This is a genomic window from Pseudomonas sp. KCJK9016 (genome assembly GCF_046231795.1).
Taxonomy (GTDB): domain Bacteria; phylum Pseudomonadota; class Gammaproteobacteria; order Pseudomonadales; family Pseudomonadaceae; genus Aquipseudomonas; species Aquipseudomonas bananamidigenes.
In genome coordinates this window covers 1-174,787 of record NZ_JBJJMM010000012.1, presented here as the reverse complement: position 1 = coordinate 174,787, position 174,787 = coordinate 1, and the positions used below count along the sequence as shown (strand labels likewise).

Below are 174,787 nucleotides of genomic sequence, written 5' to 3'. Positions count from 1 at the left end.
ACGGGCGCGGTCGATGAAGCGGCCGGGGTAGTCGTAGTCTTCCAGATCCGGCTCGGTGCTCTCGCCATCCGGTTTGTAGGCCGCTTCCATTTGCAGGCGCGGCTTTTCAAAGTCGTAGTCGCGGCGGGTGGTGCGGCTGGTGCGGGTTTCCAGACGCAGCTTGAAGCCTTTGATCACCGGCTCTTCGGCGACCATGCCGCTGCCCTGCACATACGCGGTCGGCTGGCCGAGATTCGGGAACACGGTCTGGTCGTCGCCGAACACCAGCAGATGGCCTTTCTTGCTGTGCTGGAAGTGGTAGTGAATGCCTTCTTCTTCGCACAGGCGCTGGACGAAGTGCAGGTCGGTTTCGTCGTACTGCACGCAGTAGTCGCGATCCGGGCACGGCTGGCTGAGCTGGAAGCTGTAGGCGTTGCCCTTGATGCCGTGCTCGTCGAGGATCAGCGCAATGATTTTCGGCGCCGACATCTGCTGGTAGATGCGCTGGTTGGTGCGGTGATGCAGGTATTGCAATTGCGGCACCAGCGAAACCTTGTAACGGGTCAGGCGCTTGCCGGCATCGCCCTGGGCGACACGGTAGATCTGGCCGTGGATGCCCGAGCCTTGCGGATCGAGGGCGAGGAACGCCTGTTTGTGCAGGAGCTTTTCCAGGTCCAGATCCGGGTTTTCGCTGACCAGTTCCAGGTCGAAACGGAACGGCTGGCTGATGCCTTCGGTGCCGGTGAACGACAGGACTTGCAGGTCGCCCACCTGCCCGCCTTGAGAGCCGTCGACCGTCAGGCTGAAGTGCGTTTCGTTGGCCGGATTGAACATTTGGCGCTCCTTGAAATGAAACCGAATCTCCTGAAAGTTCTACCGTCGGCGAAGACCTGATTCAGAACCGAGTCGGATCATAAAGGCTAAAAGTTGCGCAAAAAGTTGCGCACATGCCACGAAAGCACCGGTTTAGAAGGTTTTCTTGAAGTTGATACGAAATATTTCTTGGCAAAGTGATATCGCTTTTGCTGATGCTTTCTCGTGGTTGTCGGTCCCGTCAGGCAGTAGAGTGGAGCGCTGACAGGAACGTGAGCGCAGGAAAGACAGATGGCGAAGTTCTACGATGCACGGGGCAATATCTATGGCGTGGTTTCACCCCGACAGGTGCGTGAGGCAGGCATCAACCTGCCGGCCAGCGCTGAAGATGCCGCTTTATTCAGAACCGCATGGAGCGAGCAGGTCATTGAGGCATTCTGCCAATGGCCTGACGCGATTCGTCCTGCCGGTGCCAAACACCATCGCAGCGATGGCTTGTTGATCGGCCCGTTCCAGTCCTCGCCACCCTTTGATCTGCTGATCGTCAACACCGACGGCACGCTGGCCGAACGCAGTGGCAATGGTTTGACGATTTTCTCTCAGGCGCTGCTCGAAAAGGGGCTGATGCCGGAAGTGGGCGCGACGTTGCGGGTGCATCACGACAAGCAGGATGCGTCATCGCCAGTGCCCGTTTCCGTCAGGCCGGCAGAAGTGGACGGCGTGCAAGGCTTCTGGCTGGATCTCGGGAAACCGGGATTTGGCCCGCAGGCCGTCGGTGCCGTCGGCGTTGAACCCGTGCAGTTCAACAACGTGGAAGTCAGCCGCGTGAGGCCATTGGCGCAATTCGATCCTGCCTGGGTGCACAGCCAGTTCGTGCGCATCGGCAATCCTCATTGCGTGACACTCGTGGAGGGTAAAGCGGCACTGCCGAGCAACGCGCAGATGCTTGAATCGCCGCTGGCAGACAGTTTGACCGCCATCGCCTTCGCCATGCCCGTCGGCGCCGGCCAGCCGTGCCCGGCCGGGGTCAATCTGCAGTGGGCGATGCACGCAGGCGATCAACGCATCGCGGCGCGAGTATTCGAACGAGGCGAAGGCCCGACGGCTTCCTCTGGCACCAGCGCCAGTGCCGTGGCGTGTGCGGCGTGGCGGGTGGGCTGGGTGTCGGCGGGAGAAGTGCAGGTGGTCATGCCGGGTGGAACGGCACCGGTATTAATGGAAGAGAGTGATGGTGAACTGATCCGGGTGCGCCTGTTCGGCACGGCAATACGCACAGGGAAAATATAGAAATGCTGGATCAGAACCGTCCGACAGCGTCGTTCACTGCCCCGCTGATGAATGAGTTGTTCGCCCCCGTCTGCCAATACACCGCTCCCGGAACCTGCCCCCGCACGATGCACTTCCACTCGATGTGCTGCTGAGCTGGCAGGTTGACCGTAGCGTTCCAGCGGCCATTGGCAAGCGTCAGTGCCAAAGCATGTTGGGGATCCCATGCCCCGAACTCCAGAGATGAGCCTGCTGCCAGGACCCGTTCGCCGGGTTGCGGATTGGCGTTGTCGCAATGCACGTTGACTGCAACGGTCGCCAGTTCGACAGGGTTGCTCCAGATACGGATATCGCCGTTATCCCAGCTCAAGGCTGGCGTGCCAAGGCCTTGCGGCAACTGTTGCAGATCGGATTTCAGCGCTATTACCAAAGTCCCGCGCGCCCCCGATGTGGTGGCGACCAGGCCTGAATAAGCGGTGTTGAAGCGAATCGGCGAATCAGCGCGGATACCGGCACTCTTGCGCAATCTGATCAATTGCCGGATCAATCGATCCCTCTGCCAATCGTACATATGCGGCCAGTACACCGTGGGTGTGCCGGGACTGCTGAGGATGTAGGCGTACGCCATATTGATCAGTGGATCGGGCAGGGCCCAATGATGTTGGCCACCGTAAGCACCTGGCGAATAACCGGTATCGTGATTGTCGACGAAGGTCACCGAGATTGCGCGCCAGGCCGGGTCCGGATTGCCATTCAAACCGTGGCGCCACTCGGCCAGCGAGCCGTTTTGCATTCGCTCCTTGAGGGCGAAATCGAACACTGTGCAGTGCGAGCGATCCGACCAGTCCTTGAGCACATCTTGCCAGCTTGCATTGTGTCGCCAGTCATCCTGCGGGTATTCGTTGGGGGCTTTCCAGTTTTCACCGACGCAGAATTGCTGGTTGCTGAAGGCGTTCATCCAGCGGTCCACCGTTTCCGGTGCATAACCACGGACGAAGTCAAAGCGCAGCCCCTGGGCGCCGTAGTTTTCACGCAGATTGATGAATTCGTTTTTGAACGCTTCGAAAACCGCAGGATTGGCCGTGTTCAGATCCGCGGCGCCATCCATGAACGCGTCACCCTCATCGCATTGCATGCAGTCTTGCCGCCATTCGTTGGTCCCTCTCGGAAACATTGAATAGACCGCTTTGTCGCTCATGTGATTGGGTACCACGTCGAAGACGACTTTCACGCCAGCGTTATTGAGCGCCAGCACTGTTTGTTTGAGTTGTTGATCACTGCCGTAACGGCTGTTCTTGTCGAAGCTGTTCCAGAAATAGCCCTCACCGCCGCCGGCTGCCGTGGGGGTGTTCCACTGTGAGGAATCGGTCCATGGAGGCGGCATCCAGATCAACGTAAAGCCGTCGTTGCCGATGGTTGCCGCTTGCTGTGCAAGCACCGAGTACCAGGGCACAGGATTGCGGCTGGAGTTCCAGTGGAAGCCTTGCAGCAGGATTTCTTCACCGTTGCCGTTTCGTACGCCGGCCCATGCGGAGGTCGTGGCGATTGCAAGGCAGATAGCAAAAAAAAGTCGGAAAAGTGAAGTCCCTTTCATGATCGTCCCCCCGGGAACGATGGATCCCTTGGGGTTTACTGTGAGCCGGTTGACGGTCGTTGTCGCCTGTCAGATCTGACAGGGCGACGCTACCGTTTTGCGATAACGCCGCCCTGAACCATAACCATGAGAATTCTCGGCTCAATGAGCCTTGAACAGTGTCACGGCGACCACGGCCTCGGTGTCCACTGTCAGATGCAGCAGTGCCTGCGGAGTGATCTGCGCATCCTTGAAACATTCGACGATCACTGCTTGTGCCGTGCAGGCCTGTATCGCCAGCCGGTCGGCATCGCGCAGTAGCCTTTTCACCGCCGCACTGACCGGGATCGGTGGGTGGCCCTCGCGAACCGCTGTGCAGAACTTCAGAGAGATTTCTCTTGGCGTGGGCGGTGGGGGTGAGGCCAGGCCTGCTTCTGCAAATAAATGATTGAGCTGCTCCGCTGCACTCACGGCTCGCGGAAAACCGGCAAAGGCCGAGGCCTGCAGCAGCACCTCGGTCATTTCGCCGGACGCCAGGCCTGACGCGAGTCCGGTCTTGAGGTGCACGCTGAGCGGTGGTCCGACCATGCCCGACGCGACAACGGCGGCAAATGACACCGCCTCGCGCATGCGTGGGTCGAGACCTGGGCGCGCGTGCAAGTGTCCATACACCACGCCAACGGCCAGTTCGCCCAACGCAGGAACGGTGTGAAACAAGGCATCGAGTCGAGCGCCGCCATCGGGCACCAGATCGACAAACGTATGGCGGCCTTCGCGGTACAGCGTGGCCATGGGATCAGAAGCGGTTTTTGGGTGCATGTCGCGTCCTCGTGCATCAATGAGGATGGCAGCGGAGCAACTACGCGCGAACTACGGCATGACAGAGCGTCCATCGGGATAGGTCGGCGCCGTTGCGACGCCGACCCCTACACCTTAGACGAACTCCACCACCGGCATCTGTCGCTTCATCAACACCTTGCCGCCGCGGATCGAATACAGCGCCAGGCCCTGGCTGCGGATCACTTCGTAATCGCTGTCTGCCGACAGGATCAGCAGGTTGGCCGGGCGGCCCGGTTCAAGACCGTATCGTTCGCCCAGGTGCATGGCCCTGGCGCTGTTGTCGGTCACCAGATCCAGGGCGTTCTGCAGGTTGCGGTAACCGAGCATGTGGCAGATGTGCAGCCCGGCTTCGAGCACCCGCAGGATGTTGCCGTTGCCCAGCGGATACCACGGGTCGACGATCGAGTCCTGGCCGAAACAGACGTTCATGCCGGCGTCGAGCAATTCGTTCACGCGGGTCACGCCCCGGCGTTTCGGAAAGGTGTCGAAGCGGCCCTGCAGGTGAATGCTTTCGGTCGGGCAGGAGACAAAACTGATCCCTGAATGGCCGAGCAGGCGGAACAGTTTGGCGCAGTAGGCGTTGTCGTAGGAGCCCATCGCAGTGGTGTGGCTGGCGGTTACGCGTGCGCCCATGTCGCGGCTGCGAGCCTCTTCGGCCAGCACCTCGAGGAAGCGCGAATGCGGGTCGTCGGTTTCGTCGCAGTGCACGTCAACCAGACAACCGGTGCGTTCGGCCAGGTCCATCAGGAACTTCACCGAGCTGACACCCTGATCGCGGGTGTACTCGAAATGCGGAATCCCGCCGACCACGTCCGCGCCCATGCGGATCGCTTCTTCCATCAGTTCGCGACCATTGCTGAACGACTCGATGCCTTCCTGTGGGAACGCGACGATTTGCAGGTCGATCAGATGACGGCTTTCCTCGCGCACTTCGAGCATCGCCTTGAGCGCGGTGAGTTGCGGGTCGGTGACGTCGACGTGGGTGCGCACGTGCTGGATGCCGTGGGCGGCCAACGTCTGAATGGTTTTCCTGGCCCGGATTTTGGTGTCTTCCTGGGTGATGGTGACCTTGCGTTCGCCCCAGCATTCGATGCCTTCGAACAGCGTGCCGCTCATGTTCCAGCGCGGCTCGCCGGCGGTCAGGGTGGCATCGAGGTGGATGTGCGGCTCGACGAAGGGCGGCACCACTAGATTGCCGCCCGCGTCGAGGTCGTCCGGACCCAGTGTCGGCGCTTCGGTCTGGCGTGCGATGCTGCGGATCAGGCCGTCTTCCAGGTGCAGTTCGTGCAGACCTTCCTGGTTGCGCAGTCGGGCGTTGATGATGTGCATCGGGCGAATCCTTTTATAGATCTTGTAGGGGGGCGGCCGCGTTACGGGCGCCGAGCAGGCCGGTCACTGCGATATACGTTAACGCGGCAACGGCGATCCCGACCAGCGGCGCGACCCACGGCGAGCCGAACGCCGCGACGGTTCCGGCCGCGTAAGCCGCGAGCCCCGGCCAGTTGAACGCTGGTAACCGTGCGTCGGCCAGACGCGGATAACGCCCGCGCCAGCGGAAGAAAAAGTCCGCCATGATCACACCGCCAATCGGCGGGATCACCGTGCCGAGCAGGATCAGATAAGGCACCAGCATGTCATACATGCCCAACAGCGCGAGAAGCGTGCCGATCACCGCACCGGCCAGGGTCACGGTCTTGCGGCGTCCGGTGCGCAACAGGTTGCAGCCGGCGACGGCGAAGTTGTAGATGGTGTTGTCCTGGGTGCTCCAGATATTCAGTAGCAGCATGGCCATTGCGGCCATGGCGAAACCTTGCAGCAGCAATACTTCGACCACGTCTGGCTGTTGGTAGACGATGGCGCCATATGCGCCGATCAGCACCATCAGACCGTTGCCGATGAAAAAGCCGATCAGGCTGGCCAGCACCGCGACCCGCGCCGAGCGCGAGAAACGCGTCCAGTTGGTGGCCTGGGTCGCGCCGCTGACGAAGGTGCCGAATACCAGGGTGATGGCGGTGGACCAGTCCAGCGAACCGGTCGGTACTACGGCCAGCAAACCATCAAGGCCGCCGACCTTCACTGTGGCCACCCACATCGACAGCATCAGCAGCAACATCATGGCCGGCACCGCGATGTACGAAAGAATCTCCAGTCCGCGATACCCGACATACGCCGTGGCACAGAACACCAGGCCGAACAGCACCATCAGCCCGAGCACCGTGCCGTCGTCCAGGGCGAAATATTTGCCGAGCACCACCGCTGCCGTCGCCGTACCCCAGGCGTACCAGCCGATCTGGGTGAAGCCCAAAATCAGGTCGCTGAGCTTGCTGCCCACTTCGCCGAAACAGAAGCGCCCCATCAGCACCGAGTTCAGCCCGCTCTTGAAGGCGATGTAACCCAATGCGGCGGCGTACAGGCCCAACAACAGATTGCCGATGATGATCACCGCCATCATCTCGCCAAAGTCGAACACCACGCCAAGCTTGCCGCCGGCAAACATGGTCGCGGTGAAGAAGGTGAAGCCCAGCAGCACCATGGCCGTCGAGGCCAGGCCTTTACGCGCGTGCATGGGGACTTCGCTGAGGGGATAATCGTTGCCGGGATCGTTCTGCGTCATGGGGGGCGTTCCTTGCTGGAAAAGGGAGGACGCGAGGAGGTTGCAGCGGTCGTGCCAGTCTCGGATTGACGGGTTTATGTATAGACGAGGTGGCTGATTTGGCGCGAAAGCGGTGCGCCGGCCTCCGCTGAAGCACAATGCGGGAGCCATCAGGCTGGTTCCCACAGGTGATTTTCGGGTCAGAGAAAACGCAGCAGGGCGGCAACAATGGCTTCAGGCGCATCTTCCTGCACCAGATGCCCGGCATTCGGGATCGGGTGAAACTGTGATCCCGGGATCATGTTGTGCAACTCGCGTCCGCGCTCAACGGGAATCCACTGATCCGCTTCGCCCCAGAGAATCTGCACCGGGCAGCGAATCGTCGGGTACAACGACTGCGCTTCCAGCGTGTAACGCTGGTCCATCTGCGCGATCTGTCGGTAGAACGCCGCTTGCCCCGGATCACCCAGCCACGGCTGCACGTAAGGCGCCAGTTCATCATCGGGAATGTCCCGGTGAATGGCCCCGCGAATGTAGGCCGGCACGATGGCGCGCTGGATGTAGTCGGGCAGACCGCTGAACGCTGCTTCATGTTGGCGCACGTGCTGCACGAACGGCGAGCCCCAGGGCGTCAGTGCGACCGGGTCGATCAGGGTCAGGCTGCGGTAATCCTTGCCATTGAGCAGATGCGCGCGCAGGGCGGTGGCTCCGCCGAAGTCGTGGGCGACCACATCCGGGCGCTGCAGGCCCCAGTGATCCAGCAGTTGCGCGAGCAATACGTTCTGCACACCGAGGGAGACGTCGGCGTCCGGTTGCTCGGACCGCCCGTAGCCCAGCAAGTCGAAGTAATGCACCCGATGGCTGGAAAAAAAATGCGGTGCGATGCGGTGCCACACGTAAGAAGAGAAGGGTGTGCCGTGCACGAACACCAGCGGCGGGCCGTCGCCGCGCACCCCATGGCGTATCTGTCGCCCGTTGAATTCAAAGACCTGATCCAGCAGCCAGTCCGTCATGGGGCCGTCCTCTTGGCGGGTTCGAGCCAAAAAGCATAGGCGTAAAAAAACCACCGGTCTCGGTGGTTTTTTGTGTCACGGGATTCACTCGCCGCGATAGATGCAACCGCTGGTGCAGGTCTCATGGATGCGGATGGCGCTGAGTTCCGGCAGCAGGGGCTTCAATTCATTCCAGATGAATTTGGCCAGCACTTCGCTGGTCGGGTTCTCGAGGCCCGGAATGTCGTTCAGGTAGTTGTGGTCCAGACGCTCGTACAACGGCTTGAAAATCGCCTTGATCTCGGAGAAGTCGCGGATCCAGCCGGTGTGCGGGTCGAGGTCGCCGCTCAGGTGAATCGCCACTTTGAACGAGTGACCGTGCAGGCGTCCGCACTTGTGGCCGTCCGGGACGTGGGGCAGGCGGTGGGCGGATTCGAAGGTGAACTCTTTGAAAATTTCCACAGTGATTTCAGCTCTGTTCAGGTGACGGTCGCCGCAGCGATTCGGGCAGGCGGCGAGTCTACCAGAGCTGCGGGCAAAACACTGACTAAAGGGTCAGCAAGCGCTCGGCGAGGCGACCATTGGCAGTCAGTTCGAGGAACTCGTCGCCCAGCCGGCGGCTCTCGTCCATCGCCGTGCGCCAGTACTTCTGCCGGCTCGGTGCATCGCCCATGAAACGCTTGAAATCGTTACGGTCGGGGAGTTTGCCGTAGGGCAGGCGCGCCAGGTATTCCTTCGACGGCGCCAGCAACAGCACGTCCTGCAAGCGCTCGGTCGAGGCTTTGCGCCAAGGCAGGGTCTTGTCGAACCAGCCCGGAATCACTCGGTCGGTGAAGTGCGGGTAGAGCACGATGCCGTCGCCGCTGTAGGGCAGGTCGAGGTGATAGTCCAGCAGGCCGCCGTCGCGGAATGTGCCGGCACCGGCACCCGGCAGGTCGCGCACGCCTTCCATGACCATCGGGATCGAGCCCGAAGCCAGCAATGCCTGGCGCAGGTTACCGGCGTTGAGGGTGACGAAACGCGACGGGAAATCGTTCAGCGCATGCACCGGCGGCGCCAGGCGCGGGTCGTGGATGATCAGCCGTTCGAAGTGCCGCGACAGCCGTGCGCGGCCCCGCAAGTTGTCGGCGATCACCGAACCCAGCGCCAGCCCGAGCCGGCCACGATGGTCGTCAGCCAACCCGCCGTGGCTTTTGACCACCATGATGTTCAAGCGGTAATGGGCATTGTCGAGCAGTACCGCGTCGCGGCCGTCCAGCAGGTCGTCGAGCATGCGCTGCGAACTGCGGCTGACTTCGCCGATGGTCACGCCTTTGTTGAAGTTCTGCTCGGTGTACAGATGGCCGAGGCGGCGAATGCCTTCAGCGGCATCCGGCAGACAGGCGCTGGCGAAGCGCCAGGAACCCACCGACGCGCCGATCAGCGAACGCTCACGCGGCGCCGCCGGCAGCCACTCGCCGAACAGCGCCAGATCCAGTCCCTGAATCCCCAGCGCTTTCGGCCCGCCGGCTGCACCGGGCAGGGTACCGACGTCGGCGGCATTCAGGCCCTGGTGACGGATGCGTGCCATGGCACGAGGGCCGGCCTTGAGGGTGAGGGCAGGGAACTTGATGTGGATGGCGGTCATACCGGTCTCGATCGTTAGCAAGCGAAAGATTATAAGCACATGTTGCCGGCCTTGCTGAAGCTGGCCCGATGATGGCCATTCAGTTTCAGTTAAGTTCGCACCGTTAGGGTGCTGTCCATAGCGGCACTGAAAACACGGAGATTCCATGAAAACCCTGACTGCCCTGAGCCTTGCCTCGCTCATCGGATTGAGCGCCAGCCTGGTCCAGGCCCGGGATCTTGGCCCGGACGAAGCCCAACGTTTGCTCGACGCTGGTACTATCGTGCCCTTCGAGCAACTCAATGCCACGGCGCTGGCCAGGCATCCGGGCGCCACCATTACCGACGCCGAGCTGAAAGAGAAGTACGGCAAGTACCTCTATCGGATCGATCTGCGCGATTCGCAGGGGCTGGAATGGGATGTGGAACTGGACGCGGTCAGCGGGCAACTGCTCAAGGATCATCAGGATACGTAATGAAGCTCAGTGCTCGTGCCGGCGGTCGAACCGCGTTGGCGCTTTTGATTGTCTGTTCAGTGGCCGGGGCTCGCGATCTCGATCAGGACGAAGCCCTGCGCTTGCGCCAGCAGGGGGTGATCCTGCCGCTGGAGCAGGTGCTGCACAACGCAATGGATCGCTATCCCGGCGCCAGACTGCTGGAGGTCGAGCTGGAAGAAAAGCACGACGTCTACATTTACGAAGTCGAGTTGCTGACCGTCGACGGCATGACCCGTGAACTTCATCTCGAAGCCGCCACCGGCCGTTTACTCAAAGACAAGGAAGATTGAACGATGCGTTTGCTTCTGGTGGAAGACCACGTCCCTCTGGCCGATGAGCTGATCGCCGGCCTGCAGCGCCAGGGTTATGCCGTGGACTGGCTGGCGGACGGGCGTGACGCGGTTTATCAGGGCTGTAGCGAACCCTATGACCTGATCGTTCTCGATCTGGGCCTGCCGGGTGTGCCGGGCCTTGAGGTGCTGGCGCAATGGCGCGCGGGCGGGCTGGCGACGCCGGTACTGATCCTCACGGCCAGGGACTCCTGGGCCGAGCGCATCGAAGGCCTGAAGGCCGGCGCCGACGATTACCTGACCAAACCTTTCCACCCGGAAGAACTGTACTTGCGCATTCAGTCGCTGCTGCGCCGCTCCAAGGGACAGGCCAACCAGCCGACGCTCAAGGCCGCGGGGCTGCACCTGGACGAAGGTCGTCAGTGCGTGGTGCGTGACGGCGCCGATATTCAACTGACCGCCGCCGAATTCCGTCTACTGCGCTATTTCATGCTGCACCCGGAACAGATTCTTTCCAAAAGTCACCTCGCCGAGCACCTCTATGACGGTGAGACCGAGCGCGATTCCAACGTGCTGGAAGTCCACGTCAATCACCTGCGGCGCAAGCTGGGCAAAAGCGTGATCGAAACCCGTCGCGGCCAGGGTTATCTGTTCGGCGGACAGGCTTCGTGAGGTCGATCCAGCGCCGCTTGAGCCTGGGGCTGATCAGCGTGATGGTGGTGGTCGGCGTGGTGCTGGCGCAAGTCAGCCTGTGGCTGTTCGAGGTCGGGTTGCAGCGTTATCTCGAAGCCGGCCTGCGCAACGACAGCGAAAGCCTGCTGGTGGCGCTGGTGCGTGGTCCGCAAGGCTTGCAACTGGATGAGCGACACCTGTCGCCGGCCTATCAGCGGCCGTTTTCCGGCCATTATTTCCGCATCGACTTTGCCGACAGTCACTGGCGTTCGCGTTCGCTGTGGGATCAGGACCTGCCGCTGTTGCCGCAACCGGGTCTGCACAGCAACCTGCAACTGGGGCCGGATGGACAGCAACTGTTGGTACTGCGCTCGGACTATCGACGGCTTGGCCAGTCGATCTCCATCAGTGTTGCCCAGGATTACACCCCGGTGCGCGAGAGCTTCCAGCGCATGCGCCAGATCGGTCTGGGTCTGGGGCTGGCCGGATTGCTGCTGATCCTGATTCTGCAGCGTCTGACCGTGCATCGGGCCTTGCGTCCGCTGGAAAAGGCCCGCGAACAGATTGCCCAGTTGCAGCAGGGCCAGCGTTCGCAGCTCGATGAACAAGTGCCGGCGGAGCTGGAACCGCTGGTGGCGCAGATCAACCATTTGCTGGCCCACACCGAAGACAGCCTCAAGCGTTCGCGTAATGCTCTGGGCAATCTCGGGCACGCGCTGAAAACCCCGCTGGCGGTGTTGCTGAGCCTGGCCTCGAACGAACAGCTTGATGCCCATCCCGAGTTGCGCAGGATCCTCAAGGAACAGCTCGAACAGGTGCAGCAACGGCTGAACCGCGAGCTCAACCGTGCGCGGCTTTCCGGCGATGCGTTGCCGGGCGCGCTGTTCGATTGCGATGCGGAACTGCCTGGGTTGCTGGCGACGTTGAGCATGATCCATGGCGAACACCTTTCGTTGCGCTACGTCGCGCCGACCGGGCTGCAATTGCCGTGGGACCGTGAGGACCTGCTGGAACTGCTCGGCAATCTGCTGGACAACGCCTGCAAATGGGCGGATGCCGAGGTGCGGTTGAGCGTGGTCGAGACGGCTGAAGGGTTTGTGCTGAGCGTGGAAGACGATGGGCCGGGGATTCCCGAGGCGCAGCGCGATCAGGTGTTCAGCCGGGGCACGCGGCTGGATGAACAGACCCATGGGCATGGATTGGGGCTGGGGATTGTGCGGGATATCGTCGAGACGTGGGGCGGGGTTCTGGTGCTGGGGGAGAGTGAGTGGGGTGGGTTGAAGGTGGAGATTCAACTACCTCGGCGGTGAACCCGCCCCCCACAGGAATCTGTGGTGAGCGGGCTCGAGCGTCAAACGCGGAACTGATCCATCAAACTCTGCTGCTGATTCGCCAGGCTATTGAGCGATTGACTCACCCGCGCCGACTCATTCGCCTGCCCCGACAGCGACTCCGTCACATCACGGATCGTCGCCACGTTGTTGTTGATCTCTTCGGCCACCGCGCTCTGCTCTTCAGCGGCGCTGGCGATCTGCAGGTTCATGTCGCTGATCACAGTCACCGCATCGCCGATCTGGCGCAGTGCGGTCACGGCCTGGCCGACCTGTTCGACGCTGCCTTGAGCTTGACGATGGCTGTTGCCCATCGAACCCACCACGTCCTGGGTGCCGCTTTGCAGTTGCTCGATCACCTGGCGGGTTTCTTCCACCGATTCCTGGGTGCGGCGGGCGAGGTTGCGCACTTCGTCGGCCACCACCGCAAAGCCACGTCCGGCTTCACCGGCGCGGGCCGCTTCGATGGCGGCGTTGAGCGCCAGCAGGTTTGTCTGCTCGGCAATGGCGCGGATGGTTTCCAGCACAGTGCCGATTTTTTCGCTGTTGGCGGCCAGGCCTTCGACCTGCACCATGGCGGCGCTCATGTCGGCGGCAAGATTGTCGATGCTGGCGGTGGTGCGGTCGATCACGGTCAGGCCCTGGCGGGTGGCGCGGTCGGCATCCTTGGCCGCTTCGGCCGCTTGCGCGGCGCTGCGGGCTACGTCCTGGGCGGTGGCGCTCATTTCGTGGGACGCGGTGGCGACCTGATCGACCTGACGGTATTGCTGCTCCATGCCGGCGCTGGTCTGGGTCGCGATGGCCGAAGACTGGTCGGCCGTGTTGCGTGCGTCCTGCACCGAGCGTTTTACCTCGGCGATGATCGGTTGCAGCTTGTCGAGGAAGCGGTTGAACCAGCCGGCCAGCTGACCGAGTTCGTCTTTCTTGTCGTAGGCCAGACGGCGGGTCAGGTCGCCTTCGCCGCTGGCGATGTCTTCGAGCATGTCCGCCACGCCGAGGATCGGTCGGGTCACGCTGCGTGCCGTCAGCCAGACCAGCAGCAGGCCGAGCAGGGCGGCGAGTACGCCGAGGCTCAGCTCGATCAGCGTGCCCGAGGTGTTGCTGGCATCCAGTTGCTGCTTGAGTGCTTCGGCGCGACTGACCAGGACTTTTTCCGGCACATCCAGCAGCACGCCCCAGGACGGGCCGCCAGGAATCGGCTGGAACGGCGACAGCACTTTCAGCTGTGCGTTGCTGTGCAGGCTGCTGACGGTTTTGCTCGACGTCAGCAGGCGCAGCAGTTCGGCGCCGCTGATGGTGTCCACGGCATCGAGGCGCTGGCTGAGCTTGCCGGCGTCCGGGCTGTAACCGGCGAGCAGGCCCACCGGGCTGATGATGCTCACGGCAGTCTGGCCGTCATAGAGCTTTTTGCTTGCGCCCTGGCTGATGGCCTGCAGGCTGTTGAGGTTGATGTCCACCGACAGCGAGGCGATGACTTTGCCGTTGACCATCAGCGGGAACACGATGCTGGTCATCAGCACCTTTTGCCCGTCGATCACATAAAAGTAGGGTTCGATCACGCACGGTTTGAGCGTGGTGCGCGGGCAGGTGAACCAGGCGTTGGCGGCCTGGCCGCTGGGGCCGGTGCTGGTGTCGGCCATGTCGCTTTCCGGCAGCGCCATCGAGGTCAGTTTGCCCGGGGTCGGCTGCGACCAGTACAGGGCGAAGCGGCCCTTGTCGTTGCTGCCTAATTCACTTTGTCCGGCGAATAGCTCGTCCTTGCCGTCCAGCGCGTTGGCTTCGAACACCAGCGACAGGCCGAGCAATTCCGGGTTGGCCTGCAAGGCGGACTTCACCTGACGGGTCATGTCCTCGCGCAGGTCGAAGGCATCGAGGAAGCGCTTCTCGGCCTGTTCGCGCAGGAACAGCACCTGACGTGAGAAGCCGTGGCCATATTGATAGGCGTCCATGAACTGCTGGCGAATGCCCGCGGCCTGAACCTCGCCCTGGGATTCGATGCGAGCCTGGGCCGACTCGGTGAGCATCTCCATGCTGGAGGCTTTGACCAGTTCAGAACTGTGCTCCATGCGATACAGCGAAAGACCCACCAACAGGGTCACGATACCGGCCAGGCACAAGCCGGCGAGCAGGGTGATTTTCCATTGGATGGAAAGTTGTCTGAGCGACATGGAAACGTCCTTATTCGATAAATATCTGAGACTTTGCACTGTAACGGCCGCGTTTCGACTTTCTTTATGGCGCAAAGGCAATATGGCGAATTGACGCACTTTGTGGCGGATATGCCGTTGTCGCCGGTTTGATCATGGAAAGTTACACAGTGACGCGACCGGTCGCTTTGACACTGCGCCCGCTCTGCGGCACAGTGCGCGCCCTTCTAATAAGACCCTCCATGCCAATCCGCTGGCGCCCTTCGTGGCTTGCCGGGCGGACTCATCCTGTCTGGCGGTGAATGGCTTTACCGTCGTGTTTTTGAGGTAGTGAAATGAATGCAGTGATTGCTGCGGTCGGCGTCATGCTGATCCTCAGCCTGTCCCGTGTGCATGTGGTGATCGCGTTGATCGTCGGTGCGCTGGTCGGTGGCCTGACCGGCGGCCTGGGCATCGACGCCACGCTCAAGGCGTTCAACAGTGGCCTGGGCGGCGGGGCGACGGTGGCGTTGTCCTATGCCTTGCTGGGTGCTTTCGCCGTGGCGATCGCCAAGTCCGGTCTGGCCCACGCGCTGGCCGACAAGGCCCTGGCCATGGTCGACCGCCAGCACGCATCCGGCGGCGGCAGCGTCAAATGGCTGCTGATCGGCCTGCTGTGGGTGGTGGCGATCGCTTCGCAGAACATCCTGCCGATCCACATTGCGTTCATTCCATTGCTGGTGCCACCGCTTTTATATGTGCTGACCAAGCTGCAACTGGATCGTCGGTTGATCGCCTGCGTCATGACCTTTGGTCTGATCACGCCGTACATGTTTCTGCCGGTGGGCTTCGGCAACATTTTCCTCAACGAAATCCTGCTGGCCAACGTCGCCCGCAGCGGCGTGGATGTCAGCGGCATCAACGTCACTCATGCGATGGGGATTCCGGCGCTGGGCATGCTGGCCGGCCTGGGCATGGCTTTCATCAGTTATCGCAAGAAGCGCGTTTACGATCTGGGAAAAATCGAACAGGTCGAGCAAGTGGCGGTGCGATACAACCCGCGCAGCCTGATGATCGCCGGTGTTGCCATTGCAGCCGCTTTCATCATTCAGTTGCTGCTGGACTCGATGATTATCGGTGCCTTGTCCGGCTTCCTGATCTTTTCGGCATCAGGCATCGTCAAATGGCGCGAGACGGATGACCTGTTCACCGAAGGCATGAAGATGATGGCGATGATCGGCTTCATCATGATCGCTGCCTCCGGTTTCGCCGAAGTAATGAAAGCCACTGGCGAGGTGCAGACGCTGGTCGAGTCTTCAGCGTCGTGGATCAACCACAGCAAAGGCATCGGTGCCTTGTTGATGCTGCTGGTCGGATTGCTGGTGACCATGGGCATCGGCTCTTCGTTCTCCACTGTGCCGATCCTGGCGGCGATTTTCGTACCACTGTGCGTGCAACTGGGTTTCAGCCCGATTGCCATCGTCTGCATCGTCGGTACGGCCGGGGCGCTGGGCGATGCTGGTTCGCCGGCCTCGGACTCGACCCTCGGCCCGACCTCAGGCCTGAACATCGACGGCCAGCATCACCACATCTGGGACACCGTGGTGCCGACCTTCCTGCACTACAACCTGCCGTTGCTGGCGTTCGGCTGGGTGGCCGCGATGGTCCTGTAGATCTGCCACCTGCCCTGGGCTCACTCAACTTTTGATCCGGCATGCCGTTAAAGCCTTTAACCACGCCAATAAAACCAAAAGAGTGAGCCCCCCATGCGCCTGAGCCTCAAGGCTAAAGTCCTGTCCCTTGCCGTCCTTCCGGTCTTGCTCTTTGCGCTGGTGATCAGCCTGACCACGCTGTTCATTCTCCAGGAACAGGCGCACAAGGAAGTCGAACAGACCCGCGAACGCCTGCTCGGCGACGCAAAGGCCACCCTGGCCAGCTATGTCGCGGTGGCCATGACCACCATCAAGCCGTTGTACGACGCGGCCGCCCCCGGTGATACAGAGGCGCGGGCGCAGGTGATCAAGTTGCTGTCGGGCATCAAATACGGCAAGGACGGCTATTTCTTCGGTTACGACTCCGAGACCGTGCGCCTGTTCAAGGCCAACGATCCCGAAGGCGTGGGCAAAAGCTTCAAGGACAACCGCGACCCGAACGGCGTCTACGTCAACCGCGACCTGGTGAAAGTGGCGAAGGACGGTACTCACTACCTGCAATACAGCTCGCCGCTGCCGGGCAATGCACAGGTGCTGGTGCCGAAGCTCGGCTACACCGAATACCTGGCGAAGTGGGACATGGCGGTCGGGACGTCGGTCAACCTCGACGGCATCGAGGCGCAAGTGGCGCTGGTGCAGGCTCAGGTTCAGGAGCGCATGGAAGGCGTGGTGCTGAGCATCGTCGGCGTGGCGGTGATTGTGTTGCTGCTGATCGCGGTGGCGGGACTGGTGCTGGCCAATACCATTCTGCGGCCGCTGAACCTGATGAAAGCCAACCTCGATGACATCGCAGCAGGCGAGGGCGACCTGACCCGGCGCCTGACCCTCACCAGTCAGGACGAGCTCGGCGAACTGGCCGGCTCGTTCAACCGTTTCGTCGACAAGATCCACGGTCTGGTGCGGCAGATCACCGAGATGACCACGCAACTGACCGGACTGGTCAACCAGGTGTCGGATCAGGCCCAGCGTTCCGATCAGGCCATGGAACGTCAACGCCACGAGACCGATCAGGTGGCCACGGCGATCAATGAAATGTCCGCTGCTGCTCAGGAAGTCGCCAAGAGTGCGCAGAATGCTGCGGTCGCTGCACAGCAGACTGACGAAGAAGGCCAGACTGCCAAGCGCGTGGTGGCCGGCAGCATCAAGCAGATTCATGCGCTGGTGGACGACATCCGCAGCAGCGGTGTGTCCCTCGACAGCTTGCAGCAGGACGTGGCGTCGATCGTTGGCGTGCTCGGGGTGATTCGTTCGATTGCCGAACAGACCAACCTGCTGGCCCTCAACGCCGCGATTGAAGCCGCAAGGGCTGGCGAGGCCGGGCGCGGGTTTGCGGTGGTGGCGGACGAGGTGCGGGCGCTGGCTTCACGCACGCAGATCAGCACTCAGGAAATCCAGGGCATGATCGACCGCTTGCAGGCCGGTACACAGTCGGCGGTCGAAGCGATGCGCCGCTCCAGCGAGGCCGGTGACGGTACGTCGGCGCAGGCGAATCAGGCGGGGGCATCGCTGGATGCCATGGCGGATTTGATTGCGACCATCAACTCGATGAACGCGCAGATCGCCAGCGCCGCCGAAGAGCAGACGGCGGTGGCGGAAGAGATCAACCGCAGCGTGCATCAGATTGCGGTGGCGGTGGATAACGTGGCGGACGAGACCCAGTTGGGGGCGCAGACTTCGCGCAGTCTGGCGGAGTTGGGGCAGCGGTTGGGCAAGTTGGTGGGCCAGTTCCGGATCTGACGGCGTTGCCGGGGCAGACCGTCAGGGTCTGTCCCAATACGGCACCTCCCCAAAACACTCAACAAAGAAATCAATCACCGTCCGCACCTTCACCGACAACCGCCGGCTCCCCGGCCACAGCACGGCAATCTGCTGCGGCTCCACGCTGTTCGACACCTGATACTCCCCCAGCACCGGCACCAGCGTGCCCTCGCGCACCGCCTCGCCGATCAGCCATGACGGAAACATCACCAGCCCCAACCCTTGTACTGCGGCCTGGGTCAGGGTGTCGGCGTGGTTGCCGGTGATCGGACCCTTGACCGAATATGGCGTCCACTCGCCCTGATCCCGCCGGAAGAACCAGCGCTGCTGACCGGTCGCGCCCTTATAGGCCAGGCACTGGTGGCGGGCGAGGTCTTCGGGATGCAGCGGCGTGCCGAAGCGCTTGAGATACGCCGGACTGGCCGCGACCTGAAAGCGGTGCGGGGCGAGTATCCGCGCTTGCATGCTCGAGTCGTGCAACGGGCCGATGCGAAACAGCAGATCGGCGCCTTCCTGCAACGGGTCGATGTAGTGATCGGTCTGCTGGATGTCCAGTTGCAACTTCGGAAAGCGTTCGCACAAACGGCCCAGCCAGGGCGTCAGATGACGCTGGCCGAACACCACCGGGGCGTTGATCCGCACCAGTCCGGTGGGTTCGCTTTGCTGTTCCTGCAACGCCTGTTCGGCTTCCTCCAGTTGCACCAGCACCAGGCGAGCGTGGTGGCCGAGCATGCGTCCGGCTTCGGTCGGCGTGACCGCGCGGGTATGGCGGTAGAGCAGTTGCTGGTTCAGCGCCTGTTCCATCAACTGGATCTGCCGGGAAATCGATGAGGGCGCCACGCCTTCGCGCCGGGCGACCTCGGAAAAACTGCCGTGATCGAGCACCGCCACAAACAGCCTTAGCGCCTTGAATCCCAGTTCGTTGAGCCCGTGCATTGCGTGTCCTGCTGTGCGAATTGCGCAAAAGTGTTGTCAGGATGCTCCCATTTATCGCACAGCTGCGCCAGCCGATAATCCGCGCCATCGTTTCCTTCAGAGGTTTTATAGATGCAGTCGTTTGATGAAGTGGTTGCTGCGCCGGCACCTGTCGCCCGGCCCGGATTGCGCTGGTTGCTGCTGCCGCTGGTGATCCTGGCCGGCATGGGCCTGTCGGTGGAGGCCGGGTTGCTCGGGCCGCTGGGTGAACAGGTCGGGCATTTGTGGGCGACCTTGAGCATTTTCGGTGTCGGCTCGGCGATTCTGTTTTTGCTGCTGCTGTTTGCGGGGCCGCAAACAGGCCCGGCGTTGACCGACCTGCCGCGCTGGCAGTTGATCGGCGGGTTTCTGGGGCCGATGTATGTAGTGGTGCTGACCCTGGCCACGCCGTATATCGGCATCGCCATGACCATGATCGCGATTCTGTCCGGGCAGGTGGGCAAGAGTGTGCTGATCGATCATTTCGGCTGGTTTGGCGCCACGCGCAAGAAGGTCAACGGCGAGCGCTGGCTGGCGCTGGGGTTGATTGTGGCGGCACTGATTTTGATTGCGCGGGGTTGATGAGATGAGTCTGGCGATTTTGTTGGCAGTGGTGGTGCTGGCCGGCGCGGTGTTGAGTGTGCAGGCGGCGATCAATGGGCGACTGGGGGAGACCGTCGGGGTTTTGCGCAGTAGCCTGCTGACGTTCGTGGTCGGCGCTGTCAGTACGGGGCTGCTGATCCTGTTTTTCGAGCCTGCCCATGCGGTCAGCCTGTTGGACGTGCCGAAGTGGCAGCTCACCGGGGCGCTGTTCGGCGTGGTTTACATGATGGTCATGGTCGGTGCGGTGCCGCGCGTCGGTACGGCCGTGGCGACGGTGGCGGTCATTGTCGGGCAACTGGGCATGGGGATGTTGATCGACAATTTCGGTTGGCTGGGCAACCCCGCCATTGAGTTGTCGGGTTCGCGGATTCTGGCGATGGCCTGTCTGGGGCTGGCACTGGTGTTCATGTATCGCAGCAGTGTGCGGCAGGCGGACTGACAGCTTCTACACTGGTGGTACGGCCTGCTCTTGAGGCCTCAGACAACCACCACCGAAGGAGTCTGTACCATGCCAGATAGAAAATGCGATTGCCCGGGCTGTAATTGCAAGATCAAGGAAGGCGACCATTCTTATGTGGCGCACGGCAAGCACTATTGCTGCGAAGCCTGTGCACATCACCATAAGGGCGGTGAAGAATGTTCCGGCAAGGGATGTCACTGCGCGCATCCGAAATAACGGAAGGCATGAAAACGTGGAGCCTAGTCAGGCTCCACTTCCAGTTTCAGGCTGTCATCGTCCAGCCGTTCGATATGGCGGACGGTACCTTGCAGCCGACGGCCTTCAACGTTGACGACGACGGTTTTGGCTTTTTCGAGATCTTCCGGCAAGGGCGCCGGGACCCGCAGGGCGAAGCGGAAGGGATCGTGTTCGACGGGCTCCAGGCCCACCGGACAGTCGACGCTGCGGGTCATACGGCCAAAGAGTGTGTCCAGACCATAGTCCAGATGCGCCGGGCTGCTGATGGTCGTCATGTGTATTCCCCCCGAATAGTCCCCGCCTTCGCCACAGCTTAGCTTGCCGGGCGCCACGTCACGTTTTCCACGCCGAATTTTTCTGCCATCGGCTTGCTGGTCTTTTGCACTTTCTCCCGGCCGAAACGCGGGATGCGACCCACCCCGGCGTCGCAACTCGCCCAGTGCCACGCCTCGGTGTTGTCCATTCTGTCCGAGCGGATAATGAACGACTTGGGCGCGCCGTGAAGGGTGTATTCGATGACAAACAGTTTTGCGTTGTTCATAAAGCCGGTCTTCCTCCCTGTGGTAATAGAGGGATCGCTGCGCATCGGGAAAATTCACTCGGATTGTCCGACGGTATCTATCAATGGCGAGTGACCGGGCTGACTGGTTACCATGACGCCTTCGCCAATCCCGATGAATGTTGCGCATGGCCCTCGCCGCACCTCCTGACCTCACTGACACCGACGTGCCCGTACAACCGCTGGCGCGCACCTATCCGCGCGGGTTGTTCATCGAACCGCATGAGCATGTCTGGGGCCAGTTGCTGTATGCGATGAGCGGAGTGATGTGGGTCGAAACCCCGCACGAGGCGCTGGTGGTACCGCCGCAGCGCGCGGTGTGGTTGCCGCCTGGCGTGCCCCACGGGATCCGGGTGGTGTCGGATTTGCAGATGCGCAATATCTATCTGCGTCCGGCGCTGGCGGCGACGTTGGATGAAACCGTGCAGGTGATCGAGGTCGGCGGTCTGTTGCGCGAGCTGATCGTCGGGCTGGTGGAGCAGGGTGACCACGGCGATGCCGAATATTACGAAGCGCTGGTCGGGCTGGCGCTGCTGGAACTCAAACGCGCCAGGCGCTCACAGTTGAAGATCACGCTGCCGGACGATGCCGACCGGCGACTGATGAGTTTGTGTCAGGCGGTGATGGCTGCGCCGTCGCTGGACATTCCCTTCGAGCAACACGCCGAAAACGCCGGGGCCAGCGTGCGAACGTTGGCGCGGCTGTTCAAGGAAGGACTGGGCATGGGCTTCGCCGAATGGCGGCGTCAGGTGCAACTGGCGACGGCGGTGGCCGAGTTGATTCAGGGCGTACCGGTCAGCGCGATTGCCCGGGAGCTGGGGTATTCACCCAGCAGTTTCAGCGACATGTTCCGCCGTGAACTGGGTGTCGCGCCTTCGCAATTCATTTTGCCCTTTCCCTGAAACCCATGTGGGAGCGAGCCTGCTCGCGAAGGCGTCATGTCAGGCGATACATTTGCAACTGATATACCGCTATCGCGAGCAGGCTCGCTCCCACCGATTTTTGTGTCAGTTCCAAATTCGGCGTCTGACGCCGAATCCGGTGATTTGGCCGAAATTCAGAAGTCCTTGGCCGGTGTCGGTCGCCTCCTTTACCTAGACTTTGCCCATTCCCTTTGTGTGGCGGAGTGATCCCATGAACTACCTGATTTCCCTGGGCATCGGTCTGGGCGTCGGCCTGTTGTATGGCGCCCTGGATTTCCGTTCCCCGGCGCCACCGGCCATCGCGCTGGTCGGGCTGCTGGGCATGCTGGCGGGCGAGCAGTTGTGGCCGCTGGGGCGGCAACTGGTCAATGGCTGGCTGTCCTGAATTTCCTTTTTTCATTCGGTGGATGAACTCATGAAAGCATTGCAATTCGATAAAACCGGCGACCTGTCCTCACTGCGCTTCGTCGAGGTACCGACGCCGGTGCCTGGGGCCGACGAGGTACTGGTGCAGATCAAGGCGGCGGGCTTGAACCCCAGCGACGTGAAGAACGTGCTCGGGCGTTTCCCCTACACCACGCTGCCGCGTATTCCCGGGCGTGACTTTGCCGGAGTGGTGGTCGAAGGTCCGCAGGCGCTGATCGGTCAGGAAGTCTGGGGCACCGGGCGTGAGCTGGGCTTTTTCGCCGATGGCTCCCATGCACAATTCGTCAAACTGCCGGCCAGTGGTGTGGCGCATAAACCGGCGCATTTGAGTTTCACCCAGGCCGCCAGCCTCGGTGTGCCTTACACCACGGCGTGGGATGCGCTGGAGCGCAGTCTGGTCAACGCTGAAACCCGATTGCTGGTGATCGGTGGCGGGGCAGTGGCGACAGCGGCGCTGGCGCTGGCCAAGGTGCGTGGTGCGCAGTTGCTGGCGGCGGCGCGGCGGCCGGAGCAGGTCAAGGATTTGCAGGCGCAGGGATATCAGACGATTCAACTGGATAAACCAGAAGAGCTTGGCGCGCAGGTCAACGCGGTGTACCGCGGCGGCGCCGACGTGATCTTCGACACCACCGGGTTCTGGCTGCCGGCTTCGGTTTCCGCATTGGCACCGTTCGGGCGCATCGCGATCATCGCCGCGCCGGTGGACGGGCATGTACAACTGCCGGCACTGGCCCTGTATCGCAAGGGCGGTTCCGTGGTCGGCATCAACTCCTTGCTGTACGGCGTCGAGGCCTGTGCGGCGATGCTGGAGCAGTTCGGCCGCTTCTTTGACGAAGACCGACTGCCACTGCCGCAAGGGCTTGTCGAAGCGCCGCTGGCCGATGGACTGGCGCGTTATGCCGATGTCAATCAGGGCAGCGGCGACAAGGTCATCCTGATGCCTTGATCCTCAGGCTTCAGGGACACCGTGCTCCCACGCCGACCAGTGCTTCAGGATGTCCTGCACCAGCGGATTGCCAGCGCGATAGAGGTTTTCCAGCGCCGGCACGAATCCGCCCTGATCGGCGTACTTGAGCAAGTTGTCCACTTCGCTGCCGCCCGGCGCCGGGCGGTCGAAGTCGGAGCCGGCGCGCACCACGGCCAGGCGCTGCACGTCCACCAGACCTTCGCGGCTGGCGCGCAGCAAGGCTTCATAGGTGGAGTTGTCTTCCTGTTGGGTGGTGCAGTATTCACCCTTGTTGTCGGTCAGCAGTTTGGTCCAGACCTCGGCGCGTTCGCTCAGGCGCGTGCCGGAGAACCAGGTGTTGCCCGCCAGCGTGTCGCAACGGGTGACCACCGGCGGCTGATTGGCCGGTGCTGCCGGGTATTTCAGGCGCCATGCCGCCGATTGCTTGCTCTCGCTCAGTTCGACCTTGTGGCTCAGGGCGAAAGCCTTGGCCTGCAGTTTCGGGTTGAGTTCGAAGACTTCGGTCTTGTAGTCCAGCGGTGGTTTTTCGTTGGGGCCCTTGGTGTTGATGCCGAGGTAACCGGTCGGCCAGCTCGATGGCGCATCCCGCGAATCCAGTTCCCACTGGGTGCCGAACTCCACCAAGTAGTGCGCCCAGGCAGCGGTGCCGATGGTCCCGTGTCTGGGGCTTATGCCGGCAATGCCGGCGATCAGGAAGTAGCTTTTGCGCAGGTCGAATTTCGGTGACAGCGCCAGTGCCAGGGTCGAAGCGGCGGCGTTGGTCTGGCCCATGCCGGTGGTCATCAGGCACACCTGCTGCGTGTTGCAACGAATGGTCGGGTACTCGGCCGACAGGCCCGGCACGCGGATTTCCTGCTTGAGTTCCAGGCGATCGATCCAGTGTTGCGCCTCCGGGGCGAACATGGTGATCAGCACCACTTTCGGTTGAATCGGTGCCTCGGTGGCCCATGCGGTAGAGCAGAGCAGGGCCGCAGCGGCCAGTGATACACGCGTCATTGCTTTCATGTTTGCTCCTGGGTTCAGAACTGATAACCGATGCCGGCGTAGTAACCCCAGCCGTTGGAACGTGCGCGGAAATTGCCGTCGCCGAAGTTCAGCTCGCTGCCGTCCTCCCAGTTGCCGCCGTTGTGGAAGTAACGGCCGACCAGAGTGAAGCGCAAGTGCGTGAACGAGTACAGCAGCACGTTGGTCGCCACCGTGGCATTGGCGGTGCGCGCCGGGTTGTCCTTGTGCAGGTCCGAGCCGAAATCGAAGTTGGTGAAGCCAATGTAGGTCAGTGATGCACCGTTGCTGAATTTGTCGATCGGCACGATGTACTTGAGCTGCGCGCGGTAGCCGTCCCATGAGTATTCGTTGCTGGCGCCATAGTTTTCCCACTGGTAGCGCCCGTACAGGTTGGCCGACAGATTGACTCGCGAGTGAGTGTCGATATCGGTGCCCAGACCGCTGTATAGCGTGTTGGCGCGGTTCTCTTTGCGGCTGCCGTGATCGTAGATCCAGTCGAACGCCACATACCATTCCTTGAACGGCCCGATGGCCAGGCTGCGGCCGGCAAGGTAGTCGATGGAGATGCGCGGTTCATGCTCCATGAACACCGGCGAGCCGTGGTCCCATACGCCTTTGTCGTGGCTGTTGCCGATATTGAAGATCTTCGGAATGTCGATGTAGCCGTACAGCTCGAACGGGCCCTTGCGCCCGAAATACTCGTATTCCAGGTAGATATCGTCGGCCGGTTGCGGGCCGAAGCTGATGTCCTTGCTGCCGATCAGCATCAGGTCCTGGTTGTACCAGTCCGACAGGTAAGCGCCTTTTTGCGGCGGGCTGGCCTCGGGGCTGAGGGCTTCGCCCTGGGCGGATTCTTCGGGCAAGGCAGGTTGTGAAAGCGCTGGATGGCTGAGAACTGCGGTAACGCCGGCCAGTAGCAGGGAAACAGCGAACGGGCGCGCAGCACGACGGCGGCGGCAGGAAGAAGCGTGCATTCAAAGTCCTTTTTGCGGATCAACGCCCGGATTTGCGGGGCTGTATGGTTTTGTAACGAAAATGAGGTCAACGGCGACTCGCAAACGTTTGCACAAGCCGTACCAATTCCTGCAATGCGCTGAATTCTCGATCAAATCATCGAATTATCTGGCGCCTCGGTCAGGTGCAGTCGCCATGGTGTCTGAAACACGTCAAACCCTTGCTCAGAACGGCTGGAAGTATCGCCGCAGAGCCTTATCGCCCAAAAGTATTAACACTATTTAATCAATGCCCCATCGCGGGGCATCTACTAGCGTGTGTCTGGAACAGACGGTTTATCTGATGACCGTCATACGCTTGATACGCGTGTTGGAGCTTGCCGCCGTTGCACGCCCTCAAGGAAGAAATCGGCCACGAAAGGAGTAACCCGTGGAAGCAAGGTCTGGTGTCGCCCTCGTTTCGCGTTTTTCCCCACTTTCCCTTGCTGTGCATCTGAGCGTTGCCGGATTTCTGTTCGGCGGCGTCAGTGCACCGGCGCTTGCAACCTGTTCCACTGCCGGATCCACGGTGACCTGCACCGGGGTGCCGAGCCTGCCGCTGTTTCTCAATGACTTCAGCAGTGCCAGCAACGGCCTGACGGTCAACGTCAACTCGGGCGCGCAGATGAACGCGACGCTCGGCGGCAAGGTGCTCAATCTGACGGGCGTCAACATCAGCCTGAACAACTCCGGCACCATCGACCCGGCATTGCTGGGCCTGGTGTCCGTGCTCAGCGGCGGCGCGTTCATCGGAACGGGCGCATCCAGTACGGTCAGCGTGCTCAACAACGCCAGCGGCATCATCCGCGGCACCGGCATGCTGCTCGGCCTCAACCTGACCAGCATCGATGGCCTGGGGATAGGGGTCAACAATGCGGCGGCCGGCACCACCAACATCACCAACAACGGGACGATCACCTCGACCGGTCTGTCGGTGGGCGGGATCACCCTGGCCGATACGCCGGTGGTCGGTGTGTATGGCGGTTCACAGGTCGTCATGACCAACAGCAGCACCGGCACGATCAACGGACGGGTGGCCTTCGAGACATCGGCGGCGGGCAATACCTTCACCAACGCCGGTAACATCACCGGCAGCGTGTCGATGGGGGCGGGCAGCACCAACACGTTCTACGCGATCACCGGTTCGAGCGTAAACGTCGGCGACGGCGTGCAGGTCACTGTCGGCCTCGGCGGCCTGGTCGGCATCAACCTGACTTTCGCCCCGACCGGCACGATCGATGGCGGTGCGGGTGGCACCAATACCCTGATTCTGCAAAACCCTATCGGTGTCGGCGGCGGCACCACCGGTTCAGGCACGGCGTCCAGCGCCACCTATGTCAACTTCAACAACCTGACCCTCAACAGCGGCACCTGGACCCTGCAGGGCCCCTTGGTCAGCGGGGCGACGACCCTCAATGGCGGTGTCGCGCTGTTCAATGACAATGGCGCGTTCGGCAGCGGTGTATTGACCTCCAATGGCGGGATCCTCCAGGCCAGCAATGCCGGACTGAACATCAGCAACCTGATCTCGCTCGGTGCCGGTGGCCTGACGGTGCAGGGGACCAACCCCACAACGCTCAGCGGCGTGCTGTCCGGCAGCGGCGGTCTGACCAAGATCGGCAGCGGCCAGCTCAACCTCAACGGGGTCAACACCTACACCGGCAGTACCGTGCTCAATGGCGGCGTGGTGCAGGTGGGTAACAACCAGGCCCTCAGTACCGGCGGCATTACCGTGGGCGGCGCTTCGAGCATTTCGGCCTCGGGCCCGATTTCGTTGAGCAACGCGATCACCCTCAACAGCACATTGACGGCGACCGGCACCGGGGCCCTGACCCTGGGCGGGCTGATCAGCGGCGCCAGCGGCCTGACCAAGACCGGCAGCGGCAGTCTGACGCTCAACGGCGCCAACACCGGTTACAGCGGCACCACAACCCTGAGTGCCGGCACTTTGCTCGTTGGCAACAACAACGCTCTGGGCACCGGGGTGCTCAACACCGCCGCCGGCACCAGCCTGGACAGTACCGCCAACGTGACGTTGGCCAACAACATCGGCATCACCGGCGCGTTGAACGTGCTCGGTGGCAACGCCCTGACCCTGTCCGGCATCCTCTCTGGCACCGGCGCGATTACCAAGAGTGGCACGGCCAGCCTGACCCTGACCGGCAACAACACCAACAGTGGCACCACCGCGCTCAACGGCGGCACCTTGCTGGTCGGCAGCAACACCGCCCTCGGCACCGGCGCGTTGAATGCGGCGGCGGGTACCACGCTGGATGCGACCACGGCGGTGACCCTGGCCAATGCGGTGGCGCTGGCGGCGGACCTGACCATCGGCGGAACACAGGCACTGGGCCTGAGCGGGGTCATCAGCGGTGCCGGCAACCTGATCAAGAACGGCACCGCGAACCTGACCCTCAGTGGCAACAACACCTTCTCCGGCGGTACGACGCTGAATGCCGGGACGCTGATCGTCGGTTCCAATACCGCGCTGGGCACCGGCGCACTGACCACGGTGGCGGGCACCACGCTTGACGCCAGCACCACCGTGGCGCTGGGCAACGCCGTCGCGCTCGGCGGCAATCTGAACATCGCCGGCAACGCCAACCTGACCCTGGGCGGCGTGGTCAGCGGCAACGGCGGACTGACCAAGAACGGCGCGGCCAACCTGATTCTCAGCGGCGCCAACACCTTCCTCGGCGGCACCACGTTGAATGCCGGCACCCTGACTGTCGGCAATGCCGGCGCACTGGGCAGCGGCAGCCTGACCGTCGCCGGCGCCGCGACCCTGGACAGCAGTACCGCCGTCAACCTGGGCAACGACGTTGCGCTCAACGGCAACCTGAGCATCGGCGGCAGCAATGGCCTGACCCTGGGCGGTGTCATCAGTGGCGCCAGTCAATTGATCAAGAACGGCACCGCCAACCTGACCCTCAACGGCGTCAACACCTTCACCGGCGGCACGGCGCTCAACGCCGGCAGCCTGACCGTCGGCAACGCGGCGGCGCTCGGCACTGGCACGCTGACCGTAGGCGGCTCGGGCGGTTCGCTCAACAGCAGCGCCAACGTCACGCTGAACAATGCGATTGCCCTCAACGCCAACCTCACCGCCGGGGGCGCCAACCCGCTGACCCTCGGCGGCGTCATCAGTGGCGGCAGCAACCTGATCAAGACCGGCGCCTCGACGCTGAGCCTGACCGGCAACAACACCTACACCGGCAATACGGCGTTGAATGCCGGGACCCTGAGCGTGGGCTCCAACACCGCGCTGGGCACCGGCGTACTCAATGCGGCAGCCGGTACCACGCTGGATGCCAGCACTGCGACAAGCCTGGCCAACAACGTCAACCTCGGTGGCAACGTGACCCTCGGCGGCAGCAATGCCCTGACGCTCAATGGTGTCGTCGCCGGTGTCGGTGGCCTGGTCAAAAACGGTTCGGCCGATCTGGTCCTCAACGGCGCCAACACCTACTTCGGTAATACCGCGTTGAACGTCGGTAAACTGATCGTCGGCAGCAACACCGCGCTGGGCAGTGGTGCGCTGAATGCGGCCGCCGGTACCACGCTGGATACCAACGCCGCGGTCAGCCTGGGCAACCAGGTCAACCTTGCCGGTGCGCTGAATGTCGGTGGCAGCGCCGACCTGACCCTCACCGGCACCGTCGCCGGGGCCGGCAGTCTGGTGAAAAACGGTGCGGCCAACCTGAATCTGAACGGCACCAATACCTACATTGGCGGCACCACCCTGAACGCCGGTAGCGTGACCGTCGGCAACAGCTCGGCGCTGGGCACGGGAGCCTTGACCGTCGGCGGTGCCGCAACGCTCGACAGCAGTTCTTCGCTGGCCAGCCTGGCCAACGCGGTTGTCCTTGACGCAGCGCTCAGTGTCGGCGGTACCCAGAACCTGACCCTTGGCGGTGTCGTCAGCGGTGCCGGCCAGTTGATCAAGAACGGCGCGGCCAACCTGACGCTCAATGGCAGCAACACCTTTGGCGGCGGCACCACACTCAATGCGGGCACGCTGACACTGGGCTCGGCCGGTGCCCTGGGCAGTGGCGGGCTGACCGTCGGTGGTGCAGCGACGCTGGATAACAGCAGTCCGCTCAGCGTCGGCAACAACATCACGCTCAATGCCGACCTGACCGTGGCCGGCAACAACGCTCTGAACCTCAGCGGGGTGATCGACGGTGCCGGCAACCTGATCAAAAGCGGTCTGGATGATCTGACGCTCAGCGGCACCAACACCTTCACCGGTGCGCTGAACATCCTTTCCGGCAGCGTCAGTACCCTGACCAGCGGCGCACTCGGCAATACCTCCGGCGCCAACATCAGTGCCGGCGCGAGTCTCAACCTCGGCAGCAATGCCAGCCTGAACGCATTGAGCGGCAGCGGCAGCGTGCAGATCGGTGGCGGCAATATTCTGACCGTGGGCGGTGTGAGCAGCACCAGTACCTTTGACGGTGATCTCGGTGGTGGCGGCGGCCTGACCAAAGTCGGCACCGGCACACTGAACCTCACCGGTACCAACGGCATCACCGGCAACACCAACGTCAATGGCGGTACGCTGAATCTCAGTGGTTCGCTGGCCAGTGCCCAGGTCAACGTCAACAATGGCGGCACCCTGACGGGCAGCGGCTCGGCCCTGGGCGCGATGACCATCAATAATGGCGGCCATCTGGCGTTGTCTTCGGGCAACACCTTGTCGGCGGCGTCGCTGGTACTCACCGCCAATAGCAATGTCGACGCGAGCCTTGCCACGCCATCGACCACCTCGCTGATGAACATCGGCGGCAACCTGACACTCGGTGGCAATCTCAACGTCACCGATGCCGGCGGGTTCGGTGTCGGTGTCTATCGCTTGTTCAACTACACGGGGGCACTGACCGACAACGGCCTGACCGTGGCCGGTGTACCTGTGGGTTTTGGCCTGGGCGATCTGGTGGTGCAGACTTCGGTCGGTAACCAGATCAACCTGTTGGTGTCTGCGCCGAACGCCAATATTCGCTTCTGGGACGGCAGCCAGACGATCCCGAACGGTACGGTCGATGGCGGCAGCGGAACATGGGATGCCGTCAACACCAACTGGACCAACGTCAACGGCACGCTCAACCAGACCTGGGCCGGCGACTTCGCGGTGTTCCAGGGTACGGCGGGCACGGTGTCGGTCAACGGCACGCAGCTGTTCACCGGCATGCAGTTCCTTACCGATGGTTACAACGTGGTGAATGGCTCTGCGGGTCTGCTGACTGCGGTCAACGGCAGCGGTGGCACCACCGCGATGCGGGTCGATCCGGGCGTGACCGCCACGGTCGGCGTGAACATTGACGGCAGCGGGATTCTCAACAAGCTCGACAGCGGTACCCTCGTACTCAATGGCGCCAACAGCTACACCGGCGGCACGCAACTCGATGGCGGCACCCTGGTGGTCGGCAGCAATACCGCGCTGGGCAGCGGTGCGCTGATCGCCAACGCCGGCACGCAACTGGACAGCAACACCGCCGTGACCCTGGCCAACGCCGCCACACTGAACGGCAATCTCACCGTGCTGGGCAGCAATGCCCTGACCCTCAACGGTGTCATTTCCGGCACTGGCGGTTTGATCAAGAACGGTGCGGCCAGCCTGACCCTCGGTGGCAACAACGCCTTCCTCGGCCCGGTGGCACTGAATGCGGGCGGTCTGATCCTGGCGTCGAACGCGGCGCTCGGCTCGGCCACCCTGAACGCGGCGAACGGCACCACCCTGGATGCCGGCGCGGCTGTCAGTGCGGGCAACGCGATCAACCTGGCAGGCAACCTCGGCGTGGTCGGCAGCAACGATCTGACCCTCAGCGGAGCGATCAACGGCGCCGGCAGCCTGACCAAGAACGGCGCGGCCAACCTGATCCTGAGCGGTGCCAACAACTTCCTCGGCGGCATCACCCTCAATGCCGGTACCCTGACCGCCGGCAGCAATGGGGCCCTCGGTCTGGGCAACCTGACCGTGGCCGGCGCGTCGTCGCTGAACAGCAACACCGCGGTGTCGCTGGGTAACAACGTGGTGCTCAACGCCAACCTCACCAACACCGGCAACAGCGACGTGACCCTGGGCGGCGTGGTCAGCGGCAGTGGGGCACTGATCAAGAATGGCGCCTCCAACCTGACCCTCAACGGCATCAACACCTACAGCGGTGGCACCACGCTGAACGCCGGCACCGTGACCCTCGGCACCTCGGCGGGCCTGGGCTCCGGTGCGGTGACCGTAGCGGGCGCGTCGACCCTCGACACCACGGCGCCGCTGGTGCTGGCCAACAACCTCAACGTCAATGCCAACCTCAGCGTTGCGGGCAACAACAACCTGACCCTGGGTGGCGTGGTCGCTGGTGCGGGCACCCTGACCAAGAACGGTCTGGCCGACCTGACGCTGACCGGCAACAACACCTTCAGCGGCACCTTCGACGTACAGGCCGGCAGCCTCACCACCCTGGGCAACTCGGCGCTGGGCAGCAACGCCGGAGTCAATCTCGGCAATGCCGCAACGCTGAACCTCGGCGGCTCCGGCAGCCTCTCCAGCCTGACCGGCAGCGGTACGGCGCTGATCGGCGGCGGCAACACCCTGAGCATCGGTGGCAACAACGCCAGCAGCCTTTTTGGCGGCGTGCTCACCGGCACTGGCGAACTGAACAAACTCGGCACCGGCACCCTGACATTGACCGGCCTCAACAGCCTGACCGGCAACACCACGGTCAACGCCGGGACCCTGAGCGTCAACGGCTCGCTGGACAGCGCCAGTGTGCTGGTCAACAGCGGCGGCACCCTGACCGGCGGCGGCTCCCTCGGCGGGGCGGTGACCGTGGCGGACGGCGGTCATCTGGCCGGTGCCACAGGCAGCACGCTGTCGGTGAACTCGCTGGTGTTCAATGCCAACTCCAACTTCGATGTCGGCCTCGGCGCACCGGTTTCCGGTGGCGGCAATGCGCTGGTCAATGTCGGTGGCAACCTGACGCTCGACGGCACGCTCAACGTCAGCGACATCGGTGGTTTCGGCAGCGGCGTATATCGCTTGATCAACTACACCGGCGGCCTGACCGACAACGGCATGCTGATCGGTACCGTACCGGGCAGCGTCACGCCGGGCGACCTCACCCTGCAAACCGCACTGGCCAACCAGATCAACCTGCTGGTCACCGCACCGGGTGTCACCGTGCAGTTCTGGGACGGCAATCAGCTCGTCGCCAACGGTTCGGTGGATGGCGGCAGCGGTACCTGGGGCACCGGGACCACCAACTGGACTGACGTCAACGGCACCACCAACCAGGCCTGGACCAACAACTTCGCAGTGTTCCAGGGCATGGCCGGCACAGTGACTGTCAACGGCGCGCAAACCATCACCGGCATGCAGTTCGTCACCGACGGCTACAGCCTGCAGAACGGTACGGCGGGTTCGCTGAACCTGGTCAACGGTTCGCTGGGCAACGCCACCGTGCGGGTCGATCCGAACGCGACGGCGACCATTGGTGTCGCGCTCAACGGCGCCGGCACGCTGGGCAAATACGACACCGGCACCCTGGTGCTCAATGCCGCCAACGGCTATACCGGCGGCACCGCGCTCAATGGCGGCAAGATTGTGGTCGGCAACAACGCAGCCCTCGGCACCGGTGTGTTGACCGCCGCCAACGGCACGGCGCTGGACAGCAACACCGCCGTCAGCCTCGCCAACGATGTAGTGCTCAATGGCGGCCTCACCGTTGCCGGTTCCAACGCACTGACACTCGGCGGGGTGGTCAGCGGCAGCGGCAGCCTGATCAAGACCGGCCCGGCAAGCCTGACCCTCAACGCCAGCAACACCTACAGCGGCGGCACCCAGCTTGCCGGCGGTACGCTGGTGCTGGGCAACAACAGTGCAATCAGCAACGGGGCTCTGAGTGTGCTGGGCAACGGTACTCTCGACAGCACCTCCGCGTTGCAACTGGCCAACGCCATCAACCTGGGTGCGCAACTGACCCTGGCCGGCAACCAGAACACCACGTTGATCGGCGCGATCACCGGCAGCGGCAGTCTGGTGAAAAACGGCAGCGGCGATCTGCTGCTCAGTGGTGCCAACACCTACAGCGGCGGCACCACGCTCAACGGCGGCAGCACCCGTGGTGACACCAGCAGCCTGCAAGGTGCCATCGTCAACAACGCGGCGCTGACCTTCGAGCAGAACAGCGACGGCAGCTATACAGGCAATCTGACGGGCGCCGGCAGCCTGACCAAAACCGGCACCGGCACCTTGCTGCTGACCGGCAACAACACCTTCACCGGCAACACTTCGGTGCAGGCCGGTTCGCTGAACGTCAACGGTGTGCTCAACAGTGCCAACGTCAATGTCGCCAGCGGGGCGAAGATCGGCGGCAGCGGCCAGTTCGGTGGGGCTGTGCAACTGGCCAACGGTGCGACCCTGCTGGGTGGCGGCAGCGCGACGCCGTTGTCGGTCGGCTCCCTGGCACTGTCTTCGGGAACCAATCTGGACTTCACCCTCGGCTCGGCCGCCAGCTCCACAACCGTGGTCAACGTTGCCGGCAACCTGACCCTTGACGGCACGCTGAACATCACCAACTCCGGCGGCTTCGGTACCGGGGTCTATCAACTGTTCAGCTACGGCGGAACGCTCACCGACAATGGTCTGGTCTACGGCAGCCTGCCGGTCTCGGCCGCCAACCTGACCCTGCAGACCGCATTGGCCAATCAGGTCAACCTGCTGGTACAGAACACGCCGGGCGAGGTGCAGTTCTGGAACGGTGGCAAGACCAACCCGGATGGCAGCATCGGCGGCGGCAGCGGCGTGTGGGGGCCGGGCACCAACTGGACCGACCCGACCGGCACCCAGGCACTGGGTTCCAACGGCCAGTTCGCGGTGTTCGGCGGGCAGGGCGGGACAGTCACCGTGCAAGGCAATCAGAACTTCACGGGGCTGCAATTCCTCGTCAACGGTTACAGCCTGGTGCCGGATGCCGGTGACACGCTGACCCCAGTCAACGGACCTGGCGGCACTCCGGCGCCGATCCGCGTCAATGCCGGTGCCACGACGCAAATCGACGTGCCGCTGATCGGTACCGGCGGCATCGAGAAACTCGATTCCGGCACCCTGATTCTCACCGCAGCCAACACTTACAGCGGCGGCACCACCGTCAGCGGCGGTACGCTGATCGGTAACACCACCAGCCTGCAAGGCAACATCACCGACAACGCTTCGCTGGTGTTCCAACAGAACACCGACGGCCAGTTCAACGGGCGTCTCAGCGGCGTTGGCGCCCTGGCCAAACGTGGCGCGGCGCGGTTGCTGTTGACCGGCAACCAGCCGTTCAGCGGCACCGTGTCGGTGGACCAAGGTGTGCTGCAAGTTGGCAGCCGGGCAGCGCGGGCTTCCCTGGGCGGGCAAGTGAACGTGGCCAATGGCGCGGCCTTGAGCGGTAACGGCAGTGTCGGTTCGGTGGTCAACCACGGTGTGGTGGCCTCCGGTGGCAGTGACGGGACCCTGAGCGTGGCCGGCAACCTGACCAACGCCGCCGACGGTGTGCTGGCCCTGACCGTCAGTTCGCCAACCGCTACGCCTCTGGCTGTCGGCGGTACGGCAACCCTGGGCGGTGGCCTGCAAGTGAACAGCCTGGCGCCGTTCACCGGCAACACCGTGTATTCGCTGATCACGGCCGGTGGCGGAGTGAACGGCACGTTCAGCGCAGCCGATCTGCCGCAGTACGCATTCCTCGACACGGCGCTGGTGTACAGCCCTGACGCGGTGAACCTGGTGGTCAGCCGCAACGGCAACTCGTTCGCCGACGTTGCCGCCACCCGCAACCAGCGCAACACCGCCTCGGCGTTGATGCGCAACGGTCCGGCGGGCGCTGCGTTGCAGAACGAGATCGTCAACCTCAGCGTGGCCGGTGCGCGTCATGCCTTCGACAGTCTGTCCGGGGAGATCCATGCCAGCACCGCCAGTGCGGTTCTGGAGGATTCGCGCTTCGTGCGTGAAGCGGTCAATGATCGTATGCGGCAACCGACGTGCAGTGCGTCGGACGACCCTCGCCGCACGCTGGCCCCCAGCGATACGCAACTGAGCAGCAACGGCTGCCACGGTGAAATGGTCGGCTGGGCCCGTGCCATCGGCGCATGGGGCGACATGGGCGGCGACAGCGACACGGCGAAAGTCGATCGCAGCCTCGGCGGTTTCATGCTCGGCACCGACAAGCAGCTCGACGATCAATGGCGCGCCGGGATGGCCGCGGGTTACACCCGTGGCAACCTCAACGCCCACGATCGCAACTCCGATGCCAAGGTCGACAGCTACCACCTGGCGGCGTACCTGAGTTCGCAGTTCGATGCACTGGCCGTGCGCCTCGGCGCGGCTTACAGCTGGCACAGCATCGAGACCAAACGCGACGTCAGCGTCGGTGCCTACAACGACCGTCTGAAGGCCGACTACGACGCCCGCAGTGCCCAGGTGTTCGGTGAAGTGGGTTACGCCATCAATGCGGCGGGCGTTGCCATCGAACCGTTCGCCGGTTTGGCCTACGTCAACTACGACAGCGACACCGCCAAGGAAAAAGGCGGGGTGGGGCGTCTGAAAGGCGATGCCGATCAGGACATCACCTACTCGACCCTCGGCGTGCGCATCGGCAAGTTGGTGACCCTGGCCAACGGCAGTCAGCTGACTCCGCGCGCAGCCATCGGCTGGCGGCATGCCTACGGCGACACCAAGCCGGATGCCGACCTGACCTTCATCGACGGCGGCGCATCGTTCAGCACCCAGGGCGTGCCGATCGCCAGGGACAGTGCGCTGCTCGAAGCCGGCGTGGACTTCCAGATCAGCCCGACCGGCAAGCTCGGCATCGGCTATTCGGGCCAGGTGTCCAGCGACAACAACGACAGCGCGATGACCATCAGCTTCAGCCAAAGCTTCTGATCGTGGTCGAAGCACTTTGACCGCCCGAAAGGGCGGTTTTTTTTGCCCGGCAATCCCCTCTGCTAGAATCCGCCCCATTCCCAGCCAGAGGTAGCCCCATGAGCGAGCCCATCCGTCTGACCCAATACAGCCACGGCGCCGGTTGCGGCTGCAAGATTTCGCCGCAGGTGCTGGAAGTGATCCTTGCCGGCAGCGGCGCACAGAATCTCGATCCGAAACTGTGGGTCGGCAACGCCTCCCGCGATGACGCGGCGGTGTATGAAATCGATGCCGAACGCGGTGTGGTGTCGACCACCGACTTCTTCATGCCGATCGTCGATGATCCCTTCGACTTCGGCCGCATCGCAGCGACCAATGCCATCAGCGATATCTACGCCATGGGCGGCGATCCGCTGATGGCCATTGCCATCCTTGGCTGGCCGGTGAACGTACTGGCGCCGGAAGTGGCGCGTGAAGTGATTCGCGGCGGGCGCACAGTGTGCGATGCCGCGGGCATTCCCCTGGCCGGCGGCCATTCGATCGATGCGCCGGAGCCGATCTTCGGCCTGGCCGTCACCGGTCTGGTAGAAAAGCGCTTCATGAAGCGCAACGACACCGCCACCGCCGGATGCCTGCTGTACCTGACCAAACCGCTGGGCATCGGCATCCTCACCACCGCAGAAAAGAAGGGCAAGCTGCGTAACGCCGACATTGGCGTGGCCCGGGACTGGATGTGCACGCTGAACAAGCCCGGCAGCCGTTTCGGCAAGTTGGCCGGGGTTGCCGCGATGACCGACGTCACCGGTTTCGGTCTGCTCGGGCATCTGGTGGAAATGGCCGACGGCAGCCACCTCACCGCACGCATCGCCTATGACCGCGTGCCGCGTCTGGACAGCGTCGAGTACTACCTCGACCAGGGTTGTGTACCCGGCGGCACCTTGCGCAATTTCGACAGCTATTCGAGCAAGCTCGGGCGCTTGCAAGAACTGCACAAACGGGTGCTGTGCGATCCGCAGACCAGTGGCGGCCTGCTGGTGGCCGTGACACCGGAGGGCAACGCCGAATTTCTCGCCGTGGCCGCGGAGTTGGGGTTGGACCTGGCGCCGATCGGCGAACTGGTCGAGCGACAGACCCACGCAGTCGAGGTGATTTGATGCTCCGCGACTGCACCGATTACCGCGACATTTTCCTCAACGACCGGCCGCTGATGGATGCCCGTGCGCCGGTCGAGTTTCACAAGGGCGCGTTCCCCGGGGCGGTCAACCTGCCGTTGATGAATGACCTCGAACGACAAAAGGTCGGCACCTGCTACAAGCAGCATGGCCAACAGGCCGCCATCGAACTGGGCCACCGTCTAGTGTCCGGTGCGGTGAAGGCCGAACGCATCGAAGCCTGGGCCGAATTCGCCCGGGCCCATCCCGATGGCTATCTCTATTGTTTCCGGGGTGGCTTGCGCTCGCAGATCACCCAGCAGTGGCTCAGAAGCGAGGCCGGGATCGACTATCCGCGCATCGGTGGCGGTTACAAGGCCTTGCGCACCTTCCTGATCGACACCCTCGAACAGGCGGTGACCGAGTGTGATTTCGTGCTGCTGGGCGGCATGACCGGCACCGGCAAGACCGAACTGCTGGTGCAATTGCGCAACAGCCTGGATCTGGAAGGTCACGCCAACCATCGCGGCTCCAGTTTCGGCAAGCGCGCCACCGGCCAGCCGTCGAACATCGACTTCGAGAATCGTCTGGCCATCGACATCCTCAAGAAGCGCGATGCCGGCATCGGCCAGTTCGTGCTCGAAGACGAAAGCCGGGTGGTGGGCAGTTGCGCGCTGCCGCTGCCGTTGTATCAGGGCATGCAGCACTACCCGATGGTCTGGCTGGAAGACAGTTTTGAAGATCGGGTGCAGCGCATCCTGCGCGATTACGTGGTGGATCTGTCGGCCGAGTTTTCGGCGGTGCATGGCGAGCGGGGTTTCGCGCTGTTTTCCGAACGCTTGCTCGAGAGCCTGAACAATGTGCAGAAACGTCTGGGCGGCGAGCGTCACCGGCGGATGCTGTCGTTGATGGAAGACGCACTGGCGGAGCAGGGGCGCAGCGGTTCGGTGGACTTGCACCGGGGCTGGATCGAAGGCCTGCTGCGTGAGTATTACGACCCGATGTATGTGTTTCAGCGGGAGAAGAAGGACGCGCGGATCGAGTTTGCCGGGGAGCGCGGGGCAGTGGTCGAGTATCTGCGCGAGCGGTTGAATCGCAAACGCTGACGCAGGAGCCCGGCATGGGCTCCGGCTCACTCAGGTCGGGCACGTGACCTTGCCGTTGTCCAGCCCCTGTTTGTAGCTGTGGCTCTGCAGGCTGGCCTTGCCGTTGTGCCAGGTCAGGGTCAGCACATACAGCGAGTCGTAATCGCTGGATGCCCAGTCTTCGGTGATCTTTTGCTTCTCGCCCACGGCCTTGCCCGCGACTTTGTTGATCAGCTCCGGCAGGTAGCCGTGGGACCATGCCGTGTAGATGGTCGAGTTGTGGTACTTGTCGGCAATCAGCTCCCGGGCCAGGTCGCTGGTGTCATTGGCCGAAAACTCGATGTTCACCGGCAGGCCGAGCTTGATGGCGGCGGGGCTGATGGTCATCAGGGGACGGATGTAGCTGTAGGCGTTGTCCAGCTCGCCTTCCTCGACATTGCGCGTCGGGTTGGCCGCAAACACGTAGTCGGCCTTGCCGAACTTTTCCGGCAGCAGGGTCGACAGCTCGATGGCGCGGTTCAGGCCCTGGCAATTGAGCTGGCCGAGCCCGCCGGCGGGTTTTTCCCCGTGGCGTAGGAAGATCAGGGTCTGGGTCCCGTCCACCGGTTGCGCGCGGCTTTCGCTGGACTCGAGGGACAGAAACAGCGCGCTCATTGCCAGCAGCGAGGGCAGGGCCACATAAGCGCGATGTTTGAAGCGTCTGGCGACTTTCATCGGTTTCATCATGAGATAAAGGTTCTTCAGTCTGATCGGTTGAGGCTGACAAACCACTGCACCACGGGCCGCCGGCGCCGGGTGTATTCCCTGTCTTGAACGATTTCCTTGGAACCCCTTGAAAGCCTTTGGTTCGATCGGGGGTACCTGCGCGGCCGGAGAGCAGGTTAGCGACAGCATGTTGCGGATTTAAGTAAGCCCGGCCGTCGGGGCAAAAAGAACCCGAGCCAGCGCGCAAAACGTGGATTATGCTCAGGCCTCTCATTTGTGACTGGATGCTACACATGACCGATCTGTCCGCGTTCCCGATCACCCAGAAATGGCCGGCGCAGTACCCCGACTGGATTCAGCTCTATTCCCTGCCGACCCCCAACGGCGTCAAGGTCTCGATCATGCTCGAAGAGATCGGTCTGCCCTACGAGCCGCACCGTGTGGGCTTCGACACCAACGACCAGATGTCGCCGGCGTTCCTGTCGTTGAACCCGAACAACAAGATCCCGGCGATCCTCGATCCCCACGGCCCCGAGGACAAACCGCTGCCGTTGTTCGAGTCCGGCGCGATCCTGATTTATCTCGCCGACAAAAGCGGCCAGTTGCTGGCCCAGGAAGGCGCCCTGCGCTACGAAACCATTCAATGGCTGATGTTCCAGATGGGCGGCATCGGCCCGATGTTCGGCCAGCTCGGCTTCTTCAACAAATTTGCCGGCAAGGATTACGAAGACAAGCGTCCCCGCGACCGCTACGTCGACGAGAGCAAGCGCCTGCTCAACGTGCTGAACACCCGCCTCGAAGGACGCGACTGGATCATGGGCGAGCGCTACACCATCGCCGACATCGCCATCTTCCCGTGGGTGCGCAACCTGATCGGTTTCTACGAGGCGGGCGATCTGGTCGGCATCAAGGACTTCCCGAATGTCACCCGGGTGCTGGAGCGCTTTCTGGCGCGGCCGGCGGTGGTGCGTGGTCTGACGATTCCTCAATAAGGACGATGCATGGATTCGTTCCATTTCAAGCAAGTCGATGTTTTCAGCCAGACTGCCCTGAAGGGCAACCCGCTGGCGGTGGTCTTTGATGCCGGCTCCCTGAGCGATGAGCGCATGGCGGCCTTTGCCAACTGGACCAACCTGAGTGAAACCACCTTCATTCTTGAGCCGCAGGACCCTCGCGCCGACTATCGCGTGAGGATCTTCACGACACTGAGCGAACTGCCGTTTGCCGGGCATCCGACCCTGGGCACGTGCCACGCCTGGCTGCAAGCAGGCGGTGTGCCCAAGGGGGCGGAGATCATTCAGGAGTGCGGCGTCGGACTGGTAAGAATCAGGCGCGAAGGCTCTGAACTCGCTTTTCTCGCGCCGCCGCTCCTGAGGTCGGGACCGGTCGAGGCTGATGTCATGGAGCGGGTGCAGCGCGGACTGGGAATCACCCCTGATGAGGTTGTCCGGGCGCAATGGGTGGACAACGGTGCGGGGTGGCTCGCGGTGATGCTCAAGGATCGGCAACAGGTGCTGAACCTGCAACCGGATCATTCGCAGATGCAGGGCCTGGCGGTGGGCGTCATCGCGGCGTGGGACCCCGAGCGCGACGGTGACGAGGCCCGGTTTGAGGTACGTGCGTTCATTTCCGGAGATGGCATGCCCGAAGATCCGGCCACCGGAAGCCTGAATGCCGGGATTGCCCAATGGTTATTGGCCGAGGGCCTGGCGCCCGATTCCTATACCGTCAGCCAGGGCTTGAGCATGGGCCGAGCGGGAAAGTTGCGGATAAACCGGCTCGGGAACGAGATCTGGATCGGCGGCTCCGTGGTCACGTGCATTGAGGGGCAACTGCGACTTTGAAGATCAGAGTCGCCGGCGTAAGGGCCGACGATTATTGCGCGCCCGGTAATGCACTCTTGATTGATCCAGGTTTGTACCTCATCCCCCGCAAGGCATAAGCTTCGCCCCCTACGACTTTCGTCTCATCCGCCGTTTTCAGGAAAGACCCCATGTCCAGCCAGTTCCCCGAAGCACGTCCACGCCGTCTGCGCCGCAATGCGAGCCTGCGCAGCCTGTTCCAGGAGACCGAGTTCACACTCAACGATCTGGTGCTGCCGATCTTCGTCGAAGAAGAGATCGATGACTTCGTGCCGATCAAGAGCATGCCCGGGGTGATGCGCATTCCGGAGCGCAAACTGGCCAGCGAGATCGAGCGCTATGCCCGGGCCGGGATCAAGTCGGTGATGACCTTCGGCGTGTCCCATCACCTGGACGCCAGCGGCAGCGACACCTGGCGCGAAAACGGTCTGGTCTCACGCATGTCGCGGATCGCCAAGGATGCCGTGCCGGAAATGATCGTGATGTCCGACACCTGCTTCTGCGAGTACACCGATCACGGCCATTGTGGCGTGATGCACAACCATGAAGTCGACAACGACCAGACCCTGATCAACCTCGGTAAGCAAGCCGTGGCCGCCGCCCGCGCCGGTGCCGACGTGATCGCGCCGTCGGCAGCGATGGACGGCCAGGTGCAGGCCATTCGCCGGGCGCTGGACGACGCCGGGTTCACCCAGACCGCGATCATGGCCTATTCGACCAAATTCGCCTCGGCACTCTACGGCCCGTTCCGCGAGGCCGGCGGCAGTGCGCTGAAGGGCGACCGCAAAAGCTATCAGATGAACCCGATGAACCGCCGCGAAGCCCTGCGCGAATCGCTGCTCGACGAACAGGAAGGCGCCGATGCGCTGATGGTCAAACCGGCCGGCGCGTACCTCGACATCATCCGCGACATCCGCCAGGCCTCGAACCTGCCGCTGTCGGCGTATCAGGTCAGCGGCGAGTACGCGATGATCAAGTTCGGCGCCCAGGCCGGGGCGATCGACGAAGACCGCGTGGTGCGCGAAAGCCTCGGCGCGATCAAGCGTGCCGGTGCAGATCTGATCTTCACTTACTTCGCGATGGATCTGGCACTGGCCGGGATCTGATCTTCAGGGGCAATTGAAAAACGGCCGGATCCCGTGGTCGCGAAAGTACCGCTCGATCACCTTCGGATCCGCGCTGTTGTCGGCAATCGCCACGTAAGTATCCGGGCGCAACAGGTAAAAGCCGTTGCGCCCCAGTCCCGCCGTCTCGAACGCCGGTCGCCAATCGAACACGTGCAGCGGCAGGTGATGTTCATTGCACCAGGCGATCATCTCGTCGCTGGTGTCGCCGTACACATGCACCTGCCAGCAGGGGTTGCGCAACGGCTCATAATTGTCACCTTCGCCATCATGAGCCCACGGCAAACGGTCGCCGCCGTGGACATGCCCGGCCACGCCTTCGCTCAATGCCATGCCCCGGTAGTTGACGGTGATTTGCGACACCGTGCGAAAGAGGAATTCGCGGCTGGTCTCGAATGAGGCCATTTTCGGGATCACGAACGGTGCCAGCCGTGTGCGCAACAGGTCGGCCATTCGCCCTTCGGCGGTGACGAAGCTGAAGACTTTGTCAGTGGTCGAGACCAGCCGCCGGGCGAAGGCGATGCGTTCGGTTTCGTAGCTGTCGAGCAGCTTTGGCGTGGCTGCGCCGCCGAGCACTGCCGCGAGTTTCCAGGCCAGGTTGATCGCATCGCCGATGCCGGTGTTCATGCCCTGACCGCCGGCGGGGCTGTGCACGTGGGCTGCGTCGCCAAGCAGAAACGCCCGGCCCTTGCGAAAGTGATTCGCCACCCGATGATGCACGCGGTAGGTGGAGAACCAGTTGACGTCTTCGATGTGCACGTTCAGATGTTCGATGGCGCGGCTGCTGACATCGGAAAACTCCAGGGTTTCGGCGCGTTCGGCACGCTCATCGCGCACCGTGCCGATCAGCCGTGCACGGCCATCGCCGGCCAGCGGGAACACTGCAAGAAAATCGGCCTCATCCAGATCCAGATGCAAGTCGCCGTTGAGCGCCGGGCCGCTGGCCTTGACGTCGGCGACGTAAAAGATCTGCTGATAGGTGCCGCCGGGAAAACCGGTGTCGAGGGTCTTGCGCACCACCGAGCGTGCACCGTCGCAACCGGCCAGATAACAGGCCTGGCAGATCTCCTGCTCGCCATCCGGCAGCCGCAGATGGGCGGTGAGGCCGTCACCGTTTTCCGTGAAACTCTCCAGTGTCGTGTTGCGCTCGACCGTCACGTCGTAGTCTTCGAGGCGGTCGATCAGCAACCGCTCGTGTTCGTCCTGCGGGTAGATTTCGAGAAACGCATATGGCGTCAGGCCTTCGCCGATCCGGTTCAACGGCAGTTGTGCCACGGGCTTGCCCTTGACCCAGAAGTTGGCTGCCGCCACCCGGTGGCCGTTGCGCACGACCGTGTCGGCCAGGTCCAGTTGCCGGTACAACTCAAGGGTGCGCGCCTGCACCGCCAGCGCCCGCGAAGTGGTGCCCGGCGCAGAAGTCCTGTCGAGGATGCGCACGCGCACACCCAGTTTGCTCAGCCACAGGGCCAGTACCAGACCGGTGGGACCTGCGCCGATGATCAAAACGTCACTGCGGTTCATGGTCTGTCCTGCCCTTGAGGTGTGCAGCAGCAAGTATGGATCACCCGGCGAGCACGGCCAGTCAGCCTGCCGGACGGGGCGATGGAACAGCGTTGCCGGCCGGGAGTCCTATCCTGCAAACCGGAATTGAGCGTAGGGTAAATCCGGCTCGACGGACTTCATGGAGCGTTATGCACAGCCTTCGATTATTTCTCGGCCTCATCGCTGTACTGGTACTGGCCGGTTGCGCCGGTCAACGTACACAGGAAGCGGCCCCGCGCCCGCCCGTCGAGGTCAAGGCGCAGATCGTGCGCCTGCTGCCGGCGCAAGTCGCCGATCGTCAGGGTTGGGCCACGGACATTTACACGGCGTTCGCCGCCCAGGGCATCAGCCCGACCACGCAGAACCTGTGTTCGGTGCTCGCCGTCGCCGAGCAGGAGTCCAACTTTCAGGTCGACCCGCCGGTGCCCGGCCTGGGCAAGATCGCCCGCGACGAAATCGACCGACGAGCCGCCAAAATCCATGTCCCGAGCCTTCTGGTCAGCGGCGCCTTGCAGGTGCGTTCGCCCAACGGCAAGACCTACAGCGAGCGCTTGAGCGCGGCACGTACCGAAAAAGACCTGAGCGGCATTTTCGATGACTTCATCGGCATGGTGCCGATGGGGCGCACACTGTTCGGCGGTTTCAACCCGGTCCACACCGCCGGGCCGATGCAGGTCAGCATCGAATTCGCCGAACAGCATGCCAAGGGTTATCCGTACCCGGTAAGCGGCACGATTCGTCACGAAGTGTTCACCCGCCGTGGCGGCATGTACTTCGGCATCGCCCATTTGTTGGGGTATCCGGTGAGTTATCGCGAGCCGCTGTACCGTTTTGCCGATTTCAACGCCGGGTGGTACGCCAGTCGCAACGCGGCGTTTCAGAATGCAGTCAGTCGCGCCTCCGGCGTTGCGTTGGCGCTGGATGGCGACCTGATCCGCTACGACTCGATCATGCCGGGCACCACCGAACTGGCGGTGCGCCAACTTGGTAAGTCATTGGGCATGCGCAATCCGGTGATCCGCGAACAACTGGAGAAAGGCAATACGCTCGGATTCGAAGAAACCCGCCTGTATCAACGGGTCTTTGAACTGGCGGAGCGGGCGCAAGGCAAACCGTTGCCCCGGGCGGTGCTGCCGGGGATCGTGCTGCAAAGTCCGAAGATCACCCGCAAGCTGACCACCGCGTGGTTCGCCAAACGGGTCGATGAGCGCTACCGGCGTTGCATGGCCAGAAACTGAGGGTTCAGTCATCGGCTCGCGGCGGCGATCTGCGTCGCGCCTTCTACACTCCAGGGCAGACCGGGAGTCGCTATCACGAGGGTAGGGAACATGTATCAACTTTACGGCCACAGGAATTCAGGGGCGGCGGCCATCGAGGCAGCACTCGAACTGTGTCAGGTCGCGTACCGGTTCATTGATGTCGAAGTCAGCGCCGAAGCCGCGCAGGAGCTGGCCAGGCTCAATCCGCTCAAACAGATTCCGACCTTGCAATTGCCGGACGGCAGTGTGCTGACCGAGAGCGCGGCGATCCTGATTCATCTGGGATTGAATTTTCCAAAGTCCGGCCTGCTGCCGGCCGAGGTTGTCGACCGTGACCAGGCCATTCGCGGTCTGGTGTATATCGTCAGCAATTGCTATGCGGCCATCGGGATCATCGACTATCCCGAGCGCTGGCTGGTGATGCCGGATGAAGCGGCACGGCAAAACCTGATGGCCGGCGCCCGGGAGCGACTGCACTGGATGTGGGAGGTGTTCTCTGACCTGTTCTCCGCCGAACTCTATCTGGACGACGAAACGCCGGGTGCGCTGGATGTACTGGCGGCGGTGGTGACACGCTGGGCCGGCACCCGTGAACATTTGCGCCAGGCACGGCCCGGTTTTTACGCGTGGCTGCAACGCATCGACCGGCACCCGGTGCTGGCGCCGGTCTTCGCAAGGCATTGGCCCGGTTGATCATTCCCCGCGAATGTACTGCTCCAGCTGCTTGATCAGCTCGGCCTGTTCGGCGATCGCTTCCTTGACCAGGTCGCCGATCGACAGCAGGCCGATCAGCTTGCCGTTTTCAACCACCGGCAAGTGCCGCAGACGCTTGTCGGACATGATGCCCAGGCAGGTATCGACGGTCTGGTGAGTGTCCACGGTGATGACGTTCGACACCATGATGTCGCGCACCGGCGTGCCCACCGACGAGCGCCCGTGCAGCACCAGTTTGCGCGCGTAATCGCGCTCGCTGATGATGCCCACCACTTTTTCGTCCTCTACCACCAGCAAGGCGCCGACGTTTTTCTCGGCCATCTTCATCAGCGCTTCGAGCACCATGTGATCGGGCTTGATCTGGTGCACTTCCTGATTTTTCTGATCTTTGAGCTTGAGCAGCTGGGCGACGGTTTTCATGGCGGTTACTCAGGTGTTGTCGTTGTTCTCCAAGCATCGTAGACCGTGACGCGCAGGGCAAGGTCGCAAAACGGCAGATAACACGCAAAAAACGTCATTTGCCGGTTTTTTCAATCCGGGCGGTTTGTCACCGGTCGCTGCATTGCTGCGTAGAATGTCCGTCTGAATCAATTCTTGAGGCTGCAGTGGTGGATTTACAGCAGGGCTTCGTCCTGACCCGGCATTGGCGCGACACCCCGGCGGGCACCGAAGTCGAGTTCTGGCTGGCGACCGACGCCGGGCCGCGCCGCGTGCGGTTGCCGCATCAGCCGTCGGTGGCATTCATCCCGGCGGTGCAGCGCGAGCAGGCCGAGCGGGTGCTCGCGGACGAAAGGAACGTCGAACTGCGTCCCCTGGCCCTGCAGGATTTCGAACATCGCCCGGTGCTCGGGCTGTATTGCCAGCAGCACGGTCAGTTGATGCGCCTGGAAACGGCGCTCAACCGTCACGGTGTCGATGTCTTCGAAGCCGATGTGCGGCCGCCCGAACGCTACCTGATGGAGCGTTTCATCACCGCACCGGTGTGGTTCAGCGGCACGCCCGATGCCGAAGGTGTGCTGCTCGACGCTCACCTCAAGCCCGCGCCCGACTATCGCCCGCAACTGCGGCTGGTCTCGCTGGACATCGAAACCACCGAGCAGGGCGAGTTGTACTCCATCGCGCTGGAAGGCTGTGGCGAACGGCAGGTGTACATGCTCGGCGCGCCGAACGGCGATGACAGCCTTGTCGATTTCGACCTCGAATACTGCGAATCCCGCACGCTGATCCTGAAGAAACTCAACGACTGGTTCGCCCGTCACGATCCCGACGCGGTCATCGGCTGGAACCTGGTGCAGTTCGATCTGCGCGTCCTCCACGAACACGCCCGGCGCCTCGGCGTGCCGCTCAAGCTCGGGCGTGGAGGTGAGGAAATGCAGTGGCGCGAACACGGCAGCCGCAACCATTACTTCGCGGCAGCGGCAGGAAGGCTGATCATCGACGGCATTGAATCCCTTCGTTCGGCGACCTGGAGTTTTCCTTCGTTCAGCCTGGAGAACGTCGCCCAGACGTTGCTTGGCGAGGGCAAGTCCATCGACAACCCGTACCAGCGCATGGACGAGATCAACCGGATGTTTGCCGAGGACAAACCGGCGCTGGCCAGGTACAACCTCAAGGATTGCGAACTGGTCACACGGATCTTTGCGAAGACCGAGCTGCTGAAGTTCTTGCTGGAGCGCGCCAGCGTCACTGGCCTGCCGGCGGATCGCAGCGGTGGTTCGGTGGCGGCGTTCACTCATTTGTACATGCCGCTGATGCACCGTCAGGGGTTTGTGGCGCCGAACCTCGGCACCAATCCGCCCCAGGCCAGCCCCGGCGGCTTTGTCATGGACTCGCAACCGGGGCTGTACGAGTCGGTGCTGGTGCTCGACTACAAGAGCCTTTATCCGTCGATCATTCGCACCTTCCTGATCGACCCGGTGGGGCTGATCGAAGGCTTGCGGCATCCCGATGACAGCGATTCGGTGCCGGGCTTTCGTGGTGCGCGGTTCTCCCGTACCCGGCATTGCCTGCCGTCCATCGTCGCCCGGGTTGCCGAGGGGCGAGAAACCGCCAAGCGCGAGCAAAATGCACCGCTGTCCCAGGCGCTGAAGATCATCATGAACGCTTTTTACGGCGTGCTCGGTTCCAGCGGTTGCCGGTTTTTCGATACGCGGCTGGCTTCTTCGATCACCTTGCGCGGCCACGAAATCATGCTGCGTACCCGGCAGTTGATCGAGGATCAGGGGCACGCGGTGATCTATGGCGACACCGACTCGACGTTTGTCTGGCTGCGCCGCCTCCACGGACAGGAAGAGGCGGCGAACATCGGCCGGGCGCTGGTGCAGTACGTCAACGACTGGTGGCGCGCACATGTGCGTGAGCAGTACGGGCTGGAAAGCGCGCTCGAATTGCAGTACGAAACCCACTACAAGCGCTTTTTGATGCCGACCATTCGCGGTGCAGAAGAGGGCAGCAAGAAGCGCTACGCCGGCCTGGTGACCCGTGCCGACGGCAGCGAAGAAATGGTCTACAAAGGCCTGGAGACCGTGCGCACCGACTGGTCGCTGCTGGCCCGGCAATTTCAGCAGGAACTGTACGAGCGGATCTTCCAGCGCAAGCCGTATCAGGATTACGTGCGCGAATACGTGCGCAAGACCCTGGCCGGCGAGTTCGACGAACGACTGGTCTACCGCAAGCGCCTGCGTCGCACCCTCGACGACTACGAGCGCAACGTGCCGCCCCACGTGCGTGCCGCACGGCTGGCGGACGATTACAACGCGCAGCACGGTCGCCCGCGGCAATACCAGAACGGCGGCTGGATCAGTTACGTCATTACCCTGGCCGGCCCCGAGCCGCTGGAAGTGCGGCGTGCGGCCATCGACTACGACCACTACATCACCCGCCAGCTGCAACCAGTGGCGGATGCGATCCTGCCGTTTGTCGACGACGATTTCTCAACCCTGATCGGGGGACAACTGGGCCTGTTTTGAGTCCAGCAACTGCAGGGTCCATTCGTCCTGAATGCCGTGGAAATAACGCTCCAGCGCCTGATGACAGGGACTGCTTCCATCGGCGAACTGGGCGAACAGGGTCATCGACGAGTGGAATTTCAGGTCGTCCGGATGGCCGAAAATCTCGGCGATCGAACGTTGCTGCACATTCAGCACCAGTTGCGTGCAGGTGCGCAGCCGCGCGCCGAGCAGACCATGGGCCAGGTAGGCCCGGGCCTCACCGGCCGAGCCGATGGCGAAGCGTCGCGACATCTCGCTGCCCCCGAGCCCGGCGAACTGCGGAAACACAAACCACATCCAGTGACTGCGCTTGCGGCCTTCGCCGAGTTCGCGCTGGACCCGTTCGAACACCGGGTCCTGGGCGAGCACGAAGCGTTGCAGGTTGAACGGGTCGTACTCATCAGTGCTTCTCATGGCGAAGCCCTCTGCCCGTTGGCGGTGGCTCAGACCATGGCCAGCCGCTGCTTGCGTTGTGGCGCGTGAAACGCCTGGTCCAGCGCCGCCAGATCCCCGGCATCGAGCTGCAGTTGCGCCGCCTGTGCATTGAACTGCACATGTTCCGGGCGCACGGCCTTGGGAATCGCGATCACACCATCCTGACGCAGAATCCACGCCAGCGAAACCTGTGCCGGGGTCACGCCGTGACGAGCGGCAATCTGTTTCAGCACCGGCTCGGCCAGCATGGCGCCGCCCTGGCCGATCGGACAGTACGCCATCAACGGCATGCGCTGGTGCTGGCACCATGGAAGCAGATCGAATTCGATACCGCGTTCTTCGAGGTTGTACAGCACTTGATTGGTCGCGCAGGCCGATGAAGACAGTTCTTCGAGGTCGTCGACATCGAAATTCGACACGCCCCAGCGACCGATCTTGCCGTCCTCGCGCAATCGCTCGAAGGCTTCGACGGTTTCTTCCAGCGGATACTGGCCGCGCCAGTGCAACAGATAGAGATCGATGTAATCGGTATCGAGCCGGCGCAGGCTGCGTTCGCAAGCCTGGGGAATGCCTTTGCGGCTGGCGTTGTGCGGGTAGACCTTGCTGACCAGGAACACCTGATCGCGCAGGCCGGCGATGGCTTCGCTGACCACGCTTTCGGCACCGCCCTCGGCATACATTTCGGCGGTGTCGATCAGGGTCATGCCCAGCTCGACGCCGCTGCGCAGGGCCGCCACTTCACGCTTGTGCGCCGAGCGATCTTCGCCCATGCGCCAGGTGCCCTGGCCAATCACCGGAACCTGCACGCCAGCCAGTTCGAGGGTACGCATTCAATCCTCCTATCTGAAAACGGTCGATACCTTTAAGTGGGCAGCAGGATAGTCCATGGGTTCCAAATGAGGTGTGTCGGCCAGTGAGCAGGAGTTTCGGAAGTGCGCAAAAAATTGCGCACTTTTCGACGAATTCAGTGGGAATTTTCGCCGTATCTGCGATGAAAACTCGCCATGCCCCCGGTTTATAAGTATTTGAAAAAGTTGGCATGCTAATTGATGGCCATTGGCCGCCTCTTGGGTGATATCACCTATCGGCGGCTGGCGTTGTGGACATACCTCTACAAACCCGGATGACATGCACTTGGGCCACAAGAACGTGGCGACGTCCAATGGTGGCAACCTCGCCGATGTAAACGTGGATCTTGAGGGTGCATCCTGTAACCTGAGCGCTGGGAACAGTGGTTACGTGAAAGAGGGTATGTCGTGTGTTGAACGTGGAAGCTGCGGAGCACCGTATGGACGATAGAAGCGCACCTGTTTTGATTCAAGTATTCGTCGCAGATGACGATGGCCCGGTGTACGAGGAACTGCCGGCTCGACAGGTTGCGGAGGATACATATGAGCTGCTTTCCTCTCCGGGCCTGGCGCTGAATCTGGCACGGGGTGATGTGATCTCGATCAAGAACAAAAACGCCCATGCAGACGTGTTGAAGCGAGGTGGCAATTTTTGCATCCACATTTATGCCGATTACATTCCCCCTGAGGAAATAGACGGACTTGAACGAGGTGTCGGTCTTGAGCTGGGTGGAACACTGGACGGTGTACATGAGGGCAACCTCTCGCTAGCCGTCCCGGCGATCAATGGGATGGATAAGATCAATCAGTTTTTTGATCGGTTTAGCGAGAAAACCGGCATCCAATGGTATTACGCAAACATCTATAAAAACATTGATGACGACGAGGACGAGACGCTTCTGAACTGGTGGCTACAGAGTTGAAGTGATGGGCGAAGAACAACACGCTGGTCGGAGGAAAATCTCTTGAGCGAGCTTGAAACGACCACTCCTGACTCGTCTCAGAGAATACTCTGTGAAAAATATGGGCTCGCCATCCAGCCCCCTGAGGACATGGTTGCTGTCGCCCTGAAGACACTCGGCCGATCTCCCATTTACGGCAGTAGAGTGGAGCTTCCCGAAGGAGGAAATGTAAGTTGGTTCATTCACTGCGGAGAGTATTGTGCTGCGGATGATTTTTACCAGGCTGTCCATGTTCGCCACTTGAGTAAAATTCTTCCGCAGACGGTGAGCTTTCTCTCTCTGCCCACAGGGGCAAAGTTCATTACTGATGCGCAAGGGTATGAAGACGTATGGATGACTGAGTAACGATAAATAGAGGAACCGGAGGAAAACCTGTTTCAATGCTGCTCAAGACAACGTTGATGTATGAGTAGTCAATACTTGTCAATGGAGTGACGCGATGAAAGACGCAATCCGCTTGGGCGACTCCACCACTCACGGTGGCAAGGTGCTCGAAGCATTCTCCCAAACCAACCTCAACGGTAAGCCAATTGCCGGGGTTGGTCACAAAGTCAGCTGTCCCTTATGCAAAGGGGTTTTCCCTATTGCCGAGGGCAGCAGCACCTACACCGTCGATGGCGTGCCCATCGCGCTGGACGGCATGAAAACCGCCTGTGGAGCCGCGTTGATTTCCAGTGGCCCGAAAGGCGCCGTAATCAGCTGAGTCCCTGAATTTCGGTTACTTCTGTCTGCCTTGGTCGATATCCAGAGTGGGCAGGGCCAGTCCAAGGGTTCAAAAAGCAAAAAGGTCGCAGCCTGCGACAGCTTTGCATGAGGATTGATTTTCCCCTGTAGACGCTGCCGCAGGCTGCGATCTTTTGCTTTTACTTCGCAGAAAACTTCAACACCACGCTCTGGGTGTAGGTCTGTCCCGGATCCAGTCGGGTGCTCGGGAAGTTCGGCTGGTTCGGCGAGTCCGGGTAGTGCTGGGTTTCCAGAGTGAACGCGCCCCAGTGCGGATAGACCTTGCCACCCTTGCCCTTGACCGTGCCGTCGAGGAAGTTGCTGGTGTAGAACTGCACACCCGGTTCGCTGGTGTACAGCTGCAGGTGGCGACCGGATTGCGGGTCGCTGACTTCGGCGGCGAGTTTGCTTGCGTCACCCTTGGTGTCCAGTGCCCAGTTGAAATCGAAGCCACCGTGTTGCGGTTCGGCAAATTTCAATTGCGGGTGATCGGCCTTGATGTGCTGGCCGATGGCGGTGGGTTGGGTGAAGTCCATCGGTGTGCCGGCCACGGGCGCCAGTTCACCGGTCGGGATCAGTTTGGCGGTGACCGGGGTGTAATGGCTGGCGTGCAGGGTGGCGACCTGCTTGAGGATGTCGCCATTGCCGGCACCGGCAAGGTTGAAGTAGCTGTGGTTGGTCAGGTTGAGCACTGTCGGTTTGTCAGTGCTGGCCTTGTAGTCGATGCGCAGCTCGTTGGAGTCGGTGAGGCGGTAGGTCACTTCGGTGGTGAGGTTGCCGGGGAAACCCATTTCGCCATCCGCCGACAGATACGTCAGGGTCACGCCGACCGAATCCTTGTCCTTGGTTTCCTTCGCCTTCCAGACTTTTTTGTCGAAGCCCTGAGTGCCGCCGTGCAAGGCATTGGTCTTGTCGTTCTGCGGCACTTGATAGCGTTTGCCGTCGAGTTCGAAGGCGCCATCGGCCAGGCGATTGCCGAAGCGGCCAATGGTCGCGCCGAAGTAAGCGGTGCCTTTCTGGTAACCCTGCACATCGTCGAAGCCGAGGACGATGTCGTCGAGCTTGCCGTGCTTGTCCGGCACCTGCAGCGCCTGCAAGGTTGCGCCGTAAGTGATGACCGTTGCCTGCATGCCGTGGCTGTTGCGCAGGATGTATTGCTCGACCGGCGTGCCGTCATTTGTTTTGCCGAAGGCTTTGTGTTCGCTGGTCAGGCCGGCGGCCTGGGCGGTGAGGGTGGCGATCATCAGGGACAGTCCGAGGCCGCAGAGTGATTGTCGGGATTGAAGCATGGTTGACCTTCCTTTTTTGTTGTTGTTTTCAAAATCACTAAATAGTCATGCTAATAGCCGTTTTAATGAGAACTTATAGACGATTAAACGCCTATTGTAAAAATAAAGTCGGACTAAATGGCGATTCGTCAAACGCCGAAAGTCGGGAAAACTCTGCGGCACCGCACTTTTGCGAAATCCCCGGCTCTATCCATGGCCAGGTTGCGGTGACTCCCGCCGCACAGCAACGTGTCCGTCAAAGAATTCATGCCGAGAGTTTTGCCCCACATCGCTGCATTCATTCATCGCCCGTGCCTGTTGCTGGTCTGTCTGTCGACGCTGTTGCTCGGCGCTTGCAGCCATCAGGATGGCAACAATTTCATCAGCCAGATGCGCGAGGGCAGGCCTCAGGAATTTCTCCAGACCAGCGTCGACCGCATGGCCACGCTGGCGATGCGCGACAACCTCGACAGTCTCTATCGCTTGATGGGCAAGTTGTACTTGCGCAACCCGGACGAGTTACGCAAATCCGGCTTCCTCGACATCCGCACGGCGGTCAAGCAGGTGCGGTTGGCCATTGAGCAGCAGCAACCGCTGCCGACCCTTGGTGGCAAAAAAGATCTGGCAGCGCTGAGCTATGCCATGAGCCCCGAGTTTTTGGGTGACCGGGTCGGCGCCTTCATCTATGCCATCGGCAGCATGCTGGTTACCGCCCACGGCAACCGCACCGAGTTCTACATGACCGATGCGATCAACCCGACCTTCGTCAACAACGCCGCGCGCAATATCGAGAAAGCCACCTGGATCCTCGCCCAGCGGCAGAACAAGGAAGGCCAGCCGCTGCTGTTTTCCAATGAGATATCGGAGGAGGGCAGCAACCTGAGTTTCGCCACGGAGTTCGGCAAAGTCGTGGCGCGCCTCGATCTGCTGACCCAGATGCTCGACGAGCGCTATCGGCGCATCGGTTTGAATTACGCCCAGAGCCTGTTGTTCTTGAATTTTTTACCGGTACAGTGAAATGGCATAACGATAGATCGGATCGATATAGGTGGTTATAAGAAAAATCGCTATGCTGCGGACCGGATTTTTCCTGTCGTCTTCTGGATGTCTTCATGGAATTGGCAAATTTCGGCCTGGTGGTTGCCGGGCTGGTGGTGGGGTTCATCGTCGGCATGACCGGTGTCGGCGGCGGTTCGTTGATGACGCCGATTCTGCTGTGGTTCGGCATCAATCCGGCCACGGCGGTGGGCACTGACCTGCTGTACGCCGCCATCACCAAATCCAGCGGCGTGCTGGTGCACAGGAAGAACAAGAACATCGACTGGGCCATTACCGGCTGGCTGACCCTGGGCAGCGTCCCGGCGGTGGCGATGACGTTGTGGTTCCTCAGCACGCTACATGCTGCGCCGGAGGCGATGAACGCCATCATCAAACAGGCGCTGGGCTTCGTCCTGTTCGCCACGGCGCTGGCGATTCTGTTCAAGAAACGCTTGCTCGAATTCGCCCACAAACGTGCTGGCGGCAACTACAACCCCAATGGCACGCGCCTGAATGTCATGACCGTGATCACCGGCCTGATCCTCGGCACCATGGTCGCCCTGACCTCCATCGGCGCCGGTGCTCTCGGTACTGTCGCGCTGTTCATCCTCTATCCGCTGCTGCCGACCCGCCGCCTGGTCGGCACCGAAATCGCCCACGCCGTGCCGCTGACCCTGGTCGCCGGCCTCGGGCACGCGAGCATGGGCAACATGGACTGGAGCGTGCTGGGCTTTCTGCTGCTGGGCTCGTTGCCCGGCATCTGGCTCGGCAGTCACCTGACCGGGCGGGTCTCCGATGAACTGCTGCGTCCGTGCCTGGCAACGATGCTGGTGTTGATCGGTTACAAACTGGCGTTCTGATCGGCAGGCAGCCATGAGCGAAACAACATTCCATTGCAATGGCCGCCTCGCCATCACGGTCGAGCCCCGGGAAATTCGCATGAGTCACTGGCTCTACGCGCCTCGGGTGGTCGATCAACAGCGCAATCAGACGCTACTGGACTTGAGCGCAAGCCAGTGGGATCTGATCTCCAGCGCAGAAACAGCCGAAGGCATCGACCTGTTGCTGCGCAAGTATCCGGGCGACATGCCTGCGGTGACCTTGAGCGTCAGCCTCGCTGATGGAGCGCTGCGGCTTGAAGGCCGACGTGTCGATTCGTCCGGGCTGGAAGCGGCGCTGGATTCGGCACTGCTCCAGGCGAGAACTTCTCGCTGAATCGTCATCCCGATACGGTCATAAAAGGTAATCAAATGCGCGACGTGATCAAGCGCATGCGGTTGCGCAAAATCGTTGCTGACCTACGCTTTGAACAAGGCGACACATATTTGCCGGGCAACCCCGGAACAATCGCCACGATGCGCAATCATTAGAGCGTGGATATCAAAAGGAGATGCGCATGCTCATCAGGTCACTGACCCTGACACTCTTGCTGGCGATTGCCGGCCCCTTGTTCGCCGGGGACAACGATTCCCCTCTGGATGTCGACAAAGGCAACTATCGTCCCTTGATCGTCATCGCCAGCAGTACGGTCGATCCGGTCTGGGTGAGCCTGAAAAAGTCCCTTGAGGACCCGGCCAACAAACAGGGTATCGCCGACCGCAAGCTCAAGGTCTACACCATCCTCAACATGGCCGGGCAGCTCGACGGCAAGGATCTGGGCCAGCAGGACACCATGGCGCTGTTGCGCTCGCTGAAGCTGGGCGCCGGGGCCTATCCGAAAGTCTTTTTGATGGGCAAGGACGGGGAAACCAAACTGTCGGCCGCGGGGGACGAGGCGAAGTCGGTAGACCTGAAGAAAGTCTTCGACACCATCGATGCCTTGCCGGCCGCCGAGAAGGAACTGGTCGCAGCGCCTCCACCTCCAGCGGCCGCCGAGGCGGCACCGGCCAAAGGGACGAAGAACGGCAAACCGGCAAAACCCGCGAAACCAACCAAGCCGCCAGAAATGCCGGATGATTGAAAATGTGGTTCGGGTGACCTGAACAAAAAATGGCGAACGGTTTATCCGTTCGCCATTTTTTATGCCGTGATCACCGGGTCAGCTCACCCAGAATCCTGTGCGCGATCTTCACCCGCTCGCCATTCGGGTAATTACGGTTCGCCAGAATCACGATCCCGACTTTCTTCGATGGCACGAACGCGACGTAGGCTCCGTAGCCGGCGGTGGAACCGGTCTTGTTCAGCAGCACGTTCGCCGGTTCGGATTGTGGCGGGGTGAGCCATTTGACCTTGTGCGGCTCCATGGCCATCGGTGTCGAGTTGCCGTCCAGCAGGCGGTCGAGGCTGATCGGGTAGGCGTAGCGTTCCCAGCCCAGGCCCTGGGTCATGTCGCCGACGGTGTAATAGCCGGTGTGGGTGAGGGCGATGGCTTTTTGCAGCGGTGTTTCGAGTTTCGCGGTGTCGAGGTTGGCTTCGACAAATTGCAGCAGGTCGGCGGCGCTGGTTTTCACGCCGTATGCTTCGGAATCCAGCGCACCGGGGCTGACTCGAATGGGTTTGTTGTTCTTGTCATAACCCTGGGCGTAGAGCTTTTGTTCTGACGCCGGTACTGACAGGAAGGTGTGCTTGAGCCCGAGTTTCGGCAGCAGGGTTTCAGTCATGACCTGGTTGAACGGCTGGCCGAGGCTTTTCGCCGCCAGATAACCGAACAGGCCAATGCTCGGATTGGAATACAGGCGTTGAGTGCCGGCCGGATACGTCGGTTTCCACTGTTGGTAATAGCCGAGCATCTTGTCGGAAGAATCTGCGGCATCCGGGAATTGCAGCGGCAGGCCGCCAGCGGTGTAGGTGCCCAGTTGCAGCAGGCTGATCTGGTCGAACGCGCTGCCTTTCAGCTCGGGCCAGTGCTGGCTGGCCTTGTCGGAAAACGCCAGTTTGCCGCTGGCCTGAGCATAGGCGGCGAGGGTTGCGGTGAAGGTTTTGCTCACCGAGCCGATTTCGAACAGGGTGTTCTCACTCACTGCTTGCCCGGTGCTTTTGTCGGCAATACCGTAGTTAAAGTAATGCGCCTTGCCATCGACGGTCACGGCGACCGCCATACCCGCAATGTCCTGCTGCTGCATCACTGGTGTCACGGTGGCCTTGACCAGCGCCTGCAACTGATCGTCGCTCTGTGGGGCAGCCAGGCAGGTGGCGGCGCTGAAGAACAGTCCGAAAGCGCTGCAGGACTTGAGTTTGTTCAGGTTGATTGAAGTCATCGTTGAGCCACTCTCCATGAGTGTTGTTGGTGTTATCCCGCTACACTGCGAGTGTTTTCCGTCGGGCCGGCTGATCGGCAGCGCCAAATCTAGGCAGTCTGGCGTCTTTCGACAAACGATGAAAACTCGGACGAGCCATTAGAAAAATTTGGGATCTGGCATGATTCGACCTCAATTGCCCTTGAATGCACTGCGCGCTTTCGAAGCGTCTGCGCGCCATTTGAGCTTCACCCGTGCTGCGGTGGAGTTGTGCGTGACTCAGGCGGCAGTCAGCCATCAGGTCAAAAGCCTCGAGGCACAACTCGGTGTGATCCTGTTCAAACGCCTGCCCCGTGGGCTGATGCTGACCGGCGAGGGCGAAACCCTGCTGCCGGTGCTGACCACGTCGTTCGATCATATCGCGCAGATGCTCGAGCGTCTGGCGGGCGGGCAATACCGGGAAATGCTCACGGTCGGCGCGGTAGGTACTTTCGCGGTAGGCTGGTTGTTGCCGAGGCTGGCGGACTTTCAGGCGAAACATCCGCTCATAGATTTGCGGCTGTCGACCAACAACAATCGAGTGGACGTCGCTGCCGAGGGGCTGGATTACGCGATCCGGTTTGGTGCCGGGGCGTGGCACGGTATCGAGGCGACCCGTTTGCTGGAGGCGCCGCTGTCGGTATTGTGCGTGCCGGAAATCGCCCGGCAATTGCACGCGCCAGGGGATCTTCTGCAGCAGCGTCTGTTGCGTTCCTATCGCACCGATGAGTGGCCGGAATGGTTTCATGCGGCGGGGTTGGCGACCCATGCCGCGCCGCCCCAGAGCATCGTGTTCGATTCGTCGCTGGCGATGATGGAAGCGGCGCTGCAGGGGGGCGGAGTGGCATTGGCGCCGCCGTTGATGTTTGCCCGGCAACTGGCGGCGGACCTGATCCGCCAACCCTTTGCCATCGAAATCACCACCGGCAGCTATTGGCTGACGCGCTTGCAGTCACGGCCGGAGACGTCGGCCATGGCAGCGTTCAAACATTGGTTGTTGGCGGCTGCGCAGGTCTAGCGCACCAGGCACGGCTTTTTGTTATCGAACGTCCAGCCCGGAATCAGAAACTGCATCGCCACGCTGTCATCCCGCGCGCCAAGGCCCATGCCTTTATAGAGTTCGTGGGCCCTGGCCACCTGATCCATGTCCAGTTCCACGCCCAGTCCCGGTTTCTTCGGCACCTGCACGCAGCCGTCGACGATTTGCAGCGGCGCCTTGGTCAGGCGCTGGCCGTCCTGCCAGATCCAGTGGGTGTCGATGGCAGTGATGTCGCCCGGCGCGGCGGCCGCCACATGGGTGAACATCGCCAGGGAAATGTCGAAATGGTTGTTGGAGTGCGAGCCCCAGGTCAGGCCCCATTCGTGACACATCTGTGCCACCCGCACCGAACCCTGCATGGTCCAGAAATGCGGGTCGGCCAGCGGGATGTCTACCGACTGCAACTGGATTGCGTGGCCCATCTCGCGCCAGTCGGTGGCGATCATGTTGGTGGCGGTTTTCAGGCCGGTGGCGCGACGGAATTCAGCCATCACTTCACGGCCCGAATAACCGTTTTCCGCACCGCACGGGTCTTCGGCGTAGGCCAGCACATGATGCTGGTCGCGGCACAAACGGATGGCTTCTTTCAGTGACCACGCGCCGTTCGGATCAAGGGTAATTCGCGCATCGGGGAAGCGCTCGGCCAGTGCGGTCACCGCTTCGATTTCGGCATCGCCGCTGAGCACGCCGCCCTTGAGCTTGAAGTCCTTGAAGCCATAGCGCGCATGGGCAGCCTCGGCCAGACGCACTACGGCGTCGGCGGTCATGGCTTTCTCGTGACGTACGCGGAACCAGTCGTTGTCGGCATCCGGTTCGCTGCGGTAGGCGAGGTCGGTTTCCCGGCGGTCGCCCACGTAGAACAGATAACCGAGCATCTTCACTTCGTCGCGCTGCTGGCCTTCGCCGAGCAATGCTGCCACCGGCACGTCGAGGTGCTGGCCGAGCAGGTCGAGCAGGGCGGCTTCGAGCCCGGTGACCGCGTGAATGGTGATGCGCAGGTCGAAGGTTTGCAAGCCACGGCCGCCGGCGTCGCGGTCGGCGAAAGTCTGGCGCACCTGATTGAGGATCTTCTGATACGTGCCGATCGGACTGCCGACCACCAGGCTGCGGGCGTCTTCCAGGGTCTGGCGAATGCGCTCGCCGCCGGGTACTTCACCGACGCCGGTGTGGCCGGCGTTGTCCTTGAGAATGACGATGTTGCGGGTGAAAAACGGCCCGTGAGCGCCGCTCAGGTTGAGCAGCATACCGTCGTGGCCGGCCACCGGGATGACTTGCATTTCGGTGATGATCGGGGCTTTGGCGATGTCGTGTGCGGTCATTTGGGATTGTCCTTTCAAGCGTGTTTCGCCGCGGCATCGGCCACGGTGATGTCAGGTGCGGATTTGGGTGTCGTGCGGGCAGCGAACACGATGAGCGCGGCGATGATCGAAGTCGCGGCCAGACCATAGAGGCCGCCCTGGATCGAACCGGTGTGCTGTTCCAGCAGGCCGAACGTGGTGGGGGCGACGAAGCCGCCGAGGTTGCCCACCGAGTTGATCAGCGCGATCACCGCAGCGGCGATCCGCGCATCGAGATAGGCCTGCGGAATCGGCCAGAACAGCGACGATGCAGACTTGAAACCCAGCGCGGCAAAACAGATCGCGACGAACGCGAAGATCGGCCCGCCGGTGGTGGACATGAACATCCCCGCTGCGGCAATCAACAGTGCGGTGGCCACCCACGCCTGCTGGTGTTTCCACTTCGCCGAGAACGAGGCGAACGCATACATGCCGATGATCGACAGCAACCACGGAATCGAGTTGAACAGGCCGACCTGGAAGTCGCTCATCTCGCCCATCTTCTTGATGATGCTCGGCAGCCAGAAGGTCGCGGCATAGATGGTCAATTGAATGAAGAAGTAGATCAGGCAGAACAGGATGATCTGGCGATCCTTGAGCAGCTTGCCCAGGGACGGCCGGATCGGCGTCGCGGCTTCGCGGGCCTTCTGTTCGTCGTCGATGGCTTTGACCAGCGCATCCTGCTCGGCGTGGGTCAGCCACTTGGCGTCGTGGGGGTTGGCGTCGAGCCAGAACCAGACGAACACGCAGAGGCCGACCGAGAACATCCCTTCAACGAAATACATCCACTGCCAGCCGTGCAGGCCCAGCCCTTCGATCTGTAGCAGCAGGCCGGACAGCGGCCCGGAGATCAGCGAGGCCACGGCCGAGCCACTCAGGAAAATCGCAATCGCCTTGCCGCGCTCGGCCCCTGGCAACCAGCGAGTGAAATAGTAGATGACCCCGGGAAAGAACCCGGCCTCGGCCACACCCAGCAGAAAACGCAGGATGTAGAAGTGGGTTTCGTTCTGGATGAACGCCATGCCGGCGGCCACCAGACCCCAGGTGAGCATGATGCGGGTCAGCCAGATTCGCGCGCCGACCTTTTGCAGCAGCATGTTGGAAGGGACTTCGAACAGCGCGTAACCGATGAAGAACAGACCGGCACCGAACCCGTAGGCCGCGGCGCCGATGCCGAGGTCATGTTCCATGTGGGTGCGGACAAAGCCGATGTTCACTCGGTCGATGTAGTTGACGATGAACATGATGACGAACAGCGGCAGGACGTGGCGTTTGACTTTGGCAATGGCGGAGGACAGCACCGAATCGGCGCCCTCGTTCATCCCGGCAATGGATGAGTTCACTTGGTTTTCTCCCACTCGTTATTTTTATGCGGGGTGTGGCTGGGTGCTGCATTGTTGATAGACATCATACAACTAGATTTTTTTGTCCTACAAGCGGGATCGCTCAATCAAATTTATCTACGGCGAAAGGTTTTTATGCTTTTCTGGATTTAAAGTCCCGTATTTGTTGGGATTTAAAGGGTTTTTACGGGTCGAGGTGCAGAGTGCAAGGCCAGCGAATGTGCAGTGCTGGCGTGAAGCTATTGAAAGTTTTTTAGCGAAAATCACTTGTTGTCATACAAGCTTGGCGCCTGAAATTATAGGAGATCATACAAGTCATCGCCTGCAGTGCTACGATCGGCTTGCCCCTATTACCGGATCCGACCATGCAAGAAGACCTCGACGCTCCCGCCCGTAAACGCGCACACAACCTGGCCCATGATCTGGTGGAAAAACTCTCCCGGAGCATCCTGCTCGGCCAGATGCTGCCCGGTGACAAGTTGCCGTCGGAAAACTCGATCGTTCAGGAACACGGCGTCAGCCGCACCGTGGTGCGTGAGGCGATTTCCAAGTTGCAGGCGTCGGGTCTGGTGGAGACGCGGCACGGTATCGGCACGTTCGTGATCGAGCGTGCGCCGGAGCAAGGGCTGCGGCTGAATGTCGACACCGCGCTCGGGGTGCGCGGCATTCTCGAATTGCGCATGGGCCTGGAGACGCAAGCGGCGGCACTGGCCGCGCAGCGCCGCACCGAGCTACAACTGGTGCAGATGCGTCAGGCGCTGGACGATTATCAGCGTCTGTTGGCCAACAACGACAGTTGCGTGGAGGCCGACCGGCGCTTTCACCTGTTGATTGCCGAAGCCACTGGTAATGCCTGCTTCACCGACATCATGCAGCACCTGGGCAGCGCAATGATTCCGCGTACCCGGGTCAATGCGATCGAGCGCGGGGCGGTGGATCTAAGCAAGCTCGGGCAACTGGCGAATCTGGAGCATGAGGCGATCTTCAATGCGATCAAGCGTCAGGATGCAGACGCGGCCCGGGCAGCGATGTGGCTGCACTTGAGCAACAGCCGTGACCGGTTTTCGGCCACAAGCTGAATGCCACTGGTCTGTTCGGTGGCACGCTCAGTACGGCGGCACCTCCAACGAGTACGACCCGGACACTCCGGGCCTCATTCTTTGAGGTGCAATCATGGCTGACCAAATGCTGTTCCAGGGAGGCACGATGCCAACCGGTCCTGCCCGCAAAATCCCCGGTACGGATGAACCGACGCTGGCTGATCACGAGATGCCGCCGGGTGTGACACCGGCGCGCGACCCGCTGAGCGATGCCGACCGGCCGGAAGACTGGAAGGATCCATCTTCCGATGAAGACATGCCACCGGCTGATGAACCGACGCCGCTGTCTGATGACCGGCGTTGAACAAAACCCGGCTGATTGGCCGGGTTTTCTGCGCTTCTTGAACGTCTGAACTTTTTTCCGGTGCTTTTAAACAGTGCCGAGATCACGCATCAACAACCCGAAGCGCAAATCCACGGCATCCGGAATCGGCAAGTACACGGTATGCCCGTCTCCCGGCGCCGCGTCGATGGCTTCGCCCTTGAGGTTCTGCAGTTCATGCAGGTCAAAGTGAAAGTTGCCCTTGGGTGTCATCAGTTCCAGATGATCGCCCAGGGCAAAGCGGTTTTTCACTTTGACCTCGGCCAGCCGGTCCCGGCGTTCTCCGGTCAGTTCGCCAACAAACTGTTGTCGCTCCGACACCGAGCTGCCGTTCTGATAGTTCTGATATTCGTCATGCACGTGTCGGCGCAGGAAACCTTCGGTGTAGCCGCGCTGGGCGAGGGATTCCAGATCGGTCATCAGGCTGCGGTCGAATGCGCGCCCGGCCACCGCATCATCAATGGCCCGGCGGTAGACCTGAGTGGTGCGCGCGCAATAGAAGTGCGATTTGGTCCGGCCTTCGATCTTCAGCGAGTGCACGCCCATGCGGGTCAGGCGCTCGACGTGCTGCACGGCGCGCAGGTCCTTGGCATTCATGATGTAGGTGCCGTGTTCGTCTTCGAAGGCCGGCATCATTTCGCCGGGACGATTGGCTTCCTGTAGCAGGAATACTTGATCGGTAGGGGCGCCGAGGCCGAGGGTCGGTTGCGGTTCGAAGGTCTGGACGATTTCGCCTAGCTGATTTTCCGTAGCCTCCTGTGCTGAATATTTCCAGCGACAGGCGTTGGTGCAGGTGCCCTGATTGGCATCGCGCTTGTTCATGTAGCCGGAGAGCAGACAGCGACCGGAATACGCCATGCACAGCGCGCCGTGGACGAACACTTCCAGTTCCATGCCCGGCACCTGTTCGCGGATTTCGCCGATTTCTTCCAGCGACAGTTCCCGGGACAGGATGATCCGGCTCAGCCCTTGTTGCTGCCAGAACTCGACGCTCGCCCAGTTCACCGTGTTGGCCTGCACTGAAAGATGAATCGGCATCTGCGGAAAATGACGGCGTACCAGCATGATCAGGCCAGGGTCGGACATGATCAGCGCGTCCGGCGCCATGTCGATCACCGGTGCCAGATCCTTGAGAAAGGTCTTCAGCTTGGCATTGTGCGGCGCGATGTTGACCACCACGTAGAAACGCTTGCCCTGAGCCTGAGCTTCACGAATACCGAGGGCAAGATTGGCGTGGTCGAACTCGTTGTTGCGCACCCGCAGGCTGTAGCGCGGTTGCCCGGCATAAACCGCATCGGCGCCATATGCGAAGGCGTAGCGCATGTTTTTCAGGGTGCCGGCGGGGGCGAGCAATTCCGGGGTGAAGGAGGGCGTCATGGTGGTGTCGGTCGCAAAAACGCGGGAGGGTAAACGAGGTGCGGCGAGGGTTTATTGATCTGGATCTATGCTCCTTGAACAAAGATGGCACTCGCGCGGGCACGGGTTGACTAAATTGGGCGGGCGCGCCTGGCGCCTGACTGACATGGACCGGACATGAACCCAAAAAGTCTGCAATTCAAATCCCTCACCGTGCTGCTCTTGCTGGTGACCGTCGCCTTCATCTGGATCCTGCTGCCGTTCTACGGCGCGGTGTTCTGGGCAGTGATTCTCGGCATTGTCTTCGCGCCGATGCAGCGTCGGTTGCAACAGAAGTTCGGCTGGCAACGCAATTTGACGTCGCTGTGCACCCTGAGTATCTGCGTGGTGATCGCGATTCTGCCGGTGATCGTCATCAGTGTGTTGCTGGTGCAGGAAGGGGCGACGCTTTACGACAATATCGAAAGCGGCAAGCTCGATATCGGCGCTTATCTGGCGCAGTTCAAGCACAGCCTGCCGCCGTATTTTCAGCATCTGCTCGACCGTTTCGGCATGGGTGAACTCAATGCGGTGCGTGAGAAAATCGTCAAGGCAGCGATGCAGGGCAGTCAGGTGCTGGCGACCCAGGCGTTCAGCTTCGGCCAGGGCACCTTCGATTTCGTCGTGAGCTTTTTCATCATGCTGTACTTGCTGTTCTTCTTTCTGCGCGACGGCGCCGAACTGGCACGCAAGGTGCGCACGGCAGTGCCGCTGGAGGAACATCACAAGCGCCGTCTGCAACTGAAGTTCAATCGGGTGGTGCGCGCCACGGTCAAGGGCAATCTGGTGGTGGCCATTACCCAAGGTGCGCTGGGCGGAGCGATTTTCTGGTTTCTCGATATTCCCAGCGCGTTGCTCTGGGCGGTGTTGATGGCGTTTCTGTCACTGTTGCCGGCGGTGGGGGCGGGGATCGTCTGGGCGCCAGTGGCGGTTTACTTTCTGCTCAGCGCAATGATCTGGCAGGGCGTGGTACTGGCGTTGTTCGGGGTATTCGTGATCGGCCTGGTGGATAACCTGCTGCGTCCGGTGCTGGTGGGCAAGGACACGCGCATGCCGGATTACATGATCCTGATTTCGACGCTGGGCGGCATGGCCGTGTTTGGTCTCAATGGATTCGTGATCGGGCCGTTGATCGCCGCATTGTTCATGTCGAGCTGGGCGCTGTTCGTCGAAACCAGGCCGAAGGTGCAGTTGCCTTAAGCCTTGAACGGGCCGTTGATCAGTTGTTGCGACAACGCCTGGGCGGCTGGCAGTGAAGTCAGCGGACCGCTGACGGGTTCGCCGTCGCGCACCAGATACCAGCAGGCGAGCAATCCAAGCTCTCTGAGGGATGCGGGAACGGCGCTGCCGACAACGGACATGATTTGAACCTGAGCCATGAAAAGTACCTCCATCAATCTATGGAGCTACCTTAGGGGGTTGGTCGTTTCAGGGACAATCAACGCTTTCGATAGTGGTCATTGATGCCAGTGAGGGCTGGCTCAGTCCACCACCTGATCGAGCATGTGCACGATTTCGTGCTCGTTGAGCAAACCCTTGCGTACCAGGTTCTCCGCCAGCAGCGAGAGAAACTTCGCCGTGCGATGACCTTCCAGGTGCTTGAGCTCGGTCAGGGCGTTGTACACCTTGCCCGAGGTGCATAAACCGACGATGCGGTGCGGATTTTGTGTTGGCATTCCAGTCGTCCTTGTTGTTATCAACCTGTTGTGTGCGGACGGATTCAGATTGCGGTTCCGTCATGACAAATCGATGACCGTTTTGTGTTTCGGCCTAACGGTCGAGTCCATCATGCCGACTTTAACGGGTGAAACTGTCTCCACAGCGACCTTGGCGAGATTTTTTCAGACGTTGGCCGACGGACGGTTGGCTTTCCTGAGCTCAATAAAAAGCCCCGCTGTAAAAGCGGGGCTCTGCAGGGTGCTTACCAGCGACCGTAGTGCGGGTGGCCGTAATAACCACGGGGCGGGCCGTAGTAGACCGGGCCTGGTACATAAACCGGTTGTTGTACATAGACCGGGGCCGGCTGGTAATAGACCGGTGGTGGCGGTGGCTGCACGTACACCGGCGCCGGTTGAGCGTAAACAGGCTGTTGAACGTATACCGGGCGATCCTGGTTGATGAGCGCCGAGCCGATGATGGCCGAGCCGACGATCGCACCAAATACCGCCGGGCCCTGCCAGCCACCGCCATGGGCTTCTGCCTGACCTGTGATAGCGCATGCACCGATCAACAAGGCCACGATGGGGAGTTTACGAATCATGATTAATCCTCGGTTCTTCGACCCGGCGTCCGGGCCTGCATCAGGCTCGGGATAGCGCGGGGATACATCTAAGACAGCAACATTTGGAAAAACAGCACGGCGGCTGGGTAAATTTTGTGTAAGGTCTGTACCGGCTTGCTTACCGGGTTTCATGCAATGGCTGTGATGCCCGGAACAGACCGCCTTATGATCGTTCAGAACCCGATGGTCTGGCTAATCCCGTCCATCCGAAAGTGCATTCGAAGGAGACTCCCATGCAGATGAACCCCAATAAAGACACCCAATTGTGTATGTCCCTGTCTGGGCGTCCCGGGAATTTCGGTCTGCGTTTTCATAACCATCTGTACGAGCAACTGGGTCTGAACTTTTACTACAAGGCCTTCAGCAGTCAGGATCTGCCGGGCGCTGTCGGCGGCATTCGCGCGCTGGGCATTCGTGGTTGCGGCGTGTCGATGCCGTTCAAGGAGGCCTGCATTGCGCTGGTCGACGAGCTGGATGCGTCGGCAGCGGCGATCCAGTCGATCAACACCATCGTCAACACCAACGGCCATCTCAAGGCCTACAACACCGATTACATTGCCATTGCCCAGTTGCTGGAAACCCATGCGGTGCCGAAGGACTCGACCTTCGCCCTGCGCGGCAGCGGCGGCATGGCCAAAGCGGTGGCCAGTGCCTTGCGCGATGGTGGTTACAAGAAGGGTTTGATCGTGGCGCGCAACGAGCGCGCCGGCCGGGCGCTGGCGGATTCGTTGGGCTATCGCTGGCAGGCGGATTTGGGTGAGGAGCGCCCGCAGATGTTGATCAACGTGACCCCGGTGGGGATGGACGGTGGTCCGGAAGCGGGTCAGTCGGCGTTTGAGGTGGATGTGATCAAGTCTGCCGATACCGTGTTCGATGTGGTGGCAATTCCCTCGGAAACACCATTGATCGTGCATGGTCGTGCCGAAGGCAAAAAAGTCATCACGGGGCTGGAAGTGATCGCGATCCAGGCGCTGGAGCAGTTTGTGCTTTACACCGGCGTGCGGCCGACGGTCGAGCAGTTCGAGGCTGCGGTTGCGTTTGCCCGCAGTTGATTGATCTCGGTGTCGGGGTGGTCATTGCCTATACTGCCGGATCAGCAAGCACAGACTTGCCCCACGACAAAAACCGAGGTTTGCATGCATCCGCCCATTCTCAACCTGAATGACGTCGAACTCGAACCGTTGCCCGAAGCCCTGGCCCCCGAAGGCGAAACGGCCGGACGTTATCAGCAGCGGTTCGCCCGGGTCGGCCAGCAACTGGGCGCGCAAAAGCTCGGTTATCGGCTGTATGCGCTGCCGCCGGGCATGCGCGGCAGTCCGTTTCACAGCCATCGGGTCAATGAGGAAATGTTCTACGTGGTGGCCGGGGAAGGGGAGGTGCGCTTGGGCGCCGAGCGTTTTCCGATCCGCGCCGGCGACGTGATCGCCTGCCCGCCGGGCGGCCCGGAAAAAGCGCATCAAATCATCAACACCAGCGCGCAGGAGCTGCGTTATCTGGCGGTCAGTACCCAGCAGCAGCCGGACATCTGCGAATACCCGGACTCGAACAAGTACGTGGTGATGGATAACTTCAAGATTGATGCCGAGGGCAATGCCTCGGGCTTCGTCGCGGTGGCTCGGCAGTCGGACGGGGTGGATTACTGGGACGGCGAATGACGCCGCCCCGCTGCGCTTACACTTCGAGGCGTGCCAGGCGTTCTTCCAGCGCTGCAATCCGTGCTTCCAGCTCTTCGATGCGCTCGACTGAAACACCGCTGGCAGTCCCGCGCTCACCCGGATTCTGCCGCGCCGCGATAATCGCCTCGATGTCCGCCGGATCACCCAGCGCGTGGGTGTAGCGATCTTCGCGCTGGCCGGCCTGACGCGGAATCAGCACCGCCAGATCCCGGGCGATCAGGCGTTCCAGCTGATGCACCACTTGTTCGGTGTCTTCGAATTCATGCATGCGACCGCTGCGGGTCAGTAGTTCGTTGACGGTCTGCGGGCCGCGCAGGAACATCAGTCCGGTCAGAGTCAGTTGCGCCGGCACCAGCTCCAGCGCCTTGTCGACCTTGTGCTCCCAGCGGTCGGCGCGACTGCCCATCACCAGTTTGGCGAAACCTCGGCCTTCAAGGGCGCGCAGGCTCTGGCCGACCTGGCCCTGGGTCAGGTTCATCACCGGTTCCCGGCTGGTCTTCTGATTGCACGCCAGCACCAATGCGTTGAGGGTCAGCGGATAGGTTTCCGGGCTGGTGGCCTGCTTCTCGATCAGCGAGCCCAGAATGCGGATTTCTGTGGCGTTGAGCCGTGGTTCGTTGACGTTGGTTTCAAGTTCTGTGGACATCGCGCGTTCCCTCTGCAGTCGAAGGCGCCTAGCCTAATCCTTGCTGGATAAAAGACAAGTCGCGCGGTCTGCGAGCATGGCTATAATCGCCCCACGATTTACCCAGCCACCCTGTGAGACTGCCATGACCATTTCCCTGTACGCCGCATCCGTTCCGGTTTTCCAGCAAATGCTCAACGCCCTGAGCGATGTGCTGAAAAAGGCCGAAGCCCACGCCACCGCGAAAAACATCGACCCGAACGCCTTCCTGCAGGCGCGTCTGTACCCGGACATGTTCCCGCTGGTGCGTCAGGTGCAGATCGCCGTGGACTTCGCCAAAGGCGTGTCCTCGCGTCTGTCCGAAGTCGAAATCCCCAAGTACGACGACACCGAAACCACCTTCGCCGAGCTGCAAGCGCTGATCACCAAGGTTCTGGCCTTCATCGGCGGGATCAAGCCCGAGCAGATCAACGGCAAGGAAGGCATCGAGATCGTGACCCGTCCGGGCACCCCGAAAGAGAAGCGCTTCAGTGGCCAGGCCTACTTGCTGAGCTACGGTCTGCCGCAGTTCTTCTTCCATGTCACTACGGCTTACGACCTGTTGCGTCACAACGGCGTTGAAATCGGCAAGCGCGATTACATGGGCGCGTTCTAACCCCGAGCAACAAAAAGCCCGCCAAGGTTTACGCCTTGGCGGGCTTTTTGTTGCGCCCGGTGTTTACGCCGGGCGTTGTGCTTTCTGTTCTTCGCCCAGGCAAGCGGCGGCGGTGAACAGCACGTCGGTGGAGGAGTTCAGCGCGGTCTCGGCCGAATCCTGCAACACACCGATGATGAAGCCGACCGCCACCACTTGCATGGCAATCTCGCTCGGAATGCCGAACAGGCTGCACGCCAGCGGGATCAGCAGCAGCGAACCACCGGCCACACCGGACGCGCCGCACGCGCAGATCGCAGCGACGACGCTGAGCAGGATCGCGGTCGGGATGTCCACGGCAATGCCCAGGGTGTGCACGGCGGCGAGGGTCAGCACGGTGATGGTGATCGACGCACCGGCCATGTTGATGGTGGCACCCAGTGGAATCGAGACCGAATAGGTGTCTTCATGCAGGCCCAGACGCTTGCTCAGTTCCAGGTTGACCGGAATGTTGGCCGCCGAGCTGCGGGTGAAGAATGCGGTGATGCCGCTTTCGCGCAGGCATTTGAGTGTCAGCGGATACGGGTTGCGGCGCATTTTCCAGAATACGATCAGCGGGTTCATCACCAGTGCCACGAACAGCATGCAGCCCAGCAGCACCGCCAGCAGGTGCGCGTAACCCACCAGTGCGCCAAAACCGGACGTGGCCAGGGTCGAAGCCACCAGACCGAAAATGCCCAGTGGTGCGAAACGAATGACTACGCGCACGATGAGGGTCACGCCATTGGACAGGTCGCTGACCACTTCCCGGGTGGTGTCGCCGGCGTGTCGAATCGCCACGCCCATGCCGATGGCCCAGGCCAGAATGCCGATGAAGTTGGCGTTCATCAATGCGGTGATCGGGTTGTCGACCACGCTCAACAGCAGGCTTTGCAGGACTTCGCCGATGCCGCCCGGTGCCGTGACGGCGACGTTATCGGTGGACAGCACCAGATGCGACGGAAACATCGTACTGGCAACCACTGCCACCGCCGCAGCGCCAAAGGTGCCCAGCAGATATAGGAATAGAATCGGCCGGATATGGGTTTCCTGACCGTGCTTGTGGTTGGCGATCGAGGCCATGACCAGCACGAACACCAGGATCGGCGCCACGGCCTTGAGCGCCGAGACGAACACCTTGCCGATGAAGGCGGTGCCTTTGGCGGCTTCCGGCGCGAGCAGCGCCAGTGCGATGCCGGCAATCAGGCCGATCAGGATCTGCGTGACCAGGCTGAGGCTTTTCAGGCGTTGCATTAGAGAAGGGGATGAAGCGGTCATAACGGCATCTCTGCTTTTTTATAGGGTGCAAGGTTGTGTGATCCGGGCGATGAACGGGGGCAGGCCACAGACACGAACCGTAAGGAATGACGCGACAGCCACGCCGTTTAACGGGTGGCTGAACAGGGTGTACGTTTTTCAGGGCGCGGACTTTATCACAGCGTAGGCCTTATCCTTCAGGCCTGTGACGATCTGCCACCAAAACGTTCTGCGAAATAGACAGGTTTGTGCAAGTCACTCCGGAAACACTCTGTTAAGATTGCACATCCTTATTTTCATGTTCTGCCGGCGGGCCTTCGGGTCAGCGCCGGTGCCGTCGTTTTGCTGGAGTTCCCCATGCTGTTTCCCATCCTTCTGTTGTCTGCCGCCGGATTCACGGTGCTGACGACGGAGTTCGTCATCGTCGGCCTGTTGCCGGCGATTGCCCGAGACCTGGCGGTCACCATCCCGCAAGCCGGTTTGCTGGTGACTCTATTCGCTTTCACCGTGGCGATGTTCGGCCCATTCTTGACCGCATATTTCGCCCGTTTCGAGCGGCGCAAGCTGTTCATCACCATTCTGGTCATGTTCGGTCTTGCCAATACCCTGGCGGCTCTGGCGCCGAATATCTGGGTCATGGCCATTGCACGGTTGATCCCGGCACTGGGGCTGCCGGTGTTCTGGGCCCTGGCCAGTGAAACCGCAGTAGACATCGTCGGCCCGGACTTCGCCGGTCGTGCCATTGCCAAGATCGGCTTCGGCATCGTCTGCGCCACGGTGTTCGGCATTCCGGTCGGCACGTTGATTTCCGATGCGTTCGGCTGGCGCAGCGCATTCGCCATTCTGGCGGTTATCGCCTTCGCCAAGGCGTTGCTGCTGTTTGTCTACCTGCCGAAAACCAGCCTGCACCAGCATCAGGTCAGCTTCGGATCGCAATTCAAGATTCTGCGCAGCCCGTTGATGCTCGGCCATGTGCTGCTGTCGATCCTGGTGTTCAGCGGCATGTTCACCGCCTACACCTATCTGGCGGATATCCTTGAACGTCTGGCCGGTTTCAATGGCACCGTGGTCGGTTGGTGTCTGATGGGCTTCGGTGCGGTCGGCCTGATCGGCAACTCGCTGGGCGGTCGCGCGGTGGATCGTCACCCGTTGATGGCTTCGGTGATGTTCTGTGCGTTCATGATTCCCGGGATGGTGGCGCTGGTGCCCAACATCAATTCGTCGCTGGGCTTGGCGGCGGCGATGGGCATCTGGGGCGTGACGCAGGCCGCGCTGTTTCTGGTCAGCCATGTACGCTTGATGAAAGCGGCACCTGAAGCACCGGCCTTTGCCGCGTCGCTGAATATCGCCGGAGCCAATCTCGGGATCGGTCTGGGCGCGATCATTGGCGGTCGGGTGATCGACAACGCGGGCCTCGGCTTCGTCGGTTTCGCCGCTGCCGCGTTCATCCTGCTGTCGATTTTCCTCGCCATGGTGTTGATGGTGCTCAAGCCGCGCGAGGTCTGCGCGCAGGCTTAAAACCCGGTAAACAGCTCGCGTCGGGCACCTTCGGTAATCGCTTTGATGCCGGGGTGCTTGACCTTGCGCTCCACCGAGATCGCGTAGAACGACTCGCTCACCGCGTCGGTCTGGCCGATCAATTCAACGCCGTACTGACGTTTCACCTCATCGGCGATCACGCTCGGGCCAATGAAAATCCCGCTGCCGGACTGGCCGAACGCCTGCATCAGGGCGCTGTCATCGAACTCCCCGACAATCCTTGGCTGAATCTGCTGTTCGGCGAACCAGCGCTGCAGACGGCTGCGCACCACGGTTTCCGCTCCGGGAATCAACAGCGGCGCACCGTGCAGGCTGCGCGGAAAATCCTGACCGTATTGCGCCGCCAGTTCGGCGGTGGCAAAGAAACTGATCCCGCACTCTCCGAGTTTCTGGCTGTAGCCCTTGATGTCCAGGTGCGACGGCATCGGGCTGTCGGAGATCACCAGGTCCAGGCGCTGGATCGCCAGGTCCGCCAGCAATCGCTCGAGTTTGTCTTCGCGGCAGGTGATGCGCAGCGGTTCGCTGAGCTCCATGGTCGGCGCGATCAGGCGATAGACGATGGATTTGGGCACCACGTCCGCCACCCCCACGCGAAACAGGATCTGCTGTTCGTTGGGCTGGGCGCGCAGCATCAGTTCCAGTTCGCCGCCGATCTGGAACATCTGTTCGGCGTAGGGCAGGGCCTGGCGTCCGGCTTCGGTGAGTTCGAGTTGTCGGCCGACGCGCTGGAACAACTCGATGCCGTAGGTCTGTTCCAGCAGGGAAATCTGGCCGCTGATGGTCTGCGGTGTCAGGTTCAGTTGCTCGCAGGCGCGCACGATGCTGCCGGTTTTGGCCACTACCCAGAAGTAGTGCAGTTGTCGGTAATTGAGCATGGGGTTTGGTCCGCCAGATTCAGTTCGTATAAATCGAAGTATAGTCGCTGAAAATACGAATTTTCCTGAAGTGTTCGTCTACCTAGAATGCCCAGCCATCGACGGGTGGTTCGTGACCTGTCTGTTCATTCGAAGGAACCCTTATGAAATACGCGATCCCGGCACTGATGTTTACGTCTTTACTGCTAATGGCTGGCTGCGACCAAGCTGAAAAAAGCGCCCAGCAGTTGATGGGCAAGGCTGCCGAGAGTGCCAAACAGGCTATCGACGATACGCACAAAGCCGCCGAGCAGGCACTCAGCGAAGCCACTGGCGGCCTGATCGAGAAAAAAGAAGCCCCGGAAAAAGATGCGGAAAAATCCGAATCTTCCTCCAAGACCATCTAAATCGTCTTACAAGAGTCAGGACTGACCCATGGAATACCTGTTAGAACTCGCTTCCAGCCCGACGGCCTGGATTGCACTGGCCACACTGGTGGTGATGGAAATCGTGCTCGGCATCGATAACCTGATCTTCATCTCGATCCTGACCAACAAGCTGCCCGAGCAGTATCGGCAGAAGGCCCGCCGCCTCGGTATCGGCATGGCGCTGATCATGCGTCTGGCGCTGTTGAGCACCATCGCGTTCATCGTCCAGTTGACCGAGCCGGTCATCGAGATACTGGGCCAGGCGTTCTCCTGGAAGGACATGATCCTGATCGCCGGTGGCCTGTTCCTGGTCTGGAAGGCGACGACCGAGATCCATCACAGCATGGACCCGGCACCGGAAGACCCGAAAACCGCCACCTCGACGGTGACCCTGGGTTTCGCTGCCGCAATCGGACAGATCCTGATGCTCGACATGGTGTTCTCGATCGACAGCATCATCACGGCGGTCGGCATGACCGAACACTTGCCGATCATGGTGATTGCGGTGGTGGTTTCGGTGCTGGTGATGCTGTTCGCGGCTGATCCGCTGGCTAAATTCATCAACGACAACCCGTCGGTGGTGATGCTGGCCCTGGGCTTCCTGATCATGATCGGCATGACGCTGATCGCTGAAGGCTTCGGCGCCCATGTACCGAAAGGCTATGTGTATGCCGCCATGGCGTTCTCCGCTGCGATCGAGGTGTTGAACATGATGTCTCGTCGCGCGAAGCAGAAGAAGGTGGCCGCCCAGGCGTGACCCCTGGAAAAACCGAAGGCCGCCTGACTCGCAGCAGTCAGGCGGCCTTTTTCGTTTGAATCGATGGAAAGACGTCAGTGTGCGGTGGCGTGACGGGGACTGTGTTTCTCGACTTTCTTGATCGGTGCAGGCTGCACAGGGTGATGGTGGCGTCGGGAAATCCGCAGCACGCCCCACAACATGGCGGCGGCGACGGCCAGCCAGCCGGCAATCAACATCACAATGGTCATGGTCAGGCTCATCGGTGCCTCCTCTTTGCCCTGCGTCGGGCGCTTTCTCTTTTGCTGTCTATCGAGTGACAGTCTAGACGCTGGCGTGTTTCAGGCTATTGACCAAAGGTCGGTGGTGACCAATCACTTCGCTCTATGCAGCCGATGGATCTGCTCCTTCGGGCTATACCGCAGCGTTGCGCCGTCCTATGATCTCGACGAAGCCGGAACACGATGACCGGTAACTGATCAAGAGAGTGACTGATGGTGCAGCTATTTTCCCGGATTCGCGCAGCGCTGCTGGCGGCCGGTTGCGTGACGGCATTGGTGGGGTGTGCGGGCAGTGTGGCGCCGCAGGTGCAGCGTCTGCCGGAACGGGTCGAGCTCAGTGGCACCTTTTATCGGGGCGAAGCCAATCAGAGCGGGCCGCAGGTGCTGGCCAGCCTGCTGTCGCAGCAGGGCATCGTGATCACCCCTGGTCTGCTGGAAAAACCTCTTCAGCTGCCGGGCGCCGAAAACCAGTTGCAGCAGAACATGCAGAATCTGGCGCGTGAATACGGCATGGTCGTATACCCGTTGGATGCCCGTTTGCCGGCATTGCTGACTCAGGTGGCGGCGGGGTATCCGGTGATGGTGCGTTTCAGTGAAGGGGCCGCGTTCTGGGCCGAGCCGCGTTACGCGATTCTTTCCGGTTATGACCGCAAGAAGCAGAAGGTTTTGCTGCGCGCGGGGATGAATCGTCGTGAACTGATGAGTTTCAGTTCTTTTGAATCGGCGCTCCAGAAATCGGGTGGCTGGGCGGTATTGATTCAGAAACCTACGCAGCTCCCGGCAGCGGTTGACCGTCAGCGTTGGCTGAAAGCCGCTGACGAGCTGGCGCAGGCAGGTCAGGAGCGTGAGGCTGCACAAGCAAGAAAGGCGCTCGAAACACAATAAGGCCCCGTTCGTCACCTGCCGGGCACCCTGAAACTCGGCAGGTCTCTGAACAGTAGCGCCCGGTTTTTTCCGGGCCTTGTTCTCAGGAGACGAATATGGCAATTCCCCAATCTCCCCGTGGCCCTCACTCATCCGAGCATGCCAGTGGCGAAAAGCCGGGATTCGATCCGGACTCACCCGATCTGGATGATCCGCAAGTCGATCCCGTCGGTCCGGCCAGGGCTCCGCGCGACGTAGAGCATGGCGATGACAAAAAACGCCCCGCCAGAGCCTATGACCCGTTGGCCGATCTCAAGCCTTGAAGCGAGGTGATTATGAGCACGGATTCCAGTTTTGACGACCCTGAACCTGACAGCGTGCCGACCACGCCGGAGCCGGATGAGGATCCGGTGCTGGATCCGGACAGTCCGTTGCGCGATCCGCTGGCGCGTCCTGCGGTAGTAACCCCGGAGCATCAGCGCGACTCTGGTGCCGGCGACGGCATTCCCGATGATGATCAGATGCCGCTGCCCAACGACTGAACCGGCAGACGAAAAAAGCCCCGAGTATTCGGGGCTTTTTTCTTGAGTCGCCTGTTACTTGGACGCCTCGACCACGCCGCTCTGGCGCCCTTTGAGGTTTTTTTCCGCCTTGTACTGTTGCGCCACTGCCGGAACGTTGGTGCTCCGGCCAGTTTCCATCCAGCTGCGGATGCGGCTGGCATCGGCGAAGTGGGTGTATTTGCCAAAGGCGTCGAGAATCACCAGGGCCACCGGGCGGTTGCTCATGCGGGTCACAAGCACCAGGCAATGGCCGGCCGGGTTGGTGAAGCCGGTCTTGGTGATCTTGATGTTCCAGTCGGCCTTGTTGACCAGGTGGTCGGTGTTACGGAAGCCCAGGGTGTAGTTGGGTTTGCGGAACGAGACGGTCTTTTCCTTGGTAGTCGTGAGCTCGGTGAGGATCGGATGCTTTTGCGCAGCGATCAGCAACTTGCTCAGGTCGCGGGCAGTGGACACGTTGCGTTCCGAAAGGCCGGTCGGTTCCACAAAGTGGGTGCTGGTCATGCCCAGAGCCTTGGCCTTGGCGTTCATCGCTGCGATAAACGCCGCATACCCGCCCGGGTAATGATGGGCGAGGCTGGCGGCGGCGCGGTTCTCCGAAGACATCAGTGCGATCAGCAGCATCTCTCGGCGCGGCAGTTCACTGCGCAGTTTGACCCGGGAAAACACGCCCTTCATTTCCGGGGTGTGGCTGATGTCGACGTCAATCCATTCATCCATGTTCTGGTGGGCTTCAACCACGACCAGGCCAGTCATCAACTTGCTGACGGAAGCGATCGGCACGATCACGTCCGGATTGCTGGAATAGATGACTTTGTTGGTCTGCAGATCCATCAGCAGGGCGCTGCCGGAAGCAATCTTCAGTTGCGAAGCGTCTCGGGGGGCAGCGGTGGTTTCGGCGGCGTTGACCGTTGGCGTGAGGAGCGTGCCTGAAAATGCAAAAACCAGGCTCAGGATGGACAGACGAATATTCACGCGGGCGAACTCATGAAGGTTGAAAATGCCGTTTTTTGTAACGGACTGTGTCGTAAAACGACGCATTTTAGGAGTATGGCTGAAGAACTGTCGATGGTTGTTTGAAAGGCATGAAAAAGTCGTGAAAAGCCCTGTAAAAATAGGGGTTTCCGGCGAACGGTAAAGGTTTTTTCGAGGATATGAAAAACCCCGCACGGGGCGGGGTTCTCGGGGGGCGGAAAAGTCGACTCAGGCGTGCAGTGTTTCTGCCGCGTAGAGTGTGTTTTCCAGCAGGCAGGCACGGGTCATCGGGCCGACGCCGCCCGGGACCGGAGTGATCCAGCCGGCGCGGGGCAGGGCGGTCTCGTATACGACGTCACCGACCAGTTTGCCGTCGTCCTGACGGTTGATGCCGACGTCGATCACGATCGCGCCTTCCTTGATCCACTCGCCCTTGACCAGGCCCGGCTTGCCGGCGGCAACCACCACCAGGTCGGCACGGCCGACATGTCCGGCCAGGTCCTTGGTGAAGCGGTGGGTCACGGTCACGGTGCAGCCGGCCAGCAGCAGCTCCATGGCCATCGGGCGACCGACGATGTTGGACGCGCCGACAACCACTGCATCCATTCCGTAAAGATCGACGCCGGTGCTTTCCAGCAGGGTCATGATGCCTTTCGGGGTGCAGGGGCGCAGCAGCGGAATGCGCTGGGCCAGACGACCGACGTTATAAGGATGGAATCCGTCGACGTCCTTGTCCGGGCGGATGCGTTCCAGCAGTCTGGAGGCATCCAGGTGCTCAGGCAGCGGAAGTTGAAGCAGAACACCGTCGATTGCCGGGTCGTCGTTCAGCCGATCGATCAGATCGGTCAGTGCTTCCTGTGTGGTATCGGAAGGCAGGTCGTAAGCCTGGGAAAGGAAGCCGACCTCTTCACAGTCTTTACGCTTGTGCGAGACATAAACCTGAGAGGCAGGATCGCTGCCGACCAGGATCACCGCGAGGCCCGGAGTACGCAAGCCTTGCTCGCGACGTTCGGCTACCCGTTGTGCGATCTGCTGGCGCAGGCTGGCGGCGATTGATTTGCCGTCGATTAGTTGTGCAGTCATTGCGCGTGATTAACCATCGAGAGGGGAAAAAAAGAGAACGCATTCTCGCATGTCAGACGGTGAGGGCAAAGGCGCTTGGTCAGCAAATTCCCCTAAGCCCTTTAATTAAATGAATTTTTTTCAAAAAGGATTTGACGACCTTCGGGGCTCTCTATACTATTCGTCGCACTTGTCGGGCACAGCCTAGCACTGGTTAAGAAGGTCAAGCGAAATCAAGGTTTTGCGAGACTGGAAAGCACTTAGTTTGTAGTCCTCCAAGGGTACAGCTAACAAGGCGCCCGTAGCTCAGCTGGATAGAGCATCCGCCTTCTAAGCGGATGGTCGCAGGTTCGAGTCCTGCCGGGTGCGCCATTAGGCTGCATTGGCACAAGTAGCGCGATATGGTGGGCGTAGCTCAGTTGGTAGAGCACAGGATTGTGACTCCTGTTGTCGTGGGTTCGATCCCCATCGTCCACCCCATATTTCGAAAGGCGCCAGATGTAAAAGTCTGGCGCCTTTGCTTTAAAAAGCTTCATCCGCGGATGTGGTGGAATTGGTAGACACACTGGATTTAGGTTCCAGCGCCGCGAGGCGTAAGAGTTCGAGTCTCTTCATCCGCACCAATCAAGGCTTCATTCATGCCGCAGGCCGGGTGAAGTTCTACAAAGAAGTTGTTTGGCTTCTTTGGCATGCAATATGGTGGGCGTAGCTCAGTTGGTAGAGCACAGGATTGTGACTCCTGTTGTCGTGGGTTCGATCCCCATCGTCCACCCCATATTCCGAAAGGCGCCAGATTTAACAGTCTGGCGCCTTTTTTGTTTCATGTTTTCGGATTTCGGCGACTGTGTGTGTCGGGTCGCAGGGCGGGGCGCTTCGTCGTATCCAGGTTGCTCGATGGTGCCGCGCTGCCCGCTGGCCTTGCTTGTGGGGTTGGCTGTCAGGGAGATGATTCAACCGCCTCTATATATAGAAGGGGTTGACGCAGAGCCCTGGCTTTATTGGCTGTATTTGCTAACGGGGCGAGGTGCAACCGTTTGTCCTCGTCCTCAAATTGCCTGCTGTTTTTTTACCCGTTTTCAGTAGGGTGACTTCTTGAGTTTGACCTACTAGAATGCTTGCCCTTGATTCTTGGGTCGGAAACGGCCGGCTAACGTCTGTGCAACGAGGAATATCCATGCAAGTTTCTGTTGAAAATACTACTGCTCTTGAGCGCCGCATGAGCATCACCGTGCCGGCTGAGCGCATCGAGACTCAGGTCAACAAGCGTCTGCAGCAGACTGCCCAGAAGGCCAAGATTGCTGGCTTCCGTCCAGGCAAAGTGCCAATGAGCGAAATCAAGCGCCGCTTCGGTGCTGATGCGCGCCAGGAAGCGATCGGCGACGTGATCCAGTCCTCCTTCTACGAAGCTGTGGTCGAGCAGAAGCTGAACCCGGCCGGTTCGCCATCGATCGAGCCAAAGTCGCTCGAAGCTGGCAAGGACCTGGAATACGTAGCCATATTCGAAGTGTTCCCTGAGTTCACCGTTGCCGGTTTCGAAGGCATCACCGTCGAGCGTCTGAGCGCTGAAGTGGCTGACGCCGATCTGGACAAGATGCTGGACATCCTGCGCAAGCAGAACACCCGTTTCGAAGTGGCTGAACGTGCTGCCCAGAACGAAGACCAACTGAACATCGATTTCGTTGGCAAGGTCGACGGCGAAGTGTTCGCTGGCGGTTCCGCCAAGGGCACTCAACTGGTGCTGGGCTCCGGTCGCATGATCCCTGGCTTCGAAGAAGGCCTGGTTGGCGCCAAGGCCGGTGAAGAGCGCGTTCTGAACCTGACCTTCCCAGAGGACTATCAGAACCTGGACCTGGCTGGCAAAACTGCCGAGTTCACCGTGACTGTCAACACCGTTTCCGAGCCAAAACTGCCTGAGCTGAACGAAGAATTCTTCGCCCAGTTCGGTATCAAGGAAAGCGGCATCGACGGTTTCCGCACCGAAGTTCGCAAGAACATGGAGCGTGAACTGCGTCAGGCGATCAAATCCAAGGTCAAGAATCAGGTCATGGACGGTCTGCTGGCCACCAACCCGATCGAAGTGCCGAAGGCTCTGCTGTCCAACGAAGTTGACCGTCTGCGCGTGCAGGCTGTTCAGCAGTTCGGCGGCAACATCAAGCCTGACCAACTGCCGGCCGAGCTGTTCGAAGAGCAAGCCAAGCGCCGCGTTGTGCTGGGTCTGATCGTGGCTGAAGTGGTCAAACAATTCGACCTGAAGCCAGACGAAGCCCGCGTTCGCGAAATGATTCAGGAAATGGCTTCGGCCTACCAGGAGCCTGAGCAAGTCGTGTCCTGGTACTACAAGAACGAGCAGCAACTGAACGAAGTCCGTTCGGTTGTGCTGGAAGAACAAGTTGTGGATACTGTTCTGCAGAAAGCTAGCGTGACCGACAAATCGGTCTCTTACGAAGAAGCGGTCAAGCCGGTAGAAGCTCCAAAAGCCGACTGATTGTTTCTGCGTTAGAAGCACACACCATAAGCCAGCCTTCGAGCTGGCTTATGCGTATTCAAGACATGACTATTTGGGAGTGACTGCAGAGCATGTTCCGTAATTCCTATATTCAGCAGAACTCTGATATCCAGGCCGCCGGCGGCCTGGTCCCGATGGTTGTCGAGCAATCTGCTCGTGGCGAGCGCGCCTATGACATCTACTCGCGTCTGCTCAAGGAGCGAGTGATCTTTCTGGTAGGTCCGGTAGAGGACTACATGGCCAACCTGATCTGTGCGCAATTGCTGTTCCTTGAAGCGGAAAACCCGGACAAGGACATCCATCTTTATATCAACTCCCCGGGCGGTTCGGTGACGGCTGGCATGTCGATCTACGACACCATGCAGTTCATCAAGCCAAACGTATCGACTACCTGCATCGGCCAGGCCTGCAGCATGGGCGCATTCCTGCTGACCGCAGGTGCTCCAGGCAAGCGTTACTGCCTGCCGAACTCGCGTGTGATGATTCACCAGCCACTGGGCGGTTTCCAGGGCCAGGCGTCGGATATCGAAATTCACGCCAAGGAAATCCTCTTCATCCGCGAGCGTCTCAATACGCTGATGGCCAAGCACAGCGGGCGTACACTCGAAGAAATCGAGCGTGACACCAACCGCGACAACTTCATGAGTGCCGAAGCAGCCAAGAACTACGGCCTGATCGACGAAGTGATCGAGCAGCGCCCAGCTTAAAACAAGCAGCTCAAAACAGGCCTGATCGGCTGGTCCGATCAGTGGCGGGCTTGAAAAAGCCCGCAATAGCCTTCATCTTGTGTTGCAAGCCTATCGGATTTGGATCGAACGAATGACTGACACCCGCAACGGCGAGGACAACGGCAAGCTGCTCTATTGCTCCTTCTGTGGCAAAAGCCAGCATGAAGTGCGCAAATTGATTGCCGGCCCCTCGGTCTTTATCTGCGACGAGTGCGTCGACCTGTGCAATGACATCATCCGTGAGGAGGTGCAGGAAGCACAGGCCGAAAGCAGCGCGCATAAATTGCCTTCGCCTAAAGAAATCAGCGGCATCCTTGACCAGTACGTCATTGGTCAGGAACGTGCTAAGAAGGTTCTCGCGGTAGCGGTATACAACCACTACAAGCGTCTGAACCAGCGTGACAAGAAAGCTGACGACGTCGAACTCGGCAAGAGCAACATCCTGCTGATCGGCCCGACAGGCTCCGGTAAAACCCTGCTGGCCGAAACCCTGGCCCGCCTGCTGAACGTTCCGTTCACCATTGCCGACGCAACCACCCTCACCGAGGCCGGTTACGTGGGCGAAGACGTCGAGAACATCATTCAGAAGCTGCTGCAGAAATGCGACTACGATGTGGAAAAGGCCCAGATGGGCATTGTCTACATCGATGAAATCGACAAGATTTCCCGCAAGTCCGACAACCCGTCGATCACCCGGGACGTTTCCGGTGAAGGCGTGCAGCAGGCCTTGCTCAAGTTGATCGAAGGCACGGTTGCTTCCGTTCCGCCGCAAGGTGGCCGCAAGCATCCCCAGCAGGAGTTCCTGCAGGTCGACACCCGTAACATCCTGTTCATCTGCGGCGGTGCGTTCTCCGGTCTTGAGAAGGTCATTCAGAACCGTTCCACCAAAGGTGGCATCGGTTTCAATGCAGAAGTACGCAGCAAGGAAGAAGGCAAGAAAGTCGGTGAGTCCCTGCGTGAAGTCGAGCCTGACGATTTGGTCAAATTCGGTCTGATCCCGGAATTTGTCGGTCGTCTGCCGGTCCTTGCGACGCTGGACGAGCTGGATGAGGCTGCGCTGATGCAGATTCTCACCGAGCCGAAAAATGCTCTGACCAAACAGTATGCCAAGCTGTTCGAGATGGAGGGCGTGGATCTGGAGTTCCGGTCCGACGCGCTGAAATCGGTCGCCAAACGTGCGCTGGAGCGTAAAACCGGTGCCCGTGGCCTGCGTTCGATTCTCGAAGGTGTGCTGCTCGATACGATGTATGAGATCCCGTCGCAGTCCGACGTGAGCAAAGTCGTGATCGATGAAAGCGTGATCGAAGGCAAGTCCAAGCCGCTGTATATCTACGAAAACAGTGAGCCGACGGCCAAGGCTGCACCGGACGCGTAAGCGTTCTGTGTGCCGAAATAAAGAAGGGGCCTTCGGGCCTCTTTTTTTTATGTCGTTTTTTACATCCGCTTTACGCTTGTTTTTTTTCAAGGCAGCCCCCATCTTGGTTTCAAGCTTAATTCCATCTGATTACGGCCATATGGCCGCCGTAGAGGCGAAATCATGAAGACAACCATCGAATTGCCTCTCCTGCCATTGCGTGATGTCGTGGTGTATCCGCACATGGTTATCCCGCTGTTCGTGGGGCGCGAGAAGTCCATCGAAGCCCTTGAGGCAGCGATGACGGGTGACAAGCAGATTCTGCTGCTGGCCCAGAAAAACCCGGCTGACGATGATCCTGGAGAGGATGCCCTCTATCGTGTAGGTACCATTGCCACGGTCTTGCAGCTGCTCAAGTTGCCCGATGGCACCGTGAAGGTTCTGGTCGAAGGCGAGCAGCGAGGCACCGTCGAACGCTTCAGCGAAGTCGATGGCCACTGCAGGGCCGAAGTGGCGCTGATCGATGAAGTCGATGCTGCCGAGCGCGAGTCCGAAGTGTTTGTGCGTACGCTGCTGTCGCAGTTCGAACAATATGTCCAGCTGGGCAAGAAAGTCCCGGCTGAAGTCCTGTCGTCGCTCAACAGCATCGATGAGCCGAGCCGCCTGGTGGATACCATGGCTGCACACATGGCGCTGAAGATCGAGCAGAAGCAGGAAATCCTCGAAATCATCGACCTGCCGGCCCGTGTTGAGCACGTCCTGGCCTTGCTGGATGCCGAAATCGATTTGCTGCAGGTTGAAAAACGCATCCGTGGTCGCGTCAAGAAGCAAATGGAGCGCAGTCAGCGCGAGTATTACCTGAATGAGCAGATGAAGGCCATTCAGAAGGAACTCGGTGACAGTGATGAAGGCCACAACGAAATCGAAGACCTGAAAAAGCGTATCGATGCTGCCGGTCTGCCGAAGGACGCCCTGGCCAAGGCCACCGCCGAGCTGAACAAGCTCAAGCAAATGTCGCCGATGTCCGCCGAAGCCACCGTTGTGCGTTCTTACATCGACTGGCTGGTCCAGGTACCGTGGAAGGCTCAGAGCAAGGTGCGTCTGGACCTGGCCCGCGCGGAAGGCATTCTCGACGCCGATCACTACGGTCTGGAGGAGGTCAAGGAGCGCATCCTTGAATACCTCGCCGTGCAGAAACGTGTGAAGAAGATTCGTGGACCGGTGTTGTGTCTGGTCGGTCCTCCGGGCGTGGGTAAAACTTCGCTGGCGGAGTCGATCGCCCATGCCACCAACCGTAAATTCGTGCGCATGGCCCTCGGTGGGGTGCGTGACGAAGCGGAAATTCGTGGTCACCGTCGTACCTACATCGGTTCGATGCCAGGAAGATTGATTCAAAAGATGACAAAAGTGGGCGTACGCAACCCGCTTTTCCTGCTCGACGAAATCGACAAGATGGGCAGTGACATGCGGGGTGATCCGGCGTCGGCGTTGCTGGAAGTGCTCGATCCGGAGCAGAACCACAACTTCAACGATCACTATCTGGAAGTCGACTACGACCTGTCGGACGTGATGTTCCTGTGCACCTCGAACTCGATGAACATTCCGCCGGCACTGCTGGACCGGATGGAGGTGATTCGTCTGCCGGGTTACACCGAGGACGAAAAAATCAACATCGCCGTCAAGTACCTGTCGCCAAAGCAGGTTGCAGCCAACGGTCTGAAGAAGGGCGAGCTGGAATTCGACGAAGAAGCGATCCGCGACATCATCCGTTACTACACTCGCGAAGCCGGTGTGCGTGGCCTCGAGCGGCAGATTGCCAAGGTCTGCCGCAAGGCGGTCAAGGAGCATGCCCTGGAAAAACGTTTCTCGGTGAAAGTGACAGCCGATTTGCTGGAACACTTCCTCGGTGTGCGTAAATTCCGTTACGGTCTGGCCGAACAGCAGGATCAGATCGGTCAGGTGACCGGCCTGGCCTGGACTCAGGTCGGCGGTGAATTGCTCACCATCGAAGCGGCCGTTGTGCCGGGCAAGGGGCAGTTGATCAAGACCGGTTCGCTGGGTGACGTAATGGTCGAATCGATCACTGCGGCCCAGACCGTAGTCCGCAGTCGTGCCAAGAGCCTGGGCATTCCTCTGGACTTCCACGAGAAGCGCGATACGCACATCCACATGCCGGAAGGCGCTACACCGAAAGATGGCCCGAGCGCCGGTGTAGGCATGTGTACTGCGCTGGTGTCGGCTTTGACGGGTATTCCTGTGCGTGCCGATGTGGCCATGACCGGCGAAATTACCCTGCGCGGTCAAGTTCTCGCCATTGGTGGTCTGAAGGAAAAACTCCTGGCCGCGCACCGTGGCGGAATCAAGGTCGTGATTATTCCGGAAGAGAACGTGCGTGATCTGAAGGAGATTCCTGACAATATCAAGCAGGATCTGCAGATCAAACCGGTTAAATGGATTGACGAGGTCCTGCAAATTGCGCTGCAATACGCGCCGGAGCCCTTGCCGGATGTGGCTCCGGAGATTGTCGCGAAGGATGAAAAACGCGAGTCCGATTCCAAGGAAAGAATTAGCACGCATTAATACGTATTTGGCTGGGGGGCTTGTTGACAGTTTTTTAGAGCCCTTGTTATAAAGCGGCTCTTAAGTGTCTGTAGGCCATTCAGCACTCGTTTTTGCTTTCACCAAAAAACTTAGAATCATACTCAAATAGATATAAGGGGACTTAGAGTGAACAAGTCGGAACTGATTGATGCTATCGCTGCATCCGCTGATATCCCGAAAGCTGCTGCTGGCCGTGCGCTGGACGCTGTAATCGAATCCGTCACTGGCGCTCTGAAGGCTGGCGACTCCGTAGTTCTGGTCGGTTTCGGTACTTTCTCGGTAACCGACCGTCCAGCCCGTACCGGCCGTAACCCACAGACCGGCAAGACGCTGGAAATTCCAGCGGCTAAAAAACCAGGTTTCAAAGCCGGTAAAGCCCTGAAAGAAGCCGTCAACTAAGTTTGATTCAGGTTTTTACCCATCCGGGTCGGGGTCAAGCCTGACCTGGCAGCGGAGCGGTAGAGCAGGCTGTCTGGAATGATTGTCCGCTACACCGGGATCGAGGGTTCGATCCCTGTCCGCTCCGCCAGTTACGAGAAGGCGCATCCTCGGATGCGCCTTTCTTCTATCCGGATTCTACCCACGCTCCACGGTTGCCCAATTTTTGAAGTTCAACCGTTTATGGGGGACGCATGCTGCAGAACATCAGGGACAATTCACAAGGCTGGATTGCCAAGACCATTATCGGGGTCATCGTCGTACTGATGGCCCTGACCGGTTTCGACGCCATTTTCAAGGCCGCCACTCACAAGAACGAGGCAGCCAAGGTCAATGGCGAAGAAATCAGCCAGAACGAGCTGAGCCAGGCCGTTGACATGCAACGCCGTCAGCTGATGCAACAGCTGGGCAAGGACTTCGACGCCTCTTTGCTTGACGAAAAGATGCTGCGCGAATCGGCACTCAAGGGGTTGATCGATCGCAAGCTGCTGCTGCAAGGCGCAGAACAATCGAAATTCGCTTTCTCGGACGCTGCTCTGGATCAAGTGATCCTGCAAACGCCTGAGTTTCAGGTCGATGGCAAGTTCAACTCCGACCGCTTTGACCAGGTGATCCGCCAGCTGGGCTACAGCCGGATGCAATTCCGCCAGATGCTGGCTCAGGAAATGCTGATCGGCCAGCTGCGCGCCGGTGTGGCCGGCAGCGGTTTCGTCACCGACGCCCAGGTTCTGGCCTTCGCCCGTCTGGAAAAGCAGACCCGTGATTTCGCTTCGTTGAACGTCAAGGCTGACGCGGCCGCCGTGAAGCTGACCGACGATGAGGTCAAGGCCTACTACGACGAGCACGCCAAGGAATTCATGACCCCGGATCAGGTGGTCATTGATTACCTCGAGCTGAAGAAGTCCTCGTTCTTCGATCAGGTCACCGTCAAGGACGAAGAGCTGCAGGCGGCGTATCAGAAAGAAATCGCCAATCTTTCGGAACAGCGTCGCGCGGCGCACATCCTGATCGAGGTGAACGACAAGACCACCGAGGCCCAGGCCAAGGCGAAGATCGAGGAGGTTCAGGCACGACTGGCCAAGGGCGAGAAATTCGAAGCGCTGGCCAAGGAGTTCTCGCAGGATCCGGGCTCGGCCAACAATGGCGGCGATCTCGGTTTTGCAGGTCCTGGCGTCTATGACCCGGCCTTCGAGAAAGCCCTGTACGCGCTTTCCAAGGATCAGGTATCCGGACCGGTTCGCACCGACTTCGGCTTCCACCTGATCAAGCTGCTGGGTGTCGAAGCGCCTGAAGTGCCGACGCTGGCCAGCCTGAAAGACAAATTGACCCGCGAGCTGAAGGCCCAGCAGGTCGAGCAGCGTTTCGTCGAGGCGACCAAGCAACTGGAAGACTCGTCGTTCGAGGCGTCTGACCTGGCACAACCGGCGCAGGACCTGAAACTGACCGTACACACTTCCAAGCCGTTCGGCCGTGAAGGTGGTGAAGGTGTTGCAGCCAACCGTGCGGTGGTCACTGCCGCATTCAGCAGCGAAGTGCTGGATGATGGTGCCAACAGCACCGCCATCGAGCTGGACCCGGAAACCGTGATCGTGCTGCGCGTGAAGGAACACCTCAAGCCTGCGCAACTGCCGCTGGATGCCGTGGCGACCGCCATTCGCACCCAGTTGGCCAAAGAACACGCCAGTGCGGCGGCCAAGACCAAGGCCGAGCAGTTGATCGCTGATCTGCGCGCCGGCAAGACGCCGCTCGACAAGGCCATCGACGGTCAGAGCTGGAAAGTCACCCAGGCGGCCACCCGCGCTCAGGAAGGTGTCGATCCTGCGGTGCTGCAAGCGTTGTTCCGCATGCCGAAGCCGGCAGCCAAGGACAAGCCGACTTTCAGCAGCGTGACACTGCCGGATGGCAGCCTGACCATCGTGCGTCTGAATGCGGTAAACGAAGCCGCTGCACCAACCGATGAAGAGAAAGCGCAATACCGCCGTTTTCTCGCTTCTCGTGAAGGCCAGCAGGACTTCGCCGCGTACCGCAAGCAGCTGGAAAGCGAAGCGGACATCAAGCGTTTCTGATGTCTGACTGAGCGGCAGAAAATGAGCCCCGGATGAAAATCCGGGGCTTTTTTCTGCGCGCTATTCGCTGCGCGCAAAGCCATGCTTGCGGGCATTTGCGGTCGTCCACAGAGTCAGTAGCAAGAGTCCGGTGACGATCCAGGGAAACGTCTGCACGCCTGGAACGTTGAGCAGCAGGCCGCCTGCCAGCCCGCCGGCAGCGATGCCCACGTTCCAGAGTGTCACCAGCATCGATTGTGCGGTGTCTGCCGCCTCTGCGGCGGCTTTCGCCGAGGCCGTCTGCAACAGTGAAGGCATCGCGCCAAACGCCAGCCCCCATACAGCCGTCGCGGCATAGACCACGCCAGGCTGTTCCTGCCACAAGGCCAGTGCAATCGCCGACAGCATGAACAGTGTCGCGCTGATCAGCACCAGTTGCCGCAACCAGCGATCGATCAGGCTGCCGACGATCCACAGGCTCAGTACCGAGGCGAGACCGAACACCAGTAACACCCGGTCAATTTCGCTGCCCAGACTGGACGGCTCCAGGAATGGCGCGATGTAGGTGTACAGAAGGTTATGCGCGATCACGTAGGACAGCGTCACGAACAGCACTGATCGCACGCCCGGCAAGATCAGGACCTGATGCAGCGGCAGTCGTTTGCCAGCCCGTTCGCCGGCAAAATCCGGCACTTGCCAGCGCACCCAGATCACCAGCAGAAGGGTCATGCCGGTCATGATCGCGAAGCTCAGGCGCCAGCCGACGGCGGTGCCCAGCAGCGTGCCCGCCGGTATGCCCAGCGACAGGGCGAGCGGCGCGCCGAGCATGGCCACGGTAATTGCGCGACCTTGCAGCCGGGGTTCGACCATCCGGCTCGCGTATCCGGCCAGCAACGCCCAGAGCAGCCCGGCGAATACGCCGGCCAGGAAACGTGCAGCCAGCGTCAACCAATAAACCTCCGACAGCGCGGTAATGCTGTTGGCGATAGCAAAGCCGCCAATGGCCGATAACAGCAGCGGTCGGCGACGCCAGCCTCGTGTGACGATGGTCAGCGGAATGGCCGCCAGTATCGAGCCGATGGCGTACAGGGTGACCAATTGCCCGATCAAGGCCTGGGAGACGCCGAGACTGGTGCTCATCTGTGGCAGCAGACCGGCAGGCATGGCTTCGGTCAACACGGTGATGAAACCGGCGGTAGCCAGTGCCAGCAACGCACCCAACGGCAACCGATCGTTACGCTCGGCGGGTCTGGCAAGGGAAGGAGAGGTGAGCAGTGTGTCGTTCATGAATCAGCATCCATGTGGCCGAGGGAGATGAAGGTCACAGGGTAGGGCGCTGCATATTCGGGAAAAACAGGTTAGGGTTCCGAACATCTCGGACAGGAATGTCGTGAATCAGGGAAAAAGAATGGACAGTCTGGGCAGCATTTCAGTTTTTGTGCAGGTGGCGGAAACCCGCAGTTTCACCGAAGCCGGCCGCTTGCAGGGGGTGTCCTCATCGGCGGTCGGCAAGAGCATTGCGCGGCTGGAGGCGCGACTGGGCGTGAGGTTGTTCCATCGCACCACCCGCAGTATCACACTGACCAGCGAAGGTGCGCTGTTCCTCGAGCGTTGCCGCAAGATTCTGGCGGAGGTCGAAGCGGCAGAGTTCGAGCTGTGCGACGCTGCGTCAGCGCCCCATGGCAGGCTGCGGGTCAGTCTGCCTCAGGTGCATGAACTGGTGATGCCGGTGATGAACGAGTTCATGGCCTTGTACCCACAGATCGAGCTGGACCTGGACCTGACCGATCGCATGGTCGATGTGGTCGAGGAAGGCTTCGACGCCGTGATTCGTACCGGAAAACCCCGGGATTCGCGGCTTATGGCGCGACCGCTGGGCGAATTTCATATGGTCCTGGTCGCGAGTCCGGCCTATCTGCAAACACGCGGCGTGCCGCAGACACCTGCGGATCTGGCGCAGCACGCCTGTTTGCGCCACACGTTTCACGCCACCGGCAAACTGGAGCCGTGGCCGCTGAAGCATGAGGAGGGTACTGGCGAGCCACGCTTGCCGACACGCCTGGTCAGTACGTCGATAGAAGCTGTGCAGCATACGGCGTTGGCAGGCATGGGAATCGCCTGCCTGCCGGACTTCATGATCCATGAAGCGCTCCGGCAGGGGCGTTTGCAGCGGGTGCTCGATCATCACATCGAGCACGTCGGACAGTTCTGGATCCTGTGGCCGTCCAGCCGTCATGCCACCGCGAAATTGCGGGTCTTCATCGATCACCTGTCAGCGCGACTTTTTCCTGTCGTCGACGGTCAATAGCGTTGTAACTGTTTTAAGACACTAATCGGTACGCCGCAGGGCCACGTTATGTTGCACAATACGCCCCGGACCGTTTTCCCTCAGGATGTTTAATGTTGAATTCTATTCCCGTGCGTTTTTTCGGGTTGGCGTTGTTGCTGACCGCCGCTGCCGGCTGCTCCAAGGACAAGCCCATCTACGAGCATGAGAACTTCGACGATTCCGGCACCTTTTCGCGCAATTACCCGGTCAACGATACCGCCAGTTGCGAAGCGGCGCGCCGTGCCTTGCTCAGTCAGGGTTACATCATCACCAGCAGCGACCCGAAACTGGTCAGCGGGCACAAGAGCTTCCAGCAGACCGGTGAAACCCACATGGAGATCAGCTTCAACGTGGTGTGTACCGATGACGGCAGTGCCGCACACCACGCGACGGTGTTCGCCAACGCCCTTCAGGACCGCTACGCGTTGAAGAAAACCAACAACTCGGCCAGCCTGGGGGTGGGTGTGCTGGGTTCGGTGTCGATGCCGATCGGTTCCTCAGACGACTCAATGGTCAAGGTGGCCAGCGAAACCGTGTCCTCGCAGAAGTTCTACGAGCGTTTCTTCTCGTTGGTCGAATTGTTCCTGCCAGCCGAAGCGAAGAAAGCCGCCCACATTACCGAGAAGCCGAAGACCGACCTCGGTGTGCCTGAAGCCAAGACGGCACCGGCAGCACTGGCGCCGACACCGGCGACTGAACCGGCACCTGCCGCCGCGCCTGCTGCGACTCCTGCCGCTGCAGAGCCGGTACCGGTCAGCTCCGAGCCGGTTGTTCCACCCGCCGAAGCCGCGCCGATCACGCCGGCACCGGGTTCGGAGCTGGTTCCAACACCGGGGCCGGCAACCGAAGTCATCACGCCACCGGCCAATCCAGCCGACCTGCCGCCACCTTCCGAGCCGATTCCGGCCATGCCGGCCTCCGGGCAGTGATCTTCACGCCATGGGTTCGGCTGCTGCCGGGCCCATGACATTTTCATCGGAAAATCCCGCGATAAATTCCTGACCGCCTGCTACGTTTGTTTCATGAAGGCCGTGTTTCATTTTTCCTTCATGCGGGCGCTTTATGCTCGGGGCACTGGTCGATTGTTCCAGGCCATTTTCAGGTTGACGGTCAGGGGGATTACGCGATGGATGACTATCAGGAAGAACTGCTCGAATTCCAGGCTTACGAGCTGGATTCACCGGAGCCTGCGGAAGACGCCACCGAGCTGTGAGGTTTCAGCCGGCCTTGCGGTGACTGCGGCGGAACTCGCCCGGCGTCTGCCCGTTCCAGCGCTTGAAGGCGCGCTGGAACGCTTCGGCCGAGGCAAAACCGAGCAGGTAGGCGATCTCGCCAAATGCCAGTTCGGTGTCGCGGATGTAGGTCATTGCCAGATCACGGCGAGTATCGTTGAGGATCGCGCGAAATTGCGTGCCTTCTTCGGCCAGTTTTCGCCGTAACGTCCAGGTGGGCAACTTCAGGCGTGCCGCCACTTCTTCCAGGTCCGGTTCGCGACCCCCATTGAGCAACGGCCCAAGCAACTGGGTGATGCGTTCACGCAGGCTGCGAGTGCGGGTCAATTGTTCCAGTTCCCGTTCACACAGTTGCAGCAGATGTTTCCAGGTGCTGGGGCAGTGTTGTGGATTGCGCCGGGCCAGGCTGGCCAGGTTCAGGCGCAATTGATTGTGTTCGGCGCCGAACTGGATCGGGCATTCGCCCAGCACGGCGTAGGCGTCACGGTAATCCGGTGTCTCGAATTCGATTTCGATGCGTTCTGCACGCAGCGGTTCGAGGCTGACGCTGGATAACTGCTGCAGCCAGCCGGCGATGATCGAATCCACCACAAAGCGGTTGTAGGCGTTGTACGGGCTGATCGAATAGAAACGCAGCCAGGCGCCGTTCGCATCCTCATGGAAACTCGACTGGCCGCGATAATTGGAGCCATACAACGGTTCGAAGCGCGTCAGGCAACGAGCGGCTTCGCGTACGGTCGGGGCTTGCGCCGCCGTGACACCGGCCAGCCCGGCTTGGCTCAGACGACCGAGTTGGCCCATGCGCAAACCGAGGGCCGGATCGCCGGTCAGCTGGATTGCGCCATGGCCCAGGCGCATGTAGCGCGGGATCGACAAGCGTGCTCCGGCCTCGGCCAGTCGAGCGGTGTCGAGTCCGTATTGCTCAAGCAGAGGCTGCGGATCGACGCCATGGCTGTGCACGGCATCGGCCAGGCTGTGGACGAAGCCCACTGACAGATCCCCGAGGCGCATCGGCAGCGGCTTCATGGCTTATAACCAGAGGTTCAGCAAGCGCGCGCCACGGGCTTCGCCGTCGGCGAACTGCTGGCCATTGCTGCTGAGAAAACTCTGCCCGGAACCCGGTTTATCCCAGAATTGCCCGCGCAGGAATACACTCATGCCGGCAATAGCCCGGCTACCCGGCGGTTGTGCCGTCAGGGTCAAGCGATGCCAGGCCTGGCCCTCGCTGACCTCTCCCGGTTTGAGGCTGACCGCATCCGGCGTCCGCCAGCCCCTGTAACCCTGCCAGGGCAGATCCCACGCGCCATGGCCGATGACGAAGGCGGGCACCGCAATCAGTTGCGCGCCTTGCGCATCGAGCCTGCGATAGTTGTCCGGATACCAGCTGTCGTTGCCGATCAGCACGCCGAGGCGTCCGGCCGGGGTATCAACCACGTTGATCTGTGATACATCGCCGGTTCCCGCATCGAAGATCGGGCGCATCTGCCGTTGTGGCTGGCCGAGCGGGGCGCCGTCACGACCGAACACCACACTGGTGTTATACAACGCGCCATGACCGGCCTTGAGCCGGCCGTCGATGATGTCGGGTTCCGGCAGCACGATCGAGCCGGCCACCAGGGTGATATGAAATTCCCTGGCCAGACCGCCGAACAGCAACTGATAGTCCTTGGCCATGTCTCGGGATTTCATTCGCAAGTGGGCGTCATCCAGACGACTGCTGCCACTGGCGGAGAGCCAGGCGCGGGCGAACTGCAACGGGTTGCTGGCGGCCAGCCAGTTCATCGCTTCTTCCAGAGTGGGCGCCTGGTACAACTCGTCCTTTTCGCCGCTGATCATCAGCCAGGTACCGATATGCTCGGGCAGGACCACGACGGTTTTTTCATTGAGCAAACCCTGATCCTGCGCCTGTTGCAGATAGGCCGCGAGCTTACGGTGCAGACGTTCGGAACTTTGATAATCGGTAGGGAACAGTTCCGGCTGGATTCCCAGCAGATTGCCACGATCGGCGCGGGTGCCCTGATCGACCGCCAGCTTGATGCGCAGATCCGACAGGTAGTGACCGGCCGGGCGGTCAGCCGCCCACATGGCGTAGAAGGTGAGCGCGGCGACCAGCGCCATGGAAAAGGTCAGGTACAGAAGTTTGCGCATGAAATCCAACAACAACCGGGTACAGGGTGTGGAACTAGGGTAGGGCCCATGTCTGCGCTTGCCAAGGGGCGCTGCGCATTTGGATCAATAACTTGTCAGTTACGGTCATTGAGTGACAGCGATGCGACTCTTAGGCTGTCGAACATGACTGACGGGGGACGCAGAGCTCCCGCATTTTCCGTGATCGCTCGCTGTGGAGTTACCGATGACCACCACTCAATACCCGCACCTGCTGGCCCCGCTGGACCTGGGATTCACCACGCTGCGCAACCGCACCCTGATGGGGTCGATGCACACCGGCCTGGAAGAAAAGCCGGGTGGCTTCGAGCGGATGGCGGCGTACTTTGCCGAGCGCGCCCATGGTGGTGTCGGTCTGATGGTGACGGGCGGTATCGGCCCGAACGACGAGGGCGGTGTGTATTCAGGCGCCGCCAAGCTGACCACCGAGGAAGAAGCGCTCAAGCACCGCATCGTCACTCGCGCCGTGCATGACGCGGGCGGCAAGATCTGCATGCAGATCCTCCATGCCGGCCGTTATGCCTACAGCCCGAAACAGGTCGCACCGAGCGCCATTCAGGCGCCGATCAATCCGTTCAAGCCCAAAGAGCTGGACGAAGAAGGCATCGAAAAACAGATCCGCGATTTCGTCACCTGTTCGGTGCTGGCCCAAACCGCCGAGTACGACGGCGTGGAAATCATGGGTTCGGAAGGCTACTTCATCAACCAGTTCCTCGCGGCCCACACCAACCACCGCACCGACCGTTGGGGCGGCAGCTACGAAAACCGCATGCGCCTGCCGGTGGAAATCGTTCGCCGGGTGCGTGAAGCGGTCGGTCCGAACTTCATCATCATCTTCCGTCTGTCCATGCTCGATCTGGTGGAAGGCGGCAGCACCTGGGAAGAAATCGTCACATTGGCCAAAGCGATCGAGCAGGCCGGTGCGACGATTATCAACACCGGTATCGGCTGGCACGAAGCGCGGATTCCGACCATCGCCACCAAAGTGCCGCGTGCGGCCTTCACCAAGGTCACGGCCAAACTGCGTGGCTCGGTGAATATCCCGCTGATCACCACCAACCGCATCAACACCCCGGAAGTCGCCGAGCAGATCCTCGCCGAAGGCGATGCCGACATGGTGTCGATGGCCCGGCCGTTCCTCGCCGACCCGGACTTCGTCAACAAGGCCGCCGCCGGCCGTGCCGATGAAATCAACACCTGCATCGGCTGCAACCAGGCCTGTCTCGATCACACCTTCGGCGGCAAGCTGACCAGTTGCCTGGTCAACCCACGCGCGTGTCACGAGACCGAACTCAATTACTTGCCGGTCAAGCAGATCAAGAAAATCGCCGTGGTCGGTGCCGGCCCGGCGGGTCTGTCCGCCGCTACCGTAGCCGCCGAGCGCGGGCATCAGGTGACGCTGTTCGATTCGGCCAGCGAGATCGGTGGCCAGTTCAACGTCGCCAAGCGTGTGCCGGGCAAGGAAGAGTTCTACGAAACCCTGCGCTACTTCAAACGCAAGTTGCAGACCACGAATGTCGAGGTCTGCCTGAACACCCGCGTCGACGTGGCAAAACTGGTGGAGGGCGGGTACGACGAAGTCATTCTGGCCACCGGCATTGTGCCGCGAGTGCCGGCGATTCCGGGTGTCGAAAACGCCAAGGTGCTGAGCTACCTGGATGTGCTGCTCGAGCGCAAACCGGTGGGCAAGCGTGTGGCGGTGATCGGTGCCGGTGGTATCGGTTTCGACGTGTCGGAGTTCCTCGTCCATGAAGGCGTGGCCACCAGTCAGGATCGCGCCGCGTTCTGGAAAGAGTGGGGCATCGATACGAATCTGGAAGCCCGTGGAGGTGTGGCCGGAATCAAGGCTGCACCGCACGCACCGGCCCGGGACGTGTTCCTGCTGCAACGCAAGAAGTCCAAGGTCGGCGACGGTCTGGGCAAGACCACCGGCTGGATTCACCGCACCGGCCTGAAGAACAAGCAGGTGCAGATGCTCAACAGCGTCGAATACCTGAAGATCGACGACGAAGGCCTGCACATCCGCATCGGCGAAACCGGCGAGCCGCAGGTGCTGCCGGTGGACAACATCGTCATCTGCGCAGGCCAGGATCCGCTGCGTGAGTTGCACGACGGCCTGGTGGCTGCCGGGCAGAACGTGCACCTGATCGGCGGCGCCGATGTCGCGGCGGAACTGGATGCCAAACGTGCGATCAATCAAGGCTCGCGTCTGGCCGCAGAGCTCTGATCCGCCCTAGAATGCCGGCTCTTTGCACAGAGCCGGCTTTCATGTTTCTGCCTCCCACCGACTGGCTGGGCCCAGCCCCCCTCGAACCGCTTCATCTGGACTGGCTCACTGCCGCCGGCATTGAAGTCGCGGTCCTGCGTCTGGACCGGATCGATTCGCTGATCAGCGGCAACAAGTGGTTCAAACTCGTCGAACACCTGAAAGCCGCCGACCGTGCGGGCGCGCAAGGCATCATCAGCCTGGGTGGCGCACATTCCAATCATCTGCACGCACTGGCCGCAGCCGGCAAGCGCCTGGGGTTCGCAACGGTCGGTCTGTTGCGCGGGCATCCGCAGGACACGCCGACGGTCATGGATCTGCAGGATTTTGGCATGCAGCTGCACTGGCTCGGTTATGGTGGCTATCGGGCGCGGCACGAGCCTGGGTTTTGGGAACCGTGGCTGACGCGATACCCGACGCTGCATCCGGTGCCCGAAGGTGGTGGTGGGTTGCCGGGGGCGCAGGGTTGCGCGTCCTTGAGGCATCAAGTCAGCGCGCAGTTGGAGAGGCTCGGCTGGGATAACTTTCACGGCTGGTGGCTGGCCTGTGGCACGGGCACCACGCTTGCCGGTCTGGTGTTGGCGGAAGGCGGTCAACGCACGGTGTACGGCGCACTGGCCGTGCCCGATGATCACGGCGTCGCGGCCAATGTCGAAGCGATTGTCGGTGAGGTTGGACGCTATGAGTTGATCGACGCCAGCCGTGGCGGCTTTGCCAAAGTCGATGCGGCATTGCTTGAGTTCATCGCGCAGACCGAGCAGGTCTGCGGTGTTCCCCTCGAACCGCTGTATACCGGCAAGGCCCTGCTCGCGCTCAGGCAACACATCGAAGCGGGCCGCTTTGCCGGTGGAACGCGACTGATCTTCGTCCACACCGGCGGCTTGCAGGGCCGGCGTGGATTCGATGGCTAGCCCTGATTGCGCTTGGGCATCATCCGCAGCAGTGTGTTATCGCCCACCACGTAATGGTGATACAGCCCCGCCAATGCATGCAGGCCGATCAGCCAATAACCGATATTGCCGATGAGTACGTGCCAGTGTTCAACCTGCTTGGCAAAGGCTTTGTCTTCGTGCACCAGCAACGGCAGGTCGAAACCGTAGAACATCACTTGATGGCCCTCGGCGCTGGTGATCAGCCAACCGAGGATCGGCATGGCGATCATGAACAGGTACAGCGCCCAGTGCATCAGTCGGGCGAGCGTGGTCTGCCACAGCGGTGAAGCGGGGAAGATCTTCGGTGCCGGGCCGATGCTGCGTGCCAGCAGGCGAAACCACACCAGCACGAACACGGTCAGTCCCAGCATGTAGTGCACTTCACGGATCAGCGAGCGGCCACCACTGCCCTTGGGGAAGATGCCACGCAATTCCATGCTGGCGTACACCAGCACCAACAGCACCAGCATCAACCAATGCAGCAGGACTGACACGGTGCTGTAGCGTGATTCTGAACTTGTCCACGGCATACGGTATTTCCTCACGGATCAGGGTCGAAACGTGCCGTTCTTGAGCGACGGCATGCTTTAACTGTAATCCGCTTTGGCCGATTTGCGCGTGTCTGAAAACGCTCTCATTGCGCGAAATCAGGAATGGACCCATAAAAAAACGCTAGTGTCGGGCAGACACCGGCGTTTTTCTTTGCCGCAGGCTGTGCAATCAGCTGCTTTGTGGCATCTCGCCGTTGGCCAGGCGCTTGTTGATGTCGGCGATCACTTCCGGCAAATCGCTGATGGTGTCGATCATGTAGTGCGGACGCGAGCCTTCGAACAGTGCATGAATACGCTTGCGTTCGCTGGCCAGTGCATCGCTGCCCAGTGCACGGAAGCCTTCGTAGTCCAGACCCAGTGCATTGCCGGAGCAGATCAGCGCCACCGTCCACATCCCGGCGCGGCGACCTTCGAGGATCCCCGGCACGGTATCGTCGATCTTCACGCAGGCGGCGACATCATCGATACCCAGCGCAATCACGTTGGCCAGAGCCTGAGCCGGCCATGGTCGACCGTTCGGCACTTCGTCGGTGGCCACGACGTGGTCGGCGACGTAGCCATTGGTGGCGGCCAGCGCCACGACTTTGTCCATCACTTGTTTCGGGTAGCCCGAGCATGAGCCGATCCTGATCCCTTGCCGACGCAGGTTGGCGATGGTCTCCAGCGCGCCGGGAATCAGCGCCGAGTGCTCGGCGATCTTCTCGATCTGCAGCGGCATGAATCGGTTATAGATCGCGGTCACGTCATCGTCGGTCGGGGTGCGACCGAACACTTTACGGTAGCGCTCGGCAACCTGCGGCAGGTCGCACAGGGTCCGGATGTGATCCCACTTGCCCATGCCCATCGGGCCGCGAGCCTCTTCGATGGAGACCTGAACGTCGAATTCGGCGAAGGCTTCGACAAAGATCTGGGTCGGGGCGAAAGAACCGAAATCGACGACGGTGCCGGCCCAGTCGAGGATGGCGGCTTGCAGTTTGCTTGGGTTGTTGTAGTTCATGGCGTTCGCAATCCTGTGTTGTAAAGGCAGTTCTTGATCAATCAGATGTCCAGCACTTCCATCTCGCGCAGCACTTCACCCACCGCTGCGACGGCTTCGCGCATCTGCACCGGGGTGACGTGGCCGATACAGCCGACGCGGAAGGTTTCGACCTGGGTCAGCTTGCCGGGATAGAGGATGTAGCCCTTGGCCTTGACCCGTTCGTAGAAATCCTTGAACTGGTAGCGTGGATCTTTCGGTGCATGGAACGTGGCGATGATTGGCGCCTGGATCGCGGCGTGCAGGAAGCTGCGCAGGCCGAGTTTGCCCATCTCTTCCATCAGGGCCTGGCAGTTGGCGGCGTAGCGCGCATGCCTTGCCGGCAGGCCGCCTTCTTCGTTGTATTGCAGCAGGGCTTCGTGCAGTGCGGCGACCACGTGAGTGGGCGGGGTGAAGCGCCACTGGCCGGTCTTCTGCATATAGCTGTGCTGATCGAACAGGTCCATCGCCAGTGAATGGGAGTTACCGGCGGCGGCCGCCAGGGATTCCTTGCGGGCGAACACGAAGCCCATGCCCGGCACGCCTTCCAGGCATTTTCCGGAGGCGGCGATCAGCGCATCGAACGGGACTTGCTGTGCATCCACCGGCAGCGCACCGAAGGAACTCATGGCATCGATGATCAGGCGTTTGCCATGTTGCGCGACGACCTGGGCGATTTCCGGCAGCGGGTTGAGGATGCCGGTGCTGGTTTCGCAGTGGATCAGTGCGACGTGAGTAATGGCCGTGTCGGCGCGCAGCAGGCGGTTGACGTCGTCGGCGGTGGTCGGCTCGTCCTCGGCGGTTTCAAAGGTGCTGAACGAGCGGCCGAGCACTTCGCAGATTTTCGCCAGACGCTTGCCGTAGGCGCCGTTGATCAGCACCAGTACCTTGCCGTTGCGGGGCACGAGGGTGCCGATGGCGGCTTCGACGGCGAACGTGCCGCTGCCCTGCAAAGGCACGCAGTGGTGGCTGTCGGCGCCGTTGATGATCGCCAGCAACTGCTCGCAGAGGCTGGCGGTCAGTTTATTGAAGCGGTCATCCCATGAACCCCAGTCGACCATCATCGCCTGGCGGGTACGGGCCGAGGTGGTCAACGGGCCGGGAGTGAGCAGGATGGGTGCGGCAGTACTCATTCGTGTGTCCTCGCGATAGCGCTGTGGGATGAAGCTACGGGGCATACGTTGCAATTCGCCGGATCATCAATCAAATTGTTTGTTGTTATGCCAGCCATCAGTGAGGGTTATTCATGAACCTGTTCCAGCTCCGCGCCTTTGACGCCGTAGCCCGGGAAGGCAGCTTCACCCGTGCCGCTGCACGCTTGTTCATCAGCCAGCCGGCGGTCACCGGGCACATCAAGGCGCTGGAGGAGCACTATCAGATCACCCTGTTGCGCCGAACGGCACGCCGGGTCGAATTGACGGAGGAGGGCACCAAACTGGCGGCGATCACCCGGGCTATGTTCGGCATGGCCGAAGAGGCCCAGGCGCTGCTCGAAGCCAATCGGCAATTGCTCACCGGGCGTCTGGAGGTCGCGGCGGACGGCCCGCACATGGTCATGCCGATGCTCGCCAGCCTGCGGGCACGCTATCCGGGAATCACCGTAAACCTGCGATTGGGCAATGCCCAGGAAACCCTGGCGGCGCTGTTGTCGGAACATGCAGACGTGGCGGTTCTGACCGAAGTCGAGCCGCGCAAGGGGCTGCACTTGCAGGCGCTGAGTGAATCGCGAATCTGTGCGCTGGTGCCGGCGGGGCATCCCTGGGCGACACGCCGTGGTGAGGTCAGCCTCAAGGAGCTGGATCAGGTGATCATGGTCTTGCGCGAGCCGAGTTCGATTACCCGACGCACCTTCGATCAGGCCTGTGCGCGGGCATCGGTCAATCCACGGGTGTTGCTGGAACTGGACAGCCGTGAGGCGGTGACGGAGGCGGTGGCGGCTGAGTTGGGGGTTGGCGTGGTGTCATCGGTGGAGGTCAGCCACGACCCCCGTGTCGTCGCGATTCCCATTGCGGGAGAAGGTCTGGTGAACCGGCACATGATCGGGTGCGTGGAGCGGCGGCGGGAGTTACGGTTGATTCAGGCGTTTTTTGGGTTGGCGCCCAACTGATAACCGTATCGCGGCCATTCGCGAGCAAGCTCGCTCCCACAGGGTTTGTGCACGCCGCGGCTCCAGGTGGGACCGAGCTTGCTCGGGAAGGGGCCGGAACTGACTACACAAGGCTTTCGCGAACCATCTCTAGAAACGTCGCCACCACCCGCCGCGAACTCTGTTCCCGCAGGCACACCAGCGTTTCGGTCAACCGCCGGGTGCAATCGGTGATCGGCAGTGCGCAGACCCGTGAGTCGGCACCAAACTCCGCTGCCGACACCACCCCCACGCCAATCCCCACGACCACGGCTTCCCGCGCCGCTTCCCGGCCTTCCACCTGGATCGCCGGGCGGATGCGCAAACCGGCGCGGGCCATTTCTTCTTCCAGGGTCTGGCGGGTGACCGAGCCGTGTTCGCGCAGTACCAGCGGCGTGTCGTCCAGATCTGCCAGGCAGATCGACTCGCGCTCGGCCCACGGATGATGGCGCGAGACAAATGCCACCATCGGATCATTGCGCAACGGCACGCACAGCAGGCGTTCATCGTTGACATCGCGCCCGAGCAGCGCCAGATCGGCCTGATAGTTGAACAGGCGAAACAGCGATTCATCGGTATTGCCGGTCTCGATCTTCACGCTGATCCCCGGATAGCGCTCGCAGAACCGGGCGATCTGTGGCAACACGTGCACCGGCGCATCCACTGCCAGGATCAGGCTGCCGGTCTGCAAGGCCTGGGACTCCTGGAGAAGTTCCTGGGCTTCGGCCTCGACCACGAACAAGCGCTGGGTAATTGCCAGCAAGCGCTCGCCCAGGTCCGTCAGGCGTACCGAGCGTTTGTTGCGATGAAACAGCAGCACGCCGAAGCGTTCTTCCAGCTTGCGCACCTGGTCGGAAATCGCCGGTTGCGTCAGGTAAAGCCGCTCGGCGGCCTTGGTGAAGCTTCCGTGCACGGCGACGGCATGAAAGGCTTTGAGCTGGGCGTGGGAAACCGACATGGCTGACCTCGGTAACAAGCAGAGCTTATGTGTGAAATACGATAAATCGATTTTATTTATTAAACAGTAATTGCTTTGATCCGCTCACGCCAACGCTGACTGCCCGGTCGGGCAGTGACGTTGGCCATGGGCCTGTGCGTGCAACAGCAGGACTCATCTGACCGATATTGCCAACAGGGACAGGGTGATATCGCAGTGCTCAACAATAAAAAACACAGGCGTTTACTTAACGATTCTGCCGGCACACTCACACCCTGAGGTCAGAACCACAATGAACAAGCACATCGGCACCCTTGCGCGTTGGCGCATGCAGATTTTCGCTGTCACCTGGCTCGCTTACGCCGCGTTCTATTTCACCCGCAAAGCCTTCTCGGTGGCCAAACTGGGCATCGCCGAAGACCCGGGCTTCACACTCGACAAAATGGCCATGGCCAACCTCGATGCAATTTACCTGGCGGCCTATGCCATCGGGCAATTCACCTGGGGCATGCTTGCCGACCGTTTCGGCCCCAGGGTCGTGGTGCTCGGCGGCTTGCTGATTTCCGCCGGTGCCGCCCTGGTGATGGGCAGCTTCGCGACCTTGCCGATCTTCGCCACCTGCATGCTGATCCAGGGGCTGGCACAGTCCACCGGCTGGTCGGGCCTGTGCAAGAACCTCGGCAGTTTCTTCCCCGCCGAACAGCGCGGGCGAGTGCTCGGGTTATGGAGTTCCTGCTACGCCTTCGGCGGGTTGGTGGCCTCACCGTTCGCCGGTTGGTGGGCTTACACGCTGATCGGCAGCTGGCATGCGGCGTTCATTTCCAGTGCGGCAGTGGTAGCCGTGGTGGCGCTGTTGTTCTTCATCTTTCAGCGCAACAAACCGGAAGACGTCGGACTGCCCGCCGTGGATCCGGAGCCGGAACTCAGTGCCGAGCAAACCGCTGCCTACAGCAAGCTCAGTATCTGGGAGCCGCTCAAGGAAATCCTGCGCAACCGCACGGTGCTGGTGCTGGGTCTGGCGTACTTTCTGCTGAAACCGGCGCGTTACGCGATTCTGTTGTGGGGCCCGGTGATCGTCTTCGAACAGATGCCGGCAGTCGGCAAGGTTGGTGCGGCGATCATTCCGACTGCGTTTGAACTCGCCGGGCTGCTCGGGCCGATCATGATCGGTCTGGCCTCGGACAAACTGTTCGGCGCCCGGCGCATGCCGGCCTGCGTGTTGAGCCTGCTGGCGCTGACCGTGACCCTGGCGCTGTTCATGGGCGCCTTGCACACCGGCAGCGTGTTGCTGGTGGTGGCCTTGCTCTTTGTCATGGGCCTGACCCTGTACGGCCCGGATTCGATGATCAGCGGCGCGGCCGCCATCGATTTCGGCAAGGCCAAGGCGGGTGCCACGGCGGCAGGATTTGTCAACGGTTGCGGCTCGGTCGGCGCGGTGCTCGGCGGGTTGCTGCCGGGCTACTTCGATTCGGTGACGGTGTTCATCGTGTTCGCCGGTTGCGCGCTGTTCTCGGCGCTGGTGCTGATTCCACACTGGAACAGCCGCCCGGTTGGCGTCATGGAACCCCGTGCTTCTGTGCCCAATCGGGCCCTGACCATCAAACCTCTGCGTAACTGAACAAACCCTGCCTCGCGGCCTGCTGCGGCATTCGCGGCAGGCTGTGCCGTGGCCGACTGACTGGAGAACGTTCATGAGACCGTTTTGGCTGGAGCAGGCCTTGCAGCTCGATACGTCCGAACCCTGCCCGCCGCTGCAAGGCGAAGTGCGCACGGATGTGTGCATCGTCGGTGGCGGTTACACCGGGTTGTGGACCGCGATCATGCTCAAGCAACAGAACCCCGGGCTCGATGTGTTGCTGATCGAAGCCGACATCTGCGGCGCCGGCGCCAGCGGGCGCAACGGCGGTTGTGCGCTGTCGTGGTCGGCGAAGTACTTCACCCTCGAGCGGCTGTTCGGCGTCGAAGAAGCGGTGCGGCTGGTCAAGGAGTCCGAGCGCAGCATCCATGCCATCGGCGAGTTTTGCGAGCACTACGGTGTCGAGGCCGATTACCGCCTCGACGGCACGCTTTACACCGCCACCAACCAGGCGCAATGCGGCTCGACCGATGCGGTGATTGCGGCACTCGAGCGCAACGGCATCAACTCGTTCACCCAGCGTCCCGTCGCCGACGTGCAGCGCATGGCCGGTTCCGACAAGCATCTGGAAGGCTGGTTCTCACCGGCAGCCGCCAGTGTGCAGCCGGGCAAGCTGGTGCGTGGCTTGCGTCGAGTGGCACTGCAACTTGGCGTCAGGATTCATGAGAACACCGCGATGACCGGGCTGGAGGAAGGCCGCCCGGCGCGCCTTCAAACGGCCAGTGGGCGTGTGGTCGCCGATCGCGTGGTGCTGGCGATGAATGCCTGGATGGCCCGTGCTTTTGCGCAGTTCGAGCGCAGCGTGGCAATTGTTTCCAGCGACATGCTGATCACTGAACCGCGTCCGGAGCTGTTGCAGGAAATCGGCCTGACCAGCGGCGTGACCGTGCTGGATTCGCGGATTTTCGTGCATTACTACCACAACACACCGGACGGCCGGATCATGCTCGGCAAGGGTGGCAACACCTTCGCTTACGGTGGCCGGATGTTGCCGGTGTTCGACCGACCATCGCCATACGCCGGGTTGCTCAAGCGCAGCCTCGACGACTTCTTCCCGGCCTTCGCCGATGTAAAGGTCGACGCGACATGGAACGGCCCGTCGGATCGTTCGGTCACCGGTCTGCCGTTTTTCGGCCAGATGAGCGCCAGCGGCAATGTGTTCTACGGTTTCGGTTATTCCGGCAGTGGCGTCGGACCGTGCCACATGGGCGGGCAGATTCTCGCCTCGCTGGTGCAAGGTCTCGACAATCCCTGGACGCGCTCGCCGCTGGTCAACGGGCCGCTGGGGTATTTTCCGCCGGAGCCGATCCGCTATCTGGGTTCCTTGATGGTGCGCAACGCGATTCGCCGCAAGGAACGCGCCGAGGATCACGGACGGCGTCCTCGGCATCTGGATGTACGCCTGGCGAAATTCGCAGCGGCTGCGGGCAAGGCCGACAAGGCCTGAACATCAGGCTGAAGGCGGGGTGCGGTTGAGCAGCCAGTCGAGCAGCAGATCGTCATCGAGCGATTCCGACGGTGGCTGCGTCGCACGAACGTGGCCGACGTCCAGGCACAGAATCGGTCGGTCCGGATCGCTGTCGAGGAAACTCACCCATACTTCACTGCCGGCGCGAGGCAGTGCTTCCCGAGTGATCGGGCCGCCACCTCCGACCATGGCAATCGCCAGCCATAACCCGTCATCGTCGGCATTCACGCTCTGTCGAGGCCATAACCGGACAGCGATTCGTCCCTGATCGTCCAATTGCGGCGGCTGCCCGGTCGGGCCAAGAACCCGGGCCGGGTGATACCCCGGAATGCTCGGGCGCGGTTGTCGCAGTGCAGGTCGGAACTCGGTCTGCCATGGTTGTGCGGTGAAGTCATTGTGGTAGCGACGGCATGCGGGCATCGGATCGAGAATCGAAGGTTGTTGACCCTGATGATGCAACTCGGTAAGCAACCATTGGTCGTTGAAACCACTCACCGGATGATCTGTAACCTGCAGCAGGCGACCACTGAGTAACCGGGTGCAGTCGCTGCGGCCCTGGAGACACCGATACCGGCAACGCTCGCGTTCCAGTTGACGCCGGCTGCGTTGATCGGCGTAGCGTTGCTCGCTCGTCAGAACGCCGCGCACGGGCGGGGGGGCTCCCGGTGGATGATTGGCAGCCTCATCAGCATTGCTCAAGTACCCTCGATCACGGACGCCGGGCGAGATTTGCACCGTGACGGCATCGTGACGCTGAAACAGAGAACTGAGGGCGGGCGACGGCGGTTCCTGTTCCATGCTGAAGGCGACCGGCACCGCTTGCTGTGTCAGGCTCAGGCTGTCATCGGCGAACACTACGACATGGCCGTCCGGTCGGTGTTCGAAGTGATAGTGGATGCCTTCCTCTTCGCACAAACGCTGCAAGAGCGCCAGGTCCGATTCGTCGTACTGGATGCAGAACGGGCGCGGCGGGTAGTGGCCTGTCGTCAGGTCGAACCGATAACTGTGCGCGGGCAGACGATGCTCGACAAGCAGTTGTTCAAGAATGTCCGGAACGCTTGATCGGGTGAACACCCGGCGCCGGGTCTGCTGTTGCAGTTGCAGCAAGTGGGGGCCCAGCACCAGCCGGTAGCCGATCCGATGGGCTCCGCGATGTTCGCAACTGGCACTGTGCAGGGTGCCGTGAATGCCATGGTCCTCACCCAGGTGCAGATAGGCTGGCCGATACAGCAGGGTAGTCGGGGCCAGGGACGGGGCCAGGCCAATGACGTCTATCTCGAAGCGAAAGGGCCGGTTCAGTGCTTCATGGCCGCGAAACCGCTGCACCGGCAGGCTCAGGCCACCCTCGATGAGGGTCAAAGTGAAGGGACTTTCCTTGTCATTGAGCATTCGTACGGGCTCTGTCGGGTAATACGGGCGGCAGAGGGTACGAAACCGCGGCGGGAAAGGGGCATTGGAAAGCGGATTTTCAGAATCGCCCTACAAGGTGTGTAGAAGATGTCGACAGCAGCGGATTTTTTGGTCGATTGCCGACTTTAGGCCGTATAAACTTGGCGCCACGCGTCGGCCAATAGATGTCTCGGCGCCACAGATCAAGAGAGTGAGTAATGGGCGCACAGTGGAAGGTTAAACACAAAGAAGCGGCAGCCAACGCCAAGGGCAAGATCTTCGGCAAGCTGGTGAAAGAAATCACCATCGCGGCCCGCAACGGTGCCGATACCGCCACCAACGCACACCTGCGTCTGGTGGTCGAACAGGCCAAGAAAGCCTCGATGCCCAAGGAAACCCTGGATCGCGCGATCAAGAAAGGCGCGGGCCTGCTGGGCGAGACTGTTCAGTACCATCGCGTGACTTACGAAGGTTTCGCGCCGCATCAGGTTCCATTGATCGTCGAGTGCGTCACCGACAACGTCAACCGTACCGTAGCGGAAATCCGCGTGGCGTTCCGCAAGGGTCAGCTCGGCGCCTCCGGCTCGGTGTCCTGGGACTTCAACCACGTCGGCATGATCGAGGCCACGCCGGACACCCCGGACGCTGATCCGGAACTGGCCGCGATCGAAGCCGGTGCGCAGGATTTCGAGCCGGGCGAAGACGGTGCGACCTTGTTCCTGACCGACCCGACCGATCTGGACGCCGTGCAGAAAGCCCTGCCGGAACAAGGCTTCACCGTGCTGTCGGCCAAGCTGGGCTATCAGCCGAAGAACCCGGTCAGCGGCCTGACCGACGAGCAGATGGCAGAAGTCGAAGCGTTCCTCGAAGGCCTCGACAACCACGACGACGTGCAGGACATGTTCGTCGGCCTGGCCGGCTGATCTTGCTGCAAAGCTGAACTGTGGCGAGGGAGCTTGCTCCCGCCCGGCTGCGCAGCAGTCGCCGCAATCGGGATAGTTTCGCCATCCCGCGGGAGCAAGCTCCCTCGCCACAGGGTTTGTTCGGTCACAGCGTTTCCAGCATCTCAATGACTTCACTGAAGCCTGGCCGCGCCAGCACATCCGGCTGGCAGCAGCGCCGCTCCAGCTCCTCCAGCGCCTGACGCTGGCCATCGCTCAATCCCGAGTCGATTCGCGCCAGCAATTCCCCCAGCAAAATCCCGAACGCCCGCACCTCGAGGCGTTGCAGTGCGCGGGTTTCCAGGTTGTCGGTAGTGGCGTGGAACGAGGCTGCGCCAAAGTCCCCCAGCAGGCAGTCGCCGTTTTCGTTCAACAGTATGTTGTGACCGTACAGATCACCATGGGTGATGCCCTGTCGATGCAAATGCTCGGCGACCGACGCGATACCCCGGGCGATGCGCAACGCGACGTCGGCACTGAAGCGGCAATCCTCGGCGTAGACATCCCGCGAACAGGACGCCAGGCTCGGCAGCGCGGCGAGGTTGCGATAGCTCGGATCGATCAGTTGCATCACCAGGCCTTGCCGGTCTTCGGGATGATTGCCGATACGACCCTCGACCCGGATCAGATTCGGGTGCAGGCCGGCGGTGATGCAGGCGTTCATCTCGTGCAGCGGTGAGCCATCGCTGGTCATCTCGCCCTTGTAGAGTTTGACCGCCACCGAGCGTTCCGGCTGACCGGCCGGTTGCCACGCGGCCCTGGAAATCACCCCGGACGCCCCTTCGCCGAGACGCTGTTGCAGACGCAAGGTCGACCAGTCGATTAACGGTGTGGCTTGCAGTGCGGCGGCATCGGCTTCGGTTTCCAACGGATTGCCGGCGTAGGCCAGCCAGGTCAGGCTCGGCAGCGCCAGTAGCCATTGCGGCAGTTCTGTCAGCTGGTTGGCGGCGATGCGGATCAATTCCAGTCGATGGCATTGGTTCAACGATGGCGGCAGGGCACGCAGACGGTTGCCGGCGAGCATGAGCTTTTGCAGCAGCGGGCGCTCGCCCAGTTCTTCCGGCAGGGTTTCAATCAGGTTGTCGGTCAGAATCAGCCAGCGCAGCTGCGGTGGCAGGGCCGCGCCGGTCACTCGGGCGATCCGGTTGGCCTTGAAGCCGATCATGCTCAGGGCCTGGCATTGGCCGAGGCACTCCGGCAGTTCGGTGAACCGGTTGTCGGAGCAGAACAGCACGCGCAGATGCGGCAGGCGATGCAAGTCGTCCGGCAGGCTGCTCAAGGCATTGCCGCTGAGGTTGAGCACTTCCAGGGTATCGGCCAGGTCGAAGATCTCACGGGGAAACTCGGTCAGGTCTTCGACCAGATCCAACCGGGTGATGCCCGACAGTTCGCCGGTGCGCAGTTGTGCAAGGGTGTGCATGGAGAGGATCGCTATCGAGAGGGCGTGGTACGCCGGAAATGGCCCGCATGATAACGGCAAATCAGATCGGTTCGCGCGTTTCCGACAATTGCCCCAGCCGACTGCGGGTGCGGGCCAGATCAATGGCGTTGCCGGCCAGGCTTTCATGCAGTGGCAAATGCCCGAGCAGCGTCAGGTGTTTGTCCTGGTCGTAGAGCACGTCGATCAGATTGATAAAGCGTTGCTGGACGGCAATCGGGCAGTCGTCCAGCGCCGGCAGCTCCTCGATGACCCAGTGGTCGAAGTGTCGGCACAGTTCCAGATAATCCATCACTGCCGTGGGTTGCTCGCACAACGCATTGAAGGTGAACCCGACACGTCGTCCGTCGCGCAGGCGCGCCTGCAAAGTCCGGCTGCCCACCGCTATCGACTGCGGCGCGGCATCCTGTGGCGGCAAATCCAGCGCCTGGCGCTGTGCCGGTGTGGCCGGCCATGCGTAATGGCCCTGCGTGAAGACCTGATGCGCGCGGTGACGGGCCAGGCTGCGATAGTCGTGAGGGCCGCCAACTTCCATGACCTGCATGCGGGCATTGATCAGATCGATCACCGGTTTGAACCGCGCGTGATACAGCGGGTTCGGCAACAGTCCTTCGGGCGGATAATTCGAGGTCACCAGCAGCAGGATGCCGCGCTGGAACAGGGCTTTGTACAACCGGGTGATGAGCATCGCGTCGCCGATGTCATGCACATGGAATTCGTCAAAACACAGTACCCGGCAATCTCGCAACAGTTCGTCGAGTGTGGCGGCGAGGGCATCTTCCTGATCACGATGCCGGAACATGCCCTGATGGAGGTCGGCGAAGAACTGATGGAAATGCAGACGTTGTTTCTGTTGTGTCGGCAAGGCCTGGAAAAAGCCGTCGAGCAACCAGCTCTTGCCGCGTCCCACAGCACCGTGCAAGTACAGACTCGGAGGCGTTTGTGGGGCAGGGCCGAACAACAGGCACGTCTGTTGTGCCATGCAGTCGATCACCCGCTGCTGGCTATGGCTGAGGGTATAGCCCTGGGCATGGGCCTTGTGCCGGAAATAATCGCGGATCGCCTGAGCACTGGCGCAATGACCGGCACTGGCAGCGTTGCGTTTGCCGAACCAGCGGCGCAGCACGGAAAAGCGCCGGGACAGACGTGAGGGTTCGGGCGTTCGGGCGGGCACGGTGGAGTCACTCCGTCATGGTCGAGCCGGCTCTCCCGGAGCGCGGCGGCGTAGTGTAACCAGATGGGTAGTTTTTCTTCCACTGCGCTTTATCGGCAGTCGCTGCTTTCTGGACAGTATTTTGCTGTGTGTAGAGGTTTTTTCAGCGTCCTGACGTGTCGAATCGACAACTTTTCGAAACATATCCCGCACGATCAATGGATCCAATTGACTGGCGCAATCGACGTCCGTTGCTAACCTGAAACACTGTAACGGCAGAAACGCTGTCGCCATCAGGGAGCGGGCGGTGAATGCAGGGATGGTCTGGGCATTGCTGGGCGGGCTTGCGGCACCGGTGCAGGCAGCCGACCTGCAGGTCGAAGTGCGGGTCGACGTGCAGCGTGGCTGTCAGTTGGTCGGGCGGCAACGTGACGCCGGAATCGAGCAATCGGGTGTACTCGATTTCGGCAGCACCGCGCGTCTCGACGATCCGGCCGGGCCGCTCGGGGCGGTACTGAACCCTTCGCGGTTGCCGCGTCTGGAATGCAACCCGGACACGCCGTATCAGTTGCGTGTCGACGGCGGACTGCATGGCGGGACCGGCGAAGTGCGTTACATGACGGGCGAGGCGGGGGGCAGGGCGATTCCCTATCGTCTGTATCGGGATGCCGCTCGACGGGTGCCGCTGGTGGTGGATGTTCCGGTCAGCGGTCGCGTGCCGGACAGCGGTTCGGTTGAATTGCCGCTGTACGGGCGGATCGAGCGGATGGCCGAGGTGCCGAGAGCCGGTCGCTATTCGGATCTGGTCAAGGTGACCGTCACCTGGTGATCGACCGGCATGATGCGGCAATGGCGCGTTCAATGACGAACGCAGTGGACGATCCTCAGGGACCGGAAGGAGAAAGGATGCAATGACGGGCAAGCACTGGCTGGTCATCACCGCAGGCGCATTGCTGTTTCTCACCGAGGATGCGCAGGCGTCGGTCAATGGGCAGATCCACGCCCGGTTGACCCTGATCGCCGGCTGCGAGGTGACCAATGCATCCTCGCCCGCCAGCCCGGTGGGGAATTTGGGCAAGCTCGACTTCGGTCAGCAGGGGCCGACCTGGAACGCTCCCATCAAGGCCAGCCTGGCCAATGACAGCAGTGGCAGGCTCAACGTGGCCTGCAACCCGTCGGTGACCGGTTTCACCGTGACCATCGACGGTGGCACCCATGGCGACGGCAGTACCCGTCGCCTGAGCAACGGTCGCCAGACCATCCCCTATCAACTGTTCCTCGATGCTTCGGGCAGCCAGAGCTACAGCATCGGCCAGCAGCACAATTTCGCGGTCACCAGCGGCGCACAGATACCGATTCCGGTATTTGGCACGGTGGTGGCGAACACCCGCGCGGTACCGGCCGGTGTCTATACCGACACCCTGACGGTGACGCTCGACTGGTAAATCGTAGAGGAAGGACACCATGGGTACGATTGCATCAAGGATAGGTCTGTCGCTGCTCGGTCTGACACTGGCCTCCAGTGTCAACGCCGCTACCACGGTCACCGGCCAGATCACCTCCAGCCTGATCCTGATCAGCAGTTGCCAGGTCAACGGCTCTGGCGGTTCCAGCGGACTGAACTTCGGTGCGCTGAATTTCGGCACGGCCAACAGCCTGTTCACTACCGCGACCGGACAGGTACTGGGTGGCGGTGGCGGGGCGTTGTCGATTCTTTGCTCCGCCGGCACCACGCCGACGGTCAAGGTGCGCGCCGGTGCCAATGACGGCAAGTCCCCGGGCGGTACCCGAGCGCTGTATGACGGCGTAGCCAACTACGTGCCTTACGACCTGTATACCGATGCCGGGCACTCGCAGTTGCTGGCCATCGACGGCGTGATCAGCCTCGCCGCCAGCACCGGGGTGGCGCAGACCGTGAACATCTACGGGCAGGCGGTGGGCAAGGCCGGTCTGCCGGCGGGCACCTACACCGACACCATTGCCGTTGAACTGACGTTCTAGTGCCATGGGCCGGCGTGGCGGTGCAGCGCTGCTGGTGCTGTGCGCAGGTGCAGTGCCGTTGCCGCTGGCAGCGGTGACCAGTCAGAGTTTTCAAGTCAGCGCGACCATCACGCCGGGCTGTCTGGTGGTGGGCGGCGTGTCGAACTATGGCGGGCTGAATTTCGGGTCGAGTCCGGCGCTGTCCACCGCCACGGTGCAGGTGGCCCTGACCGGTGACGTGCAGTTGCAATGCACGCCGGGAGTGACGTTGAACATGACGGTCGATGGCGGCCAGTACAACAGCAGTGGCCGACACATGCAGCTCAACAGCGGCAGCGCGCGGGTGGCCTATGCGCTGTTTCGTGACGCCGCCTACAGCCAGAGCCTGGGGATCGGCCAGACCGTGGCGGTGGCGTACAGCGATGCCAACAACATCAGCCTGCCGATCTACGGTCAGGCGCAATTGCCGGGCAATGTGCCCGGGGGGACGTACAGCGATGTGCTGCAGGTGCAGCTGTCGTGGTGACGAACGGCACAAGGAGCGGGTTATGGGGGAGGTCTCGTCACGGCTGTTACGGGCGGGTTGCGCGATATCAATGTGGGTTTTGCTGGCAGCGGTCAAGGTACAGGCGGCCAGTTCCGTGCTGATCTGGCCCATCGATCCGGTGCTGGAGGCGGATCAGCAGGCCAGCGCTTTGTGGCTGGAAAATCGCGGCAATGAAACCGCCAACCTGCAGATCCGTGTATTCGGCTGGAGTCAGAACGGTTACCAGGAGCAATACCAGAATCAACGCGACGTGATCGGCAGCCCGCCCGTGGCGAAGATCGAGCCGGGGCAGAAGCAGCTGGTGCGCCTGACCCGGACCCGAGACGTGCCGCCCGGCCAGGAACTGGCTTACCGGATCATCATCGACGAGATTCCTTCGGCGCAGCCACCGGTTGCCGATGCAGGAAAGACCGCGGCGGCTATTCGCTTCCAGATGCGCTATTCGGTGCCGCTGTTCGCCTATGGCGCGGGGCTCTGGGGCAAGGAGGACAGCACCCGTCAGCGCGATCCCAAGGGCATCGGTCTGCCGCAGTTGAGCTGGCGGTCGGTCTCGGTCGATGGCAAGCCCTACGTGGAAGTACGCAATCAGGGAGCGGTGCATGCGCGCTTGACCGATGTCGCGTTCAGACAGGGCGGGCAAAGCAAACCGTTGGCGGAAGGGTTGTTGGGTTACGTATTGCCTGGCGCGGTGATGCGCTGGCCGGCGCCGGGTTCGGTGACGGGGGAACTGACGGGCCGGATCAATGGCGCGGCACAGGTCCAGAGCATTACCCCGGCGAAGTAAGGATTTCGATCTGCGGATCGGGTAGTGCGTGGCCGCCGGGCAAGCGACAGGCCGGCAGGCAGCAGCGGTTTCAGGAGGAAGCAGTCCATTGACGGACGAAACACGCTAATGAGCCCGGGATGGGCTCGACGTATTCAGCGTCCGTTGTGGCTTGTCACCGGCGCGTGTTGCCTGATGTTCATTCATCCATCCGGGGCTGGCGAACTGCCGCCGCCCCCCAGCGGCATGGAGGCCGTCAGCGATGCACAGTTGTTTCTGGAACTGGTGGTCAACCAGATGAATACCGGCCGAGTCGTGGCGGTGGAGCAGCGGGGCGGGCGGCTGTTCCTGCCGGGCAGTGTGCTGCGCGATACCGGCATGACGTTGCCCGAGAATACCGGTGCCGAAGTCGATCTCGACGGCCTGCCGGGGCTGCACAGCGAGTACGACAGCATCGGCCAGCGACTGTTGATCGATGTGCCGCCGGACTGGCTGCCGGAGCAGTTCATCGGCAACCGTGAGGTCTATCCGCGCACCCCGGCGTTGAGCAGTTTCGGTGCGTTGTTCAACTATGACCTGTACCTCAACGACACCGATGATGCCGGTACTTACCTGGCGGCGTGGAACGAGATACGGGTATTCGACAGTTGGGGCACGCTGTCCAGCACCGGGCAGTATCGGCGTACCTTGTCCGGTGATGCGGCCAGCACGCTGAACAACGGTTATCTGCGTTACGACACCACGTGGCGCTACTCCGATGACGAGCGGATGCTGACTTACGAGGCTGGGGACGTGGTCAGCGGCGCGTTGCCCTGGAGCAGTTCGGTGCGTCTGGGCGGCGTGCAGTTTTCCCGGGATTTTGCAGTGCGCCCGGATCTGGTGACCTACCCGCTGCCGCAATTCGCCGGCGAGGCGGCAGTGCCGTCCTCGGTTGACTTGTTCATCAACGGCTACAAGTCCAGCAGTGCCGATTTGCAGCCGGGACCGTACACCCTGACCAACATCCCGTTCATCAACGGCGCGGGCGAAGCCGTGGTGGTGACCACCGACGCGCTGGGCCGGCAAGTGTCCACTACCGTGCCGTTCTATGTCACCAGCAGCCTGTTGCAGAAGGGGCTGAGCGACTTCTCGGTGACGGCCGGTACGCTGCGCCGAGAGTACGGACTGAAGGATTTCAGTTACGGACCGGGCGTGACCTCGGGCAGCCTGCGTTATGGCATCAGCGACAGCTTCACCCTGGAAAGCCATGCCGAAGCCGCCGACTCGCTGACCCTTGGCGGCCTCGGTGGCAACCTGCGGCTGGGCAATTTCGGGGTGCTCAACAGTGCGATCAGCCAGAGCCGTTTCGACGGTGACGGTGGTCAGCAATACAGCCTCGGTTATCAGTACAGCGCCCAGCGTTTCAGTATTTCCTGGCAACGCTTGCAACGCCGTGAGCAGTACGCCGACCTGACGGTGGTCGACAGTCCTTACACCAGTCTCAGCAAGCGCAGCGAACAGGCAACCCTCAGTCTCAACCTTGAGCGCTGGGGCAGCCTGGGTGTCGGTTACTTCGATATCAGGGCGGCGGACGACTTTCGCACGCGGCTGCTGAACCTGAGCTGGAGCAAGCCGCTGTGGCGTAACAGCAGTTTCTACCTGTCCGCCAACCGCGAAATCGGTGATGCCAACTGGGCGGTGCAGGCGCAACTGGTCATCCCTTTCGATGTGCACGGCAGCCTGGCCATCAGCAGCGAGCGCAACAAGAACGGACAAAGCCAGCAGCGGGTCAACTACAGTCGCGCGGTGCCATCCGAGGGCGGGGTAGGTTTCAATCTCGGGTACGCCAAGGGCGACGGTGCCGATTACCGTCAGGCCGACGTGACCTGGCGTCTGCAGTCGGTGCAATTGCAGGCTGGCGTTTACGGTACTTCGGACGCCGAAACCCGCTGGGCCGATGCCAGCGGTTCACTGGTCTGGATGGACCATCAAGTCTTCGCCGCCAACCGCATCGACGATGCGTTCGTACTGGTCAGCACCGATGGTTATGCCGATGTCCCGGTGCGCTACGAGAATCAGCAGGTCGGTCAGACCGATCGCAACGGTCACTTGCTGGTGCCATGGAGCAGCGCCTACTACCGTGGCAAGTATGAAATCGATCCGTTGAACCTGCCGGCCAACGTACGCAGTCCGAATGTTGAACAGCGTGTCGCCGTACGCCGTGGCAGCGGTTATCTGCTGGAGTTCCCACTGAGCCGGGTGATTGCCGCAAGTATCGTGCTGGTGGATGCGCAACAGCAGGAGTTGCCGCTGGGCAGTGGTGTACTGCATGAACAGAGCGGGACGCGCACGGTGGTGGGTTGGGACGGGCTGGTCTATCTGGAAAACCTCCAGGCGCAGAATTCGCTGAGGGTAACGCTTGCCGATGGCAAGAGCTGTCAGGCGCAGTTCAGCATCGATCTGCAGCAGGAACAGGTGCCGTTGATCGGACCGCTGGTGTGCCAATGACGTGGATGAGGTTGTGTCTCTGGCTGGTGCTGGTGTTGCCGGGGGCGGCGCAGGCACTGTGTTCGGTGGTTTCGACCACGCCGGCCGGGTTCGGCACGCTCAGTTCGATTGCGGTGCGCACCACCTCGCAGCCCAGCTCCACGCTCAATGGCGGTTTGAGCTGTACGGGTTCGCTGCTGTCACTGTTGGCCAACAACGACCATTTCTGGGCCACGGTGACCTCGACCCAAAGCGGCCTGCTCGGGCCCACCGGGGATGTCATCAGCTATACGATCTACGCCAACAACAGCACCAGTTACCCGCTGACTCGCGGCACGGCCTACGATTTTGCCCGCAACGGCATCATCGACGCGCTGGGATTGCTCAACGGCACCGTGCCGAAAACCGTGCCGCTGTATTTCGGCACCACAATCGGCAGCAACGTGGCGGCTGGGGTCTACACCGAAACCCTGAGCATTTTCTGGAACTGGAATTACTGTTCGGGCATCGGTGCCGGCGGACTCTGCCTGGGCCGCGATATCAACAGCGGCACCACGACCCTGACGGTCAACCTGACCGTGGCCAACGATTGCACCATCACCGCCCCCAATATCGCGTTCGGCAGCGCACCGGTGATCAGCGCGTTTACCCCGGTGACCGGGCAGACCATCAATCTGGCCTGCACCAAGGGCAGCGCCTACACCGTCGGTTTGAGCGATGGTCAGAATCCGCTCAGCGTCGGCGGTCGACGACGAATGATTTCCGGCAGCAATTACCTGGCCTACGACATTTTCAAAAGCGCCGGCACCACCCGCTGGGGCAGTGTCGGCGCGGCCCGTCGGGCGAGCACCGATGCCGAGGTCAATCCCGGCAATGGCCTGGGCACCGGCAGCCAGATTTTCAATTACAACGCCAGGATCTACACCGATCAGTCAACGCCGCCCGCCGGCACCTATCTGGACAACGTGGTGCTGGACGTCGGCTTTTGAGCGGGCTAGAAGCGCTCGGTGTGCCGCAGCAACGGTGCCGCCGGAATATCGGTGGGCGTGACCATCGCGTAGTTGTACCCCTCACCGGACCAGTACTCGGCCTGTAGGTCCCCGTCCTGACGGCTGCCCCTTGGCAGGAAGGTGTTTTTCGGGCCGGGTGGCCTGACGTAGAAACTGACCTTGTGCCCATCCCGATCCTCATACATCACCATCGCCGCCGGGCCTTCTTCAGTACTCAGCAAGCGCCCGCTGACCGGCCGGAACCCGGCTGACGTCAGATCCGGCAGACGGTTGGCCTGCGTGAAGTAGCGGTCGAGCCAGTCCTGCATGTCGCCGGCATCGTCAACCTTGAAGTCCGCCGGCAGAAGCCCTTGCTGGGCAATCAAACGATACGCCTGCAGGGCATCGCTCATCGGCGCAATCGAGCGCACGAGGGTCATTTCCCGGGCCTGCCAGCCACTGACGCCGCCGAGGCTGACTGCCATCAGCAACACGGCCGCGCTGGCCCAGCGTCGACGCGCTCGATGCTTGAGCCGCTGACGGATCAGTGCCGGGTCCAGATCCGGATTGGCCGGTTGCTGCAAGGCACCGCCAAGGGCGGCGCGCAGATGTTGGGCATCCTGTTGCCAGGCACGGATCAAGGCGGCCTCATCGGGGTGACTGGCCAGCCAGTTTTCCAGCACTCGCCGGTCGGTTTCGCTGAGCTGGTGGTCGATGTAGGCGTGCAAGTCACGCTCGCTGGGGGGCAGGCTGATCATTTGAGTATCCGCAGGGAAGGGCTGCTGATTTCACCGTCGCTGAGCTGGCGCAGGGCCTGGCGGGCACGGGACAGGCGTGACATCACGGTGCCGGTGGGGATGTCGAGGATCTCGGCGACCTCCTTGTAGCTCAAGCCTTCCACCGACACCATCAGCAACAGGGCGCGTTGTACGGTGGGCAGGCGGTCGAAGGCTTGCAGGGTCGATTGGGCAATGACGGTGCGTTCCACCGAGGGTTCCGTGTCATCGCGGCCGGTGAAAAACTCGAGCATTCGGGCGTAGCGACGAGCGCGCCGGTGGGCATCGAGGAACTGGCGGTACAGGATCGAAAAAAGCCAGGCCCGCAGATCGCCTTCGACACGCTTGTCACCCCAGCTGGAGAGGGCACGTTCCAGGCTGGCCTGGACCAGATCATCGGCGCTGCTGCTGTTGCGCGTCAACGACACGGCAAAGCGCCGCAATCGGGGAATGATTTCTCTCAGTTGTTCGTCGAATTCGCTCATGAAATTCTGCTAGTCACTACGCTGTGGACTAGGAAGACGCCCGGCATTCGAGGTTATTCCACGTTCGGAAAAATAAATACCGGACCGTGGAATAAATCCGGACGGCGTGCGTCTTGCTGATTCTTCCTACTTGTGGCCATTGGCCCTGGAGTCTTTCATGGTTGATCGCAGCTCACCGCCCGGCGGGGTACAACGTCCGCCATTGGGTGCCGCGAGCCTGGTGTTGCGTCTTGGCGCAATTGCCGTGGTGGTCGCGGCAGTGGCCGGGGCGTTTGCCTACGTTCACGGCAACCTGGACCCACAACGACTGACGCCCAAGGCGTTGGTCGATGTGCTGGAGAAAAACAACGGCGTGCATCCAGGGTTTCGTCGCAATCACGCCAAGGGTGTTTGCGTCATCGGCCACTTCGAAAGCAGTGGCGAGGCACGTCCTTACTCTGTCGCGCAAGTGTTCAATGAGCCACGTACGCCGGTTGTCGGGCGATTCGCACTCCCGGCGGGTAATCCCTATGCGCCGGACAGCGCCGTACCGATTCGCAGTCTGGCGCTGCGCTTCACCCAGGCCAACGGCCAGCAGTGGCGTACCGGGATGAACAGCATGCCGGTGTTTCCGGTCGGAACGCCGGAAGCGTTCTATCAGTTGCAGCAGGCGCAAGCGCCGGATCCGGCGACCGGCAAACCCGATCCCGCCAAAGTCCCGGCATTTTTTGCCGCGCATCCGGAGGCCGTGCCGTTTCTGACTTGGGTCAAGACCGCCAAGCCTTCGGCCAGCTATGTCACGGAAACCTATAACAGCGTCAATGCGTTCTATCTGGTCGACGCGAGCGGCAAAAAGCAGGCCGTACGCTGGAGCATGATGCCCCTGGCCCAGGATGCAGCGGGTGCTATGGCCCCGGAAGGTAGCGATTTTCTCGAGAAGGACCTGGTGCAACGTCTGGCCGAAGGGCCGCTGCGCTTTCAGTTGAACATCACGTTGGCCAACGCTGACGATCCGGTCAACGACGCGAGCAAGACCTGGCCCGCCGGGCGCAAAGTGCTGAATGCAGGCACCCTGGTGCTGGAAAAGACTCAGCCGCAACTGAGCGGCGAATGCCGCGACATCAACTATGACCCCTTGGTCCTGCCCGCCGGGATAGAAGGGTCTGACGACCCGTTGCTCGCCGCTCGCTCGGCCGGTTATGCCGATTCCTACCTGCGTCGCACCAGCGAAGTCAGCCAGTTGCCCGGCAGTAAACAGGAGGCTCGCCCATGAGAACGCCACCGACGCATTTCAATCCGCTGGCGAGGCTGCTTCACTGGCTGATGGCGCTGATGATCATCGCCATGTTGTTCATCGGTGCCGGCATGGTGACTTCGGTGTCGGCGCGGCATGAATGGCTGATCAACCTGCACAAGCCGTTGGGCATCGCGATTCTGTTGCTGGTGATTGTGCGCATCCTTGTCCGGCTGGGGACTCGCCAGCCACCGCTGCCGGAGGACTTGCCGGGCTGGCAGGTGACGGCAGCCAAGGCTTCGCATCTGTTGCTGTATGGGCTGATGCTGGTGCTGCCGTTGCTGGGCTGGGCGATGATCAGTGCGGCGGGAGATCCGGTGATGCTCGGCCGTTCGCTGCAATTGCCATCCCTCCTGCCGGCTGATGCCCAGGTGTTTGCGCTATTGCGCAAGGCACACGGTTATCTGGCCTATCTGCTGTTTCTGACCGTGTTGCTGCACTTGGCGGCGGCGCTGTTCCATGGTTGGGTGCGCCGCGACGAGGTACTCGACAGCATGCTGCGGGGACGCAATCGCGGTTGATAGTGTGTCAGTCCGACGTGGCGAGGGCGCAATCAGCCTCGCCACGTTTCTGTGTGGCCAGTGTGCGCCACCAATAAAGCAACGCGACGATGTTGATCCCGGCGCCGAGCCAGCAGACACCGGGCCATCCTGCCCAGGCATACATGGCCGTCGAAGCGATTGAACCGACGGCGCTGCCGACCGAATAAAACAGCATGTAGCCGGCAGTCAGTCGGCTCTGTGCCTGCGGGCGAACGCTGTAGATCATGCTCTGGCTGGTGACGTGCACAGCCTGCAAGCCCAGATCCAGCGTGATCACCCCGAGCAACAGCGCCCACAATGACGATTGGGTAAACGCAATCGGCAGCCATGAACCGAGCATGACCAGCAACGACAAGCCGCTGACCCATTGCCCCAGACCTCGATCCGCCAGATGTCCGGCTCTTGCAGCCGCAAGTGCACCGGCCGCACCGGCCAGCCCGAAAAGTCCTATTTCACTGTGGGAAAGCGACAGCGGCGGGGCGGCGAGCGGCAACACCATTGGCGTCCATAGCACCATGGCGCTGGCAAAGGTCAGCAAGGCCAGAATCGCTCGTTGCCGCAACACTGGCTCCTCACGAAACAGGCTGAACACCGAAGTCATCAAGGCGGCGTAGGACGTCGCCGGTTGCTGGCTCTCATCCTTGGGCAGCACGCGAAACAGCAGCAGGGCCATGACCAGCGTCAGTCCCGCGGACAGCAGATAAATCGCCCGCCAGCCGGCCAGATCCGCCATCCCGCCGGCCACGGTGCGTGCCAGCAGAATGCCGACCACGATGCCGCTGGTGATCACGCCGACGACGTGTCCGCGTTGTGCCGGGATGGCCAGTGTTGCGGCATAGGCCACTAGCACTTGAGTGACGACGGCGAGCAGACCGGTCAGGGTCATGCCGATCAGCAGCCAGGTGCCGTTGCCGGCCAGGGCGATCATCAGCAATGCGGCGACGGATAACAGGGTTTGCGTGAAGATCAAGCGGCGACGGTTCAGCAGATCGCCGAGTGGCACGAGCAATAACAGCCCGACACCATAGCCGACCTGGGTCAGCGTGATGACGATGCCGATGCTCGCGGACGACAGGTTGAAGGCGTTGGCCATGGCGTCCAGCAGCGGTTGCGCGTAATACACGTTGGCCACGGCCAGGCCGCAGGCAATGGCGAACAGCAGTACGACGCCACTGCCAAGTTTTTGCGCGTTCATGTCCTGATCCCTTTTCTGGTTTCAAATGGAAACTGGAATGACGGTAGATAATCTGGTTTTGTTTTGCAACCTGATTGGGTCCGTGTACAGCGCAAAAAAAAGATCGCAGACAGAGCTGCGATCTTTCATATGACAACGAACGGGGGGAGGATCAGCGCAGGGTGTCGACCATGTCGGCGATGGTGGTCAGCACGTCTTTGCCCAATTGCTTCGAGCGTTTGCCTGACCAGCCGGTGAGCGGGTTCGGCGCGTCATCGTGATCCTTGAACGGCATTTCCAGGGTCAACGACAGGCAGTCGAATTTCTGGCCAACGCTGTTGCAAGCCAGGGTCATGTTGGCCTGACCCGGTTCATCGCGGGTGTAGCCGTACTTGGTCTGGAAGTCTTTGGTGGTGTGTTTCAGGTGGCTGCGGAAGTGCTCTTCGAGTTTCTCGATTCGCGGAGTGTAGCCAGGATTGCCTTCGCAACCGGCGGTGAAGACGTGGGGAATTTCTTCGTCGCCGTGTACGTCGAGGAACAGATCGACGCCGTATTTTTCCATCTGCTGCTGTACGAACAGGACTTCCGGGCTGACTTCCTGAGAGGCGTTCTGCCAGGCGCGGTTCAGGTCCTGGCCCATCGCGTTGGTGCGCAGGTGACCGTGGAAGGCACCGTCCGGGTTCATGTTCGGCACGAGATACAGGTCGGCACTTTCCAGCAGTTTGTTCAGCTCTGGGTCGTTGTGATGTTCCAGACGCTCGATGACACCTTCCATGAACCACTCGGCCATGTGTTCGCCGGGATGTTGCTGGGCGATGATCCAGATCTTGCGTCGGCCTTCGGCGCCGGTGCCCTTGCGCAACAGCTGAATGTCGCGGCCCTCGACGCTCTTGCCTGTGGCCAGCAGTTCACAGCCGGCCTTGGTCAACGCTTGCTCGATCAGCCAGTCGTGACGGCCACGGCTGTACGGCTCGAAGTAGGCGAACCAGGCGTGAGTCTGCTCGGCCTCAAGGCAGAAACGCAGGCTGTCGCCTTCGAATTGGGTCGGAATACGGAACCAGTTGACGTGATCGTAGGACGCGACGGCCTGATAGCCCGTCCAGGCTTTGTTGTAGGAGGACTGGCTGGCATTGACCAGGCGAAACCAGTGCTCCTGATGAACATGCAGGCCGCTGGCCTTGAAGTGGAACCACTGGAAATGCCCGCTGCGGGTATCTGGCCGAATTGCCAGAACCGGATTGAGCGGGTTGCTGATATCGATGACTTGGATGTTGCCGCTGTCGAAGTTGGCGCTGATGTCGAACGAAGATTTGGCCACGGTCATAATCGGTTCCTGAATATGATTTTTATGGCGGCTACTTTACACGCAAGACAGGGGTCAAACCGAGGGAAATTACGGGGTGTGGCGGGGGGCGTCTTCCATGACGCGGGTGCAGCTTAGTAGCTGTGCGATTGATTCTCAAGTGCTGATTGGCATTACTTTCCCCCCAATACTGCCGGGATTCCCTTGCCAGACGATGTTCTTTTGATATCATCCGCGCCAGCGAATTTGCAGCATCCAAAGACTTCATTAGCCTGAAGCCATAAGCCAGAAAACTGGCAAAAAAAGACCCGACAAAAAGCCGGGTCAAAAACCGTGATTAGCCTGATGAGGAGATAGTCCAGAAGACCGACCTAAGGTCTCTGGTCCATCGACTGATCTCGCGACCAGTTGCCTGCAATAGTAATCATTATCATTTGCAAGTCAAACGTTTTTATCTGCGCGATTGGAAAATTCTTTCCTGTCCGTCCACACACCCGCTTCAACGAACACCGCCATCGAGCGAGTGATCGACCATCGCCCGTGCCATGTCCACCATGTGCACGACTGAAAATGCCAGGTCCCGACTGACGCCCTGCAGGCCGTCCGCTGCCTTGAACGCAGTGGCCGCTGCGCATCGCAACAGATCGGAGGCGTGGACCAGTGATTCTTCGCCGCTCAGGTTGCTGTTCACACCAAAAAAGCGTTCTTCCACATCCGGTTCCGACACGGTTGGTTTCAAGTAATAGTCCAGTGCCCGCTGCGCCGCGGCACAGCCCTGTGGTGACTTGAAAGTGGTGTCCATCTGCAGGTCGGGCAGGTCGTTGCTGGTGATATTCATGGTGAAAGGTCACTCCTTGGTCGATTCAAATCCGTTTCTCAAGAATAGTACCTGTAGTATTTGTGACCATAATTTAAATACTACAATTTGTGTTTTGCTGGCCGAAGGCGGGGACGTATGGTGCCGCACATGGATAAATGGATTGAGTTGGTCAAGGCCAAAATGAGTGAACTCAACGTCACTCAAGTCGAGCTCGGCGAACGTGTCGGCATGTCTCAGGGCGGAATCGGCCATTGGCTGAACAAACGCCGTGAGCCCGATGTCACGCAGATGAACCGCGTGCTTAAAGCGCTGGGCATGGACTATCTGGAAGTCGCGTTGGTCATCCGCGAACCGCAAGTCGACAAGGACGACGAAATGCCGCTGGCCCAGAAATACAACCCTTACTTTCGCTATCCGGTCAGCGACTGGAAAACCCCGATCGAGGCGCGTGAAAGCCAGCCGGCGTATTCGAGCGGCAAGGACAAACGGCGTTTCGAACTGACGGATTATCACGCCCGTGGTCCGGCCTTCTGGCTTACGGTGGCGGGCAATGCCATGACTGCACCCACCGGGCAGAGCATCGGCGAGGGCATGCTGATTCTGGTGGACCCCGCGCTGGAGGCGGAGCCTGGAAAACTGGTGATCGTCCAATGGCCGGACAGTGATGAGGCGATTTTCCGCAAACTGATCGAAGAGGGCGGCCAGCGCTACCTGGTGCCGCTCAATCCGACATGGCCGAGAGCCTTGTTTACCGACGAGTGTCGAATAATCGGCGTCGTGGTTCAGGCAACGGCCAAATACTAGTCAGATCGATCCTCGCTTCGCGCAGGATCGATCCACTTTTCAAACGTCCTCCAACTCGACCAGTGCGCTGCCTTCACTGACCATTTCCCCTTCCTGGCAATACAGCGCCTTGATCACGCCGGCATGGGGCGCGCGGATGCTGTGCTCCATCTTCATAGCTTCCAGAACCACCAGTTGAGTGCCGGCTTCAACCGCTTGCCCGGTCTCCACCAGCACGCGCACGATGCTGCCGTTCATGGGCGCAGTCAGGCCGCCCTGATGACTGTGGCTGGCTTCGACCGCGCTGATCGGGTCGTACGTTTCAACGCGTCGCAACTCGCCGTCCCATTGCAGGTAAAGCGCGACATCTCGACGAATCGTACGAAATTGACGACGCAAACCATCGTGCTCAATCACCAGTTGCTCACCGATCAATTTTGCGCTGCCGCCAGCACCGAGTGTCAGCGCCCGATCCTGTCCCTCGCAACTCAAGTGCAAAGTGATTTCCCGTGGCAGACCTGTACGCAAACCGCTGTGCAGTGCCCAAGGCGAAGCCGGGTCATCTGCTCGAGTCGTCCCCGGCAAACTCTGCGCAAAAGCCTGTGCCGCCGCATCCCAGAAGTCATCGCTCAGCGCAGCAGGCGCGGGTAGCAACTGCTCCTGATAGCGAGGAATGAACCCGGTATCCAGCTCCGCTGCCGCAAATGCCGGATGACCGATAATCCGCCGCAGGAAATTGATATTGGTCTTCAGCCCGCCAATCGCGAACTCATCGAGCATGCTCAAAAGCCGCAAACGCGCCTGCTCACGATCCTCGCCCCAGGCGATCAGCTTGCCGAGCATCGGGTCATAGAACGGCGAAATCTCGTCGCCTTCCTCAACGCCCGAGTCAACTCGACGCCCCGGCCCGGCGGTGGATTCGCGATACAGATCCAGACGCCCGGTGGCCGGCAGAAAGTCATTCGAGGGATCCTCGGCATACAATCGAACCTCAATCGCATGCCCGTTCAGCGGTACCTGTTCCTGAGTGATCGGCAGCGCTTCACCACGTGCGACGCGAATCTGCCACGCCACAAGATCGAGCCCGGTGATGGCTTCGGTGACCGGGTGTTCAACCTGTAGTCGCGTGTTCATCTCCATGAAGAAGAATTCGCCTCGAGCATCCAGCAAGAACTCCACCGTACCGGCGCCGACGTAACCGATGGCCTGCGCCGAACGCACGGCAGCTTCACCCATGGCCCGACGCAGCTCCGGGCTCAGGCCCGGTGCCGGAGCTTCTTCGACCACTTTCTGATGCCGACGCTGAATCGAGCAGTCACGCTCGTTCAGGTACAGGCAATTGCCGTGCTGGTCGGCGAACACCTGGATTTCCACGTGACGTGGCTTGAGCAGGTACTTCTCCACCAGCATCCGCGAATCACCGAACGACGACTGGGCTTCACGCTGGGCCGATGCCAACGCCTCAGCCAGTTGGCTGACATCTTCAACGACCTTCATGCCTTTACCGCCACCGCCGGCAGTGGCCTTGAGCAGCACCGGATAACCGATGCGTTCGCACGCGTCACGGAAGGTATCCAGATCCTGGGCTTCACCGTGATAGCCCGGCACCAATGGTACGCCGGCGGTTTCCATCAGGGCCTTGGCGGCGGACTTGCTGCCCATCGCATCGATGGCCGAAGCGGGAGGGCCGAGGAAGATCAGGCCGGCCGCTTCGATGGCACGGGCAAAACCGGCGTTCTCCGAAAGAAAGCCATAACCTGGATGAATAGCCTGAGCGCCACTGGCCTTGGCCGCTGCGATCAGTTTGTCGATTTGCAGGTAACTGTCGACCGCTTTGCTGCCGCCCAGATCCACGCGAATGTCCGCTTCACGGCTGTGCCGCGCATCGCGGTCGATGGCGCTGTGCACGGCAACGGTGGTCAGGCCCAGGGCCTTGGCGGTGCGCATGACCCGGCAAGCGATTTCGCCACGGTTGGCCACCAGCAGGGTGGTGAGAACAGGTGCGCTCATCAACGCGGCTCCTTGGTGGTGGTTGTGACTTGCCAGCTCGGTGGGCGTTTCTGCAAAAAGGCCCGCAAGCCTTCCTGGCCCTCAGGGCTGACGCGGATGCGGGCGATGGCGTTTTCGGTATAGCGGCGCAGGGCCGGGGTCAGCGCGCCGTTGCCGACTTCACGCAGCAGATCCTTGCTGGCGCGCATGGCGGCAGGGCTGTTGAGCAGCAGATTGTCGATCCATTGTTCGACTTTCTGCTCAAGTTCGGCCGCCGGATAACTCTCGGACAACAAGCCGATTTCTCGCGCACGTTGGCCGTCAAAGCGTTCAGCCGTCAGCGCGTAACGTCGAGCCGCACGTTCGCCGATGGCTTGCACCACAAACGGACTGATCACCGCTGGCGCCAGACCGATGCGCACTTCCGACAGGCAGAACTGCGCGTCATCGGCACCTATTGCCATGTCGCAACAACTGATCAGACCCAGCGCGCCGCCGAACGCCGCGCCTTGCACCACGGCCACGGTCGGGATTTTCAGTTTGGCGAGGTTGTACATCAACTCCGCCAGTTCCCGGGCGTCATCGAGGTTGGTGTGGTAATCGAGTTCGGCCGATTGCTGCATCCAGGCCAGATCTGCGCCGGCGCTGAAGTGTTTGCCGCGTCCGCGCACCAGCAGAAAGCGCAGGCTGGCGTCGCTGGCGACCTTGTCCAAAGCCAGAATCAGTTCGCGGATCATCTCGGCGTTGAACGCGTTGTTCTTTTCTTCGCGGCTCAGCCACAAGGTCGCGAAGCCCCGTGGATCGCTCTGCAATTGGAGGGTGTTGAAGTCGCTCATGAGGTTCTCCCGATCACATCCGGAACACGCCGAAACGGCTCGGTTCGATAGGCGCGTTCAACGACGCGGACAAGGCCAGAGCCAGCACATCACGGGTCTGCGCCGGGTCGATGACGCCGTCGTCCCACAGCCGTGCGCTGGAGTAGTAGGGGTGACCCTGCTCTTCGTACTGGTCGAGAATCGGTTGCTTGATCTCGGCTTCCTGTTCCGCACTGAAGGTTTGGCCGCCGCGTTCAGCCTGTTCGCGCTTGACCTGAACCAGCACACCGGCCGCCTGCTCGGCGCCCATCACGCCGATCCGCGCGTTCGGCCACATCCACAGGAAGCGCGGATCATAGGCCCGCCCGCACATGCCGTAGTTGCCGGCGCCGAAGCTGCCGCCGATGATCACGGTGAATTTCGGCACCTTGGCGCAGGCCACGGCGGTCACCAGTTTCGCGCCGTGCTTGGCGATGCCGCCGGCCTCGTATTTCTGCCCGACCATGAAACCGGTGATGTTCTGCAGGAACAGCAACGGGATGCCGCGCTGACACGCCAGCTCGATAAAATGCGCGCCTTTTTGCGCCGCTTCGGCGAACAGGATGCCGTTGTTGGCGAGGATCGCGATCGGGTAGCCGTGCAGATGGGCGAAACCGCACACCAGCGTGGTGCCGAACAAGGCTTTGAATTCATCGAACACCGAACCGTCAACCAGCCTTGCAATCACTTCGCGCACATCGAACGGCTGCTTGGCGTCGGCCGAAACCACGCCGTACAGTTCGTCGCTGGCGTACAGCGGGGCAATCGGCGTGCGCTGCTGAACTTCGCCGAGCTTGCGCCAGTTGAGGTTGGCAACGCTGCGACGGGCGAGGGCGAGGGCGTGCTCATCGCTTTCGGCGTAATGGTCCGCGACCCCGGACGTCTTGCAATGCACATCGGCTCCGCCGAGGTCTTCGGCGCTGACCACTTCACCGGTCGCGGCTTTCACCAACGGGGGGCCGGCCAGGAAAATAGTCGCCTGATTGCGCACCATGATCGCTTCGTCAGCCATCGCCGGCACATAGGCACCGCCGGCGGTGCAGGAGCCCATGACTACGGCGATCTGCGGAATGCCCATGGCGCTCATGTTGGCCTGGTTGAAGAAGATCCGCCCGAAATGCTCGCGATCCGGGAACACTTCGTCCTGACGCGGCAGGTTGGCGCCGCCCGAGTCCACCAGATAGATGCACGGCAGGCGGTTTTGCTGGGCGATGGTCTGGGCCCGCAGGTGTTTTTTCACAGTCAGCGGGTAGTACGAGCCGCCTTTCACCGTCGCGTCGTTGGCGACGATCATGCACTCGACACCTTCCACACGACCGATCCCGGCAATCACACCGGCGGCCGGCACGTCTTCACCATAAACGGCGTGGGCGGCCAACTGGCTGATTTCCAGAAACGGCGAGCCCGGATCGAGCAAGCGGTTGATGCGTTCGCGTGGCAGCAGCTTGCCGCGCGAGGTGTGACGCTCCTGCGCTTTCGCGCCACCGCCCTGAGCCACTCGGGCGAGCAGGGTGTGCAGGGCGTCGACCTGTTCGAGCATCGCCGCGCTGTTGGCGGCGAACTCCGCTGAGCGAGGGTTGAGCTGGGTATGCAGGATAGCCATGGACAGCTCCGTTTAGCGGGTTTCGTTGAACAGTTCACGACCGATCAGCATGCGACGAATCTCACTGGTACCGGCGCCGATTTCGTACAGTTTGGCGTCACGCAGCAGACGGCCGGCCGGGAATTCGTTGATGTAACCGTTGCCACCGAGAATCTGGATCGCGTCCAGGGCCATTTGCGTGGCGCGTTCGGCGGTGTAGAGGATCACGCCGGCGGCATCCTTGCGCGTGGTTTCGTTGCGCTCGCAGGCCTGGGCCACGGCGTAGAGGTAGGCGCGGCTGGCGTTGAGCTGGGTGTACATGTCGGCGACCTTGCCCTGGATCAGCTGGAATTCGCCGATGCTCTGGCCGAACTGTTTGCGGTCGTGGATGTACGGCACGATCAGGTCCATGCAGGCCTGCATGATCCCGGTCGGGCCACCGGCCAGCACCACGCGCTCGTAATCGAGGCCGCTCATCAGCACTTTCACGCCGCCGTTGAGCACGCCAAGGATGTTTTCTTCCGGCACTTCGACGTCATCGAAAAACAGTTCGCAGGTGTTGGAACCGCGCATGCCAAGCTTGTCGAACTTGTTGCTGCGGCTGAAGCCTTTCCAGTCGCGCTCGACGATGAAGGCGGTGATGCCGTGCGGGCCCTTTTCCAGGTCGGTCTTGGCGTAGATCACATAGGTGTTGGCGTCTGGGCCGTTGGTGATCCAGGTCTTGCTGCCGTTGAGCACGAAGCGATCACCGCGTTTATCGGCGCGCAGTTTCATCGAGACCACGTCGGAGCCGGCGTTCGGCTCGCTCATCGCCAGAGCGCCGACGTGTTCGCCGCTGATCAGCTTCGGCAGGTATTTGGATTTCTGTTCGTGATTGCCGTTACGGTTGATCTGGTTGACGCAGAGGTTGGAGTGAGCGCCGTAGGACAACGCCACCGAAGCGGAGCCACGGCTGATTTCTTCCATCGCCACCACGTGGGCCAGATAACCCAGACCCGCGCCGCCATACTCCTCCGGCACGGTGATGCCGAGCAGGCCCATGTCGCCGAACTTGCGCCACAGATCAGCGGGGAACAGGTTGTCGCTGTCGATCTGCGCGGCACGCGGAGCGATCTGACCGGCGACGAAGGACTGAACCTGATCGCGCAGCATGTCGATGGTTTCGCCGAGGGCAAAGTTCAGGGATGGGTAGCTCATGGGTCACCTTTTGGCTTTTTTGTAGGGCGGGGAGGGCGGCGGATTGGCTCTCACCTTTACGTTAACGTAAGCCTGTGACGAATGGCTGTCAATCACCCTTTACGTTAACGTCAACTTGAGCGAGAGTAGGGCCAGTTCTGAACGGTCGGAGCTGGCATGGCTCCGGTCCAACACCCACTAATAAAGACAATAGGGGTCGTCATGGATCAACCCAGTGCAAACCCGCAGCGCAGCTATACCCGTGGTTCCCAGGACAAAGCCTTGCTGGCGATGACCATCGGGCAGAAGTTCGACGAGACTGTCGCGCAGTACCCGGATGGCGAGGCGCTCGTAGTGCGCCATCAGCACCTGCGTTACACCTGGCGGCAGTTGGCCGATGCGGTGGATGTTCACGCCAGAGCCTTGCTGGCGTTGGGTTTGCAGGCCGGCGACCGGCTCGGCATCTGGGCGCCGAATTGCGCGCAGTGGTGCATCACACAGTTTGCCACTGCGAAGATCGGCGCGATCCTGGTGAACATCAACCCAGCCTACCGCAGTTCCGAACTCGAGTACGTGCTGAAGCAATCCGGTTGCCAGTGGCTGGTTTGCGCGGGGGCCTTCAAGACCTCGAACTACCACGGCATGCTGCAAGGCCTGCTGCCGGAGCTGGCCGAGCACTCCATCGGCGAACTGCACAGCGAGCGCCTGCCGGAGTTGCGCGGGTTGATCAGTCTTGATCCGCAGCCGCCGTCGGGTTTTCTCCCGTGGTCGCAACTGGCAAATCTGGCCGCCAGTGTCTCTCCAGAGCAATTGCGTGAACGCAGCGACAGCCTGCACTTCGATCAACCGGTCAACATCCAGTACACCTCCGGCACCACCGGTTTCCCCAAGGGCGCGACCCTCAGTCACTACAACATCCTCAACAACGGTTACATGGTCGGCGAAAGCCTCGGCCTGACCGCCGCTGATCGGCTGGTGATCCCGGTGCCGCTGTATCACTGCTTCGGCATGGTCATGGGCAATCTTGGCTGCGTCACCCACGGCAGTACCATGATTTATCCCAACGATGCCTTTGACCCGCTGCTGACCCTGAGTACCGTCGCCGAAGAAAAAGCGACCGCGTTGTATGGTGTGCCGACCATGTTCATCGCCATGCTTGATCAGCCGCAGCGTGCCGGGTTCGACCTGTCGACCCTGCGCACCGGAATCATGGCCGGCGCCACGTGCCCGATCGAGGTGATGCGCCGGGTCATCAGCGAAATGCACATGAGCGAAGTGCAGATCGCCTACGGTATGACCGAAACCAGCCCTGTGTCCCTGCAGACGGGGCCATCGGATGAACTGGAATTGCGCGTCACCACCGTCGGCCGCACCCAGCCGCAACTCGAAAGCAAGATCATCGACGAGGCCGGCAATCCCGTGCCACGCGGCACCATCGGCGAACTGTGCACCCGTGGCTACAGCGTGATGCTCGGCTACTGGAACAACCCGCAGGCCACCGCCGAAGCCATCGACGCGGCAGGCTGGATGCACACCGGCGACCTGGCGAGCATGAACGACGAGGGTTACGTGTGCATCGCCGGGCGTAACAAGGACATGATCATCCGTGGCGGCGAAAACATTTACCCACGCGAACTGGAAGAGTTCTTCTTCACTCATCCGGCGGTGGCGGACGTCCAGGTGATCGGCATTCCCTGCTCGCGCTACGGCGAGGAAATCGTCGCCTGGATCAAATTCCATCCCGGCCACAGCGCCACCGAACAAGAACTGCAAGCGTGGTGCAAGGAACGCATCGCCCACTTCAAGACGCCGCGTCATTTCAAATTCGTCGAGGAGTTTCCGATGACGGTGACGGGCAAGATCCAGAAATTCCGGATGCGTGAGATCAGTGTCGAGGAGTTACGCAGTAACGAGGGCTGAGGAACAGAACTGTGGGGGCGTTGCTTCCACAGTGTCCTGCGGGATTTCAGAAGACCAGACAGCACAAAGGGGAGCCGAAGCTCCCCTTTAATTTTGTCGTCGCGTGCTCTTTTTATTATTGAGGGTCGGTCTGTTGTTGTTTTTGGCAACCGTTACCCTTTACCGCTGTTTTTGGCGACCCCCATCCGGGGTCAAGAGCAAACGTATTTTTTTGAGCGCTGATCTGCTTTCTCGCCATGGCGATCCAACCGATACGGGAGCTACCTGAAGGTAGTTTTATTGTTCTCTGCCCGGTTGCGGGTCATTCCGAGGAACACCCTGAAAAGCACACCTTCTCCAAAAAAATCTGTTAGCTGCGTCTCTGCCGTGTTGTTTTTGTTATGTCAGAGTCGTTTCGTCTTGTTTTTATTTGGTTTGCTGCTTTTTATTCTTGTTATGCCATAGAGATAGCAGATGTCGTGCCAACTTTTTAAAATCCTTGTAAATCAATAACTTGAGTTTTTTTAAGGATTTTTACTTCAGGTAAAACCAGACAATTTGTTTCCGTGTTACTCGTCTATGCCCACGTTTCGGACACAGCGGTAACACCTTCGCCCTCACTGTGCGCTGCGGGCCTTGGCCACGCGCGAACCGGACGGGCGGCCGAGTACCGAACTGATCTGCTGGCCAGCGGCAATCAATGCGTCGAGGTCGATACCGGTCTCGATGCCCAGGCCATTGAGCAGGTACACCACGTCTTCGGTGGCGACGTTACCGCTGGCGCCCTTGGCATACGGGCAGCCGCCGAGGCCGGCGATGGAGCTGTCGAACACCGCGATGCCCTCCAGCAGGCTGGCGTAGATGTTGGCCATGGCCTGGCCATAGGTGTCGTGGAAGTGGCCGGCGAGTTTCTCTCGCGGCACCTGCTGCGAGACCACTTCAAACAGACGGCGGGTGGCGCCGGCGGTACCCGTACCGATGGTGTCGCCAAGCGACACTTCGTAGCAGCCCATCGCGTACAGCTCGCGGGCGACCATGGCCACCTGTTCCGGTGCGACCGTGCCTTCATAAGGGCAGCCAAGCACACAGGACACGTAACCGCGCACGGTAACGCCGTGTTGTTTCGCGGCCTCCATGATTGGCGCGAACCGCGCCAGGCTTTCGTTGATCGAGCAATTGATGTTGCGTTGCGAAAATGCTTCGGATGCGGCGGCAAACACCGCGACCTCCTTGACGCCGGCGGCCAGTGCATCTTCAAAACCGCGCAGGTTCGGCGCCAGTGCGCCATAAGTCACGCCGGGCTTGCGCCGGATCTGCGCGAACACGTCGGCGGAACCGGCCATCTGCGGCACCCACTTGGGCGAGACGAAACTGCCGACTTCTATGTAGCCGAGGCCTGCCGCGCTCAAGGCGTCAACCAGTTGCACCTTGTCGGCGACGCTGATGGGCTGGGCTTCGTTCTGCAGGCCGTCACGGGGGCCGACTTCGATCAGGCGAACTTTGGAGGGGAGGGACATGGGCTGAACCTGCTCATTATCTGACTGTGTCGATGACCCGGTGGGAGCGAGCCTGCTCGCGAAAACAGTGAGACAGTCAGCATCATTGTTGAATGTCAGAGCGCTTTCGCGAGCAGGCTCGCTCCCACAAGGGATTGGTGTTGGTTCACTGAACCGATTGCTGACTCTTGAGCGTCTGCTCCAGCGCCTGCACGCAGCGCTCTTCGGCGGTGTCGAGTTCCAGTTTCATCTGTTCGATGTCCAGCAATTGCTGTTCGAGCTGTGCCCGGCGCTCGCTGATTTTCGCCAGCATGCTGTTGAGTTGTTTGGTGTTACCGCTGGACGGGTCATAGAGCTCGATCAGCTCGCGGCACTCGGCCAGGGAAAAACCGATGCGCTTGCCCCGCAGGATCAGCTTCAGACTGACCTTGTCGCGCGGCGAATAGATGCGTTCCTGGCCCCGGCGCTCTGGGCAGAGAAGGCCTTGTTCTTCATAGAAACGAATCGCCCGGGTGGTGATGTCCAGCTCTCGGGCGAGGTCGGAAATGCTGTAAGTCTGGCTGCTCATGAAAGCGCTCGAAAAAAGATCCTGGCGCTAAGCTAATTGCAGGTTGACGTTTACGTCAAGTGGCGGGTGCCTGCAGCTTGTCGAGCTTCTTCTCATGGGCCGTCACCTGCTGGCAAAGCTCGATCATCTGCTCGCGCATCCAGCGGTTGGCCGGGTCCTGGTCGGTGCTTTCGTGCCAGTACAAATGGGTTTCCACCGGCGGCACATCATTGACCGGCAGATTGAACGCGTGCAGGTCATGGCGTCGGGCGAATCGTTCCGGCACGGTCATCACCATGTCGGTCTGCTGCAACACCTGGGAAGCCATCAGGTAGTGCTGCGAGCGCAGGGCGATCTTGCGCTGGATGCCCATTTTGCCCAGCGCCAGATCGACATGGCCCAAGCCATTGCGACGACTGGAAATATGAATGTGGGTCAGCGACAGGTAATCGTCGAGGGTGAGTTTGTCCTTGGTCGCCAGTGGATGCCCCTTGCGCATCGCGCAGACGTAACGGTCCTCCATCAGCTTGACATGGCGCACCTGCGGATCGGTGTTGAGCGGTGCATCCACGGCGAAATCGAGGCGCCCGGCAGCCAGTTCCTTGGTGGTCTCACGGCGCTTGGACAGAAAGCTTTCGATGATCACCGTCGGTGCCAGGCGACGCAGGCGCTGGAACAGCGGCGGCAGAATCACTGCTTCGGTCAGGTCGGTCATGCTGATGCGGTAGGTCTTGACCGCTTGCGAGGGGTTGAAAATGCGGCTTTCCTGAACCGATACCCGCAGCAGCGACAGTGCGTTGCGCACCGGGCCGATGATGTTCTGCGCCATGGGTGTCGGCACCATGCCCTGTGCCGTGCGGACGAAGAGCGGGTCGTTGAAGGTTTCGCGCAACCGTGCCAATGCGTTGGACACCGCTGGCTGGGTGATGCCGACGATCTGCCCGGCGCGGGTCAGGTTGGCTTCGGTGTAGATCGCGTCGAAGACGATGAAAAGGTTGAGGTCGACCTTGCTCAGATTCATTACGCGGCTCTCTTGTTATGGATGGATGGCGCGGGTCAGGGCGGCCAGGAAAATCAACCAATCATATATCGGTGATGAATGTTTATACACGCCGAGAATAGGCTAGGTAAATTATCGGCGCTGTTCTAGCATCGATTGCATGACCTGAACAACCGCTGCCCAGAAAGGTAACTGCCCATGGATTTCGCCTATTCGCCCAAAGTGCAAGAACTGCGTGAGCGCGTGACCGCGTTCATGGACGCTTACGTTTATCCGGCCGAGGCCGTGTTCGAACGCCAGGTGGCCGAAGGCGACCGCTGGCAGCCGACCGCCATCATGGAAGAGCTCAAGGCCAAGGCAAAAGCCGAAGGGCTGTGGAATCTGTTTCTGCCCGAGTCGGAGCTGGGCGCCGGCCTGACCAACCTTGAATACGCGCCATTGGCGGAAATCATGGGCCGTTCGCTGCTGGGCCCCGAGCCGTTCAACTGCTCGGCACCGGACACCGGCAACATGGAAGTGCTGGTGCGTTATGCCAACGAAGAACAGAAACAGCGCTGGCTCGAACCGCTGTTACGCGGCGAGATCCGCTCGGCGTTCGCCATGACCGAACCGGACGTCGCGTCCTCCGATGCCACCAACATGGCCGCCCGTGCCGTGCGCGAGGGTGACGAATGGGTGATCAACGGCAAGAAATGGTGGACTTCCGGCGCCTGCGATCCGCGCTGCAAGATCCTGATCTTCATGGGCCTGAGCAATCCCGACGCCCCGCGTCATGCGCAGCACTCGATGATTCTGGTGCCGGTCGACACCCCCGGTGTGAAGATCATTCGTCCGCTGCCGGTGTTCGGTTATGACGACGCCCCGCACGGTCACGCCGAAGTGCTGTTCGATAACGTGCGGGTGCCCTACGAAAACGTCCTGCTCGGTGAAGGACGCGGCTTCGAAATCGCTCAGGGTCGTCTCGGCCCGGGCCGGATTCACCACTGCATGCGTTCGATCGGCATGGCCGAACGTGCGCTGGAGCTGATGTGCAAACGTTCGGTGAGCCGTACTGCATTCGGCAAACCGCTGGCCCGTCTGGGCGGTAACGTCGACAAGATCGCCGACTCGCGGATGGAAATCGACATGGCGCGTCTGCTGACCCTGAAAGCGGCGTACATGATGGACACCGTGGGCAACAAGGTCGCCAAGAGCGAAATCGCGCAGATCAAGGTCGTCGCACCGAACGTCGCGTTGCGGGTGATCGACCGGGCGATCCAGATTCACGGCGGGGCCGGAGTATCGAACGATTTCCCGCTGGCCTACATGTACGCCATGCAACGCACCCTGCGCCTGGCCGACGGCCCGGACGAAGTGCACCGCGCGGCGATCGGCAAGTTCGAGATCGGCAAGTACGTGCCGAAGGAAATGCTGCGTAGCGAGCGCTGATGTCAACACTGATTGTGGCGAGGGAGCTTGCTCCCGCTCGGCTGCGCAGCAGCCGCAAAATCAGACATTCCGGTTTGCTTTTCAGAACCGGATCGTAGGGTTTTTGGGCCGGTCCGCGACCCGACGGGGGCAGGCTCCCTCGCCACAAAAGTATCTTTGGCAGTCAACTCCGGTCTGGTTTAGTAAACCCAAACCTCGACCCGCCGGTTCTTGATCCGGCCCTCATCCCCGCTGTTGGTCGCCACCGGCATCAGCGCGCCAAAGCCGCGCACCTCGCGCAGCACCACACCGTTCTTCACCAGCTCTCGCCGAACCGCCATCGCCCGCAGCTTCGACAGCAGATCCGCCCGCGCCGGGTCGTCCTTGGCATCGCCGAATCCCACCAGTGTTACCGCGCGGTCGGTTTTGTCGTGGTGCTTTATATAGTCGAACACCCGGACCAGATCCTGGCGGGCCTTGTTGTCGAGGCTGGCGCTGCCTTCTTCGAAACGGAAATTCACCGTAAGACGCTGGGCATGCCGGCTGAGGGATTGATAACCCTCGGGCATCAGCGCATTCGGCGTGACCGAGATGGCATGCACGGTCTGGGCGATAAAACCGTTGGCCGCGACAATCGCCTGGCCCTGGCGACTTTGCGCAAATTCCGCCAAGGCTGCGGCCCACGGATTCTGATTATCGGGCGGCAAATAAAAGAACAGTCGGCGGGACAGCGGATAGTCTTCGGTAGCGATCAGGCTGGCCAGTGGCAGCATGGCCTGGGATTGCCCGTCGACGATCGCCACGGCCTTGGCCTGGCGCACATAGGGCAGGCCGATGAAACCGATGCCCTGCGGATCGGCACTGACCGCGTCGGACAATTGCTCGCTGGACTCGAAACGTTTCGCCGAACTGTTCAGCGTTTTCCCACGACGACTGAGAACAAGCTCCTTGAAGGTGTCGTAGGTGCCGGACTGATCATCCCGCGCATACAGATGAATCGTCCCACCCTTACCGCCCAGTTCTTCCCACGTCTTCGCCTCGCCGCTGAAAATCCGCGCCAGTTGCTCGGTGTTCAGCTGATTCAGCGGATTGCCGGGGTGAAGGATGATCGCCAGGCCATCGATGGCGATGACCTGCTCGGCGCCGGGGCTTTTCAGGTCGCCAAGCGGCAGCAGGCTGGTGAGTTCGCTGTCCTTGATCGGACGGGAAGAGGCGGCCAGATCGGCGCTGTTGTTTTTGAGCGCGCTAAAACCGGTGCTGGAGCCATGGGCGGCGATTTCCACCACCACCCGTTTGCCTTGAGCCGTGAGGCCGACGACGCGTTGCTCGTTGGCAGTGTCCGGGGTTTCGCTGTGGACCTTCACCAGGCCCTGTTCTTCCAGCAGGCCTTCAACCAGCGCCGGGCCGAGGGCTGCGCCAATGGTGTTGGAACCCTGGATGCGCAATACCGGGCCGGTCTCGGGAATGGGCAATGCTGCGGCCGAAACCTGCAGCCAGGCACTCAGGAGAAAGACGAACAAAACGCGCAGGGTCATGCCGGCACCGAATGCAGCCAAGGGGATTGCCGGGGAGATTAAGTCAGGCGCATGACCAAAACATTACAGCCGAATCAATGTGGGAGCGAGCTTGCTCGCGATTGCGGTGTGCCAGTCAAGCTTTTGCAGCCTGACACTCTGCTATCGCGAGCAAGCTCGCTCCCACAGGATCTCAGCTCAATTCCAGCCAGATCGGCGCATGATCCGAAGGTTTTTCCATCCCGCGCAGTTCGTAGTCGACACCGGCGGCTTTCACCCGTGGCAGCAAGCCATGGGACGCCAGGATCACATCGATCCGCAGACCACGCTTCGGCTCATCTTCAAAGCCACGGCTGCGGTAGTCGAACCAGCTGAAGATATCGGCCACGTCCGGGTTCAGGTGACGGAAGCTGTCGGTCAGGCCCCAATTTTTCAGGCGGGCCATCCACTCGCGCTCTTCCGGCAGGAAGCTGCATTTACCGGTTTTCAGCCAGCGCTTCATGTTGTCCGGGCCGATGCCGATGTCGCAGTCTTCCGGGGAAATATTCACATCGCCCATCACCACCAGCGGCTGCTCATTGTTGAACTGGCTTTCCAGCAACGCTTGCAGATCGCTGTAGAAGCGCTGCTTGGCCGGGAACTTGGTTGGATGATCACGGCTTTCACCCTGTGGGAAATAGCCGTTCATGATCGTCACCGGCACGCCGTTGGCGTCGGCGAACGTGCCCCAGATAAAGCGCCGTTGCGCGTCTTCTTCATCGGTGGCGAAGCCTTTGTGCACGGCAATCGGTTCCTGACGCGAGAGCAAGGCAACGCCGTAATGGCTTTTCTGACCGTGGAAATACACGTGATAACCCAGGGCCCGCACTTCTTCCAGCGGGAACTGGTCGTCGTGGACCTTGGTTTCCTGCAGGCCGATGACGTCCGGCTGATGCTTTTCGATCAGCGCCGCCAGCTGATGCGGGCGGGCCCGCAGTCCGTTGATGTTGAAGGAAACGATCTTCATGGTCGGCAGTCCTGGCAAAAGGGCGATGCTAGCTGACATGTAGGATCTGGGCCAGCGTGGCGGTAGTCCATATGCGCTGCTAATGTCTTTCGGGTGTGGGAACGATCCCTTCAGCCCAAGGCTCGTATAACAAGAACGGGGCCTGTTGAGTCCCGTCCAGGGAGAATCACCGTCATGCCTGAAACCTCGACCGCCATCGCTGACATCCACATGCTCGACCGCGGCTATTCCCGTGAAGCGCGATCCCTGCTGTATCAGGCCTATCGACACGAGCCGACTTTCGCTTACCTGTTCGAGGCCGAACGTCCGGGCTACGAACAAAGGGTGCGCGCCACGGTGCGGGAACTGGTCAAGCAGCATTTCCTGCAGGATCTGCCGGCCATCGGTCTGTTGGTCAATGACCGGTTGATCGGCATCGCCCTGATCGCGCCGCCGCAACGGCGTCTGGGCGTCACCGAGAGCTGGGCGTGGCGTTTGCGTATGGTGCTGAGCACCGGTTTTCGCTGCACGCGGCGCTATCTGGAGTATCACGCCGCCGTTGAAGCCTGCGTGCCGACCGATTCGGTGCACATGCTGCCGCTGCTTGGCGTTCATCCGCAATTTCAGGGCAAGCACTTCGGCGAACAACTGTTGCAGGCGGTGCACAACTGGTGCGCGGTGGATGAAAGCTCCCAGGGCGTGATCCTCGACACCGGCAATCCACGTTACCTGGAGTTTTACAAACGTCAGGGTTATGAGGAGATCGGCGAAGTCGCCGTCGGCCCGGTACGCGAGCATGTGTTTTTCCACGCCAATCCAAAGGTGTTACAAACTGCAACGGCATAACCATCGAACTTTTTCAGAAAAGTCTGGTTCTATCACGCTCCCAAGCACGTGATAGCATCCGCCCCCTATGAAGTTTCCAGGAAGATTTACCAGTGGCGTGCTCATGCTGTTAACCAGCTGCGCGGCGCTGGCGCAAAGTGAATTGGATGTGCGGGTCAAACCGTCCAACGATGAACTCAAAGCCAATATAGAAGGCTATATCGGCAGCCTCGGGGATCGTGACGAAGAAGCCTTGCAGCGCTTCAGTCGCGGTGCCGAAGAGCAGGCGCGCAAGGCCGCCCAGGCTTTGGGCTATTACCAGCCGCAGATCGACAGCGAAGTGAAGGGCGGTGAAAAGCCGCGTCTGGTGCTGAAGATCGATCCCGGCGAGCCGATTCGCCTGCGCAATGTCACCGTGCGGGTCGACGGACCCGCTGCCGCCCTCAAATCCTTTCGTGTACCGAAAAGCGACGTGCTCAAGCCCGGCGCGGTGCTCAACCATGGCCGCTACGAAGACGCCAAGCGCCTGATCCAGAATCAGGCCTCGCGTTTCGGTTTCTTCAGTGGTCATTTCACCAGCCAGAAACTGCTGGTCGATCCTCGCGCCGGGGTGGCGGATGTCGAATTGATCTATGAGAGCGGTCCGCGTTATGCGCTGGGCAAGGTCAGTTTCGAAGGTGACACGCCGTTCGATGAAGATCTGCTGCAACGCATGGTGCCGTTCAAACCGGGCGAGCCTTACGACTCCGAGCTGATTGCCGAACTCAACCGCGACCTGCAATCGAGCGGCTATTTCGAGGGCGTACGGGTTGATGCTGCACCGACTGCGGCGAAAAACGACGTGATCCCGGTCGCGGTCAAACTCGATACCCGCAAGCCGCGCACCATGGGTCTGGGCCTCGGTTATTCCACCGACGTCGGCCCGCGGATCAAGGCCAACTGGACCCGTCACTGGGTCAACCCGCAGGGCGACAGTTATGGCTGGGAGGCGGAGCTCTCGGCGCCACGGCAGAATGTTGGTCTGTTCTACGACATTCCGCTGGATCCGCCACTGACCGACAAACTGCGCTGGGCCGGCGGCTATCAGTACGAAGACATCGACGGTTCCGACACCCTGAGCAAACTGCTGACCTTCGGCCCGGAGTGGCACAGCAAGTTGCCCAGCGGCTGGCAGCGGGTGATTTCGCTGAAATGGCAGCGCGAGGAATACCAGCTCGGTGACGATTCGGGTCTGAGTACCTTGTTGATGCCCGGCATCAGTTACTCCTACCTGAAAAGTGACAATCGCATCGACCCGCACAACGGCTATCGCCTGACCTTCGAAAGCAAGGTGGCGAAAGAAGGCCTCGGCTCGGACAACAACCTGCTGTATGGCACGGCGCTGATCAAAGGCCTGACCACGGTGTTCGACAATCACCGTTTCCTCGGGCGTGTCCAGGTCGGCGGCAGCGCCACCAACGGCTACAGCTCGGTGCCGCCATCGCTGCGGTTCTTCGCCGGTGGCGACCAGAGCGTGCGCGGTTACGACTACCAGAGCCTATCCCCGGAGAACTCCAAAGGCGACCGCATCGGCGGGCGCTACATGGTGGCCGGCAGCGTCGAATATCAATACTCGATCGCCGAGAAGTGGCGGGTCGCGACCTTCGTTGACCAGGGCAACTCCTTCAACAAACTCGAACTGCCGAACCTCAAGACCGGGGTCGGTATCGGTGTGCGCTGGGTCTCGCCGGTGGGGCCGATCCGCCTCGACCTGGCCCATGCGCTGGACGACGATGGCGGCATCCGGCTGCACTTTTCCATGGGGCCCGAGCTGTGAAGCGTGGTTTGAAAATTTTGGCGCTGGCGCTGTTGTCACTGGTGCTGCTGATGGTATTGAGCATTGCCACTGTACTCGGCACCCAGGCGGGCAGCCGTTGGGTGTTGGGACTGGTTCCGGGGCTGAGCGTCGACAACTTCCAGGGTCGCCTCGGTGGACAGTGGAGCGCCGATCATTTGCTTTGGCAGCAGGACGGCAGTCGCGTCGAACTCAATAAGCCGATCTTCGAATGGTCGCCGCTGTGCCTGACACGCATGACGCTGTGCATCGAGCAGCTCAAGGCCGATCAGGTCATCCTGCAATTCCCGCCCGGCGAAGAAACCACCGACAGCGGCCCGATCAAGTTGCCGGATCTGCAATTGCCGGTGGCCATCGAGCTGGGCGACGTGCAGGTCGGCAGTCTGCTGTTCAATGGCAGCGAACAGCTCAAAGGCCTGCAACTGGCGGCGCACTGGACTGCCAAGGGCATGCAGATCGACAGCGTGAAACTGCAACGCGATGAATTGAGCCTGAACCTCTCCGGCCTGCTGCAACCCACCGGTAACTGGCCGCTGAACATCGCCGGTGATCTGACCCTGCCGTCGCCGGGCACCGGCCCATGGACGCTGGCACTGAAAGTCGATGGCGATCTGCTCAAGACCCTCAATCTGCACGCCGACAGTCGTGGCTACCTCGACGGCCAGTTGAGCGGCGAGTTGCAACCGCTGGCGGAAAACCTGCCGGCCAAGGTGCGCATCACCTCGGAAGCGTTCAAGCCGAGCGCCGATCTGCCCGACACCCTGCAACTCAATCAAGTGGTATTGACCGGCGAAGGCGATCTGAAAAACGGTTACCAATTGCTCGGCAACGCGACGCTGCCCGCCAATAAAGGCCCGGTAGCGCTGTTGCTCAAGGGCAAGGTTGACGCCAAGGGCGCGCAGATCGTCGGCCTCGACCTGACGGCCAATGATAAACAAAGCCTTAAACTCACCGGCAACGTCGACTGGAGCAAAGGCCTCAGCGCCCAGGCCAATATCAATTGGCAGGATTTCCCGTGGCATCGGCTCTATACCGAGATCGAAGAGCCGCAAGTCGCCTTGCGCACGTTCATCGGTGAAGTCTCCTACACCGATGGCCAGTATCTCGGTAACTTCGCCGCCGCCCTGGATGGCCCGGCGGGGGCGTTCAGCCTGAGCAGCCCGTTCAGTGGCAATCTCAAACAGATCTTCCTACCGCAATTCAAACTCGAAGCGGGACAGGGCAAGGCCGAAGGGCATGTGAACGTGCAGTTCGCCGACGGCATCGCGTGGGACACGGCGCTGGAAATGTCGGCGCTCAATCCGGCGTACTGGATGGCAGAATTGCCGGGCACATTGGCCGGGCCGCTGAAAAGCACCGGCGAAATGAAGAACGAACGCCTGAGCCTCAACGCCGACCTCGACCTCAAAGGCAAACTGCGCGGGCAACCGGCGGTGCTGCAAGCCAAGGCTGACGGCGCCGGCGAGCAGTGGAATCTCAACGCGCTGCAAGTCCGCCTCGGTGACAACAGCATCAACGGCAAGGGCAGCCTGCAACAGAAACTCACCGGGCAGATCGACATCAAGCTGCCGCGCCTGGCCCAACTCTGGCCGCAATTGCGCGGGCAGATCAACGGGCGGGTCGACGTCGCCGGTACGTTGAAAACACCGCAAGGCAAACTCGACCTGCAAGGCTCGCAACTGGTGTTTCAGGATAATCGCCTGCAAGCCCTCAACCTCGACGCCACGCTCGACAGCGCGCAACGGGCGAAAATCGATCTGAAGGGCAGCGGCATCCAGGCGGGCGACACGAGCCTGGGTGTGCTGACTGTCAGCGCTCAGGGCGATATCAAAAGCCAGAAGCTCAATCTCGACCTGCTCGGGCCGAAGCTGAAACTCGCGCTGGGCCTTGACGGTAATCTGGACAAGGGCAACTGGCGCGGGCGTCTGGCCAGCGGTGACATTCAGGCCGGCGGTCAGGACTGGAAGCTGCAAACCCCGGCGAAACTCGAACGACTGGCCGACGGCAAGATCAACTTCGGCGCCCATTGCTGGATGTCCGGCAGTTCCAGTCTGTGCGGTGAAGATCAGCGGCTGATGCCGGATCCGAAGCTGCGTTATCACCTCAAGCAATTCCCGATCAAAAGCCTGGCGCAGTGGCTGCCCAAGGATTTCGCCTGGCAGGGCAGGCTCAACGCCGACCTGCAACTGGACCTGCCGGCCAGTGGCCCGAACGGCCAGATCAGCGTCGATGCCAGCGGCGGCACCTTGCGCATGAAGGAAAAGGACCAGTGGCTGGACTTCCCGTACCAGACCCTCAAGCTCACCAGCAAACTCACGCCGAAACGCATCGACACCGACCTCAATTTCGTCGGTGGCAAACTCGGTGAGCTGATGGTGCAGGCGCAGCTCAACCCGCTGCCGAAGAACAAACCGCTGAACGGCTCGTTCCGTCTCAGCGGGCTGGATCTGTCGGTGGCGCGGCCGTTCGTGCCGATGGTCGAGAAACTCACCGGGCGCCTGAATGGCAGCGGCACGATTTCCGGCGGGCTGCTGGCACCGCTGGTCAATGGCACGGTGCAGCTCAGTGAGGGTGAAGTGTCCGGTGCCGAGTTGCCGATGGAGTTGCAGGATCTGCGAATGCAAGCGGTGATCGCCGGCGAATCGGTGCGCCTGGACGGCGGCTGGAAAAGCGGCAAGACCGGGCAGGGCAGCCTCAGCGGTAACGTCGCCTGGGGCCAGGCGCTGATGGTGGATCTGGCACTCAAGGGCACGCAACTGCCGGTCACCGTCGAACCCTACGCCAAGCTCGAAGTGGCGCCGGACCTGAAGATTTCCATGGCCGGCGACGAGCTGGCGATTGCCGGTAAAGTGTTGGTGCCCCGAGGCGAAATCACCGTACGCGAACTGCCGCCATCGACGGTGAAAGTCTCCGATGACACGATCATCGTCGGTGCGCAGACCGAAGAGGGCAAAGCACCGATGGCCATGAAAATGGACATCGACGTGGTGGTCGGCGAGGACAAACTGAGCTTCGCCGGATTCGGCCTGACCGCCAACCTGCAAGGTCACGTGCACATCGGCGACAACATGGACACCCGTGGCGAGCTGTGGCTCAACGACGGTCGCTATCGGGCTTACGGCCAGCGCCTGACAGTACGTCGTGCGCGACTGCTGTTTGCCGGGCCGATCGATCAGCCGTATCTGGATATCGAAGCGATTCGCCAGACCGACGACGTGATCGCCGGCATCCGCCTGAGCGGCAGCGCCGAGCAGCCGACCACACAGATCTTTTCGGAACCGGCCATGAGTCAGGAGCAGGCCTTGTCCTATCTGGTGCTGGGGCGTCCGCTGAGCAGCAACGGCGAAGACAACAACATGCTGGCGCAAGCGGCGCTCGGTCTGGGCCTGATGGGCAGTTCCGGGGTGACCAGCAACCTGGCCAAGGATCTGGGCATTCAGGATTTCCAGCTCGACACCCAGGGCAGTGGCAACACCACCAGCGTTGTGGCCAGCGGCAACATCTCCGAGAAGCTCAGCCTGCGTTACGGCGTCGGCGTGTTCGAACCGGCCAACACCATTGCCTTGCGTTACAAACTGAGCAAGAAGGTCTACCTCGAAGCCGCCAGCGGCGTGGCCAGTTCGCTGGATATCTTCTACAAGCGCGATTTCTAGAGGGCCGGCGTACTGCACACCAGCGAGACACGCTCATAGTTCAGCGTCTTGTTGCGTTCCGGCAACGCATAAGGCGCCTCACATCGCTGGCCCTGCCAGTTGATGATGAGCGTGCCGGCATCTGTTTCGACCAGCGCCAGTGCTTTACCACCAGGGTCAGAGATCGCTAACTGCTTGCCGTTGCCGTCCTCGAGCGACGCGCCAAACGGAATTGGCCGATGCTGGCTGTCGAACAACGCAAATTGCACACGCCGCCCGGTCTTGCTGGCGTAGCGTGCCAGGACCACCGCTCCGCGTCGGGGGACGACTTGCCGGGTCGCATTCTCGATCTCGATATCACCGCCCAGGTCACGGGTGTCCAGGTTGATCCAGTTCACCCGGTAAGGTTGCGCGTTGGAGACCACGGCGAAACCGTTGCTCGCAGTCTTGGCCCCGGAGTAGCTGGCGATCTTGACCCCCGCCGCGCCTTCGACCTGTGCCAGTGCGAACGTTTCACCCACGGTTTGTCCCAGGTTGATCCCGCCGGCATGGCCCACGACCGAACCTGCCAGGTTAAGGCTCTGCGAGTTGTATCCGCGTCCCTGGCTGTAGCCGGCACTGATGTCCATCACCGAGGTACGGGTGCTGAGGTTCACCGAACCGCTGCCGCCACCGGTGCTGCTGTTGCCGCCTTGCACCGAGTAGTAGGTGTCGCTGTCTTCCGACAGGTAGCCATTGATGCCGACCTGGGTGCTGTCGTCGGCTTTCTGCGTGCTGGCAGACACAAAGGCCCGCGGTGCACGGGGTTTGGAACCCAGCGGGAATGACACGGACAGGTTCAGCAGGGTGTCATTGTTCGACGGCCCATAGTTGCCGACATCCTTGGAGTACGTGGCTCCGATGTTATAACTCACATCACCCCAATAGTTGCTGTAACCCGCCGACAGGCTCTGAGAACCACCGCGCCCCCAGTAGCGCTGGTCGCTGGCGTTCACGTAGACGCTGCCATATTGCTGGTTGCGTCCCAGGCTCTGGTTGACGGTGAGGTCGGTGCGGGTTTTCGAGTTGCCGGTGCGTGGCTGACCGTCGCTGCTCAGCGCTTCGACGTGCTCGGTGAGGGTGCGATAGCCCTCGGTCGAGTAGCGGTAGGCGGCCAGCGTGAAATTGGTGTCGGTACCGGTAAACGTCTTGGCATACAAGGCTCGCAGGCTGTTGCCCGTGACGGCCTGACCGAAGGTGCGGCTGCTGGAGTGGGTCACGTCCAGCGAGACCGCACCGATCGACGTGTTGCGACCGGCGCCCACGGACAACGCCTGGAAGTTGTCTGACGCCTGGACCCCGACAATCGTCGACAAATCGCTGCTGACGCCATAGGCCAGCGTGCTGCTGACAAATTGCGGCGACTTCTGATCATCGCTGTTGCTGTTGAACTGACCGGCCGAGACGCTGTATTTCAACTGCCCCTGGCGCACCATGATCGGCAGGCTGGAAAACGCTTGCAGCGATACCCGGCGTCGACCATCGGCTTCGATAATCGTCACTTCGAGATCGCCGTTCGAACCGCTGGGGTAGATATCGCTGATTTCGAACGGGCCCGGTGGCACATTGGCGGTGTAGAGCATGTAGTTGTTCTGGCGAATCTCCACGGTGGCACTGGACTGCGCAATGCCGCGAATGATGGGCGCATAACCGCGCTCGCTGTCGGCGCGCATGCCGTCGTCGGACGCCAGTTTCAAGCCACGATAGCGCACGCTGTCGAACAGGTCGGCATCCGAGAAAATGTCCCCGGCACTGAACTGCCCCTTCAGGGCGGTCACGTCATGTTGCAGGTAGCTGCGATTGCTTTTGAAAGTATTGGGACGGCCGGTGCTGCTGTTGAAGTTCGATTCGTTACGCAACCGCCAGGCACCCAGGTTGATACCGTTGCGCAAGCCGATGTTGTTGGACAGGGTGTTTTGAGCCTGGGTGCTGTTGCGACTGCTGCTCAATTGATAGTTGATAAACGCTGCGGGCACGCCCTCGTCCCACAAGGCCGGGTCGACGTAACCGCGTCGACCGCGTTCCATGGCGCTTTGCGGCACGCTGACCATCAGGCGCAGGCGTGGCACGTCGTAGCGCACGCTGGCGTGATCGATCAAGGCGGGCAGGTCCAGACAGGCATCCGGGTCATCGCCGATCAGTTTGCCGGTAGCTTGCAATTTGCCGAGGTCGACCCCCAACTGCTGCACCATCTCCAGGGTCAGACAGGCCTCGACCTTGCCCGTGCCGGGGTGGCGACGGAAGTCGATATCGCGACGGCCGACCAGGGTTTCGTTGCCGTAGAGATCCACCCGATAAATACCGGGCAGCACGCGACTGGAGGCGAGCAGGGATTGCAGGTCCACAGAGGACGGAGCGCCTTGCAGAAACGATGTATTGAACTGTTCATCACCATCTGCCAGGCAGGTGCTGCTGAAAAACAGGGCAATCGAAAACGGCGCCCATCCGTCGCGCTTGAGTAAAAACATGCAGGAACCCTATATCACCTCCGATACGAACTAACGGAGCGAAGAGAAATACAGTGACAGTGCGGCTGTGACAGCGGCACGTAAGTTATGGGGACTCTTTATTCAAACTGGCTCGGGTCTCGGCACTGTTGTTGAGTTGCGCGCCATAACGGTCTTGTGCGCCATAGTCATTAATGCTGTTGAATAACAGGCGGGCTGTACTTGTGTGATGCAGTTGTTTGAGGCTGAACTCTTTTTGTTCACCTGGCGCAATCATCATCGAATCAAAGGGCCGTTCGCTGAGAGCGCCGGATTGCAGCGTTATCTCGGCAATCGAGACGTGATACTGGCCAGGGTTGTTCACCACCAGAAGGCTTTTGCCGGCGCGTTCGGCCAGGCGCCAGGTCAGTTCGCCCGGTGCCAGATAGGCGTTGTTTTTCAGTTCCGCCGGGCGGAAGAACACCTTGATGCGTTGCCGCACGGCCAGTTGCAACGTGTTGCGGGATTTCGCCGCCTGCGGGATCTCCTGAACATTGAGCCATACCACCGACTCCCGGTCGGTCGGCATGCCCGTGCCTTCGTAGATCACCCGCAGTATTTGCTGTTCGTTGCCGCTGACGCGCACCAGTGGCGGGGTGACGGCAAACGGTACAGCGGCGGTTTCGCTGGTATCGGTGTCGATCCAGGACTGGATCAATACATCTTCACCGCTGTTGCGCACGGTGATCCCGGCTTCCTTGTGCTGACCGTCGAAGACCAGACGGGTGCTGCTCAATGAAATGCCGGCCATGGCCTGGTCGGCCATGAGCAGGCCCAGCAGGCCTGCGCAAATGGACAGTGTGTGACGATAGAACATGGGAGGTACCGCGCAATTGAATGAGGGTGCAGGGTCGAACGGCCCTGCACCGGACTTGAGTGTTCGCGCGGATTATTCGTATTGCAGCGTGAACGGCAGGGTGGCGTCGCCACGACCGGCAACGGCTGTCGCCACATCAGCGGTGGTGACGTAGGCCGCCGAGAATTTCAGCGTGGTGTTGCTGTCTTGAAGGGTGTTTTCGATCTTCGCCGTGGACGGCGAGCTCAGGTCGATCAACGCACCGTTAGCGTCGAGCAGGGCGATACCGATGTTCTTGGCGGCGCCCAGACCGTCGATCAGCTTCAGTACTTTGGTGCCAGGAACGATGCCCGAACCTGCGCCCTTGGTCGGTTCGAAGATCATGGCGACCTTGGTGCCGGCGTTGCAGTTGATCTTCATGTCGAAGTTTTCGACGCTCAGCGTACCGTTGCCTTTAGGTGCGGTGGCGGTACCCATGTCCTTGATCGACACTTCGCCCATGTTGACGGAAATGGTTTTGTTCGTTCCGGCGCCATCGACAGAGCAGGCATCGTTGTTGATGGTGCCGGTGAAGTTGATGGTGCCACTGCCAGCCTTGGTCGGTGTCGGGTCTGCTGCGAGAGCGTGACCGGCAGCGGCCATGATTGAAAGGGCGAGAAGTGCGTGAGACAGATTTTTCATGTTGTTTACCATGTTGGCGGGTTGAAACAACACGATATACAGTGCACTTCTGATGGAGTATCAGACGATTCCTAGAAGTTTTTTTATTGCTTTGTGAAGTTGCCTGTTAGTTGAACAGATTGCGTTCTATGCAATAAGCCAGCAAGTCCTGATCGCTGTTGACCTCAAGTTTGCGCATGGCCGATATCTTCTGGGTGCTGATGGTTTTCGCACTTCTGTTCAATCCTCGTGCTATATCACTGACGCCCAGTCCCGAAACAAACAGGCGCAGTATTTCGTGCTCTTTGGGCGACAGCCGGGTAAAACGTTCGTCCAGGTCTGCGCCGTCGACCACCACTGAGGTCGGCGCAGGTTCATAGCCACGCACCGGGTTGCCCCGCGCGATGGCCTTGAGCGCCGTTTCGATTTCGTTATGCAGCTGGTTTTTCTGGATGATGCCCAGCACCCCGAGTTCGTGCAGGCGCGTCAGGATCAGGGGGTTGGAAATCATGGTCAGCACCAGTACCCGGACGGTAGGGTAGTGGCGCGTCAGGTATTCCACCAGTTTCAGACCATCCCCATAGGTTGAGTCGCCGGGCATGTTGAAGTCGGTGACGACCAGATCCACCTGCCGGGTGTCGAGCAGATGGATCAGCTCGCTGGAGCAAACGGCTTCGCCCACCACGCGAAAGCGTCTGTCACGCTCCACCAGCTCACGTACCCCCACCAGTACGATGGGATGGTCATCGGCAATCACAACGTTGAAGGTTTCCATGGGTGATTTTCCAGAGTGAAATTATTCAAGGGTATCCAGTAAGTCTTTCAGTCGAGCCAGATTCTGGCGGACCTCCAGGTCCAGGGCGGTGGTCACTTCCATGCCGTTCAGACGGCATTCCAGATCGACAAATGTCGTGGCCATGGCTTCGACCTGCGCCGCACCCAGGGCGCCCGCCATACTGTGCAGTTGCTGGGCTACACGCGTGGCGTCGGCGTTATCCAGCGCCGCCAGTGTGGCGGATACGTCCTGGCGCAGGGTCGTGACAAACAGTTCGCGCATTTTCGGGGAAAGCTGTATCGGCGCGACGATGGCCGCGGGCAGGTCGATTTTGCAGTGTTTTTCAAGGTGCTCGCGCAGGTGCGCGAGGTTGAGCGGCTTGACCATCCAGGCATTCATGCCGACGGCGGCGCAGCGTTCGCCTTCTTCGCGCAGGGCGTTGGCGGTGACACCGATGATCGGCAATGCCGGGTCCTGCTGGCGCAACGCGGCCGCCAGTTGGTAACCGTTCATGATTGGCATGTTGACGTCGGTCAGCACCAGGTCGAAGCGTCCGGGAGACCACTGTGCCAGGGCCTGTTCGCCATTGGCCGCGACAGTCACCGTGCAGCCCAGCACCTCCAGTTGCTCCTTGATGATGGCCGAGTTGATCACGTTGTCTTCCGCCACCAGCACCTGCAGGTTCAAGCGCCGGTTCTTTTCCGACGGCACGGGATGATTGTCGGTACTGGCGCCGTGTCGGGCCATGTAGATGGCCCAGGCGATCGCACGGACATCGTCGGCGTTGCCCTCTCGGTCGGTACCGCGTCGCTGCGAGGGGTTGGGCCCGTCCGGTGTGGCAATGATCCTGGGACCGGGCCAGGGCGGGGTGTGGGGGAGGGAGGAAAACTCCACCAACAGCGCCGATGGCGCTGACGTTTCGTCCGTCACCAGGCGGCATTCGAGACCAAAGCGGCTGAGCCAGCCAATCAGATGTTGTGCCAGCTCGGTGACTTGCGCGCGCACATAAACGGCGGGAGTACCAGGGCTGAAAACGGGGCAGTCGGGCAACTCGCCGGGTACGCGCTCCAGTCCGAGCTGCAGGGTGAAGCTGCTGCCCAGTCCGGGTTCGCTGACCACGTTCAACTGCCCGTCCATCAATTCGCACAGCCATTTGCAAATCGCCAGACCGAGACCTGCACCGGCCTGTTCGGTCGCGTTGTTGACCTGATAGAAAGGGGCGAACAACTGCTGTTGCTGCGCCTGGGAAATCCCCATCCCCGAATCGCTGACCTGCCACTGCACGTTGACGCGACCGTCGAGGCTGTCCAGCACCCGTGCCCTGAGGACAACGCGGCCGTTGTCGGTGAACTTGATCGCGTTGCTCAGCAGGTTGTTGAGAATCTGGCGAATCCGCAGCGGGTCACCGCGCACCCGGTCCGGCAATGTCGCGTCGATGCAGGCATAGAGTTGCAGACCCTTGGACCGGGCGAAGGCGCTGTAGGCGCGCACGGTGTCTTCGGTCAGTTCCAGGGGACAGAAATCCTGAAGCTCCAGGGTCATCTGCCCGGCTTCGATTTTCGACACATCCAGTACATCGCTGATCAGCTGGAACAATGTGGCGGAGGAGCGCTGGATGGTGTGCAAGTAATCCTGCTGGCGCGGGGTGAGCGGCGTCAGGTCAAGCAATTCCAGAGTGCCCAGCACGCCGTACAGGGGGGTACGGATCTCATGACTCATGGTGGCGAGGAACCGGCTCTTGGCCTGATTCGCCGAGTCGGCGGCCTGGCGCGCCTCTTCCAGTGCCTGCGCGTCCTCGACATGCCGGGTCACGTCATGCAAGGCACACAGCCAGGCGTCCTGACCCTGGTAGCGGGTGGGCACGAAGGCAACATGCAGATGGCGCCCGTCGATTTCGATGTCGGCGTGGCCGGACTCGTTGCACGATGTGAGCAAACTCATCAACTGGCTGTTGTCATGCCATTGCTGGGCGCGCCGGTTTTCCAGCAGCACGTGGTGGTCGCTACGCCGGATCACGCACAGGCCGGTCGGCGCCGTATCGATCACCGTGCGGCTGAACGCCTCGCTTTCGGCGATGCTGGCGTGTGCACGCTGTGCAGGCAGGATGACCCGGGTCCGGTACCAGCGATTGATGGCACGACTGCAGCCGAGGATCGCCAGGACCATTGCGATCAGGCACAGCAATGGCCAGAGTGCGTAATCAAGAAAACTCTGCACACTGATGACGTAGATCGCCGTCCAGTTCGCCTCTCCGGGGCTGGTCAGTTTGAACACCAGACCGTCGCGATTGAAGTTCACCCCCTCATGCAGCGTCTGGCCGGGTTTCAGGGCGCCCGTCAGGATTACACCGCCGGGCGTGATCAAGGTGAAGTTGTCGTAGATTGCCCACTTCATCAGCCGTTCGATGTTATTGACCTGAGACAGGTTCAGCAGCGAGGCCACTATCACCCAGGTATCGGCGCCCTCGATGGTCCGCGTGTTCCCGGCCAGGTTGATGCTCACGTAGGCCATCAGGGTGGGGGCGGTCTTGTTGTCGCGGGCGGATGAATAGGGTTCCCAGTGCACCTGAAGGTCGCGTGGCGGCGAGTTGTGCGCGCGCATGCGTTTGTTCACCTGGGTCGTCGCCTGAACCAATTCATCGATCTGCATCGGGCTCGCCCCGCGCAGACGTCCGGCGGCGGGCACGACCACATCAAAGTTGTCGGGACCATTGACCAGGACGACCTGGGGCGACTGATAGTGTGACGCCGACCAGAACGCGCTGTAGTAGGCGGCCAGGTGAGTGCCGATCGTGAAGATTGCGGGGTATTGATCGGGGGCGATTTTGTCCGGATTGATCTTCAGGCTGTAGGGGAGCGAAAACGGCAGGCCGCGGCCTTCATAAGTGTTCGGCCCTTCTTCGGGCAGGACCTTTTGTACGGGAGGCGGCAGCGTGCTTGAGGGCAGCCGCTCGCCCTTGGTGCTTTCACGGACGATATCGCGCAGGAACACTTCCTGTTCGCGGACATTCTCCATCAGCGCGGCAAAATGAAACTGCAAGGTATCGCGCCGTTCTTCGATCATGCGCATGACCCCCACGTAGCTGATGCCGAGCAACAGTAATACGAGGGCGGTCAGCACCAGCAGGCCCTTGTTCAGGCGCGATGAACTGCTGGCGAGTTTTTCCAGGACGGCGTCGGGATGCGGCATCAGCGTGCCTGGATTGCAGTGATGGGAAAGTCTTTGGACACGGTGACCTCGATAGCAAGTGACGTTCGTCAACACCGGCCTGCGGGTCAATAAACGTTTGCCGGCCCGTCATGGGTCAGCAATTGCTGGAACTGATCCGAAGACACGGCGTGAGAGATCAGGAAACCCTGAACCTGAGTGCAGTCGATTTTACGCAACAGAGCAAGCTCTTGCGCGGTTTCCACACCTTCCGCCACCACGGTCAGTCCCAACTGCCGCCCCAGGCTGACAATGCTGGTCAGGGCCTGGGCCAGTTCCTCGTTGGCATTGCAGCCCTGCACCAGCGCACGGTCGATCTTCAATTCGGTGAAGGGGGCCGACACCAGGTTCATGTAGGAGCTGTAGCCCTTGCCGAAATCGTCCTGGGACAGCTCGAACCCTTTGATCCGCAAACGGCAGGCACCGGCGTAGAAGTTGCTGATGTCATCGGGCACCGAGCATTCCATCAACTCGAAGCAGATACGTGCCGGTAATCCTTGATGGGCCAGCACGAACGCAAGGATGCGGTCGGGCAGGTCGTGGCTGTTGAGCAAGTGCGTGGGCAGGTTGATCGAAACCGGTATGTCATAGCCCTGCTGGCGCCAGACGATTTGGGCGGCAATCGCTTGCTCCAGCACCCGCCACAGCAATTGTTCTTCCAGGCCGCAGGCGATCAGCGCCGGCAGGAATGCGCCGGGCAGCAACGTGCCGTGCTCGGGATGAATCCAGCGCACCAGTGCTTCGGCGGCCACGATCCGGCCATTGTTCAGGGCTTTCTTGGGCTGGAACCAGGCTTGCAGTTCGCCGTTGTCCAGCGCCTGCAGAATACTCTGACGGTCGATGCCTTCGCGGTTCTCGGTCGGCGCCGACTGGCGCAGTGCCTGCAATTGATCGATCAGGCAGCGCAGTGCGGCCGTGCTCACCGGCTTGGAAATCAGCCCGATCACCTTCACTTGCAGGTTGCTCGCCACCAGGCTGGCACCCATCAACATACGGCGTGAGGCTGCACTCATGATGGCCAGCGCGGGACGCGAACGTTGTGCGGCAAGGCCCTGAATGAACTGCACGCCGTCCATGCCTGGCATCAGCAGGTCGGTGAGTACCAGGTCGAAGTCGCGTTTTTTCAGGCAGGCCAGTGCGGCTTCGCCGTCCCTGGCACACACGACGTCGAACTCACCCAGTTCGTTGAACAGGTTCTGCAAGTACAGGTGCTGGAAGGGGTGGTCTTCGACAATCAAAATGCTACAGGGCTTCATGAGCAACTCGTGCGTAGGGAGCCAGGACAGCGAACAAGGCTCGTAGCGTAAATGGTTTGACCAGGCAGTGATTCATGCCGGCGGCCAGGCACAAGGCGTCTTCACCGCGCATCGCGTTGGCGGTGGCGCCGATGATCGGGGTGGTACCGCCTTGGCGGCGCAGGGCCATGGCCAGTTCGTAGCCGTTGAGTCGGGGCATGTTGACGTCGGTCAGAACGATGTCGAACGCGCGCTCGCGCCAGAGCGACAACGCTTCCTCGCCATCGCCGGATAACGTCACTTTGCAGCCCAGTTCCTCTAGCTGATCGCGCAGGATCAGCTGGTTGATGACGTTGTCTTCTGCCACCAGAATATGCAGGCGCAATGGCCGCACAGCGTAGGGTTCGCGTGGTTCCGTGCGCTGCGCAACCGGGCCGCCCTGGGCCAGGCGAACCGCGCGCTGGATCGCGGCCAGATCGTTCAGGTTGACCTTCCAGCCATCACCGTTGAACGGTGGCTCGTGGGCAGCGTCGCCGCTGGCCAGTACTCGCGGCCCTTGCCATGCTGGTCTGGAACGTTGTTCGCAGGGCGTGGGATAGAGTTCCAGCAACACAGCCGTCGTGTCAGGTTCCAGGGCGTCAGGTGCGCCGATCTGCGGTCGGGCACCCCAGCGGCGTAGCCAGCCGCTGATGCTATCGGCCAGTTCGCGGATGGGCGAGACTACATAAACCGTATCCGGCGCCAACGCCGGCAAGGCTGCAGGTGGTGCATTGCAGGGCCGCTGCTCCAGCGGCACGCTCAGGGAAAAACTGCTGCCCAGCCCGGGCTCGCTGACCATGCGCAGGGTGCCATTCATCAAGTGCGTCAACCGTTGGCAAATGGGCAGGCCCAGGCCGGTGCCGGCCACCACGTTGGTGTTGCCCTCGGTCTGGTAAAACGGTTCGAAAATGAAGGCCTGATCGTCATGAGCGATGCCTTTTCCGGTGTCCGAGACTTGCCATTGCAGGCACACGCGCTCGCCTTCGCGACGAAGCAGTTTGACCCTTAGCACCACACGGCCGGAGTCGGTGAACTTGACCGCGTTGTTCAGCAGATTGTTGAGGATCTGCCGCACGCGGCTGGCATCCCCCCTCAAACAATCCGGCAGTTGCGGGTCGAGGCAGGCATACAGTTGCAAGCCTTTGCTCTGCGCCGCTGCCGCGTAACCTTGCACGACCTCTTGCGCCAGTGTCGTGGGGCAGAACTCGCTCAACTCCAGGGCCAATTGTCCGGCCTCGATCTTCGACACATCCAGCACGTCGCAGATCAGTTGCAGCAGCGTGGCGGACGAGCCCTCGATGGCTTGCAGGTAACTTTTCTGTCGGCTATCCAGTTGTGTTCGGGCAAGCAATTCCAGCGTGCCGAGCACGCCGTAAAGCGGTGTGCGGATTTCGTGGCTCATGGTCGCTAGGAACAAGGTCTTGGCTTCATTGGCGGCGTCTGCCGATTGGCGGGCTTGCTCCAGTGCCGCTTCGATTTGTCGTCGCGCACTGATGTCGCTGAACGCACACAGCAATACGTCCTCGCCTTTGTAGCGGGTGGGCGCACAACTCAGGTAAAGGTGGCGGCCGTCTGTGGTCTCGAAGTCATCCGTCAGGCGCGGCTCGGTAGCGTCGAAAGCCTCGCGGATCCAGCCGGCGCCCAGTTGCGCGCGGCACTCGCCCAGCCATTGGCGGGCGAGAGTGTTTTCCAGCACCACCTGGCCATCGGTGCGTCGCAGTACGCAGAGCGCCACCGGGGCGGTCTGGATCACGTCGCGACTGAACAACTCGCTCTCCACCAGTGCCTGGATCCGATGAATCGCCGGGTTGATGAAGCGGTATTCCAGACGTCGGGTCAACCCGCACACCAGGCCGCTACTCAGCAGGCAGAACAGCAGCGCCCCCAGCATTTGTGGCCACAATGCCGACAGCACCGCCAGCAAATCGATGGAGTAGGTGAGCTGCCAGTCCGATGACTTCAATTGTTTGCGCAGCACCAGTTGCTCGGGCCACCAGCCGTTTCCGACAAAACCGAAAAAGTCCTGCTGCCGCAGAAGCGGCAGATCCTGTCCCGGCGGCGGTTTAAGGCTGTTGCTGAAGAGCGGCATGCCCTGCGCGTTGAACATAGTGAACTCGCCTGCACTGTGGTCACTCAAGGCACTGGAGACTTCGCGGTCGTCCATTTCCAGGCCGAGCCAGCCGGAGTCGATGTCGCGTTCGTCCAGCCGAATGAAAATGTACAACTGCGAATGCCCGTCAACGGCATGGGTCAGCCAGAGTTCTTGCAGGGCGCCGGTGTTTTGATATTTGAGGGCTTGCAGTTGATCCAGCATGGCCTGAGAAACGTCACCGACCATCGGCGTTGCGTTGTGCAGGCGTAACACTTGGGCCCGGGAATCGCTGCTGACGTAGATCAGGTTCAATTGTCGGGCCGTGAGGTAATCGCGCATGCGCCGGGTCAGCCAGATACTCCATTGCGGGCCCGGTGCTTGCCCCAGCAGCAGGCGTATTTCTTCATCGGAGACCGGAGCCTCTATTTCGACTTTGCGCGTCGCCGACAGGCTCAGGCTTCTGAGCAGTGCTTCGCGAGTGGTGAAAAAAGTGTGCGCCTCGGCGATGGCGCTGCTCATGTAGCTGCGCCGCTGTGAGATTTCATTGTTGAAGGTAAACAGCAGGAAGCTGTATGCGCCGCCGAGTATGCCCACCAGCAGTACGAAGGCAAAAATGCGCAGCAGGCGGCGCGCGGCATGGGGCGTGGACAGGACGGGGCTGATCTGATGGAGGTAGTTCTTTAATCTCATCCCGGCACTGTAGGGACGGTCGGATACCGGGAAAATCAGACGATCCTTAGATTGGTTACAGGTAGTTCACGATGAAGGTGACTTCGGTGTTGGCGCTGCCGGCCTTGAGTTCCTCTGTCGTCAGACGGTAATACGATGCCGACAAGGGAATCTTGAAGTCGGTGCCGGTGGTCGTGAACGCATCGAACGGGTAGGTCGTGTCCAGTCCGATCGGTTGCCCGGCATCATTGAACAACTGCAGGCCGACGTCTTTCGCGGTGGAGCTGTCGTTGAGCGTGACGATGCCTTTTGCGGCGTCGATGACCGGGGTGTTGGCCTTGAGCGAGTAAGTGACTTTCTTGATGCCGGTCCGGCACTGATTCAAGCCAATGTTGAACCGCACCTTGCGAGGGGTGGCGCCAGCCTCGCGAAACTCATGGAGTTGATAGTCATCACCCATGGCCACCGGTACGGACGGGGTCTGGCACGAGGCGGCATTCAGTACGATGGGGTTGCTCAGATTGAATCTTATCAGGACAAGATCATCGTCTTGCAGGGTGCCCAGGGCGCCTGCATCGACCTTGACCTGCGAAGCCAGCTCGCCGCTCTTGATGATCTCCAGGCGGATACTGCCGGCGTTGAAGCCATAATTCGCACCAGCGGGGGTCGCATTGATGGTGCTCAACGACGACTCGTATCGATCCAATGCCCCTATCCAGATGCGGTACGACAGTCCGGATTTGCCTAAGGGGAACGTCGTTACTTTGCCGGAGACGTTGCCCAGTCTGGAATCCAGCAGTACGCCATATTGCGATGCCTGCGCGCACTCCCAGGTGTGGGCGGACCCTTGCAGGGTGTCTTGATAGACCACCGTTCCATTAGGCGTGTCAGCAGGAATCGTCAGACTGGTGTTGGCCAGGCTGGCGCCGAAGTTAAGGGTTTCGGTGGTCGAATCGACGACTGTGCAGCTGCCGGCCATGGCTTGCGAGACGCATGCCAGCATCATTGTTGAGACCAGGGGGAACAGGAAGCTCTGAAGTTTTAAATGCTTCATGAAGAGGGCTTTACGTGTCGGCCAAAGGGCGCCGTAACTTAAGCGCGGTGCCTGCCGATGGACATCAGGCGATTCCTAGAAAGCTGACTTGCCCTCTTTGCTCAAAACGTTCAGCCGCGCGCTGGCGCCCACGCTGTCTTACTTCTATGCGAGCACGTCCGATCCCGGTGCCGTGGCCATTTTTTGGGTTGGCGCATGTCCCGAGGGATTCGCTCGTGAGGACATCCCGCCCGAAAACCCCAGTCCGCTGGTCAACTAATTACAAAGCAACCTAACTATTACGTTGACATTCGCTGCCTAGGCAGTAACATCTCGACATACATTCACTGCCTAGGCAGTTATTAGGTGCGTACATGAAGCATTTCACCCCGGATGAATTCAAGCATTGTCACCTCGGCCTGTTGCTCGGCCGTGCCGCCTTGCTCAAGGACAGGATCATCGACACCCACATGGAACCCCACGGCATCACCGCCGCGCAGTTCAAGGTGTTGATCATCATGGCCCAGTTCGGCGTCGACACCCCGGCCGAGCTGTGCCGGCACCTGTCGCTGGACAGCGGTTCGATGACTCGCATGCTCGACCGTCTGGAGCAGAAAGGTTTTCTGGTTCGCCAACGCAGCGAAGGCGATCGCCGTCAGGTGCAACTCAAACTCACCGAGCAGGGCCAGCAACTGGCCGATCGCCTGCCATACATCGGCGCCGACGCCATGAATGAACTGGCTGGCGCCGTCACTACGGACGAGTTGAAAACCCTGGAATACATCCTCAAGAAAATTTTGCTGGCGGCCGGTGACCCGATCACCATCCAGCGGCTAGGTGAACACAATGAGCGGTAAAACCTTGCGCAGCAGCCTGACACTGGTGCTGTCGACGATGATCCTCGCCGGTTGCGCCAACTACAGTGGCCTCGATACCCAGGGTGCCAGCCTCGATGCGAAAACCCTCAAGGCCGGGCAATCGCTCAACGGCGTCAGCCTGTCCCAGGCCGCGTGGCCGAAAAGCGACTGGTGGACCAGCCTCGGCGATCCGCAGCTCGACGGCCTGATCCGCGAGGCCCTGAAAGACAGCCCGGACATGCAGATCGCCGAAGCGCGCGCTCATCAGGCCAGCGCCGCGGCCTATGCCGCCGATGCCGAGCGCTATCCGACCCTCGACGCCAGCGCAGGCATCAGCCGTTCGCGTCTGGCCAAGGATCAGGACCCGCGAGGGCAGGGCGATGCCTACGCCACCACGCGCAACATCAGTGCCGGTTTCAATTACAACTTCGACCTGTGGGGCGGTCAGCGTGACGCCTGGGAAGCTGCGCTCGGCCAGGCACGTGCCGCTGAAGTCGACCGTCAGGCCGCGCAACTGACCCTGGCCGCCGACGTGGCCCGGGCCTACAGCGATCTGGGTGAGGCGCACATCGTTTATGACCTGGCCAGCGAAGACCTCAAGCGCACTCAGCAGATGCTCGACCTGAGCCAACGTCGTCTGGGCGCCGGAATCGACAGCCAGTACCAGTTCCAGCAGACCCAAAGCCTGGAGGCCAGCGCCGAAGCCAGCCTGATCGACGCCGAAAAGCGCCTGAACAGCGCGAAAATCGCTCTGGCGGTATTGCTCGGCAAAGGCCCGGATCGCGGCAACGAGATCGCCCGGCCGAAAGTCTTGCAGGCCAGTGCTGTGGCGTTGCCATCGGTTTTGCCCGCCGAACTGCTGGGTCGTCGCCCGGATCTGGTCGCCGCGCGCTGGCGTGTCGAGGCTGCGAGCAAGGACATCGACTCGGCCAAAACCCGCTTCTATCCCAACTTGAACCTGTCGGCCTCCGCCGGTGCCGAATCGTTATTGGGTGACGCAATGTTCGGCTCCGCCAGTCGCTTCTTCAACATTGCCCCGACTGTTTCGTTGCCGATCTTCGACGGGGGCCGGTTGCGCGCCAACCTCGATGCCCGGGATGCCGATTACGACCTGGCCGTGGCGCAGTACAACAAAAGTCTGGTGAAAGCCTTGGGCGATGTCGGTGACACGATCAACCAGTTGCGTGACATCGGCCGGCAGATCGGCGCCCAGCAGCACGCGACCGATATTGCTCAGGATTCTTACAACACCGTGGTCCAGCGTTACGGTTCCGGCATCGGCAACTACCTGGACGTGCTCAGCATCGAGCAGCAATTGCTGCAGGCCCAGCGTCAGCTGGCGACCTTGAATGCCGAGCAGATCGACCTGTCGATTCAACTGATGCAAGCACTGGGTGGCGGCTTTCAGGGGCAAATCCTGACCGCCGGCAACGCCAGCCCAGCCATCGCGCACAACTAATTCAAGGTATTTGTCATGGCCACTGCCGAAAACACTCAAGCTCAAGACAACGCCCCCGACACCGGCAATCCGCGCAAGCGCAAAGTGATGCTGCTGGTGCTGGCCCTTGTGGTTGCGCTCACCGGCGCCGGCGTCTGGGCGTATCACGAATTCATCGGCCGCTGGAGCGAAAGCACCGACGACGCCTACGTCAACGGCAATGTGGTGGAAATCACGCCGCTGGTGACCGGCACCGTGGTCAGCATCGGCGCCGATGATGGCGATCTGGTTCACGAAGGCCAGGTGTTGATCAATTTCGACCCGAACGACGCCCAGGTCGGACTGCAAAGTGCACAGGCGAAGCTGGCGCGCACCGTGCGTCAGGTGCGCGGCCTGTACAGCAACGTCGATGGCATGAAGGCCCAGGTCAATGCGCAGCAGGCCGAAGTGCAGAAAGCCCAAGACAACTTCAACCGGCGGAAGAATCTCGCCGCCGGCGGGGCCATTTCCCAGGAAGAACTGTCCCACGCTCGCGATGACCTGACCTCGGCGCAAAACGCCCTGGCCAATGCAAAACAGCAACTGAAAACCACCAGCGCGCTGGTCGACGATACCGTGGTGTCGTCGCACCCGGACGTGATGGCCGCCGCCGCAGAGTTGCGTCAGGCCTACCTGAACAACGCTCGCAGCACGCTGATCGCGCCGGTCACCGGTTACGTCGCCAAGCGCACCGTGCAGCTCGGTCAGCGTGTGCAGCCGGGTACCGCGCTGATGGCGGTGATCCCGCTGGATCAACTGTGGATCGACGCCAACTTCAAGGAAACTCAATTGCGCGACATGCGCATCGGTCAACCGGTGGACATCGAATCCGACATCTACGGCAGCGACGTGAAGTTCAGCGGCACCGTTGACAGCCTCGGTGCCGGCACCGGCAGCGCGTTCGCCTTGTTGCCGGCGCAGAACGCCACCGGCAACTGGATCAAGATCGTGCAGCGTGTCCCGGTGCGGATTCACATCAACGCCGAAGAACTGGCCAAGCATCCGCTGCGCGTCGGTCTGTCGACCAACGTCGAGGTCAATCTGCATGACCAGAGCGGTCCGGTACTGGCCCAGCAACCGCCGCAACAGGCCTCGTTCAGCACCAGCGTCTACGACCGTCAATTGAGCGAAGCCGACGCGATGATCACGCAACTGATCCACGACAACAGCGCCGTGGTCAGCAAGACCGCGCAACGCTGATTTCCTTCCTCTGTGGGAGCGAGCCAGCTTGCGAAGCTGCCTGACATTCAACATAGACGTTGTCTGACACACCGCTTTCGCGAGCAGGCTCGCTCCCACAAAGGGCAGCTGTGTCTGTAACAGACACGCCGCCAACCCGGCTCCATAGGATTCGCGATGAGCAATAACGCTTCTTTTTCGCCACCCAGCCTGTTGCTCAGCACCATCGGCCTGTCGCTGGCGACCTTCATGCAAGTGCTCGACACCACCATCGCCAACGTGGCGCTGCCGACCATTTCCGGCAACCTCGGCGTGAGTTCGGAGCAGGGCACCTGGGTCATTACCTCGTTCGCCGTGAGCAACGCCATCGCGCTGCCGCTCACCGGCTGGCTGAGCCGGCGTTTCGGCGAGGTGAAGCTGTTTCTCTGGGCCACCATGCTGTTTGTGCTGGCCTCTTTTCTCTGCGGTATTTCCACCTCGATGCCAGAGCTGATCGGTTTCCGCGTGCTGCAAGGGCTGGTGGCCGGGCCGCTGTACCCGATGACCCAGACGCTGTTGATCGCGGTGTACCCGCCCGCCAGGCGCGGCATGGCCCTGGCGTTACTGGCGATGGTCACGGTGGTGGCGCCGATTGCCGGCCCGATTCTCGGCGGCTGGATCACCGACAGTTACAGCTGGCCGTGGATCTTCTTCATCAACGTGCCGATTGGCGTATTCGCGGTGATGGTGGTGCGTTCGCAACTGGCCAAACGCCCGGTGGTCACCAGCCGTCAACCGATGGATTACGTCGGGTTGATCACGCTCATCATCGGCGTGGGGGCCTTGCAGGTGATTCTCGACAAGGGCAATGACCTGGACTGGTTCGAATCCGACTTCATCATCATCGGCGCGGCGATTTCGGTGATTGCGCTGGCGGTGTTCGTGATCTGGGAAATGACCGACCGGCATCCGGTGGTCAATCTGCGCCTGTTCGCCCACCGCAACTTCCGCATCGGCACGCTGGTGCTGGTGTTGGGTTACGCCGGGTTCTTCGGCATCAACCTGATCCTGCCGCAGTGGTTGCAGACCCAGATGGGTTACACCGCGACCTGGGCCGGTCTGGCGGTGGCGCCGATCGGAATTCTGCCGGTGTTGCTGTCGCCTTTTGTCGGCAAGTATGCGCACAAGTTCGACTTGCGACTGCTGGCCGGGCTGGCGTTCCTGGCGATCGGTCTGAGCTGCTTCATGCGTGCCGAATTCACCAACGAAGTGGATTTTCAGCACATTGCGCTGGTGCAGCTGTTCATGGGGATCGGCGTGGCGCTGTTCTTCATGCCGACCCTGAGCATCCTGATGTCCGACCTGCCGCCGAGCCAGATTGCCGACGGCGCCGGTCTGGCGACATTCCTGCGGACACTGGGCGGCAGCTTTGCAGCGTCGCTGACCACCTGGATCTGGATTCGCCGGGCGGATCAGCATCATGCCTACATGAGCGAAAGCATCAGCACCTATGAGCCGGCAACCCGTGAGGCGCTGAATCAATTGGGCGGGGCGAGCAATCCGGCGTATGCGCAGCTCGATCATGTGCTGACGAGTCAGGCGTACATGCTATCCACCGTGGATTACTTCACGCTGCTGGGATGGGGGTTCATGGGGTTGATCTTGATTGTTTGGCTGGCCAAGCCGCCGTTTGCTGCCAAGGCAGGCCCGGCAGCCAGCGGTCACTGAGTCGGCAATCCGATCAAATGTGGGAGCGAGCCTGCTCGCGATAGCGATGAATCAGTCAACAGAAATGCTGAATGTAATACCGCGATCGCGAGCAGGCTCGCTCCCACAATTGGACCTGTACTCAGTCAGTTGGCGGGTGCTGCCAGCTGTGGCGGCGGGGCAAAATCAAACGGCGCCAACGCAAACCCGTTCTCGTCCACCTGCAACGCCCAGCCCTGACGATCCCAGTCCCCCAACACAATACGCTTCGCCGCCTGATCGCCGATCTGCAACTTGTGAATGGCCGGGCGGTGGGTGTGCCCGTGAACCAGGGTTTTCACGCCGTACTCCTGCATGATCCGCGGAATTTCCTCCGGCGTGACATCGACGATGTCATTGGCTTTCATCCGCGTCTGTGCGCGGCTTTCGCTGCGCAGCTTGCGCGCCAGTTTGTGGCGGGTGCTCAAGGGCAGATGGCGCAGGATGAACAGGGTGATCGGGTTGCGCAGGTAGCGACGCAGCTTCATGTAGGCTTCGTCGCGGGTGCAGAGGCTGTCGCCATGCATCAGCAGCACCGGCTCGCCTGCGAGCTGCACGACACTCGGGTCTTTCAGCAGCGTGCAGCCGGCCTCCTTGCAGAAAGTCTTGCCGAGCAAAAAGTCGCGATTGCCGTGCATGAGAAAAATGGCCGTGCCGCTGTCGCTCAATTCGCGCAGGGCCTGGCAGATGGAACGCTGGAAAGGGGTCATGGCGTCGTCGCCGATCCATGCCTCGAAAAAATCGCCCAGGATGTACAACGCACTCGCCGAGCGGGCGCGTCCGGCGAGCAAATCCAGAAACGCCCGGGTGATGTCCGGGCGCTCCTCTTCCAGATGCAAGTCTGAAATCAGCAATATCACGCTTCGATGATCTCGGCTTTCTCGATGATCACGTCTTCGCTTGGTACGTCCTGGTGGCCAGCCTTGGAGCCGGTTGCCACTTTCTTGATGCTGTCGACGACTTCAGTACCGGCGGTCACTTTGCCGAATACTGCATAGCCCCAGCCTTGAACGTTCTTGCCGCTGTGGTTCAGGAAGGTGTTGTCGGCCACGTTGATGAAGAACTGCGCGGAAGCCGAATGCGGCTCCATGGTGCGGGCCATGGCGATGGTGTACTTGTCGTTGGAAAGACCGTTGTCGGCTTCGTTCTGGATGCTTGGACGCTTGTCTTTCTTTTCTTTCATGCCTGGCTCGAAACCGCCGCCCTGGATCATGAAGTTACCGATGACACGGTGGAAAACGGTGTTTTCGTAGTGACCGGCTTTGACGTATTCGATGAAGTTGGCCACGGTGATCGGGGCTTTTTCAGCGTTCAGTTCGATGACGATGTCACCGTGGTTGGTGGTCAGTTTGACTTGAGTCATGGTCATTACTCTTTATTGGGAATCCGTGGTCTTGGAGCCTCAAGCCCCGCAACCGGTTCAGCCTGCTTCGGCCAAGGAGCGCAGTTTAGCGTGACAGACGCGAATTTCGAGGCAGTTTTTCAATTGCCGGCGATTAAATGCACGCCTTTATAAGGGCCTGCTCTGTCAGCCCCTTGACAGCATCGGCTATGATAGCGGCTTTGTTTTGTCTGGCCCCCTTTGCGGCCGCGCACATGTAAGTCAAGGATCCTATGAGCAAGCCCACTGTCGACCCTACCTCGAATGCCAAGTCCGGCCCTGCCGTGCCGGTCAATTTCCTGCGGCCGATCATCCAGGCAGACCTGGACTCGGGCAAGCACACCCAGATCGTCACCCGTTTCCCGCCTGAGCCCAACGGCTACCTGCACATCGGCCATGCCAAGTCGATCTGCGTGAACTTCGGCCTGGCCCAGGAGTTCGGCGGCGTCACGCACCTGCGTTTCGACGACACCAACCCGGCCAAGGAAGACCAGGAATACATCGACGCCATCGAACGTGACGTCAAATGGCTGGGCTTCGAGTGGTCCGGCGAAGTGCGCTACGCCTCGCAATACTTCGATCAGCTGCACGACTGGGCTGTCGAGCTGATCAAGGCCGGCAAGGCCTACGTCGACGACCTGACGCCTGAACAGGCCAGGGAATACCGCGGCAGCCTGACCGAGCCGGGCAAGAACAGCCCGTTCCGCGACCGTTCGGTGGAAGAGAACCTGGACTTGTTCGCCCGCATGCGCGCCGGCGAGTTCCCGGACGGCGCCCGCGTGCTGCGCGCCAAGATCGACATGGCCTCGCCGAACATGAACCTGCGCGACCCGATCATGTATCGCATCCGCCACGCCCATCACCATCAGACCGGTGACAAGTGGTGCATCTACCCGAACTACGACTTCACCCACGGTCAGTCGGACGCCATCGAAGGCATCACCCACTCGATCTGCACCCTGGAGTTCGAAAGCCATCGTCCGCTGTACGAGTGGTTCCTCGACGCACTGCCGGTGCCGGCGCACCCGCGCCAGTACGAGTTCAGCCGTCTGAACCTCAACTACACCATCACCAGCAAGCGCAAGCTCAAGCAACTGGTTGACGAGAAACACGTCAACGGCTGGGACGATCCGCGCATGTCCACGTTGTCGGGCTTCCGTCGCCGGGGCTACACGCCGGCATCGATCCGCAACTTCTGCGAAATGATCGGCACCAACCGTTCCGACGGCGTGGTCGACTTCGGCATGCTCGAATTCAGCATCCGTCAGGACCTGGACGCGAACGCCCCGCGCGCCATGTGCGTGCTGCGCCCGCTGAAAGTCGTGATCACCAACTACCCTGAAGATCAGGTCGAAAACCTCGAACTGCCGCGTCATCCGCAGAAAGAGGAACTCGGTGTGCGCAAGCTGCCGTTCGCCCGTGAAATCTACATCGACCGCGATGACTTCATGGAAGAGCCGCCAAAGGGCTACAAGCGTCTGGAGCCGAACGGCGAAGTGCGTCTGCGCGGCAGCTACGTGATCCGTGCCGACGAAGCGATCAAGGACGCCGACGGCAACATCGTCGAACTGCGTTGCTCGTACGATCCGGACACCCTGGGCAAGAACCCTGAAGGCCGCAAGGTCAAAGGTGTGATCCACTGGGTGCCGGCCGCTGCCAGCGTCGAGTGCGAAGTGCGTCTGTACGATCGCCTGTTCCGCTCTCCGAACCCGGAGAAGGCCGAAGACAGCGCCAGTTTCCTGGACAACATCAACCCTGACTCACTGCAAGTGCTGACCGGTTGTCGTGCCGAACCCTCGCTGGGCAATGCACAGCCGGAAGACCGTTTCCAGTTCGAGCGCGAAGGTTACTTCGTCGCGGATCTCAAGGACTCGAAACCAGGCCAGCCGGTATTCAACCGTACCGTGACCCTGCGTGATTCGTGGGGCCAGTGATTCTGCGTCAAGGAAATTAAAGTGCTGACGATCTACAACACGCTCACCAAGAGCAAAGAAGTCTTCAAGCCGCTGGATGGCAACAAGGTGCGCATGTACGTCTGCGGGATGACCGTATACGACTACTGCCACCTGGGCCATGGCCGCAGCATGGTCGCATTCGACCTGGTGACCCGCTGGTTGCGGTTCAGCGGGTATGACCTGACCTACGTGCGCAACATCACCGACATCGACGACAAGATCATCAACCGGGCCAACGAGAACGGCGAGTCGTTCGAAGCGTTGACCGAGCGCATGATCGCCGCGATGCACGAAGACGAAGCGCGCCTGAATATCAAGAAGCCGGACATGGAGCCGCGCGCCACGGATCACATTCCGGGCATGCATGCGATGATCCAGACCCTGATCGACAAGGGTTACGCCTACGCCCCGGGCAATGGCGACGTGTACTACCGCGTCGGCAAGTTCATGGGCTACGGCAAGCTGTCGCGCAAGAAGGTCGAAGACCTGCGCATCGGTGCGCGGATCGAGGTCGACGAAGCCAAGGAAGATCCGCTGGACTTCGTGCTGTGGAAAGGCGTCAAGCCGGGCGAGCCGAGCTGGGAATCGCCATGGGGCCCCGGGCGTCCGGGCTGGCACATCGAGTGCTCGGTGATGTCCACCTGCTGCCTCGGTGAGACGTTCGACATTCATGGCGGCGGCAGCGATCTGGAGTTCCCGCACCACGAAAACGAAATCGCCCAGAGCGAAGCGGCGACCGGCAAGACCTACGCCAACGCGTGGATGCACTGCGGCATGATCCGTATCAATGGCGAGAAGATGTCCAAGTCCTTGAACAACTTCTTCACCATTCGCGACGTGCTCGACAAATACCACCCGGAAGTCGTGCGTTACCTGCTGGTGTCGAGCCACTACCGCAGCGCGATCAACTACTCGGAAGACAACCTCAAGGACGCCAAGGGCGCCCTGGAGCGTTTCTACCACGCGTTGAAAGGCCTGCCGAACGTTGCTCCGGCCGGTGGCGAAGCCTTCGTCGAGCGTTTCACCACGGTGATGAACGACGACTTCGGCACGCCGGAAGCCTGCGCGGTGCTGTTCGAGATGGTGCGTGAGATCAACCGTCTGCGCGAGAGCGATCTCGACGCAGCGGCCGGTCTGGCGGCGCGCCTGAAAGAACTGGCCAGCGTACTGGGTGTGTTGCAGCTCGAAGCCGATGACTTCCTGCAGGCCGGCGCCGAAGGGCGTGTCGATGCCGCCGAAGTCGAGGCGCTGATCGCGGCGCGTCTGGCGGCACGTGCCGGCAAGGACTGGGCCGAGTCCGACCGCATCCGCGACCAGCTCACCGCCATGGGCGTGGTGCTGGAAGACGGCAAGGGCGGCACGACCTGGCGTCTGGCTGACTGATTGCCGTGATTGCTACAAACAAAACCCGCCTTGTGCGGGTTTTTGTTTTTCCGCTGTTCAGGCGCTAGTTGCTTTTGCTCTGCGCGTAGGTCTTGATGTCTGACGAGGCCGACATGGGCTGCAGCCCTTGTAGCGGGATGTTGGTCGGCGACGCTCATGGAATGGAGAAATCATGACAAACCACTATCGCGAACTCCTGACAACCCCAGGCGCAACGGGGTTGATGCTCGCGAGCGCTATTGCGCGATTGCCGCAGGCGATGATCGGCATTGGCATCATTACCATGTTGGTGGAGCAAACCGGTGTCTACTGGCTGGCCGGCGCAGTCGCCGGTACGTTTACCCTCGCCAATGCACTGATCGGCCCGTACATCTCGAAACTCGTCGATCAGCGTGGTCAGAGCCGCGTGCTGCCTGTCGTGACGACTTTCAGCATCGGCATGTTGCTGGCCCTGATCTTCGTCGTCCATATGAGCGCGCCGGCGACGTTGTTTTTTATTCTGGCCGGATTGGCGGGCACGATGCCAAGCATGCCGTCGATGATCCGGGCACGCTGGACACAATTGTTCCGGGGCAAGCCGCAGCTGCACACAGCGTTCTCTGTGGATTCGGTGTTGACCGAACTTGCTTACATCATCGGCCCACCCTTGGCGATCGGTTTGAGCGTGAGCCTTTTTGCCGAGGCCGGGCCGCTGGTCGCGGTCGGGCTGCTGGCCGTCGGGGTGACGGCGTTTCTCCTGCAGCGTCAGACCGAGCCCAAGGTAGTTGTGGGCCATACGAGGCATACGGGTTCAACCTTGCTGATTCCCGGTGTTTCCACCATCGTGCTGGCGCTGTTGGCGATGGGCGCAATCGGAGGCTCGATCGATGTCGCCGTTGTCGCCTTCGCCAATGCGCAAGGCTGGCCTGCCTCTGCGACCTTCATCCTGGCCGCCTATGCGTTTGGTTCGCTGGTGGCGGGCCTGACGTTTGGTGCGTTGAGGGTTTCCCTGCCGATAGAAAAGCAGTTCTTCGTCGGGATATTGGTCACGGCAATCACAGGCGTATTGCCTTTGTTCGCTCCTGACGTTTATGTCCTCTCGGCGATGCTGTTTATCGCCGGCCTGTCGTTCGCGCCAACGATGGTCGTGGTCATGAAACTGGGGACGATCATCCTCCCACCGTCGAGGATCACCGAAGGGCTGACATGGATGGCCACCGGCATCAGCATTGGCGTCGCCCTGGGAGGTTTGCTCTCAGGTCTGATTGTTGATGCTTATGGCGCTCGTGCAGGTTTTGGCGTAGCCGTTCTCGCCGGGCTGGGGATGCTGATAGTGGTGTTGCTCGGGTTGCGTACATTGGGTGCCGTGTCAACCACCAGTGTTGAACCGACCTGCCCCTGACATGCGTTGTACGAAAGCAAAAAAAACAAAACCCGCACCAGGCGGGTTTTGTCTTTTGCGGCAGGTCTTAGCTCAACAGACCTTTGCTGACCGCCACGATCAGGAAGACTCCGAGCAGCGCGCGGTAAATCACGAAAGGCCAGGTGGAGAACTTCTCCAGAAAACGCATCAGGCCCCAGATCGCGAAAAACGCCGAGATACTGGCAATCACCAGCCCGAAAATCAGGTGCGCCCAGACTGGTGCCGGCAGCTGCGCATGGAACAACACCCACAACTCCTTCAACCCCGCCAGCGCGATGGCCGGCAACCCGAGGAGAAAGGAGAAACGTGCTGCTTCTTCCCGTTTGAAATTGAGGAAAAGCGCCGCCGTCAGGGTTGAACCCGAACGCGAAACCCCGGGAATCAGCGCCCCGATCTGTGCAATACCGACGATCAGCGCATCGCGCAGACGCATTTCGCCGACGGTGCGGCGATGACGACAGGTGAGTTCGGCGATGGCCAGCAGCACCGCCATCACCACGCAGGAAACCCCGATCACCATCAAGCCGCGCAATGGCGAGTTGCAGGCATTGAGCGTCGAGGACAAGGCGATGCCGGCAATACCGATGGGGAGGGTCGCCAGTACGATGGCCACCGCGAGAATGAACCATTGATTGTTGAAGTCCCGTTGTCGCACGGCCTCCAGACTGCCGGTCGCGACTTGTCTCACGTCGCGCCAGAAATAACTGACCACCGCCGCCAGTGCGGCCAGTTGCATGGCCGCGGAAAACGCCGAGCCGGGATCCGGCCAGCCGAGCAGGGCCGGGACGATGCGCATGTGGGCGGTAGAGGAAACGGGCAGCAATTCGGTGATGCCTTGAATGATGCCGAGGAAACCGATTTGCAGGTAATCCAGCGAGGCGAAGCCGATATCAAGGCCGGTAGAACAGATGTTGGTCAAAGAACGTACCCTGTGAGGATCAGGAAGAGGGGAAGTCTGAAACATTTCGTCACAGTCTAGTCGGTACGGTCAATGGCTGCAGTGAAGGGTTTTTTAGGGTGTCCGGACTGACGTCTTCGCGAACAGCCGTCAGCCTTCCGCCTGACGCAGCCGCTTGTAAAGGGTATTGCGGCTTACCCCCAACCGCCGCGCCAGGTGGGAAATATTGCCCCCGGCCGCCTTCAACTCCCTGCTCAACGCTTCGCCATCATTCAGATCGATTGCCAGGGGTTCCGGCGTATCCAGCGGCTCCATTTCCAGATCGACAAAGAAATCATCCGGCAGATGTTCGGGCCGTATCGGTTGCTCTTCAGCCATGGCCAGCGCCACCTGCATCACGCTGCTGACCTGCCGCAGGTTGCCCGGCCACGGATGACGATCGAACAACTCCAATACTTCACGGCTCAATCCTGCCCATTGTGTGGATTCGCGATGCTGTTCCCACAAACGCTTGAACAGCGCTTGTCTGTCGCTGCGCTCGCGCAGCGGCGGCAGTTCCAGGGTCAGGCCGCCGATGCGGTAGTACAAATCCTCGCGAAACCGCCCCAGTTGTACCTGCTCGCGCAATGAGCGGTTGGTGGCGGAGATGATCCGCAGGTCCACCGGGAACAACTCGCTGCTGCCTACCGGTTGCACGCAACGCTCCTGCAACACGCGCAACAGGCGGGCCTGGGTCGGCAGCGGCATGTCGCCGATTTCGTCGAGGAACAGCGTGCCTTTGTCAGCCTTGCGGATCAGGCCGATGCTGCCTTTCTGGTTGGCGCCGGTGAAGGCGCCTTTTTCGTAGCCGAACAGTTCGGACTCCACCAGTTCGGCGGGAATAGCCGCGCAGTTAACGGCGATGAACGCCTGTTTGCTGCGGGAACTGGCCTGGTGCAGGGCTTTGACGAAGACCTCCTTGCCGACGCCGGTTTCACCGTGGATCAGCAGAGGAATGTCTTTTTCCAACAGCCGTTCGGCCTGGCGCACAGCCTTTTCCACGCGGCTGTCGCCGAAGTGCAGGGTGTTGAGGCTGATGCCTCTGGGTGGGGCAGATTCGGGGACTGCGGCAAACACCCGCGCCTGAACCGGTGCCTGTTTGGGCCGTTTCAACAGGCACTGGAATCGGTTGCGCCCCGACGTCTGCAAGGAAAACGGCAAGCCGTCCGGCTGATTGAGCAACTCCAGCAGTGACACCTTGAACAGACTTTCGACACTCACCCGTGACAGGCGCACGCCCAACAGATTGTCGGCCCGGCGGTTGGCAGAGAGCACCTGGCCACTCTCATCGAAGATCAGCAGCCCTGCCCATTGGCTGTCCAGGTTGTTCAGCCCGGTGTTGAAGGTCAGTTGAAAATGCTGGCCATGGAACAGGTTGAGGATCAGCCGGTTCTCCACGGTCTGGCTCATCATCTTGACCATGCCAAGAGTGTGCGAGGGCGGCAGGTAGCTGTCGCTGGACACATCGAGCACCGCGATGACCTTGCGTTCGGCGTTGAAAATCGGCGCGGCAGAGCCGGTCATGAACCGGTTGGCCTTGAGGAAATGCTCGTCATGCTCGATGTGTACCGCCTGTTCGCAGGCCAGCGCGGTGCCGATCGCATTGGTGCCGCTGGCGTGTTCCATCCAGCTCGCGCCGGCCTGAAAGCCCCGGGCCAGATTGGGCTCGATGAAGCGCTGGGTGCCCCAGGACGTCAGCACCTGGCCCTGATTGTCGGCCAGCATGATCAGGCAATTGGAGTTACTGAGGATGTTTTCGTAGTAGGGCAGCACTTCCTGATGGGTGGTCTGCACCAGCGAATGATGGCTGTCGAGCAACTGCGCGATGCCGGAGGCGGGCAACTGATCGAATGCCGGAACGCTTTGATGCTTGAGACCGAAGGCCCGGCAACGGGACCAGGAGTCCTGGACGATGGCTTCATGGGAAAGCGGCGGGGCAGGTGCGGGCATGGCCGTCAGCCTCTGAAAGCAGCGTTTTTATTGTTGTTATGAGCCCATTTCTTGAACACGACACAGATCCCTTGTGGGAGCGAGCCTGCTCGCGAATGCGCCCGATCAGTCAGAACTGCATCGACTGACACACTGCATTCGCGAGCAGGCTCGCTCCCACCGAGATCTGAATCGCGTTTGAGAACGGGTAAAAAGCGTTCATAGAGTGTTGTTCACTATTGTTCATTGTCAATCATTGAACTGTTCAAATGTGTTCAGCAATGAAGGTTGTTTGCCTGTGTTTTCGGCGATTTTCGCGGCGAATCAACGGCTTGGGGTTTCTGGCACGAATGTCGCTCTACTGCATACGTCGCTTGATTCCAATAATAAAAAGGCCGAGCCATGTCACTCACCCTGGAGCACGTCAGCCGCACCGTCGACGGCCAGACCTGGATCGATGATGCGAACCTGAAATTCGAACCCGGATCCTTCAACGTTCTGCTCGGGCGCACGTTGTCCGGCAAGACCAGCCTCATGCGTCTGATGGCCGGTCTGGACAAGCCCGACAGCGGGCGCATCCTGATGAACGGGGTCGATGTCACACAGCGCCCGGTGCGTCTGCGCAACGTGTCGATGGTGTATCAGCAGTTCATCAACTACCCGACCATGACGGTCTTCGAGAACATTGCTTCACCGCTGCGCCAGGCCGGGATTTCCAACGAGCAGATCCAGGCCAAGGTGCAGGACACTGCGAAGATGCTGCGCATCGAGAAATTCTTGCAGCGTTATCCGCTGGAGCTGTCCGGCGGCCAGCAACAGCGCACCGCCATGGCCCGGGCGCTGGTCAAGGATGCCGAACTGATCCTGTTCGATGAGCCGCTGGTCAACCTCGACTACAAACTGCGCGAAGAGCTGCGCCAGGAAATGCGTGAGCTGTTCAAGGCGCGCCACACCATTGCCATCTATGCCACCACCGAGCCCAACGAAGCGCTGGCGCTGGGCGGCACCACCACACTTCTGCACGAAGGCCGGGTGATCCAGAGCGGCCCGTCGACCGAGGTCTATCACCAGCCGCAAACGGTGCTGGCGGCTGAATTGTTCTCCGAGCCGCCGATCAACCTGATGCCGGGACGTATCGCCGGCAACGAAGTCAGCTTCGCCAATTTCGTGCACTTTCCGCTGAATGTCGATCTGCGTCCGGTGGGCGAGGGTGAGTTCCGTTTCGGCGTGCGCCCGAGCCATATCTCGCTGGTGCCGAGCAACGACGATGACCTGGAACTGGCGGTGACGGTCGAGGTGGCGGAGATCAGCGGCTCGGAAACCTTCCTGCATGTGCGCAACGAGCATTTCCTGCTGGTACTGCACCTGCCCGGCGTTCACGAGTACGACGTCGATGCGCCGATCCGCGTCTATATCCCGACCCATAAACTGTTCGTGTTCGATGCGCAGGGCCGTCTGGTCCAGGCACCGGGCCGGCGCGTCGCGAGGGTTGCCTGATGGCCGAAATCCGTTTGCAACACCTCGCCCACAGCTACAGCAAGCACCCGGGCGGGCCGGAAGACTACGCGATCCGCGAGATGGACCACATCTGGGAGCAGGGCGGCGCCTATGCCTTGCTCGGCCCGTCAGGTTGCGGCAAGTCGACCTTGCTCAACATCATTTCCGGCCTGCTCAGCCCGTCCCAGGGGCATGTGTTGTTCGACGGCCAGGCGGTCAACGACCTGACCCCGGAGAAACGCAACATCGCCCAGGTTTTCCAGTTTCCGGTGGTGTACGACACCATGACCGTGTTCGACAACCTGGCCTTCCCGCTGCGCAATCAGGGTATGGGCGAGGCGAAGGTGCACAGCAAGGTGCAGGAAATCGCCGAAGTCCTCGACCTGCAAAACCTGCTGAACAAAAAGGCACGCAACCTCACCGCCGACGAAAAACAGAAAGTCTCTATGGGCCGTGGTCTGGTGCGCGACGACGTCTCGGCAATTCTGTTCGATGAGCCGCTGACAGTGATCGACCCGCACCTGAAATGGAAACTGCGGCGCAAGCTCAAGCAGATCCACGAGCAGTTCAATATCACCATGGTCTACGTCACCCACGATCAGCTGGAGGCCTCGACCTTCGCCGACAAGATCGCGGTGATGTACGGCGGTCAGATCGTCCAGTTCGGTACGCCACGGGAATTGTTCGAGCGGCCAAGTCACACCTTCGTCGGTTACTTCATTGGCAGTCCCGGAATGAACCTGATCGATGTGCAGCCGCAGCCGGGCGGAGTGGGTTTCAACTCGACCCATCTGCCACTGCCCGACGCGCTGCAACGGCATATCGAGCATGGCCACTGGAAAAACCTGAAGGTCGGCATCCGCCCCGAGTTCATTCATGTGTGGGACGAGCCGTTCGATGACGCGATGCAGGCGCGGGTCGTACACGTCGAAGACCTCGGCACCTACAAGATCATGACCCTGGATCTGGACGGCGCACCGCTGAAAGTGCGCCTGGCCGAAGACAAACCGGTGCCGCAGGGCACGGCGTATATCAGTTTTCCGGCGCAATGGCTGATGGTCTACGCCGATGAATTCCTGCTCGAAGCCAGCGAAGAGGTGCAGCCATGAACAAGGTGCAGAACAACAAGGCCTGGTGGCTGGTGTTGCCGGTGTTCCTGCTGGTGGCGTTCAGCGCAGTCATTCCGATGATGACCGTGGTCAACTACTCGGTGCAGGACATTTTCGACCAGTCCAGTCGCTACTTCGTCGGCGCCGATTGGTACAAGCAGGTGTTGCTCGATCCACGGCTGCATGACTCGTTGCTGCGCCAGTTCATCTATTCGGCGTGCGTGCTGCTGATCGAAATTCCGCTGGGAATCGCCATTGCCCTGACCATGCCGACCAAAGGCCGCTGGTCGTCGGCGGTGCTGATCGTGCTGGCGATTCCGTTGCTGATTCCATGGAACGTGGTCGGCACCATCTGGCAGATTTTCGGCCGCGCCGACATCGGTCTGATGGGGTCAAGCCTGAACGTCATGGGCATCAGCTACAACTACGCGGCCAACACCATGGATGCCTGGGTCACGGTGCTGGTGATGGATGTGTGGCACTGGACTTCACTGGTGGCGCTGCTGTGTTTCTCCGGGCTGCGGGCGATTCCCGATGTGTATTACCAGGCGGCGCGGATTGACCGGGCTTCGGCCTGGGCGGTGTTCCGCCACATCCAGTTGCCCAAGCTCAAAAGCGTGCTGCTGATCGCGGTGATGCTGCGCTTTATGGACAGTTTCATGATCTACACCGAGCCGTTCGTGCTCACCGGCGGCGGGCCGGGCAATGCCACGACGTTTCTGAGTCAGACCTTGACCCAGATGGCCGTGGGCCAATTCGACCTGGGGCCGGCGGCTGCCTTTTCGCTGGTGTATTTCCTGATCATCCTGCTGGTGTCCTGGCTGTTCTATACCGCCATGACCCACAGCGATGCCAACCGCTGAGGCCCGGCCATGAGCAAAAGAAAGCTTGTTCCGTTGCTGCTCTACATCCTGTTCCTGCTGGTGCCGATCTACTGGCTGCTGAACATGTCGTTCAAAAGCAACACCGAAATCCTCGGCGGCCTGACGCTGTTTCCCCAGGATTTCACGCTGCACAACTACAAGGTGATTTTCACTGATCCGAGCTGGTACACCGGTTACCTCAACTCGCTGTATTACGTGAGCCTGAACACGGTGATTTCCCTGACCGTGGCATTGCCGGCGGCCTATGCGTTTTCCCGTTACCGCTTTCTCGGCGACAAGCACCTGTTCTTCTGGCTGCTGACCAACCGCATGGCGCCGCCGGCAGTGTTCCTGCTGCCGTTCTTCCAGTTGTATTCGTCGATTGGCCTGTTCGACACCCACATCGCGGTGGCGCTCGCACATTGCCTGTTCAACGTGCCGCTGGCGGTGTGGATTCTCGAAGGGTTCATGTCTGGCGTGCCGAAGGAAATCGACGAAACCGCCTACATCGATGGCTACAGCTTTCCCAGGTTCTTCGTGAAGATTTTTATCCCGCTGATCGGTTCAGGGATCGGGGTGACGGCGTTTTTCTGCTTCATGTTTTCCTGGGTCGAACTGCTGCTGGCGCGCACGCTGACCTCGGTGAACGCCAAACCGATCGCGGCGGTGATGACGCGCACGGTGTCGGCATCCGGCATTGACTGGGGCGTGCTGGCAGCGGCGGGGGGGTTGAACACTTTGCCGGGCATGCGGGTGGGCTGGGGTGTTCGCAAACACGCGGGCCCAGGCTTTTCCCGCGGCCGGGGGCTAGGGAACGGATGTGGGAAGGAAGG

At 61.0% G+C, this 174,787-nt stretch carries 151 protein-coding genes, 4 tRNA genes and 2 pseudogenes; 87 read left to right on the top strand and 70 right to left on the bottom strand.

Annotated elements, in window-relative coordinates; all coding sequences use genetic code 11:
- Nucleotides 1-813, bottom strand: an 813-nt coding sequence (gene tssI, locus ACK6BI_RS14460) for a type VI secretion system tip protein TssI/VgrG (RefSeq protein WP_409317601.1), incomplete at its 3' end; no start/stop codon positions are given.
- 270 nt (nt 814-1,083) lie between these two features.
- On the opposite strand from tssI, the gene ACK6BI_RS14455 reads away from it, so the two are divergent.
- Complete coding sequence (locus ACK6BI_RS14455; protein ID WP_409317600.1) at nt 1,084-2,079, top strand: diaminopimelate epimerase; 996 nt, start codon at nt 1,084-1,086, stop codon at nt 2,077-2,079.
- Nucleotides 2,080-2,089: 10 nt separating this feature from the next.
- Here the strand turns inward: ACK6BI_RS14455 and ACK6BI_RS14450 are convergent, their stop codons facing one another.
- The 7 genes from ACK6BI_RS14450 to ACK6BI_RS14420 all read right to left on the bottom strand — a co-directional run bounded on the left by ACK6BI_RS14450 (nt 2,090) and on the right by ACK6BI_RS14420 (nt 9,683).
- Nucleotides 2,090-3,652 carry a glucan 1,4-alpha-maltotetraohydrolase domain-containing protein gene (locus ACK6BI_RS14450; protein ID WP_409317599.1) on the bottom strand — a complete coding sequence of 521 codons (1,563 nt, stop codon included), beginning with the start codon at nt 3,650-3,652 and terminating at the stop codon, nt 2,090-2,092.
- A 141-nt stretch (nt 3,653-3,793) separates the two neighbouring features.
- Nucleotides 3,794-4,450, bottom strand: a complete 657-nt coding sequence (locus tag ACK6BI_RS14445; RefSeq protein ID WP_409317598.1) for a carboxymuconolactone decarboxylase family protein — start codon at nt 4,448-4,450, stop codon at nt 3,794-3,796.
- Between the two features lie 114 nt (nt 4,451-4,564).
- A complete protein-coding gene (codA, locus tag ACK6BI_RS14440) occupies nt 4,565-5,800 on the bottom strand; it encodes a cytosine deaminase (protein WP_409317597.1) in 1,236 nt (411 codons plus the stop codon).
- Between the two features lie 13 nt (nt 5,801-5,813).
- Complete coding sequence (gene codB / locus ACK6BI_RS14435; protein WP_409317596.1) at nt 5,814-7,085, bottom strand: cytosine permease; 1,272 nt, start codon at nt 7,083-7,085, stop codon at nt 5,814-5,816.
- Nucleotides 7,086-7,264: 179 nt separating this feature from the next.
- Entirely contained in the window at nt 7,265-8,077 is an 813-nt protein-coding gene (locus ACK6BI_RS14430; protein WP_409317595.1) for an alpha/beta fold hydrolase, read from the bottom strand.
- A gap of 84 nt (nt 8,078-8,161) precedes the next feature.
- Nucleotides 8,162-8,518 (bottom strand): 6-carboxytetrahydropterin synthase QueD, encoded by a 357-nt coding sequence (gene queD, locus ACK6BI_RS14425; RefSeq protein ID WP_007955941.1) that lies wholly within the window; start codon nt 8,516-8,518, stop codon nt 8,162-8,164.
- Between the two features lie 85 nt (nt 8,519-8,603).
- Nucleotides 8,604-9,683: a patatin-like phospholipase family protein gene (locus tag ACK6BI_RS14420; protein ID WP_409317594.1), complete on the bottom strand. Its 1,080-nt coding sequence runs from the start codon at nt 9,681-9,683 to the stop codon at nt 8,604-8,606.
- Nucleotides 9,684-9,828: 145 nt separating this feature from the next.
- On the opposite strand from ACK6BI_RS14420, the gene ACK6BI_RS14415 reads away from it, so the two are divergent.
- The 4 genes from ACK6BI_RS14415 to ACK6BI_RS14400 are packed head-to-tail and all read left to right on the top strand — an operon-like array spanning nt 9,829 to nt 12,430.
- Nucleotides 9,829-10,137 (top strand): PepSY domain-containing protein, encoded by a 309-nt coding sequence (locus ACK6BI_RS14415; RefSeq protein ID WP_409317593.1) that lies wholly within the window; start codon nt 9,829-9,831, stop codon nt 10,135-10,137.
- Complete coding sequence (locus tag ACK6BI_RS14410; RefSeq protein ID WP_409317592.1) at nt 10,137-10,448, top strand: PepSY domain-containing protein; 312 nt, start codon at nt 10,137-10,139, stop codon at nt 10,446-10,448. The genes ACK6BI_RS14415 and ACK6BI_RS14410 overlap by 1 nt, the downstream gene beginning before the upstream one ends.
- A gap of 3 nt (nt 10,449-10,451) precedes the next feature.
- Nucleotides 10,452-11,120, top strand: a complete 669-nt coding sequence (locus ACK6BI_RS14405; RefSeq protein ID WP_409317591.1) for a response regulator transcription factor — start codon at nt 10,452-10,454, stop codon at nt 11,118-11,120.
- On the top strand, nt 11,117-12,430 hold the full coding sequence (locus tag ACK6BI_RS14400; RefSeq protein WP_409317590.1) for an ATP-binding protein: 1,314 nt from the start codon (nt 11,117-11,119) through the stop codon (nt 12,428-12,430). The genes ACK6BI_RS14405 and ACK6BI_RS14400 overlap by 4 nt, the downstream gene beginning before the upstream one ends.
- A 41-nt stretch (nt 12,431-12,471) precedes the next feature.
- Here ACK6BI_RS14400 and ACK6BI_RS14395 read toward each other — a convergent pair whose 3' ends face one another.
- Complete coding sequence (locus ACK6BI_RS14395; protein ID WP_404820941.1) at nt 12,472-13,227, bottom strand: methyl-accepting chemotaxis protein; 756 nt, start codon at nt 13,225-13,227, stop codon at nt 12,472-12,474.
- A 102-nt stretch (nt 13,228-13,329) separates the two neighbouring features.
- Nucleotides 13,330-13,941: pseudogene (locus tag ACK6BI_RS14390) on the bottom strand (HAMP domain-containing protein); the annotation flags it as partial.
- 992 nt (nt 13,942-14,933) lie between these two features.
- Between ACK6BI_RS14390 and ACK6BI_RS14385 the strand changes: the two are divergent.
- The 3 genes and pseudogenes from ACK6BI_RS14385 to ACK6BI_RS14375 all read left to right on the top strand — a co-directional run bounded on the left by ACK6BI_RS14385 (nt 14,934) and on the right by ACK6BI_RS14375 (nt 18,026).
- Nucleotides 14,934-16,250 carry a Na+/H+ antiporter family protein gene (locus ACK6BI_RS14385; protein WP_260520208.1) on the top strand — a complete coding sequence of 439 codons (1,317 nt, stop codon included), beginning with the start codon at nt 14,934-14,936 and terminating at the stop codon, nt 16,248-16,250.
- A 93-nt stretch (nt 16,251-16,343) separates the two neighbouring features.
- Nucleotides 16,344-17,120: pseudogene (locus tag ACK6BI_RS14380) on the top strand (cache domain-containing protein); the annotation flags it as partial.
- 84 nt (nt 17,121-17,204) lie between these two features.
- On the top strand, nt 17,205-18,026 hold the full coding sequence (locus tag ACK6BI_RS14375; RefSeq protein WP_404820940.1) for a methyl-accepting chemotaxis protein: 822 nt from the start codon (nt 17,205-17,207) through the stop codon (nt 18,024-18,026).
- A gap of 21 nt (nt 18,027-18,047) precedes the next feature.
- Here the strand turns inward: ACK6BI_RS14375 and ACK6BI_RS14370 are convergent, their stop codons facing one another.
- Nucleotides 18,048-18,983 carry a LysR family transcriptional regulator gene (locus ACK6BI_RS14370; protein WP_409317589.1) on the bottom strand — a complete coding sequence of 312 codons (936 nt, stop codon included), beginning with the start codon at nt 18,981-18,983 and terminating at the stop codon, nt 18,048-18,050.
- A 111-nt stretch (nt 18,984-19,094) separates the two neighbouring features.
- On the opposite strand from ACK6BI_RS14370, the gene ACK6BI_RS14365 reads away from it, so the two are divergent.
- The 3 genes from ACK6BI_RS14365 to ACK6BI_RS14355 all read left to right on the top strand — a co-directional run bounded on the left by ACK6BI_RS14365 (nt 19,095) and on the right by ACK6BI_RS14355 (nt 20,280).
- Nucleotides 19,095-19,583, top strand: coding sequence for a DMT family transporter (locus ACK6BI_RS14365; protein ID WP_409317588.1), 489 nt, complete (start codon nt 19,095-19,097; stop codon nt 19,581-19,583).
- A gap of 4 nt (nt 19,584-19,587) precedes the next feature.
- Nucleotides 19,588-20,043 carry a DMT family transporter gene (locus tag ACK6BI_RS14360; RefSeq protein ID WP_409317587.1) on the top strand — a complete coding sequence of 152 codons (456 nt, stop codon included), beginning with the start codon at nt 19,588-19,590 and terminating at the stop codon, nt 20,041-20,043.
- A 69-nt stretch (nt 20,044-20,112) separates the two neighbouring features.
- Nucleotides 20,113-20,280: a metallothionein gene (locus tag ACK6BI_RS14355; RefSeq protein ID WP_082302398.1), complete on the top strand. Its 168-nt coding sequence runs from the start codon at nt 20,113-20,115 to the stop codon at nt 20,278-20,280.
- A 23-nt stretch (nt 20,281-20,303) separates the two neighbouring features.
- Here ACK6BI_RS14355 and ACK6BI_RS14350 read toward each other — a convergent pair whose 3' ends face one another.
- Both ACK6BI_RS14350 and ACK6BI_RS14345 read right to left on the bottom strand, forming a co-directional pair.
- Nucleotides 20,304-20,576, bottom strand: a complete 273-nt coding sequence (locus ACK6BI_RS14350) for a hypothetical protein (protein WP_409317586.1) — start codon at nt 20,574-20,576, stop codon at nt 20,304-20,306.
- Nucleotides 20,577-20,614: 38 nt separating this feature from the next.
- Entirely contained in the window at nt 20,615-20,842 is a 228-nt protein-coding gene (locus ACK6BI_RS14345; RefSeq protein WP_065259393.1) for a DUF6555 family protein, read from the bottom strand.
- A gap of 137 nt (nt 20,843-20,979) precedes the next feature.
- On the opposite strand from ACK6BI_RS14345, the gene ACK6BI_RS14340 reads away from it, so the two are divergent.
- The 3 genes from ACK6BI_RS14340 to ACK6BI_RS14330 all read left to right on the top strand — a co-directional run bounded on the left by ACK6BI_RS14340 (nt 20,980) and on the right by ACK6BI_RS14330 (nt 23,155).
- Nucleotides 20,980-21,762 carry an AraC family transcriptional regulator gene (locus tag ACK6BI_RS14340; protein ID WP_409317585.1) on the top strand — a complete coding sequence of 261 codons (783 nt, stop codon included), beginning with the start codon at nt 20,980-20,982 and terminating at the stop codon, nt 21,760-21,762.
- 232 nt (nt 21,763-21,994) lie between these two features.
- Nucleotides 21,995-22,168: a DUF1427 family protein gene (locus ACK6BI_RS14335; protein ID WP_082302397.1), complete on the top strand. Its 174-nt coding sequence runs from the start codon at nt 21,995-21,997 to the stop codon at nt 22,166-22,168.
- 30 nt (nt 22,169-22,198) lie between these two features.
- On the top strand, nt 22,199-23,155 hold the full coding sequence (locus ACK6BI_RS14330; protein WP_409317584.1) for a zinc-binding alcohol dehydrogenase family protein: 957 nt from the start codon (nt 22,199-22,201) through the stop codon (nt 23,153-23,155).
- 3 nt (nt 23,156-23,158) lie between these two features.
- On the opposite strand, the gene ACK6BI_RS14325 is transcribed toward ACK6BI_RS14330, so the two are convergent.
- Both ACK6BI_RS14325 and ACK6BI_RS14320 read right to left on the bottom strand, forming a co-directional pair.
- Nucleotides 23,159-24,181 (bottom strand): purine-nucleoside phosphorylase, encoded by a 1,023-nt coding sequence (locus tag ACK6BI_RS14325; protein ID WP_409317583.1) that lies wholly within the window; start codon nt 24,179-24,181, stop codon nt 23,159-23,161.
- A 14-nt stretch (nt 24,182-24,195) separates the two neighbouring features.
- A complete protein-coding gene (locus tag ACK6BI_RS14320; protein WP_409317582.1) occupies nt 24,196-25,155 on the bottom strand; it encodes a nucleoside-specific channel-forming protein Tsx in 960 nt (319 codons plus the stop codon).
- 409 nt (nt 25,156-25,564) lie between these two features.
- Between ACK6BI_RS14320 and ACK6BI_RS14315 the strand changes: the two genes are divergently transcribed.
- The 3 genes from ACK6BI_RS14315 (at nt 25,565) to mnmH (ending at nt 38,327) form a co-directional block, all read left to right on the top strand.
- Complete coding sequence (locus ACK6BI_RS14315; RefSeq protein WP_409317581.1) at nt 25,565-36,091, top strand: autotransporter-associated beta strand repeat-containing protein; 10,527 nt, start codon at nt 25,565-25,567, stop codon at nt 36,089-36,091.
- Between the two features lie 98 nt (nt 36,092-36,189).
- Nucleotides 36,190-37,224, top strand: a complete 1,035-nt coding sequence (gene selD, locus ACK6BI_RS14310) for a selenide, water dikinase SelD (RefSeq protein ID WP_409317580.1) — start codon at nt 36,190-36,192, stop codon at nt 37,222-37,224.
- Nucleotides 37,224-38,327, top strand: coding sequence for a tRNA 2-selenouridine(34) synthase MnmH (mnmH, locus tag ACK6BI_RS14305; RefSeq protein WP_409317579.1), 1,104 nt, complete (start codon nt 37,224-37,226; stop codon nt 38,325-38,327). The genes selD and mnmH overlap by 1 nt, the downstream gene beginning before the upstream one ends.
- Nucleotides 38,328-38,357: 30 nt before the next feature.
- On the opposite strand, the gene ACK6BI_RS14300 is transcribed toward mnmH, so the two are convergent.
- Entirely contained in the window at nt 38,358-39,032 is a 675-nt protein-coding gene (locus tag ACK6BI_RS14300; protein WP_409317578.1) for a histidine phosphatase family protein, read from the bottom strand.
- Nucleotides 39,033-39,304: 272 nt separating this feature from the next.
- On the opposite strand from ACK6BI_RS14300, the gene ACK6BI_RS14295 reads away from it, so the two are divergent.
- From ACK6BI_RS14295 to hemB, 3 genes are all read left to right on the top strand, one after another.
- Nucleotides 39,305-40,003 carry a glutathione binding-like protein gene (locus ACK6BI_RS14295; RefSeq protein WP_409317577.1) on the top strand — a complete coding sequence of 233 codons (699 nt, stop codon included), beginning with the start codon at nt 39,305-39,307 and terminating at the stop codon, nt 40,001-40,003.
- 9 nt (nt 40,004-40,012) lie between these two features.
- Complete coding sequence (locus ACK6BI_RS14290; RefSeq protein WP_409317576.1) at nt 40,013-40,855, top strand: PhzF family phenazine biosynthesis protein; 843 nt, start codon at nt 40,013-40,015, stop codon at nt 40,853-40,855.
- 149 nt (nt 40,856-41,004) lie between these two features.
- A complete protein-coding gene (hemB, locus tag ACK6BI_RS14285; protein ID WP_065259383.1) occupies nt 41,005-41,979 on the top strand; it encodes a porphobilinogen synthase in 975 nt (324 codons plus the stop codon).
- 3 nt (nt 41,980-41,982) lie between these two features.
- On the opposite strand, the gene ACK6BI_RS14280 is transcribed toward hemB, so the two are convergent.
- Entirely contained in the window at nt 41,983-43,518 is a 1,536-nt protein-coding gene (locus ACK6BI_RS14280) for an FAD-dependent oxidoreductase (RefSeq protein ID WP_409317575.1), read from the bottom strand.
- Between the two features lie 170 nt (nt 43,519-43,688).
- Between ACK6BI_RS14280 and ACK6BI_RS14275 the strand changes: the two genes are divergently transcribed.
- Nucleotides 43,689-44,777 (top strand): DUF1615 domain-containing protein, encoded by a 1,089-nt coding sequence (locus tag ACK6BI_RS14275; RefSeq protein WP_409317574.1) that lies wholly within the window; start codon nt 43,689-43,691, stop codon nt 44,775-44,777.
- Between the two features lie 90 nt (nt 44,778-44,867).
- Nucleotides 44,868-45,491, top strand: coding sequence for a glutathione S-transferase (locus ACK6BI_RS14270; RefSeq protein WP_409317573.1), 624 nt, complete (start codon nt 44,868-44,870; stop codon nt 45,489-45,491).
- Here ACK6BI_RS14270 and ACK6BI_RS14265 read toward each other — a convergent pair whose 3' ends face one another.
- Complete coding sequence (locus tag ACK6BI_RS14265; protein WP_065259379.1) at nt 45,492-45,932, bottom strand: CBS domain-containing protein; 441 nt, start codon at nt 45,930-45,932, stop codon at nt 45,492-45,494. It lies immediately after the preceding gene.
- Between the two features lie 188 nt (nt 45,933-46,120).
- On the opposite strand from ACK6BI_RS14265, the gene ACK6BI_RS14260 reads away from it, so the two are divergent.
- Nucleotides 46,121-48,481 (top strand): DNA polymerase II, encoded by a 2,361-nt coding sequence (locus ACK6BI_RS14260; RefSeq protein ID WP_409317572.1) that lies wholly within the window; start codon nt 46,121-46,123, stop codon nt 48,479-48,481.
- Here the strand turns inward: ACK6BI_RS14260 and ACK6BI_RS14255 are convergent.
- Both ACK6BI_RS14255 and ACK6BI_RS14250 read right to left on the bottom strand, forming a co-directional pair.
- Nucleotides 48,446-48,916 carry a DUF1810 domain-containing protein gene (locus tag ACK6BI_RS14255; protein WP_409317571.1) on the bottom strand — a complete coding sequence of 157 codons (471 nt, stop codon included), beginning with the start codon at nt 48,914-48,916 and terminating at the stop codon, nt 48,446-48,448. The genes ACK6BI_RS14260 and ACK6BI_RS14255 overlap by 36 nt on opposite strands.
- A gap of 29 nt (nt 48,917-48,945) precedes the next feature.
- Nucleotides 48,946-49,767 carry an aldo/keto reductase gene (locus ACK6BI_RS14250; RefSeq protein WP_409317570.1) on the bottom strand — a complete coding sequence of 274 codons (822 nt, stop codon included), beginning with the start codon at nt 49,765-49,767 and terminating at the stop codon, nt 48,946-48,948.
- A 458-nt stretch (nt 49,768-50,225) separates the two neighbouring features.
- Between ACK6BI_RS14250 and ACK6BI_RS14245 the strand changes: the two genes are divergently transcribed.
- The 3 genes from ACK6BI_RS14245 (at nt 50,226) to ACK6BI_RS14235 (ending at nt 51,450) form a co-directional block, all read left to right on the top strand.
- Nucleotides 50,226-50,708, top strand: a complete 483-nt coding sequence (locus ACK6BI_RS14245; protein WP_065259374.1) for a DUF4265 domain-containing protein — start codon at nt 50,226-50,228, stop codon at nt 50,706-50,708.
- A gap of 42 nt (nt 50,709-50,750) precedes the next feature.
- Nucleotides 50,751-51,092: a hypothetical protein gene (locus ACK6BI_RS14240; protein WP_065259373.1), complete on the top strand. Its 342-nt coding sequence runs from the start codon at nt 50,751-50,753 to the stop codon at nt 51,090-51,092.
- A gap of 94 nt (nt 51,093-51,186) precedes the next feature.
- Nucleotides 51,187-51,450: a PAAR domain-containing protein gene (locus ACK6BI_RS14235; protein WP_134827451.1), complete on the top strand. Its 264-nt coding sequence runs from the start codon at nt 51,187-51,189 to the stop codon at nt 51,448-51,450.
- Between the two features lie 160 nt (nt 51,451-51,610).
- Here the strand turns inward: ACK6BI_RS14235 and ACK6BI_RS14230 are convergent, their stop codons facing one another.
- Nucleotides 51,611-52,759, bottom strand: a complete 1,149-nt coding sequence (locus tag ACK6BI_RS14230) for an aldose epimerase family protein (RefSeq protein WP_409317569.1) — start codon at nt 52,757-52,759, stop codon at nt 51,611-51,613.
- Between the two features lie 246 nt (nt 52,760-53,005).
- Here ACK6BI_RS14230 and ACK6BI_RS14225 point away from each other — a divergent pair, with 246 nt between their 5' ends.
- The 4 genes from ACK6BI_RS14225 to ACK6BI_RS14210 all read left to right on the top strand — a co-directional run bounded on the left by ACK6BI_RS14225 (nt 53,006) and on the right by ACK6BI_RS14210 (nt 55,736).
- Nucleotides 53,006-53,755, top strand: a complete 750-nt coding sequence (locus ACK6BI_RS14225; protein ID WP_260520178.1) for a hypothetical protein — start codon at nt 53,006-53,008, stop codon at nt 53,753-53,755.
- Nucleotides 53,756-53,850: 95 nt separating this feature from the next.
- Nucleotides 53,851-54,636 carry a sulfite exporter TauE/SafE family protein gene (locus ACK6BI_RS14220; RefSeq protein ID WP_409317568.1) on the top strand — a complete coding sequence of 262 codons (786 nt, stop codon included), beginning with the start codon at nt 53,851-53,853 and terminating at the stop codon, nt 54,634-54,636.
- A 13-nt stretch (nt 54,637-54,649) separates the two neighbouring features.
- The gene (locus tag ACK6BI_RS14215) at nt 54,650-54,991 is read left to right on the top strand and encodes a hypothetical protein (protein WP_409317567.1); all 342 of its coding nucleotides are present in this window, start codon (nt 54,650-54,652) and stop codon (nt 54,989-54,991) included.
- Nucleotides 54,992-55,172: 181 nt separating this feature from the next.
- Entirely contained in the window at nt 55,173-55,736 is a 564-nt protein-coding gene (locus ACK6BI_RS14210) for a DUF4174 domain-containing protein (protein WP_119427987.1), read from the top strand.
- Between the two features lie 70 nt (nt 55,737-55,806).
- Here ACK6BI_RS14210 and ampC read toward each other — a convergent pair whose 3' ends face one another.
- The gene (gene ampC, locus ACK6BI_RS14205) at nt 55,807-56,973 is read right to left on the bottom strand and encodes a class C beta-lactamase (RefSeq protein WP_409317566.1); all 1,167 of its coding nucleotides are present in this window, start codon (nt 56,971-56,973) and stop codon (nt 55,807-55,809) included.
- A 160-nt stretch (nt 56,974-57,133) separates the two neighbouring features.
- Here ampC and ACK6BI_RS14200 point away from each other — a divergent pair, with 160 nt between their 5' ends.
- The gene (locus ACK6BI_RS14200) at nt 57,134-58,009 is read left to right on the top strand and encodes a LysR family transcriptional regulator (protein WP_409317565.1); all 876 of its coding nucleotides are present in this window, start codon (nt 57,134-57,136) and stop codon (nt 58,007-58,009) included.
- Here ACK6BI_RS14200 and gudD read toward each other — a convergent pair.
- The gene (gene gudD, locus ACK6BI_RS14195) at nt 58,006-59,349 is read right to left on the bottom strand and encodes a glucarate dehydratase (RefSeq protein ID WP_305834002.1); all 1,344 of its coding nucleotides are present in this window, start codon (nt 59,347-59,349) and stop codon (nt 58,006-58,008) included. The two genes, ACK6BI_RS14200 and gudD, sit on opposite strands and share 4 nt — an antisense overlap.
- 14 nt (nt 59,350-59,363) lie before the next feature.
- Nucleotides 59,364-60,710: an MFS transporter gene (locus ACK6BI_RS14190; RefSeq protein ID WP_409317564.1), complete on the bottom strand. Its 1,347-nt coding sequence runs from the start codon at nt 60,708-60,710 to the stop codon at nt 59,364-59,366.
- Between the two features lie 365 nt (nt 60,711-61,075).
- On the opposite strand from ACK6BI_RS14190, the gene ACK6BI_RS14185 reads away from it, so the two are divergent.
- Entirely contained in the window at nt 61,076-61,789 is a 714-nt protein-coding gene (locus ACK6BI_RS14185) for a FadR/GntR family transcriptional regulator (protein ID WP_409317563.1), read from the top strand.
- Between the two features lie 94 nt (nt 61,790-61,883).
- Entirely contained in the window at nt 61,884-62,114 is a 231-nt protein-coding gene (locus tag ACK6BI_RS14180) for a hypothetical protein (protein WP_409317562.1), read from the top strand.
- Nucleotides 62,115-62,180: 66 nt separating this feature from the next.
- On the opposite strand, the gene yegQ is transcribed toward ACK6BI_RS14180, so the two are convergent.
- Complete coding sequence (gene yegQ, locus ACK6BI_RS14175) at nt 62,181-63,509, bottom strand: tRNA 5-hydroxyuridine modification protein YegQ (RefSeq protein WP_409317561.1); 1,329 nt, start codon at nt 63,507-63,509, stop codon at nt 62,181-62,183.
- Between the two features lie 156 nt (nt 63,510-63,665).
- On the opposite strand from yegQ, the gene ACK6BI_RS14170 reads away from it, so the two are divergent.
- A complete protein-coding gene (locus tag ACK6BI_RS14170; RefSeq protein ID WP_409317560.1) occupies nt 63,666-64,727 on the top strand; it encodes an AI-2E family transporter in 1,062 nt (353 codons plus the stop codon).
- Here ACK6BI_RS14170 and ACK6BI_RS14165 read toward each other — a convergent pair.
- From ACK6BI_RS14165 to ACK6BI_RS14155, 3 genes are all read right to left on the bottom strand, one after another.
- Nucleotides 64,724-64,906: a hypothetical protein gene (locus ACK6BI_RS14165; protein WP_065259359.1), complete on the bottom strand. Its 183-nt coding sequence runs from the start codon at nt 64,904-64,906 to the stop codon at nt 64,724-64,726. The two genes, ACK6BI_RS14170 and ACK6BI_RS14165, sit on opposite strands and share 4 nt — an antisense overlap.
- A 102-nt stretch (nt 64,907-65,008) precedes the next feature.
- Nucleotides 65,009-65,203 carry a hypothetical protein gene (locus ACK6BI_RS14160; RefSeq protein ID WP_065259358.1) on the bottom strand — a complete coding sequence of 65 codons (195 nt, stop codon included), beginning with the start codon at nt 65,201-65,203 and terminating at the stop codon, nt 65,009-65,011.
- A 245-nt stretch (nt 65,204-65,448) separates the two neighbouring features.
- Complete coding sequence (locus ACK6BI_RS14155) at nt 65,449-65,787, bottom strand: hypothetical protein (RefSeq protein ID WP_260520165.1); 339 nt, start codon at nt 65,785-65,787, stop codon at nt 65,449-65,451.
- A 254-nt stretch (nt 65,788-66,041) separates the two neighbouring features.
- Between ACK6BI_RS14155 and ACK6BI_RS14150 the strand changes: the two genes are divergently transcribed.
- The gene (locus tag ACK6BI_RS14150; protein ID WP_409317559.1) at nt 66,042-66,860 is read left to right on the top strand and encodes a shikimate 5-dehydrogenase; all 819 of its coding nucleotides are present in this window, start codon (nt 66,042-66,044) and stop codon (nt 66,858-66,860) included.
- Between the two features lie 84 nt (nt 66,861-66,944).
- Nucleotides 66,945-67,463, top strand: coding sequence for a cupin domain-containing protein (locus tag ACK6BI_RS14145; protein ID WP_409317558.1), 519 nt, complete (start codon nt 66,945-66,947; stop codon nt 67,461-67,463).
- A 16-nt stretch (nt 67,464-67,479) separates the two neighbouring features.
- Here the strand turns inward: ACK6BI_RS14145 and ACK6BI_RS14140 are convergent, their stop codons facing one another.
- On the bottom strand, nt 67,480-68,130 hold the full coding sequence (locus tag ACK6BI_RS14140) for a YceH family protein (protein WP_409317557.1): 651 nt from the start codon (nt 68,128-68,130) through the stop codon (nt 67,480-67,482).
- Nucleotides 68,131-68,254: 124 nt separating this feature from the next.
- On the opposite strand from ACK6BI_RS14140, the gene ACK6BI_RS14135 reads away from it, so the two are divergent.
- Entirely contained in the window at nt 68,255-68,764 is a 510-nt protein-coding gene (locus tag ACK6BI_RS14135; protein WP_409317556.1) for a DUF1993 family protein, read from the top strand.
- A 63-nt stretch (nt 68,765-68,827) separates the two neighbouring features.
- On the opposite strand, the gene sstT is transcribed toward ACK6BI_RS14135, so the two are convergent.
- Nucleotides 68,828-70,060 (bottom strand): serine/threonine transporter SstT, encoded by a 1,233-nt coding sequence (gene sstT, locus ACK6BI_RS14130; RefSeq protein ID WP_409317555.1) that lies wholly within the window; start codon nt 70,058-70,060, stop codon nt 68,828-68,830.
- Nucleotides 70,061-70,396: 336 nt separating this feature from the next.
- Between sstT and ACK6BI_RS14125 the strand changes: the two genes are divergently transcribed.
- Complete coding sequence (locus ACK6BI_RS14125) at nt 70,397-71,557, top strand: MFS transporter (RefSeq protein ID WP_409317554.1); 1,161 nt, start codon at nt 70,397-70,399, stop codon at nt 71,555-71,557.
- Here the strand turns inward: ACK6BI_RS14125 and nhaR are convergent.
- Nucleotides 71,554-72,453 (bottom strand): transcriptional activator NhaR, encoded by a 900-nt coding sequence (gene nhaR / locus ACK6BI_RS14120; protein ID WP_409317553.1) that lies wholly within the window; start codon nt 72,451-72,453, stop codon nt 71,554-71,556. The genes ACK6BI_RS14125 and nhaR overlap by 4 nt on opposite strands.
- A gap of 143 nt (nt 72,454-72,596) precedes the next feature.
- On the opposite strand from nhaR, the gene ACK6BI_RS14115 reads away from it, so the two are divergent.
- Together ACK6BI_RS14115 and ACK6BI_RS14110 are read left to right on the top strand one after the other, a co-directional pair.
- Nucleotides 72,597-72,839 (top strand): hypothetical protein, encoded by a 243-nt coding sequence (locus ACK6BI_RS14115; RefSeq protein WP_409317552.1) that lies wholly within the window; start codon nt 72,597-72,599, stop codon nt 72,837-72,839.
- A gap of 28 nt (nt 72,840-72,867) precedes the next feature.
- The gene (locus tag ACK6BI_RS14110) at nt 72,868-73,617 is read left to right on the top strand and encodes a TerC family protein (protein WP_409317551.1); all 750 of its coding nucleotides are present in this window, start codon (nt 72,868-72,870) and stop codon (nt 73,615-73,617) included.
- Between the two features lie 74 nt (nt 73,618-73,691).
- Here ACK6BI_RS14110 and ACK6BI_RS14105 read toward each other — a convergent pair whose 3' ends face one another.
- Nucleotides 73,692-73,859 carry a hypothetical protein gene (locus ACK6BI_RS14105; protein ID WP_409317550.1) on the bottom strand — a complete coding sequence of 56 codons (168 nt, stop codon included), beginning with the start codon at nt 73,857-73,859 and terminating at the stop codon, nt 73,692-73,694.
- 231 nt (nt 73,860-74,090) lie between these two features.
- Between ACK6BI_RS14105 and ACK6BI_RS14100 the strand changes: the two genes are divergently transcribed.
- The 3 genes from ACK6BI_RS14100 (at nt 74,091) to ACK6BI_RS14090 (ending at nt 75,283) form a co-directional block, all read left to right on the top strand.
- Nucleotides 74,091-74,762, top strand: a complete 672-nt coding sequence (locus ACK6BI_RS14100; RefSeq protein ID WP_409317549.1) for a peptidase C39 family protein — start codon at nt 74,091-74,093, stop codon at nt 74,760-74,762.
- Between the two features lie 95 nt (nt 74,763-74,857).
- Nucleotides 74,858-75,064, top strand: a complete 207-nt coding sequence (locus ACK6BI_RS14095; protein WP_409317548.1) for a DUF6021 family protein — start codon at nt 74,858-74,860, stop codon at nt 75,062-75,064.
- Between the two features lie 12 nt (nt 75,065-75,076).
- On the top strand, nt 75,077-75,283 hold the full coding sequence (locus ACK6BI_RS14090) for a hypothetical protein (RefSeq protein WP_409317547.1): 207 nt from the start codon (nt 75,077-75,079) through the stop codon (nt 75,281-75,283).
- A 54-nt stretch (nt 75,284-75,337) separates the two neighbouring features.
- On the opposite strand, the gene pbpG is transcribed toward ACK6BI_RS14090, so the two are convergent.
- Nucleotides 75,338-76,276 (bottom strand): D-alanyl-D-alanine endopeptidase, encoded by a 939-nt coding sequence (gene pbpG, locus ACK6BI_RS14085; protein WP_409317546.1) that lies wholly within the window; start codon nt 76,274-76,276, stop codon nt 75,338-75,340.
- A 228-nt stretch (nt 76,277-76,504) separates the two neighbouring features.
- On the bottom strand, nt 76,505-77,359 hold the full coding sequence (gene folD / locus ACK6BI_RS14080; protein WP_260520153.1) for a bifunctional methylenetetrahydrofolate dehydrogenase/methenyltetrahydrofolate cyclohydrolase FolD: 855 nt from the start codon (nt 77,357-77,359) through the stop codon (nt 76,505-76,507).
- A 274-nt stretch (nt 77,360-77,633) separates the two neighbouring features.
- On the opposite strand from folD, the gene ACK6BI_RS14075 reads away from it, so the two are divergent.
- The 10 genes from ACK6BI_RS14075 (at nt 77,634) to ACK6BI_RS14030 (ending at nt 87,031) form a co-directional block, all read left to right on the top strand.
- Nucleotides 77,634-77,710 (top strand) — tRNA-Arg (locus ACK6BI_RS14075).
- 32 nt (nt 77,711-77,742) lie between these two features.
- Nucleotides 77,743-77,818 (top strand) — tRNA-His (locus ACK6BI_RS14070).
- Nucleotides 77,819-77,876: 58 nt separating this feature from the next.
- A tRNA-Leu gene (locus tag ACK6BI_RS14065) sits at nt 77,877-77,961 on the top strand.
- Between the two features lie 76 nt (nt 77,962-78,037).
- Nucleotides 78,038-78,113, top strand: a tRNA-His gene (locus ACK6BI_RS14060).
- Nucleotides 78,114-78,512: 399 nt separating this feature from the next.
- A complete protein-coding gene (gene tig, locus ACK6BI_RS14055) occupies nt 78,513-79,823 on the top strand; it encodes a trigger factor (RefSeq protein WP_409317545.1) in 1,311 nt (436 codons plus the stop codon).
- Nucleotides 79,824-79,915: 92 nt separating this feature from the next.
- The gene (clpP, locus tag ACK6BI_RS14050) at nt 79,916-80,551 is read left to right on the top strand and encodes an ATP-dependent Clp endopeptidase proteolytic subunit ClpP (protein WP_065261734.1); all 636 of its coding nucleotides are present in this window, start codon (nt 79,916-79,918) and stop codon (nt 80,549-80,551) included.
- Nucleotides 80,552-80,663: 112 nt separating this feature from the next.
- A complete protein-coding gene (gene clpX / locus ACK6BI_RS14045; RefSeq protein WP_065261733.1) occupies nt 80,664-81,947 on the top strand; it encodes an ATP-dependent Clp protease ATP-binding subunit ClpX in 1,284 nt (427 codons plus the stop codon).
- A gap of 162 nt (nt 81,948-82,109) precedes the next feature.
- On the top strand, nt 82,110-84,506 hold the full coding sequence (lon, locus tag ACK6BI_RS14040) for an endopeptidase La (protein WP_409317544.1): 2,397 nt from the start codon (nt 82,110-82,112) through the stop codon (nt 84,504-84,506).
- Nucleotides 84,507-84,653: 147 nt separating this feature from the next.
- Nucleotides 84,654-84,926: an HU family DNA-binding protein gene (locus ACK6BI_RS14035; RefSeq protein ID WP_003183171.1), complete on the top strand. Its 273-nt coding sequence runs from the start codon at nt 84,654-84,656 to the stop codon at nt 84,924-84,926.
- 233 nt (nt 84,927-85,159) lie between these two features.
- Nucleotides 85,160-87,031 (top strand): SurA N-terminal domain-containing protein, encoded by a 1,872-nt coding sequence (locus ACK6BI_RS14030; protein WP_409317543.1) that lies wholly within the window; start codon nt 85,160-85,162, stop codon nt 87,029-87,031.
- 60 nt (nt 87,032-87,091) lie between these two features.
- Here the strand turns inward: ACK6BI_RS14030 and ACK6BI_RS14025 are convergent, their stop codons facing one another.
- Complete coding sequence (locus tag ACK6BI_RS14025) at nt 87,092-88,297, bottom strand: MFS transporter (protein ID WP_409317542.1); 1,206 nt, start codon at nt 88,295-88,297, stop codon at nt 87,092-87,094.
- Between the two features lie 121 nt (nt 88,298-88,418).
- On the opposite strand from ACK6BI_RS14025, the gene ACK6BI_RS14020 reads away from it, so the two are divergent.
- Together ACK6BI_RS14020 and ACK6BI_RS14015 are read left to right on the top strand one after the other, a co-directional pair.
- On the top strand, nt 88,419-89,318 hold the full coding sequence (locus ACK6BI_RS14020; RefSeq protein WP_409317541.1) for a LysR family transcriptional regulator: 900 nt from the start codon (nt 88,419-88,421) through the stop codon (nt 89,316-89,318).
- Nucleotides 89,319-89,410: 92 nt separating this feature from the next.
- A complete protein-coding gene (locus tag ACK6BI_RS14015) occupies nt 89,411-90,268 on the top strand; it encodes a DUF2242 domain-containing protein (protein WP_409317540.1) in 858 nt (285 codons plus the stop codon).
- Nucleotides 90,269-90,556: 288 nt separating this feature from the next.
- On the opposite strand, the gene ACK6BI_RS14010 is transcribed toward ACK6BI_RS14015, so the two are convergent.
- A complete protein-coding gene (locus ACK6BI_RS14010) occupies nt 90,557-91,597 on the bottom strand; it encodes an AraC family transcriptional regulator (protein ID WP_409317539.1) in 1,041 nt (346 codons plus the stop codon).
- 3 nt (nt 91,598-91,600) lie between these two features.
- Entirely contained in the window at nt 91,601-92,719 is a 1,119-nt protein-coding gene (locus tag ACK6BI_RS14005) for a nitrilase-related carbon-nitrogen hydrolase (protein WP_409317538.1), read from the bottom strand.
- Nucleotides 92,720-92,924: 205 nt separating this feature from the next.
- Between ACK6BI_RS14005 and ACK6BI_RS14000 the strand changes: the two genes are divergently transcribed.
- Nucleotides 92,925-94,964 (top strand): FAD-dependent oxidoreductase, encoded by a 2,040-nt coding sequence (locus ACK6BI_RS14000; protein ID WP_409317537.1) that lies wholly within the window; start codon nt 92,925-92,927, stop codon nt 94,962-94,964.
- A 41-nt stretch (nt 94,965-95,005) separates the two neighbouring features.
- A complete protein-coding gene (locus ACK6BI_RS13995; RefSeq protein WP_409317536.1) occupies nt 95,006-95,914 on the top strand; it encodes a 1-aminocyclopropane-1-carboxylate deaminase/D-cysteine desulfhydrase in 909 nt (302 codons plus the stop codon).
- Here ACK6BI_RS13995 and ACK6BI_RS13990 read toward each other — a convergent pair.
- The 3 genes from ACK6BI_RS13990 to ACK6BI_RS13980 form a co-directional block, all read right to left on the bottom strand.
- A complete protein-coding gene (locus tag ACK6BI_RS13990; protein ID WP_260520140.1) occupies nt 95,911-96,465 on the bottom strand; it encodes a cytochrome b in 555 nt (184 codons plus the stop codon). The two genes, ACK6BI_RS13995 and ACK6BI_RS13990, sit on opposite strands and share 4 nt — an antisense overlap.
- Before the next feature lie 190 nt (nt 96,466-96,655).
- Nucleotides 96,656-97,483 carry a phosphonoacetaldehyde hydrolase gene (phnX, locus tag ACK6BI_RS13985; protein WP_409317535.1) on the bottom strand — a complete coding sequence of 276 codons (828 nt, stop codon included), beginning with the start codon at nt 97,481-97,483 and terminating at the stop codon, nt 96,656-96,658.
- A 41-nt stretch (nt 97,484-97,524) separates the two neighbouring features.
- Entirely contained in the window at nt 97,525-98,634 is a 1,110-nt protein-coding gene (locus ACK6BI_RS13980; RefSeq protein WP_409317534.1) for a 2-aminoethylphosphonate--pyruvate transaminase, read from the bottom strand.
- 113 nt (nt 98,635-98,747) lie between these two features.
- Here ACK6BI_RS13980 and ACK6BI_RS13975 point away from each other — a divergent pair, with 113 nt between their 5' ends.
- Complete coding sequence (locus tag ACK6BI_RS13975; protein ID WP_409317533.1) at nt 98,748-99,608, top strand: LysR substrate-binding domain-containing protein; 861 nt, start codon at nt 98,748-98,750, stop codon at nt 99,606-99,608.
- A 103-nt stretch (nt 99,609-99,711) separates the two neighbouring features.
- Here ACK6BI_RS13975 and ACK6BI_RS13970 read toward each other — a convergent pair whose 3' ends face one another.
- Entirely contained in the window at nt 99,712-100,584 is an 873-nt protein-coding gene (locus tag ACK6BI_RS13970; protein ID WP_409317532.1) for a LysR family transcriptional regulator, read from the bottom strand.
- 271 nt (nt 100,585-100,855) lie between these two features.
- Between ACK6BI_RS13970 and ACK6BI_RS13965 the strand changes: the two genes are divergently transcribed.
- Nucleotides 100,856-102,181 (top strand): MFS transporter, encoded by a 1,326-nt coding sequence (locus tag ACK6BI_RS13965; protein ID WP_409317531.1) that lies wholly within the window; start codon nt 100,856-100,858, stop codon nt 102,179-102,181.
- A 73-nt stretch (nt 102,182-102,254) separates the two neighbouring features.
- Nucleotides 102,255-103,646 carry an FAD-dependent oxidoreductase gene (locus ACK6BI_RS13960; protein ID WP_409317530.1) on the top strand — a complete coding sequence of 464 codons (1,392 nt, stop codon included), beginning with the start codon at nt 102,255-102,257 and terminating at the stop codon, nt 103,644-103,646.
- A 3-nt stretch (nt 103,647-103,649) separates the two neighbouring features.
- On the opposite strand, the gene ACK6BI_RS13955 is transcribed toward ACK6BI_RS13960, so the two are convergent.
- Nucleotides 103,650-105,056, bottom strand: coding sequence for a type VI secretion system Vgr family protein (locus tag ACK6BI_RS13955; RefSeq protein ID WP_409317529.1), 1,407 nt, complete (start codon nt 105,054-105,056; stop codon nt 103,650-103,652).
- Nucleotides 105,057-105,274: 218 nt separating this feature from the next.
- On the opposite strand from ACK6BI_RS13955, the gene ACK6BI_RS13950 reads away from it, so the two are divergent.
- Nucleotides 105,275-105,979 (top strand): YebC/PmpR family DNA-binding transcriptional regulator, encoded by a 705-nt coding sequence (locus ACK6BI_RS13950; RefSeq protein WP_409317528.1) that lies wholly within the window; start codon nt 105,275-105,277, stop codon nt 105,977-105,979.
- Between the two features lie 124 nt (nt 105,980-106,103).
- Here ACK6BI_RS13950 and ACK6BI_RS13945 read toward each other — a convergent pair whose 3' ends face one another.
- The gene (locus ACK6BI_RS13945) at nt 106,104-107,417 is read right to left on the bottom strand and encodes a leucine-rich repeat-containing protein kinase family protein (protein ID WP_409317527.1); all 1,314 of its coding nucleotides are present in this window, start codon (nt 107,415-107,417) and stop codon (nt 106,104-106,106) included.
- 61 nt (nt 107,418-107,478) lie between these two features.
- Nucleotides 107,479-108,609 carry a cell division protein ZapE gene (zapE, locus tag ACK6BI_RS13940; protein ID WP_409317526.1) on the bottom strand — a complete coding sequence of 377 codons (1,131 nt, stop codon included), beginning with the start codon at nt 108,607-108,609 and terminating at the stop codon, nt 107,479-107,481.
- Nucleotides 108,610-108,907: 298 nt separating this feature from the next.
- Between zapE and ACK6BI_RS13935 the strand changes: the two genes are divergently transcribed.
- The 7 genes from ACK6BI_RS13935 to ACK6BI_RS13905 all read left to right on the top strand — a co-directional run bounded on the left by ACK6BI_RS13935 (nt 108,908) and on the right by ACK6BI_RS13905 (nt 115,333).
- A complete protein-coding gene (locus tag ACK6BI_RS13935) occupies nt 108,908-109,417 on the top strand; it encodes a spore coat U domain-containing protein (protein ID WP_409317602.1) in 510 nt (169 codons plus the stop codon).
- 82 nt (nt 109,418-109,499) lie between these two features.
- Nucleotides 109,500-110,033, top strand: coding sequence for a spore coat U domain-containing protein (locus ACK6BI_RS13930; RefSeq protein WP_409317525.1), 534 nt, complete (start codon nt 109,500-109,502; stop codon nt 110,031-110,033).
- A 19-nt stretch (nt 110,034-110,052) separates the two neighbouring features.
- The gene (locus tag ACK6BI_RS13925) at nt 110,053-110,589 is read left to right on the top strand and encodes a spore coat U domain-containing protein (RefSeq protein ID WP_409317524.1); all 537 of its coding nucleotides are present in this window, start codon (nt 110,053-110,055) and stop codon (nt 110,587-110,589) included.
- Nucleotides 110,590-110,593: 4 nt separating this feature from the next.
- Nucleotides 110,594-111,094, top strand: coding sequence for a spore coat U domain-containing protein (locus ACK6BI_RS13920; protein WP_409317523.1), 501 nt, complete (start codon nt 110,594-110,596; stop codon nt 111,092-111,094).
- Nucleotides 111,095-111,116: 22 nt separating this feature from the next.
- On the top strand, nt 111,117-111,899 hold the full coding sequence (locus tag ACK6BI_RS13915) for a molecular chaperone (protein WP_409317522.1): 783 nt from the start codon (nt 111,117-111,119) through the stop codon (nt 111,897-111,899).
- A gap of 108 nt (nt 111,900-112,007) precedes the next feature.
- On the top strand, nt 112,008-114,365 hold the full coding sequence (locus ACK6BI_RS13910) for a fimbria/pilus outer membrane usher protein (protein WP_409317521.1): 2,358 nt from the start codon (nt 112,008-112,010) through the stop codon (nt 114,363-114,365).
- Nucleotides 114,362-115,333 carry a spore coat protein U domain-containing protein gene (locus tag ACK6BI_RS13905; RefSeq protein WP_409317520.1) on the top strand — a complete coding sequence of 324 codons (972 nt, stop codon included), beginning with the start codon at nt 114,362-114,364 and terminating at the stop codon, nt 115,331-115,333. The genes ACK6BI_RS13910 and ACK6BI_RS13905 overlap by 4 nt, the downstream gene beginning before the upstream one ends.
- Before the next feature lie 5 nt (nt 115,334-115,338).
- On the opposite strand, the gene ACK6BI_RS13900 is transcribed toward ACK6BI_RS13905, so the two are convergent.
- A complete protein-coding gene (locus tag ACK6BI_RS13900; protein ID WP_409317519.1) occupies nt 115,339-116,091 on the bottom strand; it encodes an anti-sigma factor family protein in 753 nt (250 codons plus the stop codon).
- Nucleotides 116,088-116,594, bottom strand: coding sequence for an RNA polymerase sigma factor (locus tag ACK6BI_RS13895; protein WP_409317518.1), 507 nt, complete (start codon nt 116,592-116,594; stop codon nt 116,088-116,090). The genes ACK6BI_RS13900 and ACK6BI_RS13895 overlap by 4 nt, the downstream gene beginning before the upstream one ends.
- A gap of 157 nt (nt 116,595-116,751) precedes the next feature.
- Here ACK6BI_RS13895 and ACK6BI_RS13890 point away from each other — a divergent pair, with 157 nt between their 5' ends.
- Nucleotides 116,752-117,846 (top strand): catalase family peroxidase, encoded by a 1,095-nt coding sequence (locus ACK6BI_RS13890; RefSeq protein ID WP_409317517.1) that lies wholly within the window; start codon nt 116,752-116,754, stop codon nt 117,844-117,846.
- Complete coding sequence (locus ACK6BI_RS13885) at nt 117,843-118,388, top strand: cytochrome b (RefSeq protein ID WP_409317516.1); 546 nt, start codon at nt 117,843-117,845, stop codon at nt 118,386-118,388. The genes ACK6BI_RS13890 and ACK6BI_RS13885 overlap by 4 nt, the downstream gene beginning before the upstream one ends.
- 7 nt (nt 118,389-118,395) lie before the next feature.
- On the opposite strand, the gene ACK6BI_RS13880 is transcribed toward ACK6BI_RS13885, so the two are convergent.
- The 3 genes from ACK6BI_RS13880 to ACK6BI_RS13870 all read right to left on the bottom strand — a co-directional run bounded on the left by ACK6BI_RS13880 (nt 118,396) and on the right by ACK6BI_RS13870 (nt 121,724).
- Nucleotides 118,396-119,604 carry an MFS transporter gene (locus tag ACK6BI_RS13880; protein WP_409317515.1) on the bottom strand — a complete coding sequence of 403 codons (1,209 nt, stop codon included), beginning with the start codon at nt 119,602-119,604 and terminating at the stop codon, nt 118,396-118,398.
- Nucleotides 119,605-119,755: 151 nt separating this feature from the next.
- Nucleotides 119,756-120,907, bottom strand: coding sequence for a M14-type cytosolic carboxypeptidase (locus ACK6BI_RS13875; RefSeq protein WP_409317514.1), 1,152 nt, complete (start codon nt 120,905-120,907; stop codon nt 119,756-119,758).
- Nucleotides 120,908-121,385: 478 nt separating this feature from the next.
- Complete coding sequence (locus ACK6BI_RS13870) at nt 121,386-121,724, bottom strand: DUF6124 family protein (protein ID WP_065261700.1); 339 nt, start codon at nt 121,722-121,724, stop codon at nt 121,386-121,388.
- A 129-nt stretch (nt 121,725-121,853) separates the two neighbouring features.
- Here ACK6BI_RS13870 and ACK6BI_RS13865 point away from each other — a divergent pair, with 129 nt between their 5' ends.
- Nucleotides 121,854-122,510 carry a LexA family protein gene (locus ACK6BI_RS13865; RefSeq protein WP_409317513.1) on the top strand — a complete coding sequence of 219 codons (657 nt, stop codon included), beginning with the start codon at nt 121,854-121,856 and terminating at the stop codon, nt 122,508-122,510.
- Between the two features lie 39 nt (nt 122,511-122,549).
- On the opposite strand, the gene ACK6BI_RS13860 is transcribed toward ACK6BI_RS13865, so the two are convergent.
- Genes ACK6BI_RS13860 through ACK6BI_RS13845 form a run of 4 tightly spaced genes read right to left on the bottom strand, consistent with a single transcriptional unit; the run spans nt 122,550 to nt 128,111 of the window.
- Complete coding sequence (locus ACK6BI_RS13860; RefSeq protein ID WP_409317512.1) at nt 122,550-124,499, bottom strand: acetyl/propionyl/methylcrotonyl-CoA carboxylase subunit alpha; 1,950 nt, start codon at nt 124,497-124,499, stop codon at nt 122,550-122,552.
- Nucleotides 124,499-125,314: a gamma-carboxygeranoyl-CoA hydratase gene (locus ACK6BI_RS13855; protein WP_409317511.1), complete on the bottom strand. Its 816-nt coding sequence runs from the start codon at nt 125,312-125,314 to the stop codon at nt 124,499-124,501. The genes ACK6BI_RS13860 and ACK6BI_RS13855 overlap by 1 nt, the downstream gene beginning before the upstream one ends.
- A 13-nt stretch (nt 125,315-125,327) precedes the next feature.
- Nucleotides 125,328-126,935, bottom strand: coding sequence for a carboxyl transferase domain-containing protein (locus tag ACK6BI_RS13850; RefSeq protein WP_409317510.1), 1,608 nt, complete (start codon nt 126,933-126,935; stop codon nt 125,328-125,330).
- Between the two features lie 12 nt (nt 126,936-126,947).
- Nucleotides 126,948-128,111, bottom strand: coding sequence for an isovaleryl-CoA dehydrogenase (locus ACK6BI_RS13845; RefSeq protein ID WP_409317509.1), 1,164 nt, complete (start codon nt 128,109-128,111; stop codon nt 126,948-126,950).
- 201 nt (nt 128,112-128,312) lie between these two features.
- Between ACK6BI_RS13845 and ACK6BI_RS13840 the strand changes: the two genes are divergently transcribed.
- Entirely contained in the window at nt 128,313-130,010 is a 1,698-nt protein-coding gene (locus tag ACK6BI_RS13840) for an AMP-binding protein (RefSeq protein ID WP_409317508.1), read from the top strand.
- A 596-nt stretch (nt 130,011-130,606) separates the two neighbouring features.
- Here the strand turns inward: ACK6BI_RS13840 and ACK6BI_RS13835 are convergent.
- The 3 genes from ACK6BI_RS13835 to ACK6BI_RS13825 form a co-directional block, all read right to left on the bottom strand.
- Nucleotides 130,607-131,506 carry a hydroxymethylglutaryl-CoA lyase gene (locus ACK6BI_RS13835; RefSeq protein ID WP_409317507.1) on the bottom strand — a complete coding sequence of 300 codons (900 nt, stop codon included), beginning with the start codon at nt 131,504-131,506 and terminating at the stop codon, nt 130,607-130,609.
- Between the two features lie 145 nt (nt 131,507-131,651).
- Nucleotides 131,652-132,053, bottom strand: a complete 402-nt coding sequence (locus tag ACK6BI_RS13830) for a MerR family transcriptional regulator (protein ID WP_409317506.1) — start codon at nt 132,051-132,053, stop codon at nt 131,652-131,654.
- Nucleotides 132,054-132,108: 55 nt separating this feature from the next.
- A complete protein-coding gene (locus ACK6BI_RS13825) occupies nt 132,109-133,053 on the bottom strand; it encodes a LysR family transcriptional regulator (RefSeq protein WP_065261693.1) in 945 nt (314 codons plus the stop codon).
- 177 nt (nt 133,054-133,230) lie between these two features.
- Between ACK6BI_RS13825 and ACK6BI_RS13820 the strand changes: the two genes are divergently transcribed.
- On the top strand, nt 133,231-134,460 hold the full coding sequence (locus ACK6BI_RS13820) for an acyl-CoA dehydrogenase (RefSeq protein WP_065261692.1): 1,230 nt from the start codon (nt 133,231-133,233) through the stop codon (nt 134,458-134,460).
- Between the two features lie 179 nt (nt 134,461-134,639).
- Here ACK6BI_RS13820 and ACK6BI_RS13815 read toward each other — a convergent pair whose 3' ends face one another.
- Both ACK6BI_RS13815 and xthA read right to left on the bottom strand, forming a co-directional pair.
- The gene (locus ACK6BI_RS13815; protein ID WP_409317505.1) at nt 134,640-135,974 is read right to left on the bottom strand and encodes a substrate-binding domain-containing protein; all 1,335 of its coding nucleotides are present in this window, start codon (nt 135,972-135,974) and stop codon (nt 134,640-134,642) included.
- Nucleotides 135,975-136,146: 172 nt separating this feature from the next.
- Nucleotides 136,147-136,959: an exodeoxyribonuclease III gene (gene xthA / locus ACK6BI_RS13810; protein ID WP_409317504.1), complete on the bottom strand. Its 813-nt coding sequence runs from the start codon at nt 136,957-136,959 to the stop codon at nt 136,147-136,149.
- A gap of 174 nt (nt 136,960-137,133) precedes the next feature.
- Between xthA and ACK6BI_RS13805 the strand changes: the two genes are divergently transcribed.
- The 3 genes from ACK6BI_RS13805 (at nt 137,134) to ACK6BI_RS13795 (ending at nt 143,250) form a co-directional block, all read left to right on the top strand.
- Nucleotides 137,134-137,784, top strand: coding sequence for a GNAT family N-acetyltransferase (locus ACK6BI_RS13805; RefSeq protein WP_409317503.1), 651 nt, complete (start codon nt 137,134-137,136; stop codon nt 137,782-137,784).
- Nucleotides 137,785-137,851: 67 nt separating this feature from the next.
- Nucleotides 137,852-139,579: an autotransporter assembly complex protein TamA gene (locus tag ACK6BI_RS13800; RefSeq protein ID WP_409317502.1), complete on the top strand. Its 1,728-nt coding sequence runs from the start codon at nt 137,852-137,854 to the stop codon at nt 139,577-139,579.
- A complete protein-coding gene (locus tag ACK6BI_RS13795) occupies nt 139,576-143,250 on the top strand; it encodes a translocation/assembly module TamB domain-containing protein (protein WP_409317501.1) in 3,675 nt (1,224 codons plus the stop codon). Before ACK6BI_RS13800 ends, ACK6BI_RS13795 begins: the two co-directional genes overlap by 4 nt.
- Here the strand turns inward: ACK6BI_RS13795 and ACK6BI_RS13790 are convergent.
- The 8 genes from ACK6BI_RS13790 to ACK6BI_RS13755 form a co-directional block, all read right to left on the bottom strand.
- Nucleotides 143,247-145,736: a fimbria/pilus outer membrane usher protein gene (locus tag ACK6BI_RS13790; RefSeq protein ID WP_409317500.1), complete on the bottom strand. Its 2,490-nt coding sequence runs from the start codon at nt 145,734-145,736 to the stop codon at nt 143,247-143,249. The two genes, ACK6BI_RS13795 and ACK6BI_RS13790, sit on opposite strands and share 4 nt — an antisense overlap.
- An 85-nt stretch (nt 145,737-145,821) precedes the next feature.
- On the bottom strand, nt 145,822-146,571 hold the full coding sequence (locus tag ACK6BI_RS13785) for a molecular chaperone (protein ID WP_409317499.1): 750 nt from the start codon (nt 146,569-146,571) through the stop codon (nt 145,822-145,824).
- Nucleotides 146,572-146,643: 72 nt separating this feature from the next.
- The gene (locus tag ACK6BI_RS13780; RefSeq protein WP_367253922.1) at nt 146,644-147,231 is read right to left on the bottom strand and encodes a fimbrial protein; all 588 of its coding nucleotides are present in this window, start codon (nt 147,229-147,231) and stop codon (nt 146,644-146,646) included.
- Between the two features lie 106 nt (nt 147,232-147,337).
- Nucleotides 147,338-147,985, bottom strand: coding sequence for a response regulator (locus ACK6BI_RS13775; RefSeq protein WP_409317498.1), 648 nt, complete (start codon nt 147,983-147,985; stop codon nt 147,338-147,340).
- 21 nt (nt 147,986-148,006) lie between these two features.
- Nucleotides 148,007-151,174, bottom strand: a complete 3,168-nt coding sequence (locus ACK6BI_RS13770) for an ATP-binding protein (RefSeq protein WP_409317497.1) — start codon at nt 151,172-151,174, stop codon at nt 148,007-148,009.
- Nucleotides 151,175-151,260: 86 nt separating this feature from the next.
- Nucleotides 151,261-152,448, bottom strand: coding sequence for an EAL domain-containing protein (locus tag ACK6BI_RS13765; RefSeq protein WP_409317496.1), 1,188 nt, complete (start codon nt 152,446-152,448; stop codon nt 151,261-151,263).
- Complete coding sequence (locus tag ACK6BI_RS13760; protein WP_409317495.1) at nt 152,435-155,248, bottom strand: ATP-binding protein; 2,814 nt, start codon at nt 155,246-155,248, stop codon at nt 152,435-152,437. Before ACK6BI_RS13760 ends, ACK6BI_RS13765 begins: the two co-directional genes overlap by 14 nt.
- A gap of 55 nt (nt 155,249-155,303) precedes the next feature.
- Entirely contained in the window at nt 155,304-156,233 is a 930-nt protein-coding gene (locus ACK6BI_RS13755; protein WP_409317494.1) for a fimbrial protein, read from the bottom strand.
- A 401-nt stretch (nt 156,234-156,634) separates the two neighbouring features.
- Here ACK6BI_RS13755 and ACK6BI_RS13750 point away from each other — a divergent pair, with 401 nt between their 5' ends.
- The 4 genes from ACK6BI_RS13750 to ACK6BI_RS13735 all read left to right on the top strand — a co-directional run bounded on the left by ACK6BI_RS13750 (nt 156,635) and on the right by ACK6BI_RS13735 (nt 161,480).
- Nucleotides 156,635-157,117: a MarR family winged helix-turn-helix transcriptional regulator gene (locus tag ACK6BI_RS13750; RefSeq protein ID WP_409317493.1), complete on the top strand. Its 483-nt coding sequence runs from the start codon at nt 156,635-156,637 to the stop codon at nt 157,115-157,117.
- Entirely contained in the window at nt 157,107-158,576 is a 1,470-nt protein-coding gene (locus ACK6BI_RS13745; protein ID WP_409317492.1) for an efflux transporter outer membrane subunit, read from the top strand. The genes ACK6BI_RS13750 and ACK6BI_RS13745 overlap by 11 nt, the downstream gene beginning before the upstream one ends.
- A gap of 15 nt (nt 158,577-158,591) precedes the next feature.
- The gene (locus ACK6BI_RS13740; RefSeq protein ID WP_409317491.1) at nt 158,592-159,794 is read left to right on the top strand and encodes an efflux RND transporter periplasmic adaptor subunit; all 1,203 of its coding nucleotides are present in this window, start codon (nt 158,592-158,594) and stop codon (nt 159,792-159,794) included.
- A 156-nt stretch (nt 159,795-159,950) separates the two neighbouring features.
- On the top strand, nt 159,951-161,480 hold the full coding sequence (locus tag ACK6BI_RS13735) for a DHA2 family efflux MFS transporter permease subunit (RefSeq protein ID WP_409317490.1): 1,530 nt from the start codon (nt 159,951-159,953) through the stop codon (nt 161,478-161,480).
- A 125-nt stretch (nt 161,481-161,605) separates the two neighbouring features.
- Here ACK6BI_RS13735 and lpxH read toward each other — a convergent pair whose 3' ends face one another.
- Complete coding sequence (gene lpxH / locus ACK6BI_RS13730) at nt 161,606-162,358, bottom strand: UDP-2,3-diacylglucosamine diphosphatase (RefSeq protein ID WP_409317489.1); 753 nt, start codon at nt 162,356-162,358, stop codon at nt 161,606-161,608.
- Nucleotides 162,355-162,861: a peptidylprolyl isomerase gene (locus tag ACK6BI_RS13725; RefSeq protein WP_260520101.1), complete on the bottom strand. Its 507-nt coding sequence runs from the start codon at nt 162,859-162,861 to the stop codon at nt 162,355-162,357. The genes lpxH and ACK6BI_RS13725 overlap by 4 nt, the downstream gene beginning before the upstream one ends.
- 251 nt (nt 162,862-163,112) lie before the next feature.
- Between ACK6BI_RS13725 and ACK6BI_RS13720 the strand changes: the two genes are divergently transcribed.
- The 3 genes from ACK6BI_RS13720 (at nt 163,113) to ACK6BI_RS13710 (ending at nt 167,598) form a co-directional block, all read left to right on the top strand.
- Nucleotides 163,113-164,813 carry a glutamine--tRNA ligase/YqeY domain fusion protein gene (locus tag ACK6BI_RS13720; protein ID WP_409317488.1) on the top strand — a complete coding sequence of 567 codons (1,701 nt, stop codon included), beginning with the start codon at nt 163,113-163,115 and terminating at the stop codon, nt 164,811-164,813.
- Between the two features lie 21 nt (nt 164,814-164,834).
- Entirely contained in the window at nt 164,835-166,217 is a 1,383-nt protein-coding gene (cysS, locus tag ACK6BI_RS13715; protein WP_409317487.1) for a cysteine--tRNA ligase, read from the top strand.
- A 172-nt stretch (nt 166,218-166,389) separates the two neighbouring features.
- Nucleotides 166,390-167,598 carry an MFS transporter gene (locus ACK6BI_RS13710; RefSeq protein ID WP_409317486.1) on the top strand — a complete coding sequence of 403 codons (1,209 nt, stop codon included), beginning with the start codon at nt 166,390-166,392 and terminating at the stop codon, nt 167,596-167,598.
- Between the two features lie 67 nt (nt 167,599-167,665).
- Here the strand turns inward: ACK6BI_RS13710 and uppP are convergent, their stop codons facing one another.
- On the bottom strand, nt 167,666-168,538 hold the full coding sequence (uppP, locus tag ACK6BI_RS13705; protein WP_409317485.1) for an undecaprenyl-diphosphatase UppP: 873 nt from the start codon (nt 168,536-168,538) through the stop codon (nt 167,666-167,668).
- A gap of 129 nt (nt 168,539-168,667) precedes the next feature.
- Nucleotides 168,668-170,506 carry a sigma-54-dependent Fis family transcriptional regulator gene (locus ACK6BI_RS13700; protein WP_409317484.1) on the bottom strand — a complete coding sequence of 613 codons (1,839 nt, stop codon included), beginning with the start codon at nt 170,504-170,506 and terminating at the stop codon, nt 168,668-168,670.
- Between the two features lie 381 nt (nt 170,507-170,887).
- On the opposite strand from ACK6BI_RS13700, the gene ACK6BI_RS13695 reads away from it, so the two are divergent.
- From ACK6BI_RS13695 to ACK6BI_RS13680, 4 genes are all read left to right on the top strand, one after another.
- Nucleotides 170,888-171,982, top strand: coding sequence for an ABC transporter ATP-binding protein (locus ACK6BI_RS13695; protein WP_409317483.1), 1,095 nt, complete (start codon nt 170,888-170,890; stop codon nt 171,980-171,982).
- Complete coding sequence (locus ACK6BI_RS13690) at nt 171,982-173,091, top strand: ABC transporter ATP-binding protein (RefSeq protein ID WP_409317482.1); 1,110 nt, start codon at nt 171,982-171,984, stop codon at nt 173,089-173,091. Before ACK6BI_RS13695 ends, ACK6BI_RS13690 begins: the two co-directional genes overlap by 1 nt.
- Nucleotides 173,088-173,954: a carbohydrate ABC transporter permease gene (locus tag ACK6BI_RS13685; protein ID WP_409317481.1), complete on the top strand. Its 867-nt coding sequence runs from the start codon at nt 173,088-173,090 to the stop codon at nt 173,952-173,954. The genes ACK6BI_RS13690 and ACK6BI_RS13685 overlap by 4 nt, the downstream gene beginning before the upstream one ends.
- Nucleotides 173,955-173,963: 9 nt before the next feature.
- A partial coding sequence (locus ACK6BI_RS13680; RefSeq protein WP_409317480.1) for a carbohydrate ABC transporter permease occupies nt 173,964-174,787 on the top strand: 824 nt, incomplete at its 3' end.

What these genes read in the sequence shown, in the direction of transcription:
- ACK6BI_RS14455 (WP_409317600.1), top strand. Translation starts at nt 1,084, where the DNA reads ATGGCGAAGTTCTACGATGCACGGGGCAATATCTATGGCGTGGTTTCA.
- ACK6BI_RS14450 (WP_409317599.1), bottom strand. Translation starts at nt 3,652, where the DNA reads ATGAAAGGGACTTCACTTTTCCGACTTTTTTTTGCTATCTGCCTTGCA.
- ACK6BI_RS14445 (WP_409317598.1), bottom strand. Translation starts at nt 4,450, where the DNA reads ATGCACCCAAAAACCGCTTCTGATCCCATGGCCACGCTGTACCGCGAA.
- codA (WP_409317597.1), bottom strand. Translation starts at nt 5,800, where the DNA reads ATGCACATCATCAACGCCCGACTGCGCAACCAGGAAGGTCTGCACGAA.
- codB (WP_409317596.1), bottom strand. Translation starts at nt 7,085, where the DNA reads ATGACGCAGAACGATCCCGGCAACGATTATCCCCTCAGCGAAGTCCCC.
- ACK6BI_RS14430 (WP_409317595.1), bottom strand. Translation starts at nt 8,077, where the DNA reads ATGACGGACTGGCTGCTGGATCAGGTCTTTGAATTCAACGGGCGACAG.
- ACK6BI_RS14420 (WP_409317594.1), bottom strand. Translation starts at nt 9,683, where the DNA reads ATGACCGCCATCCACATCAAGTTCCCTGCCCTCACCCTCAAGGCCGGC.
- ACK6BI_RS14415 (WP_409317593.1), top strand. Translation starts at nt 9,829, where the DNA reads ATGAAAACCCTGACTGCCCTGAGCCTTGCCTCGCTCATCGGATTGAGC.
- ACK6BI_RS14410 (WP_409317592.1), top strand. Translation starts at nt 10,137, where the DNA reads ATGAAGCTCAGTGCTCGTGCCGGCGGTCGAACCGCGTTGGCGCTTTTG.
- ACK6BI_RS14405 (WP_409317591.1), top strand. Translation starts at nt 10,452, where the DNA reads ATGCGTTTGCTTCTGGTGGAAGACCACGTCCCTCTGGCCGATGAGCTG.
- ACK6BI_RS14395 (WP_404820941.1), bottom strand. Translation starts at nt 13,227, where the DNA reads ATGGAGCAGCAATACCGTCAGGTCGATCAGGTCGCCACCGCGTCCCAC.
- ACK6BI_RS14385 (WP_260520208.1), top strand. Translation starts at nt 14,934, where the DNA reads ATGAATGCAGTGATTGCTGCGGTCGGCGTCATGCTGATCCTCAGCCTG.
- ACK6BI_RS14375 (WP_404820940.1), top strand. Translation starts at nt 17,205, where the DNA reads ATGACCACGCAACTGACCGGACTGGTCAACCAGGTGTCGGATCAGGCC.
- ACK6BI_RS14370 (WP_409317589.1), bottom strand. Translation starts at nt 18,983, where the DNA reads ATGCACGGGCTCAACGAACTGGGATTCAAGGCGCTAAGGCTGTTTGTG.
- ACK6BI_RS14365 (WP_409317588.1), top strand. Translation starts at nt 19,095, where the DNA reads ATGCAGTCGTTTGATGAAGTGGTTGCTGCGCCGGCACCTGTCGCCCGG.
- ACK6BI_RS14360 (WP_409317587.1), top strand. Translation starts at nt 19,588, where the DNA reads ATGAGTCTGGCGATTTTGTTGGCAGTGGTGGTGCTGGCCGGCGCGGTG.
- ACK6BI_RS14355 (WP_082302398.1), top strand. Translation starts at nt 20,113, where the DNA reads ATGCCAGATAGAAAATGCGATTGCCCGGGCTGTAATTGCAAGATCAAG.
- ACK6BI_RS14350 (WP_409317586.1), bottom strand. Translation starts at nt 20,576, where the DNA reads ATGACGACCATCAGCAGCCCGGCGCATCTGGACTATGGTCTGGACACA.
- ACK6BI_RS14345 (WP_065259393.1), bottom strand. Translation starts at nt 20,842, where the DNA reads ATGAACAACGCAAAACTGTTTGTCATCGAATACACCCTTCACGGCGCG.
- ACK6BI_RS14340 (WP_409317585.1), top strand. Translation starts at nt 20,980, where the DNA reads ATGTTGCGCATGGCCCTCGCCGCACCTCCTGACCTCACTGACACCGAC.
- ACK6BI_RS14335 (WP_082302397.1), top strand. Translation starts at nt 21,995, where the DNA reads ATGAACTACCTGATTTCCCTGGGCATCGGTCTGGGCGTCGGCCTGTTG.
- ACK6BI_RS14330 (WP_409317584.1), top strand. Translation starts at nt 22,199, where the DNA reads ATGAAAGCATTGCAATTCGATAAAACCGGCGACCTGTCCTCACTGCGC.
- ACK6BI_RS14325 (WP_409317583.1), bottom strand. Translation starts at nt 24,181, where the DNA reads ATGAAAGCAATGACGCGTGTATCACTGGCCGCTGCGGCCCTGCTCTGC.
- ACK6BI_RS14320 (WP_409317582.1), bottom strand. Translation starts at nt 25,155, where the DNA reads ATGCACGCTTCTTCCTGCCGCCGCCGTCGTGCTGCGCGCCCGTTCGCT.
- selD (WP_409317580.1), top strand. Translation starts at nt 36,190, where the DNA reads ATGAGCGAGCCCATCCGTCTGACCCAATACAGCCACGGCGCCGGTTGC.
- mnmH (WP_409317579.1), top strand. Translation starts at nt 37,224, where the DNA reads ATGCTCCGCGACTGCACCGATTACCGCGACATTTTCCTCAACGACCGG.
- ACK6BI_RS14300 (WP_409317578.1), bottom strand. Translation starts at nt 39,032, where the DNA reads ATGATGAAACCGATGAAAGTCGCCAGACGCTTCAAACATCGCGCTTAT.
- ACK6BI_RS14295 (WP_409317577.1), top strand. Translation starts at nt 39,305, where the DNA reads ATGACCGATCTGTCCGCGTTCCCGATCACCCAGAAATGGCCGGCGCAG.
- ACK6BI_RS14290 (WP_409317576.1), top strand. Translation starts at nt 40,013, where the DNA reads ATGGATTCGTTCCATTTCAAGCAAGTCGATGTTTTCAGCCAGACTGCC.
- hemB (WP_065259383.1), top strand. Translation starts at nt 41,005, where the DNA reads ATGTCCAGCCAGTTCCCCGAAGCACGTCCACGCCGTCTGCGCCGCAAT.
- ACK6BI_RS14280 (WP_409317575.1), bottom strand. Translation starts at nt 43,518, where the DNA reads ATGAACCGCAGTGACGTTTTGATCATCGGCGCAGGTCCCACCGGTCTG.
- ACK6BI_RS14275 (WP_409317574.1), top strand. Translation starts at nt 43,689, where the DNA reads ATGCACAGCCTTCGATTATTTCTCGGCCTCATCGCTGTACTGGTACTG.
- ACK6BI_RS14270 (WP_409317573.1), top strand. Translation starts at nt 44,868, where the DNA reads ATGTATCAACTTTACGGCCACAGGAATTCAGGGGCGGCGGCCATCGAG.
- ACK6BI_RS14265 (WP_065259379.1), bottom strand. Translation starts at nt 45,932, where the DNA reads ATGAAAACCGTCGCCCAGCTGCTCAAGCTCAAAGATCAGAAAAATCAG.
- ACK6BI_RS14255 (WP_409317571.1), bottom strand. Translation starts at nt 48,916, where the DNA reads ATGAGAAGCACTGATGAGTACGACCCGTTCAACCTGCAACGCTTCGTG.
- ACK6BI_RS14250 (WP_409317570.1), bottom strand. Translation starts at nt 49,767, where the DNA reads ATGCGTACCCTCGAACTGGCTGGCGTGCAGGTTCCGGTGATTGGCCAG.
- ACK6BI_RS14245 (WP_065259374.1), top strand. Translation starts at nt 50,226, where the DNA reads ATGGACGATAGAAGCGCACCTGTTTTGATTCAAGTATTCGTCGCAGAT.
- ACK6BI_RS14235 (WP_134827451.1), top strand. Translation starts at nt 51,187, where the DNA reads ATGAAAGACGCAATCCGCTTGGGCGACTCCACCACTCACGGTGGCAAG.
- ACK6BI_RS14230 (WP_409317569.1), bottom strand. Translation starts at nt 52,759, where the DNA reads ATGCTTCAATCCCGACAATCACTCTGCGGCCTCGGACTGTCCCTGATG.
- ACK6BI_RS14225 (WP_260520178.1), top strand. Translation starts at nt 53,006, where the DNA reads ATGCCGAGAGTTTTGCCCCACATCGCTGCATTCATTCATCGCCCGTGC.
- ACK6BI_RS14220 (WP_409317568.1), top strand. Translation starts at nt 53,851, where the DNA reads ATGGAATTGGCAAATTTCGGCCTGGTGGTTGCCGGGCTGGTGGTGGGG.
- ACK6BI_RS14215 (WP_409317567.1), top strand. Translation starts at nt 54,650, where the DNA reads ATGAGCGAAACAACATTCCATTGCAATGGCCGCCTCGCCATCACGGTC.
- ACK6BI_RS14210 (WP_119427987.1), top strand. Translation starts at nt 55,173, where the DNA reads ATGCTCATCAGGTCACTGACCCTGACACTCTTGCTGGCGATTGCCGGC.
- ampC (WP_409317566.1), bottom strand. Translation starts at nt 56,973, where the DNA reads ATGACTTCAATCAACCTGAACAAACTCAAGTCCTGCAGCGCTTTCGGA.
- ACK6BI_RS14200 (WP_409317565.1), top strand. Translation starts at nt 57,134, where the DNA reads ATGATTCGACCTCAATTGCCCTTGAATGCACTGCGCGCTTTCGAAGCG.
- gudD (WP_305834002.1), bottom strand. Translation starts at nt 59,349, where the DNA reads ATGACCGCACACGACATCGCCAAAGCCCCGATCATCACCGAAATGCAA.
- ACK6BI_RS14185 (WP_409317563.1), top strand. Translation starts at nt 61,076, where the DNA reads ATGCAAGAAGACCTCGACGCTCCCGCCCGTAAACGCGCACACAACCTG.
- ACK6BI_RS14180 (WP_409317562.1), top strand. Translation starts at nt 61,884, where the DNA reads ATGGCTGACCAAATGCTGTTCCAGGGAGGCACGATGCCAACCGGTCCT.
- yegQ (WP_409317561.1), bottom strand. Translation starts at nt 63,509, where the DNA reads ATGACGCCCTCCTTCACCCCGGAATTGCTCGCCCCCGCCGGCACCCTG.
- ACK6BI_RS14170 (WP_409317560.1), top strand. Translation starts at nt 63,666, where the DNA reads ATGAACCCAAAAAGTCTGCAATTCAAATCCCTCACCGTGCTGCTCTTG.
- ACK6BI_RS14165 (WP_065259359.1), bottom strand. Translation starts at nt 64,906, where the DNA reads ATGGCTCAGGTTCAAATCATGTCCGTTGTCGGCAGCGCCGTTCCCGCA.
- ACK6BI_RS14160 (WP_065259358.1), bottom strand. Translation starts at nt 65,203, where the DNA reads ATGCCAACACAAAATCCGCACCGCATCGTCGGTTTATGCACCTCGGGC.
- ACK6BI_RS14155 (WP_260520165.1), bottom strand. Translation starts at nt 65,787, where the DNA reads ATGATTCGTAAACTCCCCATCGTGGCCTTGTTGATCGGTGCATGCGCT.
- ACK6BI_RS14150 (WP_409317559.1), top strand. Translation starts at nt 66,042, where the DNA reads ATGCAGATGAACCCCAATAAAGACACCCAATTGTGTATGTCCCTGTCT.
- ACK6BI_RS14145 (WP_409317558.1), top strand. Translation starts at nt 66,945, where the DNA reads ATGCATCCGCCCATTCTCAACCTGAATGACGTCGAACTCGAACCGTTG.
- ACK6BI_RS14140 (WP_409317557.1), bottom strand. Translation starts at nt 68,130, where the DNA reads ATGTCCACAGAACTTGAAACCAACGTCAACGAACCACGGCTCAACGCC.
- ACK6BI_RS14135 (WP_409317556.1), top strand. Translation starts at nt 68,255, where the DNA reads ATGACCATTTCCCTGTACGCCGCATCCGTTCCGGTTTTCCAGCAAATG.
- sstT (WP_409317555.1), bottom strand. Translation starts at nt 70,060, where the DNA reads ATGACCGCTTCATCCCCTTCTCTAATGCAACGCCTGAAAAGCCTCAGC.
- ACK6BI_RS14125 (WP_409317554.1), top strand. Translation starts at nt 70,397, where the DNA reads ATGCTGTTTCCCATCCTTCTGTTGTCTGCCGCCGGATTCACGGTGCTG.
- nhaR (WP_409317553.1), bottom strand. Translation starts at nt 72,453, where the DNA reads ATGCTCAATTACCGACAACTGCACTACTTCTGGGTAGTGGCCAAAACC.
- ACK6BI_RS14115 (WP_409317552.1), top strand. Translation starts at nt 72,597, where the DNA reads ATGAAATACGCGATCCCGGCACTGATGTTTACGTCTTTACTGCTAATG.
- ACK6BI_RS14110 (WP_409317551.1), top strand. Translation starts at nt 72,868, where the DNA reads ATGGAATACCTGTTAGAACTCGCTTCCAGCCCGACGGCCTGGATTGCA.
- ACK6BI_RS14105 (WP_409317550.1), bottom strand. Translation starts at nt 73,859, where the DNA reads ATGAGCCTGACCATGACCATTGTGATGTTGATTGCCGGCTGGCTGGCC.
- ACK6BI_RS14100 (WP_409317549.1), top strand. Translation starts at nt 74,091, where the DNA reads ATGGTGCAGCTATTTTCCCGGATTCGCGCAGCGCTGCTGGCGGCCGGT.
- ACK6BI_RS14095 (WP_409317548.1), top strand. Translation starts at nt 74,858, where the DNA reads ATGGCAATTCCCCAATCTCCCCGTGGCCCTCACTCATCCGAGCATGCC.
- ACK6BI_RS14090 (WP_409317547.1), top strand. Translation starts at nt 75,077, where the DNA reads ATGAGCACGGATTCCAGTTTTGACGACCCTGAACCTGACAGCGTGCCG.
- folD (WP_260520153.1), bottom strand. Translation starts at nt 77,359, where the DNA reads ATGACTGCACAACTAATCGACGGCAAATCAATCGCCGCCAGCCTGCGC.
- tig (WP_409317545.1), top strand. Translation starts at nt 78,513, where the DNA reads ATGCAAGTTTCTGTTGAAAATACTACTGCTCTTGAGCGCCGCATGAGC.
- clpP (WP_065261734.1), top strand. Translation starts at nt 79,916, where the DNA reads ATGTTCCGTAATTCCTATATTCAGCAGAACTCTGATATCCAGGCCGCC.
- clpX (WP_065261733.1), top strand. Translation starts at nt 80,664, where the DNA reads ATGACTGACACCCGCAACGGCGAGGACAACGGCAAGCTGCTCTATTGC.
- lon (WP_409317544.1), top strand. Translation starts at nt 82,110, where the DNA reads ATGAAGACAACCATCGAATTGCCTCTCCTGCCATTGCGTGATGTCGTG.
- ACK6BI_RS14030 (WP_409317543.1), top strand. Translation starts at nt 85,160, where the DNA reads ATGCTGCAGAACATCAGGGACAATTCACAAGGCTGGATTGCCAAGACC.
- ACK6BI_RS14025 (WP_409317542.1), bottom strand. Translation starts at nt 88,297, where the DNA reads ATGAACGACACACTGCTCACCTCTCCTTCCCTTGCCAGACCCGCCGAG.
- ACK6BI_RS14020 (WP_409317541.1), top strand. Translation starts at nt 88,419, where the DNA reads ATGGACAGTCTGGGCAGCATTTCAGTTTTTGTGCAGGTGGCGGAAACC.
- ACK6BI_RS14015 (WP_409317540.1), top strand. Translation starts at nt 89,411, where the DNA reads ATGTTGAATTCTATTCCCGTGCGTTTTTTCGGGTTGGCGTTGTTGCTG.
- ACK6BI_RS14010 (WP_409317539.1), bottom strand. Translation starts at nt 91,597, where the DNA reads ATGAAGCCGCTGCCGATGCGCCTCGGGGATCTGTCAGTGGGCTTCGTC.
- ACK6BI_RS14005 (WP_409317538.1), bottom strand. Translation starts at nt 92,719, where the DNA reads ATGCGCAAACTTCTGTACCTGACCTTTTCCATGGCGCTGGTCGCCGCG.
- ACK6BI_RS14000 (WP_409317537.1), top strand. Translation starts at nt 92,925, where the DNA reads ATGACCACCACTCAATACCCGCACCTGCTGGCCCCGCTGGACCTGGGA.
- ACK6BI_RS13995 (WP_409317536.1), top strand. Translation starts at nt 95,006, where the DNA reads ATGTTTCTGCCTCCCACCGACTGGCTGGGCCCAGCCCCCCTCGAACCG.
- ACK6BI_RS13990 (WP_260520140.1), bottom strand. Translation starts at nt 96,465, where the DNA reads ATGCCGTGGACAAGTTCAGAATCACGCTACAGCACCGTGTCAGTCCTG.
- phnX (WP_409317535.1), bottom strand. Translation starts at nt 97,483, where the DNA reads ATGAACTACAACAACCCAAGCAAACTGCAAGCCGCCATCCTCGACTGG.
- ACK6BI_RS13980 (WP_409317534.1), bottom strand. Translation starts at nt 98,634, where the DNA reads ATGAGTACTGCCGCACCCATCCTGCTCACTCCCGGCCCGTTGACCACC.
- ACK6BI_RS13975 (WP_409317533.1), top strand. Translation starts at nt 98,748, where the DNA reads ATGAACCTGTTCCAGCTCCGCGCCTTTGACGCCGTAGCCCGGGAAGGC.
- ACK6BI_RS13970 (WP_409317532.1), bottom strand. Translation starts at nt 100,584, where the DNA reads ATGTCGGTTTCCCACGCCCAGCTCAAAGCCTTTCATGCCGTCGCCGTG.
- ACK6BI_RS13965 (WP_409317531.1), top strand. Translation starts at nt 100,856, where the DNA reads ATGAACAAGCACATCGGCACCCTTGCGCGTTGGCGCATGCAGATTTTC.
- ACK6BI_RS13960 (WP_409317530.1), top strand. Translation starts at nt 102,255, where the DNA reads ATGAGACCGTTTTGGCTGGAGCAGGCCTTGCAGCTCGATACGTCCGAA.
- ACK6BI_RS13955 (WP_409317529.1), bottom strand. Translation starts at nt 105,056, where the DNA reads ATGCTCAATGACAAGGAAAGTCCCTTCACTTTGACCCTCATCGAGGGT.
- ACK6BI_RS13950 (WP_409317528.1), top strand. Translation starts at nt 105,275, where the DNA reads ATGGGCGCACAGTGGAAGGTTAAACACAAAGAAGCGGCAGCCAACGCC.
- ACK6BI_RS13945 (WP_409317527.1), bottom strand. Translation starts at nt 107,417, where the DNA reads ATGCACACCCTTGCACAACTGCGCACCGGCGAACTGTCGGGCATCACC.
- ACK6BI_RS13935 (WP_409317602.1), top strand. Translation starts at nt 108,908, where the DNA reads ATGGTCTGGGCATTGCTGGGCGGGCTTGCGGCACCGGTGCAGGCAGCC.
- ACK6BI_RS13930 (WP_409317525.1), top strand. Translation starts at nt 109,500, where the DNA reads ATGACGGGCAAGCACTGGCTGGTCATCACCGCAGGCGCATTGCTGTTT.
- ACK6BI_RS13925 (WP_409317524.1), top strand. Translation starts at nt 110,053, where the DNA reads ATGGGTACGATTGCATCAAGGATAGGTCTGTCGCTGCTCGGTCTGACA.
- ACK6BI_RS13920 (WP_409317523.1), top strand. Translation starts at nt 110,594, where the DNA reads ATGGGCCGGCGTGGCGGTGCAGCGCTGCTGGTGCTGTGCGCAGGTGCA.
- ACK6BI_RS13915 (WP_409317522.1), top strand. Translation starts at nt 111,117, where the DNA reads ATGGGGGAGGTCTCGTCACGGCTGTTACGGGCGGGTTGCGCGATATCA.
- ACK6BI_RS13910 (WP_409317521.1), top strand. Translation starts at nt 112,008, where the DNA reads ATGAGCCCGGGATGGGCTCGACGTATTCAGCGTCCGTTGTGGCTTGTC.
- ACK6BI_RS13905 (WP_409317520.1), top strand. Translation starts at nt 114,362, where the DNA reads ATGACGTGGATGAGGTTGTGTCTCTGGCTGGTGCTGGTGTTGCCGGGG.
- ACK6BI_RS13900 (WP_409317519.1), bottom strand. Translation starts at nt 116,091, where the DNA reads ATGATCAGCCTGCCCCCCAGCGAGCGTGACTTGCACGCCTACATCGAC.
- ACK6BI_RS13895 (WP_409317518.1), bottom strand. Translation starts at nt 116,594, where the DNA reads ATGAGCGAATTCGACGAACAACTGAGAGAAATCATTCCCCGATTGCGG.
- ACK6BI_RS13890 (WP_409317517.1), top strand. Translation starts at nt 116,752, where the DNA reads ATGGTTGATCGCAGCTCACCGCCCGGCGGGGTACAACGTCCGCCATTG.
- ACK6BI_RS13885 (WP_409317516.1), top strand. Translation starts at nt 117,843, where the DNA reads ATGAGAACGCCACCGACGCATTTCAATCCGCTGGCGAGGCTGCTTCAC.
- ACK6BI_RS13880 (WP_409317515.1), bottom strand. Translation starts at nt 119,604, where the DNA reads ATGAACGCGCAAAAACTTGGCAGTGGCGTCGTACTGCTGTTCGCCATT.
- ACK6BI_RS13875 (WP_409317514.1), bottom strand. Translation starts at nt 120,907, where the DNA reads ATGACCGTGGCCAAATCTTCGTTCGACATCAGCGCCAACTTCGACAGC.
- ACK6BI_RS13870 (WP_065261700.1), bottom strand. Translation starts at nt 121,724, where the DNA reads ATGAATATCACCAGCAACGACCTGCCCGACCTGCAGATGGACACCACT.
- ACK6BI_RS13865 (WP_409317513.1), top strand. Translation starts at nt 121,854, where the DNA reads ATGGATAAATGGATTGAGTTGGTCAAGGCCAAAATGAGTGAACTCAAC.
- ACK6BI_RS13860 (WP_409317512.1), bottom strand. Translation starts at nt 124,499, where the DNA reads ATGAGCGCACCTGTTCTCACCACCCTGCTGGTGGCCAACCGTGGCGAA.
- ACK6BI_RS13855 (WP_409317511.1), bottom strand. Translation starts at nt 125,314, where the DNA reads ATGAGCGACTTCAACACCCTCCAATTGCAGAGCGATCCACGGGGCTTC.
- ACK6BI_RS13850 (WP_409317510.1), bottom strand. Translation starts at nt 126,935, where the DNA reads ATGGCTATCCTGCATACCCAGCTCAACCCTCGCTCAGCGGAGTTCGCC.
- ACK6BI_RS13845 (WP_409317509.1), bottom strand. Translation starts at nt 128,111, where the DNA reads ATGAGCTACCCATCCCTGAACTTTGCCCTCGGCGAAACCATCGACATG.
- ACK6BI_RS13840 (WP_409317508.1), top strand. Translation starts at nt 128,313, where the DNA reads ATGGATCAACCCAGTGCAAACCCGCAGCGCAGCTATACCCGTGGTTCC.
- ACK6BI_RS13835 (WP_409317507.1), bottom strand. Translation starts at nt 131,506, where the DNA reads ATGTCCCTCCCCTCCAAAGTTCGCCTGATCGAAGTCGGCCCCCGTGAC.
- ACK6BI_RS13830 (WP_409317506.1), bottom strand. Translation starts at nt 132,053, where the DNA reads ATGAGCAGCCAGACTTACAGCATTTCCGACCTCGCCCGAGAGCTGGAC.
- ACK6BI_RS13825 (WP_065261693.1), bottom strand. Translation starts at nt 133,053, where the DNA reads ATGAATCTGAGCAAGGTCGACCTCAACCTTTTCATCGTCTTCGACGCG.
- ACK6BI_RS13820 (WP_065261692.1), top strand. Translation starts at nt 133,231, where the DNA reads ATGGATTTCGCCTATTCGCCCAAAGTGCAAGAACTGCGTGAGCGCGTG.
- ACK6BI_RS13815 (WP_409317505.1), bottom strand. Translation starts at nt 135,974, where the DNA reads ATGACCCTGCGCGTTTTGTTCGTCTTTCTCCTGAGTGCCTGGCTGCAG.
- xthA (WP_409317504.1), bottom strand. Translation starts at nt 136,959, where the DNA reads ATGAAGATCGTTTCCTTCAACATCAACGGACTGCGGGCCCGCCCGCAT.
- ACK6BI_RS13805 (WP_409317503.1), top strand. Translation starts at nt 137,134, where the DNA reads ATGCCTGAAACCTCGACCGCCATCGCTGACATCCACATGCTCGACCGC.
- ACK6BI_RS13800 (WP_409317502.1), top strand. Translation starts at nt 137,852, where the DNA reads ATGAAGTTTCCAGGAAGATTTACCAGTGGCGTGCTCATGCTGTTAACC.
- ACK6BI_RS13790 (WP_409317500.1), bottom strand. Translation starts at nt 145,736, where the DNA reads ATGTTTTTACTCAAGCGCGACGGATGGGCGCCGTTTTCGATTGCCCTG.
- ACK6BI_RS13785 (WP_409317499.1), bottom strand. Translation starts at nt 146,571, where the DNA reads ATGTTCTATCGTCACACACTGTCCATTTGCGCAGGCCTGCTGGGCCTG.
- ACK6BI_RS13780 (WP_367253922.1), bottom strand. Translation starts at nt 147,231, where the DNA reads ATGAAAAATCTGTCTCACGCACTTCTCGCCCTTTCAATCATGGCCGCT.
- ACK6BI_RS13775 (WP_409317498.1), bottom strand. Translation starts at nt 147,985, where the DNA reads ATGGAAACCTTCAACGTTGTGATTGCCGATGACCATCCCATCGTACTG.
- ACK6BI_RS13770 (WP_409317497.1), bottom strand. Translation starts at nt 151,174, where the DNA reads ATGCCGCATCCCGACGCCGTCCTGGAAAAACTCGCCAGCAGTTCATCG.
- ACK6BI_RS13765 (WP_409317496.1), bottom strand. Translation starts at nt 152,448, where the DNA reads ATGAAGCCCTGTAGCATTTTGATTGTCGAAGACCACCCCTTCCAGCAC.
- ACK6BI_RS13760 (WP_409317495.1), bottom strand. Translation starts at nt 155,248, where the DNA reads ATGAGATTAAAGAACTACCTCCATCAGATCAGCCCCGTCCTGTCCACG.
- ACK6BI_RS13755 (WP_409317494.1), bottom strand. Translation starts at nt 156,233, where the DNA reads ATGATGCTGGCATGCGTCTCGCAAGCCATGGCCGGCAGCTGCACAGTC.
- ACK6BI_RS13750 (WP_409317493.1), top strand. Translation starts at nt 156,635, where the DNA reads ATGAAGCATTTCACCCCGGATGAATTCAAGCATTGTCACCTCGGCCTG.
- ACK6BI_RS13745 (WP_409317492.1), top strand. Translation starts at nt 157,107, where the DNA reads ATGAGCGGTAAAACCTTGCGCAGCAGCCTGACACTGGTGCTGTCGACG.
- ACK6BI_RS13740 (WP_409317491.1), top strand. Translation starts at nt 158,592, where the DNA reads ATGGCCACTGCCGAAAACACTCAAGCTCAAGACAACGCCCCCGACACC.
- ACK6BI_RS13735 (WP_409317490.1), top strand. Translation starts at nt 159,951, where the DNA reads ATGAGCAATAACGCTTCTTTTTCGCCACCCAGCCTGTTGCTCAGCACC.
- ACK6BI_RS13725 (WP_260520101.1), bottom strand. Translation starts at nt 162,861, where the DNA reads ATGACTCAAGTCAAACTGACCACCAACCACGGTGACATCGTCATCGAA.
- ACK6BI_RS13720 (WP_409317488.1), top strand. Translation starts at nt 163,113, where the DNA reads ATGAGCAAGCCCACTGTCGACCCTACCTCGAATGCCAAGTCCGGCCCT.
- ACK6BI_RS13710 (WP_409317486.1), top strand. Translation starts at nt 166,390, where the DNA reads ATGACAAACCACTATCGCGAACTCCTGACAACCCCAGGCGCAACGGGG.
- ACK6BI_RS13700 (WP_409317484.1), bottom strand. Translation starts at nt 170,506, where the DNA reads ATGCCCGCACCTGCCCCGCCGCTTTCCCATGAAGCCATCGTCCAGGAC.
- ACK6BI_RS13695 (WP_409317483.1), top strand. Translation starts at nt 170,888, where the DNA reads ATGTCACTCACCCTGGAGCACGTCAGCCGCACCGTCGACGGCCAGACC.
- ACK6BI_RS13690 (WP_409317482.1), top strand. Translation starts at nt 171,982, where the DNA reads ATGGCCGAAATCCGTTTGCAACACCTCGCCCACAGCTACAGCAAGCAC.
- ACK6BI_RS13685 (WP_409317481.1), top strand. Translation starts at nt 173,088, where the DNA reads ATGAACAAGGTGCAGAACAACAAGGCCTGGTGGCTGGTGTTGCCGGTG.